The 221,473-nt window shown below is 66.3% G+C and carries 231 protein-coding genes, 3 tRNA genes and 1 pseudogene (2 of these 235 only partly in view); 126 read left to right on the top strand and 109 right to left on the bottom strand.

Annotated features, from left to right (window positions below; all coding sequences use genetic code 11):
- From Q9R14_RS07035 to Q9R14_RS07045, 3 genes are all read left to right on the top strand, one after another.
- Positions 1-3, top strand: partial view of a hypothetical protein gene (locus Q9R14_RS07035; RefSeq protein WP_137721394.1) — the 3' portion only. The gene continues 483 nt to the left of window position 1, outside the view; only the last 3 of its 486 coding nucleotides appear in the window; the start codon falls outside the window, past its left edge; it ends in the stop codon at positions 1-3.
- A gap of 132 nt (positions 4-135) precedes the next feature.
- Positions 136-2,097 carry a peptidase M61 gene (locus Q9R14_RS07040; RefSeq protein WP_306003941.1) on the top strand — a complete coding sequence of 654 codons (1,962 nt, stop codon included), beginning with the start codon at positions 136-138 and terminating at the stop codon, positions 2,095-2,097.
- 235 nt (positions 2,098-2,332) lie between these two features.
- The gene (locus Q9R14_RS07045) at positions 2,333-4,321 is read left to right on the top strand and encodes a peptidase M61 (RefSeq protein ID WP_306003942.1); all 1,989 of its coding nucleotides are present in this window, start codon (positions 2,333-2,335) and stop codon (positions 4,319-4,321) included.
- Positions 4,322-4,476: 155 nt separating this feature from the next.
- On the opposite strand, the gene Q9R14_RS07050 is transcribed toward Q9R14_RS07045, so the two are convergent.
- Positions 4,477-5,157 (bottom strand): type 1 glutamine amidotransferase domain-containing protein, encoded by a 681-nt coding sequence (locus tag Q9R14_RS07050; RefSeq protein WP_306003943.1) that lies wholly within the window; start codon positions 5,155-5,157, stop codon positions 4,477-4,479.
- A 119-nt stretch (positions 5,158-5,276) separates the two neighbouring features.
- Between Q9R14_RS07050 and Q9R14_RS07055 the strand changes: the two genes are divergently transcribed.
- Positions 5,277-6,194: a PHB depolymerase family esterase gene (locus Q9R14_RS07055; RefSeq protein ID WP_306003944.1), complete on the top strand. Its 918-nt coding sequence runs from the start codon at positions 5,277-5,279 to the stop codon at positions 6,192-6,194.
- Between the two features lie 166 nt (positions 6,195-6,360).
- Here Q9R14_RS07055 and rplL read toward each other — a convergent pair whose 3' ends face one another.
- The 6 genes from rplL to Q9R14_RS07085 all read right to left on the bottom strand — a co-directional run bounded on the left by rplL (position 6,361) and on the right by Q9R14_RS07085 (position 10,388).
- Positions 6,361-6,744: a 50S ribosomal protein L7/L12 gene (rplL, locus tag Q9R14_RS07060; RefSeq protein ID WP_017506702.1), complete on the bottom strand. Its 384-nt coding sequence runs from the start codon at positions 6,742-6,744 to the stop codon at positions 6,361-6,363.
- A gap of 62 nt (positions 6,745-6,806) precedes the next feature.
- On the bottom strand, positions 6,807-7,322 hold the full coding sequence (rplJ, locus tag Q9R14_RS07065; protein ID WP_055754822.1) for a 50S ribosomal protein L10: 516 nt from the start codon (positions 7,320-7,322) through the stop codon (positions 6,807-6,809).
- A gap of 310 nt (positions 7,323-7,632) precedes the next feature.
- Positions 7,633-8,205, bottom strand: coding sequence for a DUF2059 domain-containing protein (locus Q9R14_RS07070; protein WP_306003945.1), 573 nt, complete (start codon positions 8,203-8,205; stop codon positions 7,633-7,635).
- A 68-nt stretch (positions 8,206-8,273) separates the two neighbouring features.
- Positions 8,274-8,726, bottom strand: coding sequence for an NUDIX hydrolase (locus tag Q9R14_RS07075; protein ID WP_055754820.1), 453 nt, complete (start codon positions 8,724-8,726; stop codon positions 8,274-8,276).
- 153 nt (positions 8,727-8,879) lie between these two features.
- Positions 8,880-9,962, bottom strand: a complete 1,083-nt coding sequence (locus Q9R14_RS07080) for an AI-2E family transporter (protein ID WP_306003946.1) — start codon at positions 9,960-9,962, stop codon at positions 8,880-8,882.
- 69 nt (positions 9,963-10,031) lie between these two features.
- Positions 10,032-10,388 carry a helix-turn-helix domain-containing protein gene (locus Q9R14_RS07085; protein ID WP_306003947.1) on the bottom strand — a complete coding sequence of 119 codons (357 nt, stop codon included), beginning with the start codon at positions 10,386-10,388 and terminating at the stop codon, positions 10,032-10,034.
- Between the two features lie 113 nt (positions 10,389-10,501).
- On the opposite strand from Q9R14_RS07085, the gene Q9R14_RS07090 reads away from it, so the two are divergent.
- The gene (locus tag Q9R14_RS07090; RefSeq protein ID WP_306003948.1) at positions 10,502-11,110 is read left to right on the top strand and encodes an NAD(P)-dependent oxidoreductase; all 609 of its coding nucleotides are present in this window, start codon (positions 10,502-10,504) and stop codon (positions 11,108-11,110) included.
- Positions 11,111-11,174: 64 nt separating this feature from the next.
- On the opposite strand, the gene rplA is transcribed toward Q9R14_RS07090, so the two are convergent.
- The 8 genes from rplA to aspS all read right to left on the bottom strand — a co-directional run bounded on the left by rplA (position 11,175) and on the right by aspS (position 17,211).
- Positions 11,175-11,864, bottom strand: a complete 690-nt coding sequence (gene rplA / locus Q9R14_RS07095; protein WP_017506695.1) for a 50S ribosomal protein L1 — start codon at positions 11,862-11,864, stop codon at positions 11,175-11,177.
- A 3-nt stretch (positions 11,865-11,867) separates the two neighbouring features.
- Entirely contained in the window at positions 11,868-12,299 is a 432-nt protein-coding gene (rplK, locus tag Q9R14_RS07100) for a 50S ribosomal protein L11 (protein ID WP_055754816.1), read from the bottom strand.
- Between the two features lie 229 nt (positions 12,300-12,528).
- A complete protein-coding gene (gene nusG / locus Q9R14_RS07105) occupies positions 12,529-13,104 on the bottom strand; it encodes a transcription termination/antitermination protein NusG (RefSeq protein WP_017506694.1) in 576 nt (191 codons plus the stop codon).
- Positions 13,105-13,117: 13 nt separating this feature from the next.
- Positions 13,118-13,432: a preprotein translocase subunit SecE gene (gene secE, locus Q9R14_RS07110; protein ID WP_306003949.1), complete on the bottom strand. Its 315-nt coding sequence runs from the start codon at positions 13,430-13,432 to the stop codon at positions 13,118-13,120.
- 70 nt (positions 13,433-13,502) lie between these two features.
- A tRNA-Trp gene (locus Q9R14_RS07115) sits at positions 13,503-13,578 on the bottom strand.
- A gap of 96 nt (positions 13,579-13,674) precedes the next feature.
- Positions 13,675-15,009 carry a hemolysin family protein gene (locus tag Q9R14_RS07120; RefSeq protein ID WP_210416064.1) on the bottom strand — a complete coding sequence of 445 codons (1,335 nt, stop codon included), beginning with the start codon at positions 15,007-15,009 and terminating at the stop codon, positions 13,675-13,677.
- Between the two features lie 93 nt (positions 15,010-15,102).
- Positions 15,103-15,237, bottom strand: coding sequence for a hypothetical protein (locus Q9R14_RS07125; protein WP_255366430.1), 135 nt, complete (start codon positions 15,235-15,237; stop codon positions 15,103-15,105).
- Positions 15,238-15,378: 141 nt separating this feature from the next.
- Positions 15,379-17,211, bottom strand: coding sequence for an aspartate--tRNA ligase (aspS, locus tag Q9R14_RS07130; RefSeq protein ID WP_306003950.1), 1,833 nt, complete (start codon positions 17,209-17,211; stop codon positions 15,379-15,381).
- A gap of 165 nt (positions 17,212-17,376) precedes the next feature.
- Here aspS and Q9R14_RS07135 point away from each other — a divergent pair, with 165 nt between their 5' ends.
- From Q9R14_RS07135 to Q9R14_RS07150, 4 genes are all read left to right on the top strand, one after another.
- The gene (locus tag Q9R14_RS07135) at positions 17,377-17,664 is read left to right on the top strand and encodes a YciI family protein (RefSeq protein WP_066623334.1); all 288 of its coding nucleotides are present in this window, start codon (positions 17,377-17,379) and stop codon (positions 17,662-17,664) included.
- Between the two features lie 86 nt (positions 17,665-17,750).
- Positions 17,751-18,431, top strand: a complete 681-nt coding sequence (locus Q9R14_RS07140; protein WP_306003951.1) for a DnaA/Hda family protein — start codon at positions 17,751-17,753, stop codon at positions 18,429-18,431.
- Positions 18,432-18,491: 60 nt separating this feature from the next.
- Positions 18,492-20,708, top strand: a complete 2,217-nt coding sequence (locus Q9R14_RS07145; RefSeq protein ID WP_055804537.1) for an RNA degradosome polyphosphate kinase — start codon at positions 18,492-18,494, stop codon at positions 20,706-20,708.
- Positions 20,708-22,195, top strand: coding sequence for a Ppx/GppA phosphatase family protein (locus tag Q9R14_RS07150; RefSeq protein WP_306003952.1), 1,488 nt, complete (start codon positions 20,708-20,710; stop codon positions 22,193-22,195). The genes Q9R14_RS07145 and Q9R14_RS07150 overlap by 1 nt, the downstream gene beginning before the upstream one ends.
- A 163-nt stretch (positions 22,196-22,358) precedes the next feature.
- Here the strand turns inward: Q9R14_RS07150 and rnd are convergent, their stop codons facing one another.
- Positions 22,359-23,507: a ribonuclease D gene (gene rnd, locus Q9R14_RS07155; protein WP_306003953.1), complete on the bottom strand. Its 1,149-nt coding sequence runs from the start codon at positions 23,505-23,507 to the stop codon at positions 22,359-22,361.
- 79 nt (positions 23,508-23,586) lie between these two features.
- Between rnd and purM the strand changes: the two genes are divergently transcribed.
- The 3 genes from purM to Q9R14_RS07170 all read left to right on the top strand — a co-directional run bounded on the left by purM (position 23,587) and on the right by Q9R14_RS07170 (position 27,385).
- Positions 23,587-24,624: a phosphoribosylformylglycinamidine cyclo-ligase gene (gene purM / locus Q9R14_RS07160; RefSeq protein WP_306003954.1), complete on the top strand. Its 1,038-nt coding sequence runs from the start codon at positions 23,587-23,589 to the stop codon at positions 24,622-24,624.
- 4 nt (positions 24,625-24,628) lie between these two features.
- Positions 24,629-25,213: a phosphoribosylglycinamide formyltransferase gene (gene purN, locus Q9R14_RS07165; RefSeq protein WP_306003955.1), complete on the top strand. Its 585-nt coding sequence runs from the start codon at positions 24,629-24,631 to the stop codon at positions 25,211-25,213.
- Between the two features lie 87 nt (positions 25,214-25,300).
- Positions 25,301-27,385: a M13 family metallopeptidase gene (locus Q9R14_RS07170; RefSeq protein ID WP_306003956.1), complete on the top strand. Its 2,085-nt coding sequence runs from the start codon at positions 25,301-25,303 to the stop codon at positions 27,383-27,385.
- A 75-nt stretch (positions 27,386-27,460) separates the two neighbouring features.
- Here Q9R14_RS07170 and Q9R14_RS07175 read toward each other — a convergent pair whose 3' ends face one another.
- Entirely contained in the window at positions 27,461-27,661 is a 201-nt protein-coding gene (locus tag Q9R14_RS07175; protein WP_017504673.1) for a YMGG-like glycine zipper-containing protein, read from the bottom strand.
- A gap of 213 nt (positions 27,662-27,874) precedes the next feature.
- Positions 27,875-28,294: a nucleoside-diphosphate kinase gene (gene ndk / locus Q9R14_RS07180; protein ID WP_017504672.1), complete on the bottom strand. Its 420-nt coding sequence runs from the start codon at positions 28,292-28,294 to the stop codon at positions 27,875-27,877.
- Positions 28,295-28,445: 151 nt separating this feature from the next.
- On the opposite strand from ndk, the gene Q9R14_RS07185 reads away from it, so the two are divergent.
- Together Q9R14_RS07185 and Q9R14_RS07190 are read left to right on the top strand one after the other, a co-directional pair.
- A complete protein-coding gene (locus tag Q9R14_RS07185) occupies positions 28,446-30,335 on the top strand; it encodes an ABC-F family ATP-binding cassette domain-containing protein (RefSeq protein WP_306003957.1) in 1,890 nt (629 codons plus the stop codon).
- Positions 30,332-30,583 (top strand): DUF2164 domain-containing protein, encoded by a 252-nt coding sequence (locus Q9R14_RS07190; RefSeq protein ID WP_306003958.1) that lies wholly within the window; start codon positions 30,332-30,334, stop codon positions 30,581-30,583. The genes Q9R14_RS07185 and Q9R14_RS07190 overlap by 4 nt, the downstream gene beginning before the upstream one ends.
- Before the next feature lie 80 nt (positions 30,584-30,663).
- Here the strand turns inward: Q9R14_RS07190 and Q9R14_RS07195 are convergent, their stop codons facing one another.
- Together Q9R14_RS07195 and Q9R14_RS07200 are read right to left on the bottom strand one after the other, a co-directional pair.
- Positions 30,664-30,873, bottom strand: coding sequence for a DUF3126 family protein (locus tag Q9R14_RS07195; protein WP_017504669.1), 210 nt, complete (start codon positions 30,871-30,873; stop codon positions 30,664-30,666).
- Positions 30,874-30,957: 84 nt separating this feature from the next.
- Positions 30,958-32,154, bottom strand: a complete 1,197-nt coding sequence (locus Q9R14_RS07200) for a DUF1624 domain-containing protein (RefSeq protein WP_306003959.1) — start codon at positions 32,152-32,154, stop codon at positions 30,958-30,960.
- Between the two features lie 54 nt (positions 32,155-32,208).
- On the opposite strand from Q9R14_RS07200, the gene Q9R14_RS07205 reads away from it, so the two are divergent.
- Positions 32,209-34,284: a TonB-dependent siderophore receptor gene (locus tag Q9R14_RS07205; RefSeq protein WP_306003960.1), complete on the top strand. Its 2,076-nt coding sequence runs from the start codon at positions 32,209-32,211 to the stop codon at positions 34,282-34,284.
- Positions 34,285-34,293: 9 nt separating this feature from the next.
- Here Q9R14_RS07205 and cysE read toward each other — a convergent pair whose 3' ends face one another.
- Positions 34,294-35,121: a serine O-acetyltransferase gene (gene cysE, locus Q9R14_RS07210; RefSeq protein ID WP_045810141.1), complete on the bottom strand. Its 828-nt coding sequence runs from the start codon at positions 35,119-35,121 to the stop codon at positions 34,294-34,296.
- 20 nt (positions 35,122-35,141) lie between these two features.
- Positions 35,142-35,768 carry an NUDIX hydrolase gene (locus Q9R14_RS07215; RefSeq protein ID WP_306003961.1) on the bottom strand — a complete coding sequence of 209 codons (627 nt, stop codon included), beginning with the start codon at positions 35,766-35,768 and terminating at the stop codon, positions 35,142-35,144.
- A gap of 45 nt (positions 35,769-35,813) precedes the next feature.
- Here Q9R14_RS07215 and Q9R14_RS07220 point away from each other — a divergent pair, with 45 nt between their 5' ends.
- Together Q9R14_RS07220 and Q9R14_RS07225 are read left to right on the top strand one after the other, a co-directional pair.
- A complete protein-coding gene (locus Q9R14_RS07220; protein ID WP_306003962.1) occupies positions 35,814-36,407 on the top strand; it encodes a nitroreductase in 594 nt (197 codons plus the stop codon).
- Positions 36,408-36,479: 72 nt separating this feature from the next.
- Positions 36,480-37,142 (top strand): DedA family protein, encoded by a 663-nt coding sequence (locus tag Q9R14_RS07225; RefSeq protein ID WP_306003963.1) that lies wholly within the window; start codon positions 36,480-36,482, stop codon positions 37,140-37,142.
- Here Q9R14_RS07225 and Q9R14_RS07230 read toward each other — a convergent pair.
- The gene (locus Q9R14_RS07230) at positions 37,114-37,986 is read right to left on the bottom strand and encodes a DUF817 domain-containing protein (protein WP_371929771.1); all 873 of its coding nucleotides are present in this window, start codon (positions 37,984-37,986) and stop codon (positions 37,114-37,116) included. The two genes, Q9R14_RS07225 and Q9R14_RS07230, sit on opposite strands and share 29 nt — an antisense overlap.
- A gap of 158 nt (positions 37,987-38,144) precedes the next feature.
- On the opposite strand from Q9R14_RS07230, the gene Q9R14_RS07235 reads away from it, so the two are divergent.
- Positions 38,145-38,912 (top strand): EAL domain-containing protein, encoded by a 768-nt coding sequence (locus Q9R14_RS07235; protein WP_306003964.1) that lies wholly within the window; start codon positions 38,145-38,147, stop codon positions 38,910-38,912.
- A 252-nt stretch (positions 38,913-39,164) separates the two neighbouring features.
- Positions 39,165-39,749 carry a DUF922 domain-containing protein gene (locus Q9R14_RS07240; protein ID WP_306003965.1) on the top strand — a complete coding sequence of 195 codons (585 nt, stop codon included), beginning with the start codon at positions 39,165-39,167 and terminating at the stop codon, positions 39,747-39,749.
- A gap of 12 nt (positions 39,750-39,761) precedes the next feature.
- Here the strand turns inward: Q9R14_RS07240 and queF are convergent, their stop codons facing one another.
- A complete protein-coding gene (gene queF / locus Q9R14_RS07245; protein WP_306003966.1) occupies positions 39,762-40,223 on the bottom strand; it encodes a preQ(1) synthase in 462 nt (153 codons plus the stop codon).
- A gap of 476 nt (positions 40,224-40,699) precedes the next feature.
- Between queF and Q9R14_RS07250 the strand changes: the two genes are divergently transcribed.
- The 5 genes from Q9R14_RS07250 (at position 40,700) to Q9R14_RS07270 (ending at position 43,262) form a co-directional block, all read left to right on the top strand.
- Positions 40,700-41,632, top strand: coding sequence for a nitronate monooxygenase (locus tag Q9R14_RS07250; protein ID WP_306003967.1), 933 nt, complete (start codon positions 40,700-40,702; stop codon positions 41,630-41,632).
- A 39-nt stretch (positions 41,633-41,671) separates the two neighbouring features.
- Entirely contained in the window at positions 41,672-42,373 is a 702-nt protein-coding gene (locus tag Q9R14_RS07255) for a TorF family putative porin (protein WP_306003968.1), read from the top strand.
- Positions 42,374-42,549: 176 nt separating this feature from the next.
- On the top strand, positions 42,550-42,762 hold the full coding sequence (locus Q9R14_RS07260; protein ID WP_008260450.1) for a cold-shock protein: 213 nt from the start codon (positions 42,550-42,552) through the stop codon (positions 42,760-42,762).
- Positions 42,763-42,804: 42 nt separating this feature from the next.
- A complete protein-coding gene (locus Q9R14_RS07265; RefSeq protein ID WP_152950636.1) occupies positions 42,805-42,978 on the top strand; it encodes a hypothetical protein in 174 nt (57 codons plus the stop codon).
- A gap of 26 nt (positions 42,979-43,004) precedes the next feature.
- Complete coding sequence (locus tag Q9R14_RS07270) at positions 43,005-43,262, top strand: hypothetical protein (protein ID WP_055754797.1); 258 nt, start codon at positions 43,005-43,007, stop codon at positions 43,260-43,262.
- 2 nt (positions 43,263-43,264) lie between these two features.
- On the opposite strand, the gene Q9R14_RS07275 is transcribed toward Q9R14_RS07270, so the two are convergent.
- Both Q9R14_RS07275 and Q9R14_RS07280 read right to left on the bottom strand, forming a co-directional pair.
- Positions 43,265-44,428 (bottom strand): cystathionine gamma-synthase, encoded by a 1,164-nt coding sequence (locus Q9R14_RS07275; RefSeq protein ID WP_306003969.1) that lies wholly within the window; start codon positions 44,426-44,428, stop codon positions 43,265-43,267.
- Positions 44,429-44,432: 4 nt separating this feature from the next.
- Positions 44,433-45,833 (bottom strand): cystathionine beta-synthase, encoded by a 1,401-nt coding sequence (locus Q9R14_RS07280; RefSeq protein ID WP_306003970.1) that lies wholly within the window; start codon positions 45,831-45,833, stop codon positions 44,433-44,435.
- A gap of 118 nt (positions 45,834-45,951) precedes the next feature.
- Here Q9R14_RS07280 and rnr point away from each other — a divergent pair, with 118 nt between their 5' ends.
- Genes rnr through Q9R14_RS07295 form a run of 3 tightly spaced genes read left to right on the top strand, consistent with a single transcriptional unit; the run spans position 45,952 to position 49,374 of the window.
- The gene (rnr, locus tag Q9R14_RS07285; RefSeq protein WP_306003971.1) at positions 45,952-48,261 is read left to right on the top strand and encodes a ribonuclease R; all 2,310 of its coding nucleotides are present in this window, start codon (positions 45,952-45,954) and stop codon (positions 48,259-48,261) included.
- Positions 48,258-48,959 (top strand): NUDIX domain-containing protein, encoded by a 702-nt coding sequence (locus tag Q9R14_RS07290; RefSeq protein WP_306003972.1) that lies wholly within the window; start codon positions 48,258-48,260, stop codon positions 48,957-48,959. The genes rnr and Q9R14_RS07290 overlap by 4 nt, the downstream gene beginning before the upstream one ends.
- Before the next feature lies 1 nt (position 48,960).
- Positions 48,961-49,374, top strand: coding sequence for a DUF5990 family protein (locus tag Q9R14_RS07295; RefSeq protein ID WP_306003973.1), 414 nt, complete (start codon positions 48,961-48,963; stop codon positions 49,372-49,374).
- 2 nt (positions 49,375-49,376) lie between these two features.
- Here the strand turns inward: Q9R14_RS07295 and Q9R14_RS07300 are convergent, their stop codons facing one another.
- Entirely contained in the window at positions 49,377-49,943 is a 567-nt protein-coding gene (locus tag Q9R14_RS07300) for a hypothetical protein (RefSeq protein WP_306003974.1), read from the bottom strand.
- Between the two features lie 126 nt (positions 49,944-50,069).
- On the opposite strand from Q9R14_RS07300, the gene rpmG reads away from it, so the two are divergent.
- Positions 50,070-50,237 (top strand): 50S ribosomal protein L33, encoded by a 168-nt coding sequence (gene rpmG / locus Q9R14_RS07305; RefSeq protein ID WP_003164451.1) that lies wholly within the window; start codon positions 50,070-50,072, stop codon positions 50,235-50,237.
- A 75-nt stretch (positions 50,238-50,312) separates the two neighbouring features.
- On the opposite strand, the gene Q9R14_RS07310 is transcribed toward rpmG, so the two are convergent.
- Positions 50,313-51,674 (bottom strand): PleD family two-component system response regulator, encoded by a 1,362-nt coding sequence (locus Q9R14_RS07310; RefSeq protein WP_306003975.1) that lies wholly within the window; start codon positions 51,672-51,674, stop codon positions 50,313-50,315.
- A complete protein-coding gene (locus Q9R14_RS07315; protein WP_164952723.1) occupies positions 51,671-52,036 on the bottom strand; it encodes a response regulator in 366 nt (121 codons plus the stop codon). The genes Q9R14_RS07310 and Q9R14_RS07315 overlap by 4 nt, the downstream gene beginning before the upstream one ends.
- A 106-nt stretch (positions 52,037-52,142) precedes the next feature.
- Between Q9R14_RS07315 and Q9R14_RS07320 the strand changes: the two genes are divergently transcribed.
- Genes Q9R14_RS07320 through Q9R14_RS07330 form a run of 3 tightly spaced genes read left to right on the top strand, consistent with a single transcriptional unit; the run spans position 52,143 to position 55,492 of the window.
- The gene (locus tag Q9R14_RS07320) at positions 52,143-53,411 is read left to right on the top strand and encodes a DNA polymerase IV (protein ID WP_306003976.1); all 1,269 of its coding nucleotides are present in this window, start codon (positions 52,143-52,145) and stop codon (positions 53,409-53,411) included.
- A gap of 8 nt (positions 53,412-53,419) precedes the next feature.
- The gene (pncB, locus tag Q9R14_RS07325) at positions 53,420-54,715 is read left to right on the top strand and encodes a nicotinate phosphoribosyltransferase (protein ID WP_306003977.1); all 1,296 of its coding nucleotides are present in this window, start codon (positions 53,420-53,422) and stop codon (positions 54,713-54,715) included.
- Between the two features lie 36 nt (positions 54,716-54,751).
- Complete coding sequence (locus tag Q9R14_RS07330) at positions 54,752-55,492, top strand: polysaccharide deacetylase family protein (protein ID WP_306003978.1); 741 nt, start codon at positions 54,752-54,754, stop codon at positions 55,490-55,492.
- Between the two features lie 4 nt (positions 55,493-55,496).
- On the opposite strand, the gene Q9R14_RS07335 is transcribed toward Q9R14_RS07330, so the two are convergent.
- Positions 55,497-56,387, bottom strand: coding sequence for a hypothetical protein (locus tag Q9R14_RS07335; RefSeq protein WP_306003979.1), 891 nt, complete (start codon positions 56,385-56,387; stop codon positions 55,497-55,499).
- 111 nt (positions 56,388-56,498) lie between these two features.
- On the opposite strand from Q9R14_RS07335, the gene Q9R14_RS07340 reads away from it, so the two are divergent.
- Positions 56,499-56,957, top strand: coding sequence for a RidA family protein (locus tag Q9R14_RS07340; RefSeq protein ID WP_017504644.1), 459 nt, complete (start codon positions 56,499-56,501; stop codon positions 56,955-56,957).
- A complete protein-coding gene (locus Q9R14_RS07345; RefSeq protein WP_306004132.1) occupies positions 56,954-58,099 on the top strand; it encodes a GNAT family N-acetyltransferase in 1,146 nt (381 codons plus the stop codon). Before Q9R14_RS07340 ends, Q9R14_RS07345 begins: the two co-directional genes overlap by 4 nt.
- 52 nt (positions 58,100-58,151) lie before the next feature.
- Here the strand turns inward: Q9R14_RS07345 and clpA are convergent, their stop codons facing one another.
- Both clpA and clpS read right to left on the bottom strand, forming a co-directional pair.
- A complete protein-coding gene (clpA, locus tag Q9R14_RS07350; RefSeq protein ID WP_026108343.1) occupies positions 58,152-60,452 on the bottom strand; it encodes an ATP-dependent Clp protease ATP-binding subunit ClpA in 2,301 nt (766 codons plus the stop codon).
- A gap of 13 nt (positions 60,453-60,465) precedes the next feature.
- Positions 60,466-60,795: an ATP-dependent Clp protease adapter ClpS gene (clpS, locus tag Q9R14_RS07355; protein ID WP_017504641.1), complete on the bottom strand. Its 330-nt coding sequence runs from the start codon at positions 60,793-60,795 to the stop codon at positions 60,466-60,468.
- 171 nt (positions 60,796-60,966) lie between these two features.
- Here clpS and Q9R14_RS07360 point away from each other — a divergent pair, with 171 nt between their 5' ends.
- Positions 60,967-61,440 (top strand): nuclear transport factor 2 family protein, encoded by a 474-nt coding sequence (locus tag Q9R14_RS07360; protein ID WP_306003980.1) that lies wholly within the window; start codon positions 60,967-60,969, stop codon positions 61,438-61,440.
- Between the two features lie 60 nt (positions 61,441-61,500).
- On the opposite strand, the gene Q9R14_RS07365 is transcribed toward Q9R14_RS07360, so the two are convergent.
- On the bottom strand, positions 61,501-61,992 hold the full coding sequence (locus tag Q9R14_RS07365; RefSeq protein WP_306003981.1) for a phasin family protein: 492 nt from the start codon (positions 61,990-61,992) through the stop codon (positions 61,501-61,503).
- 275 nt (positions 61,993-62,267) lie between these two features.
- On the opposite strand from Q9R14_RS07365, the gene Q9R14_RS07370 reads away from it, so the two are divergent.
- The 3 genes from Q9R14_RS07370 to Q9R14_RS07380 all read left to right on the top strand — a co-directional run bounded on the left by Q9R14_RS07370 (position 62,268) and on the right by Q9R14_RS07380 (position 65,791).
- On the top strand, positions 62,268-63,758 hold the full coding sequence (locus Q9R14_RS07370) for a serine hydrolase (protein WP_306003982.1): 1,491 nt from the start codon (positions 62,268-62,270) through the stop codon (positions 63,756-63,758).
- A 62-nt stretch (positions 63,759-63,820) separates the two neighbouring features.
- Positions 63,821-64,906 (top strand): PA0069 family radical SAM protein, encoded by a 1,086-nt coding sequence (locus Q9R14_RS07375; protein ID WP_306003983.1) that lies wholly within the window; start codon positions 63,821-63,823, stop codon positions 64,904-64,906.
- A 42-nt stretch (positions 64,907-64,948) separates the two neighbouring features.
- On the top strand, positions 64,949-65,791 hold the full coding sequence (locus tag Q9R14_RS07380) for an alpha/beta hydrolase (RefSeq protein ID WP_306003984.1): 843 nt from the start codon (positions 64,949-64,951) through the stop codon (positions 65,789-65,791).
- On the opposite strand, the gene Q9R14_RS07385 is transcribed toward Q9R14_RS07380, so the two are convergent.
- Both Q9R14_RS07385 and Q9R14_RS07390 read right to left on the bottom strand, forming a co-directional pair.
- Positions 65,788-66,189: a hypothetical protein gene (locus Q9R14_RS07385; RefSeq protein ID WP_306003985.1), complete on the bottom strand. Its 402-nt coding sequence runs from the start codon at positions 66,187-66,189 to the stop codon at positions 65,788-65,790. The two genes, Q9R14_RS07380 and Q9R14_RS07385, sit on opposite strands and share 4 nt — an antisense overlap.
- Entirely contained in the window at positions 66,186-67,430 is a 1,245-nt protein-coding gene (locus Q9R14_RS07390; protein ID WP_306003986.1) for a class I SAM-dependent RNA methyltransferase, read from the bottom strand. The genes Q9R14_RS07385 and Q9R14_RS07390 overlap by 4 nt, the downstream gene beginning before the upstream one ends.
- A 195-nt stretch (positions 67,431-67,625) precedes the next feature.
- Here Q9R14_RS07390 and Q9R14_RS07395 point away from each other — a divergent pair, with 195 nt between their 5' ends.
- Positions 67,626-68,288, top strand: coding sequence for a glycine zipper 2TM domain-containing protein (locus Q9R14_RS07395; protein ID WP_306003987.1), 663 nt, complete (start codon positions 67,626-67,628; stop codon positions 68,286-68,288).
- A gap of 144 nt (positions 68,289-68,432) precedes the next feature.
- On the opposite strand, the gene Q9R14_RS07400 is transcribed toward Q9R14_RS07395, so the two are convergent.
- The 5 genes from Q9R14_RS07400 to Q9R14_RS07420 form a co-directional block, all read right to left on the bottom strand.
- A complete protein-coding gene (locus Q9R14_RS07400) occupies positions 68,433-69,164 on the bottom strand; it encodes a TlyA family RNA methyltransferase (RefSeq protein ID WP_306003988.1) in 732 nt (243 codons plus the stop codon).
- A 21-nt stretch (positions 69,165-69,185) separates the two neighbouring features.
- The gene (locus Q9R14_RS07405) at positions 69,186-71,912 is read right to left on the bottom strand and encodes a valine--tRNA ligase (protein ID WP_306003989.1); all 2,727 of its coding nucleotides are present in this window, start codon (positions 71,910-71,912) and stop codon (positions 69,186-69,188) included.
- Positions 71,913-72,032: 120 nt separating this feature from the next.
- Positions 72,033-72,638, bottom strand: coding sequence for a DUF2497 domain-containing protein (locus Q9R14_RS07410; protein WP_306003990.1), 606 nt, complete (start codon positions 72,636-72,638; stop codon positions 72,033-72,035).
- Between the two features lie 130 nt (positions 72,639-72,768).
- Positions 72,769-74,304: a TolC family outer membrane protein gene (locus Q9R14_RS07415; protein ID WP_306003991.1), complete on the bottom strand. Its 1,536-nt coding sequence runs from the start codon at positions 74,302-74,304 to the stop codon at positions 72,769-72,771.
- A 140-nt stretch (positions 74,305-74,444) separates the two neighbouring features.
- Complete coding sequence (locus tag Q9R14_RS07420; RefSeq protein WP_306003992.1) at positions 74,445-75,074, bottom strand: protein-L-isoaspartate O-methyltransferase; 630 nt, start codon at positions 75,072-75,074, stop codon at positions 74,445-74,447.
- Positions 75,075-75,208: 134 nt separating this feature from the next.
- Here Q9R14_RS07420 and Q9R14_RS07425 point away from each other — a divergent pair.
- A tRNA-Cys gene (locus tag Q9R14_RS07425) sits at positions 75,209-75,282 on the top strand.
- Between the two features lie 48 nt (positions 75,283-75,330).
- Here the strand turns inward: Q9R14_RS07425 and Q9R14_RS07430 are convergent.
- Positions 75,331-76,164: an RNA methyltransferase gene (locus Q9R14_RS07430; RefSeq protein WP_306003993.1), complete on the bottom strand. Its 834-nt coding sequence runs from the start codon at positions 76,162-76,164 to the stop codon at positions 75,331-75,333.
- Positions 76,165-76,208: 44 nt separating this feature from the next.
- On the opposite strand from Q9R14_RS07430, the gene Q9R14_RS07435 reads away from it, so the two are divergent.
- The 7 genes from Q9R14_RS07435 (at position 76,209) to mnhG (ending at position 82,454) form a co-directional block, all read left to right on the top strand.
- Positions 76,209-76,283: transfer RNA gene (locus tag Q9R14_RS07435), tRNA-Asn, on the top strand.
- Between the two features lie 218 nt (positions 76,284-76,501).
- The gene (locus Q9R14_RS07440; RefSeq protein WP_306003994.1) at positions 76,502-79,420 is read left to right on the top strand and encodes a monovalent cation/H+ antiporter subunit A; all 2,919 of its coding nucleotides are present in this window, start codon (positions 76,502-76,504) and stop codon (positions 79,418-79,420) included.
- On the top strand, positions 79,420-79,761 hold the full coding sequence (locus tag Q9R14_RS07445) for a Na+/H+ antiporter subunit C (RefSeq protein WP_055804418.1): 342 nt from the start codon (positions 79,420-79,422) through the stop codon (positions 79,759-79,761). The genes Q9R14_RS07440 and Q9R14_RS07445 overlap by 1 nt, the downstream gene beginning before the upstream one ends.
- Complete coding sequence (locus tag Q9R14_RS07450) at positions 79,758-81,353, top strand: monovalent cation/H+ antiporter subunit D (RefSeq protein WP_306003995.1); 1,596 nt, start codon at positions 79,758-79,760, stop codon at positions 81,351-81,353. Before Q9R14_RS07445 ends, Q9R14_RS07450 begins: the two co-directional genes overlap by 4 nt.
- Entirely contained in the window at positions 81,350-81,838 is a 489-nt protein-coding gene (locus tag Q9R14_RS07455) for a Na+/H+ antiporter subunit E (protein WP_306003996.1), read from the top strand. The genes Q9R14_RS07450 and Q9R14_RS07455 overlap by 4 nt, the downstream gene beginning before the upstream one ends.
- Entirely contained in the window at positions 81,835-82,116 is a 282-nt protein-coding gene (locus tag Q9R14_RS07460) for a K+/H+ antiporter subunit F (RefSeq protein WP_306003997.1), read from the top strand. The genes Q9R14_RS07455 and Q9R14_RS07460 overlap by 4 nt, the downstream gene beginning before the upstream one ends.
- Positions 82,113-82,454 (top strand): monovalent cation/H(+) antiporter subunit G, encoded by a 342-nt coding sequence (mnhG, locus tag Q9R14_RS07465; protein ID WP_306003998.1) that lies wholly within the window; start codon positions 82,113-82,115, stop codon positions 82,452-82,454. Before Q9R14_RS07460 ends, mnhG begins: the two co-directional genes overlap by 4 nt.
- Positions 82,455-82,570: 116 nt before the next feature.
- Here mnhG and Q9R14_RS07470 read toward each other — a convergent pair whose 3' ends face one another.
- Positions 82,571-83,293, bottom strand: coding sequence for a hypothetical protein (locus tag Q9R14_RS07470; protein ID WP_306003999.1), 723 nt, complete (start codon positions 83,291-83,293; stop codon positions 82,571-82,573).
- A gap of 111 nt (positions 83,294-83,404) precedes the next feature.
- On the opposite strand from Q9R14_RS07470, the gene Q9R14_RS07475 reads away from it, so the two are divergent.
- Together Q9R14_RS07475 and Q9R14_RS07480 are read left to right on the top strand one after the other, a co-directional pair.
- Positions 83,405-84,010, top strand: a complete 606-nt coding sequence (locus Q9R14_RS07475; protein ID WP_306004000.1) for a TIGR00730 family Rossman fold protein — start codon at positions 83,405-83,407, stop codon at positions 84,008-84,010.
- A gap of 105 nt (positions 84,011-84,115) precedes the next feature.
- Positions 84,116-84,409, top strand: a complete 294-nt coding sequence (locus tag Q9R14_RS07480) for a hypothetical protein (protein WP_306004001.1) — start codon at positions 84,116-84,118, stop codon at positions 84,407-84,409.
- 16 nt (positions 84,410-84,425) lie between these two features.
- Here Q9R14_RS07480 and gltX read toward each other — a convergent pair whose 3' ends face one another.
- The 3 genes from gltX to Q9R14_RS07495 all read right to left on the bottom strand — a co-directional run bounded on the left by gltX (position 84,426) and on the right by Q9R14_RS07495 (position 86,876).
- Positions 84,426-85,760: a glutamate--tRNA ligase gene (gene gltX, locus Q9R14_RS07485; RefSeq protein WP_306004002.1), complete on the bottom strand. Its 1,335-nt coding sequence runs from the start codon at positions 85,758-85,760 to the stop codon at positions 84,426-84,428.
- 76 nt (positions 85,761-85,836) lie between these two features.
- Complete coding sequence (dksA, locus tag Q9R14_RS07490; protein WP_017504616.1) at positions 85,837-86,271, bottom strand: RNA polymerase-binding protein DksA; 435 nt, start codon at positions 86,269-86,271, stop codon at positions 85,837-85,839.
- Between the two features lie 179 nt (positions 86,272-86,450).
- Entirely contained in the window at positions 86,451-86,876 is a 426-nt protein-coding gene (locus Q9R14_RS07495) for a flagellar assembly protein FliX (RefSeq protein ID WP_306004003.1), read from the bottom strand.
- Between the two features lie 183 nt (positions 86,877-87,059).
- Here Q9R14_RS07495 and Q9R14_RS07500 point away from each other — a divergent pair, with 183 nt between their 5' ends.
- The 4 genes from Q9R14_RS07500 to Q9R14_RS07515 all read left to right on the top strand — a co-directional run bounded on the left by Q9R14_RS07500 (position 87,060) and on the right by Q9R14_RS07515 (position 90,588).
- Entirely contained in the window at positions 87,060-88,181 is a 1,122-nt protein-coding gene (locus Q9R14_RS07500; protein WP_306004004.1) for a flagellar basal body P-ring protein FlgI, read from the top strand.
- Between the two features lie 2 nt (positions 88,182-88,183).
- Positions 88,184-88,486, top strand: a complete 303-nt coding sequence (locus Q9R14_RS07505; RefSeq protein WP_039246464.1) for a rod-binding protein — start codon at positions 88,184-88,186, stop codon at positions 88,484-88,486.
- Positions 88,483-88,920: a flagellar basal-body protein FlbY gene (locus Q9R14_RS07510; protein ID WP_306004005.1), complete on the top strand. Its 438-nt coding sequence runs from the start codon at positions 88,483-88,485 to the stop codon at positions 88,918-88,920. Before Q9R14_RS07505 ends, Q9R14_RS07510 begins: the two co-directional genes overlap by 4 nt.
- A 90-nt stretch (positions 88,921-89,010) precedes the next feature.
- Positions 89,011-90,588 carry an EAL domain-containing protein gene (locus Q9R14_RS07515; RefSeq protein ID WP_242078378.1) on the top strand — a complete coding sequence of 526 codons (1,578 nt, stop codon included), beginning with the start codon at positions 89,011-89,013 and terminating at the stop codon, positions 90,586-90,588.
- 6 nt (positions 90,589-90,594) lie between these two features.
- Here the strand turns inward: Q9R14_RS07515 and Q9R14_RS07520 are convergent, their stop codons facing one another.
- A complete protein-coding gene (locus Q9R14_RS07520) occupies positions 90,595-92,106 on the bottom strand; it encodes an ABC-F family ATP-binding cassette domain-containing protein (RefSeq protein ID WP_371929772.1) in 1,512 nt (503 codons plus the stop codon).
- A gap of 274 nt (positions 92,107-92,380) precedes the next feature.
- Between Q9R14_RS07520 and Q9R14_RS07525 the strand changes: the two genes are divergently transcribed.
- The 3 genes from Q9R14_RS07525 to uvrA all read left to right on the top strand — a co-directional run bounded on the left by Q9R14_RS07525 (position 92,381) and on the right by uvrA (position 96,391).
- The gene (locus Q9R14_RS07525) at positions 92,381-92,815 is read left to right on the top strand and encodes a hypothetical protein (RefSeq protein ID WP_306004007.1); all 435 of its coding nucleotides are present in this window, start codon (positions 92,381-92,383) and stop codon (positions 92,813-92,815) included.
- Between the two features lie 25 nt (positions 92,816-92,840).
- Positions 92,841-93,335 (top strand): group III truncated hemoglobin, encoded by a 495-nt coding sequence (locus tag Q9R14_RS07530; RefSeq protein WP_306004008.1) that lies wholly within the window; start codon positions 92,841-92,843, stop codon positions 93,333-93,335.
- Positions 93,336-93,445: 110 nt separating this feature from the next.
- A complete protein-coding gene (gene uvrA, locus Q9R14_RS07535; RefSeq protein ID WP_306004009.1) occupies positions 93,446-96,391 on the top strand; it encodes an excinuclease ABC subunit UvrA in 2,946 nt (981 codons plus the stop codon).
- 3 nt (positions 96,392-96,394) lie between these two features.
- On the opposite strand, the gene Q9R14_RS07540 is transcribed toward uvrA, so the two are convergent.
- The 9 genes from Q9R14_RS07540 to flgK form a co-directional block, all read right to left on the bottom strand.
- Positions 96,395-97,297: a hypothetical protein gene (locus Q9R14_RS07540; protein ID WP_306004010.1), complete on the bottom strand. Its 903-nt coding sequence runs from the start codon at positions 97,295-97,297 to the stop codon at positions 96,395-96,397.
- 94 nt (positions 97,298-97,391) lie between these two features.
- Positions 97,392-98,042 carry an ABC-type transport auxiliary lipoprotein family protein gene (locus Q9R14_RS07545; protein WP_066551978.1) on the bottom strand — a complete coding sequence of 217 codons (651 nt, stop codon included), beginning with the start codon at positions 98,040-98,042 and terminating at the stop codon, positions 97,392-97,394.
- A complete protein-coding gene (locus Q9R14_RS07550) occupies positions 98,039-98,977 on the bottom strand; it encodes an MlaD family protein (RefSeq protein WP_039246448.1) in 939 nt (312 codons plus the stop codon). Before Q9R14_RS07550 ends, Q9R14_RS07545 begins: the two co-directional genes overlap by 4 nt.
- Positions 98,978-98,989: 12 nt before the next feature.
- Positions 98,990-99,766: an ABC transporter ATP-binding protein gene (locus Q9R14_RS07555; protein WP_306004011.1), complete on the bottom strand. Its 777-nt coding sequence runs from the start codon at positions 99,764-99,766 to the stop codon at positions 98,990-98,992.
- Positions 99,763-100,878 (bottom strand): ABC transporter permease, encoded by a 1,116-nt coding sequence (locus tag Q9R14_RS07560; RefSeq protein WP_039246445.1) that lies wholly within the window; start codon positions 100,876-100,878, stop codon positions 99,763-99,765. The genes Q9R14_RS07555 and Q9R14_RS07560 overlap by 4 nt, the downstream gene beginning before the upstream one ends.
- Before the next feature lie 228 nt (positions 100,879-101,106).
- Positions 101,107-102,561, bottom strand: a complete 1,455-nt coding sequence (locus Q9R14_RS07565; RefSeq protein WP_306004012.1) for a UdgX family uracil-DNA binding protein — start codon at positions 102,559-102,561, stop codon at positions 101,107-101,109.
- Positions 102,561-103,799 (bottom strand): putative DNA modification/repair radical SAM protein, encoded by a 1,239-nt coding sequence (locus Q9R14_RS07570; RefSeq protein ID WP_306004013.1) that lies wholly within the window; start codon positions 103,797-103,799, stop codon positions 102,561-102,563. The genes Q9R14_RS07565 and Q9R14_RS07570 overlap by 1 nt, the downstream gene beginning before the upstream one ends.
- 65 nt (positions 103,800-103,864) lie before the next feature.
- Positions 103,865-104,830, bottom strand: coding sequence for a flagellin (locus Q9R14_RS07575; protein ID WP_306004014.1), 966 nt, complete (start codon positions 104,828-104,830; stop codon positions 103,865-103,867).
- Positions 104,827-106,944, bottom strand: coding sequence for a flagellar hook-associated protein FlgK (gene flgK / locus Q9R14_RS07580; RefSeq protein WP_306004015.1), 2,118 nt, complete (start codon positions 106,942-106,944; stop codon positions 104,827-104,829). Before flgK ends, Q9R14_RS07575 begins: the two co-directional genes overlap by 4 nt.
- 389 nt (positions 106,945-107,333) lie before the next feature.
- On the opposite strand from flgK, the gene Q9R14_RS07585 reads away from it, so the two are divergent.
- The 7 genes from Q9R14_RS07585 (at position 107,334) to Q9R14_RS07615 (ending at position 116,887) form a co-directional block, all read left to right on the top strand.
- A complete protein-coding gene (locus Q9R14_RS07585; protein WP_306004016.1) occupies positions 107,334-109,241 on the top strand; it encodes a flagellar hook-length control protein FliK in 1,908 nt (635 codons plus the stop codon).
- A gap of 4 nt (positions 109,242-109,245) precedes the next feature.
- Positions 109,246-109,974 (top strand): flagellar hook assembly protein FlgD, encoded by a 729-nt coding sequence (locus Q9R14_RS07590; protein ID WP_055754754.1) that lies wholly within the window; start codon positions 109,246-109,248, stop codon positions 109,972-109,974.
- 48 nt (positions 109,975-110,022) lie between these two features.
- Positions 110,023-111,780 (top strand): flagellar hook protein FlgE, encoded by a 1,758-nt coding sequence (gene flgE / locus Q9R14_RS07595; RefSeq protein WP_055754753.1) that lies wholly within the window; start codon positions 110,023-110,025, stop codon positions 111,778-111,780.
- A 172-nt stretch (positions 111,781-111,952) separates the two neighbouring features.
- The gene (locus Q9R14_RS07600) at positions 111,953-112,237 is read left to right on the top strand and encodes a DUF1153 domain-containing protein (protein WP_026108337.1); all 285 of its coding nucleotides are present in this window, start codon (positions 111,953-111,955) and stop codon (positions 112,235-112,237) included.
- A 91-nt stretch (positions 112,238-112,328) separates the two neighbouring features.
- Complete coding sequence (gene mnmA / locus Q9R14_RS07605) at positions 112,329-113,540, top strand: tRNA 2-thiouridine(34) synthase MnmA (RefSeq protein ID WP_306004017.1); 1,212 nt, start codon at positions 112,329-112,331, stop codon at positions 113,538-113,540.
- A 159-nt stretch (positions 113,541-113,699) separates the two neighbouring features.
- Positions 113,700-116,033, top strand: a complete 2,334-nt coding sequence (locus Q9R14_RS07610) for a TonB-dependent receptor (RefSeq protein ID WP_271042923.1) — start codon at positions 113,700-113,702, stop codon at positions 116,031-116,033.
- Between the two features lie 164 nt (positions 116,034-116,197).
- Positions 116,198-116,887: a response regulator gene (locus Q9R14_RS07615; protein ID WP_306004018.1), complete on the top strand. Its 690-nt coding sequence runs from the start codon at positions 116,198-116,200 to the stop codon at positions 116,885-116,887.
- Between the two features lie 6 nt (positions 116,888-116,893).
- On the opposite strand, the gene Q9R14_RS07620 is transcribed toward Q9R14_RS07615, so the two are convergent.
- The 3 genes from Q9R14_RS07620 to Q9R14_RS07630 form a co-directional block, all read right to left on the bottom strand.
- Positions 116,894-117,244: a VOC family protein gene (locus Q9R14_RS07620; protein ID WP_306004019.1), complete on the bottom strand. Its 351-nt coding sequence runs from the start codon at positions 117,242-117,244 to the stop codon at positions 116,894-116,896.
- A 61-nt stretch (positions 117,245-117,305) separates the two neighbouring features.
- Complete coding sequence (locus Q9R14_RS07625; RefSeq protein WP_306004020.1) at positions 117,306-118,007, bottom strand: YafY family protein; 702 nt, start codon at positions 118,005-118,007, stop codon at positions 117,306-117,308.
- Between the two features lie 49 nt (positions 118,008-118,056).
- Positions 118,057-118,545 (bottom strand): helix-turn-helix domain-containing protein, encoded by a 489-nt coding sequence (locus Q9R14_RS07630; protein WP_045810245.1) that lies wholly within the window; start codon positions 118,543-118,545, stop codon positions 118,057-118,059.
- A 180-nt stretch (positions 118,546-118,725) separates the two neighbouring features.
- Between Q9R14_RS07630 and Q9R14_RS07635 the strand changes: the two genes are divergently transcribed.
- A complete protein-coding gene (locus Q9R14_RS07635) occupies positions 118,726-119,574 on the top strand; it encodes a thioesterase family protein (RefSeq protein WP_306004021.1) in 849 nt (282 codons plus the stop codon).
- A gap of 56 nt (positions 119,575-119,630) precedes the next feature.
- On the top strand, positions 119,631-119,909 hold the full coding sequence (locus Q9R14_RS07640) for a hypothetical protein (RefSeq protein WP_017504585.1): 279 nt from the start codon (positions 119,631-119,633) through the stop codon (positions 119,907-119,909).
- 1 nt (position 119,910) lies between these two features.
- Here Q9R14_RS07640 and Q9R14_RS07645 read toward each other — a convergent pair whose 3' ends face one another.
- From Q9R14_RS07645 to queC, 3 genes are read right to left on the bottom strand one after another with little or no spacing between them, the layout of a single operon-like run.
- Positions 119,911-120,279 carry a 6-carboxytetrahydropterin synthase gene (locus Q9R14_RS07645; protein WP_306004022.1) on the bottom strand — a complete coding sequence of 123 codons (369 nt, stop codon included), beginning with the start codon at positions 120,277-120,279 and terminating at the stop codon, positions 119,911-119,913.
- Positions 120,279-120,914 carry a 7-carboxy-7-deazaguanine synthase gene (gene queE, locus Q9R14_RS07650; RefSeq protein ID WP_306004023.1) on the bottom strand — a complete coding sequence of 212 codons (636 nt, stop codon included), beginning with the start codon at positions 120,912-120,914 and terminating at the stop codon, positions 120,279-120,281. Before queE ends, Q9R14_RS07645 begins: the two co-directional genes overlap by 1 nt.
- Entirely contained in the window at positions 120,911-121,630 is a 720-nt protein-coding gene (queC, locus tag Q9R14_RS07655; RefSeq protein WP_306004024.1) for a 7-cyano-7-deazaguanine synthase QueC, read from the bottom strand. The genes queE and queC overlap by 4 nt, the downstream gene beginning before the upstream one ends.
- A 192-nt stretch (positions 121,631-121,822) precedes the next feature.
- On the opposite strand from queC, the gene Q9R14_RS07660 reads away from it, so the two are divergent.
- A complete protein-coding gene (locus tag Q9R14_RS07660) occupies positions 121,823-123,433 on the top strand; it encodes a response regulator (RefSeq protein WP_306004025.1) in 1,611 nt (536 codons plus the stop codon).
- Between the two features lie 3 nt (positions 123,434-123,436).
- Here the strand turns inward: Q9R14_RS07660 and Q9R14_RS07665 are convergent, their stop codons facing one another.
- Complete coding sequence (locus Q9R14_RS07665; RefSeq protein ID WP_306004026.1) at positions 123,437-124,468, bottom strand: ligase-associated DNA damage response exonuclease; 1,032 nt, start codon at positions 124,466-124,468, stop codon at positions 123,437-123,439.
- Between the two features lie 46 nt (positions 124,469-124,514).
- On the opposite strand from Q9R14_RS07665, the gene Q9R14_RS07670 reads away from it, so the two are divergent.
- The 5 genes from Q9R14_RS07670 (at position 124,515) to Q9R14_RS07690 (ending at position 127,135) form a co-directional block, all read left to right on the top strand.
- Positions 124,515-125,015, top strand: coding sequence for a PaaI family thioesterase (locus Q9R14_RS07670; protein ID WP_306004027.1), 501 nt, complete (start codon positions 124,515-124,517; stop codon positions 125,013-125,015).
- Positions 125,012-125,407, top strand: coding sequence for a PaaI family thioesterase (locus Q9R14_RS07675; RefSeq protein ID WP_242078353.1), 396 nt, complete (start codon positions 125,012-125,014; stop codon positions 125,405-125,407). Before Q9R14_RS07670 ends, Q9R14_RS07675 begins: the two co-directional genes overlap by 4 nt.
- 176 nt (positions 125,408-125,583) lie before the next feature.
- Positions 125,584-125,925 carry a hypothetical protein gene (locus Q9R14_RS07680; protein ID WP_306004028.1) on the top strand — a complete coding sequence of 114 codons (342 nt, stop codon included), beginning with the start codon at positions 125,584-125,586 and terminating at the stop codon, positions 125,923-125,925.
- A 91-nt stretch (positions 125,926-126,016) separates the two neighbouring features.
- Positions 126,017-126,457 carry a hypothetical protein gene (locus tag Q9R14_RS07685; RefSeq protein WP_306004029.1) on the top strand — a complete coding sequence of 147 codons (441 nt, stop codon included), beginning with the start codon at positions 126,017-126,019 and terminating at the stop codon, positions 126,455-126,457.
- A gap of 42 nt (positions 126,458-126,499) precedes the next feature.
- The gene (locus tag Q9R14_RS07690; RefSeq protein WP_306004030.1) at positions 126,500-127,135 is read left to right on the top strand and encodes a helix-turn-helix transcriptional regulator; all 636 of its coding nucleotides are present in this window, start codon (positions 126,500-126,502) and stop codon (positions 127,133-127,135) included.
- Positions 127,136-127,195: 60 nt separating this feature from the next.
- On the opposite strand, the gene Q9R14_RS07695 is transcribed toward Q9R14_RS07690, so the two are convergent.
- The 6 genes from Q9R14_RS07695 to Q9R14_RS07720 all read right to left on the bottom strand — a co-directional run bounded on the left by Q9R14_RS07695 (position 127,196) and on the right by Q9R14_RS07720 (position 131,294).
- Positions 127,196-127,669 carry an SH3 domain-containing protein gene (locus tag Q9R14_RS07695; RefSeq protein WP_039246408.1) on the bottom strand — a complete coding sequence of 158 codons (474 nt, stop codon included), beginning with the start codon at positions 127,667-127,669 and terminating at the stop codon, positions 127,196-127,198.
- Between the two features lie 77 nt (positions 127,670-127,746).
- Entirely contained in the window at positions 127,747-128,136 is a 390-nt protein-coding gene (locus tag Q9R14_RS07700) for a hypothetical protein (RefSeq protein ID WP_306004031.1), read from the bottom strand.
- Between the two features lie 60 nt (positions 128,137-128,196).
- On the bottom strand, positions 128,197-129,879 hold the full coding sequence (locus tag Q9R14_RS07705) for a lysine--tRNA ligase (protein ID WP_306004032.1): 1,683 nt from the start codon (positions 129,877-129,879) through the stop codon (positions 128,197-128,199).
- Positions 129,880-129,920: 41 nt separating this feature from the next.
- Positions 129,921-130,265, bottom strand: a complete 345-nt coding sequence (locus Q9R14_RS07710; protein WP_306004033.1) for a RidA family protein — start codon at positions 130,263-130,265, stop codon at positions 129,921-129,923.
- A gap of 61 nt (positions 130,266-130,326) precedes the next feature.
- Positions 130,327-130,803 (bottom strand): hypothetical protein, encoded by a 477-nt coding sequence (locus Q9R14_RS07715; protein WP_045810258.1) that lies wholly within the window; start codon positions 130,801-130,803, stop codon positions 130,327-130,329.
- 41 nt (positions 130,804-130,844) lie between these two features.
- Positions 130,845-131,294 carry an Lrp/AsnC family transcriptional regulator gene (locus Q9R14_RS07720; protein ID WP_039246401.1) on the bottom strand — a complete coding sequence of 150 codons (450 nt, stop codon included), beginning with the start codon at positions 131,292-131,294 and terminating at the stop codon, positions 130,845-130,847.
- A 135-nt stretch (positions 131,295-131,429) separates the two neighbouring features.
- On the opposite strand from Q9R14_RS07720, the gene Q9R14_RS07725 reads away from it, so the two are divergent.
- The gene (locus tag Q9R14_RS07725; RefSeq protein ID WP_306004034.1) at positions 131,430-132,716 is read left to right on the top strand and encodes a D-amino acid dehydrogenase; all 1,287 of its coding nucleotides are present in this window, start codon (positions 131,430-131,432) and stop codon (positions 132,714-132,716) included.
- Positions 132,717-133,062: 346 nt separating this feature from the next.
- Complete coding sequence (queA, locus tag Q9R14_RS07730; protein ID WP_306004035.1) at positions 133,063-134,148, top strand: tRNA preQ1(34) S-adenosylmethionine ribosyltransferase-isomerase QueA; 1,086 nt, start codon at positions 133,063-133,065, stop codon at positions 134,146-134,148.
- A gap of 7 nt (positions 134,149-134,155) precedes the next feature.
- Here the strand turns inward: queA and pdxH are convergent, their stop codons facing one another.
- Positions 134,156-134,830: a pyridoxamine 5'-phosphate oxidase gene (gene pdxH / locus Q9R14_RS07735; protein WP_306004133.1), complete on the bottom strand. Its 675-nt coding sequence runs from the start codon at positions 134,828-134,830 to the stop codon at positions 134,156-134,158.
- A gap of 110 nt (positions 134,831-134,940) precedes the next feature.
- Between pdxH and Q9R14_RS07740 the strand changes: the two genes are divergently transcribed.
- Together Q9R14_RS07740 and aroC are read left to right on the top strand one after the other, a co-directional pair.
- The gene (locus Q9R14_RS07740) at positions 134,941-135,675 is read left to right on the top strand and encodes a DnaJ C-terminal domain-containing protein (protein ID WP_306004036.1); all 735 of its coding nucleotides are present in this window, start codon (positions 134,941-134,943) and stop codon (positions 135,673-135,675) included.
- A gap of 9 nt (positions 135,676-135,684) precedes the next feature.
- Positions 135,685-136,770 carry a chorismate synthase gene (gene aroC, locus Q9R14_RS07745; RefSeq protein ID WP_306004037.1) on the top strand — a complete coding sequence of 362 codons (1,086 nt, stop codon included), beginning with the start codon at positions 135,685-135,687 and terminating at the stop codon, positions 136,768-136,770.
- Here aroC and Q9R14_RS07750 read toward each other — a convergent pair whose 3' ends face one another.
- Positions 136,771-136,899, bottom strand: a complete 129-nt coding sequence (locus Q9R14_RS07750) for a hypothetical protein (RefSeq protein ID WP_306004038.1) — start codon at positions 136,897-136,899, stop codon at positions 136,771-136,773. It lies immediately after the preceding gene.
- 98 nt (positions 136,900-136,997) lie between these two features.
- Between Q9R14_RS07750 and Q9R14_RS07755 the strand changes: the two genes are divergently transcribed.
- A complete protein-coding gene (locus Q9R14_RS07755) occupies positions 136,998-137,339 on the top strand; it encodes a VOC family protein (protein WP_306004039.1) in 342 nt (113 codons plus the stop codon).
- 3 nt (positions 137,340-137,342) lie between these two features.
- Here Q9R14_RS07755 and Q9R14_RS07760 read toward each other — a convergent pair whose 3' ends face one another.
- From Q9R14_RS07760 to thiE, 3 genes are all read right to left on the bottom strand, one after another.
- A complete protein-coding gene (locus Q9R14_RS07760; RefSeq protein WP_306004040.1) occupies positions 137,343-138,113 on the bottom strand; it encodes a hypothetical protein in 771 nt (256 codons plus the stop codon).
- Between the two features lie 49 nt (positions 138,114-138,162).
- Entirely contained in the window at positions 138,163-139,854 is a 1,692-nt protein-coding gene (locus Q9R14_RS07765; protein ID WP_306004041.1) for a sensor histidine kinase, read from the bottom strand.
- Between the two features lie 62 nt (positions 139,855-139,916).
- Positions 139,917-140,570 carry a thiamine phosphate synthase gene (gene thiE, locus Q9R14_RS07770; RefSeq protein WP_306004042.1) on the bottom strand — a complete coding sequence of 218 codons (654 nt, stop codon included), beginning with the start codon at positions 140,568-140,570 and terminating at the stop codon, positions 139,917-139,919.
- Positions 140,571-140,700: 130 nt separating this feature from the next.
- Here thiE and Q9R14_RS07775 point away from each other — a divergent pair, with 130 nt between their 5' ends.
- From Q9R14_RS07775 to Q9R14_RS07800, 6 genes are all read left to right on the top strand, one after another.
- A complete protein-coding gene (locus Q9R14_RS07775) occupies positions 140,701-140,886 on the top strand; it encodes a bacterioferritin-associated ferredoxin (RefSeq protein ID WP_017504559.1) in 186 nt (61 codons plus the stop codon).
- 141 nt (positions 140,887-141,027) lie between these two features.
- The gene (gene bfr / locus Q9R14_RS07780; protein ID WP_026108332.1) at positions 141,028-141,528 is read left to right on the top strand and encodes a bacterioferritin; all 501 of its coding nucleotides are present in this window, start codon (positions 141,028-141,030) and stop codon (positions 141,526-141,528) included.
- A gap of 69 nt (positions 141,529-141,597) precedes the next feature.
- Complete coding sequence (locus Q9R14_RS07785) at positions 141,598-142,158, top strand: tryptophan-rich sensory protein (protein ID WP_306004043.1); 561 nt, start codon at positions 141,598-141,600, stop codon at positions 142,156-142,158.
- Positions 142,159-142,261: 103 nt separating this feature from the next.
- Positions 142,262-142,828, top strand: coding sequence for an elongation factor P (gene efp, locus Q9R14_RS07790; RefSeq protein ID WP_017504556.1), 567 nt, complete (start codon positions 142,262-142,264; stop codon positions 142,826-142,828).
- A 104-nt stretch (positions 142,829-142,932) separates the two neighbouring features.
- A complete protein-coding gene (locus Q9R14_RS07795) occupies positions 142,933-143,736 on the top strand; it encodes an inositol monophosphatase family protein (RefSeq protein ID WP_199060509.1) in 804 nt (267 codons plus the stop codon).
- Positions 143,737-143,776: 40 nt separating this feature from the next.
- The gene (locus tag Q9R14_RS07800; RefSeq protein WP_306004044.1) at positions 143,777-144,820 is read left to right on the top strand and encodes a glycerophosphodiester phosphodiesterase; all 1,044 of its coding nucleotides are present in this window, start codon (positions 143,777-143,779) and stop codon (positions 144,818-144,820) included.
- On the opposite strand, the gene Q9R14_RS07805 is transcribed toward Q9R14_RS07800, so the two are convergent.
- Positions 144,817-146,685 (bottom strand): ABC transporter transmembrane domain-containing protein, encoded by a 1,869-nt coding sequence (locus tag Q9R14_RS07805; protein WP_306004045.1) that lies wholly within the window; start codon positions 146,683-146,685, stop codon positions 144,817-144,819. The two genes, Q9R14_RS07800 and Q9R14_RS07805, sit on opposite strands and share 4 nt — an antisense overlap.
- A gap of 134 nt (positions 146,686-146,819) precedes the next feature.
- On the opposite strand from Q9R14_RS07805, the gene rpmE reads away from it, so the two are divergent.
- The gene (rpmE, locus tag Q9R14_RS07810) at positions 146,820-147,044 is read left to right on the top strand and encodes a 50S ribosomal protein L31 (protein WP_017506001.1); all 225 of its coding nucleotides are present in this window, start codon (positions 146,820-146,822) and stop codon (positions 147,042-147,044) included.
- Positions 147,045-147,203: 159 nt separating this feature from the next.
- Entirely contained in the window at positions 147,204-148,766 is a 1,563-nt protein-coding gene (locus Q9R14_RS07815; protein WP_306004046.1) for a murein L,D-transpeptidase, read from the top strand.
- Positions 148,767-148,775: 9 nt separating this feature from the next.
- Here the strand turns inward: Q9R14_RS07815 and Q9R14_RS07820 are convergent, their stop codons facing one another.
- Positions 148,776-149,276 (bottom strand): DUF1465 family protein, encoded by a 501-nt coding sequence (locus tag Q9R14_RS07820; RefSeq protein ID WP_039245668.1) that lies wholly within the window; start codon positions 149,274-149,276, stop codon positions 148,776-148,778.
- Positions 149,277-149,385: 109 nt separating this feature from the next.
- On the bottom strand, positions 149,386-149,589 hold the full coding sequence (locus Q9R14_RS07825) for a DUF1192 domain-containing protein (protein WP_055754990.1): 204 nt from the start codon (positions 149,587-149,589) through the stop codon (positions 149,386-149,388).
- A gap of 88 nt (positions 149,590-149,677) precedes the next feature.
- Here Q9R14_RS07825 and Q9R14_RS07830 point away from each other — a divergent pair, with 88 nt between their 5' ends.
- Positions 149,678-150,649, top strand: coding sequence for an NAD(P)H-quinone oxidoreductase (locus tag Q9R14_RS07830; protein ID WP_306004047.1), 972 nt, complete (start codon positions 149,678-149,680; stop codon positions 150,647-150,649).
- On the opposite strand, the gene Q9R14_RS07835 is transcribed toward Q9R14_RS07830, so the two are convergent.
- Entirely contained in the window at positions 150,646-151,251 is a 606-nt protein-coding gene (locus Q9R14_RS07835) for a beta/gamma crystallin-related protein (protein ID WP_295239916.1), read from the bottom strand. The two genes, Q9R14_RS07830 and Q9R14_RS07835, sit on opposite strands and share 4 nt — an antisense overlap.
- Positions 151,252-151,471: 220 nt before the next feature.
- On the opposite strand from Q9R14_RS07835, the gene Q9R14_RS07840 reads away from it, so the two are divergent.
- The gene (locus Q9R14_RS07840; RefSeq protein WP_039245300.1) at positions 151,472-152,137 is read left to right on the top strand and encodes a DUF1013 domain-containing protein; all 666 of its coding nucleotides are present in this window, start codon (positions 151,472-151,474) and stop codon (positions 152,135-152,137) included.
- A 72-nt stretch (positions 152,138-152,209) separates the two neighbouring features.
- On the opposite strand, the gene Q9R14_RS07845 is transcribed toward Q9R14_RS07840, so the two are convergent.
- Positions 152,210-152,383: a YdcH family protein gene (locus Q9R14_RS07845; RefSeq protein WP_306004048.1), complete on the bottom strand. Its 174-nt coding sequence runs from the start codon at positions 152,381-152,383 to the stop codon at positions 152,210-152,212.
- Positions 152,384-152,499: 116 nt separating this feature from the next.
- Here Q9R14_RS07845 and Q9R14_RS07850 point away from each other — a divergent pair, with 116 nt between their 5' ends.
- From Q9R14_RS07850 to Q9R14_RS07880, 7 genes are all read left to right on the top strand, one after another.
- A complete protein-coding gene (locus Q9R14_RS07850; RefSeq protein WP_306004049.1) occupies positions 152,500-153,102 on the top strand; it encodes a UbiX family flavin prenyltransferase in 603 nt (200 codons plus the stop codon).
- Entirely contained in the window at positions 153,099-153,563 is a 465-nt protein-coding gene (locus tag Q9R14_RS07855; RefSeq protein ID WP_306004050.1) for a TIGR02444 family protein, read from the top strand. Before Q9R14_RS07850 ends, Q9R14_RS07855 begins: the two co-directional genes overlap by 4 nt.
- Positions 153,564-153,613: 50 nt before the next feature.
- The gene (locus Q9R14_RS07860) at positions 153,614-153,838 is read left to right on the top strand and encodes a YdcH family protein (protein ID WP_017505991.1); all 225 of its coding nucleotides are present in this window, start codon (positions 153,614-153,616) and stop codon (positions 153,836-153,838) included.
- A gap of 169 nt (positions 153,839-154,007) precedes the next feature.
- Entirely contained in the window at positions 154,008-154,649 is a 642-nt protein-coding gene (locus Q9R14_RS07865; protein ID WP_045810279.1) for a M23 family metallopeptidase, read from the top strand.
- Between the two features lie 67 nt (positions 154,650-154,716).
- A complete protein-coding gene (locus Q9R14_RS07870; RefSeq protein ID WP_306004051.1) occupies positions 154,717-156,603 on the top strand; it encodes a CocE/NonD family hydrolase in 1,887 nt (628 codons plus the stop codon).
- 74 nt (positions 156,604-156,677) lie between these two features.
- Positions 156,678-157,625, top strand: a complete 948-nt coding sequence (locus tag Q9R14_RS07875; protein WP_306004052.1) for an ABC transporter ATP-binding protein — start codon at positions 156,678-156,680, stop codon at positions 157,623-157,625.
- Entirely contained in the window at positions 157,622-158,980 is a 1,359-nt protein-coding gene (locus Q9R14_RS07880) for an ABC transporter permease (protein WP_306004053.1), read from the top strand. Before Q9R14_RS07875 ends, Q9R14_RS07880 begins: the two co-directional genes overlap by 4 nt.
- 284 nt (positions 158,981-159,264) lie before the next feature.
- Here the strand turns inward: Q9R14_RS07880 and rpsU are convergent, their stop codons facing one another.
- The gene (gene rpsU, locus Q9R14_RS07885) at positions 159,265-159,507 is read right to left on the bottom strand and encodes a 30S ribosomal protein S21 (protein WP_026108547.1); all 243 of its coding nucleotides are present in this window, start codon (positions 159,505-159,507) and stop codon (positions 159,265-159,267) included.
- 188 nt (positions 159,508-159,695) lie between these two features.
- Between rpsU and Q9R14_RS07890 the strand changes: the two genes are divergently transcribed.
- Positions 159,696-160,343 carry a COQ9 family protein gene (locus tag Q9R14_RS07890; protein WP_306004054.1) on the top strand — a complete coding sequence of 216 codons (648 nt, stop codon included), beginning with the start codon at positions 159,696-159,698 and terminating at the stop codon, positions 160,341-160,343.
- On the opposite strand, the gene Q9R14_RS07895 is transcribed toward Q9R14_RS07890, so the two are convergent.
- Genes Q9R14_RS07895 through purE form a run of 4 tightly spaced genes read right to left on the bottom strand, consistent with a single transcriptional unit; the run spans position 160,340 to position 162,432 of the window.
- Positions 160,340-160,588, bottom strand: a complete 249-nt coding sequence (locus Q9R14_RS07895; RefSeq protein ID WP_306004055.1) for a hypothetical protein — start codon at positions 160,586-160,588, stop codon at positions 160,340-160,342. The two genes, Q9R14_RS07890 and Q9R14_RS07895, sit on opposite strands and share 4 nt — an antisense overlap.
- A gap of 2 nt (positions 160,589-160,590) precedes the next feature.
- Positions 160,591-160,815, bottom strand: a complete 225-nt coding sequence (locus Q9R14_RS07900; RefSeq protein ID WP_039245321.1) for a hypothetical protein — start codon at positions 160,813-160,815, stop codon at positions 160,591-160,593.
- Positions 160,816-160,857: 42 nt separating this feature from the next.
- Entirely contained in the window at positions 160,858-161,940 is a 1,083-nt protein-coding gene (locus Q9R14_RS07905) for a 5-(carboxyamino)imidazole ribonucleotide synthase (RefSeq protein ID WP_306004056.1), read from the bottom strand.
- A complete protein-coding gene (purE, locus tag Q9R14_RS07910; protein ID WP_242078324.1) occupies positions 161,941-162,432 on the bottom strand; it encodes a 5-(carboxyamino)imidazole ribonucleotide mutase in 492 nt (163 codons plus the stop codon).
- Between the two features lie 183 nt (positions 162,433-162,615).
- Between purE and Q9R14_RS07915 the strand changes: the two genes are divergently transcribed.
- Complete coding sequence (locus tag Q9R14_RS07915; protein ID WP_306004057.1) at positions 162,616-163,179, top strand: GGDEF domain-containing protein; 564 nt, start codon at positions 162,616-162,618, stop codon at positions 163,177-163,179.
- 22 nt (positions 163,180-163,201) lie between these two features.
- Here Q9R14_RS07915 and Q9R14_RS07920 read toward each other — a convergent pair whose 3' ends face one another.
- The 4 genes and pseudogenes from Q9R14_RS07920 to Q9R14_RS07930 form a co-directional block, all read right to left on the bottom strand.
- Positions 163,202-165,004, bottom strand: coding sequence for an autotransporter domain-containing protein (locus Q9R14_RS07920; RefSeq protein ID WP_306004058.1), 1,803 nt, complete (start codon positions 165,002-165,004; stop codon positions 163,202-163,204).
- 114 nt (positions 165,005-165,118) lie between these two features.
- A complete protein-coding gene (gene serA / locus Q9R14_RS07925; RefSeq protein WP_371929786.1) occupies positions 165,119-166,363 on the bottom strand; it encodes a phosphoglycerate dehydrogenase in 1,245 nt (414 codons plus the stop codon).
- Between the two features lie 120 nt (positions 166,364-166,483).
- Positions 166,484-167,011, bottom strand: a pseudogene (locus Q9R14_RS16385) (HAD family hydrolase); the annotation flags it as partial.
- Between the two features lie 121 nt (positions 167,012-167,132).
- Complete coding sequence (locus tag Q9R14_RS07930) at positions 167,133-167,672, bottom strand: hypothetical protein (RefSeq protein WP_306004060.1); 540 nt, start codon at positions 167,670-167,672, stop codon at positions 167,133-167,135.
- 185 nt (positions 167,673-167,857) lie between these two features.
- Between Q9R14_RS07930 and Q9R14_RS07935 the strand changes: the two genes are divergently transcribed.
- Positions 167,858-168,781 (top strand): Hsp33 family molecular chaperone, encoded by a 924-nt coding sequence (locus Q9R14_RS07935; protein WP_161638832.1) that lies wholly within the window; start codon positions 167,858-167,860, stop codon positions 168,779-168,781.
- A 40-nt stretch (positions 168,782-168,821) separates the two neighbouring features.
- Here the strand turns inward: Q9R14_RS07935 and phoB are convergent, their stop codons facing one another.
- The 6 genes from phoB to Q9R14_RS07965 all read right to left on the bottom strand — a co-directional run bounded on the left by phoB (position 168,822) and on the right by Q9R14_RS07965 (position 175,481).
- Positions 168,822-169,514: a phosphate regulon transcriptional regulator PhoB gene (phoB, locus tag Q9R14_RS07940; protein WP_017505977.1), complete on the bottom strand. Its 693-nt coding sequence runs from the start codon at positions 169,512-169,514 to the stop codon at positions 168,822-168,824.
- A gap of 20 nt (positions 169,515-169,534) precedes the next feature.
- On the bottom strand, positions 169,535-170,260 hold the full coding sequence (gene phoU, locus Q9R14_RS07945) for a phosphate signaling complex protein PhoU (RefSeq protein ID WP_017505976.1): 726 nt from the start codon (positions 170,258-170,260) through the stop codon (positions 169,535-169,537).
- A gap of 4 nt (positions 170,261-170,264) precedes the next feature.
- A complete protein-coding gene (gene pstB / locus Q9R14_RS07950) occupies positions 170,265-171,212 on the bottom strand; it encodes a phosphate ABC transporter ATP-binding protein PstB (protein WP_306004061.1) in 948 nt (315 codons plus the stop codon).
- Between the two features lie 4 nt (positions 171,213-171,216).
- Positions 171,217-172,521 carry a phosphate ABC transporter permease PstA gene (gene pstA, locus Q9R14_RS07955; RefSeq protein ID WP_066623249.1) on the bottom strand — a complete coding sequence of 435 codons (1,305 nt, stop codon included), beginning with the start codon at positions 172,519-172,521 and terminating at the stop codon, positions 171,217-171,219.
- Complete coding sequence (gene pstC / locus Q9R14_RS07960; RefSeq protein ID WP_306004062.1) at positions 172,514-173,944, bottom strand: phosphate ABC transporter permease subunit PstC; 1,431 nt, start codon at positions 173,942-173,944, stop codon at positions 172,514-172,516. The genes pstA and pstC overlap by 8 nt, the downstream gene beginning before the upstream one ends.
- Before the next feature lie 139 nt (positions 173,945-174,083).
- Entirely contained in the window at positions 174,084-175,481 is a 1,398-nt protein-coding gene (locus Q9R14_RS07965) for a cell wall metabolism sensor histidine kinase WalK (protein WP_306004063.1), read from the bottom strand.
- A gap of 144 nt (positions 175,482-175,625) precedes the next feature.
- Between Q9R14_RS07965 and Q9R14_RS07970 the strand changes: the two genes are divergently transcribed.
- The 8 genes from Q9R14_RS07970 to ychF all read left to right on the top strand — a co-directional run bounded on the left by Q9R14_RS07970 (position 175,626) and on the right by ychF (position 184,988).
- Positions 175,626-177,914 (top strand): ATP-binding protein, encoded by a 2,289-nt coding sequence (locus Q9R14_RS07970; protein WP_306004064.1) that lies wholly within the window; start codon positions 175,626-175,628, stop codon positions 177,912-177,914.
- A gap of 134 nt (positions 177,915-178,048) precedes the next feature.
- On the top strand, positions 178,049-178,681 hold the full coding sequence (locus Q9R14_RS07975) for a 50S ribosomal protein L25/general stress protein Ctc (RefSeq protein WP_055755012.1): 633 nt from the start codon (positions 178,049-178,051) through the stop codon (positions 178,679-178,681).
- A gap of 86 nt (positions 178,682-178,767) precedes the next feature.
- Positions 178,768-179,376 carry an aminoacyl-tRNA hydrolase gene (pth, locus tag Q9R14_RS07980; protein WP_306004065.1) on the top strand — a complete coding sequence of 203 codons (609 nt, stop codon included), beginning with the start codon at positions 178,768-178,770 and terminating at the stop codon, positions 179,374-179,376.
- A gap of 49 nt (positions 179,377-179,425) precedes the next feature.
- Positions 179,426-179,812 (top strand): hypothetical protein, encoded by a 387-nt coding sequence (locus tag Q9R14_RS07985; protein ID WP_306004066.1) that lies wholly within the window; start codon positions 179,426-179,428, stop codon positions 179,810-179,812.
- Positions 179,813-179,881: 69 nt separating this feature from the next.
- Positions 179,882-181,963 (top strand): TonB-dependent receptor domain-containing protein, encoded by a 2,082-nt coding sequence (locus Q9R14_RS07990; protein ID WP_306004067.1) that lies wholly within the window; start codon positions 179,882-179,884, stop codon positions 181,961-181,963.
- Positions 181,963-183,318 carry a PepSY domain-containing protein gene (locus Q9R14_RS07995; RefSeq protein ID WP_306004068.1) on the top strand — a complete coding sequence of 452 codons (1,356 nt, stop codon included), beginning with the start codon at positions 181,963-181,965 and terminating at the stop codon, positions 183,316-183,318. Before Q9R14_RS07990 ends, Q9R14_RS07995 begins: the two co-directional genes overlap by 1 nt.
- A 13-nt stretch (positions 183,319-183,331) precedes the next feature.
- On the top strand, positions 183,332-183,823 hold the full coding sequence (locus tag Q9R14_RS08000) for a copper chaperone PCu(A)C (RefSeq protein WP_306004069.1): 492 nt from the start codon (positions 183,332-183,334) through the stop codon (positions 183,821-183,823).
- A gap of 70 nt (positions 183,824-183,893) precedes the next feature.
- Positions 183,894-184,988 carry a redox-regulated ATPase YchF gene (ychF, locus tag Q9R14_RS08005; protein ID WP_306004070.1) on the top strand — a complete coding sequence of 365 codons (1,095 nt, stop codon included), beginning with the start codon at positions 183,894-183,896 and terminating at the stop codon, positions 184,986-184,988.
- Here ychF and Q9R14_RS08010 read toward each other — a convergent pair.
- The 3 genes from Q9R14_RS08010 to Q9R14_RS08020 all read right to left on the bottom strand — a co-directional run bounded on the left by Q9R14_RS08010 (position 184,981) and on the right by Q9R14_RS08020 (position 188,078).
- Positions 184,981-185,514 (bottom strand): hypothetical protein, encoded by a 534-nt coding sequence (locus tag Q9R14_RS08010; protein ID WP_306004071.1) that lies wholly within the window; start codon positions 185,512-185,514, stop codon positions 184,981-184,983. The two genes, ychF and Q9R14_RS08010, sit on opposite strands and share 8 nt — an antisense overlap.
- 68 nt (positions 185,515-185,582) lie before the next feature.
- On the bottom strand, positions 185,583-187,016 hold the full coding sequence (locus Q9R14_RS08015) for a hypothetical protein (RefSeq protein WP_306004072.1): 1,434 nt from the start codon (positions 187,014-187,016) through the stop codon (positions 185,583-185,585).
- A 72-nt stretch (positions 187,017-187,088) separates the two neighbouring features.
- Complete coding sequence (locus Q9R14_RS08020) at positions 187,089-188,078, bottom strand: WYL domain-containing protein (protein ID WP_306004073.1); 990 nt, start codon at positions 188,076-188,078, stop codon at positions 187,089-187,091.
- A 91-nt stretch (positions 188,079-188,169) separates the two neighbouring features.
- Between Q9R14_RS08020 and Q9R14_RS08025 the strand changes: the two genes are divergently transcribed.
- Positions 188,170-188,394: a hypothetical protein gene (locus Q9R14_RS08025; RefSeq protein WP_242078308.1), complete on the top strand. Its 225-nt coding sequence runs from the start codon at positions 188,170-188,172 to the stop codon at positions 188,392-188,394.
- Positions 188,395-188,396: 2 nt separating this feature from the next.
- On the opposite strand, the gene Q9R14_RS08030 is transcribed toward Q9R14_RS08025, so the two are convergent.
- The 8 genes from Q9R14_RS08030 to Q9R14_RS08065 all read right to left on the bottom strand — a co-directional run bounded on the left by Q9R14_RS08030 (position 188,397) and on the right by Q9R14_RS08065 (position 195,619).
- Complete coding sequence (locus Q9R14_RS08030; RefSeq protein WP_371929773.1) at positions 188,397-189,503, bottom strand: acyltransferase family protein; 1,107 nt, start codon at positions 189,501-189,503, stop codon at positions 188,397-188,399.
- A gap of 51 nt (positions 189,504-189,554) precedes the next feature.
- The gene (locus Q9R14_RS08035; protein ID WP_306004075.1) at positions 189,555-189,959 is read right to left on the bottom strand and encodes a DUF1801 domain-containing protein; all 405 of its coding nucleotides are present in this window, start codon (positions 189,957-189,959) and stop codon (positions 189,555-189,557) included.
- Between the two features lie 3 nt (positions 189,960-189,962).
- Positions 189,963-191,384 (bottom strand): NAD(P)(+) transhydrogenase (Re/Si-specific) subunit beta, encoded by a 1,422-nt coding sequence (locus Q9R14_RS08040; RefSeq protein WP_306004076.1) that lies wholly within the window; start codon positions 191,382-191,384, stop codon positions 189,963-189,965.
- A gap of 13 nt (positions 191,385-191,397) precedes the next feature.
- On the bottom strand, positions 191,398-191,664 hold the full coding sequence (locus Q9R14_RS08045; RefSeq protein WP_159850074.1) for a hypothetical protein: 267 nt from the start codon (positions 191,662-191,664) through the stop codon (positions 191,398-191,400).
- Complete coding sequence (locus Q9R14_RS08050; protein WP_306004077.1) at positions 191,661-191,999, bottom strand: NAD(P) transhydrogenase subunit alpha; 339 nt, start codon at positions 191,997-191,999, stop codon at positions 191,661-191,663. Before Q9R14_RS08050 ends, Q9R14_RS08045 begins: the two co-directional genes overlap by 4 nt.
- 213 nt (positions 192,000-192,212) lie before the next feature.
- Entirely contained in the window at positions 192,213-193,346 is a 1,134-nt protein-coding gene (locus Q9R14_RS08055) for a Re/Si-specific NAD(P)(+) transhydrogenase subunit alpha (RefSeq protein WP_306004078.1), read from the bottom strand.
- A gap of 130 nt (positions 193,347-193,476) precedes the next feature.
- The gene (locus Q9R14_RS08060) at positions 193,477-193,749 is read right to left on the bottom strand and encodes an aa3-type cytochrome c oxidase subunit IV (RefSeq protein WP_017505952.1); all 273 of its coding nucleotides are present in this window, start codon (positions 193,747-193,749) and stop codon (positions 193,477-193,479) included.
- Between the two features lie 76 nt (positions 193,750-193,825).
- Positions 193,826-195,619 (bottom strand): M3 family oligoendopeptidase, encoded by a 1,794-nt coding sequence (locus tag Q9R14_RS08065; protein ID WP_306004079.1) that lies wholly within the window; start codon positions 195,617-195,619, stop codon positions 193,826-193,828.
- A 96-nt stretch (positions 195,620-195,715) separates the two neighbouring features.
- On the opposite strand from Q9R14_RS08065, the gene Q9R14_RS08070 reads away from it, so the two are divergent.
- Positions 195,716-197,485 (top strand): DUF4153 domain-containing protein, encoded by a 1,770-nt coding sequence (locus tag Q9R14_RS08070; protein ID WP_306004080.1) that lies wholly within the window; start codon positions 195,716-195,718, stop codon positions 197,483-197,485.
- Positions 197,486-197,591: 106 nt separating this feature from the next.
- Positions 197,592-199,043 (top strand): sigma-54 dependent transcriptional regulator, encoded by a 1,452-nt coding sequence (locus Q9R14_RS08075; RefSeq protein WP_039245381.1) that lies wholly within the window; start codon positions 197,592-197,594, stop codon positions 199,041-199,043.
- A 28-nt stretch (positions 199,044-199,071) separates the two neighbouring features.
- On the opposite strand, the gene Q9R14_RS08080 is transcribed toward Q9R14_RS08075, so the two are convergent.
- The 3 genes from Q9R14_RS08080 to ykgO form a co-directional block, all read right to left on the bottom strand.
- Entirely contained in the window at positions 199,072-199,350 is a 279-nt protein-coding gene (locus Q9R14_RS08080) for a hypothetical protein (protein ID WP_306004081.1), read from the bottom strand.
- 111 nt (positions 199,351-199,461) lie between these two features.
- A complete protein-coding gene (locus Q9R14_RS08085; RefSeq protein WP_017505946.1) occupies positions 199,462-199,737 on the bottom strand; it encodes a DUF2312 domain-containing protein in 276 nt (91 codons plus the stop codon).
- Between the two features lie 195 nt (positions 199,738-199,932).
- Entirely contained in the window at positions 199,933-200,058 is a 126-nt protein-coding gene (ykgO, locus tag Q9R14_RS08090) for a type B 50S ribosomal protein L36 (RefSeq protein WP_008263184.1), read from the bottom strand.
- A gap of 472 nt (positions 200,059-200,530) precedes the next feature.
- Here ykgO and Q9R14_RS08095 point away from each other — a divergent pair, with 472 nt between their 5' ends.
- Positions 200,531-201,814: a lytic murein transglycosylase gene (locus Q9R14_RS08095; RefSeq protein WP_306004082.1), complete on the top strand. Its 1,284-nt coding sequence runs from the start codon at positions 200,531-200,533 to the stop codon at positions 201,812-201,814.
- A 50-nt stretch (positions 201,815-201,864) separates the two neighbouring features.
- On the opposite strand, the gene cysS is transcribed toward Q9R14_RS08095, so the two are convergent.
- A complete protein-coding gene (cysS, locus tag Q9R14_RS08100) occupies positions 201,865-203,316 on the bottom strand; it encodes a cysteine--tRNA ligase (RefSeq protein ID WP_306004083.1) in 1,452 nt (483 codons plus the stop codon).
- 127 nt (positions 203,317-203,443) lie between these two features.
- On the opposite strand from cysS, the gene folE reads away from it, so the two are divergent.
- From folE to Q9R14_RS08170, 14 genes are all read left to right on the top strand, one after another.
- Complete coding sequence (gene folE, locus Q9R14_RS08105; protein WP_306004084.1) at positions 203,444-204,058, top strand: GTP cyclohydrolase I FolE; 615 nt, start codon at positions 203,444-203,446, stop codon at positions 204,056-204,058.
- Positions 204,059-204,227: 169 nt separating this feature from the next.
- The gene (locus tag Q9R14_RS08110; RefSeq protein ID WP_017505348.1) at positions 204,228-204,662 is read left to right on the top strand and encodes a biopolymer transporter ExbD; all 435 of its coding nucleotides are present in this window, start codon (positions 204,228-204,230) and stop codon (positions 204,660-204,662) included.
- A gap of 126 nt (positions 204,663-204,788) precedes the next feature.
- Positions 204,789-206,630: a gamma-glutamyltransferase family protein gene (locus Q9R14_RS08115; RefSeq protein WP_306004085.1), complete on the top strand. Its 1,842-nt coding sequence runs from the start codon at positions 204,789-204,791 to the stop codon at positions 206,628-206,630.
- A 27-nt stretch (positions 206,631-206,657) separates the two neighbouring features.
- The gene (locus Q9R14_RS08120) at positions 206,658-207,020 is read left to right on the top strand and encodes an MmcQ/YjbR family DNA-binding protein (protein ID WP_306004086.1); all 363 of its coding nucleotides are present in this window, start codon (positions 206,658-206,660) and stop codon (positions 207,018-207,020) included.
- Between the two features lie 38 nt (positions 207,021-207,058).
- On the top strand, positions 207,059-207,901 hold the full coding sequence (locus Q9R14_RS08125; RefSeq protein WP_295245425.1) for an aldo/keto reductase: 843 nt from the start codon (positions 207,059-207,061) through the stop codon (positions 207,899-207,901).
- Between the two features lie 18 nt (positions 207,902-207,919).
- Complete coding sequence (locus Q9R14_RS08130) at positions 207,920-208,582, top strand: Pr6Pr family membrane protein (protein ID WP_306004087.1); 663 nt, start codon at positions 207,920-207,922, stop codon at positions 208,580-208,582.
- Between the two features lie 10 nt (positions 208,583-208,592).
- The gene (locus Q9R14_RS08135; RefSeq protein WP_306004088.1) at positions 208,593-210,122 is read left to right on the top strand and encodes a UbiD family decarboxylase; all 1,530 of its coding nucleotides are present in this window, start codon (positions 208,593-208,595) and stop codon (positions 210,120-210,122) included.
- A gap of 30 nt (positions 210,123-210,152) precedes the next feature.
- Positions 210,153-210,785, top strand: a complete 633-nt coding sequence (locus tag Q9R14_RS08140) for a hypothetical protein (protein WP_306004089.1) — start codon at positions 210,153-210,155, stop codon at positions 210,783-210,785.
- 101 nt (positions 210,786-210,886) lie between these two features.
- A complete protein-coding gene (locus Q9R14_RS08145) occupies positions 210,887-212,656 on the top strand; it encodes a M14 family metallopeptidase (protein WP_306004090.1) in 1,770 nt (589 codons plus the stop codon).
- Between the two features lie 3 nt (positions 212,657-212,659).
- Positions 212,660-213,067 (top strand): MAPEG family protein, encoded by a 408-nt coding sequence (locus Q9R14_RS08150; RefSeq protein WP_017505339.1) that lies wholly within the window; start codon positions 212,660-212,662, stop codon positions 213,065-213,067.
- A gap of 39 nt (positions 213,068-213,106) precedes the next feature.
- Positions 213,107-214,462 carry a TldD/PmbA family protein gene (locus Q9R14_RS08155; RefSeq protein WP_306004091.1) on the top strand — a complete coding sequence of 452 codons (1,356 nt, stop codon included), beginning with the start codon at positions 213,107-213,109 and terminating at the stop codon, positions 214,460-214,462.
- The gene (locus Q9R14_RS08160; protein ID WP_306004092.1) at positions 214,459-215,256 is read left to right on the top strand and encodes a 3'(2'),5'-bisphosphate nucleotidase CysQ; all 798 of its coding nucleotides are present in this window, start codon (positions 214,459-214,461) and stop codon (positions 215,254-215,256) included. Before Q9R14_RS08155 ends, Q9R14_RS08160 begins: the two co-directional genes overlap by 4 nt.
- 109 nt (positions 215,257-215,365) lie before the next feature.
- Positions 215,366-215,611, top strand: a complete 246-nt coding sequence (locus tag Q9R14_RS08165; RefSeq protein WP_017505336.1) for a DUF4170 domain-containing protein — start codon at positions 215,366-215,368, stop codon at positions 215,609-215,611.
- Positions 215,612-215,688: 77 nt separating this feature from the next.
- Positions 215,689-215,901, top strand: coding sequence for a hypothetical protein (locus Q9R14_RS08170; RefSeq protein ID WP_137721191.1), 213 nt, complete (start codon positions 215,689-215,691; stop codon positions 215,899-215,901).
- A gap of 5 nt (positions 215,902-215,906) precedes the next feature.
- Here the strand turns inward: Q9R14_RS08170 and Q9R14_RS08175 are convergent, their stop codons facing one another.
- Complete coding sequence (locus Q9R14_RS08175; protein ID WP_306004093.1) at positions 215,907-216,572, bottom strand: tyrosine-protein phosphatase; 666 nt, start codon at positions 216,570-216,572, stop codon at positions 215,907-215,909.
- An 88-nt stretch (positions 216,573-216,660) separates the two neighbouring features.
- Between Q9R14_RS08175 and Q9R14_RS08180 the strand changes: the two genes are divergently transcribed.
- The 5 genes in view from Q9R14_RS08180 to lpxK are tightly spaced (at most 31 nt apart) and all read left to right on the top strand, a layout consistent with a single transcriptional unit that may run on beyond the window.
- On the top strand, positions 216,661-217,182 hold the full coding sequence (locus Q9R14_RS08180) for a hypothetical protein (RefSeq protein WP_306004094.1): 522 nt from the start codon (positions 216,661-216,663) through the stop codon (positions 217,180-217,182).
- 31 nt (positions 217,183-217,213) lie between these two features.
- A complete protein-coding gene (locus Q9R14_RS08185; RefSeq protein WP_306004095.1) occupies positions 217,214-219,043 on the top strand; it encodes an ABC transporter ATP-binding protein in 1,830 nt (609 codons plus the stop codon).
- Positions 219,040-219,723 (top strand): lysophospholipid acyltransferase family protein, encoded by a 684-nt coding sequence (locus Q9R14_RS08190; protein ID WP_306004096.1) that lies wholly within the window; start codon positions 219,040-219,042, stop codon positions 219,721-219,723. The genes Q9R14_RS08185 and Q9R14_RS08190 overlap by 4 nt, the downstream gene beginning before the upstream one ends.
- A complete protein-coding gene (locus Q9R14_RS08195; protein WP_306004097.1) occupies positions 219,720-221,012 on the top strand; it encodes a 3-deoxy-D-manno-octulosonic acid transferase in 1,293 nt (430 codons plus the stop codon). The genes Q9R14_RS08190 and Q9R14_RS08195 overlap by 4 nt, the downstream gene beginning before the upstream one ends.
- Positions 221,009-221,473 carry the start of a tetraacyldisaccharide 4'-kinase gene (gene lpxK / locus Q9R14_RS08200; RefSeq protein WP_306004098.1) on the top strand. Its footprint extends 552 nt past the window's final position, so the window shows 465 of its 1,017 coding nt (coding positions 1-465); the start codon lies at positions 221,009-221,011; its stop codon lies beyond the right edge, outside the window. The genes Q9R14_RS08195 and lpxK overlap by 4 nt, the downstream gene beginning before the upstream one ends.

The raw sequence follows: 221,473 nt of genomic DNA on the forward strand, positions 1-221,473 counted from the left end.
TGATCCCAATTGGACGTCCTTGCATTTTGCACGCGTTTTCGCGGTGCAGTGCAATTTCGGATCAGCGCTGACGCTTGACGCCCCGCCGCCTGCGTCGGACTGTCGCGGCTCCCCCAGTCGCCTGAAGAGTCCTCGATGATCCGTTCTTGCCTGCGCGCCGCCCCTCTCGGCCTCGCTCTTCTGCTCGTCTCGACCGCCCCGGCCGCCCTGGCGCAGCAGGCCTCGACCACGCCGCCCGCCCTGCCCGCGCCCCTGCCTGCGATTCCGGATGCGCGGGACGTCGCCTATCCCGGCGTCATCACCCTGGACGTCGACGCCACCAATCTGGCCCAGCACATCTTTGCGGTGAAGGAAACGATCCCGGTCGCCCAGGCGGGCCCGATGACGCTGTTCTTCCCCGAATGGCTGCCGGGCAACCACGGCCCCGTCGGCCCCATCGCGCAGTTGGCCGGCATCGAGATCATGGCGAACGGCCAGCGGGTGCAGTGGGTGCGCGACACCCTGCATCCCTTCGCCTACCACGTGGTCGTCCCGGCCGGTGCGACCGCGCTGGACATCACCCTGCAGCACCTGTCGCCGACGACCGGCAATCAGGGCCGCATCACGATGACGCCCGAGATGCTGAACATCCAGTGGGAGAAGATGCTGCTCTATCCCGCCGGCCACTGGTCGCGGAACATCACGGTCCAGCCCACGGTCAAATTCCCGGCCGGATGGCAGTTCGGCACCGCGCTGGAGCCCGAAAGCAAGGCCGGCGACGTCCAGACGTTCAAGCCCGTCAATCTGGAAGTGCTGATCGACAGCCCGGTCTTCGCCGGCGTCCACTATCGCCAGATCGACCTCGATCCCGGCGGCCGCTCGCCCGTTCGCGCCAACATCGTCGCGGACAAGGCCGACAGCCTGAACGCCACCGACGAGCAGATCCAGATCCTGCGCAATCTGGTCGCCCAGATGGACCGCCTGTATGGCGCGCGCCATTTCGACCACTACGACTTCCTGATCGCCATGACGGACAAGCTGGGCGGCATCGGGCTGGAGCATCACCGCAGTTCGGAAAACTCGGTCGATCCCGCCTTCTTCACCGGCTGGGACACTCATCTGTCCGACCGTGACCTGCTCAGCCACGAAATGAACCACTCCTGGGACGGCAAATGGCGCCGCCCCGCCGACCAGTATGTGCCCAACTTCAACAGCCCGCTGCAGAACAGCCTGCTGTGGGTCTACGAGGGCCAGACCCAGTACTATGGCCAGGTGATCGCCGCCCGCTCGGGCCTGCTGAGCAAGCAACAGGCGATGGACGCCCTGGCCATGACCGCCGCGACGTTCGACACGCGCGTCGGCCGCGAATGGCGCGCGATGCAGGACACGACCAACGATCCGATCATCAGCCAGCGCCAGCCCAAGGGCTGGCTGTCGTGGCAGCGCGACGAGGACTACTATTCCGAGGGCCAGTTGATCTGGCTCGACGTCGACACGACGATCCGCGAAAAGACCGGCGGCCGGAAGTCGCTCGACGACTTCGCCCGCGCCTTCTACGGCGTCCAGGATGGCAGCTACACGCCAGCCCCCTATACGTTCGAGGATGTGGTCGCGGCCCTGAACGGCGTCGTCGCCAACGATTGGGCGACCTTCCTGCGCACCCGCCTGGACGCCGACGGCCCCGAGGCCCGCGCCCCGCTGGACGGTCTGGCGCGCGGCGGGTGGCGGCTGGCCTATTCGGACAAGCCCACCGATTATATGAAGACCCTGTACTCCGAGCTGAAACGCATCGACTTCACCTATTCGCTGGGCTTCCAGACCGGCGAGGGCAACAAGATTCGCAGCGTCCAGTGGAACGGTCTGGCCTTCAAGTCGGGCCTCGCCGCCGGGATGGAGATCGTCGCCGTCAACGGGCAGGCCGCCAGCGCCGAACGCCTGGCCGAGGCCGTCACCGCGGCCAAGGATCCGTCGACGCCCGTCACCCTGATCGTCAAGGATGACGAGCAATACCGCACCGTCGTCTTCGACTATCACGACGGCCTGCGCTACCCCCGCCTGGAACGCATCCCCGGCACGCCCGACCGCCTGGGCGACATCCTGACGCCGCGTCGGCGGTGAGTTACTGCCCTTCTCCCGTTGGGAGAAGGTGGCCCCGATGGGGTCGGATGAGGGTCGGATGGCGGGCCAACTCGCGCACCCGACCCTCACCCTTTCACGCCAGAACGCCGGCTTCGCCGTCGTGCGCTCAAGCCCTCTCCCAACGGGAGAGGGTTCAGGGTCGCGGCCATCTGTCCCTTGACGCATCGCCCCTCGCCCCTGACGGTGCGGCTCCCCTGCCGATGTGGATGACCGAATGCCGCGTAACCGCCTGACCGCCGCCTGCTTCGCCGTTTTGATGACGGCCGCCGCTTCGCCAGTTTTGGCTCAGACCTTCCAGTCCACTCCGGTCGTCACCGATGCGACCCAGGCGCCGCTGGCCCTGCCCCGCGCCCAGCCGGCCATCCCGGCGCCGCAGGACAAGCCCTATCCGGGGGTGATCCAGTACCGCGCCGACATCACCGACCTGGACCGCCGCATCATCCGCGTCAGCCAGACCATACCGGTCGCCGGCCCCGGCCCGCTGACCCTGCTCTATCCCAAGTTCCTGCCGGGCAACCACGCCGCCACCGGCCCGATCCAGCTGTTGGCCGGCCTGACCGTCACCGCCAACGGCCAGCGGATCGAGTGGCTGCGCGACACCCTGGATCCTTACGCCTTCCATCTCGACATCCCGGCGGGCGTGACCAGCATCGACGTGCAGTTCCAGCAACTGACCCAACCCGACGCCTCCAACTGGCGTGTGCTGATGACCCCGGCCATGGTCAACCTGCAGTGGGAAAAGGCCATCCTCTATCCGGCCGGCTATTTCAGCCGCCAGATCCAGGTCGCCCCCTCGGTGGTCCTGCCCGCCGGCTGGAAATACGGCACCGCCCTGACCACGGCGTCCCAGGACGGCGACGTGGCGACCTTCGCGCCCACCGACCTCTACACCCTGATCGACAGCCCCATCTTCGCCGGCGCCCACTACCGCCGCGTGGACATCGACCCCAGCAGCGCCTCGTCTGAATCAAGGGTCCACCTGAACATCCTGGCCGACGAGGCCAAGGGTCTGGCCGCCACCGACGACCAGCTGAAACTGTTCGAGAACATGGTCCAGCAGGCCGACCGCCTGTTCGGCGCCCGCCACTTCGACAACTACGAATTCCTTTTCGCCCTGACCGATCAGATGGGCGGCATCGGGCTGGAGCATCATCGCTCGTCCGAGAACACCGGCGCGCCCGACTTCTTCACCAACTGGACCAAGAGCGCCGGCGACCGGGGCCTGCTGCCCCACGAGTACACCCACTCCTGGAACGGCAAGTTCATGCGTCCGGCGGACGAGCTGACCGCCAACCACAACGTCCCGACCCAGAACACCCTGCTGTGGGTTTATGAGGGTCAGACCGAATATTGGGGCGATGTGCTGGCCGCCCGTTCGGGCCTGCATTCCAAGGACGTGGCCCTGGCCACCCTGGCCAGCGTCGCCGCCTTCTATGACAACCAGCCGGGCCGCCAGTGGCGCGCCTTGCAGGACACCAACAACCATAATCTGCTGGGCTATCGCGTGCCGGGCCAGTTCACCTCATGGATGCGCGGCACCGGCGACTACTACCGCGAAAGCCTGCTGGTCTGGCTGGACGCCGACACCCTGATCCGCGAGGGCACCAACGGCCGCAAGTCGTTGGATGATTTCGCCAGGGGCTTCTTCGGTCATGACGACGGCGAATGGGCGCCTCAGGGCTACACATTCGAAGACGTCGTCGCGGCCCTGAACGCCGTCTATCCTCATGACTGGGCGGCCTTCCTTCGCACCCGTCTGGACGCCGTCGGTCCTGACGCCAGGGCGCCGCTGGCCGGGATCGAGCGTGGCGGCTGGCGACTGACCTACACCGACACGCCCTCGGCAGCGGAGAAGTCGGTCCAGAGCGGCTGGGCCAACGACTTCCAGTATTCGCTGGGCTTCACCCTGTCTGGCGACAAGCTGACCAACATCCGTTGGGGCGGCCCCGCCTTCGAGCAAGGCCTCGGCGCCGGCTGGAGCCTGGTCGCCGTCAACGGCAAGGCCGGCTCGGCCGAGGTCCTGCGCGACGCCGTCACGGCGGCGAAAGGGACCGTCGCCCCGATCGAACTGTTGCTGAAATCCGGCGATCGCTTCCGAACGGTGACCTTCGCCTATCACGACGGCCTGCGCTACCCCCGCCTGGAGCGGATCGAGGGCGCGCCGGATCGCCTGTCCGACATCCTCGCGCCTCGACGGCGCTAACTCTGGGCGACTGTCTCCTCCCCACTCGGTGGGGAGGTGGCGCGGCGCGCCTTCGCGTCGCGACGGAGGGGCTCTATAGGTCTGTGGGACTTCAAGAACCCCTCCACCGCTTCGCGGTCCCCCTCCCCGCATCGCGGGGAGGAGACAGTTTTTCCTTACGCTTTCAACAGCTTCAGCAACGCCTCGGCCGCCGCGTGCGACGAGCCGGGGTTCTGGCCGGTCACCAGCTTGCCGTCGGTCAACACATAGGAGCCCCAGTCCGGCCCCTTGGAGTAGTCGCCGCCGTTGGCGATCAGCACGTTCTCGACCAGGAACGGCACCACATCGGTCAGGCCCACGGCCTCCTCTTCGGAGTTGGTGAAGCCGGTCACCTTACGGCCGTTGACCAGCGGCTTGCCGTCCGGTCCGTTCACCGACTTCAGCACGCCGGGCGCATGGCAGACGAAGCCGGTCGGCTTGTCCGCCTTGGCGAAGGCCTCGATCAGGGCGATGGAGTCGGCGTCGTTCGCCAGGTCCCACAGCGGTCCGTGTCCGCCGGGATAGAAGACGGCGTCGAAATCCTCGGCCTTCACCGACGACAGGACGACGGTCGAGGCCAGGGCGGCTTGGGCTTCGGGGTCGGCCTTGAACCGGCGCGTATCGTCGGTCTGGGCGTCGGGGTCGTCGCTCTTGGGGTCCAGCGGCGGCTGACCGCCCTTGGGCGAGGCCAGCACGATCTCCGCGCCCGCATCCTTCAGCGCGTAATAGGGCGCCGCCAGTTCTTCCAGCCAGAAGCCGGTCTTCTTGCCCGTGTCGCCGAGTTGATCGTGCGACGTCAGCACCAACAGAATTTTCATAGGGGATGGCTCCGTCTTGGGGTGTCCACAGATGGGAAGCCGCACGGCGCCGCTCAAGACTGGCCTCGATGCCGAAAACATCCCACCCTGCCGGCCTCGATCAGCGGAGACGACGTCGCATGAAGCCTTGGCTCGGTCTGTTCGCCGCCCTGATGGGCCTGATGATCTTCAGCCCGTCGGCGCAGGCGGCCGGCCCCTGCAACATCGGACAGTCGGGAGCGACCCAGGCCGTCGCCATCGGCCGCACCGGACGCACCATGCGGATCCACCTGCCTGCTGGTTTCGACCCTGCAAAGCCGGCGCCTCTGGTCTTCCTGCTGCACGGCAGCGGCGGCACGGGAGAGAAGATGCTGGCGTCTTCCGGCCTGGCGGAGGCGGCGGATCGGCACGGCTTCATCGTCGCCGCGCCCGACGCCGGGATTCCGATCGATCAAGGGTTCGTCTGGAACATCCCCGGCGTGCCGACCGTCACCGGCGCAGTCCCCGGTCCCGGCGATGCAGACGACGTCGCCTATCTGACGGGCGCCATCGATTATCTGGCCGACCAGGGCTGCGTCGATGACAGCCGCGTCTATGCGACGGGCCTGTCGGGCGGCGGGCGGATGGCGTCCTGGCTGGGTTGCGTCGCCGCCGACCGTTTCGCCGCCATCGCCCCGGTCGTCGGCTTGCGCGCCGGCAATCCCAGAAAGGACCGCCCGCAGGAGCCGGATCCCGCCACCTGTCGCCCTTCGCACCCCATGCCGGTCATCGCCTTCGCCGGCGACGCCGACACCACCAATCCGATCCAGGGCGGCGGTGCAGGCTACTGGAGCTACACCATGCACGCCGCCGAACAGCGCTGGGCCCAGCTGAACGGCTGCACCCAGGTGCGCGACACCCGCTGGATCGCCGACATGGTCTATGAAGAGGGCTACGCCGCCTGCCGCGACGGCGCCGACGTGGTGGGCCGCATCACGGCCGGCGGCGGCCACAGCTGGGTCGCCGACAACGACGCCCTGTGGGCCTTCTTCGCCGCCCGCACCCGCCCGCAGCGCTGAGCGCTGAGCGTTGAGCGCTGAGCGCTCCACGCATCACACCAGCGCCCGGCCTCAAGTAGCGCGAAGCGCGATAGGCCCAGCAAAAGCTTGCAATAGGCCAACAAAAAAGACCCGGCGGTTTCCCGCCGGGCCTTTCCGATCTTCAGCAAATGCCGAAAGTCAGATCTTACTTGATCTGGACCTTGGCGCCGGCTTCCGTCAGCTTCTTGGCGACTTCGTCGGCTTGTTGCTTGGAGACGTTCTCGACGACGTTCTGCGGAGCGCCTTCGACCAGGTCCTTGGCTTCCTTCAGACCCAGGTCCGAACGGACGCCGCGGACTTCCTTGATCACGTTGATCTTCTTGTCGCCGCCGTCGACCAGGACGACGGTGAATTCGGTTTGCTCTTCGGCAGCTTCAGCCGGAGCGCCGCCGCCGGCGGCCGGAGCAGCCATGGCGACCGGAGCAGCGGCGCTGACGCCCCACTTTTCTTCCAGCAGCTTGGAGAGTTCAGCAGCTTCGAGGACGGTCAGAGCGGACAGGTCTTCGACGATCTTGGCGAGGTCAGCCATTGTCAGTTTTCCTTCGGAGGATTGGTTTTAGAGAGTGATGCAGAGATGAAAGGCTGGGCCGCTTACGCGGCTTCCTTGGTGGCGTAGGCGTTGAACACGCGAGCCAGCTGACCGGCGGGTGCTTGCAGCACGCCGGCGATACGGGTCGCAGGCGCGTTGAGCAGGCCGATGAGTTGACCGCGAACCTCGTCGAGCGTCGGGAGCTTGGACAGTGCGTCCACGCCCTTCTGGTCGACGATGGTCGAGCCCATGAAGCCGCCGACGATCTTGAAACGATCGTTGGCCTTGGCGAACTCGGTGGCGACCTTGGCGGCCGTACCTGGGTTCTCGGAATAGGCGATGCCCACGGGACCCTTGAACAGGTTGTGGTAGTCGCTGCCTTCCTCGGCTTCGAGCGCCTTCAGCGCCAGGCGGTTCTTGACCACCTTGAACGCGCCGCCTTCTTTACGAAGACGGCCACGCAGATCTTCCATTTCCGCAACGGTCAGACCCAGGTTGTGGGTCACGACCACGCTGCCGGCGTCGGCGAAAACGCCCTTGAGCGATTCGATAGACTCGGCTTTTTGAGCGCGATCCATTGCGGTCTCCAGTCTTGGTATTCGCCGCCGGGCTTATTCCCGACGACGGATTGGCCAAAGCGCGTCGCATCGCTGCGAAACGTCGGGCCGGTCGTATTGTCCGAAGGATGCGTCTGACGGCGTCCGTCCCGGAATGCGGGCTGACAGCGCAAGGTCGCGTCCCCATCTCCCCACGGCGTCAGAGGGCCCTCTGACAGTTATGGCCTGGGTGACCCCCACGCCCCGAAGTTCTCGGACAGGACCGTCAGAAGATGAACCTCCGACGGGAAGCGGCGCTCTTACAGGCGCCGTCGTTGGAAATCAACCCGGCTTAACGCCGGCTGGGCTTGGCGCCGGTCTGTTCGGCCTCGCCGCAGTCGAACCGGGCGCAGTATTTGCTCTCGAACTCCACCAGAAGGTTCGTCATCGCTGCGGTCTCGACCTCCTGTGAGGCCATGCTCAAGGATATCGTCTTCGCTGCGACAGAGCGCCCGACAGCCGTGCGATAGAATGCGATCTGAGCGACGAGTTCTTCTTCAGTGAAGACGGAGCCGTAGATTGGGGCCAAGTCATCCATGAACCGCTCGATCATTCTGCTAGCCATAGACGGCATGTTGGTGCGGACCCAAATCGCTTCTTCGCCGCCCTTCTTATCCAGTTCGCCCATCTGCGCGACCATGACGCGCTCGAACTCCTTCATGAAGTTCGGTCCGACGGACAGATCGATCAGTTCGCGCGCCAGGGCGCTGCGGCGGGCCAAGCCGGCATCCTGCGGCGCAGGCTCGACGCGCGTGACGACGACTGTTTCCGATTGAGCCGCCGTCTGCGCGTGCGCGCCTGTCGCGCTCAGACCCAGCGCCAGACCCAGCGACGCAGCCAGCGCCAGTGTGCGTGTGATGATCATGATGGCCTCCCCGCCCTCTTATCGGAAGGCTCAGGTCCGCAGGCCAGTCGAATTCGACCGACGGTTGCTCAATCTTCGAGCGGCGTGGCGTCGAAGTCGCGGATCAGCGCGGCCAGGTCGGGCTCATGAACCAGATCCGCCGCCTCGCTCAGGCTCATCCAACGGCGCTCGCGCTGATGCGCTTCGGGCCAGGCCCCCATCTGGATCAGCACTTCCAGCGGATAGACCGACACCACGCACTGGCGCACGCCGCCGTCTTTCAGACCCTTGGCGTATCGGAAGACGCCGATGGACTGAGTGTCGACGTCGCCCTTCACCCCCGCCTCCTCCATCGCCTCCTGGGCGGCGGCCTCGGGATCGCTCTTGCCGACCATCCGCCCGCCCTTGGGGATCACCCAGCGTCGCGTTTCGCGCGAGGTGATCATCAGGATGCGACGCTCGCCGTCTTCCAGCCGCCACGGCAAGGCCGCGACCTGCCGGGTCTCGGAGCGGGTGGTGCGTTTCGACCGGGCCTGCGGCACGCCTCAGCCCTCGCCCATCGCTTGAGCGGTCCTGACGATTCGTGCTGGCGCTCGCCCAATCTTCACGTCTGGTTCCAGGTCTGCCGGTCGCGGCCGCCCTCGAAACGGGATCACGACGGCTGCGTCAAGTTGTCAGACCACGGACGGTCCCATTTATTTCTCGCCGGGCGCCTTGGCCTTTGGATCGCCCAGCACGTCCTGACGATACAGCATGGTGATCAAGGTGTGCAGCACCAGCGCCAGCGGCGTGGCGAACAGCACGCCCAGCGGCCCGAACAGGGTGCCGATGCCCACGACGGCGAAGATGCCCAGCACGACGGGCAGGTTCGCGACGTTCTTCTGCACCATCGGCGTGATGAAGTTGCTCTCCAGCTGAGACACCACGACATACAGCGCCAGCGTCATCAGGGCCGTCTGCCACCCTTGCGTGGCGCCGACCAGCACAGCCGGCACGGTGGAGACAATGGGGCCGACGATCGGCACGAACTGCGCCAATCCCGTCAGCAGACCCAGCCCCAGCGCCGACGGCACGCCGATGATGGCCAAGCCGACCCCTGTCAGCGTGCCGACCAGAACCATCGAGAACAGCTGCGCCTTCAGCCAGCCTTTCAGCGCCTTGCCACAGCTGTTCAGCACTTCGCGCATTCGCGGGCGGCGATCCATGGGCAGCATGGACAGCAGCCCCTCGCGCGACTTGGCGGGCTCGATCGCCAGGAAGACGCCTGCGACCACGACGAGGACCAGAGTGGTGACGCCCGATGCGAAGCCTAGGGCGAACTTCTGAGCGACCTGCAACGCCTGACCGGCACGGCCGCCTAGTCCCTGCAACTGCTCCAGCAGCTGCGCGGCATAGGGTTGGGCCTGGATCCACGACTGAACCTGCTCCCACCCTTGCGGCACCACGGCGGACAGGGCCACGACCTGTTCGGTGATCTGGGTTCCGAACAGGGTCAATATCCCCGCCAGGACCGCGACCACGATCAGCAGCGACAGGAAGACGGCCAGCGGATCCGGCGCCTTCAGCCAGCGCACGATGGGATCGGCCAAGGCGCGCAGGATCACCGACACCACGATAGCCCCGAAGATCAGCAGCCACAGCGTCTGCAGCGTCACGATCAGCTGGACCGCGAAATAGGCCGCCACCAGCACGATGGCGCCGAACGCGAGACGACCCTTCCACGGGTCGTGGCCGCCCACACCGGGCTTTTCGCCCATCAGTTTTCCCAGTCCGAACATGTCGCCCCCTTCAAGGTCGCGACAGGAACGCGGGTCGAGCGTGGCCGTTCGCCGCAGGCGATAAAAAAGTCAGTGGACGTCGGAGGATCGCTGATCGTAGGCCATTTGCGCGGCCGCGACTTCCGGCATCCGGGTCTCGGCCCAGTCGATCATGGACTGCATCGCCGCCATAAGGGTTCGGCCCAGCGGCGTGACCGCATAGGTCACCGACACCGGCACGGTGGCCACGACGGAGCGTGACACCAGCCCGTCGCGCTCCAGCGCCTTCAGCGTCTGGCTCAGCATCTTCTGCGACACCCCATCGACCCGCTGCTTCAGGGCGTTGAAGCGGATCGGCCCCTCTCCCAGCACGATCAGGATCAGGGTGCTCCATTTGTCGGCGATGCGGTCGAGCAGTTGCCGCGTCGGACAGTTCGCTGCGAACACATCGCCTCGCAGCCAGGTTTCTTGAAGGTAACCAGGTGTCTGAGAGGTGCCGTCTTGCATAGGCGCATCCCATATCGCACCTGGTATCCATTGGATACCCAAAGGAGCCTTCCATGAAAGTCGCAGTCCTCGGCGCCAGCGGTCGCGCCGGCTCGGAAATCACCAAGGAACTGGCCGCCCGCGGTCACACGGTCACCGCCATCGCCCGCAAGCCGGAAGCGATTCCGAGCGCCACCGGCGTCACGCCTGTCGCCGGCGACGCCTCGGACGCCGCCGCGCTCGCCGATCTGATCGAGGGTTCGGACGCGGTCATCAGCGCCCTGCACTTCGATGTTCCCGCCGCGACGATCCTGGGCGCGCTGAAGACCGCCGGCGTCCCGCGCCTGCTCGTCACCGGCGGCGCCGCCAGCCTGGAGGTCGCGCCCGGTGTCCTCTTGTTCGACACGCCGCAGTTCCCGGCCGAATGGAAGCCCATCGCCAAGGGCGGCCTGACCTTCCTGGACGACCTGCGTCAGGAGATCGACATCGACTGGACCTTCTTCTCCCCGGCCGCCCTGATTGAGGAAACGCCGCGCCTGGGCCGCTATCGCACGGGGACCGACCAACTGGTCGTGGACGCCAACGGCGACAGCAAGATCGGCTTCTCCGATTACGCCATCGCCATGGTCGACGAGCTGGAGAACCCCAAGCACAGCCGCGCCCGCTTCACAGCGGCTTACTGATCCGGGCAAGAAAAAACGGCGGGGATCGCTCCCCGCCGTTCTTCAGTGTGGCTTGTCTTTCGACTTAGGCGCCCAGCGAGGCCGGGTCGACCTTGAAGCCCGGGCCCATCGTCGACGACAGGCTGATGCGCTTCACATAGGTGCCCTTGGCGCCCGACGGCTTGGAACGCACCAGGGCGTCCACGATGGCCTTCACGTTGGCTTCCAGGGCGTCCTGGGTGAACGAGACCTTGCCGATGCCGGCGTGGACGATGCCCGCCTTCTCGACGCGGAACTCGACGGCGCCGCCCTTGGCGTCCTTGACGGCCTGGGCCACGTTCGGGGTCACGGTGCCGACCTTGGGGTTCGGCATCAGGCCGCGCGGGCCCAGCACCTTACCCAGACGGCCGACCAGGGCCATCATGTCTGGCGACGCGATAACGCGGTCGAACTCCATGAAGCCGCCGGCGATCTTTTCGTACAGATCTTCGGCGCCGACGTGTTCGGCCCCGGCTGCGGTGGCTTCGGCGGCCTTGGCGTCCTTGGCGAAGACGGCGACGCGCACGTCACGGCCGGTGCCCGACGGCAGGTTGACGACGCCACGGACCTGTTGGTCGGCGTGACGCGGGTCGACGCCCAGGTTGACCGAGATTTCCAGCGACTCGTCGAACTTGGCCTTGGCGTTTTCCTTGGCCAGCTTGATGGCGTCGGAGAACGGCAGCAGGTCTTGGGTCACGCCGGTGCGGGCCTTGAAGGCCTTGGTTTGCTTGGCCATGGTTTAGCCCTCCACCACTTCGAGGCCCATCGCGCGGGCGGAGCCTTCGATGATCTTGGCCGCCGCGTCGATGTCGTTGGCGTTCAGATCCTTCATCTTCTTTTCGGCGATCTCGCGCAGTTGCGCCTGCGTGATCTTGCCGGCGACTTCACGGCCGACCAGCTTCGAACCCGACTTTAGGCCCGTGGCCTGCTTCAGGTACCAGGTCGCCGGCGGCGTCTTGGTGATGAAGGTGAACGACTTGTCCTGATAGACGGTGATCACGGTCGGAAGCGGGGTGCCCTTGGCTTCCTTCTCGGTACGCGCGTTGAACTCCTTGCAGAAGCCCATGATGTTCACGCCGCGCTGACCCAGAGCGGGGCCGATCGGGGGCGAAGGCGTGGCCGAACCGGCCGGCACTTGCAGCTTGATATAGCCGAGAATCTTCTTGGCCATTGGTCTCTCCTATGAATGACCCGGCGAACGAGCGCAGAGCCGGTGAGCCGTGGTGCGGCATGGCTGCCTCCCACGGATTTGCCGCTCCACGAACCAAGGCCCGCCGAGCGAAGGCGCGCGTGTAACAGAGGGGGGATGGAAAGGCAACGCACCGCCCTGCCCTCGCCGCAGAAACGAAAAAGCCGCGCCCTTTCGGACGCGGCTTGATATCTTGACCGGTGCGTGAGCCTTAGCCCGCGACCTTCTCCACCTGGGCGTATTCCAGTTCAACCGGCGTGGCGCGACCGAAGATGGACACGGCGACGCGCAGGCGGGCGTGTTCCTCGTCCACGCTCTCGACCGAACCGTCGAAGCTGGCGAACGGGCCGTCGATGACCTTGACCTTCTCGCCGATGTCGAAGCGGATGGTGGGCTTGGGACGCTCGACGCCCTCTTCCACGGCGCCGATGATGTTCTGAACTTCACGCTCGGAGACCGGCAGGGGCTTGGTGCCGCCCGCAGCGCCCAGGAAGCCCGTGACCTTCGGCGTGTTCTTGACCAGGTGATAGGCCTGGTCAGTCATTTCCATCTTCACCAGCACATAGCCGGGGAAGAACTTGCGTTCCGAGTTCACCTTGCGGCCGCGACGGATCTCGACGACGTCCTCGGTCGGAACCAGGATTTCGGAGAAGGCGTCTTCCAGGCCCTGCTGCTTGGCCTGATCGCGCAGCTGCTCGGCGACCTTCTTCTCGAAGTTCGAGTAGGCGTTGACGATGTACCACTTGTGGCGCGGATTGGCGGGCTTTGCGGGCGCTGCATCGGTCATGGGCGCGTCTTTCTCAGGATCCGAGAGCGATGATGTAGCGGAAGGCGTAGCCCAGGCCGGTGTCCACGATCCAGAAGAAGATCGAGGCGATGATGACCATGATGAAGACCATCACCGAGGTGATCCAGGTCTCCTTGCGGCTGGGCCAGACGATCTTGCGGCCTTCGGCGCGCACCTGGCTCAGGAACTGGCCGGGGCTGGTGCGGGGCTTCTTGGGCTCGGGCGAATCGACCGTGATGGCGGCGGCGCCGGACGCTTGAGGCTTGGCGCCCATCTGGGGCTTCGCGCTGCCTTGAGGCCGCTTGCCGGGAGTTTTGGCCTTGGCCATCAGTTGCTCTTCACACAATTGTTCCTGTCGCCCCAGATGGGAAGTCCCATCCGGAAGCGACAGGGGGGATTGGCAGGAGTTGGGGGACTCGAACCCACGACCCCCGGTTTTGGAGACCGGTGCTCTACCAGCTGAGCTAAACTCCTAGACTACCGCGCAAACCCGAAAGGTCCGTGCGTTCGCCAGAGGGGGGCGTATGCCCGACACCGCCCGCCATTTCAAGGGCGATGTGACACTTGCGATCAGTCTTCCAGATGCGCGGCGATGGCATCCCGCTCGTCCTCGGCCTTCACCAGTTCCTTGAAGATCAGCTTGTCGATGCGGCGGTCGTCCATATCCACGACCTCGACCTCGAATCGACCGACCTGCAGCACCTCGCCCTCGTCCGGGACGCGCGAGATCTGGTGCAGAATCAGGCCGGCGACGGTGTGGAAGCCTTCATGCTCGCCGAAGTCTTCGCCCAGGGTGTCGGCGAGATCGTCGAGGTCGGTCTGGCCGTCCACCAGCCAGGTCCCGTCCGCGCGTTGATGGATCCAGGCCTGCTCTTCGTCATGGCCCTCGTCGAAGTCGCCGGCAATCATCTCCAGGATGTCGGTCGCCGTCACCACGCCTTCGAAGGCGCCGTATTCGTCGACGATGAAGGCCATGTGGACCCGCGAGCCCTTCAGGATTTCCAGCGCCTTCAGCACCGATGTCGACTGAGGAATGAAGGCCGGCTCGGCGACCAGCGGCTCCACATCGATCTTGCCGGTCGTCAGCAGAGCGTCCAGCAGGTCCTTCTTGTGCACCAGGCCCAGCGGATTATCGACATCGTTCTCGCGCGCCACGACGATGCGCGAATAGGGGCAGGTGCGGATTTCCTCGCGCACCACCTCCTCGGGGTCGTCCAGGGCGATCCAGAACACCTCATGGCGCGGCGTCATGGCCACCCGCACCGGACGGTCGCCCAGGCGCATGATCTCCTCGATCATCTCCTGCTCTTCCGGTTCGATCAGGCCGGCCGAGGTGCCCTCGGCCAGAATGGTGGCCACCTCTTCCTGGGTCACGTCCGATCCGTCGCGATCCTTGACGCCCAGCAGCTTCAGAATGCCCGAGGTCGAGGCGGTCAGCAGCAGGACGAAGGGCTTCAGCACGATCGCCAGCGTCGAGATCGGCTTGGCCATCTTGGACGCCACCGTCTCGGGGAAAATCAGCGCCAGGCGCTTGGGCACCAGTTCGCCGATGATCAGCGAGACATAGGTGATGCACACGACCACCACGGCGGTCGCGAAGAATTCGGTGTATTGCGCCAGCGCCGGGAAGGCGACTTCCAGAATGCGATCCAGCTCGCCCGCGATGGTCGCCTGACCATAGGCGCCCGCCAGAATGCCGATCAGGGTGATGCCCACCTGAACCGCGGACAGGAACTGAGTCGGTTCTTCCGACAGTTTCAACGCCGCCCGGGCCCCCCGGTCGCCCCGTTCCGCCCTCGCCTGCAGCTTGGATTTCCGCGAGGAGACGACCGCCAATTCAGTCATGGCGAACAAGCCGTTGAGCACCACCAGGAGCAGAACGACAGCAATAGCGATGAGTAACATCTAGGGGGTTTGGGGACCGACGCGGCGCGACAGACGGCGTCCGCAGCGCTACATTAGGGCAGGATGGCGACCAGCGCCACGTTTTCCTTGCGCTTAGCCCGTCCGCCCGGCTTCGACCGAGCCGTAGGCGCCCGAAACCGGCTGACCATTGGCGTCATACTGGGTCGCGCAGGCGCTCATGCCCAGCACGGTGCCGATGAAGATACCCAGTCGAATGGCGCGTCGCATTTGGTTACCGAAAGATTAACGTCCGATCCGAACGTAAATCCCGGTCAACGGTTGCAGGCAATCGTGCTCGCCTTGGGCGCGAACAAAAAGGGGGACGCCGCGAAGCGTCCCCATTCTTCGTCCTTGATCAGACCTCGCCGATCACACCTTGATCGGCAGCGCCGTGCGGATGTGGACATCCTTCAGCTGGCGCTCCTCGGCCTCGGTCGGCGCGTTCATCAGCAGATCCTCGCCCTGCTGGTTCAGCGGGAAGGCAATGACCTCGCGTATGGCCGTCTCGCCGGCCAGCAGCATGACGATGCGGTCGATGCCGGGGGCCAGGCCGCCGTGCGGCGGGGCGCCGAAGCGGAAGGCGTTCAGCATGCCGCCGAACTGCTCCTCGACCACCGAGGCGTCATAGCCGGCGATCTCGAACGCCTTCAGCATGATCTCGGCCTTGTGGTTCCGGATCGCGCCCGAACACAGCTCATAGCCGTTGCAGACGATGTCGTACTGATAGGCGCGGATGGTCAGCGGATCCTGGTTCTCCAGGGCCTCCAGTCCGCCCTGCGGCATGGAGAAGGGGTTGTGGCTGAAGTCGACCTTCTTCTCGTCTTCCGACCATTCGAACATCGGGAAGTCGACGATCCAGCAGAATTTGAACTGGTCTTCGTCCACCAGCTTCAGCTCCGTGCCGACGCGAGTGCGAGCCAGGCCGGCGAACTTGGCGAAGGTCGCAGGCAGGCCGGCGACGAAGAAGGCGGCGTCGCCCTGGCCCAGACCGAGCGACGACATCAGGGCCTCGGTCGGTTCCTGACCCAGGTTCTTGGCGATCGGGCCGCCCCAGGCGCCCTGGTCCTCGGACCAGAAGATATAACCCAGGCCCGGCTGGCCCTCGCCCTGCGCCCAGCTGTTCATGCGGTCGCAGAAGGCGCGCGAACCGCCCGTGGGGGCCGGAATGGCCCAGACCGCGTTCTTGTCGTCCGCACCCAGGATCTTGGCGAACAGGCCGAAGCCGCCGTCGCGGAAATGGTCCGACACCACCTGCATCTTGATCGGGTTGCGCAGGTCCGGCTTGTCCGAACCGTACCAGGCCATCGACTGGGCGTAGGTCAGGCGCTCGAAACCCTTGTGCTCGAACGTCTCGCCGAAGTCGTTGGTGAAGGTATGGACGCCGTCGATGGCCGAGACCGGCTTGCCGTCGCCGAACTCCTCGAACACGCCGTGCATCAGCGGCTCGATGGCGGCGAAGACGTCTTCCTGGGTCACGAAGCTCATCTCGACGTCGAGCTGATAAAACTCCAGCGACCGGTCGGCGCGCAGGTCTTCGTCACGGAAGCACGGCGCGATCTGGAAGTAGCGGTCGAAGCCCGAGACCATCAGCAGCTGCTTGAACTGCTGCGGCGCCTGGGGCAGCGCATAGAACTTGCCCGGATGCAGTCGCGACGGCACCAGGAAGTCGCGCGCGCCTTCCGGCGACGAGGCCGTCAGGATCGGCGTCTGATACTCCAGGAAGCCCTGATCGACCATGCGACGGCGGATCGAGGAAATCACCTTGGAGCGCAGCACGATGTTCTTGTGCAGTCGCTCGCGGCGCAGATCCAGGAAGCGGTTGGCCAGGCGGATATCCTCGGGATATTCCTGATCCCCAAAGACCGGCATCGGCAGTTCGGCGGCTTCGGACAGCACCTCGACGCCCTGGACGCGCACCTCGACCTCGCCGGTCGGCAGGTTGGGGTTCACCACCGAGGCGTCGCGCGCGACCACCTCGCCATCGACCTTGATCACGCTCTCGGCGCGCAGACGCTCCACGGCGGCGAAGCCCGGCGTCTCGGGGTGCAGAACCAGTTGCGTCAGGCCGTAGTGGTCGCGCAGGTCGATGAACAGCAAACCGCCGTGGTCGCGCTTGCGGTGAACCCAGCCCGACAGGCGAACAGCGGAACCGGCGTCGGAGGCGCGCAGGGCGCCGCAGGTGTGAGAGCGATAGGCGTGCATGAAACGAACCGTCTGGAGTCTCTGGGCGGTGGAATCCGACGCCGTCGGCGCCCGAAATCGAAGCGGCGTAGGGCGCATCATCGCCCCGGAAAGTCAAGGTTTCAGCCGTTGCAAAGCCTGCCGCCGCGCATGATATCTGGCGCTTCCATCCCGCCCGAGGCCCCCATGTTCATCGTCACCATCACCTACACCCAGCCCATCGAAGCCATCGAGGCGCGGACGGTCGAGCATCGCGCGTGGCTGGATCAGCATGTCGCCAGCGGCCTGATCATCGCCGCCGGGCCGATGGTCCCGCGCACCGGCGGCATTCTGGTGGTGCGCAGCGGCGGGACCAAGCAAGAGCTGGAGACCCTGCTGAAGGACGATCCGTTCCAGGTTCACGGCCTGGCCGATTATACGGTGACCGAGTTCAAGGCCGGCAAGCTGAATCCCGCCCTGGCCGAATTCGCCTGATTTCATCCACAGGGGCGCGGTTCGCTCCCCGCAACCAACAGAGCGGACCTGACGCGGTTAACGCCGGCCTCTGCTATGACAGGCGCATGTCCGCGCTGAGCGCCCTGCCCCCGACGACGACCGACCAGCTGCGTCTGCCGCTGGAGCGGCCGGTTGCGGGCGAGGCCTTCGTGACCTCCGACAGCAACGCCGAGGCCGTGCGCGTTCTGGCCCGCTGGCCCGACGGCGCGGGCGCCGTCCTGGCGCTGCACGGACCGCCGGGGTCGGGCAAGAGCCGCCTCGCCGCCGAGTGGGCCGAGCGGGTCGGCGCCGTGCCGCTGAACGGCGCCGAGGCCGCGCTGATCGATCCGCTGGAACTCGAAGGCCGGCCGGTCCTGCTGGACCGCGCGGCGGACGCCGACGACGAAAGCCTGTTTCATCTGATCAATCTGGCCAACTCCGGCGGCGGCGCCCTGCTGCTGGTGTCGCGTTCGGCCCCGCGCCAGTGGTCGGTCGATCTGCCCGACCTGCGCTCACGGCTGGACGCAGTGCGCGCCGTGGCCATCGCCGCGCCCGACGACGCGGTCCTGTCGGCCATCCTGCGCGCCCGTTTCGCCGAACGCAGCATCACCCCGTCCGACGACGTGATCGACTATCTGGTCCGCCGCCTGGACCGCTCGGCCGAGACCGCCGCCGCGGTGGTCGAACGTCTGGACGCCCTCCACCGCCCGGTCACGCGCGTTCTGGCGCGTCAGGTGCTGGACGCCATGGATGCCGCCGCCGACTGACCCGCGACATTTTCTCGGCGCCCGCTTGCGGCCGTCACACACGCGCGCGAGAACCGGTTCATGACCGACGCCGCGATCCATGACGACACCCGAGGCGAAGAGGTTCCCGCCTCTCGCGCCCCTCAACTGGCGCTGAGCGAAGAGCTGATGGCCTCGCCCAGCCGGTTCTTCAATCGCGAAACCTCGTGGCTGGCGTTCAACGAACGGGTTCTGGAAGAAGCCGCCAACCCCAACCACCCGCTGCTGGAGCGGCTGCGGTTCCTGTCCATCTCGGCCAATAACCTGGACGAGTTCTTCATGACCCGCGTCGCCGGCCTGAAGGGTCAGTTGCGCGAACGGCTGCGCGTCCTGTCCGCCGACGGTCTGACGCCTGCCGAACAGCTGGAGCGGATCAACATCGCCGCCGGCGAGCTGATGGCGGAGCAGCAGCTGCGCTGGCGTCAGCTGAAGAAGGAGCTGACGGTCGCCGGCATCGAGATCGTCGATCGCCAGAAGATCACCAAAACCGAGCGCGAGCGTCTGGAACCCGAGTTCCTGAACCAGCTCTTCGCCGTCCTGACGCCGCTCGCCATCGACCCGGCCCACCCCTTCCCCTTCCTGCCCAACCTCGGCTTCTCCCTGGCGCTGAAGCTGAAGCGAAAGGGCGAGACCAAGACCTTCTACGCCCTGGTGCCGGTGCCGACCCAGGTTCGCCGGTTCTGGGAACTGCCGACCGACGGCCGCTCCACGCCGGGGCACAAGCGGTTCATCACGCTGGAAAACGTGCTGCTGCTGTTCATCGACCACCTGTTCCCCGGCTGCGAGGTGCAGGAAAAGGGCGTCCTGCGCCTGATCCGCGACTCGGACATCGAAATCGAGGAAGAGGCCGAGGACCTGGTGCTGGAGTTCGAGGAGGCGCTGAAGCAGCGTCGTCTGGGCTCGGTGGTTAGGGTCAAGATCGAGGCGTCCATGCCTGTCGATCTGCGCGACTTCATCGTCGGCGAGCTGGAGGCCGCGCCCCAGGACGTGGTTCTGGTCGACGGCATGCTGGGCCTGGCCCAGCTTTCGGACCTGATCCCCGGCGGCCACCCGGACCTGAAGTTCAAGGGCTATGAACCCCGCTATCCCGAACGCGTCCGCGACAATGGCGGCGACGTTTTCGCGGCCATCCGCGAAAAGGATCTGCTGATCCACCATCCGTTCGAGAGCTTCGACGTGGTGGTTCAGTTCCTGCGTCAGGCCGCGCGCGACCCTAACGTCATCGCCATCAAACAGACGCTGTACCGCACCTCCAAGGACAGCCCCATCGTCGCCGCCCTGATCGAGGCGGCCGAGAACGGCAAGAACGTCACCGCCCTGGTCGAACTGAAGGCCCGCTTCGACGAAGAGGCCAATCTGCGCTGGGCGCGGGCGATGGAGCGGGCCGGCGTCCACGTCGTCTTCGGCTTTGTCGAATACAAGACCCACGCCAAGGTCAGCGTCGTGGTCCGGCGCGAGGGCGAGGGCCTGCGCACCTACTGCCACTTCGGCACCGGCAACTATCACCCCGTGACGGCCAAGGTTTACACGGACCTGTCGCTGTTCTCCTGCGACCCCGTGCTGGGGCGCGATGCGACGCGGGTGTTCAACTACATCACCGGCTATGCGACGCCGGACCACCTCGAGGCCCTGGTCGTCTCGCCGCTGAACATGAAGGCCACCCTGATCGAACTGATCGGCAAGGAGATGTCGGCGGCCGCCATGGGCAAGCCCGCCGCCATCTGGGTCAAGCTGAACGCCTTGGTCGATGTCGAGATCATCGACGCCCTTTACCGGGCCAGCCAGTGGGGCGTGCGCATCGACCTGGTCGTGCGCGGCATTTGCTGCCTGCGTCCCGGCGTGCCGGGCCTGTCGGAGAATATCCGGGTCAAGTCGATCGTCGGCCGCTTCCTGGAACACAGTCGCATCGTCTGCTTCGCCAATGGCAAGGACCTGCCGCATGACAAGGCCAAGGTCTTCATCTCTTCGGCCGACTGGATGACGCGCAACCTGGATCGCCGGGTCGAGCTGATGACGCCGATTCGTAACGCCACCGTCCACGATCAGGTGCTGGACCAGATCATGGTCGCCAATCTGAAGGACGACGCACAAAGCTGGGTGCTGGATGCCGAAGGACGCTATACACGCGTCACTCCCGCCGATCCTGAGCGGCCCTTCTCGGCCCACAAATACTTCATGACCAACCCCAGCCTGTCCGGGCGCGGCCGCAAGGCCAAGAGCCTGCCTGCCGTCCTGCGCTATGAGCGTCCAGGCCGCTGATGCCCGACATCATGCTTACCGACCGCGACATCGCCGCGATCGACATCGGTTCAAACTCGGTTCGCCTGGTCCTGTATCGGCTGGAAGGCCGCGCGATCTGGACCGTCTATAATGAGAAGGTCCTGGCCGGCCTGGGCCGCGACCTGCCGACGACGCGCAAGCTGTCGCCCGAGGGCGTGGTCATGGCGATGACGGCGCTGCGCCGTTTCGCCGCCGTGCTGGAAGGCGTGCGGCCGGACGCGACCCTGATCGCCGCCACCGCCGCCGTGCGCGAAGCCCTGGACGGGCCGGAGTTCTGCGAGCGCGTCGCCGCCGAGACCGGTCTTCAAATCCGCGTCCTGTCGGGTGAGGAAGAGGCCAAATATGCGGCCATGGGCGTCTTGGCCGGCGCCCCCCTGGCTCACGGCGTCTCGGCCGACATGGGCGGCGCCAGTCTTGAGCTGACCCGGCTGAACGGAGATGGCGTCGAGAATGGCCTGACCCTGCCGCTGGGTCCGTTTGCCTTGGCTGACGGCAAGGCCTTCGACGCCGAGCGCATCAAGGCCCGTATCGATCAGGCCCTGAAACCGATCGCAGGCCAGTTCAAGAGCGAGCGTCTCTACGCCGTGGGCGGCGCTTGGCGGACCCTGGCCCAGGTGCAGATGGGCTTGAAATCCTATCCGCTGAAGGTCGTGCATCAGTATCAGATGTCGGCCGATGAGGCTTTGGAGACCGCGCGTCTGGTCGCGCAACAGTCGGCGGCCAGCCTGGCCAAACTGCCCGGCGTGTCGAAGAAGCGCGCCGAGACCCTGCCCTACGCCGGCCTGGTGCTCGAAGCGTTGATCAAACATCTCGGTCTCAAACAGATTGAGATGTCGGCGTGGGGCGTGCGCGAGGGCCTGCTTTTCGAGACGCTGGACGAGGCGACGCGGACAGCAGATCCGCTTCTGGCCGGCTGCACCGCCCTGGGCGGTCGTCAAGGCGTGGCCCCCGCCCTGCCCGGCGCGCTGAACGGCTGGATTTCCGAAATCGTCGCCGCCCTGCCCGAGGTGTTCGGCGAGAAACGCGACGCCGTGCTGGTCAGCGCCGCCTGCCGTCTGGCGGACTTGGGCGCGCGGCTGCACCCGGATCACCGGCTGGAGCTTGTCTTCGACCAGGTTCTGCGCGCGCCCGTCGCGGGCATCAGCCACACCGAACGCGCCTTTTTGGCCAGCGCCATGAACGCCCGCTACGGCGGGGCGCCCGCCACGCCTCAGCCCGAGGTCATCGACCGCCTGCTCGACGCCGCCGCCGCCAAACGCGCCCGCGCCATCGGCCTGGCCATCCGGCTGGCCTGCGACCTATCCGGTCGCTCACCCCAGCTGATGGCGAACGCCACCGCCAAGGTCAAAGGCGGCGACCTGCGCCTGACCGCGACCGAAGGCTACGCCGACGTCCTCCTGGGCGAACAGACCAAGAAGCGCGCCAAGGCCCTAGCCGAGGCGATGGACCTGGGGCTGAAGATTTAAGGCGACCCGTCTCCTCCCCACTTGGTGGGGAGCTGGTGCGGCGCTTCTTCAGCGCCGTGACGGAGAGGGTTCTTCGACGCGTTGCAGGGGGCTGTGGGACTTCAAGAGCCCCTCCACCGCTTCGCGGTCCCCCTCCCCATTGCATGGGGAGGAGACGTTCTCCCTACTCGATCTCGACGACTTCCACCCGCGCGCCGTTCAGCACCAGGGCGATCTCGCCGCGCTTCAGCTTCAGCGCGTCCTCGCCGAAGATCTGACGGCGCCAGCCTTTCATCGCGTCGATGTCGGCGTCGTCGCTGATGGCGATCTTTTCCAGGTCCGACACGGTGGCGATCAGCTTGGAGGCCACGCCGGCGTTGTCGCTCTTGGCCTTCAGCAGCACCTTCAACAGCTCCACGACCGACGGCGGCGCCGGCTGGCGGTGGGCCGGACGCTCCATCTCGGGCGCAAAGGCTTCAGGATCGGCCAGAACCCGTTTGAGCTCCTCGGCCAATTCCAGACCCAGCCGTGAACCGCCGAAACCCTTCGGCACCGAGCGCAGGCGATTGAAGGCCTCGACATCGGTCGGGGTCTGCTGGGCGATCTCGTCGATGCCCTCGTCCTTCAGGATGCGGCCCCGCGGCTGGTCGCGCTCCTGCGCCGCCCGCTCGCGCCAGACGGCGACGGCCTTGAACGCCGCGAGATATTTGGCCGAGAACTTCTTGGGCTTCAGCCGCTTCCAGGCGTTTTCAGGATTGGTGTCGTAGAGGGCCGGATCGGTCAGGCTCTCCATCTCCGACATGACCCACTCCAGCCGGCCGTCCTTCTGCAGCCGGTCGCGCAGCTTGGGATAAAGCGCCGCCAGATGGGTCACGTCGCCCAGCGCGTAGACCAGCTGGTTGTCCGACAACGGCCGGCGCGCCCAGTCGGTGAAGCGGCTGCCCTTGTCCACTTCGATGCGCAGCATCTGCCGCACCAGCGAATCATAGGCGACCTGTTCGCCGAATCCGGCGGCCATGGCCGCGACCTGAGTGTCGAACATCGGCTTTGGCATGGCCCCCAGGCGCACAAAGATTTCCACGTCCTGTCGGCAGGCGTGGAAGACCTTCACGATCTTCTCGTCGCGCAGCAGGTCCAGGAACGGCTCCAGATCCAGCCCCTCCGCCATCGGGTCGATGATGGCGGCGTGATCGGCCGAGGCCGCCTGGATCAGGCAGAGCTTCGGCCAATAGGTCGTTTCCCGCATGAACTCGGTGTCGACCGTGATGAAGGGAGCGTTGGCTACGCGGGCGCAGAAATCGGCCAGCGCCTCGGTGGTGGTGATCGGCGTCATTCCGATGCTATAGCCCCGCGCATCCTACCTGTGGCAAGAGCCGCGCTGCATTTCCGCCCCGATTCAGGCCCGAGATCCCATGAGCGACACCCAAAAGCCTCTCGAAAACGGTCTGACCTACGCCGATGCGGGCGTGGACATCGACGCGGGCGAAATGCTGGTCGAACATATCAAGCCGCTGGCGAAATCGACGGCGCGCCCCGGATCGGAGCCTTCGCTGGGCGGCTTCGGCGCCCTGTTCGACCTCAAGGCCGCCGGCTTCGAAGATCCGTTGATCGTCACGACGACGGACGGTGTCGGCACCAAGCTCAAGATCGCGATCGAGACCGGCCGTCATGACGGCGTCGGCGTCGACCTGGTCGCGATGTGCGTCAACGACCTGTTGGCCCAGGGCGCCGAGCCCCTGCTGTTCCTCGACTATTACGCCACCGGACGGCTTGAGATCGACGCCGCCCGCCGCGTGGTCGCCGGCATCGCCGAGGGCTGCCGTCAGGCCGGCTGCGCCCTGGTCGGCGGCGAGACGGCCGAAATGCCGGGCATGTACACCGAGGGCGACTACGACCTGGCCGGCTTCAGCCTGGGCGCCGTCGAGCGCGGCCACGCCCTGCCCTATCTGGATCGTCAGGCGGCCGGCGACGTCATCATCGGCCTGGCCTCCACCGGCCCGCACTCCAACGGCTATTCGCTGGTGCGCAAGGTGGTCGAGAAGTCCGGCCTGGCCTGGGGCGACGACGCCCCCTTCGCCAAGGACCGTTCGCTGGCCCAGGCCCTGATGGAGCCGACCCGCATCTATGTGAAGCCGGTCCTGCCGATCATGAAGGCGGGCCTGGTCAAGGGCGCGGCCCACATCACTGGCGGCGGCCTGATCGAAAACCCGCCCCGCTGCATCGCCGAGGGTCTGCAGGCCAAGTTCGACTGGAACGCCTGGCCCATGCCCGCCGTCTTCCAGTGGCTGGCCGACACCGGCGGCATCAGCGACCACGAAATGCGCCGCACCTTCAACTGCGGCGTTGGCTTCATCCTGATCGTCGCGCCCGAGAACGCCGAGCCAGTTTTGGCCGCCCTGCTCAACGCCGGCGAAGTCGCCTTCGTCTGCGGACAACTGGAAGCGGCCTGATCCCGTGACCACGCGCGTCGCCGTCCTGATCTCGGGGGCGGGCTCCAACATGGCGGCTCTGATCGACGCCGGTCAGGCGCCGGACAGCGGCTATGAGGTCGTGCTGGTGCTGTCGAACATCGAGGGCGCGGGCGGTCTGGCGATTGCGGCGGCCAAGGGCGTGGCGACGGCGACCGTGGCGCATAAATCGTACGGCAAGGACCGTGAGGCGCATGAGCGGGCGGTGGACGCCGTCCTGCGCGACGCCGGCGTCGAGGTGGTGGCTCTGGCCGGCTATATGCGCGTTCTGACCCCCTGGCTGGTCGGCGGCTGGCGCGAGCGTATGCTGAACATCCACCCCAGTCTGCTGCCCCTCTATCCGGGTCTGGACACCCATGCCCGCGCCATCGCCGCCGGCGACGCCGAGGCCGGCTGCACGGTCCATTTGGTGACCGAAGGCGTGGATGAAGGCCCGATCCTGGGCCAGGCGCGCGTGCCGATCGTCGAAGGCGACACGGCCGAGGCCCTTGCCGAACGGGTCAAGACGGCGGAGCATCAGCTCTACCCGCAGGTGCTGGCAGACTTCTGCCGAGGGCTGCCCCGCCACTAGCGGCGCGAAGATTACAAAAACGTCATGCGACAGACCGCCGCACCGGCGCAATGGTGCGCCCGACCTCAATCGGGACCCTCTCTATCCATGACACGCATTCGTCTGATGGCCGCCTGCTCGGCCTGTATCGTCGTCGCCCTCACCGGCGGCGCGGCCTCGGCCCAGGACGCTTCGGCCCAGAACGCTTCGGCCCAGCATTCGCACGGCATGGCCGGTGCGGCCCACAGCCCCTTCGGCGCCTGGGGCTTCGATCTGGCCGGTCGCGACACCTCGGTGAAGCCCGGCGATGACTTCAACGAATACGCCAACGGAGCCTATCTGCGCACGACCGAGATCCCGGCCGACAAGTCGCGCTTCGGCCCGTTCGACGTCCTGTATGAGAACGCCCAGTCCCAGCTGAAGTCGATCATCGAGACCAGCGCCGCCAATCCCGCCAACGAGAACGCCCGCAAGGTCGGCGCCCTGTACGCCAGCTTCATGGACGAGGCGAAGATCGAGCAGCTGGGCGCAACGCCGCTGGCCGCCGACCTCGCCGCCGTCAAGGCGGTCACCGACCACGCCGGCATGGCGCGCCTGATGGGCGAGAGCCATTCGGGCTTCGGCGGCTCCCTGTTCGGCATCGATGTGTTCGAGGATCTGAAGAACCCCAATCTGAACTCGGCCTATCTGGGTCAGGGATCGCTGGGCCTGCCGGACCGCGACTACTATCTGAAACCCGACTTCGCCGCCCAGCGCGAGGCCTATCTGGCCTATCTGACGACCACTTTGACCGCCATCGGCTGGGCCGATCCGGCCAAGACCGCCGCCGACATCCTGGCCTTCGAGACCAAGGTCGCCGACAAGCAGTGGACGACGGTCGAGCGTCGCCAGATCGATAAGCTGTACAACCCGGCCAAGGCCTCGGAACTGGCGACCCTGGCTCCCGGCTTCGACTGGGCCGGCTTCCTGGCCGGCGCCCAGGTATCGGACGTCGACACCCTGGTGCTGATGGAAAACACCGCCATCCCCGCCATCGCCCAGGTCTTCGCCGACACCCCGATCGAGACGCTGAAGGCCTGGCAGGCGTTCAATGTCGTCGATCAGGCTAGCCCCTATCTGTCCAAGGCCTTCGTCGACGCCCGCTTCGACTTCCGCGGCAAGACCCTGCGCGGTCAGCCTGAGAACCGTCCCCGCTGGAACCGGGGCGTGGCTCTGGTCGATGGTCAGCTGGGCGAGGTCCTGGCTCAGGAATACGTCCGCTTGCACTTCCCCGCCTCGTCCAAGGCCCAGATGGAAGCCCTGGTCGGCAACATCCGCGACGCCATGACCGAGCGGCTGAAGACCCTGGACTGGATGAGCGAGCCCACGCGCGAGCAGGCCCTGTACAAGATGTCCAAGTTTGGGGTGAAGATCGGCTATCCCGACAAGTGGCGCTCGTATGATGGCTTGGAGCTGAAGGCCGACGACCTGTACGGCAACGTCGAGCGCTCCTCGGCCTTCGAATGGGCCTACAAGCGCGGCAAGATCGGCAAGCCGGTCGATCCGCTGGAATGGGGCATGACGCCCCAGACGGTGAACGCCTACTATAACCCGCCGCGCAACGAGATCGTCTTCCCGGCCGCCATCCTCCAAGCGCCCTTCTTCGATCCGAACGCGGACCCGGCCGTCAACTACGGCGGCATCGGCGCGGTCATCGGCCACGAGATCACCCACGGCTTCGACGATCAGGGCCGCAAGTCGGACGGCGACGGCGTGCTGCGTGACTGGTGGACGCCGGAAGACGCCGCCCGCTTCGAGGCGCGCGCCAAGGTGCTGGGCGACATCTATGACAAGCTGGAGCCCATCCCCGGCGTGCACGTCAACGGCGACCTGACGATGGGCGAGAACATCGCCGACCTGGGCGGCCTGCTGCTGGCGCTGGATGCCTATCACAAGTCTCTGAACGGTCAGCCGGCGCCGGTCATCGACGGGCTGACGGGCGATCAGCGCGTCTTCCTGGGCTGGGCGCAGGTCTGGCGCGAGAAGTCGCGCGAGGCGGCGCTGAAGGAACAGCTGACCACCGACCCGCACTCGCCCGGCCCGGTGCGCGCCGCGACCTCGCCGCGCAACATCGACGCCTGGTATGCGGCCTTCGGCGTCTCCCCGGACCAGAAGGAATATATCGCGCCCGAGGCCCGCGCCCGCATCTGGTAAGGCGCCGGACGTCAGACGCAGAAAAGGCCCGGAGCGACGCTCCGGGCCTTTTTGTCATCCAAGCCTGAGCCGGATTTAGCGGGGCTTGGTCGCCGCGCCGGCGACGGCGCCGATGGCGGCGCCGGCCACGGTCGAACCCGTGTTGCCGCCGATGACCTGACCGGCGACGGCGCCGCCCAGGGCGCCCGTGGCGGCGCGTTGTTCCATCGTCTGGCCGCAGGCGGCCAGCAGGGCCACGACGCCGATGACGGGGGCCAGTTTGATCATGGTCTTCATGGGTCTTCTCCGGGAGACGAACGAGATAATGACCACCAAACGACAAGGCCCGCGTCCGGTTCCGGGCGCGGGCCTATATAGTCACGCTATGCGAGAGCTGACGCTCGCGGATAGCTCTTCTTTTTTGCGCTACGCTCGGAACGCGGTTCCTTGCGACTTGAGCGCTTGGTGCTCGCGCTACGCTCGGGACGCGGTCCCTCGCGACTTGAGCGCTTAGCCGACGATCTGGTCGTCGGTGAAGAACTGGGCGATCTCGATCTTGGCGTTGTCCTGGCTGTCCGAACCGTGGACCGAGTTTTCACCGATCGACAGGGCGAACTGCTTGCGGATGGTGCCTTCGGCGGCCTGCTCCGGGTTGGTGGCGCCCATGACTTCGCGATAGGCGGCGACGGCGTTGTCGCCTTCCAGCACCTGAACCACGACCGGCTCGGCCGTCATCTGCTCGACCAGCTCGCCGTAGAACGGGCGCTCGGCGTGCACTTCGTAGAATTTCTTGGCTTGTTCGGTCGTCAGCTTGACGCGGCGCTGGGCCACGATGCGCAGGCCGGCGCCTTCGATCACGGCGTTGATCGCGCCGGTCAGGTTGCGGCGCGTGGCGTCGGGCTTGATGATCGAGAAGGTACGTTCGGTCATGGGAATTGACTTCTTGTTGGGAGATTGAGTGTCGCGGGCTTATAGCGACCACCTCCCACGTTTCCAACCGTCCCTTTTTGCATCCCTGACGCACGCCGCATGGCGACCTGCCGATTGAGGGACGCCGACCAATCGAAGAACCTTCGCCGCAATGCTTCAGATCACCGACCTGACCTTCAACGCCTGGGGCCGCAAGTTTCTCGTGGACGCCTCCGTCAGCCTGCCGCCCGGCTCCAAGGTCGGTCTGGTTGGCCGCAACGGGATCGGCAAGTCGACCCTGTTCAAGCTGATCCTGGGCGAGCTTCACGCCGCCGGCGACGAGATCAGCCTGCCCAAGACCGCTCGTATCGGCTCGGTCGATCAGGAGCATCCGGCGACCCCCGTCAGCGTCATCGACACCATTCTTGAGGCCGACGTCGAACGCCACACCCTGCTGGGCCGGCTCGAAACCGCAGAACCGGAAGAGATGGGCGAGATCTGGTCGCGCCTGATCGAGATCGACGCCGACGCCGCGCCCGCGCGCGCCGCCGAAATCCTGGTCGGCCTGGGCTTCGACCAGGAAAATCAGGCCCGGCCGATGTCGGAGTTCTCGGGCGGCTGGCGGATGCGCGTCGCTTTGGCGGCGGCCCTGTTCGCCGAGCCGGACATGCTGCTGCTGGACGAACCGACCAACTACCTCGACCTGGAAGGCGCCCTGTGGCTGGAGGCGCGGCTGAAGAAATACCCGCACACCGCCCTGATCATCTCCCACGACCGCGAGATGCTGAACGAGGTCTGCACCCACATCCTGCATCTCGCGAACCACACCCTGACCCTCTACACCGGCAACTACGACGCCTTCGAAAAGGCCCGCGCGGAAAAGGCCCGGCTGCAGCTGTCGGCCAAGGCCAAGCAGGACGCCGAACGCGCCCACCTCCAGGCCTTCGTCGATCGCTTCAAGGCCAAGGCCTCCAAGGCCGCCCAGGCCCAGTCGCGCATGAAGCGGCTGGAGAAGATGCAGCCGGTCGCCACCACGATCGAGGAGCGCGTCGCCCCCTTCACCCTGCCGTCGCCGCCGCGCCCGTTGGCGCCGCCGCTGATCCGGCTGGAGCGGGCCAATGTCGGCTATGAGCCGGGTAAGCCGATCCTGCGCAATCTGAACCTGCGCATGGACCTGGACGACCGCATCGGCCTGCTGGGCGTCAACGGCGCGGGCAAGTCGACCTTCGCCAAGATGATCGCCGGTGCCCTGGACGTGTCTGATGGCGAGCTTCACCGCGACAGGAAGATGCGCGTCGGCTGGTTCCACCAGCACCAGATCGAGGCCATGGACCCGACCGACACGCCGCTGGAGATCATCCGCCGCGCCATGCCGGACGCGCCCGAAAGCGCCCGCCGCTCCAAGCTGGCCCAGTTCGGCCTGGGCTATGAGAAGCAGGAGACCACGGTCGACAGCCTGTCGGGCGGCGAACGCGCGCGCCTGCTGCTGAACATGGTGGCGATGGACGCGCCCCACGTCCTGATCCTGGACGAACCGACCAACCACCTGGACATCGACAGCCGCCGCGCCCTGCTGGACGCGCTGAACGACTATTCCGGCGCCGTCATCCTGATCACCCACGACCGTTCGCTGATGGAGATGGTGGCCGACCGGCTGTGGCTGGCCGCCGACGGCACGGTGAAGCCTTTCGACGGCGACATGGACGACTACGCCAAGTTCGTCCTGGACCGCGCCAAACAGGCCATCGCCAAGCCCAGCCAGATCAAGAAGGAAGAGGCCGCGGCAGCCGCCCCGGCCCAGAACAACAAGAACCGCAAGAACGACAAGAAATCCGGCCCTTCGCCCTCGACCCTGCGTCACGCGGTCAAGAAGGCGGAGGAGACCATGACCCGCCTTGCGGCCGAGATCGCCCGTATCGACGACGACATGGCCACCGCCTCGGTCAGCAATCCGAAGGCCCTCGAAGGCCTGACCCGCGCCCGCGCCAAGACCGAGGCCGACTTGGCCGCCGCCGAAGCCGCCTGGGTCGCCGCCGAAGAAGCCTTGGCCGAGGTCGCATGAAGCCGATCGAATTCTCCAAGGGAGAACGCGCGGCGATCACCGCCAAACTGCGCGACTATTTCGCTCGCGAACTGGATCAGGAACTCGGCCAGCTTCCGGCCGAGATGCTGCTGGACTTCATCGGGAAGGAGATCGGCGGCGCCTTCTACAATCGCGGCGTCCACGACGCCCAGCAACTGGTCCAGCAGAAGGCCGAGGACATTGTCGAGGCGCTCTATGACCTCGAACGCGCGGCCCCCACGCGCTGACCGGCCCGTATCGCTGAACGGGTCGGCGCAAACGAAAACCGCCCGGCGGATTCACGCCGGGCGGTCGGATCGGTCGGCGGTTAGGCCGGAAGGTCTTCGGCCAGGATCGCCATTTCGAACATGAACGAGCCTTCCTCGTCCTCGTCCTCGAAGACGATGCCGATGAACTCGTCGCCGACATAGACCTCGGCCGAGTCATTCTGCTTGGGGCGGGCCTTCACGATGATGCCGCCGGTGTTGAAGGTGCGCTTGAGGTGGGCCTCGATGCGCTTCAGGTCGGTGTCTTTCACGGGGGGCCTCATGGTCTGAACGTTGGCGGCGGACCCTAGAGACATCGGCGGTTCAGGGAAACCGGCGTCGCGCATTTTCCCGTCTCAGAGATATTTCATCCACCATTGCGAACTGCGCCGCTTGACCCCGCCGAACCAGCGGCAGGCGAACCAGCAGGGCACGGCGACAACGGCCGCCAGCAACCACACCCAGCCGACGCCGGGCACGCCGAAGCCCTCGCCCTGATTGGCGCCGAACAGCATCAGGGCCGCCAGGTTCAGCAGATGCAGCCCGTAGAGGTGGATCAGATAGAAGAACAGCGGCACTCCGCCAAAGACCGCCAGCACGCCAAGCAACCTCTCCGGCGCTCTTTCCAGCCCCGCCAGGATCAGCGCGCCAATCCCCAGCGTCAGCAGCAGGAAGTCGGCCGACGGCGGATATTTGGTCAGGTTCAGCACGCTCATCACCGTCTGGATCGGCGTCGCCTGCAAGGCCCACGGCGCATCCCCATAGACATTGATCGCCCGCAGCACGATGAACAGGGCCAGCGCGCCCACTCCGATCAGCACCAGCCGCCTCAGCCGCGTCTTCTGCTCGCCTGCGAACCACGGGCCGATGGCATAGCCCAAGGCCGCCACCCCGATCCAAGGCAGCAGCGGATAGGACGTCCTCGCCTGACCGCCCCAAGGTAAGTCTATAAATCCGCGATCATGCAGCACCGCCCAGATTGCATGGCCCGGCTGTCCCGCCGCGACGGTGATCGGGTCCAGCAGATTGTGACCCAGCACGATGACAAGCCCCACGGCGATCAGCATCGGACGCGGCAGATGCACCAGGGCCGCCAGCGCGATCATCGACAGGCCGATGGCCCAGATCACCTGCAGATAGATCAACTCGGGCGTGATCGAGAAGGTCCAGGCGAAGTTGACCACCGTCAACTCCAGCACGACCAGAAACAAACCGCGCTTCAGCAGAAAGGCCGATGCCGCGCCGGCGCCGTTCCCGCCGCCCGCCTGCTTGTTTCCGTACAGCCAGGCCCCCAACCCCGTCAGGGCCACGAACACCGGCGCACAAAGATGGGCCGACAGCCGGGTGAAGAACAACGCCGGCGAGGTCGTCTCCACATTCATCGGGTCCGAGACCTGGGCGTGGATGAAGAAGAACTCCCGCGCGTGATCGACCAGCATCAGCAGGATCACCAGCCCGCGCAGGGCGTCGATGGATCGGATCCGACCGACCGCACGGCTTGGCGCGGCGGTCGAAGAAGCGGAAGCGGGAACAAGCGTTGCAGCGGTTGACATCATCAGCCGGAAGCGGATAGCCGATACAGTATAACATTTCAAACGGAGCCTGCCTTGTCCCTCCTTCTGAGCTGCGCCGGCGCGTGCCTGCTGGTCGCCGCTGACGTCCCCGCCCCCGTCGCTGTCGAGGCGGTCGAGCCTGAAACGGTGGGGGAGATCGTTGTTCTGGGCCGCCGTTCCGCGCCGCGTGACCTGACCCTGGGCGCAGGACCGATCACCGAGGCCATGTCGCCGTCCAGCCGCGCTATCGAGAACGATCTGATCAAGGCCGTGGGCGCGACGCGCCTGGCCGATGCGCTGGAACTGGTCAGCGGCGTCAGCCAGCAGAACAATCGCGGCGGTGTCATGGACAACTTCGCCATTCGCGGCTTCCTGGGCACGCCCGACGGCGGCGCGGAATATTATGTCGACGGCTTCTTGGCCAATCGCGGCATGGCACCGCCTCGTGACCCGGCCACATCCGAGCGGATCGAAGTGCTGAAGGGGCCGTCCGGCGCGCTGTTCGGCGACATCGATCCGGCCGGACGCATCAATATCGTGTCCAAGACACCGCGCTTTGCCACCGCCGCCGCCTTTACCGCCACGGTGGGATCGTTCGGCCTGCGTCGCGGCGAACTGGACCTGACCGGCCCGATCAACGACACCCTGGCCGGACGGCTTGTTGTGGCGGGCGAGACTTCGAACGGCTGGCGCGACTATGTCGGCCTGGACCGCACTGTGGTTGCGCCGTCCCTGACCTGGCGTCCCACCGATGATCTGCGCCTGACCTATGTGGGCGAGTTCACCACCTTCACGACCTTGTTCGATCGGGGGATGCCGGCGATCAACGGCGACGCGCTGTTCCTGCCGCCCTCGAACTACTACGGCGAGCCCGGCGACGGCGTGACCCGGTTCCGGAACGAACGGCATCAGATCACCGGCGAGTACCGGCTCAATGACGACTGGAGCCTGAACGGCGGCGTTGCCTGGCGCGGCGGCTCGCTAAAGGGTCTGTCGAGCGACCATTCGCGCCTGGTCGGCGATCAGTTGTGGCGTCAGCGCCGCGGACGCGACTTCTCGGTCGAGGACCTGTCGGCCCGGCTGGAGCTGAACGGCGTGCTCCAGACGGAACTGGGCGTTCACAACCTCGGTTTCGGGGTGAAGGCGTATCAGCTGACCTATGGCGAGAAGTGGCTGCGCATCAATCCGACTGCGGCCAATCCTTATCCGATCAATGTCCTCAATCCCGTCTATGGCGCGGTCACGCCGCCGACGCCCCTGCCTTTTACCGACAATCTGGAAACGCGCGACGTCGTCACCCTGTACGCCCAGGATCTGTGGGAGGTGAACGACCGCCTCAGCCTGCTGGCCGGGCTGCGGTTCGACGACTACGACCAGACCATCCGAAACAACCGCACCGGCGCCGTCGGCGAGGCCAGCGACACGCCCCTGAAATACCGCCTCGCCGCCCGCTATCGCCTGACCGAAAACCTGACCGCCCATGCCAGCTATGGTCAGTCGTTCGTGCTGAACTCGGGCACGGGCCGAGACGGCTCCGGCTTCGCGCCCGAGGATGGCAAGGGCTACGAGATCGGCCTCGCCGGCGCCTGGGACGGACTGGACCTCGCCGCCACCGTCTTCGACATCGAGAAGTCGAACATTCTGACGACCGATCCGGTCGATCCCAACTTCCTCGCCCCGGTCGGCAAGCTGACAACGCGCGGGATCGAACTGGACGGCGCCTTGAAGATCGACGACGCCTGGCAGGTGGTCGCCAACTACGGCTGGACCGACGCCAAGGCGGACGACCGCGCCTTCGCCACCGACGCCGTGCTGAACGTGCCCGAACATTCCGGCTCGCTGTTCGTGATCGGTCGCTTCGCCACGAGCCATGGCACGACCTGGTCGTTCATGACCGGCGCGGCCTACGTCGACGACCGGGCCGGCGGCCTGGCTCTCGGCGCGCCCGAACTGCCCGCCTACTGGAAGGCCAAGGCGGCGCTGGACTATGGCCTGACGCCCCAGGTCACGGCGCGCGTCGAGATCGACAACCTGTTTGACGCGCGTTACGCCGCCAGCTCCTACAGCGCCCTGTGGATCTACCCAGGCGCCCCGCGCAGCGTGCGCGCCTCGCTCAGGATCGCCCTGTGAGGCAGGCCCTCAGATGACGAAGTCGTACACCACATCGGCCAGGGTGTGATCCATGGTGCGGGCCGGTTCGGCGTTGGTCGGGCAGTTGACCAGCCGGGCCGGCACCCCCGCCACGGTGCAGCCGGACGGCACGGCCTTCAGCACCACCGAGCCGGACGCCACCTTGGCGTAGTCGCCGACGTGAATATTGCCCAGCACCTTGGCCCCGGCGCCCAGCAGGACGCCTTTGCCGATCTTGGGATGGCGATCGCCGCGTTCGGCGCCCGTCCCGCCCAGGGTCACCCCGTGCAGCATCGACACGTCGTCGCCGACCACCGCCGTCTCGCCGATGACGATGCCTGTGCCGTGATCCAGAAACAGCCCCTTGCCCAGTTGCGCGGCTGGATGGATGTCCAGCTGGAACAGTTCGGAGATCCGGCTCTGGAAGTGGAAGGCCAGCGTCTCGCGCCCCTGACCCCACAGCCAATGCGCCACGCGCCAGCCCTGCAAGGCCTGGAAGCCTTTGAAATACAGGAAGGGCTGCAACAGGTTGCGGATCGCCGGATCGCGTTCGGCCACAGCCTGAAGGTCCGCCTCCGCCGCCTCGACCATCGACGGATCGGCCTTGAACGCCGACAGGCAGACCTCGCGCACCGACATGGCGCTCATCTCGCCGTCCGCCAGCTTGCGCGCGATCTGGAAGCTCAGCGCGCCCGCCAGGTCGTCGTGCGACAGGATCACCGCATTCATCTGCGAGCCCAGCTGCGGCTCCTCGCGCGACGCCGCCTCGGCCGAGGCGCGCAGCTGACGCCACACGCTGTCGATTTCGGTTTCCGCAACGACTTCCAGCTTGGCCATGACCGGCTCCTTCGGCGACATCATACGCGCCCCAGCAAGGCGCGCGCCAGCGCCTCGGGCAGTTCGCCGTTCATCGCCATATGATAGGCCTTGTAGGCCGTCGCCACCGTCAGGCTGTCACGCACCGTTCCCCGCCCGATCTCGTCCAGCAGATCGACGAACGGCACACGCACCACGGCGATGATCTCGGTCGGGTCCGGGTCGGTCGGCGCAGGCGACAGGCCCCACGCGATCCAAGTCATGCCGATCTCGTCGGTGATGGAGTTCGACATCTCGACCTTCAGCGCCGGCAGCCAATGTTCGGCCTGCAATCCCGCCTCTTCGGCCAGTTCGCGCCGGATGCCGTCGAACGGATCCTCGTCCAGCGGCGCGCCGCCTTCGGGCATTTCCCAGCTGTAGTTGGCGTGGGCGAAGCGCTGCTGGCCCACCAGAGTCACCGTCCCGTCCTCGTGCACGGGCAGGACGCCCGTCCCGACGTTCTTGAACCGCACGACGGCATAGTCGGCCTTCATCCCGGTCGGCGCCGTCGCCGGATGCCGGGTCAGCGCCATCCAAGGACTGTCGAACACCGTCTCGGTTCCGTCGCTGCGCCAGGCCGGCGGTTTCGCCAGCCCCTCGGCCCATTTCGGTTCGTCGGATTTGCGCATGGGCCACCTATGGCGAAGACGCGGATGAAAGCCTAGCTAGACGGCATGGTCGCCCTCAACGAACCCCTGCCCCCGCCCGTTCCGTCGAAAGATTTCCGGGACCGCCTGGCCCAGCGGCGCTCCGCCCCGGCCCAGGCCCTGGTCGCGCCCGGCCCGTCCGAGGCTGAACTGGACGAGATCCTGACCCTGGGCGCCCGCACGCCCGACCACGGCAAGCTATTCCCGTGGCGCTTCATCGTCCTGGGTCCCCAATCGCGCGCCGACATCGCCGCCCGCCTCGCCGTGCTGGTCGAACTGCGCAACGGCCCGGCCAAGGATCAGGCGGTCCTGGCCAAGCTGACCGCCGCACCCGTCACCATCCTGGTCGTCTCGACGCCGGTCGAAAGCTCCAAGCCGATCTGGGAGCAGCAGCTGTCAGCGGGCGCGGTCTGCATGAACCTGGAACACGCGGCTTCCGGCTTCGGCTATTCGTCCAGCTGGATCACCGACTGGTACAGCTACGACCCGCAAGGCGTCGCCCTGTTCGGCCTGACCGAGGGCGAGAGGGTCGCCGGCTTCATCCACATCGGAACGCTGAAGGAACCCGCGCTGGAACGGCCGCGCCCCGACCTGGCCGCCAAGGTCACACGCCTGCCGTAAGCGGGTGACATAAGGTCGCCCTACGTCGGTTAGACCTCGACCGACCCCGCCTTCCTCCCCCAAGGCCTTCGTATGGATTCCCTGTTGCAAGCCGTGGGCGATTTCGTCGCCCGCAACCATATGTGGGCCGGCGTCATGCTGGGTCTGGTCGTGTTCGTAGAATCGCTGGCCGTCGTCGGCGCCTTCGTGCCCGCCACCGGCCTGCTGGTCGCAGCGGGCGGCCTGATCGCGGCCGGCGTTCTGGACCCCGTCAACGTCATCGTCGGCTGCGTCATCGGCGCGGTCATCGGCGACGCCATCTCCTACTGGGCCGGGCGTCGGCTGGGCGTGCGCTTCCTCCAGCGCCCGATATTCAAGGCGCACCGCCGTCGCATCGCCTGGACGCGCCTGTATTGCCGTCGCTACGGCGTCATGTCGATCTTCGTCGGCCGCTTCTTCGGCCCCTTGCGCGCCTTCGTGCCGCTGACGCTGGGCATGCTCCGGATGCGTCAGCGCGCCTTCCAGTTCGGCAACGTCACATCCGGCATCGTCTGGGTGCTGGCCATGCTGGCGCCGGGCTATCTCGCCGCTCAAGGCCTGGCGAAGATGGAAGTGCTCAGCGAGGCCCATGGCCCCACCCTGTTGATCGGCGGCCTCGCCGTCACCATCCTGATCGTCGCCGTGGTCTATCGCCTGGTGAAGGCTCGCATGAGCCGCAAATCCGCCGTCATGCGCGGGGCGCTACAGGGCCGCTGATCTCCGGCTCGGGCCGGTGCACCAACGAGACCAGCACGACCGAGATGATCATCAGCAGGAACCAGCTGCCCAGCTTGGCCAGGGACACCATCTCCCACCCGTCGGCCTGCCCCGGATAGACCCAGGCCCGCCCCAGCGTGCCCAGGTTCTCGGCGAACCAGATGAACAGGGCCACCAGGAAATAGCCCAGCAGCAACGGCATCTTCAATCGCATCCGATCGGCGGTGAAGAAGAACCAGCCTCGGCAGAACAAAAGGATCGTCGCCACAAATAGGACTTTTCGAAAATCCGGAAGCCAGTGATGAGCGAAGAAGTTGACGTAGATCGCCGCCGCCAGCACCCAGGTCGTCCACACCGGCGGATAGCCCCGCACCCGGATATGAAAGATGCGCTGCACCCGCGCGATATAACTGCCAACCGCCGCATACATGAAGCCGGAGAACAGCGGCACCGCCCCAATCCGCAGCAGACTCTCCTCGGGATAGACCCACGACCCGTGCGCCGTCTTGAACAGCTCCATGATCGTCCCCGCCACATGGAAGAGGAAGATCACCCGCGCCTCTTCCCAGCTCTCCAGCCGGAAGATCAGCATCGCCGCCTGGATCACCACCGCCCCGACCGCCAGAAAGTCGTAGCGCGACACCGGCGCCCCCTCCGGCCAAAGCAAAAACGTCCCCAGGATCAGGGCCAGCATCAGCCCTCCGAACAGACACGCCCACCCCTGCTTCAGTCCGAACCACAGGAACTCATAGGCCTGGCGCCGCGCCCGCGACCCATCCGCCCACGCCTCCGCCCGCGTCATCAGACGACGGCCCCAGGCTTCGAGCGGAAGTGCGTGGTTCATCGCACTACCCGTGACGGGCCAGCGCGAAACTTCAAGAGCGGACCGCTCCAACGCCGCAGCGTTTCAACCGAACGAAAGGAACCTGGTGACGAATTTCCTCTTCGACATCAGTCTTTAACGCCTGCTGCCTTAGACTCATCGGCCAGTAGGAGAAGCTTATGTCTTGTATCGGCTGTAAGGATGGGGCGCGTTTTGACCTGCCGATCACCATGGCGTTCCAGCCGATCGTCGATGTGACGAGCCACACGGTCTTCGCCTACGAGGCGCTGGTGCGCGGCAAGGACGGCCGGGGCGCGGGTCAGGTTCTGTCGCACATCTCGCCCGACAACCGTTATGCCTTCGACCAACTGTGCCGCACGACCGCCATCGATCTCGCGGCCGGTCTGGATATGACGGGGGACGGCGCCAGCCTGTCGATCAACTTCCTGCCCAACGCCGTCTATGAGCCGCGCGCCTGTATTCGCGCCACCCTGGCGGCGGCGATGCGCACCAACTTCCCGGTGGATCGGATCATCTTCGAGTTCACCGAGAGCGAGGTGATGGACACCGACCACATCCTCAACATCCTGCGGTCCTATCGCGCCATGGGGTTCAAGACCGCCATCGACGACTTTGGCGCCGGCTATGCGGGTCTGGGCCTGCTCACCCTGTTCCAGCCCGACATCGTCAAACTAGACATGGCCCTGGTTCGCGACATCGACACCAACACGGTCAAGCGCACCATCGTGCGCAACACGTTGAACATGCTGCGGGACCTGGGCATCCAGCCGGTCTGCGAAGGCATCGAAACCCTGGCCGAACACGATGTCCTGCGCGATCTCGGCGTCGATCTGATGCAGGGCTATCTGCTGGCGAAGCCGGCCCTGGAAGCCCTCTCGCCTGTCGCCTGGCCTGATCAGGTCGCGCCTGCGGCCCTAAGCGCCTGATCGTACGCAGGCGCGTATGCCCCTGTAGTATCTCGTCACCACGAAACTAACTGCGCCAAGGTCGTTAAACCCAGTTTGGAACGGCGATCAATCACTGCACACTGGACCAAACTCCGGACCGCAAGCAGTCCGGCAGGCGACTGCCGAGCAGATTAGCCAAAAATATTGGCCCATCGCGTCTGCTGAGGCGTAAGGACTAGCGCCCTCGTTGCAGTCTGGTAGTCAAGCCCTCGATATCTCGGGGGACGACGAATGATTTTGAGCATGCTGGCGGCTTTAGCGATTCAAGCCGCAGAATCGACGACACCGGCGCCAGAGGCCTCGGAACGTTTACGGCTTGCTGCACCTGACGCAGCCGCGCTTCCCAACACGACCTTGCACGGCTATGTGCTTCAGGCCACGTCACCTCGTCCGATCAGAGCGGAAATGAACCGATTGCGTCCAAGGGTAAATGGACGTCAGCACGATGCGACGACGAGTTGGCGCTATTCATTGCGCCTGATGTCTTCAGGCGGCAGATGCGATCCCACAACGGCCGTGGCCGACTACACCATCTCCATCGTCATGCCGGATTTACAGGATCGCGAGCGCCTTCGCCGGCAGGACAAGCAGGCGTGGGATCGATATTTCTCAGCGTTGCAAATGCATGAGGTCAATCATGCTCGGATCGCACAACTCGGAGCCCAACAGTATCAGGCAGCCATACGCTCGGCGCCCACCTGCGAAGCTGGAAGGGCTGCAGCGGCTCAGGTAGCTGCAGACGTGTCCGCAGCCAGTGCTGAGTATGATAGGATAACCGAGCATGGGAGACATGAAGGCGCTGTTTACCCAAACTAGATCAGAGTCCTATCACCCCCGCCCACGATAGGTCGGCACGCCCTGGTCCGGCAGCCATAGTCCCTCGGGCGGCGCGCCGGTCTGCCAGAAGACGTCGATCGGGATACCGCCGCGCGGATACCAGTACCCGCCGATCCTCAGCCATTTGGGCTCGAGCAGGTCGGCCAGCTTGCGGCCGATCGCGACGGTGCAGTCCTCGTGGAAGGCGCCGTGGTTGCGGAAACTGGTCAGATACAGCTTCAGGCTCTTGGACTCGACCAGCCAGTCGCCCGGCGCATAGTCGATGACGATGTGGGCGAAATCCGGCTGGCCCGTCACCGGGCACAGGCTGGTGAACTCCGGCGCCGTGAACCGGGCCAGATACAGCGTGTCCACATGCGGATTCGGCACCCGCTCCAGCACCGCCGTCTCGGGACTGGTCGGAGCGGCGGTCTGGGCGCCGAGCTGGCTGAGGTTGTCGGTATAGTGGGTCATGCCGGGCATTTAGGCGCTTGCGACGCGTATGAAAATCCTCCCCCACTCCACTTCCCTCTCCCATTGGGAGAGGGCTTGAGCGCAAGGCGGCGTCAGCCGGCGTCATTGCGCGAAAGGGTGAGGGTTGGATTCTATGATCCTAACCCAAGTGCCCGACCCTCATCCCGCCCTCCGGGCCACCTTCTCCCAACGGGAGAAGGGGAGAAGACCAGCTAGCCATCCTATTTCCCGATGACTTCTCCCGCCCGTTCAACGCCTTGGCGCAGACCAGCGTCAATCGACCGATCCCCCATCCGAACCCTCGTATGATGGCCGGTTTTCACCCGACGCCGACCACTGCCCGCTTTCACCCCGCCTCCGACCCGAGATTAGACGAATTAGACTCATTTTTTCGCGCCACCGTCTGAAATCCCCGCGATTGCCTTCCCCGGCGACAGCCCGCTAAGCGTAGCGAAAGAAAACCAAAGGAGACGCCCGTGGCCATTCCCGCTTCGCTGCAAAAAGGTCTGATCCTGCCGATCATTTCGGCGCCGATGTTCCTGGTGTCAGGACCGGATCTGGTGGTCGAGGCCTGCAATGCGGGCGTGATCGGCACCTTCCCGTCGCTGAACCAGCGCACGACCGAGGGCTATCGCGACTGGATTCACGAGATCAAGGGCCGGCTGAACCCCGAGGCCGCTGCCTTCGGCGTCAACCACATCGTCCACCCGACCAACCCCCGGCTGATGGCCGACATGATGGTGTCGGTCGAGGAGAAGGTGCCGCTGATCATCACCTCACTGGGCGCCGTGCGCGACGTGGTCGATGCGGTCCACGGCTACGGCGGTCAGGTCTTCCACGACATCGCCAACATTCGTCATGCGCGAAAGGCGGCCGAGGCCGGCGTCGACGGCCTGATCCTGGTCGCCAACGGCGCGGGCGGCCATGCGGGCATCATCAACCCCTTCGCCCTGGTCAATGAGGTTCGCAGCTTCTTCAAGGGAACCATCATCCTGTCGGGCGCCCTTTCGACGGGTCAGGATGTGGCGGCGGCCATGATGCTGGGCGCCGACTTCGCATACATGGGCACGCGCTTCATCAACACGACCGAGGCCATGGCCGCCGACGCCTACAAGCAGATGGTCATCGACAGCGGCGCAACCGACATCGTCCACACGCCCGCCGTCTCGGGCATCCCCGCCAACTTCATGAGCAAGTCGCTGATCGAGAACGGCATCGATCCGAAGACCCTGCCCGAACACAAGCTGGACATGGGCGACGAGGCCAAGGCCTGGAAGACCGTCTGGTCCGCCGGCCAGGGCGCGGGCGCCATCCACGACGTCCTGCCTACCGCCGAACTGGTCGCGCGCCTGCGACAAGAGTTCGCTCAGGCCACGGAGGAATTCGCCATCAAGACCGGAGCACGCTAAAGGCGGCCCCAATCCGCACCTCGCGCGTTGGAGCCCCCCATGATCCGCACGACCATCCTCGCCGCCCTGTCCGTTTCCGCGCTCGCCGTCGCGCTGCCGGCCGCCGCCCAGTCGGCGCCTGCCGCGCGCGACGCCTGGTCCTTCGAACTGGGCGCGGGCACGGACAACCGCTCCAAGGATGCGTCCAAGTCCGGCAACGACGGCTACGCCTTCGGCTCGGCGACCTGGGAAAGCGCGGACGGCCTGTTCTACGTCGGCCCCGGCTTCCAGACGATCCACGCCGGTGGCTCCAACGTCGAGGCCGAGTTCGTTGTCGGCTATCAGCCCGAGGCCTTCGGCTATCGGTTCGACTTCAACGTCGCCTACAAGAACCGCCTCGACGCCGAGGCCGGCTATGATCAGGACGCCTGGGAGATCACCGGCAACGCCAGCCGCTCGATCGGCCCGGCCAGCGCGCGACTGCAGGTCCAGTATTCGCCCGACGCCGCCGGCTCGACCGACAGCTTCACCTGGGTCGAGGGCCGCCTGGGCTGGGACTTCACGCCCCAGCTGAACGGCACGGTCGCCGTCGGTCGCCGCGAACAGAACGGCGCGCCCGACTACACCGGCTGGAACGCCGGTGTGACCTACGCCCTCACCGACGCCCTGGAGCTGGACCTGCGCTACTACGATACTGACGCCCACACCTTCGGCGAACAGTATGAGGACGCCCTGGTCGCCAAGGTGGCCTACGCCTTCTGATCGTCAGGTCCTTGCGTAACGGTTGTCGGGCGCCCATCTAGGTCTGGTCGATCTCTCTGCGTAACGCCGCTGCTCCCTTTGCATCACGCACCGAGGTCCAAAAGCCGATCCCATTCAGACCCGACAGGCCGACCAGGGATCCCTCCCTGCGGTCAACGCCAGACGGAGGTCTCCAAATGGCTACCGGCACTGTAAAATGGTACAACCCCACCAAAGGCTACGGCTTCATCGCACCAGATGACGGCGGCAAGGACGTTTTCGTCCACGCCTCGGCCGTCGAAACCTCGAGCGTCGGCTCGCTGAACGAAGGCCAGAAGATTTCCTACGAAATCGAGCGCGATTCGCGCTCCGGCAAAGAGTCCGCCGGTCGCCTTACGGCGGCGGAGTAGGACACGCTTCTGAACGCTCACGCCATCGCCTTCGACGGCGAGGTGACGAAGCTTCTGCCTCTGGGCGGCCGCAAGGTCCGCCTCGACAACGGCCACATCGTCACGGTCCTGCCGACCTTGGGCGCGCCGAACGGCGTGTCCCTGCTGGGCGACCGCGTCGTGGTCGAAATCGCCTTCAATCAGCTGAAGGGCTGGCGCCTCGCGCGCCGGCCCTGATGCCTATTTTCGCCAAGGATGCCCGCATGACCCCGCTCGCCGACATGATCCCCGCGATGACCGACGCCGACCTGACGACGCTGCGCGCCAACGCCGCCCGCCTGGTCGAACACGGCGCCTCGACCCAGGTCATGGCCGCCAGCGACATCATCCCGGTCATCGACACCGAAATGGCCCGCCGCGCGGCCCTGCCCAAGCCCGCAAAGGCCCCGGTCAAGCGCGCCGCCCCCAAGAAGAAGCTGCCGCCGGTCACCGGCCACCAGACAGCCCTTCCCTCAAGCTGAGATCAGCCCAGGGCCTGATCCAGATCCGCGATCAGGTCCTCGACGTTCTCGACCCCGACCGATAGCCGGATCAGGTTGTCGGTCACGCCGCCCGCCTCGCGCACTTCCTTGGGCACGCTGGCGTGGGTCATGATCGCCGGGTGGTTCACCAGGCTTTCGACCCCGCCTAGCGATTCCGCCAGGGTGAAGACCTGAACCCGTTCCAGCACCCGCTTAGTGCGCTCCAGATCGCCCTCCAGGATCACCGTCACCATGCCGCCGAAACCGCCGTGCATCTGGCGCGCGGCCAGTTCATGCTGCGGGTGGGCGATCAGGCCGGGATAGATCACCCTGGCGATCCCCGCCCTCGTCTCCAGCCAGCGCGCCACGGTCAAGGCGTTCTCGCAGTGCGCCTTCATCCGCAGCGCCAGGGTCTTCAGGCCCCGGTTGGCCAGGAAGGCGTCGAACGGCCCCATGATCCCGCCGACCGAGTTCTGCAGGAACTTGATCCGCGTCGCCAGTTCGGCGTCGCCCGTCACCAGCACCCCGCCAATGATGTCCGAATGGCCGTTCAGGTATTTGGTCGCCGAGTGCATCACCACGTCCGCACCCAGGCTCAGCGGCTGCTGACAGAAGGGGGTGGCGAAGGTGTTGTCCACGACCAGCAGCAACCCATGCGCCTTGGCCACCTTCGACAGGGCGGCGATGTCAGCCAGCTTCATCAGGGGATTGGTGGGCGTCTCGACCCACAGCATCCTGGTCTTGGGCGTGATCGCCGCCTCGACCGCCGCGATGTCGCTCAGGTCCACATAGGCGAAGTCCAGCCCCATGGTCCGCCTGCGCACCCGCTCGAACAGTCGCCACGAGCCGCCGTAAAGGTCGTCGCCCGTGACGATGTGATCGCCCGCATCCAGCAACTCCAGCGCCGTCGAGGTCGCCGCCATGCCCGAGCCGAAGCCGAACCCGTGCGTGCCGCCCTCCAGGTCCGCGATACAGGCCTCAAACGCTTCGCGCGTCGGGTTTTTGCCCCGCGCGTACTCATAACCCTTGTTCACGCCCGGGCTTTCCTGGGCGTAGGTCGAGGTGGCGTAGATCGGCGTCATCACCGCACCCGTCGTCGGGTCGGGATGCTGGCCGGCATGGATGGCGCGGGTCGAAAAGCCCTGGCTGTTCTTCTTGTCGCTCATGGACTTACCGGTTCAGGCTGAGGTGGTTGATCAGGTCGGTGCGTGTGATCAGACCGACGAACCGCTCGCCGTCCAGCACGATGGCCACGCGGTCGCGATCGAAGACGGGGATCAGCGCGTCCAGCGGCTCATTGACCTGAAGCGTGTCCAGATCGCGCGTCATGGCCGAGGCCACGGGCTTGGCGAACCGTTCCTTCCGCGTGATCTCGTCGGTGTTCATGATGCGGATCAGGTCGCTTTCGTCCAGGATCCCGACCAGCCGGCCGCCTTCGATGATCGGCAGTTGCGATACGTCGGCGCCCTTCATCCGCTTGAAGGCGGTGTCCAGGCTGTCGCCCGGCCCGGCGACTACGACGTCGCCCTTCTCGTATTTGCGATTGATCAGATCCGACAGGTCGCCGTGGATTTCCCGCTCGCCCAGGCCCTGATCGGCCAGCCAGGCGTCGTTATAGACCTTGGACAGATACTTGGCCCCGGTGTCGCAGACGAAGGTGACGCAGGTCTTCGCTTCCGTTTGCTCGCGGCACCAGCGCAACGCCGAGGCGATCAGGGTGCCGGACGACGAGCCGGCCAGGATGCCTTCCTTCAGCAGCAGTTCGCGCGCCGTGGCGATCGCCTCGGCGTCGGGGATCGAATAGGCCTTGTCGATCAGGCTCATGTCCGCCGTGTCGGGCACGAAGTTCTGACCGATTCCCTCGACGGTGTAGCTGCCTTCCGGTCCCGGCACGCCGTCGTTGACGATGCCGGCCAGGGTCGATCCGACCGGATCGGCCAGGATGATCTGGGCCTTCGAGCCAACGCTCTTCAGAAACTGCGCCGTGCCGGTGATCGTGCCGCCCGAGCCGATGCCGGCGACGAAGGCGTCGATATCGCCGCCCGTCTGCTCCCAGATTTCCGGACCCGTCGTCTTCACATGGGCCTCGGCATTGGCGGCGTTGGCGAACTGGTTGACGTAGAAGCCGCCGGGAATGCCTTGGGCCAGACGCTCGGCCATGTCGGTGTAATATTCCGGGTGACCATGCGGCACGTCCGAACGCGTCAGACGAACATCGGCGCCCATTGCCCTGAGATGCTGGATCTTTTCCTTGGACATCTTGTCCGGGATGACCAGAAGCACCTTATATCCCCTGGCCCGACCGACCAGCGTCAGCGCCAGGCCGGTATTGCCCGCCGTCGCCTCCACGATGGTGCCGCCCTCCTTCAGGAAGCCTTCGCGCTCGGCGGCGTCCAGCATCGAGATGGCGATCCGGTCCTTGATCGAACCGCCGGGGTTCTGGGACTCCAGCTTCAGCAGCAGGCGGCACGGGCCGGTGTCGATCTTCGTCACCTCCACCATCGGCGTCTTGCCGATCAGATCCAGCGGCGACGAGACGGTCGCGCTCAGGGCGGGGGCAGTCAGTGACATCGAAAACTCCATTCGGGGCGGGCGGAAGCTGAAGCCCCGCCTTCACGCGGTCAACTCACGCAAGATTTGACCCCTCAAGATTTACTCAAGGGCGCGGTTCCGCGCTACGAAAGACATAATGACCAAATCATCCAAGAGGCCGCCCGCCGGTCTCCCCGACAAAGACACTCTCGTCGTCTTCCTGCGCGAGGCCGGATCGGCCGAGAAGACCGACATCGCGCGCCATTTCGGCCTGAAGGGCGGCGACCGCCGGGCCCTGCGCGAAATGATCCGCGAACTGGAAGCCGAAGGGCGACTGGGCAAACGCGGTCGCAAGGGCCTTTCCGAAGCCGGCGCCCTGCCCCCCGTCGGCGTCGCCGATGTGATCGAACGCGACGGCGACGGCGAACTGTATGTGCGCCTGGTCGAGGCCAGTCCCGACGCCCCGCGCGCCCTTCTGATGCCCGACAAGTCCAAGGCCGCCCCTGGCCTGGGCGATCGCGTGCTGGTGAAGTTCCAGCGCGGCGCCGAGGGTTGGGAAGCCCGGCTGATCAAGAAGCTGGACGTGGGGACCAACCGTGTCCTGGGCGTCATCCGCAAGTCGGCGCGCGAAACCCGCGTCGAGCCGGTCGATCGCCGCTCCAAGGACGTGCTGCTGGTGCCCCAGGCCCAGTCCGGCGACCTGCGCGACGGCGATCTGGTTCTGGCCGCCGTCGAGAAGGGCGATCAGCGCTATGGGCCCAAGCGCGGCAAGATTCTGGAGCATATCGGCAAGGAGGACGATCCCCGCGCCGCCTCCCTGATCGCCATCTATGCCCACAGCATCCCCACCGGCTTCTCCGAAGCGGTCGAACGAGAGGCCGAGGATCAGGCCCTGCCGACGCTGAAGGGGCGCGAGGACCTGCGCGAGGTGCCCTTCATCACCATCGACCCCGCCGATGCGCGCGACCACGACGACGCCGTCTATGCGGCGCGCGACGAGGATCCGAAGAATGAGGGCGGGTGGATCGTCTGGGTCGCCATCGCCGACGTCGCGGCCTACGTCCGCCCCGGCAGCCAGTTGGACCGCGAGGCGCGCGACAAGGGCAACTCGACCTATTTCCCCGATCGCGTCGAGCCGATGCTGCCGGAGGTGCTGTCGAACGGTCTGTGCAGCCTGAAGGAGGGCGAGAACCGCGCCTGCCTCGCTGTGCGGATGGTCTTCGACAAGGACGGCCGAAAGACAGGACATCGGTTTGCGCGCGGCCTGATGCGGTCGCACGCCAAGCTCAGCTACGAACAGGCGCAGGCCGCCATTGACGGACAACCGGACGACACCACCGGCCCGATTATGGAGGCCATCCTGTATCCGCTGTGGAACGCCTATCACGCCATGCTGAAGGGCCGGCTGAAGCGCAGCCCGCTGCAGATCGAGTCGGCCGAACGCCGCATCCGCATGGCTCCGGATGGGGGCATCGCCTCCATCGAAAAGCGGGCCTCGCTGGAGGCGCACCGGCTGATCGAAGAGATGATGATCCAGGCCAACGTCTGCGCCGCCGAAACGCTGGAGCAGAAGAAGACGCCGCTGATCTACCGCGTGCACGACGCGCCCAGTCAGGAGAAGATCTTCAACCTAGCCGACTTCCTGTCCACCATCGGCAAGCCCTGGAACAAGGGCGAGCCCGGCACGACCAAGCGGTTCAACAAGCTGCTGGACGAAACGCGCGACACCGAACACGCCGATGTCGTCAACGAGGTGGTCCTACGCAGCCAGATGCAGGCGATCTACTCTCCGGAGAACATCGGCCACTTCGGCCTGAACCTGGATCGCTACGCCCACTTCACCTCGCCGATCCGGCGCTATTCCGACCTGATCGTCCACCGCGGCCTGATCCGGGCGCTGAACCTGGGCAAGGATGGGCTGACGGATCGCGAGATTGCCGAACTGCCGGCCATCGCCGAGGGCGTGACCATGACCGAGCGCCGGTCGATGGCCGCCGAGCGCGATGCGATGGATCGCTACATCGCCGCCTATCTGGAAGAGCACGTCGGTGCGACCTTCGCCGGACGGATCACCGGCGTGACGCGGTTCGGCCTGTTCATTCGTCTGGAGGACACGGGCGCGGACGGCCTGGTGCCCGTCTCGACGCTCGGCAGCGAATATTTCACCCATGACGACCGCGCCCACGCCCTGGTCGGCGAACGCACCGGCAAACGGTTCACCCTGGGCCGGATGGTCGAGGTCAAGCTGCGCGAAGCCACCCCCGTCACCGGCGGTCTGGTGTTCGAAATGCTCAGCGAGCCCGAACCCCGCGATCCCAACGCTCCGGCTCCACGCTACGGCATGCGCGGAAGAGGAGGCGACGGCCCGCCCATGCGTGGCAAAAACCGTCCCGGCGGCCCCAAGCCCCGCAACGGCTCCAAACCCTCCGGCGGCCTGAAGGGTGTGAGGAAGGGCAAGCGCAAGTGACTCCTTTCGACGCCGCTCAGGATCTGGCCGACGCCCCGCGTGTCGGCGGGGCTCAGCGGCCGAAGGATGCGGCGACGCTGATCCTGACGCGCGGCGGCGATCGGCCCGAGGTGCTGATGGGGCGGCGCGCGCCGGGCCATGTGTTCATGGCGTCGAAGTGGGTGTTTCCGGGCGGGCGGATCGATCGCAGCGACTTCACCGCCGCCGCGACGGGTGAGTTGTCGGGCGAGGTTGCGCGGCGGCTGGAAGGCGAACTGCCCGTTCGCCGTGCGCGCGCCCTGGCCCTGACGGCGGTGCGTGAGACGTTCGAGGAGACTGGGCTGATTCTAGGGCGGCCGGCGCCCCGCGCCTCCGTCGCCGGCTCATGGCGAGAGTATCGCCAGGCGGGCGCCCTGCCCGATCTGTCGGTCCTGTCCTATGTCGCGCGCGCCATCACGCCGCCCGGCCGGACCCGGCGGTTCGACGCGCGGTTCTTCATGGCCCCGGCCGAGGCCCTGCTGACACCCGAACCGACCGCCGGGTCGGGCGAACTGGACGAGATCGCCTGGCTGCCGTTGGACGAGGCGCGCGCCCTGGACCTGCCGGCCATCACACGTTTCGTGCTGGGGGAGCTGGCCGAACGGCTGGAGCACCCCAACCGCCCCCTGCCCTTCGTGCGGATGGTGCGGGGTCGGCACACGGTCGAGCACAGGGACTGACATGGCCGGAACGGGGATCACCCTGCGCCTGACGATCGCCGATCCGGTCGCGGGCGTCGCCTACAGCCTGCAGGACAAGGTGAACATGCCGGTCGAGCCGCGCATCGCCAGCGCGGACCCGATCAGCTTCGACGCGCCCGTCACCCTGTCCGGGGATGGCCGTCTGACCGGCCCGTTCGTGCGGCGCGAAGGCGCGACGCGGCGGTTCGTCTATATCGCGATCGGCACGTCGGCAGGCCAGCACGCCAGCGAATGGAGCCGACGCGCCAAGATCGACGTCCACGATATTCCCGCCGATCTGCTGGCCCAGGCGCGCCAAGGCGAGGTGCTGGAAGTCGTCTTGCCCGGCCGCGCCAAGGACGGCGGCCCCGCCTGCGCGACCGTGCGACCGATCAGAGCCTGGCGCGCAATCTGACCCTAGTCGGCGATCGGCCTGGTCAGGTCGAACTCGACGCGGAAATGCCGGTTGGGACGACGTAGTTCGTAGGCGAACATGCGATCGGGATGGACCTCCATCGCCCAGACATTGGTGGTCGAGACGGCCGCGTCGTTTTCGTTGAACAGGGCGATCGATTCGGCGTCGACCGGGAATTCCTGACGCTCGGCCGTGCCGCCGTTGACTGTGTCGCCGCCATACCAGTGCAGCATGTCGGTCGTGCCGTCCGCGTGTCGGTGATCGTGCTTCAGCCGAAGGCCCGTGTCGGTCTTTGTCACCACCCAGGTGCGCGAACGATCCGGCCCCACGGCGAAGGGAATGCGCACCTCGCCCGGCGAGCAATCGCGGACATGCATGACCAACCGCTCGCTGGCGAACCTGGCGTCGGCGGCGTCGGTGGTGACGACCCGGCCTTCGAATCGTTTGCCGCACAGGGTGTTCAAGCGCGCCAGGAAATCGTCTTGGGACTGAGCCGGATCGGCCGTTGCGACGCAGGCGCACGACACGGACATCAGGGCCGCGGCGGCCAGCAGGGATGCGATTTTCATGCGGTCAGACTATATGTGCGTTGCGCCTCATCAACGTGGCATCGCGCCCGTTGACTTTGGGGCGATCCTGAGTATGTTCCGCGCCTCTTATTTTAAGCGGCTTTCGCCGTCGCAGAGGTAATTCCGATGGCCAAACCGGCTTCCATCAAGATCCGCCTGAACTCCACGGCCGACACCGGCTTCTTCTATGTCACCAAGAAGAACGCCCGCACCATGACCGAAAAAATGGTCGTCAAGAAGTACGACCCCGTCGTGCGCAAGCACGTCGAGTTCAAGGAAGGCAAGATCAAGTAAGTCCTTGATCGGCTGAGAATTGAAAACGCCCGGCTGGTCTCCAGCCGGGCGTTTTTCGTTGTCTGGACGCCCGCGTCACGCCGCCTTGGCGATGACCTTGTTGCGGCCGGCGGCCTTGGCCTCATAGACCCCCTCGTCGGCGCGCTTCAGCAGGCCTTCGGGCGTATCGCCGTCACCGGTCGTGGCGGCCACGCCGATCGAGATGGTGATGGTGATCTGCTCCTTGCCGCCCATCACGCGGAACGGCGCGGAGGCGACGTCTCGGCGAATCCGTTCGGCGACGCGGCCGGCGTCTTCCAGGCTGGCGCCCGGCATGACCACCACGAACTCCTCCCCGCCCATGCGGCACGGCAGGTCCACAGCCCGGACATTGGTGGCCAGGCGCACGGCGAACTCCACCAGCACCTCGTCGCCGGCGTCGTGGCCGAAGCTGTCGTTGACCGACTTGAAGTGGTCGATGTCCAGAACCAGCACGGCCACTTGCGCCCCGCCCTGGGCCGCACGACCCACGAGCGCCTGCAACTGGCCGGTCATGTAGCGCCGATTGTGCAGGCCGGTCAGGGCGTCGGTGACAGCCATTTCCATGCTGCTGTCCAGCTTCTGGCGCAGGAAGTCGGTGTAGCGTTTGCGCCGGATCTGGGTGCGAACCCGCGCCGACAGTTCTTCGGTATCGACGGGGCGCGGCAGGATGTCGGCGGCGCCCAGTTCCAGCGCCTTGATCATGCGCGGCCGTTCGGTCGGCTCCACGATCGCCAGGATCGGCGCGCGGCGCGCATCGCCCGACTTGGCCTGAGCGACGATCCGCAGACCGTCGAAGCTGGCGGCGGCGACGTTGACGATGATCAGGTCCAGCGCGCCCCTGGCCGCGACCAGCGCCGCCTCGGGATCGGTTTCGATGGTGATGCGATGTTCGCCGCCCAGTTCCTGGGCGATCTTCTCGGCTTGACGCTGGTCGTCGTCGACGATCAGAACGCGCCCGCCCTCGCTGCGCAGCCGCGCGGCATTGTCCGAATCGACGCCCAGGCGACGGCCGCTTTCCTCACGCTCACGCAGCTCGTCCATGACGTGCTTCAGCCGCGTCAGCGACTTGACCCGTGCGAAAAGGATGACGTCGTCGATGGGCTTGGTCAGGAAATCGTCGGCGCCGGCCTCAAGCCCCTTGATCCGATCCTCGCGCCCGTCCAGCGCCGTGACTAGCACGACGGGAATATGGCGCGTCTCGGCCTGGGCCTTCAGCCGTCGGCAGGTCTCAAACCCGTCCATGCCAGGCATCATGACGTCGAGCAGGATTAGGTCCGGCTGGTGCTCGGCGGCGATGGCCAAGGCCGACGCGCCGTCGTTGCAGGTCAGCACATCGTAGTATTCGATGGTCAGCTTGGCTTCGAGCAGGCGGACGTTCACGTCCACATCGTCGACGACGAGGATACGGGCGCTCATCCGAGGTGCTGCCGGATAGTTTCGAGGAAATGCATCACCGAGATGGGCTTGGAGATATAGGCCTCGCAGCCGCCCTGACGGATCCGCTCCTCATCGCCCTTCATGGCGAAGGCGGTGACGGCGATGACGGGGATGTGGTTCAGCTCCTCGTCGTCCTTCAGCCATTTGGTGACTTCCAGACCCGAGATTTCCGGCAGCTGGATATCCATCAGGATCAGGTCGGGATGATGGGCGCGCGCCAGGGCAAGCGCCTGCAAGCCCTCGCGGGTCTGCAGGGTCTCATAGCCCTGGGAATCGAGCAGATCATGAAAAAGCTTCATGTTCAGCTCGTTATCCTCGACGATGAGGACTTTCTTGGACATCATCACCTGACCTGCGCGCCCCTCGAACGCGGGACGCCTCGTTGGTCGCATTCGTAGGCGCCCAGTCTTAAGTTGGGGTGAAGCCAACCTTACGGAGACCTTAAGCGTGGCCATCAAGGCCATCTGTCGCGACTGCCTTTGGACCGGCGAAGATCCCGCCGGGCCGCGCGAGCACCGCTGTCCGGCGTGCGGATCGCGGCGCGTGGTCGCAGACGCCGAACTGGACCAGTTGTCGATCGCGCACATGGACTGCGACGCCTTCTACGCCTCGGTGGAGAAGCGCGACCGGCCAGAGTTGCGCGACAAGCCGGTGATCGTCGGCGGCGGAAAGCGCGGCGTGGTCTCCACCGCCTGCTATGTCGCGCGCCAGTATGGCGTCGGCTCGGCCATGCCGATGTTCAAGGCGCTGAAGGCCTGTCCCGAGGCCGTGGTGATCCGGCCGGATTTCACCAAATACGTCTTCGAATCGCAGCGCATTCTGGGGGCGTTGGGACAGCTGACACCCCTGATCCAGCCGTTGTCGCTGGATGAGGCCTGGGTCGATCTGTCGGGCACAGAGCGGCTGAACGGCGGCCCGCCGGCGCTGCAGTTGATCCGCTTCCAGAAACAGATCGAGGACGAGACCGGCCTGACCGTCTCCATCGGCCTGGCGCCCAACCGCTTCCTGGCCAAGATGGCGTCGGAGATGGACAAGCCGCGCGGTTTCTCCGTGGTCGGCGCCGCCAACGCCCAGGCCCTGTTGGCGCCCCGTCCGGTCACCGCCCTGCCCGGCGTCGGGCCGGTGTTTGGCAAGGCTTTGCGCAGCGACGGCTACTCGACCATTGGCGATCTGGCGCGGGCGGACGTGCGCGACCTGGTCAAACGTTACGGCGAATCCGGTCTGCGCCTGCACGATCTGGCCCACGCCCGCGACGCCCGAGCCGTGAACCCCGAGCGCGATCGCAAGGGAATGAGCGCCGAAACCACCTTCAACGAAGACCTGACGTCGGCCGAGGCGCTGGAGGCCGAGCTGTGGCCCCTGTGCGAGAAACTGGCGTCCAAGGCCCGGCGCGACGGCGTCGCCAGCCGGGTGCTGGTGCTCAAGCTGCGGCGCACCGACTTCAAGATCGTAACCAGACGCCTCACCCTCCCCGACCCGGTGCAGACCGCCCGCGCCCTGTTCGCCGCGGGGCGCGATCTGCTGAAGCCCGAGCTGGGCCGGCCCTATCGCCTGATCGGCATCGGCATGGCGGATGTGCAGGACGCCGAGGACGCGCCCGCCGGCCTGTTCCAGACCAGTGAGACGCGCGCCTTGAAGACGGAGCGCGCCATCGACGTGCTGCGCGAGAAGTTCGGCAAGGATGCGGTGGTGGCGGGCCGCGCGCTGAAGCCGTAGGACGGGGTATGGATCTCGCCAAACGCGCCTATGACCACGGCTTTCGCCTGGACCCTATCGTCCGCAGCCTGCTGGACACGGACTTCTACAAGCTGCTGATGCTGCAGATGATCTGGCGCGAGCATCGCGACGTGCCGGTCGTCTTCCAGGTCATCAACCGCACTAAGACAGTGCGTCTGGCCGAAGAGATCGATATCGATGCCCTGCGTGAGCAGCTGGATCACGCCCGCACCCTGCGGTTCACCAACAAGGAATTGGTCTGGCTGGCGGGCAACAGCTTCTATGGCGTGAAGCAGATCTTCTCGCCCGATTTCATCGGCTGGCTGACCGATTATCGTCTGCCCGACTACGATCTGTCAGTTCAGGACGGGCAGTATGTGCTGACCTTCTCGGGCGCTTGGGCCGAGGTGACGCTGTGGGAAATCCCGGCGCTGGCGATTCTGAACGAGCTGCGCTGCCGGGTCGGGATGCGGCGGCTGGGCCGGTTCGAACTGGACATCCTGTATTCGCGCGCCAAGACGCGGCTGTGGTCCAAGGTCGAGCGACTTCGCGCTCTGCCCGACCTCGCCTTGTCGGATTTCGGCACGCGGCGGCGGCACGGCTTCCTGTGGCAACGCTGGTGCATTCAGGCGTTGAAAGAGGGGCTGGGCAAATCCTTCATCGGCACGTCCAACGTCCTGCATGCAATGGAGAACGATCTGGAGGCCATCGGCACCAACGGCCACGAACTGCCGATGGTTCTGGCGGCTCTGGCGCCCGACGACGCGGCGCTGGCCCAGGTTCCGTATGCGGTGCTGGACGAATGGCGCAGGCACTATGCCGGCAATCTGTTGATCGTCCTGCCCGACGCTTTCGGCACCGAGGCGTTTCTGGACCGGGCACCCGATTGGGTCGCGGACTGGACCGGTTTCCGTCCCGACTCGGCCCCGCCGATTCCGGCCGGCGACCGCCTGATCGATTGGTGGCGCGCGCATGGGCGCGACCCGAAAGAGAAGCTGCTGATCTTCTCGGACGGGATGGACATCGACGGGATCGAGGCGACCCACGCCCATTTCCACGGTCGCGCGCGTCTCAGTTTCGGCTGGGGCACCAATCTGACCAATGATTTTCGCGACTGTTCGCCCGCCTTCGCACCCGAACTGGAGCCGATCTCCCTGGTCTGCAAGGTGGTCGAGGCCGGTGGTCGCCCCGCCGTCAAACTGTCGGACAATCCGGCGAAAGCGGTCGGCGATCCCGCCGAGATCGAACGCTATCGCCGTGTCTTCGGCGTGCGCGGTCTGACGGCTCAACCCGTCACGGTCTGAAACCCGGCCTTAAGCCCGTCGTGCGACAAGGCGGGCATGAGCGCCTTTTTCGACAAGATGCGTCGCCGCGCCGGCCGTTATCTCGATGTCCGTCCCGCCACGGTACAACCCGCACGCGGCGTCCTCAGCCTGTCGTTCGATGACATCCCGGCATCGGCCTGGACCGAGGCCGGACCGATCCTTGCTCAGCACGGAATCAAGGCGACCTACTATGTCTGCGGCGGACTGTCGGGCGGTCGCAATCTGGACCTGCCCCAGTTTGAGGTGGGGCACCTGCAAGCCCTCCATGAGGCCGGGCACGAAGTCGGATGCCACACCTATGAGCATGTCTCGACCTTGACCCTGTCGCCGGCGGAACTGGATGCCAGCCTGGCCCGCAACGCCACTTGGGTGGCCGAGCGGCTGGATGGGTACGAAATGCAGACCTTCGCCTATCCGTTCGGCGATTGCGCCCTCGGATCGAAAGCCGTGATCGACAAACGCTTCCTGTGCGGGCGCGGCGTCCGCGACGGGATCAACGCCGGCCGTTCGGATCGCACCCTGCTGCAGGCCATCGGCCTGGAGAGCCGTCGGCTCCCCGGCTACGACCTGGAGGCGCTGGTCGAGGAAACGGCTTCATCCAGAGGCTGGCTGATCGCCTACGGCCACGACGTCAGCGACGCGCCGACGACGTATGGTTGCCGTCCGGAGGATATCGATCGGTTGATCCGACTGGCCAAGGCGGCCAACCTGGACATTCAGCCGGTCGCGGCGGCGTGGCGGATGGCGACAGCCTGAGGGATCAGGCGGCCTTGCGCCGGTCCGCCCAGGCGATCAGCTCTTTGCGGGGCCAGATCATCAGCCATGACCGCGCGGTGTATTCCCCGCTGTCGATCAGCGCCTTCCTCGACGCAGACGCCGTCGCCGCCCGCTCGGTGTGGATATCGCCCGGTCCTTGGTGGACCATGAAGGCGCCGCCCTTCAACGGGTTCAGGCGCAGGTGCGCCAGACGGGGGCTGATCTCGGTCAGGGGCGGGTCGTAGAACCAGCTGGAGCCGATCATGCCCGCCAGTTCCGGCCGCGCGCGACACAGCTCGGCCGCCGTGGCCCAGGCCTCGTTCCAACCGTCCTCGTTGAAGCCGCGCAGCCACCGGCTTTCGGTGTGAACCTCCAGCCAAGGCTCGCGCTTGGCGCCCGCCGCCAGATATCGGAACAGCGGCTTCAGGCCCCAGCCGTCGCGAACGTGTTTGACGATCTGGCCCGGCCCGACCGGCGACGACAGGTCTATGACCTGACTCTTGGCCCCCGGCACGCTGAGCGCCAGGGTGAAGCGCACGTCCTTGGACCAGTGGTCGAAAACATAGTCCCCCTCGGCCTTGTCCAGAAACGCCGCCAGTTGTTCGATCCAGTAGGGATAGAGGACCATGACCTCGGCCGGCAGGTTCATCGCCGCCGCCCGGTCGGGCAGTTGCAGCGCCCAGGCGGCGACCAGGCCCCGACGCACATCGTCGGAGGAATCGGCGCCCAACAGCTCATCCACCGCCTTGGCCGGCATTTCGAAGTCCCAATGCGGCGCGGCCTCGGCGGCCTTTTGCGCTGCCGGGATCACGGCGGCGTCCACACGCGAGCGGTTTTCAGGAGACAACCGCGCCAGCACGGCATGGAAGGCGGCGACGTCGGGGGTCAGGTGCATATCCATGATCGCACCATGACACGGCGCGGTTGGCGAACCTTTAAAGCGCGCCGAACGGGTGACGCCGCCCTTGCCCCGCGCTAAACCGCGCCCAGATAAACAGGAACCCCCATGAGCATCGAAGCCCGCATCGCCGAACTCGGCCTCACCCTCCCGGAACCCGCCAAGCCGGTGGCCAGCTATGTCTCCTATGTCCGCTCGGGCAATCAGGTCACCATCTCGGGCCAGCTGTCGAATGACGCGAACGGCGGCATCAAGGGCACGGTCGGCGTGGACGTGACGCCGGAGCAGGCGCTGGAAGCCGCGCGCCTGTGCGGTCTGAACCTGATCGCCCAGATCAAGGCCGCCTGCGATGGCGATCTGGACCGGGTGGTCCGCATCGTCAAACTGGGCGGTTTCGTTCAGGCCGGCCCCGACTTCACCGCCATTCCCGCCGTCATCAACGGCTGCTCGGACATGATGGTCGAGGTCTTCGGCGACGCCGGCAAGCACGCCCGCTCGGCCGTCGGCGTGTACAAGCTGCCACTCGGCTTCGCCGTCGAGATCGATGCGATCGTGGAGATCCGCTGATCTTTCAGATCTCGGTTCACGAAGGGATCGCCGACATCGGCCGAGAGGCCTGGGACGCATGCGCGCTTCCCACCGGCGACCCCTTTGTCTCCTATGATTTCCTGCACGCGTGCGAGGCCTCGGGCAGCGCCGCGCCGCGCCAGGGCTGGGCGCCGAGCCACCTGGCCTTGAGGGGTGAAGACAACGCGGTGCTGGGCGTCATGCCCCTCTATCTGAAGGGCAACAGCCAGGGCGAGTATGTCTTCGACCACAGCTGGGCCGACGCCTACGAGCGGGCCGGCGGTCGTTATTATCCCAAGCTGCTGGGCGCCGTGCCCTTCACCCCCGCAACCGGGCCGCGCTTCCTGAACCACCCCGAGGCCGATGCCGCGACGGTGCGTCAGGCCCTGATCCAGGGGGCGGTGACCCTGGTCGAACGGCTGGGCGTCTCCTCCCTGCACGTCAACTTCCCGACCAAAGCGGACTGGTCAGCAATGACCGAGGCAGACCTGCTGCCGCGCCAGGACATCCAGTTCATCTGGCGCAACAACGGCTATCGGACCTTCGACGATTTCCTGGCCGCCCTGTCGGCCAATCGCCGCAAAACCATCAAGCGCGAGCGTCGCGACGCCCAGGCCGATCTGGATATCCGCGTCCTGACCGGCGCCGACATCACCGAGGCCTACTGGGACGCCTTCTTCGCCTTCTACATGGATACGGGCTCGCGCAAATGGGGCCGGCCCTATCTGACGCGCGACTTCTTCAGTCGCATCGGCGCGACCATGGCCGACCGGATCGCCTTGGTTCTGGCCTTCCGCGACCAGAAGCCCATCGCCGGCGCCTTGAACTTCATCGGCCGAGACGCGCTTTACGGCCGTCAGTGGGGCACGCTGGAAGATGTGCCCTTCCTGCATTTCGAGCTTTGCTATTACCAGGCTATCGAATTCGCCATTTCGCGCGGCCTGTCCCGCGTTGAAGCCGGGGCCCAAGGCGACCACAAGATCGCGCGCGGCTACCTGCCCTCCCCCGTCTATTCCGCCCATTTCATCGCCGACCCCGCCCTGCGCGATCCCGTCGCCCGCTACCTGGACGGCGAACGCCCGGCCGTCGCTGCGGAGATGCGGGCGATGATCGGAGAACTGTCGCCCTACAAGCAGGCATAGAAAAAGGCCCGGCTGCTGCCAGCCGGGCCTTTCGCTATCACCTTTTCGAGGATCAGGCCGTCTCTTCTTCCTCGGCCTTCGCGGGCGCGCTGGCGCTCGTGATGTCGAAGTCGATCTTGCCGTCTTTCAGTTGGACCCTGACGTGTCCGCCGCGCGTCAGGCGGCCGAACAGGATGTCGTCGGCCAGCGGCTTCTTGATCGAGTCCTGGATGACCCGCGCCAGCGGACGCGCGCCATACAGTTCGTCGAAGCCGTTCTTGGCCAGCCAGTCGGCGGCTTCGTCGGTCAGTTCAATGGTGATGTTGCGGTCCGCCAGCTGGGCTTCCAACTGAAGGATGAACTTGGTCACCACCGAGCGGATCGTGTCGGCCTGCAACGGCTTGAAGGCCACGATGGCGTCCAGGCGATTGCGGAACTCCGGCGCGAACAGGCGCTGAATGGCCTTGTCGTCCTCCCCTTCGACCTTGCCCCGGCCAAAGCCGATGGAGGCGCGGGCGTTGTCGGCAGCCCCGGCGTTGGTCGTCATGATCAGGATGACGTTCCTGAAGTCGACCTTCTTGCCGACCGCGTCGGTCAGCATGCCGTTGTCCATCACCTGCAGCAGGATGTTGTAGACATCCGGGTGAGCCTTCTCGATCTCGTCCAGCAGCACGACGGCGTGCGGATGCTGATCGACGGCGTCGGTCAGAAGCCCGCCCTGGTCGTGCCCGACATAGCCGGGAGGCGCCCCGATCAGTCGGCTGACCGTGTGACGCTCCATATATTCCGACATGTCGAAGCGCTGCATCTCGATGCCCAGGGTGGCGGCGAGTTGCTTGGCGACCTCGGTCTTGCCGACGCCGGTTGGGCCGCTGAACAGGAAGCTGCCGATCGGCTTGTTTGGATCACGAAGACCTGCCCGCGCCAGCTTCATGGCCGCTGACACCTGTTCGATGGCCTGTTCCTGACCGAAGACGGCGCGCTTCAGGTCGGTTTCCAGCTCGCGCAGGCTTTCCGTGTCAGACTTGGACACCGACTTGGCCGGGATGCGGGCCATCTTGGCGATGACGGCCTCGACCTCCTTCTGGCCGATGACCTTCTTCCGCTTGGATTCGGTCAGCAGCATCTGCGACGCCCCGGCCTCGTCGATCACGTCGATCGCCTTGTCCGGCAGTTTGCGGTCGGTCATGTAGCGCGCAGACAGCTCCACCGCCGTGCGCACGGCGCTGTCGGTGTAGCGGACCTTGTGGTGCTGCTCGTAGTAGGTCTTCAGACCCTTCAGGATCTTCACCGTATCCTCGACCGTCGGCTCGTTGACGTCGATCTTCTGGAAGCGACGCACCAGGGCGCGGTCCTTCTCGAAGTGCTGGCGATATTCCTTGTAGGTCGTCGATCCCATGCAGCGCAGCGTGCCGGACGCAAGGGCCGGTTTCAGCAGGTTCGAGGCATCCATCGCTCCGCCCGAGGTCGCGCCCGCGCCGATCACCGTGTGGATCTCATCGATGAAGAGCACGGCGTTGTCGTGGTTCTCCAGTTCCTTGACCACCTGCTTCAGGCGTTCCTCAAAGTCGCCGCGATAGCGGGTGCCGGCCAGCAACGCGCCCATATCGAGCGAATAGATGGTGGCGTCCTTCAGGACGTCGGGCACTTCGCCGTTGACGATCTTGCGGGCCAGACCTTCGGCGATGGCGGTCTTGCCGACCCCGGGATCACCGACCAGAAGCGGGTTGTTCTTGGTCCGACGGCACAGGATCTGGATCGAGCGATCCACCTCGGCCTGACGACCGATCAGGGGATCGACCTTGCCCTGGCGCGACTTCTCGTTGAGGTCGACGCAATAGGCTTCCAGAGCCTCGCCGCCCTGTTTGACGGCGGAAGCATCCTCAGCCTCCTCGGGCGAAGCGCCCTTGGCCGGACGCGCCTCGTTGGCGCCCGCCTTCTTGGCGATGCCGTGGGCGATAAAGTTGACCGCGTCATAGCGCGTCATGTCCTGCTCTTGCAGGAAGTAGGCGGCGTGGCTCTCGCGCTCGGAGAAGATGGCGACCAGCACATTGGCGCCGGACACTTCCTCACGGCCGGACGACTGGACGTGAATTACCGCGCGCTGAATCACGCGCTGGAAGCCGGCGGTCGGCTTGGCGTCCTCGCCGTCGCTGGTGGCCAAGGCGGCCAGGTCGTTGTCGACATAGAGGGTCAGCGCCGCTTTCAACGCCGACAGATCGACGTTGCAGGCCTGCATGACGCCGGTCGCGTCGGGATCGTCGATCAGCGCGAGCAGCAGGTGCTCAAGCGTCGCATACTCGTGCCTGCGCGCATTGGCGTATCCCACCGCGCGGTGCAGGGTTTCTTCGAGAGGACGGGAAAATGAAGGCATAGGGAGGCTCCTCTCAGTCCTTTTCCATCGTGCATTGCAGAGGGTGCTGGTGGCGGCGCGCCGTCTCGATGACCTGCGCGACCTTGGTCTCGGCGACCTCGTAGGTGAAGACGCCGCAGACGCCGACGCCATGCTGATGCACATGCAGCATGATGCGGGTGGCCTCTTCCCGGCTCTTCTGAAAGAACCGCTCCAGCACATAGACGACGAATTCCATCGGCGAATAATCGTCGTTCAGAATCAGCACTCGATAGAGCGAGGGCTTTTGCAGCTTCGGCTTTGTTTCGGTGACAACGGCGGTTCCTTGACCGCCGCCGGTCTCACCGGGCCTTTGAATGGGCATTCGTGTTCCGTAATCGGGGAGTCGTCTTGGCTCTCAGATAGGGAATGATGGCCTGAATTGAAGCGGCGTCCAGTCACGGCTTTCGTGAAGGGCGTCTGACAAAGATTTCACGTGATCCAAGGCGGTCATCGGCCCAGGTTGAGCGCCTCAGTTGAACAGCCCCCGATCGCCATGCCCGCCGCCCTCGTCGCCGCCCTTTCGCTCGCCGCCTTCGCCCAGCCTACGCCGCTGGAAACCGCCGTCATGGCGGCCGACGCCAAACTGTTCGCCGTCTTCTTCGAAGGCTGCGATCCGGCCGGACTTCGGGCCATGCTGACCGATGATTTCGAGTTTTTCGACGACCGCGGCGGACGGGTGGCCACTGACGCCGACAGCTTCGTGGCGCAATACGCCGCGCGTTGTCAGGACCGCAGCGCGCCGGACGCCTGGCGGACCCGACGCGAGGCTCTGCAGGACGGTCTGGCCGTCTATCCCATCAACAACTACGGCGCAGTCGAAACGGGCGAGCACGTCTTCTACGAGCGACAGGGCGATGACCCCGAACGGCGCGTCGGTCGCGCCCGCTTCACGCAGATGTGGAAACAGGAAGGGGCCGAGTGGAAGCTGGCGCGGGTCTTCAGCTACGACCATTCCGCCCTCCCCTGACAGCAAAAGGCCCCGGAGCGAACTCCGGGGCCTTCTCGATCATGCGGGCGGTTCGCTGGATTAGCGAGCGGCCTGGAAGGTTTCGACCGAGGCGGTGACGCGCTCGTTGATCGGCTTGATGCTGTCCTTGACCGTGGCGGTGACGATCTCGTTCGTCTTGGTCAGCTCGGCGACATAGCGTTCCATCGACTTCTTGGCCCAGGCGGTCTGGAGCTCGAAGAACTCCTGCACCGAACGGGCGGTCGACAGTTCCTTGGACGCGGCGACGCCGTCTTCCCACGAGGACTTGGCGAAGCCCAGCGCCTGTTGCGACAGGGCCTCGGCGCCCTTCTGAGCGACGGTGACCGACTCGACCATGGCTTCCAGGGTCTTCTTGCTGTGCGCGTTCAACTCGACCATAGAGGCCGTCGACTTGTCGATGCCTTCACGGAAGGCCTGCGTGCCGGCGGCCTGCATCGTTTCGGCTTGCGCCTTGATCTTGGCGGTGGCCGAAGTCGCAGCGGCGGTGGCTTGGTCGGCGGTTTTCTTCACGGTTTCAGCGGCGTCGGCCATGATCGTCTCTCCGGTAGAGGGCCCTTGGGGACGGGCTTGAGGGCGGAAATAATGACGCGAGAGGATCTCGCAGACCCACAATATGCTGCAAGTGCGAAGGTTTTTCAAGCATTTTGTGCAATGCACAATATTATCGACGATAACCTTGATCGGCCGGTCAAATTTGCGTTGACGCGCGGTTAACCACCACGAAACCCGCGCTTCCTATGCTAGCTGTTTGTTCGTGACGGCCGGGGGGCCTGTCGCACCCTGCTCACCGAGGGGTTGTCCCGCCCATGATCGCTTTTCTCCGCCGTGGCCTGTTCGCCGTCCTCGCGCTTTCGCTGGTTCTAGGCGCGAACGTCAGGCCGATCGAGGCCCAGACCGCCTACTCGGCGCAGGAGAACAGCCGCTACGCCGCCATCGTCATCGACGCCGCCACGGGCGAGGTCCTGTTCGCGCGGAACGCCGACAGCCGCCGCTATCCAGCGTCGCTGACCAAGATGATGACGCTGTATCTGACGTTCGAGGCTCTGTCTCAGGGCAAGGCCAATGTGAACGACGTGCTGACGATCTCGCCGCGCGCCGCGTCCCAGCCGCCGTCAAAACTGGGCCTGCCCGCCGGTCAGACCATCACCCTGGACAACGCCATGCGCGCCACCGCCGTGCGGTCCGCCAACGACATGGCCCTGGCCATTGGCGAGCACATTGGCGGATCGGAAGCCCGCTTCACCAATATGATGACGCAGAAGGCCGCGCAGCTGGGCATGACCCAGACCCGCTACTACACAGCAAATGGCCTCCCGGACGCACGTCAGGTGACGTCCGCGCGCGACCAGGCCATTCTGGCGCGCGCGATCATGCGTGATTTTCCGCAGTACTACAGCTACTTCGGTCTTCACGACTGGGCCTACAACGGCCGCAACTATCGCAACACCAACGGCCTGCTGCCGACCGGGCGCGGCTATGACGGGATGAAAACCGGCTACACCAACGCCTCGGGCTACAACCTGGCCGCCTCGGCCGTGCGCGACGGAAGACGCCTGATCACCATCGTCCTGGGCGGCCGTTCGACCGCCAGCCGCAACGCCCACGTCGCCGAACTGATGGACACCGGGTTCGAGGTCGAGCGCCGCCGCGCACAAGGCGAGCGGATCCAGGTCGCGCAGACCTTCTTCGAGCAACGTGGTTTCGGCGTGGGATCGGCGATCGCCGACGCCCCGATCGCCTATGCTTCGGTCAATGACGACGAGGACGGCGTCGGCGCGGAATCCACCGCTGTCGCCTATACGGCCGCACCGGCGCCCGCCGCCCTGCCGACCCGTGTCGCCCCGGCCCCGTCGGAGCGCGCAACCAGCCAGCGGGCCGCCGCAACGCTGCCGCCCATTGGTTCGACGCCGGCCGCCTCCGCCGCTCCGCGTGCGCACCGCAATGTCACCGCCTCGCTGAACGGCGCGCCGGCCAATGCTGTGGTCGCCCCATCCACCACCCCCCGTCGCTCTGCGTCGTCCTCAACGCGCGAACCCGCCCGCACCGCGCTCCGCACGCCGGCCGGTCGCTGGGCGGTGCAGGTCGGCGCCTTCCGCGAAGAGAAGGTGGCGACCGACTGGCTGACCGAGGTCAACCGCCGCTTCCGCGATCAGTTCGCCACCGCCGAACGCAACGTCCAGACCGCCGGCGACTGGTATCGCTCGCGCTTCGTCGGCCTGACCGAAACCAGCGCGAAGTCCGCCTGCGAGGCGCTGGCCGCGCGCCGCGTGACCTGCATGGTCATTGGCCCCGACTAAGACCAAAGCGGCGAGAACAAATGTTCTTGCTTTGTTCCTTTTGATGTCGCATCGTTTTTCCCATGGAAACCGCCAAAGGAAGAGGCGCGCGTTCGAATGCCAGCGGCCGCTACGAGCCTGAGCAGCATCAGTCGTTCGATGACGGCTGGACGCAGGATGACGCCGAGGCCGCGCCGCTGCGCACCACCCTCACCCCTGAACACGCCCGCACTACCATCGCCCGGAACGACAGTCCGGACATCGGCTTCGACCGCTCCATCAACCCGTACAAAGGTTGCGAACATGGCTGCATCTACTGTTACGCCCGTCCGTCCCATGCCTGGATGGGCCTATCCCCGGGCCTGGATTTCGAGAGCCGGATCTTCTTCAAGCCCCAGGCCGCAAGTCTGCTGGAACAGGCGTTCCTCGCACCCCGATACCGATGCAAGCGCATCCACATAGGCGGGAACACCGACCCCTATCAGCCGGTCGAACGTGATCTGAATTCGACGCGCTCGATCTTGGAGGTCATGCAGCGGTTCAATCACCCATTAAGCATCATCACCAAGTCGGTTTTGATCGCGCGCGACGCCGACATTTTGGGCCCGATGGGCAAGGCAGGGCTGGCCTCCGCCTTCGTCTCCATCACCACGCTGGATCGTGGGCTGGCGCGGGCGATGGAGCCCCGGGCGTCCACCCCCGCCAAACGGCTGGAGGCCATCAGCCGCCTGGCGGACGCTGGTTGTCCGGTCGGGGTCGGCTTCGCCCCCGTCATTCCCGGTCTGAACGACCACGAACTGGAGTCCATCCTTGAGGCCGCGGCCAAGGCCGGGGCCACGCGGGCCATGTATGTCACCCTGCGTCTGCCGCTTGAGATCAAGGATTTGTTTCGGGAATGGCTGGCCGACGCCCGCCCGGATCGCGCCGCGCGCGTCATGTCGCTGATCCGCCAGACGCGCGGCGGCAAGGATTATGACGCCGACTGGTCCCAGCGGATGAAGGGAACCGGCCCTGTCGCCGAACTGATCGGAACGCGGTTTAAGGCCGCCGTCAAACGCTACGGCCTCGACACGCCGCATCGCTTGCTGGACGAAACCCAGTTCCGCGTGCCCGCAGACGCCCGGCCTCAGATGGACCTGTTCGATCCGCCGCTCGACAAGATTGCCTGATCAACCGCCTTCGGTTTAGCGTCGCAAATCTTGGGGGACGTCATGATCAAACGTTTGTCGGCGACCGCTGCCGCCATTGGCCTGTCCACCATCCTGGCCGGCTGCCTAACCGTCAATGTGCCTGAAGGGCAGTTCTTCTATCCCGACACGCGGGTTCAGGCGGAGAAGCTGATCTTGGCTCCCGGCCCTGCCATTCCTGGGGCTGAAATCCTGTCATTACCTTTTGCGGGAGGCGCTGTCGCTGCAACCCGCGTGCGGACGGGACGCGCCGACGCGCCGCTGATCTTGTATTGCGGGGGCAATCTGTTTCGGCGTGGTGTTTCGGGCGCGCAGGTTGCGACCGAACTCGCGCCGTTCGGCGATGTGCTGATGTCCGACTATCCGGGGTCCGGCGACACGCCGGGGCAGGCCAGCTTCGCGACCTACAGGGATGCAGGCGAGGTCATCGCGGCAACCGCCCGCACCCAGGCTGACGCCGAAGGGCGCAGGCTGATCGCATGGGGGCATTCCCTGGGCGGTCCGATCTGCGCCGAGGCCGCGCGTGTCACCCGCGCCGACGCCCTGGTGTTGGAGGCGACCACGCCGACCGCCCGCGCCGCCGTTGATTCAATGGTGGGACTGTGGCGGCCGATCGTCCGCGTTCAGTTGGCCGAGCCCCTAACCACTGTGGATGTGCCCGCGACGCTGGACGGCTATTCAGGCAAGGTCGTCGTGCTGGAAGCCTCTCGCGACACGACCCTGCCGCCCGTACTCAGCCGCAAACTTGCTCATGATCTTCGGGCGAGAGGCGTGGACGTCGAGCGTCTTGTGTTCGCGAGAGCAGACCACGGCGACATCCCCTCGCAGCCGGATTTCGTCACTCGCGTCGGCGCAGCTCTAAATTAGTCGTCCGCCGCCGAAGGATCGATGGCGCGCGTGACCAGATCGCGCCAGGTCGGGTCTGTGTCATCGACCAGATCGACGTCCTGCATCAGAGCCACCGCGCCCTCGCCGTCCGGCAGGATCAGACCCAGGACTTCCATCTCCTCGCCATCGGCGCCGAGATGGCTTTCGGCCTGGACGACCACCGCCGCCTGTTCGCCGTCCTCTTCCCACCAGATGACCGGCTGGGGCAGGTCCATGACGATGGGACGCGGATCGTCGGTCTCGCCCAAAGCGAAGACGGCGCGTCGGGCCTGAACGTCGTCCAGCGTCGCCACGGCGCCCGTGAACGGTTTCAGCCGCATCCAGTCGTCGGCGTCGAAACCGCCGCCGTCTTCTTCGCTCGTGTCGTCCAAGGTCATCGTTTGAAAACCCCCACCAGTTCGACGTGCGAAGACCACAGGAACTGATCCACCGGCGTCACCGTCTCCAGCCGGAAACCGGCGTCGATCAGCACCCTCGCATCACGCGCAAAGGTCTGAGGGTTGCACGATACGCCCACGACGACGCCGGCCTTGGTGTCCGCGATCTGAGCCGTCTGGTCGATCGCGCCGGCCCGCGGCGGATCGAACACGATGGCGTCGCATCCCTTCAGGTCATAAGGGTTCATCGGCCGACGAAACAGATCGCGCGCCTCGGCCGTGATGGCCTTCATCCCTTTGGCCGAACCGACGGCGGCCTTCAGCGCATCGATGCCGGGCTTGGACGCGTCCGCTGCGATCACCGGCGCGACCGTGGCCAAGGGGAAGGTGAAAGTCCCGGCGCCGCAGAACAGGTCGGCGATCTTCTTGGCGCCCTTCACCGCCGCCAGCGCGCGAGAGACCATCGCCGCCTCGGCCTGAGGGACCGCCTGCAGAAATCCACCCGCCGGCAGGGACACGGTCGCAGGACCGAACCCCACCTTGGGCTGTCGCGCCATCACCAGGGTGTCGCCCGCCAGGCTAAGTCGCGCCAGATCGGCCCTGTGTGCTGCCTGAATGGCCTGCATCTGGGCGTCAGCCGACAGGCCGCCGCCCGAGCGGCGTTCGATCCCGGTCACATCGACGTCCAGCCCCGACAGAGTCCAGGTGACGTGCAGGGTCGGGGCCGATTTCGGATGTTCGAAAAAGGCGGTCGCGATCTGGGTCAGAGCCGGAATGGCCGCCACGATCCGGGGATCGGCGACAGGACAGGCCTTCACCTCGACCAGCCGCCAGGAGCGGCGCGCCTTGAAGCCCAGCACCACCCGTCCATCCGGGGTGCGACGGGCATGGAGGGCCAAACGGCGACGGCTGGCCGGCGGGGTCGCCACCGTCGCTTCGATCTCGGTCTCGATCCGCTCGCGCGCCAAGGCCAGACGCACCTGTTCCCGCTTCCAATCCAGATACGGCCCCTCGGACCAATGCTGAAGCGAGCAACCGCCACAGTCGCCATACTGGGGCGAGACCGGTGCGATCCGGTCGGGGCTGGGCGTGATGATTTCGACCTCTTCCAGCCGCCCGTCCACGACGACGCCGCGCACCGTTTCGCCGGGCAAGGTCTGGCCGGCGAACACCGGGCCGGACGGCGTCTGGGCGACGCCGTCGCCCTGGCCGCCGACGCGGTCGATGGTGAAAATCTCCATCGGCGGGCTTCTAGCCGGGCGTCCCCTTTCGCTCAAGCCACAGGAGTGCAACGGCGGATCGGCTGAACATGAACGAAGATGAACGAACCGATCAATTGCCGTTCAGCTTCGCCGTCGTAAATCCCATTGCAACGAGACACGAGGCTTTTCCGTTAACGTTTGACGGAAACCGTTCGGTCCTCAGAGGGTTGGAAAATGCGTCTCACGAAAACATCGATCGCCGCCGTCGCCGCCCTGGCGTTCGGCGTCACGGCCGCCCCGCTTACGGCGTCGGCCCAAAACTATTACGGCAGCGGCTACAGCCAAAATTACGGCACGGGCGCCTACAGCCGTTCGTATGACTACAACAGCGGCCGCTATTACGATCCTTGCGCCCGTGAGCGCCAAGGTCGCACCGGCGCCGGCGCAGTGATCGGCGGCGGCGCGGGCGCCGTCATCGGCTCGCAACTGGCTGCACGCGGCCGTCGCACCGAAGGCAGCATCTTGGGCGGCGTGCTCGGCGCCGTCGTCGGGTCCCAGGTCGGTCGTTCCAGCTCGGACGCCTGCCGCAGCTATCAGAGCAGCTATGGCTCGAACGGCTACTACGCCCAGGGCTACAGCCAACCGAGCTATGGCTATTACGATGACCGTTACACGGGCGACCAAGGCTATCGCTACGACGACTACGACCGTCGCGGCGACTATGCCTACAGCCGCGGCGGCTACTACGACGATCGTTCGCGCCCGGTCGACTCCTATCAGAATTCAGACGGATGCCGTCTGGCCGAAAGCCAGATCCGTCTGCCCGATGGTCGTACGGATACCCGCTATGTCCGCACCTGCCCCGACCAGTACGGCCGCTATCGCGTCGTCGATTAATTTTCAGCCCCCCTGTCGATCGACGACGTGACGGAGCCGCCGGAGGAGTAATCCTCCGGCGGTTTCTCTTTGCTTTGGGGGCTATCGGCCTTTGGCCTACTTGAGCCCAGCCTTGGAGCTATCTGTCTTGCGGCTTGGGCTTGGTCAGCCCGGCTTCTTCGCCCAGAGCAGGAACTCGACATTGCCGTCGCCCCCGGTGATCGGGCTTTCGGTTGTCGCCTGAACCGTCCAACCCAGCGCTTCCAGCCAGTCGCGCACGCGCTCTACAGCGGCTGCATGCGCCGCCGCATCCCTGATCACGCCCTTTTTGCCGCCGCCCGGACCATCGGCCTCGAACTGTGGCTTGACCAGGGTGACCAGATCCGCGCCAGGCATCGCCAGGTCGAGCGCAACCGGGAGAACCTTGATCAGGCTGATGAAACTGGCGTCGCAGACGACCAGCGACGGCGGCTGCGGGATCAGATCTGGCGTCAGGTCGCGCGCATCGGTGCGCTCCAGATTGACCACGCGGGGATCGGACGACACCCGTGCGTGCATCTGGCCGAAGCCGACATCGATGGCGAACACCTTGGCTGCGCCGCGGTTCAACAAAACCTCGGTAAAACCGCCGGTCGATGCGCCGACGTCCAGCGCCACCCTGCCCTCGACGAGGACGGGCCACAGGGTCAGGGCGTGGTCCAGCTTCAGCGCGCCGCGTCCGACCCACGGGTGGGCGGGTTGGGCCTCCAGCGCGATGTCGTCGGCGAACTGTTCGGACGCCTTCCGCACGAGCGCGCCGTCGGCCAGAACCAGCCCCGCCTCGATCGCGGCGCGCGCTTGCGAGCGGCTGTCGAATAGGCCGCGTGCGACCAGAAGCTGATCAATCCGCGTCTTCACAGCCTTGCTTTCATCAGGGCGTTAAAGCGACGCCAGACGCGCCAGCGCCGCCTGCAGCTTGACCTTGCCCGCCTCGGCCTCGGCCAGCTTGGCGCGCTGTTCGTCAACGACTTCCGGCGCGGCGCGGGACACGAAGTTGGGGTTGCCCAGCTTCTTGTTCACATGGCCGATGTCGCTGTCGAAGGCGGCGATTTCCTTCTCCAGACGCGCCCGTTCGGCGGTCAGGTCGATGATGCCGGCCAGCGACAGGGCGACGGTCGAACCGCCGGACACGAAGGTAACGGTGCCGGTTGGGGCCGCGTCCGCCGATCCGACCTCGGACACACGGCCCAGGGTCAGGATCAGGTCGCGGTGGCGGGCGATGCGTTCGGCGGTCACGGCATCGGGGGCGACGAAGGCCAGCGGCGGCTTGGCCGACGGCGGCACGTTCATTTCGGCGCGCAGGCCCCGGATTTCACCGACCAGATCGACCAGCCAGCCGATTTCGGCCTCGGCCGAGGCGTCGATGAAGGCGTCCGGCAGCACGGGCCATTCGGCGCCGATCAGCAGACCGTCGCGCGCCGGCCCTTCTTTGCCGAGTTCGGCCCACAGTTCCTCGGTGATGAAGGGCATGACCGGATGCAGAAGCTTCAGCGTCTGGTCCAGCGTCCAGGCGGTCATCGCCCGCGTCTCAGCCTTGGCGGCTTCATCGGCGCCTTGGAAGACAGGCTTGGCCAGTTCCAGATACCAGTCGCAAAAGACGTTCCAGACGAAGCGATACAGGGCGCCGGCCGCATCGTCGAAGCGTCCGCCTTCGATGGCTTGCGACACCGCGCGTTCGGCCTTGGTCAGCTCGCCTCGGATCCAGCGATTGATCGTTTGGTCGACGGTGGCGGGGTCGAAGCCCTCGACGCGGCGCGCCTCGTTCATCTGGCTGAAGCGCGCGGCGTTCCACAGCTTGGTGCCGAAGTTGCGATAGCCCTCGATCCGCTGTTTCGACAGTTTGATGTCGCGCGTGCCCGACAGGATGGCCATGGTGAAGCGCAAGGGATCAGCGCCCAGCTCGTCGATGATGCCCAGCGGATCGATGACGTTCCCCTTGGACTTGCTCATCTTCTGGCCCTTCTCGTCGCGGACGAGGCCGTTGATGATGACGCGCTTGAACGGGACCTCGCCCATGAAGTGCTGGCCCATCATCATCATCCGGGCGACCCAGAAGAAGATGATGTCCGCCGCCGTGACCAGGTCGCTGGTCGGATAGAACCGCTCCAGATCGTCGGTCTTCTCGGGCCAGCCCATGGTCGAGAACGGCCACAGGGCTGAGGAAAACCAGGTGTCGAGAACGTCCTCGTCCTGGGTCAGGGCGACCTCGGAATCATAGTCCGCCATCGCCTGTTCGCGGGCGTCCTCTTCCGTTTCAGCGACATAGATTTCGCCGTTCGGGCCATACCAGGCCGGGATGCGATGCCCCCACCACAGCTGGCGCGAAATGCACCACGGCTCGATGTTGCGCAGCCACTCGAAATAGATCTTCTCGTAGGACTTCGGCTCAAACACCGTATCGCCCTGTTCCACCGCCTTCAGCGCGGGTTGGGCCAAAACCTTGGCATCGACGTACCACTGGTCCGTCAGCCACGGCTCGATGACCACACCGGAGCGGTCGCCGTGCGGGACGACGTGTTTGGGCTTCTCGATCTCGCGCAGCCAGCCCTCTTCCTCAGCGCGGGCGACGATGGCCTTGCGCGCAGCGAAGCGGTCTTGCCCGACGTATTCCGCAGGCACGTCGGGCGTATCGACGTCCGTGATGCGTCCGAAAGCGTCGAGGATATTCAGCGAAGGCAGACCCGCGCGCTTGCCGACGCCGAAGTCGTTGAAATCATGCGCCGGCGTGATCTTCACCGCGCCCGATCCCTTGGTCGGATCGGCATAATCGTCGGCGACGATTGGAATGCGACGGCCCGTGATCGGCAGGGTCACGAACTTGCCGACCAGACCGGCATAGCGATCGTCATCCGGATGGACCGCAACGCCGGTGTCGCCCAGCATGGTCTCAGGCCGGGTTGTAGCGACGACGATGAAGTCGCGCGTCTCGAACTCGGTCGCCTTGCCGTCCTCGTTAAAGGCGACCGGATGCTCATAGGTGACGCCGTCGGCCAGCGGATAGGCGAAATGCCAGTAGGCGCCGTCGACCTCGCGCTGCTCGACCTCCAGGTCGGAAATGGCGGTCTGGAAATGCGGATCCCAGTTCACCAGCCGCTTGTCGCGATAGATCAGGCCTTCCTTGTGCAGTTGCACGAAGACCTTGCGGACGGCGGCGTTCAGCCCCTCGTCCAGAGTGAACCGCTCGCGTGACCAGTCGCACGATGCGCCGAGACGGCGCAGCTGACGCACGATGGTCCCGCCGCTTTCGGCCTTCCATTCCCAGATTTTCTCGATGAAGGCGTCGCGGCCCATGTCGCGACGACCAATGTTGCCGGCAGCGGCCAGCTGACGCTCGACCACCATCTGGGTGGCGATGCCGGCGTGGTCCGTGCCGGGCAGCCAAAGGACCGCCTTGCCCTTCATCCGGTGATAGCGGGCCAGGATGTCCTGCAGCGTGTTGTTCAGCGCATGGCCGATATGCAGACTGCCCGTCACGTTCGGCGGCGGAATGACGATCGAATAGGCTTCGGCGGCGTCGTCGGTGCGGGGCGAGAACAGGCCGCTCTCTTCCCACTGGGCGTAAAGGCGGGGCTCGGCGGCCTGGGGTTCGAAGGTCTTCTCAAGCATCGTCATTCTTTTTTGCTAACGCTCCGCGCGCGGCGCGTCGCTACATGAGCATATCGAAAATGCAGAAAGGCGGCCCCTTCAGGAGCCGCCCCTCGGATTAGTCTGGGCTGAAGCGAAGGGCTAGGCGCTGCGCGCGATGCGTTCGACTTCCTTTTGTACCGCCGCCTGGACAATACCGGGCAGGTTGGCGTCCAGCCAGTCCTTCAGCAGCGGGCGCAGCATCTCGGCGACCATCGCCTCGACCGTGTTGCCGCTGACGAAGGGCAGGTCGCCCGAGGCCGACGGAGCCGGCTCAGGCTTCTTGAAGCTGGCGGCCAGGCCCGCAAAGGCCGAGGCGGCGCTGGCGGCGGCGCTGTCGCCGACCAGCGTGTCATAAGCCGGGGCCGGCTCGGGAACCGATTCGTAAGCCGGCTCGGGTTCAGGCTCGGGCTGATAGGGCGCGGGCGAATGTTCGACCACGTCCAGATCGCCGATGGTCTCGGCCGGCGCCTCATAACGATCGGTCAATTCCAGCACGTCGTCCTCGACGGCGGCGGGTTCCGGCGTCGGCTCGACCGGGGCGGCGAAGATGGTTTCGGCGGCCAGCGGCTCGGGAACCGGCTCAGGCGTGGCTTCCGGCATGGCAGCGGCCGGCGTTTCGGCCGGGGCCTCGTCTTCAGAGATGATCCGGCGAATCGACGCCAGAATCTCTTCCATGGTCGGTTCCTGGGCGGACTGATCGGTCATGGCGCAACCTTGGGCGAGGCCTGGGTAGAAGGGGTGGGCGCCGAACGACGGATCGCTCGAAACCTGTGCCTTGTCGTCGCATCTTCGCCCGTCGGAATCAACGGGCGGTTTCCGTCCGTATTCGACGCGGTCAGTTCTGCGGCGCCGTACGCACGACCTCGCCCTTGAGTTGAGCGTCGATCGGCGCGTCGGCGGTGTCAGGCGTGGTCACGATCGGCGGCGAGGCCACGCGGTCCAGCGTCTCGATCACGCCGTCCCACGGCAGGCCGCCGCGACCCTTGACCTGGTCGTAGTTCGTTGCGGGATCATAGGCCTCGATCGTCGGGTTCAGCGCCGGGCCTTCCAGCTGGCCCATGGCGGCCAGCAGCGAGGCGCGGGCGACGTATTCGGCGGCGCGGGCGCTGGCGACCGCCGTCTGGGCGTTGCGCAGCGCCAGTTCCTGGTTCAGCACGTCCAGCGTGGTGCGCAGGCCGACCTGGGCTTCCTGGCGCACGCCTTCGGCCGCGACCGATGCAGCGCGAACCGCTTCGGTGCCGGCCGCGACCGTAGCGCGGGTCGACAGCACCTGGGCGTAGGCCGAGCTGACATTCTGAAGCACCGTGCGGCGCTCGCCCTCGATGCCGATCTGGGCCGCGTTGGCGCGCTCCAAAGCCTGGGCGACGCGCGAGCGGTTCAGACCGCCGGTGAAGAGCGGCACGGAGAGGGTGGCGCCTGCCGTGAAGCTGCGGCGATCAGCCAGTTCGCCCAGATCGCCCAGATCGTTGGTCGAACCGCCATAGGAGGCGGTGGCGCGCACCGACGGCAGATATTCCGAACGGGCGGCCGCGACGGCGGCCTCGGCGCTTTGCAGTTGGTAGGTTGCGGCGAGCACAGCGGGATTGCGCTGCAACGCCGTCTCGATGGCGACGTCGAAGTCGCTGGGCACTTCCGGCAGGACCGGCGCGGCTTCCAGATCGGACGGCGATTGGCCGACGACGGCGGCATAGGCGGCGCGCGACGTGGACAGTTGGGCCTGGGCGTTCGCCAGATCGGCTTCGGACTGCGCCTGCGAGGCTTCGGCCTGGGCCACGTCGGTGCGGGTGATCTCACCGACCTCGAAACGGGCGCTGGTTTCCTCCAGCTGGCGTTGCAGCACCGTCAGGTTCTCCTGGCGGATACGCAGGATTTCCATGTCACGGGTGACGTTCACATAGGCCTGGATCACCGACAGCATGACCGACTGCTCGATCTCACGCAGGTTCTCACGGCCGGCCAGGACGCTGGCGCGGGCCTGGTCGATGGCGCGCGAGGTGCGGCCGGCGGTCCAGACGTTCTGGCTGACGCTGACGCCGACATTGGCGCCTTCGGTTTCGGACGACGAGGTCGTGACCTGGGTGTCGGGTATGCCGTCGCCGTTCGTGTCGACGAACTGGGTCACGGCGGGGAAGTCGCTGCGGGTGTAGTCCACGCCTGCCGAAGCGCCGATGGTCGGGCGCAGGCCCGACCGCGCCTGAACCACCGTCTCGTCCAGCGCACGCTGGTTGGCGCGCTGGGCCAGCAGATTGGGATTGGTCCGATAGGCCAGGGCGATGGCGTCCTGCAGCGTCTCAGCCCAAGCCGGTGCGCCCAGACCGGTCATCACGGCGACCACAGCGGCCGAAGCCAGCACACGCGAGCGTTTCAACATTGTCCGTCCTTGCGTGACGCTCCGAAGAACGCCCGAATGTTTTCTCAAGCGTAACTGCGGCCTGACCGAACCACACGCCAGTTAAGTTTTCTTCACGGTTGCGAACGGGATTTCCGTCGCAACCGCGCGTCTCTTTGATCTTACAGCGCGAAAGTGGGGGCCGGCTTCAGCTCGGCAAGGACCGCAGGCGACGAATCGAACAGTTCGCGGCGCGACAGGCCTTCGCGCGTCTGAACGTACAGGGCCGCCTTGCCGATGGCGCCGCGACGTTCGACCACGACGATCCGGCCGCCGGGACGCAGGGCCGCGCCCCACGATTCGGGCAGGCTCTCGACGCCGCCTTCGGAAATGATCAGGTCCCATCCTTCGCCGGTCGGTTGAGCCAGCGGCGCGACGACCGTCGACACGCCCGCGTCCGACAAGGCCTCGCCGACCACAGCGAACACGGCGTCGTCCGATTCCTGGGCCGTGACGCTGACGCCCATACGGGCCAGCAGGGCGGCGGCGTAGGGCGCGGCGATGGCCAGGGCCTTCTCGCCCTCGCGCGCATCGGCCGCTTGCAGCAGCTTGGCGACGTCGCGCGCCGGCATCAGGCGGCGCTCGCCCGCGATCATCACCGCTTCTTCAGAATAGGCGGCGAAGGCGCGGTCGGGCGCGCAGTACTTTTCACGCGGCACAGCCATCATGGCCAGGTGAATCGCGCGATCCGTCACGTCGTTCACCCGCACCTGCGAGTCGACCATGGCCTTGCGCTCTGCGGTGAAATCCATCTGTAGGCAGCCTTCAACGATAATCCGGGAGGAAATCTCGCGCGCTTATAGGTCCGTGCGTTGCAGCGGACAATCCGATCTGATAGCGAACGCCCCTCGCGATGACCGCCCCCGAGAAATCGGGGACAAAAAGCGGCCTGATGGCGGAGTGGTGACGCAGAGGACTGCAAATCCTTGCACCCGGGTTCGATTCCCGGTCAGGCCTCCATCGCGACGATACGGACGAAGGCCGCCCCTCGGGGCGGCCTTCGCGTTTTCAGCTTCCAGCAAGCGCCGTCGTCGTCAGATGATGAAGCGCAACAGCACTCGTCGCCGCGACATTCAGCGAATCGAAGCCGCCCGCCATTGCGATGCCGATCGGCCGGCAACGGTCGATCAAATCCCTGGGCAGCCCCGGCCCTTCCGACCCCAGCATCAGCGCGACCGGTCCGGCGCGCCTGTTGTCCGAAAGCCGTTCGGTCGCCGATGGCGTCAGCGCCAAGACCTCGACGCCGGCCTGCTGCAGGGCTGCGATAATGTCCGTCGCGCCGGCGACGACGAACGGCGTGCGCAGCACCGCGCCGACCGAAACGCGAATCGCCTTGCGGTAGAAGGGGTCGCAGCAGGTCGGATCAAGCAGCACCGCCCTGGCGCCAAACGCGGCGGCGTTCCTGAACAGGCCGCCGACATTATCGTGGTTGCCGATCCCGCTGGCCACGACGAACATGTCCTGCGGCCCGATATCCGCCAGGACATCGTCCAACGACAGCGGCTCGGGCTTTTTACCCAAAGCCAGAATGCCCCGGTGCAGTTCGAACCCCGCGATCCGGTCTAGCACGGCTTGGGCTGCCACATAAACGGGCGTCGCGGGCGGCAGAGCCTCAATGGCATCGCCCAAGGCCGTAACGCGCTTTTCCGCCAGCAGAAGCGACAGGGGCCGACAGCGCGACGCCTTCGACGCCAGTCCACGCACCACCACCTCCCCTTCCGCGATAAACAACCCCTGACGCCCCGTCAGATCGCGCTCGCGGATATCGCGATAGGCCGCAACACGCGGGTCGTCGGGGTCGTCGATAAATATCGTTTCGATTGGCTCGTTTTCCCATTGCAAGATCGGAACGGCCGCTGCTATACGCCCGCCTCCCGAGCAGATGTTCCGCAGTAGCTCAGTGGTAGAGCAGCCGACTGTTAATCGGCTGGTCGTAGGTTCGAATCCTACCTGCGGAGCCACTCGGGGTAAAGACTGAGGCCAGACAAGGCGTTAGGTCAGAAACTTTCCAGACAATCTGATCTGCTTGAACGGCGACCGAGCTATTGGGCGCCGGCGTTCCGCGCTGTGGTGTCGCTTTGACGCACCCCGCTCCTGTCCGTAGATCCAAGCGAACCCTGGCCAACCTTGAGCGTTGGCTAAGCTATCCCCCGCGATCCAGGAGAGCCGCCCCGCCTCGATGTCCATCAGCTTGCTTCTCGTCGTCATCCTAGTCCTGCCGTTCCTTGGCGCCATCGTCGCGTCCGGCTTGCCGCGTCATGCACGCACCTCGGCCGCCATCCTTTCCTGGGTCGTGGCCTTGGTCAGCCTGGGGTGTCTGGCTGCGCTATGGCCGATGTTTCAGGACGGGGAGACGCTGCGCTACGAAATCCCGTGGCTGCCGTCGCTGGGCGTCAATCTGGTGCTGCGACTGGATGGACTGTCGTGGCTGTTCAGCGCCCTGATTCTGGGGATTGGCGCCTTGGTGGTGCTGTATGCTCGCTACTACATGTCTCCGAAGGATCCGGTGCCGCGGTTCTTCTCCTTCCTGCTGGCCTTCATGGGCGCGATGCAGGGGGTGGTGCTGTCGGGCAATCTTATCCAGCTGGTCGTCTTCTGGGAGCTGACCAGCCTCTTTTCCTTCCTGCTGATCGGCTATTGGCACCAGAACCCCGCCGCGCGCGAAGGGTCGCGCATGGCGCTGACGGTGACAGCCATGGGCGGCATCGCCCTGCTGGTCGGTATGATTTTGATCGGGCGGATCGTCGGGAGTTATGACCTCGATGTCGTCCTGGCGTCACGCGAGGCGATCCAGACCAGCCCGCTGTATCTGCCGGCGCTGATCCTTCTGTTGCTCGGCGCGATGACCAAGAGCGCGCAGTTTCCGTTCCACTTCTGGCTGCCCCGCGCCATGGCCGCGCCGACGCCGGTCAGCGCCTATCTGCACTCCGCGACCATGGTGAAGGCGGGCATCTTCCTGCTGATCCGCTTCTGGCCCGTTCTGGCGGGGTCCGAAAGCTGGTATCTGATCGTCGGCGGCATGGGTCTGGCGACACTGTTGCTCGGCGCGTGGTGCGCCATCTTCCAGCATGATCTCAAAGGCCTGCTGGCCTATTCGACGATCAGCCATCTGGGCCTGATCGTGCTGCTGTTGGGATTGGGCAGTCCGCTGGCCTGTATCGCGGCCATTTTCCACACGGTGAACCACGCCACCTTCAAGGCGTCGCTCTTCATGGCCGCCGGCATCATCGACCATGAGGCCGGCACGCGGGACATGCGCAAGCTGAGCGGTCTGTTCCGCTTCATGCCTTTTACAGCGACCCTGGCCATGGTGGCCGCAGCCGCGATGGCGGGCGTGCCGCTGCTGAACGGCTTCCTGTCCAAGGAAATGTTCCTGGCCGAGGCGGTGGCCAGCGCCCATACGCACGGCCTGAACATGCTGCTGCCCGCCTTGGCTACATTGGCCAGCGCCTTCAGCGTTCTGTATTCACTACGGTTTATCCACGCGACCTTCTTCGGCCCGGCTCCGACCGAGCTGGATCGCATCCCGCACGAGCCGCCCGCCTGGATGCGTCGCCCCGTCGAGGTGCTGGTCAGCCTGTGCCTGGTCGTCGGCATCTTCCCGGCGGTTACGGTGGGGCCGTTCCTGAAGAGCGCCGCCGTTTCGGTGCTGGGCTTCGATCTGCCCTATTACAGTCTTGTCCTGTGGCACGGGTTCAACCTGCCGCTGGTGCTCAGCCTCGTCGCGCTGGCGGGCGGGGTGGGTCTCTATGTCGTCTTCGGCAAGCGCATCAACGCCAACCCGCGCGGCGGACCGTGGGGCTGGAAGCGCCTGAACGGAGGCTGGTTGTTCGAGCGAACCATGACCGGCCTTTTCAAGGGATCCGAGGCGATGGTTCGCCTGTTCGGGGCCACACGACAACAGCCACAGCTGCGGGCCATCGTCCTGGTCGCCCTGCTGGCGGGCGGGCTGGCGGCGATCGGCGCCGGATTGGTGATCCGCCCGATCATGCCGACATTGACCCTGTCCAACTGGGCCTTCGCCGGCCTTTGGCTGGTCGGAGCCAGTTGTGCAGTCGCAGCGGCATGGCAGGCGAAATATCACCGGCTGGCGGCCGTGGTTCTGATGGGCGGCGCAGGTCTGGCGAGCTGCCTGTCCTTCGTCTGGCTGTCGGCGCCGGATCTAGCCGTGACTCAGTTGCTGGTCGAGGTCGTGACCACCGTTCTGCTGCTGCTGGGCCTGCGCTGGCTGCCCAAACGGCTGGAGACCATTCGCCTGCCACAGGCCATGGAGAAGCGGTCTCGCCGCCGTCGCCGTATCGACCTGATCATCGCCGCCGCCGCTGGCGCATCCTTGGCGGCCATTTCCTACGCCATCATGACGCGCCGATCGATCGAGGGGATTTCGCGCTTCTTCGTCGAGCACGCCTATAAGGACGCAGGCGGGCGCAACATCGTCAACGTTATCCTGGTCGACTTCCGCGCCTTCGACACCTTCGGCGAGATCACGGTTCTGGGCATTGTCGGCCTGACGATCTTCGCCCTGCTGCGCCGCTTCCGCCCCGCCGACGACACCCTGTCCAATCCCAGTCAGCAGAGCGTGCAGGACGCTTCCGACCGCGATCATGAGACGCGATCGGAGGGCGATACGCTGAAGGAGACCATGCTGATCCCCCGCGTGGTGATGCGCTGGATTTTCCCCTTCATCATCCTGCTCGCCGTTCACCTGTTCCTGCGCGGGCATGACCTGCCGGGCGGCGGTTTCGCGGCGGGCGTGGCCCTGTCGATCGCCTTCATCCTTCAGTATATGGCCTCGGGCGCCCGGTGGGTCGAAGAGCGGCTGGCGATCCGGCCCATCGTCTGGATCGGGGCCGGCCTGGTGATCGCCGCGCTCAGCGGGATCGGCTCATGGCTCTTCGGCTATCCCTTCCTGACCTCCTGGTTCCAGTATGCCGACCTGCCGATCCTGGGCCGCGTGCCGCTGGCCAGCGCCGTGCTGTTCGATTTGGGCGTCGTTGTTCTGGTCGTGGGCGCCACGGTCCTGACCCTGGTCGCCCTGGCGCACCAGTCGCTGCGCAAGCCCAAGCAAAGAGACGCCGAAGAAGGAGAGCCGTCATGATGGAGCTGGTTCTCGCCCTCGCCATCGGCGTGTTGTCGGCCTCGGGTGTCTGGTTGCTGCTGCGCCCGCGCACCTTCCAGGTGATCATGGGGCTGTCGCTGCTGTCCTATGCGGTCAACATCTTCATCTTCGCCATGGGACGGCTGAGATCGGGCGCGCCGCCGGTGCTGGCGGGCGAGGTCTCCGATCCCGCGCGCTACACCGACCCGACGCCACAGGCGCTGGTCCTGACCGCGATCGTCATCAGCTTCGCCCTGACGGCGCTGTTCCTGGTTGTCATCTTGGCGGCACGTGGCATCACCGGCAGCGATCATGTCGATGGCAAGGAGCCGGACGCATGATCAACTGGGACGCCCATCTGATCATCGGCCCCATCATCCTGCCGATGATTATCGCCGCCGCCATGCTGCTGCTGGACGAGCGTCGCCGAACGCTGAAGGCGGTGCTCAGCTTGAGCGCTATGGCCGCCATTCTGTTCATGGCTCTGGTTCTGCTGCACGAGAGCGCAAACGGCGCCGTGGGCGGCGGCGATACCGCGCGCGTCTATCGCCTGGGATCGTGGGCTGCGCCTTACGGCATCGTCCTGGTGGCCGACCGTCTGTCGACGATGATGGTCGCGCTGACCAGCGTTCTGGGTGGATGCGCCCTGATTTTCGCCCTGGCGCGATGGGACCGAGCGGGACCGCGCTTCCACGCCCTGTTCCTGCTTCTGATTATGGGGGTGAACGGCGCCCTGCTGACCGGCGACCTGTTCAACCTGTTCGTCTTTTTCGAAATCATGCTGGCCGCCTCATACGGACTGGCGCTGCATGGGTCGGGCGAGGCGCGGGTGCGGGCGGGCGTGATCTATATCGCCGTCAATCTGACCGCATCCCTGCTGTTTCTGATCGGCGTCAGCCTGATCTACGGCGTGACCGGCACGCTGAACATGGCTGATGTTGCAACGCGGGTCGCGACCGTCGCAACGGATGACCTGGGGCTATTCCATATCGGAGCGGCGGTGCTGGGCACGGCCTTCCTGATCAAATGCGCCATGTGGCCCTTGGGCTTCTGGCTGACCCCGACCTATTCGGCGGCTAGTGCGCCGGCGGCGGCGGTCTTCGCCATCCTGTCCAAGGTTGGGGTCTATGTGGTCATCCGCCTCAGTCTGCTGCTGTTCGGCGCCGACGCGGGCGCCTCCGCCGGATTTGGCCTGATCTGGCTGTTCGTCGGCGGACTGGCGACCATAGGGTTCGGCACGTTCGGCCTGATGGCCTCTCGCGATCTGTCGCGCGCCGCCGGGTTCGGTGTGATGATCTCGTCTGGCACTGTCTTGGCGATCCTGGGCGTCGGCGAGGCGGCGGCGCTCAGCGGCGCACTCTTCTACCTGATCGGCTCCACCTTGGCCTGCGCAGCCCTGTTTCTGCTGGCTGAAATCCTCCAGCGCGGACGCGAGGCCGATGTCGGCGAGGCGCGCGCTGTTTTCGATGACGAATATCGTGATCCGTTCGACGACGAAGAGCGCAACGAGCCGGGCCTGGTCATTCCGGCGGCCGTCGCGGTCCTGGGTGGGGCCTTTCTGATCTGCACCCTGATGGTCGCCGGCCTGCCGCCCTTGGCCGGCTTCGTCGGAAAACTGTCGATGATCAGCGCCCTCGTCGGCGTTGGCGATGCGGCGGCCTGGACGCTGGTCGCTGTGCTTTCCGTGTCCAGCCTCGGCGCCTTGATCGGCCTGACCCGCCTTGGCGTCGGCGCTATCTGGACGCGCGACGAAGATGCGCCGGCTTTCGTGGTGGGGGCGGCTGAGTTCACAGCGGTCGCAGCCCTGCTCGGCGCCTGCGTGTTTCTGGCCATCTTCGCTGGATCCGCGTTGATCTACACCGACCACACGGCGGCCTGGCTGGCTGACCCGCAAGGCTACATCCACGCGGTGCTGGGCGGGAGCGGGCGATGAGACGCATCCTCCCCTACCCCGTCCTGTCTCTAGGCCTGTTCGTCGCCTCGATCCTGCTCAGCGCCTCGGTCGCGCCGCCGTCCCTGGCGCTCGCGGTGCTGCTGGCCCTTCTGGCGCCGATCATCATGCTGGCGCTGGGCGTGGATCGCGTGCGGGTGAAGGCGCCGATGGCCATAATACGCCTCGCCATCGACGTCATCGGCGACATCGTGCGCTCCAACTGGGCGGTGTCGCACATCATTCTGGGGCGGCGACGGCATGAGCGCACATCCGGCTTCATCCACATCCCGCTGGAACTTCGCGACCGATATGGTCTGGCGGTCCTGGCCATCATCATCACCTCGACGCCCGGCACCCTGTGGGTCGAGTACGAAGCCGCGACCGGCCGTCTGCTGCTGCACGTGCTGGATCTGGTGGATGAAGAGACCTGGGTGCGGCTGATCAAGAATCGCTACGAGCGCCGGCTGATGGAGATTTTCGAATGACGGCGGCGGTGCTGACCTGGGGCCTGAGTCTGGCCCAGTTGATGCTGATCTGCGCCATGGGCCTGGCGGCATGGCGGATCATTCACGGTCCGCGCGCCCAGGATCGCGTCCTGGGCATGGACACCCTCTATCTGAACGGCATGCTGCTGGTGGTGGTGTTCGGCATCCGCACTAACAGCCAGCTCTATTTTGAGGCCGCCTTGGTAATCGGCATGTTGGGCTTCGCCGCCACCGTGGCCCTGGCTAAGTTCCTGATGCGCGGCGAGGTGATTGAATGACCGAAGCTGACGTTCCCGCATGGGCCGCCCTCGTCGTCGTCGCCCTGGCGGTCACCGGTTCGGCTCTCTCGCTGCTGGGCGCGTTTGGGCTGGTTCGGCTGAAGACCTTCTATGAACGCGTCCACGCCCCGACCCTTGGTGCCACGCTAGGCATGGCGCTGGTCCTGCTGGCGTCGATCGTCTGGTTCACGACCGTCGAGCGGCGTTTCATGCCCCGCGAAATCCTGATCGGCCTTTTCCTGACGGTCACGACGCCGGTCACCCTGATCCTGCTGGCCCGCGCCGCCCTGTTCCGTGATCGCACCGAGAACGTAGAGGATACGCCGAGGAAGGGCTGATCGACCGGCAAAAAAGAAGCCCGGCGGGGGAGCCGGGCTGCAAGCAGGTTCGGTGATGGTGTCCCTGAGGACGGCCCATTCCCTAACTGAAATGGTTTCCAGATCGTTAAGCGGCTTCAGTCCGGCAGCCATGTCGTCTGACGCCCTGCTGGCTCCACAGGCCAAGTGATCCGCCAGCCCGCCCCCGCCCGCTCGACGACGAAGCCTGCAGCTTCACCCGCGCCCGGATAGTCGAAGCTCTTTCCATTTACCGTGATCTTCGCCGCACCCGACTGTCCGATGACGGCCCGCCAGCGGCCGCGCCCGATCGCCGTCGGCGACATATCTGCGCCGTTGATATTGACCGAGGGAGCCGCCCCACTTGTTCGGCCCGACACCATCAAAGTCGCGCCGTCCGAATCCACCGCATCCAGCCCTTCGCCGCCATCGAGGCGAACCGTCGGCTGGCCTGCTGCAATCAGGGCGACGGGATCGGACCCGCCTTGGATCACCACCAAGGTCTCGGGCGAGACGGCGGCGTCTTCGCCCACCTGCACCTCAGGCGTGAAGCGCACATCGCCGCTTAGAGGCGGCAGTCGCAGTTCGAAACGCCCCGCGCCGTCCGCCGTCGTCGCCACGGCCGCAGTATCCGGCGCACGCAGCACGACACGCGCATTGGGCCCCGCCCCGCCGCGCAGCACCAGAACGCCGCCGTCACGCATCACGCCATCGATCTGGGGCGGGCGAACCCAGGGCGAGGCCTCGTCGGCCCCCGTCGGCCCCGCCACGCCGCCCTGCTGATCGGAACAGGCTGCGGCAGCCAGGACCGCGACACACGCGACCATCATCCGACGTTTCATCCTGCGCCTCTACGATATAGGACTGGCGACCCAGCGGCTCGAGCCTGTGTTAGCTTGAGCGCCGTCGGTTTGGCCATGGCCAGGCCGCCTATTCGTTTTCTTCGAGGCTCCATGTCCCTGCCCCCCGTTTCGTTTCTGCCGTTCGACGGCTCTTCCGTCTGCTTGTTCTGCGGCGCTTCCGAGACCGCCGATCCCTCCTACACCGAGGCGGCCTATGCCTTCGGCAAGGCGGCGGCCGAGGCCGGTTGGCGGCTGGTCTATGGCGGCGGCGGCGTGGGTCTGATGGGAGCCTCCGCGCGTGGCGCGCATGAGGCGGGCGGCCGGGTCGTCGGCATCATGCCGGCCTTCCTGCGCAGCCGCGAACGCCTGTTCGACGAGGTCGAAACCGTCGTCGTCACCTCGATGCACGAGCGCAAACAGCTGATGTATGACCAGTCCGAGGCCTTCGTGGTGGCGCCCGGCGGGATCGGCACGTTGGAAGAGGTTGTGGAGCTGCTGTCCTGGAAGCGGCTGGACCTGCACCACAAGCCAGTCGTCTTCCTGAACCTGAACGGCTTCTGGAACGGCTTCTTCGACCTGATGAAGCACAGCGTCGCGGAAGGAATGACGCCGCCGTCGTTCCTGGACGCCTGGACCGTCGCCGAAACCGTCGAAGAGGCGATGGCGCAGGTTCAGGCCGGCGGCGGCGCGCCGCAATTGAAACATGATCATCGATAAGTGATCATCGCTCATAATCCGCTGCGCGCGTCTTGACAGTTTTTATCGAAAACTGACATGGGAGCGCAGCGGCATGACGCCGTTCTTCATTTCGGAGAGTTTTCAATGCGCGCTCTGCTGATCGCCGCCGCCCTGTTCGCCGCCGCCCCTGCGGTCGCCCAAGCCCCCGCCGCCACCCGCCTGACGCTGGCCGACGCCGCCAAGGCGCCCGCACGCGCCACCATCATCGACGGTGCTCGGTGGTCCTGCGAAGGCGCGACCTGCACCGCCGCAGGCGGCACGGAACAGCCCGCGACGCGCGCTTGCCGCCGCGTGGTTCAGAAGTTCGGTCCCGTCACCGCCTTCTCTTACAAGGGCGTCGCCCTGAGCGCCGACGAACTGGCCGTGTGCAACGCTTGATTTGGATTGAGGCGGCTTAGGCCGCCTCGCCGCTCAGCCGCCGCTGGATGGTTTCGCGACCGATCAGCGGCGCCATGGCCGCCATGTCCGGCCCGTGCCGCTGTCCCGTCAGCGCCAGACGCAGCGGCATGAACAGCGCCTTGCCCTTCGCGCCCGTTTCGGCCTTGACGGCCGAGGTCCACGCCGACCAGGCGTTCTCGTCGATCACTTCCGGAAGCAGACGCAGCGCTGTTTCGATGAAGGTCGCATCTTCGATAACAGGTTGGATCGGACCACGGACGATCTGCGCCATATCCGCCACGTCGGCGAACTTCGTCAGATTGCCCCGAACCGTATTCCAGAAGGCTTCGCCCAGATCGGCGCCGAGAGCCTGAAGACGTGGCTGCGCCGTCGCATAGTCCATGAAGTGCAGCGCCTGGGCGTTCAGCCGGTCCAGATCCGCCGTATCGTAACGCGCCGGCGAACGGCCCATCTTGGAGAAGGCGAAGCTCTGACCCAGAGCCTCGACCGAGGCGCCGATTTCCAGGGGATCGGAAGTCCCGATCCGGCCGAGGTGGCTGGTGATTGCGATCGGCTCGTAGCCTTGGTCGCGCATGTCGCTGATCGACAGCGATCCGAGACGCTTGGACAAGGCCGCGCCGTCGGCGCCGACCAGCAACGGCATGTGCGCAAAGCCCGGAACCGCCGCGCCCAGCGCTTCAAAGATTTCGATCTGCGCTCCAGTGTTGGTGACGTGATCCTCGCCCCGGATGATGTGCGTGATGGCCATGTCGATGTCATCGACGACCGACGGCAGGGTGTAGAGGAACAGGCCGTCCTCGCGGATCAGCACCGGGTCCGACATCGAGGCGGTGTCGACCTCCGCATGACCGCGCGCCAGATCTTCCCAGGCCACGCGCTTGCCGTCCAGTTTGAAGCGCCAATGGGGACAACGCCCTTCGGCCTCGTAAGCAGCCTTCTGCTCTTCGGTCAGTTCCAGCGCCGCGCGGTCATAGATCGGCGGCAGGCCGCGCGACAGTTGCACCTTGCGACGACGGTCCAGCTCGTCGGCGGTCTCATAGGCGGGATAAAGCCGCCCCGACGCCTTCAGCCTGGCGGCCGCTTCTTCGTAGCGATCGAACCGCTTGGACTGATTATAACGCTCGTCCCACGGCATCCCCAGCCAGGTCAAGTCGTCTTCGATCCCCTGTTCGAACTCGGGCGTGGAGCGCGCCAGGTCGGTATCGTCGATGCGCAGGACGAACGATCCACCCTGCCCCTTGGCGAACATCCAGTTCACCAAGGCGGTACGGACATTGCCGACGTGCAGCTTACCCGTGGGCGACGGGGCGAAACGAACCTTGACGGACATGGATAGACGACCTCGAAAGCGAGGCGGCTAGGTCGCCCCGCAACCCGGCGAAGTCAAGGCGCGTAAGGCTTAAACCTCAGTCGTCGCGATGAACGCGTTCGCGGCGTTCGTGGCGTTCCTGGGCTTCGACCGACAGGGTCGCCGTCGGACGGGCTTCCAAACGACCCAAGCTGATGGGTTCGCCCGTGTCCTCGCAGTAACCGTAGGAGCCGTCCTCGATCCGGCGCAGCGCGTCGTCGATCTTTGAGATCAACTTGCGCTGACGGTCGCGGGTGCGCAACTCCAGCGCGCGATCGGATTCCGAAGACGCCCGGTCCACCAGATCGGGGTGGTTCTCGGTCTCGGCCTTCAGATTGACGACCGTGCCCTTGGACTCGCGAAGGATCTCATCCTTCCAGGCCAGCAGCTTCTTCTTGAAATAGGCTTGCTGCCGTTCGTTCATGAACGGCTCGCTGTCAGACGGCCGATACGGGCCGGTTTCGTCGGACACAACGGACGCCAAGGCGCTCATCGATCTCACGCTCTCTAACACGCCCCCCTGTGGCGTAGATGGCCGTATAATCAGCCCGTCGAGTCGCGGCAACGCGGTTCTCGATTCCGTGATGAAAATAGGGCGACTAACCTTCTGACAGTGGCAAAAGTCACTCACTGGCGAAGCTTAGCCGCCTGATGTCAGACGATTATTTCGCATCAGGGGCGGCTGCGGCGCATTTCCGCCTTCGCCAGTTCGACTGAAGCGCGCAGGTCGATCTGATCCAGCAGGGCGCCCAGGTCCTTGTCGTCGTCGTCGGCGCGCTCTTCGCGCAGGCTCCGCGCCAGTCGATCCAGAGCCCCCTCGTCGGCGTCGCCGTTCAGCAGGGCCAGCTTGATTTCGTCAAGGCGATCCAGAAGACCGCTGCCGCGCCGGATCGCGCGACGTCGCTTTTCCAGCGGCCCCTCGACCCCTTGAAGGGCCATCAGGGCCGAGACGTCAGAGACCCCGCCCGTCGCTACGTTGGCGGTCGTTGCAGCAGGCGCAGGGGTAGCCGCAGTCTGCCCTAGCGAGAAGCCGCTGGCGGATCGCGTCGGACGTGTGCTGGCAGGCGTGTTGACGCCGTTGGGGCCGACAACCTTCATGTGCAGGTGCTCCGCGTCATGAAATCATGGATGACGGGCGGCGATGACTGTTTGGTTAACGCCCCGGCAAATCCTGCCGCTTCTCTTCCCGTCAAAGACCGACCGGCATTGAATTCACGTCGTTAATTCGGCGGCATGATCTTCGCACAGACGGCGTCGTAACGTTGCGTGGACGCCTGACCAATGCAAAATCTGCTTGCCCGCCTGATCGCCTCTGTCGCCGCGACACTCTTCGTCGCCGGCGGCGCGACCTCGGCGCTGGCCCAGTCGCAATCGCGCATCAAGGACATCGCCGCCGTCGAGGGCGTGCGCGGCAACCAGTTGGTCGGTTACGGCATGGTCATGGGTCTGAACGGCACGGGCGATAGCTTGCGCAACTGCCCCTTCACCCGCCAATCGCTGGAAGGCATGACCGAGCGGCTGGGCGTCAATATCCGCGGCGCCAACGCCAACACCAAGAATATGGCCGCCGTCATGGTCACGGCCGATCTTCCCGCCTTCGCCACGCCCGGCTCGCGCATCGACGTGTCGGTGGCCTCCATGTGCGACGCCAAGAGCCTGCTGGGCGGTTCGCTTGTGGTAACCAGCCTGCAAGGCGCGGACGGTCAGGTCTATGCGGTGGCGCAAGGCTCGGTCCAGACCGGCGCCGTCTCGGCGTCGGGCGGGTCGGGGTCGTCGGTGACGCGCGGCGTGCCGACCGCGGGCCGCATCGCCTCGGGCGCGCTGGTCGAGCGCGAGACCGGCTTCCAGATGGCCAATATGAACGAGGTGCGCCTGAATCTGCGTAACCCCGACTTCACCACCGCCCAGCGCGTCGCCGCCGTCGTCAACGCCGCCTACCCGGGGTCGGCCCTGGCCGAGAACGGTACGGTCGTGTCCCTGCGCGCGCCCGGCGAACTGGGCATGGCGGGCTTTATCAGCCGGATCGAAAACCTGGCCGTCAGCGTCGATACGCCCGCCAAGGTCATCATCGACGAGGTCAACGGCGTCATCGTCATGGGCGACGCCGTGCGCATCTCTCGCGTCGCCATCGCTCAGGGCAATCTGACCATTTCCGTAGACGAACAACCGCAAGTCAGTCAGCCGGCGCCCTTCAGCCGCGGCCAGACCGCCGTCGTACCCTCGACCCAGGTGAACGTCGAAGAGGATCTGGGCACCCAGATGCGACTGGTCGGCGGCGGCGCCAACCTGTCCACCCTGGTCAACGGCCTGAACGCCCTGGGCGTCAGCCCGCGCGACATGATCAGCATCCTGCAGGCCATCAAGGCCGCCGGCGCCCTGCAGGCCGACATCGAGGTGATGTGAGCATGACCGACCTGACCGTCTCCGCCGATCTGCTGCGCCCCGCCGCGGCCGCGCCCACGGCGGCTAACCGAGACAAGATCGCGGAAACCGCCAAGGCCTTCGAGGCCACCTTCATCTCGCAAATGCTGAAGCCGATGTTCGAAGGCCTGTCGACCGACGGCCTGTTCGGCGGCGGCCAGGGCGAGGCGACATGGCGCAGCTTCATGCTGGACGAAATGGCCAAGTCTACGGTGAAGGCCGGCGGCATCGGCCTGAGCAACACCGTGATGGCCGAAATGCTGAAGATGCAGGAGGGCCGGCCATGATCGACACCGAACTGGCCCAGGCGCGGGTTCGTCAGCTGACGACCTTGACCTTGCGTCTGACCGAGCGACTGAAGGCCGAGACAGCCGCTTTCGCTGATGGCCGTCCTCAGGATGTGGCCGCCGGTCTGTCGGAAACCCAGGAGATGGCCAATCTCTACCGTCGCGATTCGGCCCATGTGAAGGCCAATCCAGCGCTGCTGAGCGGCGCTCCGCTCGAAGATCGAAAGACCCTGATCGACGCCACGCGTGAGTTCGACGCGGCCCTGAGGCGACACAGCCGCGCCGTCGACGCCGCGCGTCAAATCTCCGAGGGTCTGGTCCGCGCCATCGCGGCGGAGGTCACCGCCGCCCGCACCCCCGCTTCCGCCTACGCCGCCGACGGCCGCGCCTCGCTGGGCGACGGACGCGCTGTCGCCCTGAACCGAATGGCCTGAACAAGACGGCCCTTAGCCGTTCGCCGATCACGGTTCGCGTCCTAAGGGTCATTGCCTAATTTTTAAGCGACTGCGTGCCAGCATGGCCTCATGACGCTGACCACTCGCCTCCTAGGCCTGGCCTTCGCTTCCGCCGACACTCTGGTGGAGGTGGATCCGAAAGGCGTGGTCGCCTTTGCGATCGGCGCGGGCGCCGTGGCCGGCGAGGACGCAGGCGCGACCTGGACCGGCCGTCCCCTGCTCGATCTGCTGCACGACGGCGCCTCCACCCTGACCGCCCTGCAAGGCATGAAGGCCGGCGTGCGCATTCCGGCGACGTCGATTCTTGTGGCGGCCGGCCCCGACCGCGTGCGCCGCGCCTCTTTCCGCGCCTTCGTCCTGCCGCAGATGGCGCCGGCCGTCTCGTGCGCCATCTCTTACGAAGGCCCGGCCTTTGCGCTGGAGGATCTGGACACACGGCCGCTTCTGGAACCGGAAGATTTCCTGGCCGACGCCGGGCGCGTGCTGGAGTCCAATCCCGACCTGGCCCTTTCCTTCCTCGACATTACCGGTTTGGAGAATGTCACCGGCGAAGCCGCCGACCGTCTGAACCGCCGCATCGAGGCCACGCTTCAGTCCGCCGCCGTCGAGGGATCGAGCGCGTCGCAGGTCACCGGCGTCCGCTATGCGCTTCTCCGCCCCGCCAACGACCGTCGCGACATCGCCGCCGAAATCGTGGAGGCCGGTCGGGCCGAAGGCCTGTCGCTGGGCGCGGAGGCTTTCAGCTCGCCCGTCCCGCCCGGATCGGATTCCCTGTGCGTGCTGCGCGCCATGCGGTTCGCCATCGAAGGCTGCCTGAAGGGCGACGGTCTCGCCAATCCGCAGATCGCCTTCGCGGACTCGCTGAAGCGCACCTTCCGCGACGCCGAGACCTTCCGCAGCCTGGTCAAGTCGCGCGAGTTCCAGGTCCACTATCAGCCCATCGTCCATCTGGACTCCCGAGCCGTCCATCACTTCGAGGCCCTGACCCGATTCAGCGGCAACAGCGGTCCCGCCGAAGCCATTCGCATGGCCGAGGAGTTGGACATGATCGAGTCATTCGATCTCGCCGTGGCGGAAAAGGTGCTGAAGCGGATGCGCCAGCCCGGCGCCGGGCTGCTGAAGATGGCGATCAATGTTTCGGGCGCCTCGCTGGGCGACGACACCTATGTCGAGCAGTTGCTGCGCATGACCGCCGGCGCGCCCGAGGAACGCCGTCGTCTGATGGTCGAGGTGACCGAAACCTCCGCCGTCGCAGACATCGAAGCCGCCGACCGTCGCCTGGCCGCGCTGCGCGAAGCCGGCATCAAGGTCTGCATCGACGATTTCGGCGCGGGAGCCGCCGCCTTCGATTATCTGCGCAAACTGTCGGTGGACTCGGTCAAGATCGACGGAGCCATCGTTCGCGATATCCAGACCGACCAACGCTCCAAGGCCATGCTGCACAGCATCGTCGAAATGTGCCGTTCGATGAGGCTGGAAACCATTGCCGAGATGATCGAGACCGACGGCGTCGCATCCGAGCTCAAGGCGGCGGGCGTCGAATACGGCCAAGGCTGGCTGTTCGGCCGCGCCGAAGCCGAGCCGCGCACCCAACTGTCCAGCCCGTCGATGGTCCGTCGCAAGGGCGCCGTCGAGGCCTGGGGCTGACCGACCTCAGAGCTGGACCGTGCGCGTGATTTTCAGCGCCGACAGGAAATCCACGTCGTGGCTCACGACGATCAAGGCGCCGGCATAGGCGTTCAGCGCCTCTTCGACCGCCGCGATGGCGTCCAAGTCGAGGTGGTTCGTCGGCTCATCCAACACCAGCAACTGCGGAGGCGTCGCGCCTGTCATGACGCAGGCCAGACCCGCCCTCAGCCGCTCGCCGCCTGACAGCTCGCCGACCCGGCGCTGCGCGGCCGTATTGCGAAACAGGAACCGAGCCAGCGCCGCTTGGGCGTCATTGACCGACCCTTGCGGATTCAATCGCCGCCACGCCTCCACCAGCGTTTCGTCCGGGCTCAGGATCTTGACCTCCTGATCCAGCAGCACCGCCCGCACAGGCCGATCGACGGCGCCCGTGGTCGGTTGCAGATCGCCGGTGATCAGCCGCAACAGGGTCGTCTTGCCCGCCCCGTTCGGTCCGGCGATCGCGACCCGTTCGGCCCCGACCAGCTTTAGATCAACCGGCCCGACGATCATCCGCCCCTCAGGTATCGCCCAGCCGACATGGTCCAACGTCAGCACCGCCCGTCCCGTTGGCAGGCCGGTCGTCGGCATCGGGATCGCCAGCGTCCGCGTTCGCTCCACGCGCGCCTGCGCTGAGGCCAAGGCATCCTTCGCGGCTTCGGCCTGTCGTTCGGCCAACAACCGGCCGCGCCCGCCCGTGTTTTCGGCGCGCTCGGCCCGTGCGCCCAGCAGGATTTTGGGCATGTCGCCCTTGGCGGCCTTGCGGCGGCCGGCGGCGTCTCGGCGCAACTGGGCCTCCGCGCGCTGCTGAGCCTCGGCGCCGACACGCGCGAGGTCGCGTTGGGCTTCGGCCAGATCCCGCGTCGCCGCCTCGCGTTCCAGCACTTTTCGCTCGACATAGGCGTCATAGCCGCCGCCGTAGCTGGCGACGCCAAGGCTCGACACCTCAAGGATTCGGTCCATGCGGCGCAGCAGGTTGCGATCATGGCTGACCACCACGACCCCGCCGTCCCAACGCACGATCATATCGGCGACCAGCGCCCGCGCTTGGGCATCCAGATGATTGGTCGGCTCGTCCAGCAGGATCAGATCGGGCCGGCACAGCCTCAATCCCGCCAGCCGCAACCGCGTCTGCTCGCCCCCGCTGAGACTGGACGTCAGGCGTTCGTAGTCCAGGTCAGGCAACCCGACCTCTCGCAAGGCCTCTTCCAGACGCGTCTCCAGCGTCCAGTCGACTTCGGCCAGCTCGTCAGCCGTTCCCTGCCCCGCCAGAACCCGCGCCAAAACCGCCAGCGCTCCTTCGACGCCGAGGGTTTGAGCGACGGTCTCATCAGGCGTTGGCTCATAGCGTTGATCCAGGACGCCGATCGTTCCGGCTCGCGCGACAGCCCCCTCAGCCGGCGAGGCTTCGCCCGAGATCAGGCGCAGCAGCGTGGTCTTGCCCGCGCCATTGCGACCGACGACGCCGGTGCGCTCAGGCCCGAACGTCAGGCTCAAATTGTCGAAAAGAGTGGCGCCGTCCGGCGTCCTAGCGGCGACCCTGTCGAGTGTCGCGAGTGCGGACGGGGACGCGTTTCGGCTTGGGCTGATTGGCATTGAGGATCACGAGCAGCATGGCGGACAGGGCGGAACCGGTGGCCAATGCGATGATCATGATCGTCATACCTTCTGCAAAACGCGTCAGAACAAGGAGGATGGGTCGTAATCCCGCAATGCGCAAGTCTGGCGTCGAACACGGCCGCGTGAGAAGCTTGGCGTTAAGGAGACCACCATGAAGCCAGTCATCACGCTCGCCGTCTTCTCCGCCCTCGCTTGCGCCGCCTGCGCCACCGCGCCGAACGCGCCGCCTCTACCCCCGAACTACAGCGCCGTGCCGACCCAGGCGCCGACGCCCAACGCGCGGCTCTATGCCGCCTGCTTGGAACAGGCCGCCGCCGCCGGCACCTATCGCCGCGCGGACAACGGGGACGGCGCGGAATATATTCTGTTCACCTGCACGGGTGCGCCGGCCGCGGCCTTTGCTGCGGCCTTGATCCCGTGGAGCGAGAAGATCGGATCGACATTCCAGCGTGACGGCCGCACGTTCCGCTCGACCGCAAAGGTCGAGGCCGACCTGTACGGCGTCGATTCCTGCTCGACCGATGCGACGGGTGGTGACGCCATCTGCATCCTGTCGTTCAACGCCGGCGACTTTCTCGACCAATAGGCTGGCGGCGGCTAGACCAGCCGTCATGCAAACCCGTTTCCGCATCGAAGACCCCGCCGGCGCCGCCGCGCGGCGCGAGGCCGCCGTCCAGCGCCTGCGGGACGAAACGGGCATAGACGAAGCCATGATCGACGCCTTGGTCGAAGGCTTCTACGCCCGCGTCCGCGACGATGCCCTGATCGGCCCGATCTTCGCAGACAGGATCACGGACTGGGCGCCGCATCTGAAGCAGATGAAGCTGTTTTGGTCGTCGGTCGCCCTGTCCACCGGCGTCTACCAGGGTCGGCCGATGCCGAAACACCTGCCCCTTCCCATCGATGCGCGGCATTTCGATCGCTGGCTTGAGCTGTTCGTCGAAACCGCGCGCACCCTGTGCCCGCCAATCGCTGCCGACCACTTCATTGAACGCGCCCGCCGCATCGCCGAAAGCCTGGAATTGGGCGTCGCCAACGCCAGCGGCGTGCTTCTGGCCAAGGGCGAGCGTTTCGTGCGGCCCACACAGGCGTGGATGCCGGAATGATGCGCCGACCGCAATGTTCCTACATTGTTCTTGCTTCAATCCCGCAATTCGTCCCCATATAGCGATGTCGCGCCGGACCCGCCGGCCCTCCTCCGCGTTCTCCGGACAGCATGACCGAAAAGCATAACTTCATCCGCGTTCGCGGCGCCCGCGAGCATAACCTCAAGGGCGTGGATCTCGACATTCCGCGTGAGCAGCTGGTGGTGATGACCGGCCTGTCGGGGTCGGGTAAATCCTCGCTGGCGTTCGACACCATCTATGCCGAGGGCCAGCGCCGCTATGTCGAGAGCCTGTCGGCGTACGCCCGCCAGTTTCTGGAGTTGATGGGCAAGCCGGACGTGGACCTGATTGAAGGCCTGTCCCCGGCCATCTCCATCGAACAGAAGACGACCTCCAAGAACCCGCGTTCGACTGTCGGGACGGTCACGGAAATCCACGACTATATGCGCCTGCTGTGGGCGCGGGTCGGGGTCCCCTATTCGCCCGCGACCGGCCTGCCCATCGAGAGCCAGACGGTCAGCCAGATGGTCGATAAGCTGGTCGCCCTGCCCGATGGCGAGCGCATCCTGCTGCTCGCTCCCGTCGTTCGCGGCCGCAAGGGCGAATACAAGAAGGAAATCGCCGAGTGGCAGCGACAGGGCTTCCAGCGGCTGAAGATCGACGGCCAGTTCTATCCGATCGACGAAGCGCCCACCCTGGACAAGAAGTTCAAGCACGACATCGACATCGTCGTGGACCGGATCGTCACCAAACCGGATCAAGAAGCGCGTTACGCTGACAGCCTGCAGACGGCGCTGGGTCTGGCCGACGGCATCGCCAACGCCGAATGGGCCTCGACGGCGGAAGGCGAGACGGCGCCGCGCTCCATCCTGTTTTCCGAACGGTTCGCCTGCCCGGTTTCGGGTTTCACGATCAGCGAGATCGAACCGCGCCTGTTCTCGTTCAACAACCCCTTCGGCGCCTGTCCGGTCTGCGACGGCCTGGGGGTCAAGCTGGCGTTCGACGCCGATCTGGTGATCCCGGACCGCGACAAGACCCTGCACAAGGGCGCGGTCGCCCCGTGGGCGCGCGGGCCGTCGCCGCTCTATACCCAGACCCTGCAGTCGCTGAGCCTCCACTACGGCTTCTCGATGGACAAGCCGTGGCGCGACCTGCCCGCTCAGGCGCACAAGGCCATCCTGCACGGCACGGGGTCGGAGAAGATCAAGTTCGTCTATGATGACAACGCCCGCAAATATGAGGTTTCCAAGCCGTTCGAGGGCGTCCTGCCGAACCTGGAGCGCCGCTGGCGCGAGACTGACAGCGCCTGGGTGCGCGAGGAACTGGCCCGCTATCAATCCGAGACGCCCTGTGACGCGTGTCACGGCAAGCGGCTGAAGCCCGAGGCCCTGGCGGTCAAGGTCGGCGGCGAGGACATCGCCGACATCTCCACCCTGTCGATCTCCAAGGCCTATCTGTGGTTCTCGACGCTGGAAGAGAACCTGACCGAAAAGCAGATGGAGATCGCCCGGCGCATCCTGAAGGAAATCTGCGACCGGCTGCGGTTCCTGAACAACGTCGGCCTGGATTATCTGAACCTGTCGCGATCCTCAGGCACCCTGTCGGGCGGCGAGAGCCAGCGCATTCGCCTGGCGTCGCAGATCGGCTCGGGCTTGACCGGCGTCCTCTATGTGCTGGACGAACCGTCCATCGGCCTGCACCAGCGCGACAACACCCGCCTGCTGGAAAGCCTGAAAGGGCTGCGCGACCTTGGCAACTCGGTCCTCGTGGTCGAGCATGACGAAGAAGCCATCTTGACCGCGGACTACGTCATCGACATGGGTCCGGCCGCCGGGGTTCATGGGGGACAGGTGTGCGCCGAGGGCACGCCGGCCCAGGTCATGGCCAACCCCAAGTCCCTGACCGGCAAATACCTGACCGGCGAGCGCGAGATCGAAATTCCTGCCGAGGGTCGCCGCCCCATCAACCGCAAGCGGATGCTGAAGATCAGCGGCGCCAGCGGCAACAATCTGAAGAGCGTCACCGGCGAAATCCCGGTCGGCGTCTTCACCTGCATCACCGGCGTCTCGGGCGGCGGCAAGTCCACCTTCACCATCGAGACCCTGTACAAGGCCGCTGCGCGTCGGCTGAACAATGCATCGGAGGCCCCTGCCCCGTTCGACCGGATCGAAGGCCTGGAGCATTTCGACAAGGTCATCGACATCGACCAGTCGCCCATCGGCCGCACCCCGCGCTCGAACCCCGCGACCTACACCGGCGCCTTCGGGCCTATCCGAGACTGGTACGCCGGCCTGCCGGAATCCAAAGCGCGCGGCTACGGCCCCGGCCGGTTCAGCTTCAACGTCAAGGGCGGGCGCTGCGAGGCCTGCCAGGGCGACGGCGTCATCAAGATCGAGATGCACTTCCTGCCCGACGTCTATGTCACCTGCGACGTCTGCAAGGGCAAACGCTACAACCGCGAAACGCTGGAGATCGTGTTCAAGGGCAAGTCCATTTCGGACGTGCTGGACATGACGGTCGAGGAGGCCGCCAGCTTCTTCAAGGCCGTGCCGCCCATCCGCGACAAGATGCTGACGCTGGAACGGGTCGGCCTGGGCTACGTCAAGGTCGGCCAGCCGGCGACTACCCTGTCGGGCGGCGAGGCCCAGCGCGTCAAACTGTCCAAGGAGCTGTCCAAACGCGCCACCGGCCGCACCCTCTACATTCTCGACGAGCCGACCACGGGCCTGCACTTCGAGGATACGCGCAAGCTGCTGGACGTTCTTCAGGAATTGGTCGAGGCCGGGAACACCATTGTGGTGATCGAGCATAACCTCGATGTCATCAAGGTCGCCGACTATCTGCTCGACTTCGGCCCTGAGGGCGGCGACGGCGGTGGCGAGATCGTCGCGGTCGGCACACCCGAGCAGGTCGCGGACAATAAGGCCAGCTGGACCGGCAAATACCTCAAGGAGGTACTGGATCGGCACGAGGACCGCCGCAAGGCGCGCGTTGCGGCCCTGGGCGGGTCCGTTGATGCTCAGGCCAAGAAGAAAAGGGTGAAGGCGTCGGCCTGATCGTCAGGAAAAGACGTCCGTCGATTGACCGCCTCGAAGCCCATTCCAAGCCGCTGCGAACGGCGCATAAAGCACCGCAAGTTGCAGGGCCGCGAGGAAGGCATTGACGATCGACGACACCAGAATGACCGGCCAGGCCTGCATCAGGATCTGACCCAGCCCTTCGCCATCGAAGCGCGCCAGGGTCTGTATGCCGCCGGTGGCGAGGTCTGCCGCTGCACCGATGATCATGCCCAGGATGCTGACGATCAGGGACATGATGATGGCGATTACGGCCATGCCCAGCAGCGACCAGAAATGTCCTTTGGTGGCGGCGAACGATTCCACGATGGTGATCTTGCGACGATCGACCGTCATCGGAACCGCAAGGCTGAACTTGATCGCCAGCCAGACGATCAGGGCGAAGACGGCGAAGATCAGCAGCACGCCGGCCAAAATCAGCAACGCCTGACCCGACGCTGCGCCGAAACCGATGGCGGCGCCGACCACCATCATGCCGACGCCCGACGCCAGACCGACAGCCAGGCTGACGATCAGACTGACCGCCAGAACACGGACCTCATCCATGCCGAGACGCAGATAGCCCCACGACGATTCTTCGGGTCTCAGAACCGCGCGCGCCACCGCTGCGCTCAGCACCGCGCCGACCAGCAGGCCGATGGGCGCGGCCCAGATCAGGGCTCCGGCATAGGTCTGGCCCAGGGCCTGAAACTCCGCCATCGACGGGTTCGCCGACTGTTCCAGCGCTTCACCCGCCGCCATCAGGCTGGCCCACTTGTCTGCGCCCAGGCCGAACATGGCGACATAGACGGCCAGATAAACCAGGCCCCAGGCGATCGCGACGATCGGATGCCGACGAACGACCCGGAAGCCTTCGAAGGCCGCGTCGGTGGCGGAAAAACTCATGACAACTCCGGGAGCAGATTCGCGGCGCACCCTAGCGCATACGCAAGCCTACGTCCCGCACCGCCACCTTAGCGGCACAATGCGCTCGACCGCCTCAGTTCGCGGAGGCGATCGTCCAGTCCGCGATCTGGGTGTTGATGTCGCGGGTCGCCGTGTCAAAGGCTGCGACGATGGCGGACACGCGGTTGTCGCCGGCGGGCTGGGTCACGGTGAAGACCCGCTCGACCGAGCGGCCTTCCTCAGGACGAATGGTCCCGCCGCCAGCGCGCCGTTCCGGGGTAGAGCGCAGCTGCGCCCGCGCGGTCACGACGACGTCCGGCACGGCGCCCGGCGCGGCGTAACGCGCCTCGAACGTCGTGACCGTGACTTGAAGGATCAGCGGCGGCGTTCCCGGTTCGCGACGACCCAGCACGCGAATGCGGTCGGCCCGATTGGCGAACGCCGCCTTCAGGCTGTCGTCAAACAGGGTCGAGGCAGGCGACACCCAGCGTGCGCCGCCGATATAGGCCGTCTCCAGACCCGTCACGCCCAGGATTTTGTCGTCGCCGGTCGCCTGCGGGAACTCGATGCGACGGATGGAAACAGTCAGGGGCGCCGGCGTGTCGCCCACGGCCGACGGCGCGGCCATCGGCAGGCCGAACCGATAGTTCTGCACCGGGTCCGGCGACGACAGCAGGGCGCATCCGCTCAGTGCGGTCAGGACAGCGGCGGACGCCGCCAGTCGAAGGACAGGACGAAGGATCACGGCTGCACCTCCAGCTCTTTGGATTTGGGACGACCGATGAAGTCGCGCGGGCTGGCGCGGACGTCGTCGATCAGGGATTGCAGAGACCGGGTGGCGTCCTGCAGTTCTTCGATCGTGCCGGTCAGTTGCGGCAGGCTGGTCGTCGCAAAGTCACCCAAAGGACGCTCCAGGCCCGTGATCGAACGGTTGGCCGAGGCGATCGCCGTGCGGGCCTCCGCCGTCGCCGAATTGATGTTGGCGATGGCCTGGCGACCATCCGTATTGATGATCTGACGCGTGTCGACGGCCAGAGCCTGGTATTCCTTCACCGCCGCGTTGGCGTTGGTCACGGCCTCTTCCAGCTGCTGGAAGATGGCCTTGCGGGCCTCCAGTTCGGTCGTCAGGGCCTCGACGTTCTTCACGCTGGTGGAGAAGCTGCGGATATTGTCGTCGGACATGACGCGGTTGATCCGGTTCAGCGCATCCACGGTCTGGGCCAGCACCGTGCCCGAACCGCTCAAGAGTTCGGCGATCGGCGACGGCTGGCTTTGCAGCACGGGCACGACATTATCCGGATACTGCTCTTTCAACAGGGCGCTGTTGGGCGAGCCGGCTGTGATCTGGATATAGTTCAGGCCGGTGATGCCTTGCGGCTCCAACTGTGCGCGCGAGGTCACGCGCACGGGCGTCGTGCCGTCGACGCGGACACGGGCGATGACCTGATCGCCGCGCTTGGTGTCGATGTTCAGATCGGTGACCTCGCCGACGCGGATGCCGTTGAAATGCACCTCGCCGCCTTCGGACAGGCCGTTCACCGGCCCGTAGAAGACGATGTCGTACATGTCGTAGTCGCTGTTGAACTGCAGCCGGGCCAGCCAGATTGTGAACACCGCCAAGGCCGCCAGAAGGGCGACGGTGGCGATGCCGACGGCGGCGTAATGTGCGTCTCTTTCCATGATCCGCTCTCCTCAGGCGGCAGACTTGGTGGCTGCGCGTCCGCGCGGCCCCAGGAAATATTCTTTGATCCACGGATGGTCGGACACTTCCAGCTCCTGCACCGTGGCCTTTTCCACGACCCGCTTGTCCGCCAGCACCGCCACCTTGTCACAGATGGCGTAGAGCGTATCGAGGTCGTGGGTGATCATGAAGACGGACAGACCCAGGTCGTCCGCCAGTTGCCGGATCAGATCGTCGAACGCGGCCGCGCCGATGGGATCCAGGCCCGCCGTCGGCTCGTCCAGAAACACCAGCTCGGGGTCCAGCGCCAGCGCACGCGCCAGGCCGGCCCGCTTCTTCATGCCGCCCGACAGTTCCGCCGGCTTAAGATGGTGGTGCTCGGGCTTCAGACCGACCATGGCGATCTTCAACTCGGCCAGCTCATAGATGACCGATTTGGGCAGTTTGGTGTGTTCGACCAGGGGCGAAGCCACGTTCTCAAGGACGCTGAGCGACGAGAACAGCGCGCCCTGCTGGAACAGGATGCCGGTGCGCTTCTCGATGTCGGCCGCCTCGGCCTTGGTCAGGTTGGCCCGGTCGTAGCCCAGCACCTTCACCGACCCGCCCTCGGGCTCTTTCAATCCAATGATGGTGTTCAGCAGCACGGTCTTGCCCGCCCCCGATCCGCCGACGACGCCCAGCACTTCGCCGCGCACCAGGTCGAGGTCGAGGTTTTCGTGGATGGTGCGCTCGCCGAACTGGCTCAACAGGCCGCGCACCTCGATCAGGTTTTCTGGCGCTTCGGTCATATGTTCAGCTCCAGGAAGACCAGGGCGAACACGGCGTCCAGGAAGATGATGGCGAAGATGGCCTGCACCACGGCGGCCGTCACGCGGCGGCCCAGACTTTCAACATCGCCGGCGACGGCCATGCCCTGACGGCAACCGATTGCGGCGATCACCAGGGCGAAGACCGGCGCCTTCACCAGACCCACCATCAGATGCTGGGCCATGGTGCCGTCCTCGACAAGACGCTGGAAGAAGAAGGACGGACCGAGATTCAGCGAGCTCCAGCACACGACCAGACCGCCGATAAGACCGCCGATCATGCCCATGAAGGTCAGCAGCGGCAGCATGATCACCAGCGAAGCGACCCTTGGGATCACCAGGGCCTGGAACGGATTGACGCCCATGACCTGCATGGCGTCGACCTCCTGATTCATCCGCATCGACCCGATCTCAGCCGCAAAGGCCGAGGCCGAACGTCCCGCCAGAAGTACCGAGGCGATGACCACCGCGAACTCGCGGAACATGGCGACACCGATCAACTGAACCGCGAACACCTGGGCGCCGAAGTCGGTCAGCAGGTCCACGCCGATGAAGGCTATCACGGCCCCGATGAAGAAGTTGGTGATCATGACGATCGGAATGGCGTCCAGACCGGCGCGCTCCGCCTGACTGACCCAGGCCGGCCAGCGGATGCCGCCGGGGCGTTTGGCGGCTTCGACCACGGCGGCCATCAGCCGGCCCAAGAAGGCCAGCGACAACATGGCCTCGCCGCCGAAATCGTACACGCCTCGCCCGATCTTGGCGAAGGTGCGAACGAAGGCGCTGGGGCGTTTGGGCGCCGGGGCGCTCTGGCGCTCCAGCAGTTCGATCATATGGTAGATGCGACCCGCCTCGGGTCGATCCTTCCACTGGCTCTTGGACAGACGACCGCTTGAGGCCTGCACCAGAGCCAGCGCGCCTGCGGTATCGAAGCGACCGAGATCGGAGGTGTCGATACTGGCGATTTCGCGACCTTCCAGATCGCGGCTCAGTTCCGTCGGCAGACGGCCCAGCGCCGTGGTCGTCCAGTCGCCGGTCAGGCGCAAACGGGCCTCGCCATCACGATCGACGATTTCGTATGCGGCCTGATTCATCGGGCCTCTGATGACCGGTCTGACATCGCGATTTTCTCCTGACCCTCTGACCAGACAGCCGAAATCCCTGCCGCGCTAATGGTCAAGCCGGCATTCGATGTCAACGCGCGATGACATTCGCGCGGATGTTTGTCGATCGACCGTGTCGAGATCGCCTCCCCCGATGAAACGTCCAACGGTCACGCTGGCGCTGATGCCAAACGCGGCCGAACGGGATTCGTTCTCGCGTCACCTCATACGACGTTGCACCGCCGCCAGATCCTCAATGAACAACCGTCTCGCCTCAGACTTCGCGGCCTCGTCCGGAAGCCGCAGCAAATAGGAGGGGTGGACCGTCAGCACGGCGGTCGATCCATCGCTCAGGTCGATCGGCGCGCCGCGCTCCTGCATCACAGCCGGCTTGCGACCCAGCAGCGCCAGACCTGCCGTCGCCCCAAGGGCCAGCACGACTTGCGGCTTGATCAGCCGGCGTTCTGAGTCCAGCCACCAGCGGCAGGCCTGAACCTCGCCCGCGTTCGGCGTCTTGTGCAGGCGACGCTTGCCGCGCGGCTCGTGTTTGAAGTGTTTGACCGCGTTGGTGACATAGACGTCGGATCGATCAATGCCGGCCTCGGCCAGGGCGGCGTTCAGCACCTGTCCCGCCGGCCCGATAAAGGCGCGCCCTGCCAGATCCTCCTGATCGCCCGGCTGTTCGCCGACGATCATCAGACGCGCCGACTTCGGCCCCTCCCCGCACACGCCCTGCGTCGCGTCGCGGTAAAGCGGGCAACGGCGGCAGGCCTGAACCCCGCCTGCGACGTCATCGAGATTTTCCGGCACGGCCTCGGCGTCGGGACGCGCCAGATGCAGGTCCGGCGCGACGGCGCGCGCGAAACGCGGATTGGGCTGAGGAGACGGCGTGGCGACCATGGTCTCGGTTCGAACCGACGAGGCCGCGACCAGTTCCGGGATCAGCGCGGCTTCCGGCAGGTTCTTCCAATAGGACTTGGCCATCTCGCCCTGCATCGTCTTCACCTTCAACCGCGCAGGATTGAAGGTCGAGGCGTAGTAGGTCTTCCAGAAATCCTCGATCTCGTCTTCGGCCGGCGCCATGTCGCGGGTCGCCGGCGGCCCGAACCGCAAGGCTTCTCCATCCCAGAAGGCCGAACCATCCGGCGTCAGGATCGACCAGCGCATGGTCGTGAACCGCCGTTGGAAAAACGGCGCGGTCTTTTCCAGAACCCGATGCGGCGGCTCGAACCACGCCACCCAGGCTTCGCCCAGATCATCATGCACCTGGCGAAAGCGAACGAAGGCCTTCATCTTGTGCGAGGCGCGGCTGACGTTCTTGACCCGCTCCAGCGCGTCGGCGACGTCCCGGTCCGAAATGACCTTGATCAGGTCCGGCTCATCCTTCAGCCGCCACAGCAGCCGATACATCAGATCGAAACGGTCAGCGGATCGATGCAGGATCAGGTTCTGGGCCAGATCCACAAACTCTTTCGGCACATTGAAAGCCCTGCGGTCTTTCGGATTCGGCAACGCCTCTTCGGCAATCGGCTGATCGAACAGCCCGCCCTGTTCCACCGCCCCCGCCACGACGAACCGCGCCGCTGCGGGCTCCACACCCGCCAATCGAAACGCGCGCGCCGCTTTCCGCCAGCCGTCGAAGTCGGTCTCACCGTCCAGCGTCGCCACCGCCATCAGAACAGGCTCAACTGCTCGGGCGTGCGGCTGGTCACGCGCGCCTTAAGGTCCGCCGCATCCGTCAGTCCGCCTGGCGTCCAGTCCAGCGCCGTAATGAAGGGCCGAATTTTGGCCACCGATCGCGTCAGCCGTCCGACATCCTCCAACCGCAGGGTCCGATAGCGGCGCACCGCAACGATGCGGTCCACCGCCTTTACGCCCAGCCCCGGCACCCGCAGCAGCATCTCGCGCGGCGCACGGTTCACATCGACGGGAAACTGCTCGCGCTTGTTCAAAGCCCAGGCCAGTTTGGGGTCGACCGCAAGATCGAGCATGCCGTTCGATGCGCCCTCGCCGATCTCCGGCGCGGAGAAGCCATAGAACCGCATCAGCCAATCAGCCTGATACAGCCGATGCTCGCGCATCAGCGGCGGCTTGGACAGCGGCAAGATCGAACTGGAATCCGGGATCGGGCTGAATGCCGAATAGTAGACGCGGCGCAGGCCGTAACCGCCGTAGAGCGAGGCGCTGCAATCCAGGATTTCCGTATCCGGCGCGCCGTCGGCGCCGATGATCAACTGGGTGCTCTGGCCGCCCGGCGCGAACTTCGGCGGTTTGATCTTTTCACGTTTGGCCGGCTTGGCCGCCTCTACGCCAAGACGCACCTGGCTCATTGCCTTCTTGATGACCCCAACATCCTTTTGAGGCGCAAGTCGCGCCAGCGCCTCGTCGCGCGGAAGTTCGATATTGGCCGACAGGCGATCGGCATACAGGCCCGCCATCTCCACCAACTTCGGATCCGCCTCCGGGATCAGCTTCAGATGAATATAGCCCCGGAAATCGTGGACTTCCCGTAGCGTCTTGGCCACCAGGACCAGCTGCTCCATCGTATAATCGCCGGATCGAATAATGCCCGACGACAGAAACAGCCCCTCGATATAGTTGCGCTTGTAGAAGTTGAGCGTCAGGTCGACGACCTCATCGACATCGAAGCGCGCGCGCTCCACATTCGACGAGACGCGATTGATGCAATAGGCGCAATCGTAGATGCAGAAGTTGGTCAGCAGGATCTTGAGCAGACTGATGCATCGACCGTCCGGTGTATAGGCGTGGCAGATGCCCATTCCCTCGGTCGAGCCGATCCCCTTGCCGCCGACAGAGTTTCGTTTCGACGTTCCGGACGACGAACACGAAGCGTCGTATTTGGCGGCGTCAGCCAGAACTGAAAGTTTTCGACGCAGATCGAGACGGGCCATTGTTCATGATACGTTCCAGAACAATGTTTGGTCCAGCGTTGCCGTTTTCTTTTTTTTACGACGAGTTAGCGCAGCAGATTGAGCAGCGACGTGCTTTTCAGCGAGTTGATGATCTGGGCCGAAGCCTCGATCGCCACCTGCGCCATCTGCAGGTCGGTGATCGCCCGTGCCGGATCATATCCGGACTTGTCCTGCATCATCTTCTGCAGAGCGGTCTTCTGATTTTCCTGGGCGTCCAGCGCCGTCTCGACGTGGTTCTGGATCAGACCGTTCTTGGCCGTCTGGTTCGTCAGGCCCGCATTCGCCTTATCCAGTTCGCCCATCTGCGCCTTCAAAAACGCCGTGACGTTGGCGTCCGGCTGTCCCGTCAGCGTGCCCGCGCCGGCCGGCGTATAAGTCACGCCGCCGACGGTCACCGCCGTGCCGTTCTGGAAGGCCTGAATGTTGCGGAACACCTCAGTCAGCGGCCCGCCGATCTCGCTGGCCAGAAACCCGGTCTCGACCGTGGTCTTCTCGTCGATGCGCGACTTCTGCTTCAGGGTGTCGTTGGCGAAGGTCGCGGCGGTGGACGGCGCCGTCGTCAAATCGGCCATGGTCGCGGCTGTGGCGGGAGCGATGTCGCTTTGGCCGCCCGCAAACAGATAGGAGCCCTGGTGTTCCGAATTCAGTCCACCCTGCACCGTCTGATAGTTCAGACCGAGCTCGACCATCAGATTGTCGATCCGCCCGGCCGCCAGGCTGTTTGCAATGGCCTCGCGCGCCGCATTGCCGCCTTCGTAGATGCGGCTCATGGCAAGATCCTGGGCGCTCAGCCGCGCCTTCACGGCCTCGCCAGTGGAGATGAAGCCCTCCAGCCGCGCCTGTGTCGACGTCAGGCTGGTCAGTTGCTCGGCGCCTCGGCCATAGCCGGACATGTCGGTGGCGATCTTCTCGCTGTCGATCCGCTCCTGCGCCTGCTGCGCGCGGCCCTGCGCGTTCATCAGGCTGAGCAAGGCCGACTGGTAATTCCCGTGGGTCGCGACGCGCGTCATTGCAGGATTCCGATTAGTACGTCGTACATGTCCTTGCTCGCCTGGATCAGGCGCGCAGAGGCGTTATAGGCTTGCTGGAAGGTGGTCATATTGACCAGCTCTTCGTCCATGTTCACGCCTTCGGCCGAGGTGCGGCGGCTGTCCGCCTCCTTGGCCAGGGCGCTTGCCGTTTCGCTGCGGGTCTTGGCAGCCGAGGCCTTGCCGCCGATCTCACCGGCGAAGTCCGCCGCATAGGACGACAGGGTCTTGGTCCCGCCGGCGTTGCCGCCGGCTGCGGCGAAGGCGACGTTCTTCTTGCCCACATCCCCCAGCGCCAGGCCGCCGCGCCCATCGTTCTTGCTCAGCGCCGGCGTTCCCGCGGCCGCCGACAGGTTCATCTGCGCCAGGGCCAGCTTGCCGGGGTCCTGCTGGATGTCGCTCCGCACCATATAGGCGCCCGCCCGCGTCGATCCGGTCGCGCCCAGGCCGAACAGCTCAGACATTGAAACGCCGGACGGATCCTGGGTCGTATTGTCCTTCAAGACGCTCATCGACGTCGCAGTCGGGTCGTAGGCCTTGAAGGACAGCTTGCCCACCGCATCCAGGCTGAAGGCGCCATAGCGGCCGACGCCGGTGATGGGATCGTTCAGCGCGCCCAGCATCTCGCCCATCGTTCCGGTCCCGGCGGGCACGGACACGGTGATGTCGCGAAGGCGCGCGCCCGATGGGCCGGCGAAGCGCAAGGTCAGACTCTCGCCCGGATCGAACCCATGCTGAGACGTCAGGGTCAGGCCCGTTTCGTAGAAGGTCGGCGTGGTCGTGGTCACCAGGTCGTTCAGGCCGAACCAGTGCGAAAATCCGCGCCCACCCTTCGTGCTGGGCGAGGCCGCATCGTCGGCGATGGCCACGCCGTTTCCGGCCGCCCCGTCCAGGCGCAATTGGCCATCCGAGAAACTCGCCGTAGCCGTGCCGCCCAGTTGGGCGTTCAGCACGCTGAGGAAGGTGGTCGGATCGGCGGCGGCCCCGTTGATCGTCATCGTGCCGCCGGAAAAGACGATCCGCGCCGAGGCCTGGACCACGCCCGACGCATTGACCGTCGAGATGGTGGTCGTGCCGGTGAAGCCGGTCAGGGCGTTCTCCAGCGACTGCCCCGTATTGCGCCCCGTCAGGGTTGTCGGCGCGGGAACGCTGCTGTTGGCGTTGTGGGCGAGGTTCAGTTCGTCCGCGAGTTTGGCGGTCAGTTCACCCAGGCGCGCGGCGGCGGCAGGCGCATCGACATCGCGCATTTCGACCAGACCCCGGATCTGACCGGACGACACGCCGTCCAGCAGCGGCCAGCGCGTGCCGCTGGGTTCGGTGATCATGATGTCGGAGAAGGCCGTCATGGCGTCCACGGTGCCGGCCGCCTGGTACGACAGCGTCGCCGCCCCCTCGCCCACCAGGGTGGTGCCTGTGTTGGTGCGCAGCGTCACGCCGCCGTTGGATCGGGCCTCGACCTTCACGTCCATATATTTGGACAGTTCGTTGATCAGGCCGAGCTGAGCGTTCTGGGCCCCGGTCACATCCTCGTTCGTCACCGTTCCGGCGGCGATGGTCTTGTTCAGCGTGGCGATCTGTTCCAGCAGCGGATTGACCGTTTCGACCGCGCTCAGCAGCCGGCCGTCCGCCTCCTGACGCGCCGACTGGATCTGGGACGCGATGCCGGCGGCCTCATTGAAGATCGCCTGGGTCTTGTAGATCGTGTCCTGACGCCCAGCCGAGGACGTGGGGCTTTCGGCCAGGGTCGCATAGGTGGCGAACAGCTTGTCGACCTGAGCGAAGAAGTTGGTGTCGCTGCTGGGATCGCCGAACTGGTTCTGGATCTGGTCGTACAGTTCATAGCGCACGGTCTGGCGCGCGGCGTCCGACCCGGCGCTGAGGCTGGCGGCCTGCAGGAAACGGTCTGTCGCCAACCGCACCCGCGTGACGTCGACACCCGAACCATAGCCATTGGTGACGGCCGCCGACTGATCGGCGACCTTGCGGATGTATCCGGGCGTATCGACGTTGGCGATGTTGTCGGCGGTGACGCGCAACTGCGACTGGGCGGTCTTCAGCCCTGAGGTCGCAATGTTCATGATCGAGTTCAGCGACATTGACGCGTCTCCTCCGCCCTACCCGGCAACCGCTGCATCGCTACGCGCAGTTCTTGCCCAGCCACGCGCCACACCCGCTCGCACAAAGCGTTGTTTTTCCACAGGATCGTTGATCGGGCGGCCGTCATGATGGGAAAGACGCGCAAAGGTCGGGCCAATCGGATGCTGACATCCCGCCCGTCGCTGATCGGCAGCGCCGCGAAGCCGGGCAAAAAGTGGCGAGAGCGCGGCAATAACGACCGCCGCCCTTCGGCGCCTCAGCCCTCAAGGCTAGTTTTCTCATTGTTTTTGCTGAACTATTTTCTTGGCCCAACCCTTGCGTCGAGGGCGGCGAACTCTTGGGCGCAGCAGGCGCCGTCGTCGCTCCTTACGAAAGCCGCCGCGCTTCCATGTCCACCGCTTCCGCCCTGTTCGCGCCTGCTGCTCCGGTTTCGACCGGACCGTCGGCTGCCGCCCCAGGCGCAGAGGCCGTCGATGCGGGTCTGTTCTCCAGCAAGATCGCCGACGCGCTGAACGCGGGCGTCCACGGCGCGCCGGTCGAACGGATGACGCCCGGCCGTCTGACGGACGCTCGGTCGCTGGGCGTCATCATGGCCCAGCCGATGACGGCCGAGTTGGACGCCGACACGCCGACCGCGACGACCGACACCATTCCTACGACCACGGGCGAGAGCGCAGACTCCGAAACGCAGCTCGTCTTGTCCGAACAGCAGATCGGCACGGACACGGCCGCAAAGGACGACGATACCCCTGGTCTCGTCGTTGCAACGCCGTTTACAGCCGCGCAACCGACGCCGGCCGTTCCCGTCGCTCAATCGCTTCATGTCGCAAGCTCGCCCGCCGCTTCCGAGGACGCGGCGGAAAGCCCTGTCGATCCACAAGCGCCCAAAGACGTTGCGTCAGTCGCATTCGTTGCGGCCGGGGCGATGCCGACGACGGTCGCTACAAATCCTCCTGCTGCAACTGACACGGCGGCCAAGACTGCGTCGGCGCCTGCCAACCAGGACCTTGAAGCGAAGCCCGCGTTGGCGACCGCGACCGCTCAAGCAGTCCTTTCGGAACTCTCCGAAATCCTGACGACCGAAGCGTCGACCTCTTCTCCCGCCGTGGCGAAGCCGGCTGAAGTTGAGGCCGCCGAGGCCTCGGTCATGCCCACTCAGCTGACGACGACAGACGGTCCGAAGCCGACAGTCACGCCCAAGCCTGCCGCTCCAGCCATGGCCGCGACAGCGCCTCGTCCGACAAACGCAGCGCCGCCGGCGCCTGCCACGTTCGACGCTGCGGCCAGCACGATCCAGACCGCTGTCGCCAACACCGACAAGCCGGCCGCTCCCTCGCCCATGGCTCAATCCCTTGCGGCCGCTCAGATCCCGACCGCCCAAGTCCAGATCGCCGTCACGTCGACGACGCCCAAGCCGTCGATCATTGTCCCCGCCGAGGTCGTCGCTGCGATATCCGAAGCGGCGTCGTCTTTGACAGTCGAAACGGCCGGCACGTCTGATCACCTGGCAGAGGCGGCTCCATCCGATACACCGAAGTCGTCGCCGACCGCGCTTCAACCCGCCATGCCCCTGCGCGGCAATCTCCATGGCGCTCTGGAACAGACCGGGGACACCGCCGTTCCTGCGGTTCAAACCGCGACGACCGAAGACGCCACCCCTTCTAGCGCCGCGATCGAAGTCGCCGCCAAGCCGACGTCGCCATCCGCCAAGACAGCCGAGCCCGCGATTGCTGCCGTCGCCACGTCGGATTCAGCGTTGCCCGAAGCCAAGACCGCGAGCCCCGCGCCGGCCGATGCGCAGCCTGCGCAACAGGCCGCCGTGTCCAGCCATGCGCAGGGCCTGTCCACCCTGTCACGCGCCACCGTCGAGACCACCGCCCAACTCGCCGCGCAGATGGCCCGCAAGCTTGAAGGCCGTTCGACCCGGTTCGACATGGTGCTGACGCCCGAAGATTTGGGCCGCGTCGATGTCAGCCTTGAGATCGGCAAGGACGGACAACTGTCCGCTCGCCTGGCCTTCGACAATCCCGCCGCCGCCGCCGATCTCAAGGGTCGCGCCGACGAACTGCGTCGCCAGCTTCAGGACGCCGGGTTCCAGGTCGCAGGCGATGCGCTCGACTTCTCGCAACGTGATCCGTCCGCAGGCGGCGGCGCCTTCGAGCGCCAGCAGCAACGCAACGCCCTGTTCGCCGGCGGCTCTCGCCTGGCGGCCCAAGCCGACACTCCCATCGTCCCGGCGCCCGGCGCCTGGATCAACCATTCCCTGACGCCTGACCGCGTCGATCTGAAGGTCTGACCCCATGGTCGACGCCGTCACCACAAGCGCAGCAGCCGGCCGGGTCACCGGCGGCACGAAGGCCCTGGCCTCGAACTTCGAGACCTTCCTGACCCTGCTCACCACGCAGATGAAGAACCAGGATCCGCTCTCGCCCCTGGATTCGAACCAATTCACCGCTCAACTGACCCAGATGGCCGGCGTGGAGCAGCAACTGCTGACCAACGACCTGCTGACCAGCCTTCTGGCCGCCCAGGCCGGAGGCGGTCTGGACAACGCCGCCAACTACATCGGCAAGAGCGTCACCGCCGCCTGGACCGCCACCGAGTTCAACGATGGCAAGGCCACCTGGGCCTATGAGCTAGGCGCCGACGCGGACAAGGCCACCTTGCAGGTCGTCGACAGCAAGGGCGTCGTGGTCTGGGAGGGCGCCGCGCCCGACAAGAAGTCCGGCCTGCACACCTTCTCCTGGGACGGCAAGCTGAAGGACGGCGGCACGGCCGAGGACGGCGGCGTCTATACCCTCAAGGTCGCCGCCACCGACGCCACAGGCGCCAAGGTCGATGCCCAGGCTCTGATCCAGGGCCGGGTCACCGGCGTCGAGATGTACAACGGCGCGCCGTATCTGGTGATCGGCGACTCCATCCTTCCGCTTTCGACCGTGATCTCGCTGAACGAGATCAAGGCCCAGGCGGCCAACGATACCGACGATACGGAGAATCCGAACGTCCCCACCGAGGAGGCGGCCGCATGATGCGATCCGCCGCCTTCCCGATGACCTCTATTTAAGGAGCGTTCTTCCATGAGCCTCAACAGTGCAATGCTGGCCGGCGTGTCCGGCTTGGCCGCCAACTCCGCCGCCCTGGCGGCGATCTCCCAGAACATCGCCAACGTGAACACCGTCGGCTACAAGCGCACGGCCAGCGAGTTCCAGACCCTGGTCAACAGCCAGACCGCCTCGGGCGGCAGCTACTCGGCCGGCGGCGTGACCACCAACACCCGCTCTTATGTCAGCCAGGAAGGTCAGCTTCAGCGCACGACCTCCAGCACCGACCTCGCCGTCAACGGTCAGGGCTTCTTCGTCACCACGACCCAGGCCGAGAACGTCGGCGCGACCGACACCCGCCTATTCACCCGCGCCGGCGCCTTCACCGTCGACAAGCAGGGCTATCTGAAGAACAGCGCCGGCCTGTATCTTCAAGGCTGGCCAGTGGACTCCAACGGCGAGATCTCGACCGATCCGTCCGACCTGTCGCGCCTGCGCTCGATCAACATCGGCTCGGTCGGCGGCACCGCCGAACCGACCACTCGCGTCCAGATCAACGCCAACCTGCGTTCGAGCCAGGAATCGTCCTCCGCGGCCAGCGCCCAGTCCTACAAGGGCGTGTCCGATACGGCGACGCCGGCCGTCACCCACGACGTGTCGGTCCGCTACACCCGCACCGGCGCCAACAGCCACGATCTGGTAATCAAGTCCGGTTCGCAGAAGGTCGACGCCTCGGCGACCTTCGACCCGACCACCGGCGCCATCACTGGACTGACCATCAACGGCGCGAACGCCGGCTCGGCGACCGCGATCGGCACGCCGCCGACCCAGATCCAGTTCACGCCGGCCAGCGGCCCTGCCTATACGCTCAACCTTTCGGACGTCGGCCTGGGCAACGAAAACGTCGCCAAGACGAAGTACGACCCGTCGGTCAACTCCATGGCGATGTACAACGCCGACGACGACAACCCTGTCGGCGTGAAGCCCGACTTCAAGATGAACATTCCGGTTTCGGACTCCAAGGGCGGCCAGCGCAACCTGGAACTCCGCTTCCTGAAGAGCGACGAACCGAACATCTGGTATGCGGAAATCGTCTCCGTGCCGGCCAGCGACGTGATCGCGGGCGCACCCTACGCCAACGGCCAGATCAAGACCGGCAAGATCGCCTTTACGCCATCGGGTCGCCTGGACGTCGATACGATGAAGGCTTGGCCTGCGGGCACGGGTCTGTTCGACGACCCCACCATGGCGACGCTGGACTTCGGCAAGTCCGATCCGAACAATCTGACCATGCCGGCCGGTCAGGTGGCTTGGGCTGACGGTCTGGGCATCGCCGCCCAAGCCGTCACGCTGGACCTCAACACCTCGGCCGGCGGTCTCAGCCAGCTGAACACGGCCTCGGTCGTCCAGTCGACGGTCACCAACGGCACGGCGTTCGGCAATCTGAGCGAGATCAAGATCGACGAAGGCGGCTTCGTCACCGCCATCTTCGACAACGGCGTCATGCGCCGCATCGCCCAGGTCGCGGTCGCCACCTTCCCCAGCCCCGACAGCCTGCGTGAAGTGTCCGGCAACGCCTACGCCGTCAGCCTCCAGTCGGGCACCTTTAACCTGAAGGCGGCGGGAACGGGCGGCGCGGGCGAGATCGCGGCCAAGCAGCTGGAGTCCTCAACCGTCGATCTGTCGGCCGAGTTCACCGGCCTGATCACCACCCAGCGCGCCTATTCCGCCTCGTCCAAAATCATCACTACGGCCGATGAAATGCTGGCCGAGCTGATCAACATCAAACGCTGATCGGCGAGTAAGTAAGCGTTAGTCTCGATGAATCGTCGCGCAAGCAAGGTTTACAGAGTCGTTCAGGGAGGGGCGGAAGTTATCCGTTCCTTCACCACGACGCTTAAACGGACCTTAGTCGGGGCCGCCTACCTTCATGACACTACGGTGTTGGTGAAAGAGGCATAAGCCCATGTTGCAAGAGCGACGCCTTAATAGCAAAGGCGAACAATACGTGGTCGGACCGACTGGCACGCCCCTGACCCTCAACGACCTGCCGCCGTCCAACACGGACCGGTGGGTGATCCGGCGCAAGGCCGAGGTCGTCGCCGCCGTTCGCGGCGGCCTGCTCAGCCTCGACGACGCCCTGGCGAAATATCGTCTGACGGCCGAAGAGTTCCTGGCCTGGCAGAAGGCCATCGACAAATGGGGCATGCAGGGCCTGCGCACGACGCGGATCCAGAGCTACCGCTCCTGAGGGTTTCCCCGAAGACGTTAAGGGCCGCATCCGGCGACGGGTGCGGCCCTTTTCGTTTGCGGGCCTCGAAATCGCGCCGGTTCCGCACTAAATGGCCGCGATGACCCTGGCCGAAGATTTCTGCCCCGTTCCCGACATCGCCCGCACCGACATGGATGCGGCGGTGGAGAGCGCGCGGGCGGCGGTCGGCTTGCCGATCGGCGCGCGCGTGGTGGCCGCCATGTCGGGCGGTGTGGATTCCACCGTCGTCGCGGCCCTGCTGCACAAGGCCGGCTATGACGTCGTCGGTGTGACGCTGCAGCTCTACGACCACGGAGCGGCGTTAAAGAAGAAGGGCGCCTGTTGCGCGGGTCAGGACATTCACGACGCGCGTCTGGCCGCCGACATGATCGGCATCCCCCACTACGTTCTGGACTATGAGAGCCGGTTCAAGGACGCGGTGATCGACCAGTTCGCCGACAGCTATCTGAAGGGCCAGACGCCGGTCCCCTGCATCCGCTGCAATCAGACCGTCAAGTTCCGTGACCTGCTGGACGTGGCGCGCGATCTGGGCGCCGAGGCGATGGCGACAGGTCACTACGTCCGCCGCGCCGTCGCCGGAAACCGCTCGCAGATGCGCAAGGCGATCGACCATTCGCGAGACCAATCCTACTTCCTGTTCGCCACGACCCAAGACCAGCTGGACTATCTGCGCTTCCCGCTGGCCGATCTGGAAAAGCCACAGGTGCGCGGCGTCGCCGCCGAATTGGGTCTGAAGATCGCCGCAAAGCCGGACAGCCAGGACATCTGTTTCGTGCCGTCCGGGGACTATCGCACCCTGATCGACCGCCTTCGTCCGCAAGGGCGTGAGGCCGGCGAGATCGTGCATATGGACGGCCGGGTGCTGGGCAAGCACGCCGGCATCACCGACTACACCATCGGCCAGCGCCGCGGCCTGAACATCGCCGTGGGCGAACCGCTGTTCGTGACCAAGCTGGAACCCGAAACGCGCCGCGTCATCGTCGGCCCGCGCGAAGCCCTGCTGACCGCCTCTCTGACTTTGGAAGAAACCAACTGGCTGGGCGACGAGGCGACCATCATCGAGGCCGCCGAAGCCAACATACCGGTCCTGGCCCGCGTCCGCTCGACCCGCCAGCCCTCGCCAGCCCGCCTCGCCCTGATCGACGGCGATATCCGCGTCGTCTTCAACGAGGGCGAAGAGGGCGTCGCTCCGGGCCAGGCCTGCGCCCTGTACGATCCGACGGACACCGAACGCGTCCTGGGCGGCGGCTTCATCCGCGACACGACGGCGGTCGTCGTCTAGCCCAGACCCAAGTGTGGAGACGATGTGGAGGCGGGGTGGATCCTGATTGCAGGTTTCTCTCAACCTCGGACATCAAAGATGCACCAGCCTGTTGCACGGCTGTAAACTGCGCATCGCAATGACGGCGTAATCCCCGCCCCGACTAAGCAGGGGATAAAAATGCATCGTCAAACCAAACTGCGCCTTCAGCTGCTGCTGGGGACCGCGCTTCTCGCCGCGCCCGTTTCCGCCTTCGCCCAAACCGCTCCGGTCCAGACCGCGCCGACGGCCGCCAGCGCCGAGCCGGCCGGTCTTGACGACATCGTCGTGACCGCGACCAAGCGCGAAACCAACCTGCAAGACACGCCGATTTCGATCTCGGTCGTCAACGCCGAGGCCCTGGCCGATCGCCACGTGCAGAGCCTGATGGACCTGGCCGACGGCAGCGTCCCCAGCCTGCGCATCGCCACCTTCGAGGCCCGTCAGTCCGCCCTGACCATCGGCATCCGCGGCATCGTGCCGAACGACGCCAACCAGCCCGCTCGAGAGCAAGGCGTCGGCGTCTATGTCGACGGCGTCTATCTGGCCCGCCAGCACGGCCTCGCCGCCGCCCTGCTCGACATCGAGCGCGTCGAAGTCCTGAAGGGTCCGCAAGGCACCCTGTTCGGCCGGAACACCGAGGGCGGCGCCCTGTCGCTGGTGACCAAGAAGCCCACGGGCGTGTTCGGCATGCGCGCCATCGCCGGCGTCGGCAATCTGGAGTCCTACAACTCCGAACTGCACGTCGACTTCCCCGCCCTCGGCGACTTCGCCTTCAAGGTCGACGGCATCATTTCAGTTCAGGGTCCGGTGACCGAGAACATCCTGCCGGGACAGACCGGCTTTGGCGAATATGACCGCCGCGGCCTTCGCTTCCAGACGCGCTGGACGCCCGCAGAAAACTTCACCGCCACCCTGGCGGCGGACATCAGCAAGGATAAGAACACCCCGTTCTATAGCCAGCTGCTGAACTTCAACCCGAACGGCCTGACCGTCGTGCCGTTCACCTCGGCTACGGTTCCCTCGGGCAGCATCCGCGCTCTGTCGCCCCTGGTCCAGGTCGAAGGCTCCAACCGCATGACGCAGGCCGACATCGGCGTGCCTCAGCAGTTCAGCGTCGACGACACGCGCGGCATGGATTTGCACCTGTCGTATCGCCCGACCGACTCGCTGGAAATCCGTTCGATCACGGCCTACCGCGATCTGGACGTCGAACAGTACGACAACATCGCCGGCGCGCACCGTCCGCCGGTCGTCGGCCCGAACGGCCGCTTCAGCCGCTATTCGCTGGCCGGATTCTGGCAGCATCAGTTCAGCCAGGAACTGCAGGCCGTCGGTTCGCTGGGCGACAGCATCGACTATGTCGGCGGCGTCTTCTACTTCAAGGAAACGGTGTCCGACGACGCCGCCACGCCCTCGACGAACCAGTGGAACGCCGACGGCACGGGCTACACCATCCTGGACCCCACCCCGACGATCCGCGGCTTCCGCTCGCTGGACCGCAAGTCCACCGCCCACTCGGAATCCAAGGCCATCTACGGCCAGGCCACCTGGACCCCGGCCAGCATGGACGCCCTGCACCTGACGGTCGGCGGTCGCTACACTTGGGACGACAAGGACGGCAAGCTGGAGGTCGTCAACAACGCCCCCACCAACCTGACCTTCAGCTCCAAGGTCGATCGCTTCGACCCGCTGGTCACCCTGGCCTATGACGTCAGCAACAACATCAACGTCTATGGCAAGTATTCGACCGGCTACCGCGCCGGCGGCGCCTCCTCGCGCTCGCTGACCTACCGCTCGTTCGATCCCGAAGAGGTCAAGGCCTACGAAATCGGCCTGAAGAGCGACCTGTTCGACCGTCGCGTCCGCTTCAACGCGGCCGTCTACGCCATGGACCGCACCGACAGCCAGATCGATTTCAGCCTGGTCACCGTCCAGGGCGCCTCGACCCGCAACACGCTGGAAACGATCAACGCCCCGGGCACCACCAAAATCCGCGGCGTGGAGCTGGAAGGTCAGTTCCGGGCGACCGACAACCTGACCCTGTCGGCGTCTTACGCCTATACGGACGCCAAGGTGCCGGACACGGTCAACCCGTTCAACGGCCAGGTGCAGCAGGTCTTCATCGCCTATACGCCTGAGAACGCCGGCAGCGTCGCCGCCGACTGGAACTCGCCCTTCATGGGCGCGACCCTGAAGGCGCACATCGACGCCAACTACGCCGATGCGGCCCACAGCTTCGAGCAGTTCGCGATCAAGGCCGACTCGTCCTTCGTCGTGAACGCCCGCGTCGCCATCGCCGACATCACGACGCGCGACGGCGGCCCGTTGCTGGAAGTGGCCCTGTGGTCGCGCAACCTGCTCGACGAGACCTACGTCTATCGCCGCGATCCGTCGAACCGGAACACCCTGGGCGACTACGGCAACTTCAACAACCCGCGCACCTTCGGCATCGAGCTGCGCGCCTCCTACTAAGCGTTCCTCCCGAACGACCGATTGGCCCCCTTCCGCCCGCGCGGGAGGGGGTTTTTCTTCGTCTGCGTGAAGGCTTTGCGACGGCGATATGAAACTTCACTGCAGCCGTCCGGTTTTGCTGGACGACGCGACGATCTGGCGCGATGGCGGCTTTCGGAGACGCCATGAGCAGCCTGATCCTGATCGCCGATGACGCCGCCGAGGGCGTCGAAATCCTGGACGCCGCCCTGCGTCGGGACGGCTTTCGCACCGTCGTCGCCGCAGACGGCCAGCAGGCAGCCGACCTGCATGCGTCGCTCAAACCCGATCTTGCCCTGCTCAGCGTCCGCCTGCCCGTGCGCGACGGTTGGGATGTGCTGGGCGAACTGCGTCGGCGCGGCGACACGCCCGTCATCATGGTCGGCGACCGGGACGAGGCCGCCGACAAACTGCAGGCGCTTCGGATCGGAGCGGACGACTACGTCGCTAAGCCGTTCAAGCCGGCCGAGGTCACGGCCTCCATCCAGACCATCCTGCGACGCAGCGGCGGCGGCCGGGCCGCCAAGACCCTGCGCGTCGGTCCGCTGGAGGTGCAGTTGGAGAACTACCTGGCGGCGATCCTGACGCCGTCAGGCAAGCGCCGTCTGGACCTGACCCTGACCGAGTTCCGCATCCTGGCCCACATGGCCCGCACGCCCCTGCGCGTCTTCAGCCGCAGCGAGATCATGCAGGCCTGCTTCCCCAATCAGGCGGTTCTGGAACGCACGATCGACAGCCATGTCAGCCACCTGCGCCGCAAGCTGGACGCCGCAGACGCCGCCGGCCTGCTGACCAATGTGCGCGGCGTCGGATACCGGCTCGAAGCCGAGGTCTGATCACCCTCACGCCGCGACGGCGTAGACTCTCAGCCGATGGCCGTCCGGGTCGCCCGCCACGAAGCTGCGGACCGGCGCGGCGTCCGTCGGCGGCGTCAGAATGCGCGCCCCGCGATCCCACCAGTCGATATGCGCCTGATCCACCGCCTCGGCGCACTCCAGCGGAAAGTCCACCTCGCACACCTCGCGCCGATCGCCGGCACGCCGCAGCAGCCCCAGCGCCCGGCCCGACGTCAGCTTGAACAAGACCCGGTCCGGTCCAGCCATCACCGGCCGAGAACCCAGCAGATTGGCATAGAAGCGCGCGCTGACCTCCGGATCCGCGACGGCCAGAAGAATGTCCTCGATATCGCTCATCAGCCCGGCCCCTCGTGTTTCCAACACGCCGAACCCTAGCCTCCGCTGCTGCCAGTTTCCGTCAGCAGCCGTCGCCTGACCGCGATCTTTCATGCGCCTCTCGCCAGGTCTTCATCAGCGCCTGGCGACGCATCGGATAGCGCGCCTCCATCACCTCCGCCTCGACGATGCGATCGGTGCGGAAACTGCGGAAATCACTGCGCAGTTCGCACCAGGCGATCAGCAATCTCACCCGGTCGAAGAAGGCCAGGGCGAACGGCCAGACGACACGCTCGGACGCCGACCCCGCCTCGTCGCGGTAACATAGCTTCAGCCGTCGCTCGGTGCGGATCGCTTTCCTCAATAGGGCCGGATCAACCCGATCCGCCGGGAACGGCTCTCCCGGCACGACCAGCAGGGCCGATGTGTCCATCTCGTCGCGCAGGTCGGGCGGCAGCACCGCCGAGATCCGTCCCAGCGCCGCCAGCGCCGCATCGCGCATGCGCGGATCGGCCCGGTCCGCCACCCAGCGCGACCCCAGCACCAGGGCCTCGATCTCTTCCGGCGTGAACATCAGCGGCGGCAGCATGAAGCCCGGCTTCAGAATATAGCCGACCCCCGCCTCCCCCTCGATCGTCGCTCCTTGTGCCTGCAGGCTGGCGATGTCGCGGTAAAGCGTGCGCAGGCTGACGCCCATCTCCTCGGCCAACACCTGCCCGCTCACCGGCCGACGATGCCGCCGCAGGACGTTCAGCAGATCGAGAAGGCGTTCGGAGCGTGACACCCCGCGATCCTAGCAGGCCTGCTGTCGGAAAGCGTCAGCAGGAACGGGCCTAAGCCGCTTCCTTGGGCATCACGTCGCCGACTGTCGGCCTGTTCTCGGCACGGGTCAGAACCATGTCTCTGGGTTTGACGATCTCGCCGCAGCAGCCGCAGGCGATGCGTGGGGTCAGGGAATGGCCGCAGGTCTTGTGGACCATGTCGATGCCGCTGTCGGCGTCGCCATAGACGTGCTTGTTCCCCCATCCGTGCAGGGTGACCAGAACACCGTACAGATCCTTGCCCTTGGCGGTCAGGACATATTCGTTGCGCGGCGGGCGTTCGGAATACAGGCGCGGCTCCAGCACGCCGTGCTGAACTAGGCTTTTGAGCCGGGCGGCCAGGACGTTGCGCGCCACGCCCAGATTGTCTTGCCACTGTTCGAACCGGCTGACGCCGTTGAAAGCGTCGCGAATGACCAGCAGGGTCCAGGGATCGCCGATCACCTCAAGCGTGGCGGCGATGGAGCAGCTTTGGCGGCTGTAGTCGGCGGTGCGTCCCATAGGCGCGAAAGTGACGCCGCGTCAGGCATTTGGCAAGGGTTGCAAATCCGAACGCTCCAAGTCAGTCTTGTTTCGCAACGGACGTGCGAGCCTCCCGGTCCGCCGCCTTGTTCCTTGGACTTCGGCGGGAGATCGTCATCAGGTCTTCCGCCGCTTCTTCGCCTGACGCAGGATTGCGCAATGACGCCGCCCATTTCCCTCGACGCCGCCCTTACGTTCCAGATCCTCGACGACGGCGGTCTGTCCGCGCCCGTGCCGGGTCATTTCTCGAACGGCCCATCGAGCACGGCGCCGGAGAAGGGCTTTCCGTTCGGCGGTCTTCTGGCGGCCCTGTGCGCTCAGTCGATGCGACAGGGACTGGCGCTGACGGCGCCCCTTCGGACCCTGTCGGTCCAATATCTGTCAGCGGCAAGGTTCGGTGAACAGGTCGCCTTTCGCCCTCGCCTGCTGCGCGGCGGCCGCAATGTTCTGTATGCTGCGGTGGAGGCCGAGCAGGACGGGCGCATGACCCACCATGCCACCGGCACCTATGGGCTGGACGGCGCGCCGCCTCCGCTGACGCCGTTGCACGCGCCGCCCCCGCCGCTGGATAGGCTGGACCCGAAGGCCACCATACGCGGGCCGATGTCGCCGCATTTCGCCCAGCACGTCGAATACCGCTTCGACGGCGGCCCCAACATCCTGGGCGGCAATGAGGGCAAGCCGGTGATCGAGCGCACTTGGATGCGGATGGCCGACGGTCGGCCCTTGGATGAGGTCGGCCTGTGCTACCTGCTGGACGCGTTGTATCCGCCCGCCTGGACCGCATCCAAGACGCCAGCCGCCATGACCACCGTCGATCTGCGCATCGACATCCTGACCGATCCAACGCCACAGACCGCGCCGGACGGCTGGGCCTTCTTCGAGTTCAGGATGCTTGACCTCGGCCTGGGCTGGACGGTGGACGAGGCGATCGCCTGGGGCGCTGATGGAACGCCGCTGGCCCTGTCGCGCCAACGCCGCAAGCTGCTGCCGCAACGTCCCGCCTGAAGTCAGCCCTCATTCATCATTATCGACGACTATTCGAAATCTCTGGAGTGTCGCCCATGCGTCGTCGAAATCGCCTCGTTTCCGTATCCCAAGTCGTCGTCGTGCTGGGCGGTTGTTTGATGCTGCAGGGCTGCCTTGTCGGCGCCGTCGTCGGCGGGACTGCTGCGGTCGTCGGCGGGACGGCGAAAGCCACTGGCGCGGTCGTCGGCGCCGGCTTCGACGCCGTCACCACCTCCGACGAGGAAACCAAACTGCGTCGCGAGCGTGAACAGCGCGACTATGAACGCGAACAACGCCGCTGCGAACAGCGCCAGCGTCAGGGCAAACGCTGCTAGGTCAGAGGCTTAGAACGCACCGCTCCTTGATCGTCGGCCGCGCCACCTGAATCCGACAAAGGCCCGGCCATTCAGGCTTCAGCGTCTTGGCGAACCACAGGCACAGGTTTTCCAGACTGGGCAGCTCCAGTCCCTCGTGCTCGTTCAGCATGCCGTGATCCAGCGTCTCGGCCGCCGCCTTCAGCGCCCGGTCCAGCGCGCCCAGGTCCGCGACCCAGCCGTGTTCGACATCCAGCACCTCGGACCGCACCGTCGCCTCGACCGTGAAGGAATGGCCGTGGACGCGGCGATAGATGCTGCCCTCGGGCTCGTTCGGGAAGTGGTGGGCGGCGTCGAAAGTCGCCTGTTTGGTGATCTCGAAGACGGGCATTAGCGGACGCCGATGTATTTGTGGGCCTGGACGCTCAGGCGCCACTGCGGGTGGGTCAGGCAGTATTCGATGGCGGCGGCGGTGTTCTCGACCTGATCCGGCCCGTCCATCGGCTGAAGCCAGAACCGTTCGAAATCCAGATGTTCGAACCGATCCGGCATGGCCTTGGGCTGGGGGAAGACCAGCTTCAACTCGGCCCCGCGCGTCTGAACCACATCCGCATCGGCCTTGGGACTGATGCAGATCCAATCGACGCCGTCCGGCGCTGCGATCGTACCGTTCGACTCGATCGCGATCTCGAACCCGCGCGCATGCAGCGCGTCGATCAGCGGGCCATCCAGCTGCAGCAAGGGCTCACCGCCCGTGCAGACCACCAGTTTCGGATCGCCGTCACGCCCCCGCCACATCCCCGCGACGTGATCGGCCAGTAAATCCGGCGTGGCGAACTTGCCGCCCCCGTCGCCGTCGACGCCGACAAAGTCGGTGTCGCAGAAGGTGCAGACGGCGCTGGCCCGATCCTGCTCGCGACCGCTCCACAGATTGCAGCCGGCGAACCGCAGGAAGACCGCCGGTCGCCCCGCCTGTCCGCCCTCGCCCTGAACTGTCAGGAACACTTCCTTGGCCGAATAGGTCATCGCCCCGACGCCCATTCGTCATAGCCGGCCGCGCGCAGTTCGCAGGCCGGGCAAGACCCGCAGCCATAGCCCCAGGCGTGTCGATGCGTCCGGTCGCCCTGATAGCAGGTGTGGCTATCCTCGATGATCAGCTCGATCAGCCTGTCGCCGCCGATCCCGTGCGCCAGGTCCCAGGTCTGGGCCTTGGTCAGCCACATCAGGGGCGTGTCGATGACGACCGGCTTGTCCAGCCCCAGCGAAAGCGCCCGCGCCATCGCCTCCATCGTTTCGTGACGGCAATCCGGATAGCCCGAATAATCCGTCTCGCACATGCCGCCGACCAGGACTTCCAGCCCACGCCGATCCGCCAGCGCCGCGGCTGCGACTAGAAAGATCAGATTGCGGCCCGGCACGAAGGTCGTCGGCAGGCCGCGCGCGTCCATTTCGATCTTGCGGTCGGCGGTCAGGGCGCTCTCGGCGATCCGGCCGTATCCGGTCAGGTCCACCACATGGTCGTCGCCCAGCCGATCGGCCCACTGGGGCAGAGCCGTCTTCATTCCGTCGCGCACGGACTGACGCGCCTGCATCTCCACCAGATGGCGCTGGCCATAGTCGAATCCGACCGTCTCCACCCGCCCGAACCGCTCCAGCGCCCAGGCCAGGCAGGTCGCGCTGTCCTGCCCTCCAGAGAACAGAACCAAGGCCGATGTGGGCTTCTCTTCCAGGATGGCGCTCATGACAAATCTGCGGTCGGCCGGTCGGCCGCGCGCATGCACAAAAGGATGGGGACCCAGATGGGTCGGGCAGGCCTCATACACCAGACCCAATCCGCGAGCAAAAAAGGCGGATTTGCGTCTTGGATGACGCCGCTTAACTAATCCGCAAGCGATTTGGGCTTTTACTCACAGTGAGTAGGAGTTCCAGGCAGTATGCCGACCATCGAGACCCTTTCCGAGCGTCCAAAGCCGGTTGCGCCGACGACTCTCGGCTGCGAGGTTCTGGCGCGTTTCGAATGCGAGCCGGATACGCTGGTCATTCCCGTGGTCGATGGCGACCGCCCCGTCGGCCTTGTCGAACGCACCGCCTTCCTTCAGAAAATCGCCGCCCGCTTCGGCCACGCCCTTTACGACCTTCGCCCCATCACCTTCGCCATGGATGCCGAGCCGGCCGTGGTCGAGGCCGGCGTCCGCATCGACGCCTTTTGCGACATCATGCTGAAGGGCGGTCCGGCCGCCCTGTTGCGCGGCTTCATCGTCACCAAGAACGGCGCCTATTGGGGCGTGGGCACCGCCGCCACCCTGTTGCAAGCCGTCAACACGCGGCAGCGCGAGCAGAACGCCGAACTGGCCGAACAGGCGGCGATCCTCAGCGACACCCGCGCCCAGGCCATCGCCGCCGCCCGCGCCAAGAGCCAGTTCCTGGCCATCATGAGCCACGAACTGCGCACGCCGATGAACGGCGTCCTGGCTGTCGCCGAACTGCTCCGCCGCCAGCCGTTGAATACGGCGGCTCAGGCGCACGTCCAGACCATCGTCGACTCGTCCGAGACCCTGCTGCGCATCCTCCAGGACGCAGTGGACCTGTCCAAGGCCGAGGCCGGCGAACTGGAACTGAAGACCGAGCCGACCGCCCTGCGCGCCGTCATGGACGACATTCAGTCGATGTGGGAACCGCGCGCCTCTCAGGACGGCGTGACCCTGCTCGTCGGCTACGAAGGCGACACCGAACTGGCGGCCGTCATCGACGGCGTGCGCCTGAAGCAGGTGTTCAACAATCTGATCGGCAATGCGCTGAAGTTCGCCCGCAACGGCGTGGTCGAGGCCGGCCTCAAGGCCTGGGTCGAAAGCGACCGCATCCATATGGAAGCCCGCATTCGCGATGACGGCCCGGGCGTCGAGCCGGAACGCGTCGATTCTATCTTCGAGCCCTTCGTTCACGGTTCCGGCCCCGACGGCGCTGGCCTGGGCCTGTCGATCTGTCGTCAGGTCATCGACCGGATGGACGGCCGGATCTGGGCCGAGAACAACAAGGGACGCGGCGCCACCTTCGCCTTCGACCTGACCGCGCCCCGCGCCGTCGTCGAGGCGGAAGCGCAATCGAACGTGTCGGATCTGTCGGGCCTCGATTTGAGATCCGCTCCGCACATCCTGATCGTCGACGACAACGCCACCAACCGCGTCGTCGCCCAGGCGCTGTGCGAGATGTTCGGCTGCAGCTCCGAACTGGCCGAGGACGGCCTCGAGGCGCTTCAGGCCGTTCAGGAAAGCCGCTACGACCTGGTCCTGATGGACATCAAGATGCCTCGGATGGACGGGGTTCAGGCCACGCAGGCCATTCGCGCCCTGCCCGGCATCGTCGGCCGCGTGCCGATCGTGGCCCTGACCGCGAATGCGGACCCCGAAGACGCCAAACACTATCTGTCGATCGGCATGGCCGCCGTCGTCGAAAAGCCCATCAAGCCCGAACGCCTGCGTATGGCGATGAACGCCGCCATCTCCGCCGCGGACGAACAGGACCAGTCTGATCGCGCCGTCGCGTGATCTTCAGTCCGGACTAACGTCCAGCGCCTCTTCGTCCTCTTCGTCGTAGCCGACCAGACGCAGCGCCCTCGCCTTCTGGCCGTTGATCTCGGCCCAGCGCAGCAGCCCTTCCTCGCGGCCGTGGGTGATCCAGATTTCCTCCGGCTTGATCTCGGTGAAGGTCGCGGTCAGTTCGTTCCAGTCGGCATGATCCGACACGACCAACGGCAGTTCCACGCCGCGCTGCCGCGCCCGCGCCTTCACCCCCATCCAGCCCGAAGCGAAGGCCGTAACCGGATCGGCGAACCGACGCGCCCACCGATCCTGGATGGCGGACGGCGGTGCGATAGCGACCTCGCCGCCCAGCGCATTCTTGGGCAGATCGCGGGTCGGCGCCAGCGGGCCCAGATCGACCCCTTCTTTTTCGTACAGGGCGTTCAGCCGCTCCAGCGCCCCGTGGACATAGATGGTGCGGTCCCATCCGGCCTCGCGCAGCAGACGAATGATCCGCTGCGCCTTGCCCAGCGCATAGGCGCCGACCAGATGCGCCCGCTCGGGAAACTGTCCCAGTGAACGCACCAGCCGCCCGACCTCCTCCTCCGCCGGCGGATGGCTGAAGACCGGCAGGCCGAACGTCGCCTCCGAGATAAAGACGTGACACGGCACAGGCTCGAACGGCGCACAGGTCGGATCGCGGCGACGCTTGTAGTCGCCGGACACGACCATAATCAGCCCCTTCCACCGCACCTCGACCTGGGCCGAACCCAGCACATGGCCGGCGGGCGCCAGTCTGAGATCGACCCCATTGATCGCCGTCGCCTCGCCGTATTCCACCGACTGGGGCTGCAGCGTGAAGTCCGCGCCATAGCGCTCAGCCATGATCGCCAGGGTCTGGCGCGTCGCGAGCACCGCCCCGTGACCGGCGCGCGCATGGTCGGCATGGCCGTGCGTGATGACGGCGCGATCGACCGGCCGAACCGGGTCGATGTAGAAATCTCCCGGCGGGCAGTAGAGGCCGGCGGGCGTGGGATGGAGCAGGTCTTCGGGGCGGATCATCTTGCGGTAACGCTCTCGACGCCGTCGGGTCGCCGCCCCATAGAGGATGACCCCGAAAATCGGCGCAACAGGTTCAGTCCGCACGATGCACGAGAGCTTCCTGACCACCATCCTGCCGCAACTGGCCGCCGGCGCCGCCCACACCGGCGCCTTGGACTTCACCTTCGACGGCCTGCACGATGGCCAGCCCCGTATTCGCGTGCCGTGGCGTGAAGATCTGGTCGGCGATCCTGACAGCGGCGTCTTCGCTGGCGGGCTGGTGACGACCTTGCTTGATCATATCGGAGGCCTGGCCGTGTGGACCGCGATGGACGCTTTCCAGCCCATCGCCACCCTGGATTTGCGCGTCGACTACATGCGCGCGGCAAGGCCGCGTCAGGACCTGCTGGCGCAGGGCCTATGTTTCCGACTGACGCCCAGCATCGCCTTCGTGCGCGCCTGGGCCTTCGAAGACGATCCCGCCGATCCGGTCGCTGCGGCCCAGGCCGCCTATATCCTCAACCAGACCCGCGAACGGTCGGCCCAAGCAACAGGAGCGGCGGCATGACCGACATACTGAACCGCATGCCCTACGCCCGCTTTCTCGGCCTTCAGACCCTGGTCAGCGGCGACGAAGTCACCGTCATCATGCCGTTCGACGACAAGCTGATCGGCAATCCGATGCTGCCCGCCTTGCATGGCGGATCGACGGCTGCCCTTCTGGAGATGACGGCCATGGCTCAGGTGTCGCTGAGCTTTCCGGGCCCGCGATTGCCCCGCCCTATCAATGTGACGGTCGCCTATCTGCGCACCGGCAGGCCGATCGACGTCTTCGCTCGCGCCCGCATCAGCCGGGCCGGTCGTCGCGTTGCCCACGTGCATGCGGAGGCCTGGCAGGAAGAACGTCAACAGCCGATCGCGTCCCTTACCGCACACTTCCTGCTGGACAACCAGGACTGATCACCGCGCCCTAGCGCGCTGATTCGCGCCGACTTCCTGCTCTCATTGGGTTTCAACGCCGTGCTTACGGCGGCGCTTCAACGCGCGATTGCCGATATGGTAAAGATTGCTCTACCAAACAGGGTTAAGACATGATAACCATACGGTTCTTGTAAACCTGTCTTTGAGGGGCTTTCATGGACCGCACTGAAGTCGTCTCCAGCGTTGCTGGCGATCTGCATGCTACCGAACTCGCAATCGACGCCGCGATCACCCAGGCGACCACGCTGGTTCAATCCTTCATCGGCGCTCGCGCCGCTCTGTCGCTGTCGCCGGTCTCCGGCACGATGTCGCAAGCCAAGGCCATGGAAACGATCGCCGCCCTCTCGGCCGCGCGTGAATCCATCGTGGCCTGCCACGCCGAACTGCAAAAAGATCACCGCCGCCTTGGCTTCGGGACCTACGCCGCCGGCCCGGTCGCCAAGCCCGACGATTGGTGGGAAGACAAGCCCGTCAAAGGCCATCTTCGCGTCGCGTGAATTGTTGGTAAGCTTCACTGAACGAGATTTAAGTCGAAGCTAATTTCGGTCATTATCGCCCTCGCGCATTTTCGCGCGGGGGCGATTTGTCATGTTGAATATCGTCTACGCGATTATTGGCGCCGTCTTCATGGTCGGCATGGCGCTATTCGCCTTTCTTAAAGGCGGCCGCTCCGAGCGGATCGGTGCGGGCGCCTACCTGTTTGCTTGGTTTGCGACCATTGTGATGCAAGAAGGCAGCGGCTTCAGAGGCGTTCCTTTGGGATTGTTTCTGATCGACCTTTCGCTGCTCGGCATTTTTGCTGCGATCGCCTGGCGGCACCGTCAGTCTTGGCCGGTTTGGGCTAGCGGCTTACAACTCATTGTCGTGATGGCCCACATCATGGCGCTCACTGGTCAAGCAGTGTCTGCATCGTCACTTTATACAATCATGAATCTGACAGGTTATCTGATCATCGTGTGCATCATCGTCGGCACGTTCTACGCTTGGCAGGAGCGCCGGGCGGCTGAACTGATAGGTAGAAATTCCTAGCATCCGATCGTATTCTCTCGATGAATCGGTTGCTGGAACACCATGCCGCTATCCCACGCCAAGCTTTGGAAGGCCGTCGACGCGCTGGCGCGGCGTGAGGGTCTGACACCGTCCGGGTTGGCGCGGCGCGCCGGTCTGGATGCGACGAGTTTCAATCCCTCAAAACGCTTCGGCCCCGGCGATCCGCCGCGTCCGCGCTGGCCCTCGACCGAGAGCATGACGCTGGTGCTTCAGGCGACGGGCCTGTCGCTATCGGAGTTTGCGGTGCTGGCCGAGGACGCGCCGGAGGCGCCGACGAGCGTGCCCTTGCTGGGTCTGGCCAAGGCGGGTCAGGACGGGTTCTTCGACGACGCTGGCCTGCCGGTCGGCGAAGGCTGGGATCAGACCGACCTGCCGCGCGCCAAGGACACCTTGTTCAGCCTTCAGATCACTGGCGATTCGATGTCGCCCCTCTATCGCGAAGGCGACCGCGTCATCGTCGATCAGGAAGCGACGCAGGTGCGGCGGGGCGACCGCGTCGTCGCCCGCCTGACCAGCGGAGAAACCGTGGCCAAGGAGGTCACCAGCCTGACCAGCCGCGCCGTCACCCTGGCCTCGATCAATCCCGACTGTCCGCCAAGGGTTGTGCCCCGACGTGAGATCGAATGGATGGCCCGCATTCTCTGGGTCAGCCAGTAACGCACAGCAAAAACCCCGCCCGGCGAACCGGACGGGGCTTTCGATTAGGGCAAACTGGGCTCAGTTGGCCGTGACGTAGTGGGCATTCACCCAACCACCGCCTGCGATCTGCACCCACTCGCCTTGCGAACCGATAGCGGTGAAAGGCTGGCCGGCCGACAGCGTGCCGGCTTGGCGGTAGTTGGTGCCCGGGCCGCTGCGGATGCGCAGGTTCGACGAAGCGCGATACTGGGCGCCGCTGGATGCCGAAGCAGCGCGGGCGCGTTGTTGGTTGCAGCCGATGTAGGAACCGGCTGCGGCGCCGGCGCCCGCGCCGACGATTGTGCCAGCCGTGCGCTCGTTGCGGGCGAGGTTCGAGCCGACCACGCCGCCGACCACGGCGCCGATCAGGGCGCCCGCACGCTGGCGACCGCCAGGGGCGTCACAGTTGGTCACGCCGTTGGCCTGGGCCTGGGCGGACATCGGGGCGGCGGTCACCATGGCGGCCAAGGCGGCAGCGGTGGCCAGACCGGTCTTGAAAATCTTGTTCGACATAACTCTTCTCCTGTCAGCGCGTTTGCCGATGAGGGGAGAATGCACGGACGAACCTGAAGGCTCCCGGAGCTTCGCCGTTATTTTCCGTTCATCTTGGCCATGCGCGCAGACTGGCGGCGGGCGACAAATCGTCTGGCGATATCGATGTCTCGTTCGATGAAGTGTTTCCGGCGCAGGAACTGGAAGTCCAGCACGCGCGCCCACAGATGAAGCATGCGGTCGTTTGTCACGAAAACCGTCACCGCCTCGACGGACGGCGGCGGCCCCCAGGCCTCAGCCAGCTTGGTCAGATGCTGGACGGTGGCGTCGTCGGTCATGGGTTCGCATTCGACGATCCAGTCCCAGCTGCAGAGCTCGGGCCTTTGCGTGATCAGATCGACCGTCGCTTTCAGCACGCGGTCGGCTGACCCGGCCGAGACCAGGTCGAGCATCAGGACCCTGTTCGCCTCGTCGATCTCGTAACGCAACCTCGCCTCCCCCGGCTACGTCCCCTCAGGCTGGCATCACGCAACAACCCTGACGCAAGGTCAAGGTTGCGCCAGTTCTCCGTTTGCGCCCGCTTCGATCAGGGCGATCGTCTGCGGCAGCCCGTAGATGGCGGCGAACGAACCAAAGCGCGGCCCCTGGCTGGCGCCCAGCAACACCTCGTAGAGCGCGCCGAACCAGGCCCGCAGCGGCTCGAATGCGTGGGCCTTGCCGACCGCATAGACCTCGTTCTGGATCAACTCGCCGTCGGTGGTGTCGGCCGGCAGCGCCTTCAGCCGTTCGGCTAGGTCCAGCAGCGCCGCCTTCTCCTTGTCGGCCGGAAGGCGGTACGACTTCGAGGGCTTCACAAAGTCCTCGTAGTAGTTCAGCGCGTGGTCCATCAGCCGATCCAGCAGCGGCTCGTTTTGCGGCGTCGCGTCAGGCAGGTATTTGGCGAAATAGGCCCACAGTTGGTCCTTGGTCGAGGCGTTGGCCACGCCGACCAGGTTCAGCAGCAGGGCGAAGGACACCGGCGACGTGTGGGTCGGCGGATCGCCCGCATGGATCGACCAGACGGCGTTGTCGATCCGCTTGGCCGGCTCCTGGGTCTTGTAGCTTTCGATGAAGGCCAGATAGTCGTCGATGGCGCGCGGAATGACGTTGAAGTGCAGGCTCTTGGCCGACTTCGGCGACTGGAACATGTACCACGACAGGCTCTCGGGCGTGCCGTAGCGCAGCCACTCGTCCATCGTCAGACCGTTGCCCTTGGACTTGGAGATCTTCTTGCCCTCGATGTCGAGGAAGAGCTCGTAGTTGAAGCCTTCGGGCGGGGTGCCGCCCAAGGCGCGGCAGACCTTGGAGCTTTCGCGCACGCTCTCGATCAGGTCCTTGCCCGACATCTCGTAGTCGATGTCCAGCGCGACCCAGCGCATGGCCCAGTCGGGCTTCCACTGCAGCTTCACATGGCCGCCCGTGACCGGAACCTCGGTGCGGTTGCCCGGTTCGCCGGCGGGGTCTTCGAAGGTGATCGTGCCCTTTTCGACATCGCGCGCCAGGGTCGGGACCTGGAGCACATGGCCGGTAATCGGGCTGATGGGCAGGAAGGGCGAATAGGTGGCGCGGCGCTCCTCGCCCAGGGTCGGCAGCATGATGGCCTGGACCGCGTCGAACCGTTCCAGAAGCCTCAGCAGCGTCGCGTCGAACCGGCCCGACCTGTAGGTCTCGGTAGAGGACATGAACTCATAGTCGAAGCCGAAGCTGTCGAGGAAGGCGCGCAGGCGGGCGTTGTTGTGCGCGCCGAAGCTGTCGTGGGTGCCGAAGGGATCGCGCACCCGCGTCAGGGACAGATGCAGGTCCTCGCGCAGCATCTCCGGGTTCGGCACGCCTTCCGGCACCTTGCGCAGGCCGTCCATGTCGTCGCTGAAGGCGATCAGGCGTGTCTTCCAGTGGTCGCCGGTCAGGGCGCGAAAGGCGTTGCGCACCATGGTGGTGCGGGCGACCTCGCCGAAGGTGCCCATGTGCGGCAGGCCCGACGGGCCATAGCCGGTCTCCAGGATCACCGGGCGCTGCAAGGCGGGAAAGGCCGCCAGGGCTTCATCCGCTTTGCCGGCGTCGATCAGGGCGCGCGCTTCGGCTCGTTCGGTCTCGCCTAGCCGTTTCTTCAGAACATGGGCCAGCAGGTTGCGGGCTTGTTCGAAGGGCCAGGACTTGGCCTCTCGGGCGAGGGTTTCGAGGTTCTGAAGCATGGCGGCGGTTTGCAGTCTGCATCCCGCCCGGTCAACCGTGATCAGGCTTTGGCGGCGATCAAGATGATCTCGACCTTGTAGTCGGGCGACGCGAGCCGGCTTTCGCCCGTGGCGCGGGCCGGCGGGTTGGCGGTGTCGACCCAGGCGTCCCAGACGCCGTTCATCGCCTCGAAGTCGGCGATATCCGCCAGCCATATCTGGGCCATCAGGATTTTGGACTTGTCGCTGCCGGCCTCGGCCAGCAGCGCCTCGATCTCAGCCAGCGCCGTTCGGGTCTGCGTCGCCACGTCGTCGCCGGGTTCGCCCACCTGGCCCGACAGATAGATGGTGTCGCCGTGGACGACGGCCTCGCTCATGCGAGCGCCGGGCTGGATGCGGGTGATCATGGGCGGGGGTCCTTCGAAAACGTCCCTCACCTATCGCCGCCGGGGCCCGGCTGTCGAGCGGCTAGCGGCGGTTGAACCGCGAGACGGTCAGGCCGACGACCAAGGCGCCGGCGCCGACGATCAGGGCGTCCTCGATGAGGCCGCTCTTGGTCTGGCCGATGCGGGCCATGGCCTTCTTGCGCCCCGAGAGGGTCAGATAGGCCAGCGGCACGGCCGTGCCGATCGCCAGGCCGGCGCCCAGCTTCTCCTTGCCGCGCGGGGCCAGGGCGGCGCCGGCGATGCCCGCGCTCATGACCCGCGCCAACAGGCCCAGGAAGACGGTGCGATCGGGCGCGGTCTTCATCTTGTCGCCCAGCAGTTCGCCGACGCCCATGGCCAGGGCGCCGAACTTGAACAGCGGCCGGTTCAGCAGGAAGACGCGGCCGGGCAAGGGCTTGTGCGCCAGTTCGGCGGTGGCGAGGGCCGCCATCGGGGTCATGGAACGGGCGCTGGCGACGGCGCCGATGAGGGCGGATGGGAGGAGGTCGAGGGCTTTCATGCCGCCACAACACCCCAGCAGGCCGGAAGGTTCAGCCCGTTTCAGCCGCGCGCCGCTAGGACGTTGCGGATCGCCAGGCTGGAGTGGATGCGCGACACGCCCGGCAGGCGCGACAGGACGTCCTTGTGGATCACCTCATAGGCGGCGATGTCGGGCGCGACGGCGCGGACGATGTAGTCGGCCTCGCCTGCCATCAGATAGCAGTCGCGGATTTCCGGGTGGTTGCGGACGGCCGCCTCGAACCGACGCATGTGGTCGTCGGTCTGCTTCTCCAGCGTGATCTCGACATAGGCGACGACGCCGTCGTCGCTGTCGTTGGCCAGGACGGCGGCATAGCCCCGGATCACCCCGCGTTCTTCCAGCCGCCGCACCCGCCGCAGGCAGGCGGAGGGCGACAGACCGACGGCGGAGGCCAGGTCCGCATTGCTGATGCGCCCGTCGGCGCGGAGCCTTTGAAGGAGGCGTTGGTCGAGGGGATCGAGCAGGGACACAAGTTTCCGCCATTCAGCCGCAGATTATTGCGTAAGGCTTCTATCAGCGACCGATCGTTGCGCAAACAGGCAGGATCGTCGATCCATGCGGCGCTAGCTTGCGGCGAATAACAATATTGGGCTTGGAAACGTCACATGCGGGTTCTGGTGCTTGGGTCGGGCGTCATAGGCGTCACCACCGCCTGGTATCTCAGCCAGGCTGGGCATGAGGTCACGGTGGTGGATCGGCAGGCCGGTCCAGCGCTGGAAACCAGCTTCGCCAACGCCGCGCAGATTTCGCCGGGCTATTCCGCACCGTGGGCCGCGCCGTCGATCCCGGTCAAGGCGATGAAGTGGCTGCTGATGCGCCACGCGCCCCTGATCGTGCGGCCGCGTCTGGACATGGCCATGGTGCGCTGGACCGTCGCCATGCTGCGCAACTGCACTCACGACCGCTATGCGCTGAACAAGAGCCGGATGGTGCGTCTGGCCGAATACAGCCGCGACCAGATTGACCTGCTGCGCCGCGAGACCGGCATCGCCTATGACGGTCGCCAGCAGGGCACGCTGCAGCTGTTCCGCACCGAAAAGCAGCTGGCCGACGTGCACAAGGACGTCGATGTGCTGAAGGCCGCCGGCGTGCCGTGCGAGGTTCTGGACCGCGCGGGCTGTATCGCGGCCGAGCCGGGCCTGGCCGCCTCCGATGTCGATTTCGTCGGGGGTCTGCGTCTGCCGCATGACGAGACCGGCGACTGCTTCCTTTTCACCAACGCCCTGGCCAAGCTGGCGGCGGAGCGCGGCGTGGTCTTCCACACCGGAACCGACATCCAGTCGATCACGATGACGGACGGTCGCGCGACCGGCGCCCTGACCAGCAAGGGCGCCATGACGGCCGATCTGGTGATCCTGGCGCTCGGCTCCTATTCGCCGATGATGGCCAAGCCACTGGGTCTCGATCTGCCGGTATATCCGGTGAAGGGCTATTCGATCACGGCCAAGATCGTGAACGAAGCCCGGGCGCCCGTCTCCACCGTCATGGACGAGAGCTACAAGGTGGCGATCACGCGCCTGGGCGATCGCATCCGCGTGGGCGGCATGGCCGAGCTGTCGGGATACAACAACACCCTGCCCGCCGTCCGTCGCGAGACCCTGGCCCATTCGGTCGGCAGCCTGTTCCCGGGCGGCGGCGACCTGGCGGGCGCCAGCTATTGGTCGGGCCTGCGCCCGATGTCGCCGGACGGCACGCCGGTGATCGGCGCGACCAAGGTTCCGGGGCTTTATCTGAACACCGGCCACGGCACCCTGGGCTGGACCATGGCGTGCGGCTCGGCGCGGGTTCTGGCCGACATGGTCGACGGCAAGGCGCCTGAGATCGAGACCCGCGACCTGTCGCTGAACCGCTATGGCGCCTGGGCCGGGGCGTTCGCGCCGGGCTACAGCTGAGATCAGACGGCGGCGGGGAAATTTTACCGTCTAAAGAGTCTAATTCGTCTAATCTCGCGACGGTGGAGCCTTGGGCCGAGGACGGGAATTCACCGTCTAAAGTGTCTAGTTCGTCTAATCCGGCGCCATCATCCGGGTAAGGCGCGGGCGGGATTTGGTCGTGCCTTCCGCCTGAACTTACGCTGTCAAAGATCCACGGCCAGTCTAACACACGGCCGGGGCGCGGTCGGTTAGACGCCGTTCGGGCGCGAAAAGCCGTTGTGAATCAGACAGCGGCGCGCCGACGATGCGCTGGCAGCACGCCGCGACGTGGCGCGGCGCGTCGCAGCGCCCTATAGAGCGCGCGATGAAGACCGCCGATTTCGATTTCGACCTGCCCGAAGACCGCATTGCGCTGCGCCCGGCCGATCCGCGCGATTCCGCACGGCTGCTGGTGGTGAAAGGCGGCGCGCTGGAGGACCGGATCATTCGCGATCTGCCGGACTTCCTGCAGCCCGGCGACGCCCTGGTGTTCAACGATACGCGGGTCATTCCCGCCCGTCTGTCGGGCGTGCGTCAGCGGATCGGGGGCGAGGGCGAAACCCTGACGGTCGAGGTGGAGGCGACGCTGCATCACCGCGACGCGCCCGACGTCTGGTCCGCCTTCATGAAGCCGGGCAAGCGGATCAAGCCGGGGGATCGGATCCGGTTCGGAAACGCGAGCGACGCCGCCTGCGACCTGGGACGGCTGGACGCCACGGTGACGGCCAAGGGGGACGACGGCCTGATCACCCTGACCTTCGACCTGGCGGGACCGGCGCTGGACGATGCGATCCGCGAGGTCGGGGTCATGCCCCTGCCGCCCTATATCGCCGCCAAACGCCCCGAGGACGACCGCGACCGGTCGGACTATCAGACCGTGTTCGCAGAGCATGACGGGTCAGTGGCGGCGCCGACGGCGGGGCTGCATTTCACCCCTGCCCTGCTGGACGCCATCCGCGCCAAGGGCGTCTCGACCCATGCGGTGACGCTGCATGTCGGCGCCGGCACCTTCCTGCCGGTCAAGGCCGACGACCTGGCCGACCACAAGATGCACAGCGAATGGGGCGAGGTGTCGCCGGACACCGCCGCCGCCCTGAACGCCGTCCATGCAAAGGGCGGGCGCATCGTCTGCGTCGGCACCACCTCGCTGCGGCTGCTGGAAAGCGCGACGGCCGAGGACGGCGAGATCAAACCCTTCCACGGCGACACGGCCATCTTCATCACGCCCGGCTATCGGTTCCGGGCGGTCGATGTGCTGATGACCAACTTCCACCTGCCGAAATCGACGCTGTTCATGCTGGTCAGCGCGTTTGCGGGCACGGCGACGATGAAGGCGGCCTATGCCCATGCGGTCGCCGACGGCTATCGCTTCTATTCTTACGGCGACGGATCGCTGCTGTTCCGCGACTGATTGCAGGTCAGGGCCATAGACGGCCCAAGCGCCAGGCCTCGCCGTCGCGGTCGAACCGCAGTCGGTCATGCAGGCGGAACGGGCGATCGCGCCAGAACTCGACCGAGCGCGGCACGACGCGCCAGCCGGTCCAGTGGGACGGCCGCGGCACCTCCTGACCGTCGAAGCGCGCGGTTTCACGGCCCACGGCCTCTTCCAGCACGGTGCGATCCGACAGGGGGCGGGACTGGTCCGAGGCCCAGGCGCCGATGCGGCTTTCGCGCGCGCGGCTGGCGAAATAGGCGTCGGCCTCGGCCGGCGTGACCGGCTCGACCGCGCCGCACACCCGCACCTGGCGACGCAGGGATTTCCAGTGGAAGGTCAGGGCGGCGGCGGGGCGGGCCGCCAGTTCGACGCCCTTGGCGCTCTCGCTGTTCGAATAGAAGGTGAAGCCCCGCGCATCGACGTCCTTCAGCAGGACGATCCGCGCATCCGGCAGGCCGTCGGCGTCGACGGTCGACAGGGTCATGGCGTTGGGATCGTTCGGCTCGTGCGCGCGCGCATCGGCCAGCCATTCGACGAACAGGCCGATGGGTTCGGGCCGGTCGAAGATGGTCTCGTCGCCATTGGCGGCCAGGGCGGCGGCATAGTCGCGGGCGTATTCCTCACGCGACGGGCTGGGCGGGATCACGGATGCGGTCATGAGAGTGATGTAGTCGGTGCAGGCGCGGCTGGGAATGATCGCGGTCAAAAACGGGCGTGTCGCCGTCAGGGTTAACCGCCCATTGACCCTGATGGGCGAACGGTGACGGCATGAGCGCGCCTGTTCCGATTTCAGATGTGTCCGGCGTCCGCGAGGCCCTGTCGATCCTCGGGCTGGACGGCGATGTCGATGCATCGACGCTGAAGGCCGCCTTCCGCACGGCGGTGAAGGCGGCGCGGCCGGATCAGGCCGGCGGGGACGCCGAGCGGTTCCGGCGCGTGATCGCGGCCTATCGGCTGATCCAGGCGCACCAGCCCCCTCGCCCCGCCCTGTCGGCGCCAACCGCACGACCGGCGCCGACGCCGGTTCTGGTCCTGTCGCCGATGCAGGCCCTGGCCGGGGGTCAGGTCGAGGTGCGGCTGGGCGCCCGCACGGTGCGGGTCACGGCGCCCAAGGGCCTGCGCAGCGGCGATCATCTGCGGTTGAGGCGCGGGGCGGCGGACGGGAGCGATCTCTATCTATCGGTGCTGATCCGGCCCGAGGACGGGCTGTCGGTCGTCGGCGACGACCTGTTCATGACCTGGGCCGTCGAGCGTCGCCTGATGGCCGACGGCGGGCGGGTGGAGATCGAGACCCCTGTCGGCACGCGCTCGGCCTGGATCACCGCCGACATGGCCGCGCCGGTGCGGGTGCGGTTGAAGGACCTGGGCCTGCCCGCGCGCGGATCACGGCCGGCGGGCCATCTGTTCGTGACGCTGGAGCCGTCGTCCGATGTTCCCTCGGCGGCCGAGGACCTGCTGGTGCGGTTCACGCGGGTCTGGACGCAGGAGCGTCTGGCGGCCTAAGTCGGGGCCATGTCGCACAACACCTTCGGCCATCTGTTTCGCGTGACCACCTGGGGCGAGAGCCACGGGCCGGCGATCGGCTGCGTCGTGGACGGATGCCCGCCGATGATCCCGCTGACCGAGGCGGATCTTCAGCCGTGGCTGGATCAGCGCAAGCCGGGCGGCAGCCGCTTCGTGACCCAGCGCAAGGAAAGCGACACGGCGCGCATCCTGTCGGGTGTGTTCGACGACGGCGACGGACCGGTGACGACGGGCACGCCCATCTCGATCCTGATCGAGAACGAGGACCAGCGGTCCAAGGACTATGGCGAGATCGCCCGCGCCTATCGGCCGGGGCACGCCGACTATGCCTATCAGGCCAAATACGGGGTGCGGGACCACCGGGGCGGTGGTCGATCCTCGGCGCGCGAGACGGCCAGCCGCGTGGCGGCCGGGGCCGTGGCGCGCAAGGTGCTGGGCGACGGCGTGAAGATCAGGGCCGGCGTGGTGCAGATCGGCCCGCACCGGATCGCACCGGACCAGATCGACTTCGACGCCGTGCACGGCAATCCGCTGTTCGCCGCCTCGGCCGAGGTGGTGGGCGACTGGGAGGCCTATCTGGACGGCATCCGCAAGGCGGGATCGTCGGTCGGGGCGGTCGTCGCGCTGGAGGTCACGGGCGTTCCGGCCGGCTGGGGCGCGCCCCTGTACGGAAAGCTGGACGGCGAGCTGGCCGCCGCCCTGATGTCGATCAATGCGGCCAAGGGGGTCGAGATCGGGGCGGGGTTCGAGGCCGCCGAACTGACCGGAGAACAGAACGCCGACGAGATGCGGCTGGACCTGAACAAGCAGCCGGTCTTCCTGTCGAACAAGGCGGGCGGCGTGCTGGGGGGGATTTCGACGGGCCAGCCGGTGACGGCGCGGGTGGCGTTCAAGCCGACCTCCTCCATCCTGACCCTGCGCCAGACGATTACCCGCGACGGCGAAGAGACGGACCTGCGCACCAAGGGCCGCCACGACCCATGCGTCGCCCTGCGCGCCGTGCCGGTGGTCGAGGCCATGGCCGCCTGCGTGCTGGCCGACGCCTATCTGAGACACCGCGCCCAGATCGGCTGATCAGGGTCTGTGTCGGGCCGGTCGCGGGTTCGTGCGATCGCTGTCGAGCCTGCGCGGCGGCTCGACCGGACGCGCCTCGCACCGCATCAGGGCCATCAGGGCCGACAGGCCTGTCGTCATCACGATCATCGCTCGATTCCTGCAACTGCGAACCGTTTGCAGGTTTGCGCATGTCGAGGGCGCGTGCAAGACAAGGGACCGGTGGCGCCCAACTCAGGAGATCAACCGTGCGTGAAGACGGAAAGCTGGACTACCTCGAACTGCCCGCCGCCGACCTGCCCGCGACCAAGGAATTCTACAGCCAGGCGTTCGGCTGGACCTTCGTGGATTACGGCCCGACCTATGCGGCCTTCGATCAGGGACTGGACGGCGGGTTCGACGCCGATCAGGCCGATCAGACCAAGACCCCCCTGCCCATCCTGTACGCCCATGACCTGGAAACCATGCTGGCCAAGGTCGAGGCAGCCGGCGGCCGGATCGTGAAACCGATCTACAGCTTCCCCGGCGGCCGCCGCTTCCACTTCGCCGATCCGGCCGGCACCGAAATGGCAGTCTGGTCCGAGGGCTGAGCCCTATTTGACGTCGATGGACTGGCCGATGCGTTCGGCCAGATCGCGGTCCGCGCCCTCGACGCTGGCGATCCAGACGTGGATTTCCTTGGGATCCGCAGCGCGCTGGAACAGGTGCTCCATCGCCAGACGGCGGCTGCCTTCGGTGACAACGACCGAGGCGCGGCCGCCGGCGCGGACCGTCTCGCCGTCGTAGATCGGAAACTGCGATGACGGGCCGGCGTAGATCATCAGCAGGGTCTGGTCGCCACGCTGGACGCGATAGATGCTGGCGTTCGCGCCTGCGCGCGCCGGGGTGATCGTGAGGCCAGCGGGTAGCTGGATGCTGAACGGCAGGGCGGCGATGGCGGCGGCGTTCAAGGCCGCCGCCGCGGGCGCGGCGGCCGGCGGAGTTGCGGCAGGCGCGGTCGTTGTGGGTCGAGGCGCGGTCGCCTGAGGCGCCGTGGCGGTCGGGGCTGGCGTTTGCGGGCGTGTCGTCGCCGCCGGGCTTTGGTCAATCGGCGGCAGGGTCTGGGTCGTGCGCGGCGCGGATGACGTGGCGGGCGCCGGGCGCGGCGATGCTGCGGGGGTCTGGCCGATCGGAGGCAGGGCCTGGGTCGCGCCGGCGGTCGGCGCCGGAGTCGGTGTCGGAGCCGCGGTCGATGCGGCCGGAGACGTGGCCAAGCCGGAAGGCGGCGCGCTGTTCAGATCGCGGGTCAGGTTGGAACCGGGACGTTGCGCCGGGGGCGTGGTCGTCTGTCCGGAAATCACGAGGGCGGCGGCAAGGGCGATCATGGGCATGGCCGGACCATCGCGCGGCCGGGGCGCCACCGCAAGCGCGACCTCACGCCTTGGGCAGCGCGACCCAGAAGGTGGCGCCCTCACCCGGCGCGGAGATCACGCCGATCGAGCCGCCCTGCAACTCGACCAACCGCTTGGCCAGGGCCAGGCCGACGCCGTGCCCCTCGACCGTCGAACGCTCAAGGCCCAGGCGGTTGAAGGGCTCGAACAGCTGCGCCTGCTTCTGAAGCGAAAGACCGGGGCCGAAATCGCTGACCTCAATGCGGACGCAGTCATCCTGACGAAGCGCGCGCAGGATGACGCGGCCGCCGGAGCCGCCGTATTTCAGCGCATTGCTGGTCAGATTGGTGATGATCTGGGCCAGACGCTGGGAGTCCGCGACCGCGATCAAGCCATCGCCCTCGCACACCACCTCGACGGCGACGCGGTCGGCGTCGGGCCACAGCAGGCACGTGCGACGCACGTCTTCCAGCAGGCCCGGAATGTCGGTCGGGCGCAGATCGACCCGGACCGCCCCGGATTCAGCGCGCGCCACGTCCAGCAGATCGTGGGCCAGGGTTTCGACCTGCCGCGCGGTCTTCACCAGCATGTCGGACATCTCGGCCTGCTGGGCGGAGACCGGCCCCAGATGGCCCTGCCGCCACAGGTCGCCGATGCCGATGATGCCGGCGACCGGGCTCTTGATCTCATGCGCCACGTTGGCGAGCAGGCGAGACTTGGCCTCCGAGGCCTTTTCCGCGCGTTCGCGACCAACGCGGGCGCGCTCCGCCAGAAGATCGCGTTCTTCCAACAATGAGGCCACCAGCAGGACGGGCATATAGCCGATCAGCACCAGCATCTGGGCCATCAGAACCTGGTGGGTCAGGTCGCCCTGGGCATAGGGGCCATGACCGATCATGGCGCTGCCGACCAGCAGGATGCTCATCACGACCAGGGTGAAGGCCGCGCCGGCGACGCCGAGCCGGACCGCGATGCCGAGCAACAGCGGGAGCAGGACGAACCCCATCGGCACGTCGCCCGTGAAAGCGACATAATAGAAGACGGGCACCAGGCCGATCAGAATGACGGCTTCCAACAGCTTCCTGGGCTTCAGCAGGCGGGCGAACATCGCAGGCGTCAGCGACATGCCCAGCGACCCCAGGACGGCGATGCCCAGGGTGTGGCCGAGCCACCAGGTCTGGAAACCCTGCCAGACGATGTCGCCCTGGCCCATCAGCGACAGGATCAGAACGCTGCATAGGGCGGCGGGGATCGGCGCCAGGACAGCCGCGAAGAACAGGAAGCTGACCGCGCCATTCAGGCTGGACAGATTGAGCGTGGGCGAGAAGCGACGTGCCAGCATAACGGCCGCCACGATCTCGATCATGTTGGCGACGGTGAAGGCCAGGGCCAGCGGCGGCTTGTTGCCGGCGATGATCTCTCCGATCAGGATGCTGACGGTCAGGACGCCGGCGAAGGTGAGGTCGCTGGCGCGGCCACGGCTGGTGCGCAGCCAGACGGCGACGGCGACGCCGCTGGCGCCCCACAGGCCGGCGACCAACCCGGCCGAGCGGCCATACGCCACAGCCACGGCGACCAGGATGGCGACCGCCACGCCCGTCAGCACGGGGACTAGCGGGCTGGAACCGTCCGGACCGTCGGCGCCGCCGGGGCTCGGCCGATGGCCAGCCGCCAGTACGCCCTTCACGGACGCGCTGTGGGGATCATCGACATTGAGCGCGCGGCTCAGGATCATGGACAGGTTCCGACCAATCAGAGGTCGGCATAGGATCAGCCGGTTCCTAATATCCCCTGAAGTCAGGGCCTCAATTTTTCATTGAAGCGCCTGACGGCCTCGGCCGGGCCGTCGGGATGGTTCCAGACCCCGCCGCTAACCGCCACGAAGTCGGCGCCAGCCTGCGCCAACTCGGCGGCGTTGTCGACCGTGATCCCGCCGATTGCCACGCAAGGCGTCTCGACCGTCTCTTGCCACACCGTCAGGATGTCCAGAGGCGGGCGATGCACCGTTTCCTTTGTAGCGGTGGGATAGAAGGCGCCGAAGGCGACGTAGTCGGCGCCGCCCTCTGCGGCATCCCAGGCCAGGTCGCGGTCGTCGTGGCAGGTGACGCCGATCATGGCGTCCGGCCCCATGATACGCCGTGCCTCGGCCAGCGAGCCGTCTTCCTGACCGATGTGAACGCCGTCGCAGCCGGCAGCCCGCGCCAGATCCGGCCGGTCGTTCAGCAGAACCGCGACATCATGACGCCGCGCAATGGGAGCCAGCACCTCGACCGCCGTGCGGATGGCGGCGTCGTCGGCGGGCTTCAGCCGGATCTGCAAGGCCGCGACATCGCCGGCGGCCAGGGCCTGATCGAGGGTCTGCGCAAAGGCGTTCAGGTCGGCGATCGCGGGCGGCGTGATCAGATACAGCCGGCAGGGCGGACGCTCGGGGACGGTGGGTGTTCGGGCCATGCCCGTCATTGCCCGCCCCCGCGACGATCCGTCAACGGCCCACCGCCAGCTGAGCCATGCGAACGACTTGCAATCGCCTTAAGGACTGCTATAGCGAACCATTCTCAGTCAGTGAAACGTGTAGCGCCTCGTGTACGTCTGCAACTGTAACGGTCTTCGCCAGCGTGATGTCGCCCAGGCCATCGAGGCCGGCGCTTGCCGTCCGCGTGACATCTTCGCGCGCAACCAGTGCCAGGCCCAGTGCGCCAAATGCGTCTGCGAGATGCGTCAGATGATTCAGGAAAGCCGCGAAGCGTTCGCACTCGCAGCCGAATAGTTTGCTTCGCCTGCGGGCGGCAGTCACTCGCACTCTCAATGCAGTGATAAAAACTCGCAAATAAACACGGTGCGTTTTACTGTGTTATGGCTGCGCTCGACAGACGGCGACAGCGCCGTGGCGAGACCAAGGACCATGGCCATGAAGGGCGACCCCGCAATCCTGCGCACGCTGAACGCAGTGCTGACCAACGAGCTGACGGCCGTGAATCAGTATTTCCTGCATGCCCGCATGTTCGAAAGCTGGGGCCTCGCGCACCTGGGCAACGTGATCTACGAAGAATCGATCGGCGAGATGAAGCACGCCGACATGCTGATCAAACGCATCCTGTTTCTGGACGGCTTGCCCAATCTGCAGGACCTGCACAAGCTAAAGGTCGGCGAAGATCCGATCGAATGCCTGGGCGCCGATCTGCAACTGGAACTGGACAGCCGCGCCACGACCGCCGCCGCCGTGACCCAGTGCGAGGAAACCCGCGATTACGTCAGCCGCGACCTGCTGATGAAAATCCTGGCCGACACCGAAGAGCACATCGACTTCCTGGAAAACCAGCACAAGCTGATCGAGCTGATGGGCGCGCAGAACTATCTGCAATCGGCGATGAAGGAGATCGTCACCGACGGCGCGGCGACCGGCAACTAAGCTCTGCCTTCCGACGGAACTCCAATCCGCTCCGGCCATTAGCCTGTCAGGGCCAAGCTGGAGCGGACCATGACCGATATCGACGACGCCATCGACGACGTGCGCGACGCCGCCATGGACTTGCTGAACAGCGAGGGCCGCAGCGCCAGCCATGTGGTCGCCGGGATCGCCCTGACCGTCGGCTTCGCTCTGCTGGCGCATGGGATCGCCTCGGGCGCCCTGACGCCCAAGCGCAATTTGAAACAGGTCCGCAAGAAGGACCTGCCGATCACCGAGAAACCGCGGGGCGCCTTCAGCCTGATTCTGCCCGCCGTGTTTTCCGCCACCACCCTTTCGGCGGTACGGGTGTGGAATGCGCCGTCGCGGCCCGAACGCACCCGCGCCATGGGCCTGTGGTTGGCCGCCCAGACGGTGAACGCCGTCTGGCTGGGCCTGCGTCCGTCGTCGATGGCGCGTCAGGTGATCGCCGCCATGTCGTCGGCCGGTCTGGCCGCCGCCTTCGCCCACGAGGCGCGCAAGCTGGACGAAGGAGCCGGCAAGATGGCGGCGCCGCTGGGGTCGGGCGTGCGGTTCGGAAACTTCCTGCATCGCAAGGCCGATGACGCCTCGAGCGGGCGCACCCTGCATTAGGTTGCGTCGCCTTGCCCTTTATCGGGGCTTCCTCTAGGGATCGCGCCGTATTCGCCTCGCCCCGAACGGTGCGAGGGCGCAACTCCATTTCCGATGTGACCCCATGAAGATCAACGGCAACACCATCAAGCCCGGCATGGTCCTGCAGCACAATGGCGGCCTGTGGGTCGTCACCAAGGCCAGCCACGTCAAACCCGGCAAGGGCGGCGCCTTCGCCAACGTCGAGGCCAAGAACCTCGAGACCGGCAACAAGCTGAACGAACGCTTCCGGTCGGAAGACAAGGTCGAGCGCGTGACGCTGGAGCAGAAGGACTTCTCCTATCTGTTCGACAACGGCGACAGCCTGGTCTTCATGGACGACGCCACCTACGAGCAGATCGAACTGCAGAAGGACTGGGTCGGCGAAGAGCGCATCCCCTATCTGCAAGAAGGCATGAAGGTCGTCATCGAGATGCACGAAGAGCGTCCGATTGGCCTGGAGCTGCCCGATCAGGTCGTGCTGGAAGTCGCCGAGACCGAGCCGACCGTGAAGGGCCAGACCGCCTCGTCGTCCTACAAGCCCGCGCTGGCTTCGAACGGCGTGCGCATCATGATCCCGCCCTATATGTCGGCCGGCGAGCGTATCGTCGTCGACACGACCAGCGGCGAATATGTCCGCCGCGCGGACTGACAGACCACCATGCCAAAGCGGCCCCGTTCGGGGCCGTTCCTTTCTGAACTTCTCCGACTGTCCGGCTGCGGCTTTGAAGGACTTTCGGACCAGGAGATTCCTCGATGGCCCTCGCCTCCGCCCTGCTCCAAGTCATGACCGATGCGGTGCGCAAGACCGCCCGCCCGATGCTGCGCGACTTCGGCGAAGTCTCCCAGCTTCAGGTGTCGAGAAAGGGCCCCGGCGATTTCGTCACGGCCGCCGACCTGAAGGCCGAAGACACGCTCTACGAACTGCTGATGAAGGCCCGCCCCGGCTACGGCTTCCTGGGCGAGGAACGCGGCATGATCGAGGGGACGGACAAGTCCCACACCTGGATCGTCGATCCGATCGACGGCACCACCAACTTCATGCACGCCATGCCTCACTTCGCCATCACGGTGGGGCTGGAGCGCCGCGCGCCCGACGGGTCGAGCGAGATCGTCGCCGGCGTGACCTACAACCCCGTCATGAACGAGCTCTTCTGGGCTGAAAAGGGCAAGGGCTGCTATCTGAACGACCAGCGCATCCGCGTCGCCGGCCGTCGCGATCTGTCCGAAAGCCTGATCGCCACCGGCCTGCCCTTCATCGGCAAGTCGGGTCACGCCCAGTCGATCAAGGATCTGCACGCCGTGGGCCAGCGCGTTGCGGGCATCCGTCGCCTGGGTTCGGCCGCCCTGGACTTCGCCTGGGTCGCGGCCGGTCGCTACGACGCCTATTATGAGCGCAATCTGAAGCCCTGGGACGTGGCGGCGGGCATCCTGTTCGTCACCGAGGCCGGCGGCCGGGTCACGACCATCGAGAACGACGGCGACCCCAAGACGGGCAAGTCCATCCTGGCGTCGAACACCGAACTGCATCCGCACCTGCGCAAGGTTCTGCAGGGCTGATCGTCATAGGGGTGACGCGCCCCTGCCCTATCCAAGGCGGATGATCCGTTTCATCCTGTGCGGCCTCGTCCTTCTGACCGGAACGCCAGCCCTGTCACAGTTTGGCGCCCAGCCCCTGATCATCGCCCATCGTGGCGCGTCCGGTGAACGGCCCGAGCACACGCGCGCGGCCTATGAGCGGGCGATCGAACAGGGCGCGGACGTGATCGAGCCGGATCTGGTGCTGACCAGGGACGGCGTCTTCGTCGATCGGCATGAGAACGAGATCGGCGGCACGACGGACGTGGGCGACCGGCCCGAGTTCGCTGGCCGTCGGACGACCAAGACCCTCGACGGGGTCGAGATCACCGGCTGGTTCACCGAAGACTTCACCCTGGCCGAGTTGAAGACGCTGAGGGCCAGGGAGCGGCTGCCCGCATTTCGACGGGACAGCGCCGCCCATGACGGTCAGGAGCCGATACTGACCTTCGACGAGGTCGTCGCCATCGCGCGCGAGGCCTCGACGCGGACCGGGCGGACGATCGCCGTGGCGCCGGAGTTGAAGCACCCGACCTATTTCGCCGCGATCGGTTTGCCAATGGAGGACGGCTTCGTCGCTGAACTGGAGCGGCTGGGTCTGACGGGCGCCGAGGCCCCGATCATCATCCAGTGTTTCGAGGTCGGGCCGCTGGAACGATTGGCGACGCGGATCGATGCGACGCTGGCTCAACTCGTGGCCGCCAAGGGCGGACCGGCGGACCGGGCGGACGTGACCTATGCGCAGATGATCACGCCCGAGGGGCTGAAGGCCATCGCCGCCTACGCCGACTGGGTCGCGCCGGAGATGACCCTGGTTCTGCCGCGCAACGCCGAAGGTCGCACGACCGCGCCGAGCCCCCTGGTCGCCGACGCCCATGCGGCGGGCCTCAAGGTCGTGGTCTGGACCCTGCGGGCCGAGAACGCCTTCCTGCCGGTCGAGCGACGCAGAGGCGACGACCCGGCCGGGCACGGCGACATGGCCAGCTATGCGGCAGCCTTCGCCGAGGCCGGGGTCGATGCGCTGTTCAGCGACTTCCCGGCCCTGGCGCGAACCACGGCGCCCTAGTTGCGGAACTGAAGCTCGGCGAGGCGGGCGTAAAGGCCGCCCTGGGCGACGAGTTGCTCGTGGGTGCCCTCTTCGACCACGCGGCCGTCGTCCATGACGACGATGCGGTCCGCGCGCAGGACGGTGGCGAGGCGGTGGGCGATGACCAGTGTGGTGCGCTCCTCCATCGCCTGATCGAGGGCGACCTGGACCAGGCGTTCGCTTTCGGCGTCCAGCGCGCTGGTGGCCTCGTCGAGCAGCAGGATGGGGGCGTCGCGGACCAGGGCGCGGGCGATGGCGAGGCGCTGGCGCTGGCCGCCCGACAGGCTCTTGCCGCGCTCGCCGAGCGGGGTGTCGAACCCTTCGGGCAGGGCGTCGATGAAGCCGAGCGCCTGGGCCTTTTCGGCGACGGCGCGGGCCTCTTCCAGGGTGGTGTTCTCGCGGCCGAAGCGAATGTTCTCCAAGGCCGAGCCCGAGAACAGCGGCGTTTCCTGCGACACCCAGGCGAAGCGGTCGCGCACGGCGACGGGATCGGCCTGGCGCACATCGACGCCGTCGACCGAGACCATGCCGGTCTGCGGATCATAGAAGCGCAGCAGCAGGCGGAAGACCGTGGACTTGCCGGCGCCGGACGGGCCGACCAGGGCGACCGTCTCGCCGGGGCGCACGGTCAGGCTGAAGCCTTTAAGGGCCGGTAGATCCGGGCGGCCCGGATAGGCGAAACCGACGGCCGACATCGACACCTCGCCGCGCGGGGGCGTCGGCAGGGCCGTGGCGTGGGGCGGCGGGGCGATGCCGGCGACGGCGCGCATCAGCTCCTCGATCCGCTCCATGGCGCCGGCGGCCTTTTGCACGTCGCCCCAGCTTTCGCCGAGCGCGCCCACGGCGCCCGCGGCGAAGACCGATAGAAGGACGAACTGAAGCAGGGCGCCGGGTGTCATGGCGCCCCTCACCACGTCCTGGGCGCCCAGCCACAGCACAAGTGTCACGCCGCCGAACATGACGACGATGATCAGGGCGGTCATCCAGGCGCGCGCCTGCATCCGGGTCAGGGAGGCGTTGAAGGCGTCCTCGACCGCCGCGCCGAAGCGGGTGATGGCGCTCTGTTCGCGGCCGAAGGCCTGGACCGTCTCGATGGCGTCCACGCTTTCACCGGCGAAGCCGACGGCGTTGGCGAAGCGGTCCTGGGACGCCACGGTCAGTTTGCGCACCTTGCGGCCGAAGATGAAGATCGGCCCCAAGAGGAAGGGCACGATCAGCAGGACGAAGCCGGTCAGCTTTGGGCTGACGAAGAACAGCAGGGCCACGCCGCCGATCAGGGTCAGGAAGTTGCGCAGCGCGTAGGAGATCGACGTCGTCATCAACGTCTCGACCAGGGCGATATCCGTGGTCAGGCGCGACAGCACCTCGCCGGTGCGCATATGGGCGTAAAAGGACGGGTCCAGCGTCAGGATGCGGCCGAACAGACCCTTGCGCACATCGGCGATGACGCGCTCGCCCGTGCGGGTGACGAAATAGTAGCGGGCGGCGGTCGCCAGCCCCAGGAACAGGGCGTTGGCGCCCAGCAGCAGGAACCAGATGTTCAGATTGGCGCCGCCCGCCTCGAACCCATGGTCGATGGCGCCGCGCGCCAAGGCGGTCAGGCCCAGCGAGGCGGCGGTGGACAACAGCAGCCAGAAGACCGCCATCAGGGCATGACCCTTGTGGCGCATGGCGAAGGGAATCAGTCGCGCCAGCGGGCGGATGTCGCGCCGCTTGGCGCGCTTGGCGCCCGCTTCGGACATCTGGTCGGCCAGAAGGGCGCCCGCGCTGGGCCGCCCCTCCAGCGACGCCATGCCCGAGGCGCGGTTGGCGGAAGAGGCGGAGGCGGCGGCTTGATCGGTCATTTCGACCGCCTCTTGCCCCGGAACGCCCCCCGGTGTAAACGCCGCCCCTCATTCCCGCCGGCTTTCTGGCGGGTTTCTCATTTCACGCGCACGGACGGTCGGCATCGTCACCGCGCAGAGACCGGACGACGACCATGAAGGCGGATACCCATCCCGACTACCACTTCATCACCGTGGTGATGACCGACGGCAGCACCTACCAGACCCGTTCGACCTACGGGAAGGAAGGCGACAAGCTGGCCCTCGACATCGATCCGTCGACCCACCCGGCCTGGACGGGCGGCAACGCCCAGCTGATGGACCGCGGCGGCCGCGTCTCGCGCTTCAACAACAAGTTCGCCGGCTTCATCAAGAAGTAAGCGCGTCCTGGCTGCGACATCTCGCAGCAATCGGAACACCAAGAGCGTCGGTCGCAAGGCCGGCGCTTTTTGTTTGGTCGGAACACCGATAATGTGGGGGCGTTCGGGTACCAGGGGCGTCGGCCACGCTGGCCGAAGCGATCGAAGAAGCGGAAGACGATGAATAGACGGCAACTGGGTCTGGGCGTCGCGACGGCGGCCATGACCCTTGGCTCGGCGGCGCGCGCGCAGCAGGTCTTCGTGCAGCGCGGACCGGAGGCGACCGCCTTCTACAACAGCTTCAACGACCAGATTTCCCGTCTGCCCGAGACGCAGCAGGCGGATGTGCGCGCCTTCTATGAAATGAACGGCTGGCGGCCGGTGTGGAACGCCGAACGGGTTCGGGCCCTGAATACCGTCGCGGCCGGCGCCAATCGCCATGGTCTGGCGGGCTCTGACTATTTCGACTTCGTGGGACTGGCGGCCGATCCGGCGAGCGCGGACCTGCGGACCACGGCGGCGGCGCTGGCCTATGCCCGCGTCCTGGCCGAAGGCAAGGTGCGGCCCGAGACCGTCGAGGACCTGTGGGAAATGCAGAAGAACCGCGTGGACCTGCCGCGCGGTCTCAGCGACGCCTTGACCCGCAATGTGCTGAGCCAGTGGTATGACGGCCTGGCGCCCACCGACATTGGCTATCAGAACCTGTCAGCCGGCTATGTCCGCTATCGCCGTCTGGCGGCGCAGGGCGGCTGGCCCCGCTTCACCCAGGGCGCGACCATCGAGCCGGGCAATAGCGATCGTCGCATCCCCGCCCTGATCGACCGCCTGACGGCCGAGGGCGACCTGTCGGCCGCAGACGGCGCACGGCTGAAGTCGCAGGGCCTGGTTTACAACGCCGAACTGCAACGTGCGGTGCAGAGCTTCCAGAACCGCCATGGCCTGGGCGCCGACGGGCGGATCGGTGCGGGCACCCAGCGCTCGCTGGGCGCCTCGGCCGAGGACCGTGCGCGCCAGATCGCGCTGAACCTGGAGCGTCGTCGCTGGCTGAAGCGCGAGGTCGCGCCCGAGCGGATCGAGGTCAACACCGCCGCCGCCATCATGGTCTATTGGAAGGACGGCAAGCCGGTTCACTCCAACCGCGTCGTGGTCGGCTCGGCCGAGAACCAGACGCCAAGCCTGGAGAAGCCGTTCGCTTCGGTCGTGGCCAATCCGCCCTGGTATGTGCCGGCCGGCATCGCGCGCCGCGAAATCCTGCCCAAGGGGCCGGGGTATCTGGCCGCCAACGATATGTATGTGAAGGACGGCACGGTCATCCAGCGCGCCGGTCCGCGCTCGGCCTTGGGCTATGTGAAGTTCGAACTGCGCGACAGCTACGCCATCTTCCTGCACGACACGCCGTCGAAGGCCGCCTTCAACCTGTCCACGCGTCAGCGCAGCCACGGCTGCGTGCGGGTGCAGAATGCGGTGGAGTTCGCGCGCCTGCTGCTGTCGCCCGATCCGACCAAGCTGGCCCTGTTCGACACGGCCCAGGACACGCGCGAGACGACGCGCGTGACCACCGGACGCGAGATCTCGGTGCGGCTGCTGTACTGGACCGCCTTCGTGGATGGTCAGGGCCGGGTGGCGTTCCGCGAGGACGTCTATGGCCGCGACGACAAGCTGGCGCAGGCGCTGGGCATCGGCGTCAATCTGCCCAAGCCCATCGACGACGGCCGAGCCGACGCCAACGACGTCGGGCCGTAAAGGGGGCGATCAGCCCCTGAAGGCCGCCTCAAGCATGCCCATCTGGCTGAGCACCGGGTTTTCCGGGGCTTGTTCCTGATCGTCTGAATACATACGGCGATCCAGATACAGGGTGCGGTCGAACAGCTTTTCCGACCGCACGAGGTATTCGATCAGGGCGATCGGCAGTTCGGCGTGGCTCGGCTCCGCGTCGATGCGGCGCTCGTTCAGGCGATAGCGCGGCTCGCAGGCGGTTTCCGGCGACATGTCGTCTTCGCGCACGGCGCGCTGGACCAGAAGCCAGGAGGCGATCTGCATCAGGCGGGTGGTCAGCTTCATGCTCTCGGCCGCATAGGCCAAGGCGGCGGCGCGCGACAGCATCTTGGAATCGCGACGGCCCTCGCCGTCCAGATAGGCGGCGGTTTCCTCGACCAGCTCCATGCCTTCGCGGAAGGTGCGATCGAACAGCTCGGACCGGGCGAAATCGCGAACGGTGCGGCTGCGGTCAGCGGGGGACGGAGCGGAGGTCATTTGAGCATTGATCATCAGAGAAGGTCGGGTCCGTCCTGCAATCGGCGCCTGGCGGGGCCGTTCGCACGAAAGATGCAACGCTCATGCCATGCCAGCGGATCATTCGCGATCACGAACCGAAGTTGAACAGGGCGTCGGCGGCGTTTTTCTTGGAGCGTTTCGTCTCGATCGCGGCGCGCGAGCGCGCGATCTCGGCCTCCAGCGCGGCGATCCGCTCCTGCAAATCCTCGACGGCGTAAACATCCAGGTCTTCGCGTGACAGGGCCCGCAGCGGTTCGCCGCGTTGCGGGCGGGGTTCAAGATCTTCGAACATCGTCGCCTTCCTTTCGCGCTGTCATGGCCAAGACGGTCCACGGTCCCTATCTGAACGCCCGGATACGGACGAATGCAAGGCGAGTGCGATGCGCGTGATCGAAATCGAAGGCGGTTCCGGACCCGCCGAGGCCCTGAAGATCGCCGAACGGCCCGATCCCGTGGCCGGGCCGGGTCAGGTGCTGATCCGGGTTCGGGCGGCGGGTGTGAACCGGCCGGACCTGCTGCAACGCGCCGGCGCCTACCCCCCTCCCCCCGGTGCGTCGGATATTCTGGGGCTTGAGATCGCCGGCGAAGTCGAGGCCATCGGAGAGGGCGTCACGCGCTGGACTGTCGGCGACCGGGTCTGCGCCCTGCTGGGCGGCGGCGGCTATGCGGAGTTGGCTGTGGTCAATGCGCGTCATGTCCTGCCGATCCCCGAGGGTCTGGATTACGTGCAGGCGGCCGTGCTGCCGGAAACCATCTTCACCGTCTTCGCCAATGTGTTCGAGGGCGGCGCGTTGAAGGCCGGCGAGACCTTGCTGATCCATGGTGCGACCAGCGGCATCGGCGTGACGGCCATCCAGATGGCCAAGGCCGCCGGCGCCCGGGTAATCGCCACCTCACGCGGGGCCGACAAGGCCGCAGCCGCCAAGGCGCTGGGCGCGGACATCAGCCTAGACGCCAAGAGCGATGATCTGGAGGCGCAAATCCGCGAGGCGGGCGGCGCGGATGTGGTTCTGGACATGGTGGGGCGCGATTACGCCGCCCTGAACCTGAACAGTCTGAATGCCGGCGGGCGCTGGGTGGTCATCGCCTCCCTGACCGGCCCCAAGGTCGAGATGGATTTGCAGCGGATCATGCTGAAGCGGTTGACCCTGACCGGATCGACGCTGCGCAGCCGCCCGGCGGACGAAAAGGCGCGTCTGACCGCGGCTGTCGAGGCGACCGCCTGGCCGTGGGTCGCATCCGGCAAGGTGAAGCCGCCGGTTCAGGCGGTGTTCGCTTTGGATCAGGCTGCCGATGCGCACGCCGAGTTGGAAGCCGGCGGGCACATCGGCAAGATCGTGCTGAGCGTCTAGTAGCGTCCGCCGCGAACGGGGCGTAGCGACGAGATGCTGTCGTTGAAACCACCGTTCAGGAAACGGACATCGCCTTCGACGATGCGGCAGCGGCCCCGGAACTCGGCGTCGGTGCAGACTTCCCAGCGGCCCTCCACGCGCATCGAGCTGATGCGGTCGTTGAACGGGGTGCGACCAAGGTTGCGGTCCTCGCTGGTGAACTCACGCGAGGCGCCGCGGAAGTTGGCGTTCTCGTAGACGGTGATCGAAGACCGCCCCCAACCGCCGCCATTGCCGCCGCCCCAGCCGGGGCCGCCGTTGCCGGGGCCCCAGCCGCCGCCCGGACGACCGGGCTGGCTGTCTTCATAATCGCCACGGAACCGCCCGCAGACCAGCAGGCCGTTGTCGTTGTTGATCTCCTCGCCGCCGCAGCGGTTCAGCTCGATCGACGTGCCGCGCATCCGGCCGCGGGTATCGCGGCAATCGGCATAGAGACGACCGCGATTCACATAGGCCTCCGAACACGACTGGGTGTAGCCGCCGCGCGGGGCGACGCGTTGCTGTGCATAGTCCTGGCCCGAGGCCATCGCTGCGGCCAGAGCCGCGCCAAGCAGAATGGACATGGTGGTTCTCCTCTCCCGAAGCTGAAAAGCTTCATTACCGCGAAGGTTGCGTCAGGGCGGATGAACCGTTGCTGTATGGGATTATCGGTCAGCGTTTTCTTTTGTGTCGAATAGGCCTATATCGGCATCATACGCGCCCGGTCGAAAGGCCGGGCGCCGTCGTATCCAACGCCAGCCGAAGCCCCTTTCGGCGGCTCAACAACACCGGGACGAACGCCCCATGAGCGACATTCTGATGCCCAAGGCCACTGCGGTCTGGCTGGTCGACAACACCTCTCTCAGCTTCGAGCAGATCGCCGACTTCTGCGGCCTGCACCCGCTGGAAGTCCGCGGCATCGCCGACGGCGACGTGGCGCGCGATATCCGTGGCGTGGATCCCGTCACCGGCGGCCAGCTGACCCGCGAAGAACTGGACAAGGCCCAGGGTGACGAAAACTACCGGATGAAGGCGATCGTCAGCCGCCACGCCGAACTGCTGAAATCGGCCAAGCCGGCTCCGAAATACACGCCCGTGTCGCGCCGCCAAGATCGCCCCGACGCGATCGCCTGGTTCGTGCGCAACCACCCCGAGGTGACGGACGCCCAGATCGCCAAGATGCTGGGCACGACCAAGTCCACCATCGAGAGCGTGCGCAACCGCACCCACTGGAACAGCGCCAACATCAAGCCGGTCGACCCGGTGACGCTGGGCCTGGTCGGCCAGCTGGCGCTGGACGAGATCGTCAAGAAGGCTGCCGACAAGAAGGCCAAGGACGACCTGAAGAACGGCGGCGGCACGATCCAGCCCGTCGAACAGGTCGAGGCCGAGCCCGAGTTCGTGCCGGAAGCCCGCCAACGTCCGGGCGCCGAGCCGACGGCGGAATCGGTGTTCGGCACCAAGGACTGATCCGCCTTCGCACAACGAAAACGGCCCCGGAGAGCGATCTCCGGGGCCGTCGTCGTTTTCAGGAGGTCGGCGCTATGTCGCGCGCGCCTCCAGACTGGTGATTTCTTCCTTCAGCCGAAGCTTCTTCTGCTTCAGCGCCCTGACCTGCAACGGACCCGTGGACGGGCGGGTAAGTTCCTTCTGGATGGTCTCATCCAGGGTGCGATGACGATTACCCAGTTCGCGAATACGAGCCTCGATGGTCATGGCTTGCGCCTCCTTTGGTTAGGGACCAGTAGAGTGAGCGCCCGGTTTGGCGCGCTGTGTAATCACTTTCCAGTGACAGCCCGTCGCCCCGGACCCGAAGGAGGCTGACCCCCAAAATGGACGATGATGTGAACGGAGCCATACCGAACCCGCCCGCGCGAATGGTGGTCGGAATTTCAGGGGCTTCCGGCGCCGTCTATGGCGCCCGGGTGCTGGATGCGCTGAACGATCTGGGCGTCGAAAGCCATCTGGTCGTGACCAAGGCCGCCCTGCTCACATTGTCGCAAGAGACCGATCTGTCGCCCGACGAACTGACGGCCAAGGCGTCGGTGGTTCACAAGCTGGGCGACGTCGGGGCGACGATCGCCTCTGGCTCGTTCCGCACCCTGGGCATGATCGTGGCGCCCTGCTCGATCAAGACGATGAGCGAGATCGCGACGGGCGTGACCTCGACCCTGCTGACGCGGGCGGCGGACGTGACGCTGAAGGAGCGGCGACCGCTGGTGCTGATGGTGCGCGAAACGCCGTTCCACCTGGGCCACCTGCGCACCATGACCGCCTTGGCCGAAATGGGCGCGACCATCGCCCCGCCCCTCCCCGCGCTTTACGCCCGGCCGAGCTCGATCATGGAGATGGTCGATCAGTCGGTGGGGCGGACGCTGGACCTGTTCGGCCTGGATTGGGGCGCGGTGCGGCGCTGGGAAGGCCTGAAGTCATGAGGCTGTGGGACTGGGCGGTCGCCGCCTATAGCGCGCCCGGGGTTGGTGAGGCGTGTCTGGCACTGCAGGACAGCCACGACCAGAACGTGCCCGTGCTGCTGTGGTCCGCCTGGGTCGCGGCGACGGGCCGAAAACCCGACGAAGAGACGATCGAGGCGGCTTGCGACACCGCCCGGGCCTGGGACAGCGTCGTGGTCGCCCCGCTGCGTTCGGTGCGGCGGATACTGAAGGCGCCGGTGCCCGACATCGACGACGGCCCGCGCGAAAGCGTGCGCAACCGCATCAAGGCGCTGGAGCTGGAGGCGGAGCGGCATTTGCTGGACGCGCTGGAGGCGCTGGCGCCCGAACCCGGCGGGCCGGCCCGCCCGATCATAGACGGCCTGGCGGCCACCGCCCGGATGTGGGCGGACGTCACCCCGCGTCCTGCCCTGATCCGGCTCGCAGACGCCCTTCCGACCTGAGATCAGCGTGGCTATAAGCGGCCTGAGACGAGCGGCGTGGAGATGACACGATGAACGACGACACGCCTGCCATCACTGAGGAAATGGCCGAGCTTCAGGCGCGGGTGAACCATCTGCGGCAGGAACACGCCGACCTGGACGCCTCGATAGAAGCCCTGGGTCAGGCCGCCATTCCCGATCAGCTGATGATCGCCCGGCTGAAGCGCAAGAAGCTGGCGCTGAAGGACGAGATCGTGAAGCTGGAAGACCGCATCCTGCCCGATATCATCGCCTGATTTGGCCGGGCGGAGGGCGGGTTCCGCCCCTGCGACCATCCGCCGCCCTGCCCTAGCCCCAAAGTCGCCAAAGCCCGCAGGCATAAGCCGCCCTCCCACGGAACGCCGTGCGCTGTCGGGGCGCCGCTTCCTTCATTCCAGAGCGTAGAGACGCTGGAGAGGCCGCCGAATGCGACGCCTGCTATCCAACGCGCCGATGGCGCGTTGCAAGACCCTGTTGATCCACTCCGGCCAGACGGCCGCCTTCGCCGCCGTGGCCGTTTTCGCCGCCGCCGCCGCGCCAAATGCCGCGCGCGAGGCCGCCTTGCCGCCGCCGACCCAGATCGCCGCGCCGGTGTCGCCGCCCCTGAAGGCCGAGGTCGAGAAGGCAGGTCCGATCACGCGCCAGATCGCCTTCACCGCCCCGGTGCGCGGCTATGCGATCAACTCGCCGTTCGGCCTGCGCAAACTGGCCATCGAAGCCAAGGCGCGCGCGCACAAGGGCGTGGATATCGCCGCGCCGAAGGGCACGACCGTCTTCACCGCCGCCGAGGGCGAAGTCATCCGCACGGGCTATGACCCCGAGGGCTATGGCAACTTCATCGAGGTGCGCCACCCCAACGGCATGAGCACCCTGTACGGCCACCTCAGCCGGATCGATGTCGCGAACGGCGATGCGGTCGCGCCCGGTCAGCGCATCGGTCTGGTCGGCTCCACGGGCTATTCCACCGGCCCGCACCTGCATTTCGAGGTCCGTCGCGGCGGCGCGCAGGTCAATCCGACCAAGGTGGTCGATCGCCATTTCGAAGTGACGGTGAAGGCCAAGGCCTGACGCGCATTACGTTGCGACGGGCGCTGCAAACGTCCTAGTGTCCCCTCTCGTTCTGGGAGGGATGAATATGAACAAGATCGTCGCCGCCGTCGTCGCGGGCCTGTTGGCCGCAACGCCCATCGCCGCCTCGGCGCAGGACTATGGGCGATACAGCGACGCCGCCGCACAGACCGAGCTGTCGCGACTGGCGGATGTGCAGATGGCGGTCATGGTGCCAATGCGCGACGGCGTGGGACTGGCCACCAATGTCTATCGCCCCAAGAACGCGTCCGGCCCCTTGCCGACCGTGTTCGTCCGCACGCCCTATAACGAGCTGGCCTACAACGCCCGCACCACGCGCTCGGCCCTGAGTTGGGTCAGCAAGGGCTATGCCTTCGTCATCCAGAACGAGCGGGGACGGTATTTCTCGGGTGGCGACTATCAGATCCTGGGCTATCCACAGACCGACGGCTATGACGCCCTGACGTGGATTGCGGCCCAGCCCTGGTCGAATGGAAAGGTCGGCACCCTGGGCTGTTCGTCCTCCGCCGAATGGCAGCTGGCCCTGGCGGCCCAAAACCACCCCGCCCACGCCGCCATGGTGCCCCAGGCCTCGGGCGCCGGCATCGGCAAGGTCGGCCGGTTCCAGGAACAGGGCAACTGGTACACCGGGGGCGTGCCGCGCAACCTGTTCTTTGTGTGGTTGTACGGTGTGGACAATCCGCAGCGCGCCCAGATCCCGATGGACATCGACCAGGAAACCCGCGCTCGGATCGTCCGCTACAACGATCTGGACGCCAAGAAGCCGGATGTGAACTGGCCCAGCCAGATCCGGCATCTGCCGGTCAATGACATGCTGAAGGACCTGGGGGAGCCGGCCGGCACGTTCGAGGAGCTGATCGCGCGCACCCCGTCCGATCCGGCCTGGCGTCAGGGCGGCCTGTATCACGACGACATGGGCTGGGGCGTGCCCTCGCTGTGGTTCAACAGCTGGTATGACGTCTCCATTGGCCCGAACATGGAGCTGTTCAACCACGCCCGATCCACGACACAGGATCGCGAGGCGGCCGAGAACCAGTACGTCGTGGTCGGCCCCAACAACCACTGCGCCTTTGCGGGCCTGGGGCCGAACTACAAGTCGGGCGACCGCCCGCTAGGCGACGCCACCTTCGACAGCGACGCCCTGGTGCACGCCTGGTTCGACCGCTGGCTGAAGGGCGAGCGCCGCGCCTTCCCCGAGAGCACGCCGCACGTGCAGTATTTCAACATGGGCGAAAACGCCTGGCGCACGGCCGCGCAGTGGCCGCCGGCCGGGGTCAAGACGGTGCGGATGTATCTGCGCTCGGGCGGTGCGGCCAACAGCCTGAATGGCGACGGCCTGCTAAGCCTTCAGGCGCCGCCCGCCGGCGAGCCGGCCGACCGCTATCGCTATGATCCGATGAACCCGGTCCAGACCATCGGCGGCGGCGATTGCTGCAATGGCGGGCTGGTCACGGCCGGGGCCTTCGATCAGCGGCCGATCGAGGCGCGCAACGATGTGCTGGTCTATACGTCGGAGGCGCTGACCGAGCCGATGCAGGTCACCGGCTTCATCGATGCGGTGCTGAAGGTGTCGTCCTCTGCACCCGACACCGATTTCGCGGTCAAGCTGGTGGACGTGGCGCCGGACGGCACAGCCTATATTCTGGGCGACACCATCATGCGGGCGCGTTATCGCAACGGCTATGACCGCCCCGCGCCTCTGACGCCGGGCCAGGTGGCGACCGTGCAGCCCACGCCGCTGACCATCAGCAACACCTTCCAGCCGGGTCACCGCATCCGGGTCGAAGTCACCAGCTCCAACTTCCCCAAGTTCGTGCGCAACCTGAACACGGGCGGACCAAACGAGACCGAGAGCCAGGGCGTGGTCGCCGACAACGCCATCCATCACGCGGGTGACGACGCCTCCTACATCGACCTGCCTGTGGTGAAATAGGCGCCCCTGCGCCGAAGTCGCTGGCGTCCCCTGTCGTCGGATTCTAGGCTGACGACAGGGATTTGGGAGGCGACATGGCGGCGTTGACGCTGGATGGGGTGAACAAGCGATACGGCGATTTCCACGCCGTGCGCGATCTGAGTTTTCAGGTCGAGAAGGGGTCGATCTGCGGCTTTCTGGGGCCGAACGGGGCGGGCAAGACCTCGACCCTGCGGATGATCCTTGGGTTGCAGCCGGCGACGTCGGGGCGGATCGAGATCCTGGGCGCCGACGACGGGCGCAAGGTGCGCGATCGGATCGGTTTCCTGCCCGAGGAACGCGGTCTCTACAAGAAGATGACGCCGGTCGAGGCCATCGCCTTCTTCGGAGCGCTGAAAGGCCTGCCGGTCGCCGAGGGCCGCAAGCGCGCCAAGACCCTGCTGGAGCAGCAGGGGCTGGGCGAGGCGCAGAAGAAGAAGATGAAGGAGCTGTCCAAGGGCATGGCGCAGAAGGTGCAGCTGATCGCCTCGGTCGTGCATCAGCCGGAGTTCGTCATCCTGGACGAGCCCTTCTCCGGTCTGGACCCGATGAACCAGCAGGGCCTGGAGGCGATGATTCGCGGGCTGGCGGCGAACGGCGCCACGGTGCTGTTCTCCACCCACGTGATGCAGCATGCCGAGCGGCTGTGCGACAAGGTCGTGCTGCTGGCGCGCGGCAAGAAGGCGTTCGAGGGGACGGTGGATCAGGCCAAGGCCACCTCGCCGCGCTTTCTGGATCTGGACGGCGCGATCAGCGCAGACGCCGCCGCCGCCCTGCCCGGCGTCGCCGGCGTCGAGACCCTGTCCGACGTGGATGGCGTGCGTCGCCTGAAAATCGCCCTGGCGCCCGGCGCCGGGGGCCAAGACACGTTGAAGACGGCCTTCCTGAACGGGCTGGACGTGCGCGGCTTCGCGCTGAAGGAGCCGACGCTGCACGACGCCTTCATCGGCCTGACCGGCGACCATCCCGACCAACCCGTCGCATCCGTGGAGGCTGCCCGATGAACCGCACCCTGCTGATCGCGCGACGCGAATATGTCGCCTACGCCAAGACCGTCGGCTTCTGGCTGTCGCTTCTTGCCTTTCCGCTGTTCGCCGTGCTGGGCGGCGGCATTCCGGCGCTGATCAAGGCCTCCGAGCCGATCAAGTCGGTGGCGGTGATAGAGGAAGGCCCCAATGCGACGGGGCTGGCCGCCGCCGTGCGCGCCTCTCTGCAAGCCGATGTGGATCGTCAGAACGAGCGCCTGCGCGAAGCCGCCGAAAAGGGACAGGCGGGCGCCGGGCGCGCCGTCGCCTCCATCACCGGCCCCAAGATCCGTCTGGTCGACGCACCGCCCGCCATCGCCGACGCCGTCGGCCCGCCGCGTGACGAGGCGATCCGCAAGGCGCTGGACAAACAGACCTCCAAGGCCAGGCGCCTCGACGCCGTGGTGTTCTTGAGCCGCACGGATGGGAAGCCCGCCGCCCAGGTCTGGACCGCGCGCGCCACCGACAACGACGTCTCAGGCTTCGTCCGCAACGCCCTGCGCGATGCCCGGCGCACCGAACTTCTGACCGCCGCCGGGGTCGCCCCCGCCGTGGCGCAGGAGGTTCAGACCTTCCGGCCTGAGGTGAAGTCCTTCTCGCCCAGCGCGGCCAGCGGTGGCGAGGTGTCGATGCGTGACCGGATCCCGTCCTTCATCGGCCTGGGCGTCGGCTTCCTCTTGTGGTCGCTGGTCATCACCGGCGCCTCCATCCTGCTGAACAGCGTGATGGAGGAGAAGTCGAACAAGATCCTAGAGGTGCTTCTGTCCTCGGCCTCGGCGACCGAAATCCTGACAGGCAAGGTGCTGGGCGTGGCGCTGCTGACCCTGACGGTCATGGGGGTCTGGGGCGGGATCGGCGCCTTCACCCTGATCTCGGCCTCGCCCGAGACGGCGGCGACGGTCGGACAGGTGCTGCTGCACGACGGCCTGATCTTCTATTTCATTGCTTATATGGTCGGCGGCTACCTGATGTATGCGGTGCTGTTCGCCGCCATCGGGGCCTTCTGCGAGACGCCGCGCGACGCCCAGACCCTGATGGGGCCGATCATGATGATCCTGGTCGTGCCTATCCTGGTGATGCAGATGGCCCTGACCAGCCCGGATGCGCCGGTGGTCAAGGTGCTGTCCTGGATTCCCTTCTTCACCCCCTTCCTGATGAGCGCCCGCGCGCCCAGCGATCCGCCGCTGGTGGAGGTGATTCTGACGCTGATCGGCATGTTCGCGACCGCCGCCTTCATGGTGTGGATCGCCGGGCGGGCCTTCCGCGCCGGGGCGCTGTCGGACGTGAAGCTGAGCTGGAAGAGCTTTGGCCGGGCCATCACCGGGCGGGCGTAGGCGGAAATCTTGTCTTTCGTCATTCCCCGGCAAGCCGCATCTTCGCGGCGAAGACCGGGGAACCCAGCGGCGCCGAAGGCGATATCTCCCTCGCAGATTGGGGAAAGATCGCATCCGCGACAGGTTCGCGCTAACGCGCGCCGCTGGGTTCCGGGTCTGCGCTACGCTTAGCCCGGAATGACGAAAGGGGATTGAAGTCCCCTCCCAGCTGCGCAGAGAGCAAACAAGAAAAAGGCCGCTTCCCAGAGGAAGCGGCCTTAAATCTTTCGGCTTTCGCCGGGGTCTTAACGACCGCCGGGGACGCGCGGCTTCGGCGCGGGCAGCAGGCCCTCGCGCTGCATGCGCTTGCGCGCCAGCTTGCGGGCGCGACGGATGGCTTCAGCCTTCTGACGGGCGCGCTTTTCCGAGGGCTTCTCGAAGTGCACGTGGCGCTTCATTTCACGGAAGCTGCCCTCGCGCTGCATCTTCTTCTTCAGGGCTTTCAGCGCTTGGTCGACGTTGTTGTCGCGAACGAAAATCTGAACCAGGTTAAACTCTCCTTTGGCCGCCCGCCGCGTCCTGTGAGGGAGACGGGCGAACAAAATAAAATCGTCTTCCGACAGCCGGGCTCTCGGATGAAGGCGCGCTGATACACGAGCCGCCCCCTTCTGTCCAGATCGTCGCGACCATTCTTCAAGGCTCGAAACGCCATGACGACCGGCGTATGATCGCCCTCATGACCGAGACGACAGACTGGGCCGACCGGACCGAACAGACCGTGCTGGACGCCGCCATCACCCGCGCGCCCGCCTTGGGCTGGAACGCGCGTCTGGTGCGCGAAGCCTGCGAGGCGTGCGGGCTGTCGCAGGGCGACGAGGAACTGCTGCTGCCCAACGGCGCGCGCGATCTGGCGGCCCTGCTGTCGCGTCGCCATGATGCGCGAGCGCTGACGGCTCTGGGTGAAATCGACGCCAAGTCGCTGAAGATTCGCGAGCGAATCGCGCGCGCCGTGTCCGAACGGATGGAGGCGGGCGCCGCCGATCTGGAGGCCACGCGTCGCTGCGCCGCCTTTCTGGCCCTGCCCATCAACGCCGACCTGGGGCTGAAACTGGCCTGGGAGAGCGCGGATCATCTGTGGCGCTGGGCCGGGGACGAGGCGACCGACTGGAATCACTATTCGAAGCGGACCATCCTGTCGGCCATCCTGATTCCCGCCCTGACCATGCGCTGGTTCGACGGCCGCGAAACGGCCGAGGCTTTCGTCGCCCGCCGGATCGAAAACGTCATGGCCTTCGAGAAGTGGAAGGCGGGCAAGGACTTCGACGCGCCATTCCGAAAGGTCAGCGACGCGCTGAGCCGCATGCGGTATGGGGCGAAGGCCTAGACCTTGGCGGAGCGAAGCTCGGCGCGATTGTCACGCAGCGCCTGATCGCGACCCGATTGATGGCCGAGTTGGTAGACCCCGACGCCCAGGATCAGAACCGCGACGCCAAGTATCGCGCCTGCCAGCACACGTGAGCGACCCCCGTTTGAGGCCCTTGGGTCTGCGGGCGCGCTGTAGGCAGCCGCCGATGCACTGATCAGGGCCAATGCCATCGCCATCATAAACAGAACCATCGGGGTGTTCATGTTCAGACGCTCTTGGTGATTGCCGACCGATTATCACGCTCGGCGGCGTCTTTTCCCAAGCGTCCACCAAGATCCACGCTCGCTACAATCAAGACCACGGCGGCCGCGGCCAAAGACACGCCAAACGCACCGACACGCGACGACCGACGGGGACTGAGCGCGCCGATCACTCCAGCAGCGGAGGTGACCAGCAGAAGCGCGAGTGACAGCATCAGCGACAGCGACATGGATCAACCATGACGCAAGTTGCGTTCAGCGCAACTCAAATATCAAACGACGCCGAGCACCCGGTTCACATGCGCCATCTTGCGGCCGGGGCGGGCCTCGGCCTTGCCGTAGAGGTGAAGGCGTTCGTCGGACTTGGCCGACAGCTTGCGCCAGTCCTCGACCTCGTCGCCCAGCAGATTGGTCATTTCGATGCGGGCGTGGGCCGTCGTGGGGCCGAGCGGCCAGCCGGCGACGGCGCGGATATGCTGTTCGAACTGGTCGCAGACGCAGCCGTCCTGGGTCCAGTGGCCGGTGTTGTGAACGCGCGGGGCGATCTCGTTGACCAGAAGCACGTCGTCGCCGAGGTCGAACAGTTCGACGCCCAGAACGCCGACGTAGTCCAGCCCGTCCAAGATCGCCTCGGCGATGGCGCGGGCGCGAACCTGCGTCTTCTCATCCACGGCGGCAGGGGCCAGGGTGGTGCGCAGGACGCCGCCTTCGTGCCGGTTCTCGCCCAGCGGATAGACCGCCATATGGCCGTCCCAGTCGCGGGCGGCGATGACCGACAGTTCGCGCACGAAGGTCGCCTTGGCCTCCAGGATGGCCGGACGCCCCCCCAAGCTTTCCAGGGCGGCGGGCGCGTCCTCGATGGCGTGGATCCAGACCTGACCCTTGCCGTCATAGCCTTCGCGGCGGGTCTTCAGGAGGGCGGGCAGGCCCAGTTCCGTTAGGCCGACGACCAGATCGTCCAGCGTATCGACGACGGCGAAGGCGACCGTCGGGGCGCCGACGGCGTTCAGGAAGGTCTTTTCGTCCACCCGGTCCTGCGACACGCGAAGCGCCGTCGGTCCCGGCGCGACGAGGGCGCCGGCCTCGGCCAAGCGCTCGACGGATTCGGCCGGCACGTTCTCGAACTCGAAGGTGACGACGTCGGCGGCGCGGCCCAGCGCCGACAGGGCCTTGGGGTCGTCATAGGCGGCGACGATCTGGCGCGCCGAGACCCGGCCGGCCGGGCTGTCGGCCTCGGGGTCCAGGATCACGACGTCGAAGCCCAGGCGCGAGGCGGCCTGGCTCAGCATCCGGCCCAGTTGGCCTCCGCCGATGATGCCGAGGGTCGAACCGGGGGGAAGCGGAAGATCAGGCACTCAGTCCTCGACGGTTTCTGCGACGGATTCGGTCTGGGCGGCGCGGAAGGCGGCCAGGCGTCCGGCCAACTCTTCGTCCGACAGGGCCAGTATCTGAGCGGCTAGGATGCCGGCGTTGGCGGCCCCCGCCTCGCCAATGGCCAGGGTGGCGACTGGAACGCCCGCCGGCATCTGCACGATCGACAGCAGGCTATCCATGCCCTTCAGCGCCTTGGACTGAACCGGCACGCCCAGCACCGGCAGTTCGGTCATGGAGGCGGCCATGCCCGGCAGATGGGCGGCGCCCCCTGCTCCAGCGATGATGACCTTGTAGCCGGCGGCCTTGGCGCCCGTGGCGAAATCGACCAGGCGTTGGGGCGTGCGGTGGGCGCTGACGACCTTGGCGTCCCAGGCGACGCCCAATTGATCCAGGCGATCGGCGGCCAGCTTCATGGTCGGCCAGTCGGACCGGCTGCCCATGATGATCGCCACCGGGGTTTCGGAAGTCGCCATGTCTGCAAGGCCCCTCGCGGAAAGGCGCCGGTTACAGCACGCCGGTGACGCCCGCAACCGCAACACCGTGATTTCAGCCGCGTCGGCCCGTAATGTCGGCCTTCAATGTCGGCGGATCACGCTCTACCATCGTTCGACCGCGCGACGCAGACTGAGTCGCGCCTTCGGAGCCAACCCTGCGCCGTGACCGACGTGGCCGAACACGACCTGACCGCCGAGATCGCGCGCCTGCGCGTCGAGCTGGAAGCGTGGAAGACGCGCGCCGCGGCCGCCGAGGCCGCCGCCGACCACGATGTGCTGACCCCCGCCCTGAACCGGCGCGGCTTCATCACGGCGATGCAGCGGACCATGGCTTATTGCCAGCGGCACGGGGTGCCGGCGGTGCTGCTGTATCTGGATATGGACGGGTTCAAGAGCGTCAACGACAGCCTGGGCCATGCGGCCGGCGATGCGGCCCTTGTCGCGGTGGCGGAGCTGTTCCTGGCCAATCTGCGTGAGTCGGACGCAGTCGGCCGGCTGGGCGGCGACGAGTTCGCCCTGCTGATGTTGCACGCGGGATATGAAGAGGGCCGGGCCAAGGCGCGTCAGCTGGCCGAGGCGCTGAAGACCGAAGGCTTCGTCTGGGACGGCCAGAAGACCGAACTGGGCGGCTCGTTCGGGGTGCGCGCCTGGGACGGCCATGCGGACGCCGAGGTCTGGCTGACCGAGGCCGACGCCGCCATGTGGGTGAGGAAGAAGGGGCGCTGAGGCCCCTTCCCGCCCCTGCCGCTTAAAGCGGCAGTTTCAGCTGAATGCCGCCCATGTGGCTGTCGGCGTGGTCGCCGAAGCGGCCGCGATAGCCGACCGTCACCTTGACCGGCCCGACCGACCCCTCGACGCCGGCCGAGGCCAAGAACTGGCCGCCGAACGGATCGTCGATCTCGCGCGACAGCACCTGGGCCGGGTTGTTGTAGAGACCGACGCGCACCGGATCGGAGCTGTCGTCCAGGGCGTCGCGGTAGCCGCCCTCGGCGAACAGGCCGAACCCGCCCATTTCCGCCTCGGCGCGCAGGGCGACCTCGCCGGTCAAGGCCTTCACGGTGCGGTCGCCGTATTGATACTGGGCGCCGACGCCCTGTTCGTAATAGCCGTCCACGTCGCTGGAGACGTAGGCCAGGGCGGCGCGGGGCGACAGGGCGACGCCGCCCATGTCGAACCACATGCCGCCTTGCAGACGCGCGCCGCTGCTGAGCGCGCGGGTTTCGGCGGTGTGGACGATCGGCGCCAGGCTGGTGGTGCGTTCGATGTCGTCGATGTTGTCGCGCGCCACGCCGACGGCGGCGTTGACGAAGACATCGCCCGAGCGCCAGCCGCCATAGACGTCCAGGCCGAAGCTTTCGACGTTGAACTGCAGCGCCTGGCTTTCGACGTCGGTGTTGCGCGCCGTGCCGGCCAGACCGAAGCGCCAGTTGGCCGAGGGGCCGGCCTCAAGCGCGATGCGGGCGCCCCAGCCGTCGCTGGACGAACTGGTGACCGAGCCGCGCGCGTCGGTGTCGACGCTGTCGATCAGGGCCGAGGTGGTGACGGACACGCCGGCCTCCCACGGCTGACGACCCGACAGGGCCTCGCCGGCGGCGTCCAGGGCGTCCTCGCGGTGACGATAGGTCGTCTCACCCTGCAAGGTCGATTGGGCGCCGATGTCGCCATAGTAGAGATAGTCGGTCGCCAGCTGGGCGATGATCCGGTGACCCGCTGCGGTCGGGTGGACGCCATCGAAGTAGAAGTAGCTGTCGGGGTTCGTACAGACCGTTGCGCCGTTAAAGCAGGGCTGTGTGATGTTGGTGATGCCGAACAGGCCCGGATTGCCGGCCAGGGTGTCGCCGATCTTGTACAAGTCCATCATGATGATGTTGCTACCTGGGCGGGCGGCGGCCGTGGCGGTCAGATTTGTCTGGAGCGCGGTGTTGAAGGTGGTGACGGCGAAGTCGGCCAGAGGCGCGGCGGTCGTGCCGCGGAACTGAGGCGTCAGGCTGAGTTTGGGCAGGTTGGTGACCAGGATGGTCCCGGCCCCCGCGCCCGCCACGGTGTTGACCAGGCTGTTGATATTGGCGGCGGCGGTCGTGGCGACCGGAGTGATGGCGGCGACCGGGCTGGCGGAAGCGCCGGCGGCGGGCAGGCCCTGGAAGATGTCGTTTGCGCCGCCCAGGACGCTGACCAGATCCGTCGAGCTGAACCGGCCGCCCGCGGCGGTGTAGCGCGACAGCTGGTTCAACATGCCGAACGGTACGCCGGCCGAGGAGTCAGTGCGCGAGCCGCCAAAGGCGTAGTTGATGCTGCCCGTGACCGAGCCGTTGAAGTTGGCGGCGTTGAAGCCCAGCAGTTCAACGAAGGTCGGACCGTTCGAGAAGCGGCGCGCATAGGGCGGCGACGGCGGCTGGGTTCCGCTCGAGATCAGATAGAGGTTGCCGTTGTCGCTGAGGCTGTCGCCGAAGACGACGAGACGGTTGTAGGTCTGGGCCGAGGCCGAGCCGGCAAAGGCGCAGGCGGCGAGCGCCAAGGCAGCGACGGCGCCGCCGGTGATGAAGCGTGACATAAATATCCTCCCGCAGCCGTCGTTGCGCGGCCGTTCGACGTGAGGATGCGCCAGTTCGCGCAGAGCGCAAGATGCCGCGAGGTCAGCTTTGAGAAGATATTTGCGAGCGACGTATCACTGCAACGTGCGGAACTTCAGCGTGCCCGGCACGGTCTTGAGTTCACGCAGCGCCTCCGGGTCGTAGTCGCGGTCCACATCGGTGATGACATAGCCCGTGCGCTCGTCCGTTTTCAGGTGCTGGCCCAAGATGTTCAGGCCCGCCGACGCCAAGGCGCGGTTCAGTTCGGCCAGCACGCCCGGCTGGTTCCTGTGGATATGCAGGATGCGGTGGGCGCCCGAAACTTCGGACAGCTGGACGTTGGGCAGGTTGACGCTGAAGGTCGTGTCGCCTCGGTTCAGATAGCCCAGCAGGCGTTCGGCCGCGAACTCGGCGATGGCCTCCTGCGCCTCTTCGGTCGAGCCGCCAATGTGCGGCGTCAGGATCATGTTGGGCAGGCCCTGAAGCGGGCTCTCGAAGGGGTCGGCGTTGGTGCGCGGCTCCTCGGGGAAGACATCGACGGCGGCGCCGGCGACCCGGCCCGAGCCGATCGCCTGGGACAGGGCGCCGACATCGACCACATGGCCGCGCGCCAGGTTCAGGAACAGCGCGCCTTCCTTCATCCGGCCGAACTGGGCCGCGCCGAAGATGTTGGCGTTCTCCTTGCGGCCATCGACATGCAGGGTGACCACGTCGCTTTCGGCCAGCAGCGCATCCAGCGAGCGCATGCGGCGCGCATTGCCCAGGGCCAAGCGCTCGGACAGGTCGTAGAACAGCACCCGCATGCCCAGGTTTTCAGCCAATACCGACAACTGGCTGCCGATCGCGCCGTAGCCGACGATGCCCAAGGTCTTGCCGCGCAGCTCCTTGGAGCCGGTGGCGGACTTGTTCCACTTGCCGACGTGCATGGCCGCCGACTTGTCCGGAACGTCGCGCATCAGGACGATCATCAGGCCGATGGCCAGTTCGACTACCGAACGAGTGTTCGAATAGGGGGCGTTGAACACCGCCACGCCGTGATCCGAGGCCGCGTCCAGATCGATCTGGTTGGTGCCGATGCAGAAGGCCGCGACGGCCATCAGCCGATCGGCCTGTTCCAGCACGCGGCGGCTGACCGTGGTCTTGGAGCGGATACCCAACACATGGACGCCCTTGATGGCCGCGATCAGATCGTCCTCGTCCAGCGCGCCCTTCTGGGTTTCGACCGAATAGCCCGCCTCCTCCAGCCGCTCGACAGCGGCGGGGTGGATGTTTTCCAGGAGCAGCATCTTCATGCGACTGCGCGGGAAGGACCAGCGGCCGACAAGGCCTTCGGCATGCAGCACCTCGTCGAGCGATGCAGCCTCGGCGTCGGCGACCTGGACCACCGGCGCACGACGGACGACCTCGGTGAAGGCGTAGAAGGCGTCGGCCGCGCCCGCGATCTTGACCTCGGCGTCGTTCCAGCCGTCGCCCACCATGACGACGCGACCCGACAGGTTCAGGCCGTGAATGGCGGTCGGCTTGCCGTTGGCGTGAGACAGAGGGTTGGCGTCGTCCACGCCGACCACGCGGTCGTCGGCGTCGTAGATCAGGTCGTTGCACAGCACGCGATCGGGCGAGACGCCCAGCTCTTCGGCGACGGGCGCGATCACCTCACGGAAGCCGCCGGAGAGGATGACGACCTTGCCCTTGTTCTGCTGGAAGAAGTTCAGGTTGCGCCGTACCGACGCAGTCAGGCGATCCGACGCGCTCTGGGCCAAGGCGACGACATGGGCGCGGGTCAGCGGCAGGAGCGCCAGACGGCGACGCAAAGCCTCGCCGAATTCGATCTCTCCGGCCATGGCCTGATCCGTTAGGGCGGCAATCTGGGCGCGGGTATCGGCTGCGCCCGGCGCGTCGGCCAGGGCGATATCAGCCAGGGCTTCCAGGGTCTCGAAATCGACCAGGGTCGAATCGAAGTCGAAGATCAGTGTCGGGCGCGCGCTCATGGGCGGCGTCTTAGCGGCCTTCGCGCCTGCGGCAAAGCCGAGCGATACTGCTCACTGTGGGCAGATGCGCTAAAAGTTTGCCGCCCGCCAGGATTTTCACCGGGCGGGCGGCACGAAAATGTCAGAAGCGCGCGATGCGGCGCACGTGGCTGTCGGGACGACGGCTTTCGAGCACGGCTGCGCCGACAGCTGCGGCGATGGTCGCCACCGCCAGCAGCGCGCCGCCTTCGCGGGCGTGATCACGCGCATATTGACCGGCGTCGTCAGCATAGCGGCGCGCCGTCTTGCCATGCTTCTTCAACGCCTTCTTGCCGTCTTTGCGGGCCGAACGGAACCAGTCGTCGGCGCGGTCGCGCACGTCATAGGCGGCGTCGGCAGCACGGTGGCGGGCGTCGCGCGAAAAGGAGCCGGCGCGTTCACCGACATCCTCGGCCCGATGGCGGAAGGCGTCGACGGCGTCGTGAAAACGGTCTCGCAGTTCGGATGTATCGACCCACCCGCGCGGGTCGATGCGCGACTTGATGCGCTGGTAACGGGTGGGACCGCTGCGTTGCGTCAGATAGACGACGGCGACGGCGCCGAGGGCGACCGCTAGGAGGCTGCCGGCGGTGATGCCGGGGTGTTTGCGAATCTCTTCGATCGGATCGATGTCGCGGATCATCGGCGGAACCTCTTCAGTTATTGGCGTCGTGAACGGAGCGACGGCTCCGCTTGAGCCAAAAGAGCGATCCGCGCCGAAATCGGTTCCGTCGCCCTCCCAGACCCAGCGGATTAGCCCCCTTATCAAGTCGCTTGCGGGCGCCTACATAGCCGCGATCCCCAAATGACGCCCCAAAGGACCTCGCCGTGACCGATCACGCGCCAAACATTCCCGTTTCCGACGATCTGGCCGCCGCCTTCCAGATCGAAGGCTGGCCCGTGCGCGGTCGCCTGGTTCGCCTGGGCGCGACCATCGACAAGATCCTGGCCGCCCACGCCTATCCCGAGCCGGTCGCCGCACTGTTGGGCGAGGCCTGCGCGCTGGCGGCCCTGATCGGCTCCAGCCTGAAGTTCGAGGGTCGGCTTTTGGTCCAGGCGCAGGGCGACGGCCCCGTCCGCTATGTCGTCGCCGATTACGGCACCGACGGATCGCTGCGCGGCTATTGCCGCTATGACGAGGCTGAGGTCGCCGAGGCGTCGCAGGGGTTCGCCCGCCCCGGCGCCCGCTCGCTGCTGGGCCAGGGCGTCTTCATCATGACGCTGGATCGCGGCCCGGACTTCGAGCGCACCCAAGGCATCACGCCGATCGAGGGCGAAAGCCTGTCGCTGGCGGCCGAACACTATTTCCAGCAGTCAGAACAGGTGCCGACCAAGGTGCGTCTGGCCGTCGGCCAGGTTCAGACCGAGGCCGGATCGCAATGGCGCGCCGGCGGCGCGATGATCCAGATCATCGCCGGCGACGAGGCCCGCGGCTCGACCGAAGAAGTCTGGGACCGCACGCGAGCCCTGTTCGGCACGCTGGGCGATGACGAGCTGGTCGATCCGACGATCTCGCCCGAGACGCTGCTGTTCCGCCTGTTCCACGAGGACGGCGTGCGGCTGGAGGGCGCGCGAGAACTGACGGCCGTCTGCCGTTGCTCACGCGAACGGATCACCTCGGTCCTGGCCTCGTTCGATCCGGCCGAGCGCGCCGAGATGCTGGAAGACGACGGCAAGATCCGCGTCACCTGCGAATACTGCGCCACGGTCTATGCGCTGGACCCCGAAGAAGTGGTCGCAGAGCAAATCTGAACGAGAAAGGGCGGCTCCGGGGAGCCGCCCTTTTTTGATATCAGCCTTCCAAATCCAGCGAATAGCCCGCCGAGCGGACCGTGCGGATGGGATTGGCGCTTTCGTCGGCGATGGCCAAGGCCTTGCGCAGGCGACCGACGTGGACGTCGACGGTGCGGGCCTCGACATAGACGTCCGAGCCCCAGACCGCGTCCAGCAGCTGCTCGCGGCTGAACACCCGTCCGGGGTGCTGCATGAAGTGGTCCAGCAAGCGGAACTCGGTCGGGCCCAGATGGACCTCCTTGCCGTTGCGCTTCACCCGGTGCGAGACGCGATCCACGACGATGTCGCCGTGGTTCAAACGGTCGTCGGCCAGACCGGGACGGATGCGGCGCAGGACGGCGCGGATGCGCGCGATCAGCTCGACCATCGAAAAGGGCTTGGTCAGATAGTCGTCCGCGCCGGTGTCCAGGCCGCGAACCCGGTCGCTCTCCTCGCCGCGCGCCGTCAGCATGATGATCGGCAGGTTGCGGGTCTCGGCCTTGCCGCGAATACGACGGCAGACCTCGATGCCCGACAGCTTGGGCAGCATCCAGTCCAGCAGAACCAGATCGGGCAGACGCTCGTCGATCTGGAGCATGCCCTCCTCGCCGTCGGCGGCGACGGCGACGTCGTAGCCTTCCTTTTCGAGATTGTACTGAAGAAGGGTCGCCAGCGCGTCCTCGTCTTCCATCACAAGGATATAGGGCTGCACGTCGGGTCTCCGGTCTCGGGTCAGTGCGTCGAAAGGTTCGGCGTCGGATCGGAATCCTCAGCCGTGGGCTGGGCGCGCGGGCGTTCGCCCACGATGTCCTCGCCCGTGATCTCGTAGTGAACGGTCTCGGCGATGTTGGTCGCGTGATCGCCGATCCGCTCCAGGTTCTTGGCCATGAAGAGCAGATGGGTGCAGGCCCCGATCGTGCGCGGATCGCCCATCATGTAGGTCAGCAGTTCGCGGAACAGGGCGTTGTAGTGCTCGTCGACCTCGTCGTCGGTCTGCCAGACTGCGACGGCCCGATCGAGTTCCGAGGCCGTATAGGCGTCCAGCACATCGCGCAGGCGGGTCGAGACCAGCCGTCCCATCCGCTCGATCGAACGGGTCAGGGGCTGCATCGGCTGGGCTTCGGCCAAGATCAGCGCGCGCTTGGCGATGTTCTTGGCGAGGTCGCCGGTGCGCTCCAGATCGGTGGCGATCTTCATGGCGCCCAGGGTGCGGCGTAGGTCGCTGGCGACCGGCTGGCGCAGGGCGATCAGGCGGATCGCCTTCTTCTCGATATCGCGGTGCAGGGCGTCCAGCTTCAGATCGCGTTCCACCACGGCGCGGGCCAGGGCAATGTCGCGCCGGGCGACGGAATCGATGGCGTCCGCGACCTGGGCCTCGGCAAGGCCGCCCATGCGGGCGATCTCGGCCGTGATCTGGTTCAGTTCGTCGCCATAGGCTTTGACGGTGTGCTGGTTCATCGGATTAGCCGAAGCGTCCCGTGATGTAGTCGAGGGTGCGCCGTTCGCGCGGATTCTGGAAGATGTCTTCCGTGTCCCCGGTCTCGACCAGACGGCCCATGTGGAAGAAGGCGGTGCGTTGCGACACGCGCGCGGCCTGGGCCATCGAGTGGGTGACGATGACGATGCAGAACCGCTCGCGCAGTTCGTCGATCAGCTCCTCGATCCGCGCCGTGGCGATGGGATCCAGCGCCGAACAGGGCTCGTCCATCAGGATGACCTCGGGGTTCACGGCGATGGCGCGAGCGATGACCAGACGCTGCTGCTGGCCGCCTGACAGGCCCATGGCCGACGATTGCAGGCGGTCGGCGACCTCGTCCCACAGACCGGCGCGCTTCAGCGCCTTCTCGACGACCTCGTCCATCTCGGCCTTGGACGACACCAGGCCGTGGATCTTGGGCCCGTACGCGACGTTTTCGTAGATCGATTTCGGGAAGGGGTTCGGACGCTGGAACACCATGCCGACGCGGGCGCGCAGAAGCACCGGGTCGATGGAGCGGTCGTTGATGTCCTCGCCATCCATGGCGATGCGGCCCGTGACCTTGGCCCCGGCGATGGTGTCGTTCATGCGGTTCATGGTCCGCAGGAAGGTGGACTTGCCGCAGCCCGACGGGCCGATCAGGGCCGTGACGGTCTTGTCCGGAATATCCAGCGAGACGTCGTAGAGCGCCTGTTTGCCCTCATAGAAGACCGAGACGTCGCGCGCGGCGATCTTGATCGGACCGACGGGCGGGCTGTCGACCACGGCGGGGCCGGACCGGGGCGTGGCGTCCTCGACGCGCGGTTCGGCGGCCGCGGCCTTGGACGAAGCGATTTCGGGCAGGACTTGGCCGCCCATGCGCGGCGCTTCGGTCGGATCGACCGAGCCGGCGCCGGTCTGGTCCTCGGCGGAGCGGAAAATACGGAATTTCATTCTCTTACCACCGACGCTCGAAGCGCCGCCTCAGGATAATGGCCGCCGCGTTCATGATAATCATGAAGACCAGCAGGACGATGATCGCCGCAGCGGTGCGTTCGTGGAAGGCCCGCTCCGAGGCGTTCTCCCAGATGTAGATCAGCGAGGGCAACGCGCCGACCGGCTGGTCGATGGCGTGCGGCACGCCCGGCACGAAGCTGACCATGCCGATCAGCAGCAGCGGCGCGGTCTCGCCCAGGGCGTGGGCCATCGAGATGATGGCGCCGGTCATGACGCCGGGCATGGCCAGCGGCAGGACATGGCTGAACACCGTCTGGGTCTTGGATGCGCCCATGGCCAGGGCGGCCTCTCGGATTGACGGGGGCACGGCCTTCAGCGCCGAGCGGGTGGCGATGACCAGGGTCGGCAGGGCCATAAGCGCCAGGACCAGACCGCCGACGATGGGACTGGCGCGCGGCAGATGCATCCAGTTGATGAACAGGGCCAGACCCAAGAGGCCGTAGACGATCGACGGCACGGCCGCGAGGTTGTTGATGTTGACCTCGATGATGTCGGTCAGCTTGTTCTTGGGCGCGAACTCTTCCAGCCAGATGGCCGCGCCAACGCCCAGCGGAATGGCGATCAGGGCCGTGACCATCAGCATCAGGGCCGAACCGACCACGGCGCCCAGGACGCCCGCCAGCTCGGGCTGGGTCGAATCGCCGTTGGTGAACAGGGCGGTGTTGAAGTGCGAGCCGATCACGCCTTCGGTCTGCATCCGGTCCAGCCAGGCGATCTGCTGGTCGGTCAGGCGGCGTTGATCTTCGGGCGTCTCCCTGGAGATTTCGCCCTTCAGATACAGATCGGCGTCATCGGACAGCGGCACGGCCAGGGGTACGGTCTCGCCGATGACTTCGCTGCGCTTGGCGACGAGATCGGCGGCGACGAACTTCAGCTCCGACGAGAACAGCCGCTTCATCTGCGCGGCCTTCGTGCCGGCCGCGTCGTCCTGAATGCCCATGCGGGCCAGTTGCTGCTCGGCGGCCAGTTGCTCGAAGTTGGAGCCCTGCGGATAGGCGCGGTCCACGCGCGCCGGGTCCATGAAGACCGGCACGGTGACGGTGTGGGTGTAGAAGGCGGTGTGGCCCTGTTCGACGATGCGGACCAGCAGCACGGCCAGGAACAGCATGGCGGCGGCGATGGCCAGGCGGCCATACCACTTGAAGCGCGTTTCCTTGGCGTGGCGACGCTTCAGACCTGCACGCAGGCGGTCGAGACGACCCTTGGCGGCCGCGCCGTCGATCTGATCGGGGGTCGCGTCAGTCATATTGTTCCCGATAGGTCTGCACGATCCGGTGGGCGATGATGTTCAGCAGCAGGGTGACCAGGAACAGCGTCAGGCCCAGGCCGAAGGCGGACAGGGTCTTGGCGCTGTTGAACTCCTGGTCGCCGGTCAGCAGGGTCACGATCTGCACGGTGACGGTGGTGACGGTGTCCAGCGGATTGAAGGTCAGATTGGCGGCCAGGCCCGCGGCCATGGTCACGATCATGGTCTCGCCGATGGCGCGCGACACCGCCAGCAGCAGGGCGCCGGCGATGCCCGGCAACGCGGCGGGCAGAAGAACCCGCTTCACCGTCTCGGACTTGGTCGCACCCATGGCGAACGAGCCGTCACGCAGCGACTGGGGCACGGCGTTCAGAATGTCGTCGGACAGGGACGACACGAACGGGATCAGCATGATGCCCATCACCGCGCCCGCCGTTAGGGCCATCTGGTTCTGAACCAGAGCCAGGTATTGGCCGAGCCCGTCCAGCGGTCCGCCGATCAGGAAGAGGCCGATCTCGTTGAAGAAGACCCTTAGCAACGGCCCGACGGTCAGGGCGGCGAAGAAGCCGTAGACGACGGTCGGGACGCCGGCGAGAATCTCCAGCAGCGGCTTGATCACCGCGCGGGTGGTGCGGCTGGCGTATTCCGACAGATAGATGGCCGACAGCAGGCCGATGGGCGCGGCGACGCACATGGCGATGACCATGATCAGCAGAGTGCCGGCGAACAGCGGCACGGCTCCGAAGGCGCCCGACGATCCGACCTGATCGGCGCGGATGGCGATTTGCGGGCTCCATTGGGTGCCGAACAGGAAGTCGAGAACCGGCACCTTCTGAAAGAAGCGGAAGCTGTCGAAGGCCAGGGAGGCGATGATGCCCAGGGTCGTCAGGACGGCGATGGCCGAGCAGACGAACAGGGCGCCGTAGATCCAGCCCTCGACCCGGTTGCGGGCGCGCGTCTGAGGCTTGATCTGCGTCAGGGCGAACAGTCCGCCCAGGATGGCGGCCAGGATGGCGGCGACGCCGCCGCCCCACGACAGGGTGCGTTCGATGCGAACCATGCGGCGCGCCTCGACCGGCAGCTCTTCGGCCAGCGGACGCTCCCAGATCTGCATGGCAGGCTCGCCACGACCCACGCGGTGGGCGTCGGCGAAGAAGGCGTCGCGACGGAACGGCTCCAAGGCCGCGACCGCATCAGGCGTGCCGGCGGCCGTCAGCTGACGCTGCAGCGGGGCGGCGAAGACCGAGGCCAGGATCAAGACCAGCAGAGCCGGCGCGGCGACCCAGATCAGCGCATAGGCGCCGTGCTGGCCGGGGCGGGAATGGGGCTTTGCGCCGATCGCACGACGACGCGCCAACGCTCGCCCGCCCAGGAAGGCGGCCGCACTCAAGGCGACGAGGATCAGCAGATAAATCCAGAACATTCAGAAGTCCGAAGCGCCGTGCGCGAATCGACGACGGTCCTGAACATCGGGACCAACGCGGCGCGACTACTGCCTGCGAATGGTCAGCGGATTACGACGGGTCGATGACAGTTGGGTGACAGCGACCGTCCGTCGCGCTTCAGCGTCGCTCGACCGGCTGAGGGAACCAGGCGGTGAAGGCCGCGCCCATGCCTGGCGCGCTTTCGACCACCAGACCGCCTTGGTGACGGTTGATGATGTGTTTGACGATGGCCAGTCCAAGCCCCGTCCCCTGCCGCTCGCCGCTCTTTTGACCCTCGACCCGATAGAAGCGCTCGGTCAGGCGGGGCAGATGTTCGCGCGCCATGCCGGGTCCATGATCGCGCACCGTGACGGCGGCATAGGAGACGCCCGCCGTGCGGTCCGGCGTGACCAGCGGCAGTCGTGTGGCGCCGGGCATGCGCGAGGCCCAGGCCTCGTCGAACGACAGGTCCGAACGGACCGAGATTTCGACCGTGCCGTTGCGTGACGAATATTTGACGGCGTTGTCGAGAAGGTTCTGCACCACCTGCAATATCTCGTCGCGATCGCCGCTGATCGACGCCCTCGCCTCGCCCTGATCCAAGGCGATGGAAATCTCCTTTTCGCGCGTCAGAACGCTGATGGCGTCAACCACGTCAGAGGCGGCGCGGTCCAGATCGACGCGGCCAGAGGGCGGAATATGCTCGTTCAGCTCGATCCGGCTGAGTGACAGCAGATCCGCGACCAGCCGCCCCATACGGTCCGCCTGGGCCGACATGATGTCCAGGAAGCGGTCGCGCGCGACGACGTCCTCACGCGCGTGGCCCTTCAGCGTCTCGATGAAACCGCTGAGCGAGGCCAGGGGCGTACGCAGTTCGTGGCTGGCGTTGGCCAGGAAGTCCACGCGCATCATCTCGATACGGCGCGAGTCCGTTTCGTCGCGCAGGATCAGCAGGGCCAGCTCCGGCCCGGCCTTGCCTGACGCTTCGAGTGAGAGCGGCCGGGTCCAGGCGCGCCAGCGTCGGTCGCGCTGACCGCCCGTCGCATAATCCGTGGTGCGGGCCGTCCCGCCGAACAGGGCCTCGTCCACCGCCTCCAGCACGCCCGGTTCGCGGATCACCTGGACCAGCAAGGCGCCCTGACGCTGGATGCGCAGAAGCTCGCGCGCCGCCGCATTCGCCATGACAATGCGACGCCCGGCGATGTCGTCCGGTTCGCCGCCGCTGACCACCAGCACCGGATCGTCCAGCGCCTCGAACACACGGTCGAGAAGATCGCCCGTCATCATGTCGATAGCGGGCTCAGTCGCAGCGCCTTGACTGGCCGCCGGCTCGGCCCTGCTCGCCTCGCTCAGGTTCAACAGCCAGGCCGAGGCCGCCACGATCACCGCCCCGCCGAGCAGCCAGTTGGCTAGTTCGGGATGCAGGATCGCCAGCACGAGCAAGGTCACGATGGCGATGCCGATGCTGGCGCCGACCGTCCACAGCCGCGAGGTGGAGACCGGCGCGACGGGCGATGGCGAGACTTCGTAAGGCATGGGTCCGGGTGACCTCGAACTGAAGAACGATTCCGATCCTTGCACGGATTCTGTGACGGCGTGCCGACAGCCTGCGGCGCCCATAAGCTTCGCCGCACGGTTTCTTTAGAATTGTCGTCTATCGTACGCTCAAGGGGAGGCCTCGTGGACCGCATAATCCATTGTATTGCGCACGATCACGACTGGCGGATCACGCTGTTCGCTGCGCTGATCTGCATGGCCGGTCTGGGCGTCTCCACCCACGTCATGCAGCGGATGGGCCGGCGCGATCCCGGTCGACGCCGCCGTTCGGTCCTGCTGGCCGTCATGATCGGCGCCCTGTCCATCTGGGCGACCCATTTCGTGGCCATGCAAGGGTTCGTGGCCGGCGTGCCGGTGCGTTACAATCCGTTCCTGACAGTCGCCTCTCTTGGGATCGCGCTGGCCATGATCGGCCTGACGATCGGCTCGACGTTGATGGGCAAGGGCCGGATGTGGCGCGTGCTTGCTGCGGTGATCGCGGTCGCCGGCGTCGGCGCCATGCATTATCTGGGCATGGCCGCCATAAGAGCGCCGGCGCACATCAGCTGGGATCCCGGTCTTGTCGCCCTGTCCATCGTCGCAGCCCTGGCGATCGGCGGAACGACGGCCTTCTTCTATCGTCGAGGCGGGCTGCTGCGCCTGCTGGCGACGACGACGGGACTTTCCGCGACAGTTATCGTTCTTCATTTCATCGGCATGTCCGCCATCATGGTGACGCCGGACCCGACCGTCGCCGCCGACCAAGGGCTGTCCAGCGAGGCGATGCGACTGCTGCTGGCCGCCATTCTGCTGATGATCTGCACGGCCGCCGCCGTCCTAGGCATGATGGCCTATATTTCGCGCGCCACCGCGTTGCGCCGTATTCGCGAGGCGGTGGACGCCATGCCCGATGGCCTGGGCTTCTATGATTCCAAGGATCGGCTGGTGCTTTGGAACGCGCGCTATGCCGAGGTGAACCCCGAGCTCGAGCCGCATCTGGTCGTCGGCCTGACCTTCCGCGAAGCTCTTCGCATCGGCATCGACGAGGGCCGTTATCAGGAGGCGGCGGGCCGCGAAGAAGAATGGCTGAACGAGCGCATGCAGGCGCGTCGTCAGCTGTCATCAAACAGCGAGCAACAGGTCGCCGGCGGGCGTTGGCTGCGTATCCAGGATCGCCGTACGTCCGAGGGCGGGACGGTCACGGTCTGCAACGACATCACCGATCTGAAGCGCGACGCCGAGGCCCTTTCCGAAGCGCGTGACGCGGCCGAGGCCGCCAACGTGGCCAAGAGCCAGTTTCTGGCCAATATGAGCCATGAGATCCGCACGCCGTTGAACGGCGTGATCGGCCTGTCCCAAGCCCTGGCCAAGACCGATCTGACGGCTGAGCAGCGTGAGATGCTGGATCTGATGCAGGCGTCGGGAAAGACGCTGCAGACCCTGCTCAGCGACATCCTGGATCTGGCGCGCGTCGAATCGGGCAAGCTGGAGCTGACCGAAGACCCCTTCGAACTGGCGACGGTCGTGCGCGAAGCGGCTCAGCTCTATGCCGAGAACGCGCGTGAGAAGCATCTCGACTTCCACGTCGATATCGATCTGGAGGACGACGTCTGGATCCTGGGCGATGCGGTGCGCCTGAAGCAGATTCTGACCAATCTGATTTCCAACGCGGTCAAATTCACCAGCAAGGGATTCGTCGGTCTGATCGTGCAGCGTGGGGCGGATCGCGAGGGCTCGCCCGTGCTGCGTTTCACCGTCGAGGACAGCGGCATCGGCTTCGACGCCGCGACGCGGGCGCGCCTGTTCAGCCGGTTTGAACAGGCCGACGGCGGCATCACGCGCAAGTTCGGCGGTTCGGGACTGGGCCTGTCCATCTGTCGTCAGCTGGCCGAGATGATGGGCGGCGACCTGGGCTGCGAAAGCGAACCCGGCGGCGGCGCGGCCTTCATCCTGACGTTGCCGCTGAGACAGACTGAGGCCCCGTCGCGCAAGGAGCCTGCGCCGACCCAACCCGCTGTCGCGGAGCAGGCGCGGACGATCCGCGTGCTGGTCGCCGACGACCATCCGACCAACCGCCGCGTGATCGAACTGATTCTGGCGCAGACGCCGACGCAGATCGTGATCGCCGAGAACGGCGCCCAGGCGGTGGAAAGCTTCCGGGCCGATACCTTCGACCTGGTGCTGATGGACATGCAGATGCCCGTCATGGACGGGCTGACCGCGACCCAAGAGATTCGCCTGCACGAGGCGACGATGGGTCTGGATCGCACGCCGATCGTCATGCTGACCGCCAACGCCATGCCGGAGCACGTCGCCGCCGGACGCGCAGCCGGGGCCGACCACCACCTGGCCAAGCCATTCAACGCCGCCGAACTGCTGGACATCGTCACCGCGCCAGCCGCCTTGGTGAACGATCGCACGCAGGCGGCCTGAAGCGGAACCTTTGACGGTTGCGCCTTGGACCTGATGCGTGTAATAGCCCGCGCTCTTGAATTCGAGGGTTCATCACCCCCGCCGCGAGAGCCCCGGGTTGGCGCGGCGTTTCCGTTGTTGTTGAGGCGAGCCACATGGCCGAGATCATTCTGAACGTGGACGTCCGCGATGGCGTCGGCACCGGCGGCGCTCGCGCTGCGCGTCGCGCCGGTTTCGTGCCGGGCGTCCTTTACGGCGGCGAGCAAGCCCCCGTCGCCATTTCGGTGAACGAGAAGGACTTCCGCAAGTCGCTCTACACCGGCAAGCTGCTGGGCCACCTGGTGACCCTGAAGTACGGCGACGAAACCCAGCCGGTCATCGCCAAGGACGTGCAGTTCGACCCCGTTTCGGACCGCCCCCTGCACTTCGACCTGATGCGCGTCGACGAGAAGGCTCCGGTCAAGATCGAAGTGCCGGTGCACTTCCTGAACGCCGATGAAGCGCCCTACTCGCGCCAGGGCGGCTCGCTGGAGATCGTCCGTCACGCTGTCGAGATCCTGGTCCGCGCCGACCAGATCCCGGAAGAACTGGTTGTCGATCTGGCCAAGGCCGAAATCGGCGACACCATCCGCATCTCGGACATCAAGCTGCCCAAGGGCGCGGAAGCCACCATCACCGACCGCGACTTCGTGATCGCCACGGTCAAGATCTCGTCGGCCGCCCTGTCGGAAGCCGCTGACGAAGCCGCCGAAGCCGAAGCCGCTCCGGCTGAGAAGACCGAAGACTGATCCTTCGTCGCTTCGACAAGATCAGGCCCCGCCCGGTTCGCCGTGCGGGGCTTTTCTTTGCCTGACGCAAACGGCAAGAGGACGCCATGATCATCATCGCGGGGCTCGGCAATCCGGGCGGGAAATACGAAAAGAACCGGCACAACATCGGCTTCATGGCCGCCGACGAGATCGCGCGCCGGTGGCGGTTCGGGCCTGAGCGCGCCAAGTTCCAGTCGATCGTCAGCGAGGGTCTGGTCGACGGGACCAAGATCCTGCTGATGAAGCCCCAGACCTATATGAACGAAAGCGGTCGGGCGGTCGGCGAGGCGGCGCGGTTCTACAAGATCAAGCCGAGTGAAATCATCGTTTTCCACGACGAGATCGACCTTGCCCCAGGGCGGTTCCGCATGAAGACCGGCGGCGGCGCGGCCGGCCAGAACGGCATCCGCTCCCTGATCAGTCATCTTGGCGCCGACTTCCGACGTGCACGCATGGGCATCGGCCATCCGGGCGAAAAGGAACTGGTCATGCCCCACGTCCTGGGGGACTTTCACAAGGCCGAACAGCCCTGGCTGGACGCCATGCTTCAGGCCTGCGCCGACGCCCTGCCCTTCGCGATCGCCGGCGACGACGAACGCTATCAGGGCGAGGTCATGCGCCTGGCCCCCGCGCCGAAGTTCAGCCCCCGCCAGGCCGCGCGCGGCGAGCTTTAGGACAAACCGCCGCCTATCGCGCCGTCGCAAAACGCCGTAGAGGCCAGACGTGACCCGCGCTCAGGCCGACAATTGGTCGATCTCGCAATCGCTCGCCTTCCTGGCGGCGGTGTTTGCGCTCGTGCTCGGAACCCTGCTGCCGTTCGCGGCCTTGGCGGCGGTTCAGCCGGGCCATCCGCTGGTCATCTGTTCGGCGGAAGGCCCCCAGACCATCCAGTCCGGCGGCATGGACGGCCCGGTCAACAAGCACGTCGGGGCCAAATGCGCGGCCTGCGTCATGCCGTTGGCAGCCGCCCTGCCCTGCCCGCCTGCGCCCGAGCCGGCGCCGGTGGTCCGCAACGTCGAGCGCGTCGTCTATGTCGCCGCCAGCGTCAGCCCGCCGCCGCCCGCTCGCGCGCCGCCGCGTCCGCCGTCCACCGCCCCACCCCAAGCCTGAACCAGACCCCAAGCTCGCGCCGGCCCCAGCGCCCGCGCGCCGTCTCGTTCTGATTTCAGGTTCAATCCCATGTCCTTCAAGACCACCGCAGCGCCCTGCGCGCTGCTGCTCGCCGCCTTATCCAACGCCGGTTGGACAAGCCCCGCCTTGGCCCAGCAAACTCCCGAACCGGCTTTGCTGGACAGCGTCATCGTCACCGGCCGCCGCAACGCCGAGGATCCGCCCGTCGTCGCAGACGCGCGACAGCGGCTGTCGCGCACGCCGGGCGCCGTTGCTGTAATTTCAGCCGAATCCTATGCCGACCGGTATGCGACCAACCTCGCCGACGTTCTGCGCGATGCGCCCGGCGTCTATGCCCAAAAGAAGTGGGGCGGCGATATTCGCCTGTCGATTCGTGGATCGGGCATAGGCAATGCGGTTCACAATCGCGGCGTTCTGCTGGCTCAGGATGGCGTGCCGTTCAACGAGGCCGACGGGTTCGGTGACTTCCAGCTGATCGACCCGCTGATCGCCCGCTACACCGAGGTCTACAAGGGCGGGAATGCGCTGCGGTTCGGCGGAGCCCTGCTGGGCGGGGCGGTCAATCTGGTTACGCCGACGGGGCGCACGGCCTCGTCCAACCTGAACCTGCGCCTGGACGGCGGCTCTTACGGAACCGTGCGCGGCCATGCCGAGGTCGCGGGCGTTCGCGGCGATTGGGACGGTTTCGCCGCCGTCACGGGCCAGAGCGTCGATGGGTGGCGTCAACAGAGCGAAGGCAAGGCGCTGAACCTGTCGGGCAACATCGGGCGCAGCTTTGGGCAGGATCGCGAAGTTCGCCTGTTGGCCTCGTGGGGCGACATCCATCAGGAGATCCCGGGCAGCGTCAGTCTGTCCGACGCCCTGACAAATCCCGAGGCGGCCAATCCCGCCAACATCGGCCTCAACTATCAGCGCAATATGCGCTCGCTTCGCACCACTTTGCAGACCCGCTGGAGGCTGGACGATTCAACGGTGTTCGAGGGCGCCCTCTATGGAACCTGGAAAGACCTGGACCATCCCATCTTCCAGGTCATCGACCAGCAGAGCCGCAACTACGGCGCCTTCGGCCGTTTCGATTGGCAGGGCCGGATCGGCGGCCTGCGCGCCGACGCCTTCTATGGCGCCTGGTATCGACAGGGTGATCTGGACGCCAAACAGTGGGTCAATGTCGGCGGACAGCAGAACGGTTTACGCGCCCGCAGCTTCCAGAACGGCAAGGGGCTGGATGTCTTCGGCGAGGGGCGGCTGTTCGTGACCGATCGCCTGGCGCTGGTCGCGGGAGGAACCTGGGGGCGCGCCGAGCGCGACTATCAGAGCTATGTCGTTCCCGGCGTCGTCGGCACGATCGACCTGACCACCGACAAGACCTTCGACTGGTTCGCGCCTCGCGCCGGCCTGTTGTGGGAGAGCGAGGACGGCGCCCAGGTCTTCGCCAACGTGACCCGCTCGATCGAGCCGCCCAACTTCTCGGCCTTGTCGCCGACTGCCGGCGGCTATCAGCCCCTCGTGCCGCAAGAGGCCGTGACCTGGGAAGTCGGCACGCGGGGTCGGCGGGGACCGCTGACCTGGGACGTGACCGCCTATCGCGCCGATCTGAAACACGAACTGCTGAACTTTGCTGTAAACGCCGCCCTGGGCATACCGGCCGCGACCTTCAATGCGGGACCGACCATCCACCAGGGGATCGAAGCAGGGCTGGATTGGCGGATTACGCCGGAATGGCGGCTGCGCCAGACCTACGCCTTCTCCGACTTCTATTTCGACGGGGACAAGGTCTATGGCGACGGCCATCTGCCAGTCGTGCCGCCGCATCTGTACCGCGCGGAGATTCGCTACGACGATCCGGCCGGCTGGTTCATCGCGCCTAGCGTGGAATGGTCGATCAAGGATGCCTGGGTCGATTATGCCAACACTCTGAAGTCGCCGTCCTACGCCGTCGCGAACCTGAACATGGGCTGGACCGTCAATCGCCGACTGACGGTGTTCGCCGATGTCCGCAACCTGTTCGACGAAGCCTATGTGTCGAACTTCGGCGCGGTCACGGACGCCCGCGTGGCCACCGTGTCCAAGGCCGTCTTCTTCCCCGGCGACGGCCGTTCGGCCTATGTCGGCGTCAGGATGAGCTACTGATGGCGCGCAATCTCGACAAGACGACGCTGGACGACCTGTCCGGCGCCTATCGGGCGGTCTGGCGCTGGCACTTCTATGCCGGCGTCTTCGTCATGCCGGTGCTGATGCTGCTGGCCCTGACGGGGGGGCTCTATCTGTTCAAGGACGAGATCGACGGCTTTCTGTATCGCGACATGATCCGCGTGCCGGCCGTTCAAGCTCAGGCGGCACCGGAAACCTGGGTGGCTTCGGCCGCCCAGGCCGCAGGGGGCGGGCGGGTCGCCAATCTGGTCATGCCTGCCCGCGACGATCAGGCGATCCGGCTGCGGGTCGATCGACCCGATGGGGTGCAGAAGACGGTCTTCGTCGATCCGCACACCGGGCGGGCCACCGGCGTCATTCCGGCCGGCGGGTTCATGGAGCTGGTCAAGAAGACGCACAGCCTGACCCTGCTGGGGCGGCCGTTCAACATCCTGGTCGAGATCGTCGCCGGCTGGACAATCATCCTGTTCGCCACGGGGCTCTATCTGTGGTGGCCGCGCGGGCGGGGGGTCGCGACCCTTGCACCGCAGACGACCGACACCCGCCGCCGGCCGTTCTGGCGCGACCTGCATGCGCTGACGGGGTTCTATGTCGGCGGGGTCGTGCTGTTTCTGGCCGTGACCGGCATGCCGTGGTCGGCGGTCTGGGGCGACAAGGTCATGGGAGCGGTCAAGGAGACGGGGCTCGGGCGGCCGCCCGCCCCCATCGCCGGCGCCTGGCAGAGGGCGCAGCACCACGATGCGCCGGTCGGGGCCGGCTGGACCATGGAGGGCATGGTGATGACCCAAGACCATGCCGGCCATGGCGGCCTGGCGAAGGTTCTGCGGGTCGCGGATCAGGCCAGCCTGGCGCGCCCCTATACGGTGAACATCCCCAAGGCCAACGGCACCGCCTATACGCTGACGACCCAGGCGACACGGGTTCAGGACAGCCGGTCGCTCTACGTCGATGCGGCCTCCGGGCGGCTGCTGGGCGACATCGGCTATGACCAGTTCGGCGCCGGCGCCAAGGCCATCGAGTTCGGCATCTATACGCACCAGGGCACGCAGTTCGGACAGGCAAACCGTATCGTCATGCTGATGGGCTGCATCGGCGTGTGGCTGCTGGCGATCAGCGGCCTGGTCATGTGGTGGAAGCGCCGCCCGCCCAAACTGTCGCGCCGACGCCTGGGCGCGCCGCCTGCGCCGCCGGGACCGCGCGCGCGCGCCGCTGTGCTCGGCATCGTCCTGCCCCTCGCCATCCTCTATCCCCTGACGGGACTGAGCCTGATCGCGGCCGTATTGCTCGACCGAGCCCTACGTCCGATGATCCGGCGCCGTTCCGCCGCCTCGTGAAAGACCTGACGCCATGAAGATCAAACTCGCCCTTGCCGCCGCCGCCCTGTCGCTGGCGGCCTGCAATCCGTCCGAGCCGGCCAAGGCGCCGACGGCTAAGACGCCGACGGCGACCGCCACCGTGACCGCGACCGACGCCTGGTGCCGCCCGTCGCCGAACGGGGCCAAGGCCGGCGGCTGCTATGTCACCCTGACCGCCGCGACCGACGACAGGCTGACGGGGGGATCGACCCCGCGCGCCGCATCGCTTCAGGTCCACGAGATGAAGACCGAGAACGGCATGATGAAGATGGCCGAGCTGACGGCGGGCCTGCCCCTGCCCGCCGGTCAGGCCGTGGCCTTGGCGCCGGGAGGCAACCACCTGATGCTCATCGGCCTGACCGCGCCTCTGGTCGCCGGCGAGACCGTGCCGCTGACTTTCCAGTTCGCGTCGGCGCCGGCGATCACGGTTCAGGCGCAGGTTCGCCAACCGGCCATGGACGGCATGGATCACGGCGCCCACTGACCTCAGTTGAAGCGCGAGCCTGACAAACGGCTCTGAACCCGCTAAAGGCTCGCGCCTCACGAGGAATACCATGGCTCTTAAAGTCGCGATCGTCGGCCTGCCCAACGTCGGCAAGTCCACCCTGTTCAACGCCCTGACCAAGACGGCGGCGGCCCAGGCGGCCAACTATCCGTTCTGCACCATCGAGCCGAACACCGGCGATGTGGCGGTGCCCGAGGCGCGTCTGAACGCCCTGGCCGAGATCGCCGGTTCGAAAGAGATCATCCCGGCCCGCATCACCTTCGTCGACGTCGCCGGTCTGGTGCGCGGCGCGTCCAAGGGCGAAGGCCTGGGCAACCAGTTCCTGGCCAACATCCGCGACTGCGACGCCGTGGCCTTCGTCGCCCGCTGCTTCGTCGATGACGACATCACCCACGTCGAGGACCGCATCGATCCGATCGCCGATCTGGAGATCATCGAGACCGAGCTTATGCTGGCCGACATGGAAAGCCTGGAGCGTCGCCGGCCGCAGCTCGAGAAGCGCGCCAAGGGCGGCGACAAGGAATCCGTCCTGACGCTGAAGCTGGTCGATCTGGCCTTGGCCCAGCTGAACGCCGGCAAGCCCGCGCGCACCGCCGAGGTGTCCAAGGAGGACATCAAGGCCTGGCACATGCTGCAACTGCTGACGGCGCTTCCCGCCCTCTATGTCTCGAACGTCGAGGAAAGCTCGGCCGACAAGGGCAACGACCTGTCCGACAAGGTCGCAGCCCGCGCCGCCCAGGACAACGCCAACTCGGTCGTCATCTCGGCCCAGATCGAGTCCGAGATCGCCGTGCTGGACGACGAGGAACAGAAGGAGTTCCTGGAGACCCTGGGTCTTGAAGAGCCCGGCCTGAATCGTCTGATTCGCGAGGCCTATAAGCTGCTGGGCCTTCAAACCTATTTCACGGTAGGGCCAAAGGAAGCCCGCGCCTGGACCATCAATGTCGGCGACACCGCGCCCCAGGCGGCCGGCGTGATCCACACCGACTTCGAGAAGGGCTTCATCCGCGCCGAAACCATCGCTTTCGACGACTTTGTCGCTCTGCGCGGAGAAGCCAAGGCCCGCGAGGCCGGCAAGCTGCGCGCCGAAGGCAAGTCCTATGTCGTCAAGGACGGCGACGTGATGAACTTCCTGTTCAACTAGGTGGCGCGGCGGACGGGGTTTCGGCCCCGTCCTTCTTCATCATCTTTTCCAGCGGATTGGCGGGATCGGGCGCGCGCGGCGAACCGGGGCAGCGCGCCAGTTTCACCGTCTTCATGTCCTGATCGACATAGGTCAGGTTCATCACGTCGCCGCTCGTGCTCATATGCACCCGCTCGGTCTGGGCCCGCCCCGCGCATCGCAGAACCGCGACATAGCCGGAACCCGTCTCGTCGATGCTGGCGATATCGCAGTTGCGGCCATAGGCGTCGAAGCGCAGCGGCGTCAGGATGATCGGGCTGCGTTCGCCCTGGGGCCGGGCGCACCATTGCGGGTTCGCCGCCCAAACGCCCACGAAACTGCGCGGCCCCCGCCCGACCAGAGACGACGGGCCCGGCGGTTCGACCGGCTGCATGGCCTCGGGCGTGCGCAGGGGCGCCGCCGGTTCGTTCGGCGGATTGACCTCGTGATCGCCGCAGGCGGCCAGAAGGGCGATCGCACCCGCCATCGGGATCAAGGCAGTTTTCATCCCGCCACAACGCCACGGCCAAGGTTCGGGTTCAATCCGACAATCCGCGCCAGCGACTGAGATCGGATTCAGCTCAGAACCACGCGGCCGTCGATCATGCGGAAGGCCACGCCGGTGCGCTGGAACAGGCGGGCGATGACGGCGGACGGATAGGGCGCGCCCTGATCCAGCAGCCGCTCGACATCGCCGCGCAGCGACGGGTCGCGCGATATCCGGGTCAGGGCCGTCAGCCATTCCTCGCGGCTGAGCACACTATCCGGCTGGCGCAGCAGAGGTCTGAGATAGTCGAACCAGTCGCCGCCGGTCCGCAGGCGTTGCGCGCCCTCCGCGGCCAGGGCGAAGACAGCCCCGCAGGCGTAATAGGCGCGGTGTTCGCCCCGGGCGCCGGCCTGGGCGACCGGCTGGCGAGCCAGGTTGACGCAGTCGTCCACCTCGGACTGAAGCTCGGCCCGGTCGTCATAGTTTGCATCGAGGGCCTTCAGCGCGCGCACGGCCATCAGGTCGGCTCCGCCCTCGGTGATCCAGGCCTCGTCGGCGAAGGCGTATCGCACCGTCTGTCCCAGCCAGAAATGCGCCCCCTCATGGCCGATGAACCAGCGCGAACGCTCCACGATTTCCGGCTGGGGCGAGGTTACGCCCCTGCCCTCGAACGACATGACGATCAGGCCCGGCAGGACGCTGCCGCCCATGCTGGTCATGCTTTCGGTCGGCCCGTTCCAGGCCACCATGACGATGGGCGTATCGCCGCCCGAGCCCGGCGCGCCGAGGCGGTCGCGATAGTAATGACCGACACGCGGCGCAAAGCCGCGGATCTCCTCCCCGATCCACGGCGGCAGATTGGGGTCCATGACGGTCGACAGGCCGTCGCCCGGCGTCAACGTCGCCTCGCCCAGCAGGACATAGCTGCGCTCGTCCGTCGTGGTCAGTTCGTCGCGGCGGCGCCCGTTGAACAGGACGGGTCCGTTCTCGTCCCGCCACGTCACGCGCGAGGGACCGCCATCCAGCCGGATCCGGTTCAGGTCGTCCGGCACCTGTTCAGCCGCCTGGGCCGACGGCAGGGCGAAGACGTCCAGTTGCCGGGTCGGCAGCGCCACCGCGCCATTGGAGAACAGCAGGGTCGGATACTCGGCCTCAAGATCCACCGCCTGCGGTCGAACGCGGAAGCGGACCTCGCGCGGCACAGGCCCGCCGTCCGTGCTGCGGATGATGTCGTAATGGCCGCGTCGCTCCATGACGACGCCGGGCGTCTCGACCGTCCATTGGCGCGGCCGCCAGGGCTGGCGCGAATCCTGTTCCAGCGCCGAATCCTGGAAGGCCCAGACCGGCACGTCGCGCCCGAAGCGATAGTCGATGTTGAGGTGATCGCCGTCGCGGGTCACCGTCACCAGGGGTCCGCCTTCCTCCTGAAGGGTCGCCGGCGCCGACATGGGTCCGGCGGCGCAGGCGCCGCTCATAAGGGCGAGGGCCAAAACGGCGGACGAGGCGAAGGCATGGACACGCAAGGGCGATCTCCTGAAGGGCGCTCGGCGCGAAGCCTAGCGGTCGTCAACGCGCCGCGTCAGCTTACGGTTTCGTCAGGCTGAGGCCCGTTCCAAGGCGCGGCCCGCCGCCGCCAGTTCGCCGGCCATCACGGCCTTTAGCCGCTCCGGCGCCAATATCTGCACCTGCTCGCCCCAGGTGAACAGATGCCAGGCCAGCTCGCGCATGCCCGAGGCGCGGAACCGCACGATCACGCCGCCGTCCGACTGGTCCTCAAACGACTGGGTCGGGTGCCAGCGCCAGCCCCTGGCCTCGGCCGCGCCCTCGGGCGCGATGCGCAACACGACGTCCTCGATCTCGTCCTGATAGATGCCGAAGGACTGGCTGGCGAAGACACCGAGGTCGAAATCGGCGGGCGGCACGGCCAACCCCTCCTGCGGGGCGACATGGCTCATTCGGTCCAGGCGGAAGGTCTGTATGCGGCCGGTCTCGCGGTCGGCGGCGACCAGATAGTTGGCCCGGCCGAACATTACGCCGCAGGGCGCCACGCTGCGCCGGCGCGGCTCGGCGCCCGGACGGGAATAGGTGAAGCCCAGCGGCTGTTGCGCCAGCACCGCCGCGCGAATGGCGGTCAGCATGGCCTCGTCGGCGGAGGGTCGAGGGCCGGCCTGGACCGCAATAGTTTCAGCCCGGACCAAGGCCTCAAGATCCGGCGCCATCCGGTTCAGGGTAGTCGACCGCATCGCCGCCTTCAGCTTGCGCTCCAGCCCTTCCAGCGCCGTGGCGCGCGCCGGTTCGCCGGCGGCGCGCAGGGCGGTCGCGGCCTTGGACAGTTCCAGCATTTCGGTCGCCGTCGGGGCCTGTTCGAACGCCGACAGACCGCCCCGGATGCGCCAGCGTTTGGACGGCGGGTCCGAGACCTCGTCCACCTGGGGGAACAGCATCAGAACCGCGTCGCGCATCCGTTCGGCGGTGCGGCGACCGACCCGCATGTCGCGCGCGATCTCGTCCAGGCTCAGCCCTTCGGCGCTGGCGGCCATGCGGCGCGCCAGATCGATCACCATCGCCGCCTTGTCGTGTCTCAATGCCTTCGCCGATCCCTACGTCCGTTTCTGACGCAACACTGCTTCATAACGACACCATCGACAAGAGGCCCCCGCTTCAGGAGATCATCAGATGGCGCATTTCCAACCCACTCAGACCGTCAACGCCAGCCGCTACATCATCGTCCCGTGCGAGGCCGATGGGTCGTCCGACCTCGCCGTGATCTGGGACCGGCTGGAGGAACAGGTGGTCGATGTCATCTCGGCGGCCGCAAGCAGCCGCTATTCGGACGAGGACATGCTGTGGGACGAAGGCCGCGCCGGCGACACGGCCCCCGAGTGGCGGATGGCTGCCTGAAATTAGGCCGCCTTCGGCTTGGTCCAGCGGTCGATCATACGCTGGGCCGGCTGCTCGACCAGTCGGTGCGCCACAACGGCGACCGCGACGATGAAGCCGAACATGGCGACGGCGAACAGGTCGTTCAGCCAGATCGAGCCGAAATCGATGCGACGAACCGGGACCAGGTCCAGCTTCCTGGCCACGATCATCATCACGGTCAGGATGAACATGTGGACCATGTAAATGGCGAACGACCACCGCCCCAGGGTGACCAGAGCCGGATGGTCCAGCACGCGTGACAGCGCCCCCTCCTCGCCCGCGAAGACCCAGATCAGCGCCACGAAGATCAAGGTGACGGCCACGGTGATCGGCCCCTGAGCATAGCCGATGAAGATGCAGGCCGCGACGATGGCCGCGATCTCCAACAGCGTCGCGGCGCCGTCCTTAAGCCGCGGAATGCGCGTCCACAGCCCCTGCAGCAGGCAGCCCAGGAAGAAGCCATAGACCGCGCGCGGCACGGCGAAGTCATAGGTCGTATTCATCCAGCGCCGGGCGTAGCTGAGCACCAACGCCCCGCCGATGATCGCCAGCACCAGCCCGATCCAGCGGAAACGCTTGGGCGCGATCAGCGCCAGGCCGGCGAAGATCAGATAGCAGGCCCATTCGGCGCTGAGCGTCCAGGCCGGCCCATTCCAGGTCAGATAGGGATGCACATGCCAGGCCTGGATCAGCGCCAGATTGGTGAAGATCGCCTCGATCGACCGATCCCGCGTGAACGGCGGCGCGCTGTCGAAATGGAAGATCAGACGCGCCAGCTCCAGCCCGATAAAGGCCGCCAGCATCAGCAGATGCAGCGGCCAGATCCGCCCAAAGCGCCGCACCATGAACCGTCCGGCGTCACGTCCCGACTTCAGTCGGTTCGCATAGGCGTGGGCGATCACAAAGCCCGACAAGACGAAGAAGTAATCGACGAACAGATAGGAATGCTGAATGAAACCCCAGTCGCGCCAATGACTTGCGACCGGCATGTGAAACATCACGACAAGGATGGCGCACACACCCCGCAGGGAATCCAAAGCCTCGAAACGGCGATGGGCGGCAGGAATAGGTCCGGACAGGGTGTTCACGGACGCGTGATAGCGCCGGTCAAGGTTGCGCGATAGGGGTCTGAAGAGACTTCAGTCCGAGCTGGCTTCGACCGCGTGAACAGCGCGACCGCAAAGGTCGCGCAGAACCGCCTGATCGACATCCTCGAGGCGCGAAATATAGACGCACCCGACGCCGGTCTTCACCTTGCCCAGGCGGGCGATCAGCTGGGCTCGTTCAGGGAAATCCCTAGCGACATAAAGCACCAGATTGGCTTTTCGCGGCGACAAGCTGATCAGCGGCCAGCCGCCCTTGGGGCCGCCGTCATTGCCGAACCCGATGATGGACGGTCCCCAGAGCACGGCCGGTTCACCGGTGATCTCCGACATCAGCGCGGCGACGGCATGAGCGTCAGACCGTCGGCGTGGATCGTCGATCGCAGACAAGAAGTCATCGACAGAGGCGTCTGTGGGGCCGGTCTTGGGCGTACTGGCCATGGCTCAAAGCCCCTTCACGATCCCTTCGACCATCTTCTTGGCGTCGGCGAACAGCATCATGGTGTTGTCGCGGAAGAAGAGTTCGTTCTCGACCCCGGCATAGCCCGAACCCATGCCGCGCTTGATGAAGAGGACGGTGCCGGCCTTTTCCACGTCCAGGATCGGCATGCCGTAGATGGCGCTGGTCGGGTCGGTCTTGGCCGCCGGATTGGTCACGTCATTGGCGCCGATGACGAAGGCGACGTCGGCGGTGGCGAACTCGGCGTTGATATCCTCCAGTTCGAACACTTCGTCATAGGGGACGTTGGCCTCGGCCAGCAGGACGTTCATATGGCCCGGCATCCGGCCCGCGACGGGGTGGATGGCGTATTTCACCTCGACGCCCTCCTCCTTCAGCTTGTCGGCCATTTCACGCAGGGCGTGTTGGGCCTGGGCCACCGCCATGCCGTAGCCGGGCACGATGATGGCCTTGGAGGCGTTCTTCATGATGAAGGCGGCGTCCTCGGCCGAGCCTTGTTTAACCGGGCGCGTCTCCTTGGCGCCGCCCGGCCCCGCCGCCGCATCGCCGCCGCCGAACCCGCCCAGGATCACCGAGACGAAGCTGCGGTTCATGCCCTTGCACATGATGTAGCTGAGGATCGCGCCCGACGACCCGACCAGGGCGCCAGTGATGATCAGGGCGATGTTCTCCAGCGTGAAGCCCAGCGCCGCCGCGGCCCAGCCGGAATAGGAGTTCAGCATCGACACGACGACCGGCATATCGGCGCCGCCGATGGGAATGATCAGGGTCGCGCCCAAAACCAGCGCGATCAGGAAAACGCCCCAGAAGGCCCAGGTCGCGGCGCCATTCGTGCCGATCAGAATGCCGATCAGGAAGACCAGCGCCAGGGCTAGGCCGACGTTGATCAGGTGACGCGCCGGCAGGATGATCGGCGCGCCGCTCATGTTGCCATTCAGCTTGGCGAAGGCAATGACCGAGCCGGTGAAGGTGATGGCCCCGATGGCGACGCCGAGGCTGAGTTCGATGATCGACAGCGTCTTGATGCCGTTTCCGTCGTCGGACAGAATTCCAAAGGCGTCGGGCGCATAGATGGCGCCGATGGCGACCAGGCAGGCAGCCATGCCGACCAGGCTGTGGAAGGCGGCGACCAGTTGCGGCATGTCGGTCATCGCCACACGCTTGGCGATCAGGGCGCCGGCCCCGCCGCCGACGATGACGCCGCCCGCGATCAGGGCCAGGGTCACGGTATCCAGCGCCCCCGTCGCGCCCAGCGTCAGCAGGGTCACGCCGATGGCCAGGGCCATGCCGACCATGCCGAAGGTGTTGCCCTGACGGCTGGTCTCGGGGCTGGACAGCCCCCGCAGCGACAGGATGAACAGGACGCCGGAAACCAGATAGGCCAGTGCGGCCAGCGATGCGTTCATCACGCCCCTCCCCTCAAGACGTTCGGGCCAGCCGCCACAGGGCGGCGGCGATGAACAGCGGGCCGATAAAGAACAGGGCCCATTCGAAGACGCCCAGCGGCCGGTCCTGCGTCACCACCCGAACCAGAATGGCCGAAAAGACCAGGGCGATGCCGCAGTCGTGCAGCCGCTGGCGCTTGATGGGGATCTTGGTCCCGAACCAGCCGTAGAGCCACAGCCCGAAGCCGACGCCGGTCGCGACCCAGGAGCCGGTGATGGCGATCTGTGCGGCGTCGGTCACGAAGACGCCTTCGGAGCGGTCGGCCGCTCCTTCTTCTTGTACATGGCCAACATGCGTCGCGTGACCATGAAGCCGCCGAAGATGTTGACGCTGGCCAGGGTGACGGCGACGACGCCCGCCCCCTTGGCGATCCAGGCGCTGGGGCCGGTCGCGCCACCGGACACGGCCGCCGCCGCGATCAGGGCGCCGACAATGATGACGCTGGAAATGGCGTTGGTCACAGCCATCAGCGGCGTGTGCAACGCCGGCGTCACGCTCCAGACGACGTAATAGCCGACGAAGATCGCCAGAACGAAGATGGCCAGGCGGAAGACCGTGGGATCGACGTGTTCCATATCGCTACGTCCTGTTCTTTGGTCGAGCCGGATCGTTTTTGGGTTCCAACCCAAGACGGCGAGCAAGATCAACAGCGGCCAACATCGCCACCATAACGCCGGCGTATGCCGCAAAGTGCTGCCCCGAAGGATCTAACTTCCAGAGAACCACCGCGACTGCGGCAGCGCCGGCGACAATCGCTACGAGGTGGAATGGGTGTTTCCAGATCGCACTCATCCCCGCACCCCTTCATGCACCACGGCCCCGGCATTGGTGACGACCGCCGCCTTAAGGATCTCATCTTCGAGATCGACCGCCAGACCGCCGTCCTTGATCAACAGCCCGACGAAGGCGGTCAGGTTGCGAGCGTAGAGGGCGCTGGCGTCTGCGGCGATGCGGCCGGGCAGATTCGACCAGCCGACGATGGTGACGCCGTTCGCAGTGGTCACGACCTCATTCAGCTTGGAGCCCTCGACATTGCCGCCCGCCTCGACCGCCAGATCGATGATGATCGAGCCGGGCTTCATCGAGGCGACATGGGCGGCGGTCAGCAGCACCGGAGCGGCGCGGCCGGGGATCAGGGCCGTGGTGATGACCACGTCCTGCTTGACCACGTGGCTGGCGGTCAGCTCGGCCTGTTTGGCCTGATATTCGGCCGACATGGGCTTGGCGTAGCCGCCGGCGGTCTGGGCGTTCTTGAACTCTTCGTCCTCGACGGCCAGGAATTTGGCGCCCAGGCTCTCGACCTGCTCCTTGGTCGCGGGGCGGACGTCCGTGGCGGTGACGACGGCGCCCAGACGACGCGCTGTCGCGATGGCTTGCAAGCCCGCGACCCCCACCCCCATGATGAAGACCTTTGCCGCAGCAACCGTACCGGCCGCCGTCATCATCATCGGGAAGCCCTTGCCGTAGGCGTAGGCCGCCTCGATCACCGCGCGGTATCCGGCCAGGTTGGCCTGGGACGACAACACATCCATGACCTGGGCGCGGGTGATGCGGGGCACGAACTCCATGGCGAAGGCGGTGGCGTTGGCCCCGGCCAGGGCGTCGACGGTCGCCTTATCCCGATAAGCGTCCAGCATGGCGATGACGATGGCGCCGGGCTTCAGCGCGCTGGTTTCCTGGGCCGTGGGTCCGCGCACCTTCAGCACGATGTCGGCGTCGTCAAGCACGGCGCGGGTGTCCGGCTTCACCACAGCGCCTGCGGCGGCATAGTCGGCGTCGGGAATGGAGGAGCCCAGGCCGGTCCCGGCCTCGACCGTGACGGTCGCCCCCAGGGCGATCAGCTTCTTGACCGTCTCAGGCGTGACGGCGCAGCGCGTCTCGCCTTCGCGACGTTCACGGGTGACGGCGATAGCGACGGCCAAGCGAATCCCCTCGTTCTTTTCGTTGAACGAAGGTTAGGCCGTTCTGGCGCAGGCCGTCAAAGCACGGTTATGCCAAAGCTTGAGGAGAATGCGTGATTTCAGACCGTCCCAAGGCGATCTGATGCAAGCCTCAGTGCGCGGCGCCCGGCTTGGACTTCAGCGCCACGAATCCGACGCCGCCCAAAACAACCGCGCCGATGACGGCGGCCATGAAGCTGCCACCCGGGTGGAACCACAGGGTCAAGAACAGCAGCAAGACGGCGATGGCCAGGCTGCCCCACTTGGCCAGGTTCAGGAACAGGCGGTAGGTTGAGACCTGTTCGCGCACTTCCATATGGCCGTGCAGATAGGCTTGCGCATCGGCGTCGGCAGGTGCGTTGGCGGTGTCGTGCAGGTCGGCCATCAGTGGAATCCCCTCGTCGTTATCGCGGACTTACACCGAGGCGACCGCCCCGCTCAAGCCCGCAGTCATGCCCTGGTCAGGCCAGCGCCTCGAACTGATCGACCAGCCGCTCCAGCCTCTGACAGCCGACGCTCCAGAAGGCCGGGTCGCGCGGGTCCAGACCGAACGGCTTCAACGCCTCGACATAGGTTCGCGATCCGCCGCCCGCGAGTAGTTCGCGATACAGCGGCGTGAACCCTGTTGGATCGTTGCGACGCGCCTCCATCAGCGCCGCCACCAGCAGGTCGCCGAAGGCATAGGCGTAGACGTAGAAGGGCGAATGGACGAAGTGGCTGACATAGGCCCACCAGTGTTCATAGCCCGGGTTCAGCTTGACCGACGGCCCCAGGGAGGCGCCCATTTCTTCAAGCCACAGCTGGTTGATCCGGTGCTGCGACACCTCGCCCTGCAGGCGCTCGTCGTGGAAGCGGGTCTCGAACCGGTGGAAGGCGATCTGGCGCACGACGGTGTTCAGACCGTCCTCGATCCGCCCGGCCAGCAGACCGCGCTGCTCGGCCTTCGGTGCGGTCGCCAGCAGACGATCAAACGTCAGCCCTTCGGCAAAGATCGACGCCGTCTCGGCCAGGGTCAGGGGCGTATCCGCCAGAAGCGTGCCCTGATCCGCCGCCAGCGTCTGGTGGACGCCATGACCCAGCTCGTGCGCCAGGGTCAGGACGTCGCGCCGCTCGCCCATCCAATTCAGGAAGACATAGGGGTGGCGGTTGGCCGTGACGGGATGAGCATAGGCGCCCGATTGTTTGCCCGGCCGCGCCCGGCCGTCGATCCACGGCTTGTCGAAGAAGCCGCCGGCGCGATCGGCGAAGTCGCCGCCCAGGTCCGAGAAACTGTCCAACACGATCTCGCGCCCCTGGGTCCAGGTGAAGGCGCGCGGGGCGGTCGTTTCGATAGGCGCGTTGCGGTCCCAGTGGTCCAGGCGCGCCTTGCCCATCGCCTTGGCCTTCAGCGCATAATAGCGGTGCGACAGGCGCGGATAGGCGGCGGCGACCGCCTCGGCCATCGCATCCACGGCCTCGCCATCCACCTCGTTTCCCAGGTGACGGCTATCTGCGGGACGTTTGAAACCGCGCCAGCGATCCTCCATCGCCTTGTCGGCGGAGACGGTGTTCAGCACCAGGGCCAGCGTCGGGGCGCGGGCGGCCAGCGCCTCTGACAAACCCTCGGCGGCGGCCTTGCGGCGCGCGGGCTTGGCGTCCGACAGGCGGTTCAGCGCCTCGGCCAGCGTCAGTTCCTCATGGCCCGCCTTCGCACGCAGGGCGGCCAGCTGCTCATCGAACAGGCGTGGCCATTGAGCCGTGATCGGTCCGCGCTCGGCGATGAAGGTTTCCAGTTCGGCCGACAGTTCGTGCGGCTTCATCGCCCGCACCCGGCGCAGCCACGGCCGCCAGCGCGCCGCGCCCGCATGGGCGGTGAGCGCCGCTTCCAGCGCCGCATCGTCGATCTGGTTGATTTCCAGCGTCAGCCAGACGGTCGGGGTGGCGATGGCGGTGATCTTCTCGCGCACATCGGCTTCGAACCCCTGGGCCGTCGCATCGTCGCGCGCGGTCGAGGCCGACAGGAAGGCGTAGGCGCCCAGCGCGCCCAAGACGTCGGACGCCTGCTCATAAAGCTGAATCGCGCGGTCCAGCGCCTCGCCCAGCGCCTGCGCGTCCTGATCCACCGCCAGCCGGGACTTCAGCCCGTTCAAAGCCTCGACCAGACCCCTCGCCTTTTCCAGATCGGCGGCCACCTTGGCGTCGTCGCGCGACGCATAGAGGTCGGTCAGGTCCCATAGCGGGGCTTCGGTGTTGGGCGTCTTGAAGGGAGCGTTCATGCCCCTGTTCTGGGGATGCGCGGCGACGGCCGCAACCGCCCCTTGCGCTTTCTCGACGTCACGGCCCGTGCAATCCTGCCTTTCGGAGACGCGTGAATGACCGAAACCCTGCAGCATGACACCGGCCGGACGGGCCTTGGCGGGGCCTCGGGCCTGTTTGCGATTCGCCTGGCGACGGGTCTGGTTCAGGGCCTGGCGCTCTATCTGCTGTATCTGGCGGCTGACAGCCGCGTCTGGCCCGAAACCCAGCCGGTGGTGTTCGGCGCCCTGGCCCTGGCGGCCGGCTATGTGCCGGTGGTGGTTCTCGCCGGTGCGGGCCGGGTCAAGCCGCTGGCCCTGATCCTGTGGGCGGCCGCCGCAGCCGGCGTGCTGGCCCTGCTGGGCGCCCACGACGTCGCCCGCCAGGTTCTGAAGCCGCATGAGGAGCCGCCCTTCCTGAGTTTCCCCGTGCTGGCCTTCGGCGCGGCGGCCCTGTTCATCGCCCATCACCTGATCGTGCCCGCGATCCGCGAACGACGGTGGATCGTCGATTATCCCGATTATTTCGACATCGCGTGGAAGGCGGGGGTGCAACTGGCCCTGTCGCTGGGGTTCACCGGCGCCTTCTGGATCCTGCTGCATCTGGGCGCGGCCCTATTCAAGATGATCGGCCTCGGCTTTCTGCAGCACCTGCTCAGCGAGGCGTGGTTCGCCATTCCGGTCACGGCGCTGGTCTTCGCCACCGCGGTCCAGCTGACCGATGTGCGGGACGGCCTGATCCGGGGCGTGCGGACGGTGGCGTTGATGCTGCTGTCTTGGTTGCTTCTGGTGATCACGGTCCTGGTCGGCGGCTTTCTTCTCGCCCTGCCCTTCACCGGCTTGGGCGGCCTGTGGGAGACGCGCAGCGCGACGGCGCTGGTATTGTCGGCCGCCGCCGCCCTGATCGTGCTGATCAACACGGCCTATCAGGATGGGCGTGCCGACAATCTGCCGCCGGTCGTTCTGCGATACGGCGTGCGGACCGCGTCCGTCCTGATCGCGCCGCTGATCGTTCTGGCCGCCTGGGGCCTGGCCTTGCGGATCGGCCAGCACGGCCTGACGCCCGATCGGATCATCGCCGTCGCCTGCACCCTGGTCGGCGCAATTTATGGCGCGGGCTATCTGCTTTCGGCCGTGAAGCCGGGCGGCTGGATGAAGCCGCTGGAGCGGACCAACGTCGCTGCGGCGGTCCTGTCGGTTCTGGTCATCCTGGCCCTGTTCAGCCCATTGGCCGATCCCGCCCGCCTCTCGGTGCAGGATCAGGTCGCACGCTTGCAGCGTGGGGCGGTATCAGCTGACATATTCGACTATGACTTCCTGCGGTTCGAGAGCGGCAAGGCCGGCGAGGCGGCGCTGCGACGTCTGGCCGCCTCAACTGATCCTCGCATCGCGCGGAACGCCCGCGCCGCCCAGGCTCGCCCCTGGCCATCAGGCGATACCGCGCAAGGGCGGCAAGAGCGCAAGGCCGCCATCCGCCTGAAGGCCGCGGATGGCCAGTCCGTGCCCGCCAGCTTCGTCGAACAGTTGGACGCGCAGGTGGACGTGCTGTTCAGCTGCAATGCGGAAGCCCCCTGCGTCGTGCGATCAATGGACCTGAACGACGATGGACGAACCGATCTGCTGGTCGCTACGGCTCGCGAAATCGTCGCCTTCGATCAGGACGACCAGGGCCAGTGGCGCGTGACGGGTCGATATGGCTTCACCTGCGGGCGAAATGCCGAGCGGATGAACGAAGGCCTGTCGAAGGGCGTCGCGACGGCCCCGGCGGCCCTGCCCGACTTGGTCGTCCACGGCCAGAGATTGCGCGCCACCCCCGAGGTGCGATGTGACGCGACAGAGCCGCGTTAACGGGACGCTCACCACGCCGTGTCACCCGATTTTCACCTCGCCACCCTAGGAATCGTCCCGAAACGATCCATCCGTGACGGGTTGGGCGACAGTACAAGGGATTTTCATGGCCAAGACCATCCTGGTCGTTGACGACGATCCGACCCAGCGCCGGCTGATCCAGGCCGTGCTGGAGCGGGACGGCAACGCCGTGGTCCATGCCGCCAGCGGCGGCGAGGCCATCGACCGGATGACGCGCGGCGGCGGGGCCGACCTGATCCTGCTGGACATGGTCATGCCCGAGATGTCGGGGCTGGAATGCCTGGCCGAACTGCGCAGCGCCGGGATCAATGAGCCGGTCATCGTGCTGACGGCCAACGGCGGCATCGACATGGTGGTCAAGGCCATGCAGGCCGGGGCCCAGGACTTCTTCGTCAAGCCGGTCGGACCCGAACGCCTGCTGGTCGGCGTGCGCAACGCCATGCAGATGAAGCGCCTGACCGCCGAGGTCGGCCGCCTGACCAAGCGCGTTCAGGGCCGCACCAGCTTCGACGACATCGTGGGCGACAGCGCGCCGATGCGGATGGTCAAGGCGTTGGGCGCACGGGCCGCCAAATCCTCCATCCCCGTCCTGATCACCGGCGAGAGCGGTGTCGGCAAGGAGGTCATCGCCCGCGCCCTGCACGGCGCCAGCGATCGGGCCGGCAAGCCCTTCGTCGCCGTCAACTGCGGCGCCCTGCCCGCCAATCTGATCGAATCCATCCTGTTCGGGCATGAGAAGGGCGCCTTCACCGGCGCCGTGGACAAGACGCTGGGCAAGTTTCGCGAGGCGGACGGCGGCACCCTGTTCCTGGACGAAATCGGCGAACTGCCGCTGGACATGCAGGTCAAGCTGCTGCGCGCGCTGCAAGAGGGCGAGATCGATCCCGTCGGCGGCAAACGCCCGGTCAAGATCGACGTGCGCATCGTCTCGGCGACCAATCGCGACCCGGCCCAGCAGGTCAAGGACGGCGCCTTCCGCGAGGACCTGTTCTATCGCCTGAATGTCTTCCCGATCGAAGCCCCGTCCCTGCGCGACCGGCGCGAGGACATCGCGCCCCTGGTCGATCACTTCATCGCCCGTTTCAACGCCGAGGAGGGCAAGCGGATCGCCGGATGCGCGCCCGAGACCCTGGCTCTGCTGCAAGGGTTCGACTGGCCCGGAAACGTGCGGCAGCTGGAAAATGCGGTGTTCCGCGCCATCGTGCTGGCCGACGCGCCCTTCCTTCAGCCGCACGATTTCCCCGCAATTTCGGGCGTCGCCGCGCCCATGCCCGACGCCCAGCCCCTGCAGGCCGCAACAGCCGCCGGCGCTCAGACCGACGCCGCCGCGCAGGTCGATCAGCCGATCCGCATCCTGGACGAGCGCGGCCATCTGCGCACGCTGGAAGACATCGAACGCGACCTGATCCAGCACGCAATCGAGGTCTATGCCGGTCATATGAGCGAGATCGCGCGCCGCCTCGGCATCGGCCGCTCGACCCTGTATCGCAAGGTCCGCGAACAGGGCCTGGAAGGTCAACTGAAGGAAGCGGGCTGAGTCTCTTGAAATTTACAGGGTGAGTTGATCACTCCGACGGCTTCCTGCGCCACCGCCGTGTCGGCTCTTCGCCATTGGCCTTGGCGGTTATCTCTTTCAGCTTGCGGCCCTGCATGGCCGAGAGGGCCTGGCCCGGCGCGCCCTTTTCGGGGTCGGCGAACGCGCGGCCGTGGGTCTTCACGCGCTCGCTGACCGAATCGATAAACTCGCCTTCCCATTCGGACAGCGAAACGCCCGCCTTGTCCGCCGCGCGGCGAGCGCGCTTCAAGGCATTCAACGCAGCGCGTTTAGCCGCCTCGCGCTGCATCTCGAAGGGGCTGGGCCTCGGCTTCTTGTTGGCGCCAACGCCTTTCAGGCCGCCTGATCGCGACAGCCCGCCTCCTGGCTTGAAGGGGGTGCGCTTCAAGCCGGGTCAGCCTCAGATCTCGCCGAGGGCCGACAGGTAGAGGTCCAGGATGGCGTCCTCTTCCTGACGCTTGGCCTTGTCCTGCTTTCTGATGCGGATGACCTTGCGCAGGATCTTGACGTCGTAGCCCTCGCCCTTGGCTTCGGCGAAAACCTCCTTCATGTCGGTCATGACGGCCTGCTTGTCCTCTTCGAGACGCTCAAGGCGCTCGATGATGGTGCGAAGGCGGCCCTGCGCCGTGGCGGTCAGAACGTCGGAACCACCGTCGAACGAAGCGTCGTCAGCCATGGGGAATACTCCAGAAATCAGGCGCGGACGCTAACCCTGCGGACAGGCGCGCGACAACCGCGAACACGAAAAAGGCCGCGGACAGAAATCCGCAGCCTGTGGATCGTCATCTTTCAAGCGCGCCATCGCCCTTCGGGCGGCTTGAGCGCGACCGAGCGTGCGCACGCCGCCGAAGCGGCGCGCAGCGAACGCTGCTTAGCCCTGCTTCGCCTTGAAGCGCGGGTCGGTCTTGTTGATGACGAAGACGACGCCCTTGCGACGCACGACCTTGCAGTCGCGGTGGCGGGTCTTCAGCGACTTGAGCGAGCTACGGACCTTCATGGTCGGACGTCCTGAAAGAAACCAATAAGAAAGCCGCTGACCCGGTCGGATCGCGGCGGAGGCGGTCGTATAGAGAGAGGGGTTCCGAAGGTCAAGCCGCCATAGGCCGAAACCGCAGAAAACCCAGCCCCCGCCTGCCTGGTGAAGCCTGTCACTTCGCGTGCTCAAGTAGCCCGAAGGGCGATAGCACGCTTAGAAAACTATGGAGGCCTGACCTCCGAGTCGAACGGAGGGTTTACGGGGTTGCACGCCCGCCGCGTCGCCGCTCCGCCATCAGGCCGTCAGAGCTGGTGCGTCATTACGACACACACGCATAAGGCGTCCAATACAAAGGTGGTTAACGGCGCGCCTTACATCCGAGCGGGGAACAGCGAGGCAACGCATTCGCGCGGCGCGCGCTTTAGGGCGTCGAAATGGCCGTTCGCGCGGATGTCATTTCGTGTCTGACCCCGGGGGCTTTAGTTTGAATCTCATGCGCTTTTCCTACCGCCTTCTCCTGATCGGCTGCGTCTCGGCCTGCGCGCCCATGCTGCCCGAGCCGCAGGTGAACCTGCCGACGCCCCAGCCTCAGCCGCAGGCGAGCGCACCCGTCACGACGCCGGCCCCCGCCGCCCAGACGCCGCCGTTGGCCGCCTATGACCAGCAGGGTTTCGAGGGCTGGAAACAGGGCTTTCTGGCGCGCAAAGGCGGCGCTCGCCGCGCGGACTACGCCCGGGAACTGGAGGGGCTGACGCCCGATCCGACGGTGATCCGCCTGGATCGCAACCAGCCTGAATTCTCCAAACCCGCCGGCGCCTATGTTCAGAATGCGGTGACCCCCGTGCGAATCGCCCAGGCCAAACAGCGCATCGACCGGGTGCCGTGGTCGGTGGTTCAGCGATTCGGCGTGCCCAGCGAAATCCTGGTCGGCGTCTGGGCCCAAGAGAGCGCCTTCGGTCAGGTGCAGGGCGACTATGACGTGATCCGCTCGCTGGCGACCCTGGCCTACGACGGTCGCAGGCGCGATTGGGCCGAGGGGCAGCTGAAGGACGCGCTGGACATCGTCGTGGACGGCCGGCGCGAGCGCGCGGGCCTGAAGGGCAGCTGGGCCGGGGCCATGGGCCAGACCCAGTTCATGCCCGACAACTATCTGCGCCTGGGCGTGGACCAGGACGGCGACGGCAAGGTCGACATCTGGCGCGACGACGCCGACGCCCTGGCATCCGCCGCCAACCTGCTGGCCCAGGCCGGGTGGAAGCGCGGTCAGGGCTGGGGCTATGAAGTGACCCTGCCCTCCGGCTTCGACTATGCCGAGGCGGAAGGCCCGAAACACAACTGGGCCTATTGGGCGGCCAAGGGCGTGCGCCTGGCGCAAGGCGGGACGCCGAACGGCGCCGAGGCGCTGGAAGAGGCGACCATCCTGCTGCCGCAGGGCGCGAACGGTCCGGCCTTCCTGGCCCTGCCGAACCACTATGTCATCCGCCGCTACAACAACTCGGTGTCCTACGCCCTGGCCATCGGCCTGACGGCGGACGGGATCATGGGCAAGCCGGGGCTGACCAAGGCCTGGCCCAACGATCCGTCGATGACGCGTGACCAGCGCATCGGAGCGCAGCGCGCCCTGACGCAGCTGGGTTACGACACCCAGGGCGTGGACGGGGTGATCGGCTCCAACACCCGCGCCGCCCTGCGTCGCTGGCAGATCGCCAACGGCCGGATCGCCGACGGCTATCTGACGCCGGCGCTGGCGGACGAACTGATCCGCCGGACGAACTGAACCGCGTCTCCCGCCCCTCGCACCGCGATGGGCGGGAGTGAGTTCAGACCCTACCCCTTCACGCGCCAGGTGGCGCCGTCGGGGCCGTCCATGACGACAACGTTCAGGGCGTTCAGGCGGTCGCGGATGCGGTCGGCCTCGGGCCAGTCCTTCGCGGCGCGGGCCTTGGCGCGTTGGTCCAGCAGGGCCTCGACCTCCACCTTCAGGGCGGGATCGCCGCCCTCGAACCAGGCGTTCGGCGTCAGCGACAGGACGCCGAGCAGCCCCGCCGCTTCCTTCAGGCTCCAGCGCGCCATAGCGACATCGTTGATGTCGGCCTCGGCGTCGTTGAGCAGCTCGCGCAGGGCGTTCCCCAGACCGAACAGCTGGGCGATCGCGCCTGGCGTATTGAGATCGTCCTCAAGCGCGTCCAGCACCGGGTCCAGGGCGTTCTCGGCCAGTTCCATCTCGGCCTCGTCCAGCGTGGCCTCATCGAAGTCGGCCAGGGCCGCATCGGCGTCGCGCAGGACGCCATACAGCCGGTCCAGGTTCTTGCGGCTCTGGTCCAGCAGCCCCTGGTTCCAGTCCAGCGGCTGGCGGTAGTGGGCCGACAGAAGCGCCCAGCGGACGACCTCGCCCGGCATGGCCTGCACCAGATCGTGCAGCAGCAGGACGTTGCCGACCGACTTGGACATCTTCTCGGCGTCCACGGTCAGGAAGCCGTTGTGCATCCAGTAGCGGGCGTATTCGTCGTGGGCCTGATCGCCATGGGCATGGCCGTGGGCGCAGACGCCCTGCGCGATCTCGTTCTCGTGGTGGGGGAAGACCAGGTCGATGCCGCCGCCGTGGATGTCGATGGGCAGGCCCAGGGTCTTTTCGATCATCGCCGAGCATTCGATGTGCCAGCCAGGACGCCCCTCGCCCCACGGCGACGGCCAGGACGGCTCGTCCGCCTTGGACGGCTTCCACAGGACGAAGTCGTGGGGGTTTTTCTTGTAGGGCGCGACCTCGACGCGGGCGCCGGCGATCATGTCGTCCAGGTTCCGACCCGACAGGGCGCCGTAAGCCTTGTAGGACGAGACGTCGAACAGCACGTGGCCTTCGGCCGCATAGGCGCAGCCGGCGTCGACGATGGCCTGAATCTGATCGACGATGGCGGGGATATAGTCGGTGACGTGGGGCGCGATATCGGGCGGCGAGACGTTCAGCAGGCCCATGTCGGCCAGATAGGCGGCTTCGTAGCGGGCTGTGACCTCGCCGATCGGCACGCCCTCGCGCGCGGCCTTCTGATTGATCTTGTCGTCCACGTCGGTGACGTTGCGGGCGTAGATCACATGGTCCGCGCCATAGGTCCGGCGCAGCACCCGCGCCAGGACGTCGAACACCACCGGCGGGCGCGCATTGCCGATATGGGCGTAGTCATAGACCGTGGGGCCACAGACGTAGAGGGTCACACGATCCTTGTTCCGGGGCTCGAACAGGCGCTTTTCACGGCGCAGGGTGTCGTGGATATGCAGCGGCATGGATCAGTCTTCAGCGGGTTTTCTTGCGGGACGGACCGTCTGTCCCATATAGCGGCCTGATATACAGTCCCGACGGATTGTAGAAGGTAAACCGGGCGACCGCCCGCCCCGGCCGGAAATCGAGTTCATGAGCGTCACCCCCGCCAAGCCCGTCCTCGTCAGCGATGCTGCCGTGCAACGCCCCTCGCGCGAACAGGCGCTGGAGGCCGTGCGCACCCTGATCGCCTGGGCCGGCGACAATCCGAACCGTCCCGGCCTGATCGATACGCCCAAGCGGGTGGTGGACGCTTACGGCGAATGGTTCGACGGCTATGACGCCGATGCGGGCAAGGAGCTGAGCCGCACCTTCGAGGACGTGACCGGCTATGACGACATGGTCATCCTGCGCGACATCGAGGTGGAGAGCCATTGCGAGCACCACCTGGCCCCCTTCCTGGGCAAGGCCTACGTCGCCTATCTGCCCGGCGAGAAGGTGGTCGGCATCTCCAAGCTGGCGCGGGTCGTCGAGATTTATGCGCGGCGCCTGCAGAACCAGGAAACCCTGACCAACGACATCATCGACGCCATCGAATCGCACCTGCAGCCGCGCGGCGTGGCGGTGCTGGTGGACGCCGAGCATCTGTGCATGACCACGCGCGGCGTGCATCATCGGCACGTTTCGACCATCACGACCCGCTTCACCGGCGCCTTCAAGGACGATCCTGCCCTGGCGGACCGTTTTTTGAAGCTGGCCAAGGCCTGAACGCCGAACCGTCGTCCCTCTGTCGTGTATAATTGACGTTCGGGAACGGCAGATCGTTTAGAACCGCTTTACAAGCCCGCATCGGGACGCCAAGAACCGATCAAGCCTTCGGGCGATCCATAGGGAAATGTCGGCGCGGAACGCAGCCGGCGAGTAACGGAGACGATGCATGGCTGCCAAGCTCGGTGGTTCCGGCGGGGACAAGCACACGATCGAACAGACGGCGGATATCAACATCACGCCGTTCATCGACATTCTGCTGGTGCTCATGATCATCTTCATGGTCGCCGCGCCTATGGCGACCGTGTCGATCCGTCTGGACCTGCCCCCTGCACAGCCGCCCACCAATCCGACCGAAGAAAAGGAGCCGGTATACATCACCATCCAGGAAAACGGTCAGCTGTTCCTGTCGGACAAGCAAACCTCGATCGACAACCTGGCCACTGACGTCTGCACCGCCTTGGGCGGCGGCGCCTGCCAGGAAGAGCGCGTCTTCGTCCGCGCCCAGCCGGAAGTGAAATATTCGCAGTTCATGGAAGTCATGAACAAGATGCAGGAGAACGGCTTCTTCAAGGTCGGCCTGCTGAACGAAGACATCGAATAGGACCTTCGTCCTCTCCAGGATTTGGGCCGCGTTCCGAAAGGGGCGCGGCCTTTTTCTTTGCCGCAAGGCTTGCCGGATCGATCGACTGCACCCTTGATGCCGCATCGGTTGTTCGAGGAGTTCGCCATGCGTCGTCGCACCTTCCTGTCCGCCCTGCCCGCCGGCGCGCTGGCGGCGACCGCAGCCCAGGCCAGGCAGGCCTCTCCGGCCGCTAGGCCGACCGAGGCGGCCCCAGCCCCCACACCTTTATCGGCCCGCCCGGCCGACCCCTATGCCGGCGTCGGCATCGGCGACCGGATTTCGGGACCGAAGTTCATGGGGCGCTCGACCGTCTGGGGCGCCAACGGGGCGGCGGCGACGGCGCACCCGGCGGCCAGTCTGATCGGCATCGACACCCTGCGGCGCGGCGGATCGGCCATCGATGCGGCCATCGCCATCAATGCGGCCCTGGGCTTTCTGGAGCCGGTCGCCAACGGCATCGGCGGCGACGCCTATTGCATGCTGTGGGACCCCAAACGGAAGAAGGTCGTCGGGCTGAACGGATCGGGCGCCAGTCCGCGGGGCCTCAGCCTGGAGATCGCGCGGTCCAAGGCCATCGACGGCTATCTGCCGCGCTATGGCGCGGTGACGGTCAATGTGCCGGGCACGGTGGACGCCTGGTGGAGCGCGCATCAGCGCTATGGGAAACTGCCGTGGAAAGAGGTGCTGCTGCCCGTCGCCAACCTATGCGAACAGGGCGTGCCCGTGCCCCAGGTCATCGCCTACTATCTGGAACGCAACATGGCTGCGTTTGATCGCGGCCAGATCCCGATCGAGGAAAACGAGAACCGAAAGCGCATCTGGGCCGCCAGCGGCTCAACGCCCAAGGTGGGCGAGATTTTCGCCAACCCCTATCTGGGCAAGACCCTGCGGATGATCGCAGAAGGCGGGCGCGACGCCTTCTACAACGGCCCCATCGCCGATCAGATCGAGGCCTATTTCAAGCGGATCGGCGGCTGGATGACCCGCGCCGATCTGGCCGCCCACCACACCGAATGGGTCGAGCCGATCCGGACCAACTATCGCGGGGTCGATGTCTTCGGCTTGGGTCCGAACACCCAGGGGCTGAGCACCAACCAGATCCTGAACATCTGCGAACAGTTCGACCTTAAATCCATGGGCTTCCAGTCCGCCGCCTCGCTGCACGTCCAGGCCGAGGCCAAGCGGCTGGCGTTCGAGGACCGGGCGCGTTGGTTCGCCGACGACCGATTCTCCGAGACGCCGGTCGAATGGCTGAACTCCAAGGCCTATGCGGCCGAGCGGGCCAAGCTGATCCGGCCCGATCGGGTCATGGACCGCGTCATGCCGGGCGACGCCCCGCACCACGGCGACACCACCTATTTCAGCGTCGCAGACGCCGACGGGATGATGGTCAGCTGGATTCAGTCCAACTATCGCGGCATGGGTTCGGGCCTGGCGCCCGACAACGGCTCCGAACCGCTGGGCTTCATGTTCCAGGACCGGGGCGAGCTGTTCGCCCTGACCGATGGCCATCCCAACATCTATGCGCCGGGCAAGCGCCCGTTCCAGACCATCATCCCCGGCTTCGCGGTCAAGGACGGCGAGCCGTGGATGGCGTTCGGCGTCATGGGGGGCGCCATGCAGCCGCAGGGCCAGGCCCAGATCATCATCAACATGGTCGATTACGGGCTGGAGCCCCAGGCGGCGGGCGACGCCCCGCGCTGGCAACACTATGGCTCGTCCGAACCGACCGGCCAGCCGCAGGAAGGAACCGGCGTGCTGCATCTGGAAAGCGGCGTGCCCGAGCCGACTAAGGCCCAGCTGCGCGCCATGGGCTGGACCCTGGGCGAGCCGGACGGCGGCTTCGGCGGCTATCAGAACGTCATGAAGCAGATGAACCCGGGCGGGCGCTGGACCTATGGCGCGGCGACCGAGATGCGCAAGGACGGGATCGCCCTAGCTTATTGAAATCGGCCTGCTGAGGTTGACCGACCGATGACCCACGACGAGGTCCACGCGCTTCTGCTGTCATTTCCCGGCGTGGAGGACGGCGTGTCCTATGGCGAGCCGTCGTTCAAGGTGGCGGGCAAGTTCTTCACCTGGATGCGCCCGGCGCTGGACGACAGCATCGTGGTGCATCTGGACAATCGGGATGAGCGCGATCTGCTGATCGAAATGGACCCGGCGACCTTTCATTTCACCGACCACTATCGCGATCACCCCATAGTCCTGGCGCGCATCGCCAGCGTCGATCCCGTCTGGCTGAGAGCGTCACTTGAGAAGCGATGGCGGCGGATCGCGCCGAAAAAGCTGTCCCAGGCGTATCCAGACCTTATCGGAGCGGGGTCGGGCGCCTAACTACGCCCCTCAAGCGGACCCAGCCCAAGGAGCGGCCCATGGCCTATGGCGACCAACCCACGATCACCGTCGACGGTATCGAAATCCCCCTGCTCGGCTTTGGCACCTGGCAGCTGGAGCCGGACGATGCCCGGCGCATGGTCGCCGAGGCCCTGCGGATCGGCTACCGCCACATCGATACGGCCTGGATCTACAAGAACGAGAAGGCGGTCGGCGAAGGCATTCGCGACTCCGGCGTGGCGCGCGAGGATATCTTCCTGACCACCAAGATTTGGGTCGAGCATTTCACCCACGACGCCCTGCTGAAGCAGGCCAGGGAATCGGCCGACAGCCTGGGCACGACGCCCGACCTGCTGCTGCTGCACTGGCCCAAGACGACGCCGACGTTCGAAGAGACACTGGGCGCCCTGAACGAGGCCAAGGACCAGGGCCTGACCAAGTCGATCGGCCTGTCCAACTTCCCTTCCAAGGAATTCCGCCAGGCGCAGAGCCTGTCGAAGGCGCGGCTGCTGACCGATCAGGTCGAGCATCACCCCTATCTGGGCGTCGATCAGCTGGTGGCGACGGCGGCCGAGCTGGGGTCGTCGATCACCGCCTGGTCGCCGCTGGCGCAAGGCAAGATCGCCGACGACGCCACGATCAACGAACTGGCCAAGGCGCATGGCAAGACCAACGGCCAGATCACCCTGCGCTGGCTGATCCAGCACGGGATCATCGCCATCCCGCGCACGACCAAGGAAAGCCGCGCGCGCGAGAACTTCGACATCTTCGACTTCGCCCTGACAGACGAGGAGATGCAGCGGATGGACGCGCTGGATCGCGGCGAACGCCTGGGCGACTGGCTGGACCCGGCGTTCGAATGGGACAAGACTGCCGCCTGACCGACAAGGGAGGCGCCGGTGTTTCGCAAGCGGGACCAGCCCAGGCTGTGGCGTGCGACGTTCGCCGTCGTGGGCTGGACCGCGCTGGCGCTTCAATATCTGCTGATGATCGCGCCGGCCCAGGGCTGGACCGTGCTGGAACGGACGATCAACTACTTCAGCTTCTTCACCATCCTGACCAATATCCTGGTCGCCCTGGCCTTTACCGGGCCGCTGCTAGGTGAAGGATCCCGGCTGGCCCGCTGGTCCGCCAGCGAAGGCGTCAGGGCCGCCGTCGCCATGTACATCGTGGTGGTCGGGGTGGTGTATCACTTCCTGCTGCATCCCTATTGGAACCCGACCGGCTGGTCCTTGGTGGTCAATCTGGTTCTGCACTACGTCATGCCCGCCGCCTTCGTGCTGGACTGGCTGTGGTTCAGTCCCAAGGGGCGGCTGCGCTGGATCGATCCGGCGAAGTGGCTGGCGTTTCCGCTCGTCTACGGCGGCTGGACGCTGGTTCATGGACTGGCGACGCGCTGGTGGCCCTATGGGTTCGTCAATGTGGATCAGCTGGGGCTGGTCCGGGTCTTGGTGATTTTCGGCGTGCTGCTGGTGTTTTTCCTGATCGTCGGGCTGGCTCTGGTCGGGCTGGACCGGCTGTTCGGTCGCGCGACGCGTGACAGAGGGGCCACTCCCGCCTAAGCGTCGCGGCATGGCCTACAAATCCCTGCGTGACTTCATCGACCAGCTGGAAGCCAAGGGCGAGCTGGTGCGGGTGTCCGAACCCGTCTCCACCGTCTTGGAGATGACCGAGATCCAGACCCGGCTGCTGAGGAATGGCGGACCGGCGGTGCTGTTCGAAAAGCCGGTCATGCCGGACGGCACGATCAGTCCCATCCCCTGCCTGGCCAATCTGTTCGGCACAGTGAAACGGGTCGCCATGGGGGTGACGCTGGAGGGCAAGGACCGCACCACGGCGGGTGAGCTGCGCGAGGTCGGCGAACTGCTGGCCTTCCTGCGCAATCCGACACCGCCACGCGGTCTGGGCGACGCGATGGAGATGCTGCCGCTGATGCAGACCGTCCTGTCGATGCGACCCAAAACGGTGAAGAAGGCGCCGGTGCAGGAGGTTGTGCTGAAGGGCGATCAGATCGACCTGACCGCCCTGCCCATCCAGTCGTGCTGGCCCGGTGAGCCCGCGCCGCTGATCACCTGGGGTCTGGTCGTGACAAAGGGGCCTTCGGACGACCGCGAGGACGACTTCAACCTGGGCATCTATCGGATGCAGGTGTTGGGCAAGGATAAGGCCATCATGCGCTGGCTCGCGCATCGGGGCGGGGCGCAACATTACGCCCGGCACAAGAAGGCCCGGCCGAAGGAACCGCTGCCCTGCGCCGTGGTGCTGGGGGCCGATCCGGGCACGATCCTCGCGGCGGTGACGCCGGTGCCGGACACCCTGTCGGAATATCAGTTCGCGGGCCTGATGCGGGGCGCCAAGGCCGAGTTGGTCCCGTGCAAGACCGTGCCGCTGATGGTGCCTGCCCAGGCCGAGATCGTGCTGGAGGGCCATGTCCTGCTGGACGAGTTCGAGGACGAGGGTCCGTACGGCGACCACACCGGCTATTACAATTCGGTCGAGAAGTTCCCGGTCTTCAAGGTCAGCGGCATCACCATGCGCCGCGACCCCATCTATCTGACCACCTTCACCGGCCGGCCGCCGGACGAGCCGAGCGTGCTGGGCGAGGCGTTGAACGAGGTCTTCATTCCCCTGCTGCGCCAGCAATTTCCGGAGATCACGGACTTCTGGCTGCCGCCCGAGGGCTGTAGCTACCGGATCGCAGTGGTGTCGATGAAGAAGGCCTACCCGGGCCACGCCAAGCGCGTGATGCTGGGCGTCTGGAGCTATCTGCGCCAGTTCATGTACACCAAATGGGTCATCGTCGTGGACGACGACATCGACGCCCGCGACTGGAAGGACGTCATGTGGGCCATCTCGACCAAGATGGACCCGGCGCGCGACATCACCGTGATCGAGTCGACGCCCATCGACTATCTGGACTTCGCCAGCCCCGAGAGCGGCCTGGGCTCCAAGATCGGTCTGGACGCCACCGACAAATGGCCGCCCGAGACCAAGCGCGAATGGGGCGAGGAGATTCGCATGGACGCGACGGTCGTCGAACGGGTCAACGACCTGTGGGGCCGTCTCGGCCTGCCGGGTGACGGGACGCCGATCTGGAAGTAAGCTTGGCTTTTGGTGACGCCGGGGGGCGATGTGAGCGCGTTCGAGTTCTTTTTCAGCTTTTACGGCCTGTTGCTGGGCCTGTCCGTGGCCGAATTGGTCGGTGGGTTCGCGCGGGTGCTGCATGAGAAGCAGCGGATCCGGTTCGGCTGGCTGACGCCGATGCTAGCCCTGTTCGTGGCCATCGACATCGCCACCTTCTGGAACCAGGCCTGGGTCATCTTCCGCGGGGCGCCGTTCAACACCTTCGTGCTGCTGATCTCACTGGCCATCGCCGCAACCTTCTATGTCGCCGCCAGCGTGACCTTCCCGCGCGTTTCGGCCGAGGGCAGCGACCAAAAGATCGATCTGGACGACCATTTCTGGTCGCATCGGCGACTGGTGTTCGGCTGTATCCTGGCGGCCAATCTGATCGTGGCGGTGATCGTGATCATCCTGGCCCACCTCAATCCCGGCTTCGCCAAGATCGCCGACTCGGTGCGGTTGTGGGTCGGGGTCGCCATCTTCGTGATCGGCACGGCGACGGCGGCGTTCGCGCCGTGGCGCCGGGTTGCGGTCGGCGCCCTGGTCGTCGTTCTGCTCTACAGTCTCTGGCAGATGGGGAACGCGGCGGCCCTGCTGCTCAAGGCCGGCGGCTGGGCGCCCGCGCTGGGCGGCGGCGGTTGAAACCTTGTCAGGGCCGCGCAATCGGCTCACGAAAGGCCATGCAGTCCCCTCTTCTGGTTTCGGCGCTGGTCGCCGCCCTTGCCTGTAGCGTGAGCCCCGCCATGTCCCAGACGCTTCCCAACACCGCACCTTGGGATCAAGCCTTCCTGCCGCCCGCCCCCGCCTGGGACGGCGCGTCCAAGGCCTTGCTGCGCGATGCGTCTGATCCTTGGGTCACGGCGTTCGAGGCCGATCCGGCGCATGACTTCAGCCCCAACTATGTCGACACCCGCGCCTGGTTCGATCGTCTGGACGCCGCCAGCGACCTGATCCGCATCGAACAGTTCGGCGTCTCGCCCGAGGGCCGACCCATCTATGCGGTGATCGCCTCCAAGGATGGGGCCGCCTTCGATCCCGCAAAGCCGGTGCTGATGATCCAGGCCGGCATCCATCCCGGCGAGATCGACGGCAAGGACGCGGGCATGATGCTGCTGCGCGACATCGCCTTCTATGGGAAGGACGCCCTGCTGGACCGGGTCAATCTGATCCTGATCCCGATCCTGAGCGTGGACGGCCATGAGCGTTCCGGCCCCTATTCCCGCCCGAACCAGCGGGGCCCACGCATCCAGGGCTGGCGCAATACGGCGACCAACCAGAACCTGAACCGCGACTATCTGAAGCTGGACCAGCCCGAGATGCGGGCCGTGCGCGGCCTGATCCTGAAATACCGGCCGGACCTGTATGTGGACGTCCACGTCACCGACGGCATGGATTACCAGTACGACGTCACCTACGGCTTCAACGGCGAGGACGGGACCTTCAGTCGCTCGCCGAACGGCTCGGCCTGGCTGGATTCGGTCTTCAAGCCGGCCATGAACGCCGCGCTGGAGCGCGAGGGCCACATCCCCGGCGAACTGGTGTTCGGCATCGACGACGATGAACCCAAGAAGGGCCTGTCGGATGGCGGCTTGGGCGAGCGGTTTTCCAACGGCTGGGGCGCTGCCGCCCATGTGCCGACGATTCTGATCGAGAACCACAGCCTGAAACCGCACGAGCAGCGTGTTTTGGGGACCTATGTCTTCATCGAGGAAGCGATGCGTCTGCTGGCCGATCAGGGCGCTGGTCTTCGCGCCGCAACGGAGCAGGACAAGGCCCTGCGTCCGGCGCAGATCCCCGCCAACTTCGAGGCCGACGAAACGCCGTCATCCACCCGACCCTTCAAAGGCATGCTGTACGAGATGTACGACAGTTCCGCCTCGGGCCGGAAGGAGATCCGCTGGCTGGGCCGTCCCGATCCCGAACTGTGGCAGATGCCCTTCTATGGCTCCAGGCCGACGCTGACCGTGACGCGGCCGACGGCCTATTGGGTGCCGGGCTATCGCACCGACATCATCGAGCGGCTGAAGACGCACGGGATCGAAATGGAGACGGTCGAGACTGCGCGCACCGTGAACCTGTCCATGCTGCGCCTGGTCGAGCCCAAACTGGCGACCCGCGCCAATGAAGGTCACGTGCAGGCGTCGGTGAAGACCGTCGAGGTCGAGAAGCGCGACTGGACGTATCCCACCGGCTCGGTGCGCGTGCCGACTGATCAGCCGCTGGGCGACATCGTCGTGCTGCTGCTGGAGCCGCAATCCAGCGAGAGCTTCTTCGCCTGGGGCATGTTCCCCGAGGTGATGAGCCGCGTCGAATATATCGAGGCCTACGCCATCGCGCCGCTGGCGGACAGGATGATGGCGGCGGACCCGGCGCTGAAGGCCGAGTTCGAGGCCAAGGTCGAAGCCGATGCGGCCTTCGCCGCCGATCCGCAGGCGCGCCTGGCCTGGTTCTATGAACGCACGCCCTTCTATGACGACCACTATCTGCTCTACCCCGTCGGACGCGAGGACTGATCGATGACCACGCCGCTGATGTACGCCGTCCAGGCCGCCGCCCTGTGGAGCGGCCTGCTGATCCTGATGATGCTGGTCTTGTCGGGCATCGTGGTCAGCGGGCGGCGCAAACACATGGTGTCGTTCGGCGACGGCGGAAACGCGGATCTGATGGCCGCCAGCCGCGCCTTCGGCAATCTGGTGGAATATGCGACGCCGGGCATGATCGCGATGCTGCTGCTGGCCGCCGTGGGCGCGCCGGCCTGGATGGTCCACGGGGTCGGCGCGACGCTGTTCGTCGGGCGGGTCGCCCATGCCCTGGGCCTTTTGCTGCAGACCGGGCCATCCCTGGGTCGCGTCGTCGGCATGTTGCTGACCTGGGTCGCGCTGCTGACGGCGGCTGTGGGCCTGATCGCCTTCGCCGTCGTCTGACGCGGTTGCGGTGCAGCGGGGCGTCCGCCATATCGGGGCATGACTGAAACCCTGGCTGCGCCCGTTTCCACCGATCTTCTCAACGACATCGTCAAGGCCGCGCTGAAGGCCGGCGCCGACGCCGCAGAGGCGGTCAGCGCCGATCGCCGATCCCTGTCGGTCGGGGTGCGCAACGGCAAGCTGGAAGACGTCGAACGCGAGGAATCGCGCGACCTGGGCCTGCGCGTGTTCGTGGGCCAACGGCAGGCGTCGGTCTCGGCCTCGGACCTTTCGCCGGCGACCCAGGCGCGCCTGGTCGAGCGGGCTGTGGCCATGGCGCGCTTGGCGCCGGAAGACCCCCACGCCGGTTTCGCGCCCGAGGATCGGCTGGCGCGCGGCCCGTTCATCGATCTGGATTTGTTCGATCCCAGCGAACGCAGCGCACAAACTCTGGAACAGGTCTCGGCCGACGCCGAGGGCGCGGCCCTGGCGGTGCCCGGCGTGGCGCGATCCGAAGGCGGACACGCCGGCTGGTCGTCTACCCGCTGGCGGCTTGTGACGTCTCACGGTTTCGACGGCGCCTATGAGGGTTCGGCCTTCTCGCTGGGCGTCGGCGTCATCGCCGAAAAGGACGGCGCGATGGAGCGCGGCGGCGAGAGTCGTTCGACTCGCCACCTGTCCGACCTGCCGGGCGCAGACCTGATCGGCCGCACCGCCGGCGAGCGCGCCGTGGCCCGCGTCGGCCCGCGCAAGATCGCCTCGACCACCGCGCCCGTGATCTTCGACAACCGGATGGCGGGCCAGATCGTGTCGCCGGCCATCGGCGCCATTTCCGGCCCGTCGATCGCGCGCGGCACCTCCTTCCTGAAGGATCGCATGGGTCAGCGCGTATTCGCCGAGGGCGTCACCCTGATCGACGATCCGTTCCGCCCGCGCGGCATGGGATCGACCCCGTTCGACGACGAAGGCGCAGCGGTCCAAAAGCGCGCCCTGTTCGACGACGGCGTCCTGACCACCTGGTTGCTGAACAGCGCCTCGGCCCGGCAACTGGGTCTGGAAACCACCGGCCACGCGTCGCGGGGGCTGGCCGGGCCATCCGGCGTCTCGACCCACAATCTGCATATGGAGCCGGGCGAGCGGGATCTGGCGGGCCTGATGGCCGACGCCGGGACCGGCCTTCTGGTGACGTCGATGTTCGGCCCGTCGCTGAACGGCAACACCGGCGACTGGTCCGCCGGGGTGTCGGGCTTCTGGTTCGAGAACGGCGTGATCGCCTATCCGGTCAGCGAGATCACGGTCGCGGGCAAGCTGACCGACCTGTATCTGCGCCTCGAGCGCGGTTCGGACCTGGAGTTCCGGGGCGGGTTCAACGTGCCCAGCCTGATGTTCGATGCGGTGGCCATCGCGGGCAAATGATGGATCTGGACGCCGACCTCGACCTGATCCGCCAGGCGGCCATAGACGCCGGGGCGCTGGCCATCGCCGAACGTGAGGCGGGCTTGAAGATCGAGTCCAAGGTCGGCGGTTCGCCCGTCACCAGCGGCGACCTGCAGGTCGACGCCATGCTGCGGGACAGGCTGCTGTCGGCGCGGCCCGACTACGGCTGGCTGTCGGAAGAGACGGCGGATACGGCCGAGCGCCTGTCGAAACGACGCATCTTCGTGGTCGATCCCATCGACGGCACCGTCGCCTATATGAAGCGGACGCCATGGTGGTGCGTGCCCATCGCCGTGGTAGAGGACGGCGAGGTCGTCGCCGCCGTCATCCATGCGCCCGAGGTGGACGAGACCTATGTGGCGACGCGCGGCGGCGGGGCGCGACGCAACGGCCGACCGATCCACGCCTCGGATATCGATACGCTGGAAGACGCCTCGATCCTGGGCGATGCGCGACTGATCGAAGCGCCCTATTTCGTCGACGAGCCCTGGCCGGCGATGCGGTTCGAAAAGCGCAACGCCCTGGCCTATCGGATGGCGCTGGTCGCCGCCGGCGCCTTTGACGCCGCCTTGGCCCTGACGCCGAAATGGGACTGGGACGTCGCTGCGGGCTGGCTGATCGCGACCGAAGCCGGCGCGAGGGTCAGCGATCACCACGGGCGGCCGTGGGCGTTCAACCGGCTCGATCCGCGGCAGGCCAGCCTGGTCTGCGCGGCCCCGATCATCCAGCCGATGATCGTGCGGCGTTGTAAAAACGTGCCGCTTTCGACCTGAGGCGGGGACGGAAAAACCCCGGCCCACATTGATCCGAGGGCGTTCTCGGCCTATGCCGCGCGCAAACCTCCTCCCCCCAAGCCTTCCGGCCTAGCCTTCAGGATTTCCGATGACCGATCAGAACGCCGTCCCGCCGCAACTTCTGCACATCGTGATCGGCGGCGAGCTTCGTCACCTGGGCGAGCCGACCTTCCGCGACCTGTCGCAGGTCGAGTTCGTCGGCGCCTTCGGCAGCTATGACGAAGCCAAGAAGGCCTGGAAGGCGCGCGCCCAGGCGACCGTGGACAATGCCCACATGCGCTATTTCATCCTGCACGCCCACAAGCTGATCGATCCGCGCGGCGACGCGGCCTGATCTGAGGATTGAATGCGACATCGAGGAGCCGAACCGGCTCCTCGATCCGACGTTTCGATCTGGATGCGAGGACGACGATGAACCTGGAACCGCAACAGATCTTCCAGCTGGTCAGCCTGCTGGCCGTGCTGGCGCTGTTCAGCTTTTCGCTGCGCGGCCATATCGACTACGCCCGCTGGTTCAAGCGGTGGGAGGCCGACCGCAAGGCGCGTCGCGACGCCGAATTGGCCGCCGAGGCGCGCGCGAACGGCGAGGCCGGCGACGAACCGAAGACCGGCCCCTGGGGCTGAATCCCCTACTCGCGCCGCAGCAGCTTGTCGGTCAGCAGCGTGCCCCACCAGCCGGCCTTGAACTCGGCGCGGATGGCCTTGGGGTCGTAGTCGGGGCTGTCGACCCAATCGATGAAGCTGATGCCCTTCGGCTCGATCTCGTTGACGTATTTCTCCAGCGTATAGTCCAGCACCCCGGTCAGCCCCTCGCGGGAGTGCAGATATTTCTTAGAGAGCTGCTTCATGGCGACCGAGATCGGCTCGCCCAGGTGGAAGTGGCGATAGAAGACCGCCATCATCCCCGCCCGATCCGCGCCGGACTTGCAGTGGATCAGCACCGGGTACTGGATCGTCCTGAACAGCTCGCGCGCGCGGTGGATGCGCACCGTCTCGGGCGGATCGCGCGAATCCAGCGGCGCGTCGATCAGGGTCAGGCCCAGCCGCTCGCAAGCGTCCTTCTCCAGCCAGTAATAGCCCTCATCCCGCTGACCACGCAGATTGATGACCGTCTTGACGCCCTTCTTTTTCCAATAGGCCAGCTGGCGCGGCGACGGCTGATTGGTGCGCACCAGATCCGGGCCCAGCCAGTGGGCATTGGAAAAGGCCAGGCGCAGAAACGCGTGGTCGGCCCAGAAATAATGCCAATGCGCCCGAAAACGGCCCATCGCGATCGAGAGGTCGAAGCGCGCCATGCCCGCCAGATAGCGATTGGGCGCCGCCGCGTCATCCGATCTCGATCCTGATGCGTTGGAATGTTCGTCGAGACCGGAGAACAGCCCGATGAGAACCCTCGCCGCAACCGCCGTCGTAGTCGCCAGCCTGTGGGCCGGCGCGGCCGCCGCCCAAACGCCGCCGCCCGAAGACCCTGCCCTGATCGCCTATCTGCGTGACCGGGCCAAGGAGGCGCTGGACACCACCCGCTATACGGCCGCGATCACGCCGGATGGGGCCATGACCCTGGTCTATCTGACCGGCCCCAACTGGTGCGGCTCGGGCGGATGCCGGCTGCTGGTGCTCGACCGCACCGGCGCGACCTATCGCTCGGTCGGCGAGATCAGCGTCGCGCGCGCGCCGATCCGGCTGCTGGAGCGACAGACCCATGGCCGACGGGATCTGGGCGTCTATGTCGCGGGCGGCGGAATCACCGAAGGCTATGAGGTCGCCGTGCCGTTCGACGGGCGTCGATACGCGTCCAATCCGACGGTTCCGCCCGCGGTAAGGATCCAGGAAGCGCCCGGCGAAACCCTGATCCGCGCCGACGAGCAGGGCCGTGCGCTGGAACCGTCGCCGGACAAGCCTTGACTTGAAGGGCGGCTCGGACGACCGAGAGCCGATGACCGTCGCCGCCTCCGAAACCATGCCGTTGCGCGCCCTGCTGGCGCGGATTTGGCGCGACTATCTGTCCAAGCACAAGGGATCGCTGATCCTGTCGGTCTTGTGCGCGGCGGTGACCGGCCTGCTGACGGCGGCGCTGCTGAAGCTGCTGGAGCCGGCCGTCAACGGTCTGTTCCTCGGCGGGACCGAGCCGATCAGCCTGTTCGGCCTGGTGACCTTTCCGGCGGACAAGGCTGTCGTCTGGATTCCGGTCGCCATCCTGACTGTCGCCATTGCGCGGACCGTGGCCGCGCTGGGTCAGGCGGCCCTGGTCAACCGGTTGGGTCACACCATCGTCGGCGACATCCAGATCCGTTTGTTCGGCGCCATGATCCGCGCGGATCTGGCGCGCTTACGCAGCCAGCACTCGGGCGGTTTCGTCTCCTCCGTCCTGTTCGACGCCAATATGGTGCGCGAGGCCTTCACCTCGGGCGTGGTCAACTATACCCAGAACCTGCTGACCCTGATCGCGGTGCTGATCTACATGGGCTTCATCGACTGGCAGCTGACGATCGTCGTGCTGCTGGGCGTGCCGCTGGTGGCGCTGGTGCTTCGCCGGTTCGGGCGCAAGACGCGCAAGGCCGCCGTCGGCGCCATGGCCGAGACCGAGAACCTGTCCACCGCTCTGATGGAGAATCTGGACGGAGTTCGCCTGATCAAGATCGAAAACCGCGAGGCCGCCGAACAGGACCGCGTCGCCGAGGTGGTCGCCCGTCGCCAGCGCCACGTCATCAAGGGCGCCAACGCCCGCGCCTTCGCCGGTCCGTCGAGCGATCTGGTCGCCTATATCGTCGTCGCCGCCGTCATGGCCTACGCCGGGTGGCGGGCGCAGTCGGGCGACATGACGGTGGGCGGGTTCGCCGCCTTCATCGGCATGCTACTGGCCGCCGGCCAAGCCCTGCGTCAGGTGACCAACCTGGCCACGGTGATGAGCGAGGGTTTCACCGCCGCGCGCCGGCTGTTCGGCGCCCTGGACATCCAGCCTGAAATCCGTGAAGCGGCCGACGCCGCGCCCCTGGCCGCCGGGCCGGTCGAGGTCGTGCTGGACAAGGTGTCCTTCGCCTACGCTGGGACGGATGCGCCGACTCTGGACGGGGTGTCCCTGCGGGTCGCGCCGGGCGAGACAGTGGCGCTCGTCGGGCCGTCGGGCGGCGGCAAGAGCACGATCCTGAGCCTGCTGCCGCGCTTCTACGATGTGACCGGCGGGGCGGTGACTATAAGCGGCGCCGACGTGCGGGCGCTTCGCATCCATGATCTGCGCGACCACATCGCCCTGGTGACGCAGGAGCCCTTCCTGTTCGACGACACCATCGCCGCCAACATCGCCTATGGCCGGCCGGGCGCGACGCAGGCGCAGATTGAGGACGCCGCGCGATCCGCCGCCGCCCACGACTTCATCACGGCCTTGCCTGAAGGGTATGCGACCCGCGCCGGCGAGGCGGGCCTGCGCCTGTCCGGCGGTCAGCGCCAGCGGATCGCCATCGCCCGCGCTTTCGTCAAGGATGCGCCGATCCTGCTGCTGGACGAGGCCACCAGCGCCCTGGACACCGAGAGCGAGGCCCTGGTCCAGGCGGCGCTGGAGCGGCTGATGCAAGGGCGCGCCACCCTGATGATCGCCCACCGCCTGTCCACCGTCCGGAACGCCGACCGCATCTATGTGATCGAGGCCGGGCGCGTGGTCGAGGAAGGCTCGCACGACGCCCTGGTCGCTAAGGGCGGCCTGTATTCCCGCCTGGCCCGCCAGCAGTCGCTGGACGGCGCCGCGCCCAGCGTGGAGACGGTGGCGTGAGGCCGCTTCGCAACCCGGCGGTCCAGTCGGCCTTGGCCTGGACCTTGGCGAAGTGGATGCAGTTCTGCTTTTCCACCATTCGCTGGACGCACGAGAACCAGCAGGCCGCTGAGGCCGTCTGGACGCAGGGCGGCGGGGTGCTGTGCGTGTTCTGGCATTCGCGCATCGGTCTGGCGCCCGCGTGCTGGCCGCTGGACCGGGCGCAGCCGGCCAAGGCGCTGATCTCCCTTTCGGCCGACGGCGAGTTCATCGCCAAGGCGGTGGCGCGTCAGGGCTTTCCCGCCGTGCGGGGATCCTCGGCTAACAAGGACAAGGCCGAGAAGGCCAAGGGCGGCACCCAAGCGCTGCGTGACGGTTTGAAACAGCTGAAGGTCGGCGCCTTGGCCATCACGCCGGACGGGCCGCGCGGCCCGGCCAATGTCATGGCCGAGGGTCTGCCCCTGATGGCGAAGTTGTCCAAGGCGCCGGTGCTGTTCATCGGCATGTCGTGCAATCCCGCGATCCGGCTGAATAGCTGGGACAGGGCCGTGTTGCCGTTGCCATTCGGCAAGGGCGCCATCGTCTGGGACCGCGCCGACTTCCCCGCCGACGTCGATATGGCCGATGTCGTCGCCGACTGGACCGCGCGGTTGAACGTCGTGGAGGCGCGGGCCGATGCGATCACGGGCCTGAAATCGTGACGCCGCTGCCGCTGATCGCCTATCGGCTGGCGACGCGCGCGCTGGAGCCGCTGGCCCCGCGCCTGCTGGATGCGCGCGCTAGGCGGGGCAAGGAAGACCCGGTGCGGGTGGACGAGCGAATGGGCTTCACCCGCACCCCGCGCCCCGCCGGCGATCTGGTCTGGCTGCACGGCGTCAGCGTGGGCGAGAGCCTGTCGCTGCTGCCTGTGGTCGAGCGGCTGACGAAGGCGCGTCCAGACCTGACCGTTCTGGTCACGTCCAGCACCGTGACCTCGGCGCAGATTCTGGCCGAACGACTGCCGGCGGGCGTGATCCACCAGTATGCGCCGGTCGATGCGCCGGGCGTGGTCGAGCGGTTCCTGGACCATTGGCGGCCCAATCTGGCGGTCTTTGTCGAGAGCGAACTGTGGCCCAATCTGTTGCTGGCGGCGCGGCGGCGGGGCGTGAAGCTGGCCCTGGTCAGCGCCCGGATCACCGAGAAGACGGTGGAGGGCTGGGCGCGGTTTCCGGTTTCGGCGCGGGCGCTGACGGGCGCCTTTGATCTGGTCCTGCCGCAGGATGCGGTCTCGGCCCAGCGGCTGGAGGGCATGGGCGCGCGGATCGACGGGCTGGTGAACCTGAAACTGTCCGGCGAGGCCCTGCCGCACGATCCCGCCGCCTTCAGCCGTTTGAGCGCCGCCATCGGAGACAGGCCGGTGATCGTCGCCGCCAGCACCCATGAGGGCGAAGAGATCGCCATCGTGCGCGCGCTGGACCATTTGAGCGAGCGTGTCTGCCTGATTCTGACCCCACGCCATCCCGAGCGGGGGGCGCACATCGCCCAGGCCCTGCAACTCGACGGCTACGCCTTCGCCATGCGTTCGCGCGGCGAGACGATCGGGCCGGACACCGACATCTATCTGGCCGACACCCTGAACGAGATGGGCCTGTTCCTGCGTCTGGCCGATGTGGTGGTGATGGGCGGCTCGTTCGCGCCCGCCATCGGCCTGCCCCCCGTCGGCGGGCATAATCCGCTGGAGCCCGCGCGGCTGGGCAAGCCGACGATCACGGGGCCGGATGCATCCAACTGGGCGCCGGTGACGGCGGCCCTGGTCGAGGCGGGCGGTTTGGCCCTGGTTCAGGCGCCGTCCGACCTGCCCGGCGTGATCGAGCCGCTGCTGGAAGACCTGAACGCGGCCAAGGCCATGGGCGAGCGCGGACGCCGCGCGTCGGTCGAAGCGGGTGGCGGGCTGGAGCGGCTGTGGGCGCTGCTGTCGCCGCTGGTGCCGCAGAGGCAGGGCCGGCGATGAAGCTGAACACGCCGCGCTGGTGGTATGTGCGCGACAGCAACCACGCCCGGATGACGCGCATGGCGCTGAAACCGCTGGGCTGGGTCTGGGCCGCCGTGACGGCGCGTCGGATCGCCAAGACGGCGCCCGCCGACCCCGGTTGCGCGGTCATCTCGGTCGGCAATCTGACGGTCGGCGGATCAGGCAAGACGCCGGTCGCGCGCGAAACCCTGCGGCTGCTGCGCGCGGCGGGGGTCGAGGCGCATGGCCTGTCACGCGGCTATGGGGGGCGGCTGGAAGGGCCGGTCCGGGTCGATCCTCAAATCCATACGGCCGACGATGTTGGGGACGAGCCGCTGATGCTGGCGCAGGGGGCGCCGGTCTGGATCGCGCGCGATCGCGTGGCGGGCGCCAAGGCCGCCGTCGCGGAGGGGGCGCAGGCCCTGGTGCTGGACGACGGCCATCAAAACCCGGCCCTGGAA

The sequence above is a fragment of the Brevundimonas sp. C43 genome, from assembly GCF_030732185.1.
Taxonomy (GTDB): domain Bacteria; phylum Pseudomonadota; class Alphaproteobacteria; order Caulobacterales; family Caulobacteraceae; genus Brevundimonas; species Brevundimonas diminuta_C.

Coding starts and splice junctions, on each gene's coding strand:
- Q9R14_RS07390 (WP_306003986.1), bottom strand. CDS start 67,430: ATGGAGATTTTCACCATCGACCGCGTCGGCGGCCAGGGCGACGGCGTC.
- rpmG (WP_003164451.1), top strand. CDS start 50,070: ATGGCCAAACCGGCTTCCATCAAGATCCGCCTGAACTCCACGGCCGAC.
- Q9R14_RS07330 (WP_306003978.1), top strand. CDS start 54,752: ATGAGCGCCTTTTTCGACAAGATGCGTCGCCGCGCCGGCCGTTATCTC.
- Q9R14_RS07120 (WP_210416064.1), bottom strand. CDS start 15,009: ATGTTACTCATCGCTATTGCTGTCGTTCTGCTCCTGGTGGTGCTCAAC.
- purM (WP_306003954.1), top strand. CDS start 23,587: ATGAGCGACACCCAAAAGCCTCTCGAAAACGGTCTGACCTACGCCGAT.
- Q9R14_RS07395 (WP_306003987.1), top strand. CDS start 67,626: ATGCGTCTCACGAAAACATCGATCGCCGCCGTCGCCGCCCTGGCGTTC.
- mnmA (WP_306004017.1), top strand. CDS start 112,329: ATGGCCGCGATGACCCTGGCCGAAGATTTCTGCCCCGTTCCCGACATC.
- phoU (WP_017505976.1), bottom strand. CDS start 170,260: ATGAACCAGCACACCGTCAAAGCCTATGGCGACGAACTGAACCAGATC.
- Q9R14_RS07620 (WP_306004019.1), bottom strand. CDS start 117,244: ATGAGCGATATCGAGGACATTCTTCTGGCCGTCGCGGATCCGGAGGTC.
- Q9R14_RS07555 (WP_306004011.1), bottom strand. CDS start 99,766: ATGACCGAAGCGCCAGAAAACCTGATCGAGGTGCGCGGCCTGTTGAGC.
- rplK (WP_055754816.1), bottom strand. CDS start 12,299: ATGGCCAAGAAGATTCTCGGCTATATCAAGCTGCAAGTGCCGGCCGGT.
- Q9R14_RS07280 (WP_306003970.1), bottom strand. CDS start 45,833: ATGTCACTGACTGCCCCCGCCCTGAGCGCGACCGTCTCGTCGCCGCTG.
- Q9R14_RS07360 (WP_306003980.1), top strand. CDS start 60,967: ATGCCCGCCGCCCTCGTCGCCGCCCTTTCGCTCGCCGCCTTCGCCCAG.
- Q9R14_RS07190 (WP_306003958.1), top strand. CDS start 30,332: ATGAAGCCGATCGAATTCTCCAAGGGAGAACGCGCGGCGATCACCGCC.
- ychF (WP_306004070.1), top strand. CDS start 183,894: ATGGCTCTTAAAGTCGCGATCGTCGGCCTGCCCAACGTCGGCAAGTCC.
- Q9R14_RS08010 (WP_306004071.1), bottom strand. CDS start 185,514: ATGAAAACTGCCTTGATCCCGATGGCGGGTGCGATCGCCCTTCTGGCC.
- Q9R14_RS07505 (WP_039246464.1), top strand. CDS start 88,184: ATGACCGACCTGACCGTCTCCGCCGATCTGCTGCGCCCCGCCGCGGCC.
- Q9R14_RS07685 (WP_306004029.1), top strand. CDS start 126,017: ATGTTGAATATCGTCTACGCGATTATTGGCGCCGTCTTCATGGTCGGC.
- Q9R14_RS07230 (WP_371929771.1), bottom strand. CDS start 37,986: ATGAACCACGCACTTCCGCTCGAAGCCTGGGGCCGTCGTCTGATGACG.
- Q9R14_RS07850 (WP_306004049.1), top strand. CDS start 152,500: ATGGACGATGATGTGAACGGAGCCATACCGAACCCGCCCGCGCGAATG.
- Q9R14_RS07830 (WP_306004047.1), top strand. CDS start 149,678: ATGCGCGTGATCGAAATCGAAGGCGGTTCCGGACCCGCCGAGGCCCTG.
- Q9R14_RS07050 (WP_306003943.1), bottom strand. CDS start 5,157: ATGAAAATTCTGTTGGTGCTGACGTCGCACGATCAACTCGGCGACACG.
- ykgO (WP_008263184.1), bottom strand. CDS start 200,058: ATGAAGGTCCGTAGCTCGCTCAAGTCGCTGAAGACCCGCCACCGCGAC.
- uvrA (WP_306004009.1), top strand. CDS start 93,446: ATGACCGAAAAGCATAACTTCATCCGCGTTCGCGGCGCCCGCGAGCAT.
- Q9R14_RS07375 (WP_306003983.1), top strand. CDS start 63,821: ATGGAAACCGCCAAAGGAAGAGGCGCGCGTTCGAATGCCAGCGGCCGC.
- purE (WP_242078324.1), bottom strand. CDS start 162,432: ATGGCGACTTCCGAAACCCCGGTGGCGATCATCATGGGCAGCCGGTCC.
- Q9R14_RS07785 (WP_306004043.1), top strand. CDS start 141,598: ATGACCGATATCGACGACGCCATCGACGACGTGCGCGACGCCGCCATG.
- Q9R14_RS07765 (WP_306004041.1), bottom strand. CDS start 139,854: ATGATCCTGAGCCGCGCGCTCAATGTCGATGATCCCCACAGCGCGTCC.
- cysE (WP_045810141.1), bottom strand. CDS start 35,121: ATGGCCAAGCTGGAAGTCGTTGCGGAAACCGAAATCGACAGCGTGTGG.
- Q9R14_RS08070 (WP_306004080.1), top strand. CDS start 195,716: ATGACCGAAACCCTGCAGCATGACACCGGCCGGACGGGCCTTGGCGGG.
- Q9R14_RS07455 (WP_306003996.1), top strand. CDS start 81,350: ATGAGACGCATCCTCCCCTACCCCGTCCTGTCTCTAGGCCTGTTCGTC.
- Q9R14_RS08035 (WP_306004075.1), bottom strand. CDS start 189,959: ATGGCCAGTACGCCCAAGACCGGCCCCACAGACGCCTCTGTCGATGAC.
- Q9R14_RS08180 (WP_306004094.1), top strand. CDS start 216,661: ATGAGAACCCTCGCCGCAACCGCCGTCGTAGTCGCCAGCCTGTGGGCC.
- rplL (WP_017506702.1), bottom strand. CDS start 6,744: ATGGCTGACCTCGCCAAGATCGTCGAAGACCTGTCCGCTCTGACCGTC.
- pth (WP_306004065.1), top strand. CDS start 178,768: ATGATCATCATCGCGGGGCTCGGCAATCCGGGCGGGAAATACGAAAAG.
- Q9R14_RS07710 (WP_306004033.1), bottom strand. CDS start 130,265: ATGATCACCCGCATCCAGCCCGGCGCTCGCATGAGCGAGGCCGTCGTC.
- Q9R14_RS07335 (WP_306003979.1), bottom strand. CDS start 56,387: ATGCACCTGACCCCCGACGTCGCCGCCTTCCATGCCGTGCTGGCGCGG.
- thiE (WP_306004042.1), bottom strand. CDS start 140,570: ATGGCCCGAACACCCACCGTCCCCGAGCGTCCGCCCTGCCGGCTGTAT.
- Q9R14_RS08000 (WP_306004069.1), top strand. CDS start 183,332: ATGAAGATCAAACTCGCCCTTGCCGCCGCCGCCCTGTCGCTGGCGGCC.
- Q9R14_RS07270 (WP_055754797.1), top strand. CDS start 43,005: ATGACCCCGCTCGCCGACATGATCCCCGCGATGACCGACGCCGACCTG.
- Q9R14_RS07540 (WP_306004010.1), bottom strand. CDS start 97,297: ATGAGTTTTTCCGCCACCGACGCGGCCTTCGAAGGCTTCCGGGTCGTT.
- Q9R14_RS07990 (WP_306004067.1), top strand. CDS start 179,882: ATGTCCTTCAAGACCACCGCAGCGCCCTGCGCGCTGCTGCTCGCCGCC.
- Q9R14_RS07450 (WP_306003995.1), top strand. CDS start 79,758: ATGATCAACTGGGACGCCCATCTGATCATCGGCCCCATCATCCTGCCG.
- Q9R14_RS08165 (WP_017505336.1), top strand. CDS start 215,366: ATGACCGATCAGAACGCCGTCCCGCCGCAACTTCTGCACATCGTGATC.
- Q9R14_RS07670 (WP_306004027.1), top strand. CDS start 124,515: ATGACCCCGAAAATCGGCGCAACAGGTTCAGTCCGCACGATGCACGAG.
- Q9R14_RS07860 (WP_017505991.1), top strand. CDS start 153,614: ATGAACGACGACACGCCTGCCATCACTGAGGAAATGGCCGAGCTTCAG.
- Q9R14_RS07645 (WP_306004022.1), bottom strand. CDS start 120,279: ATGCCCGTCTTCGAGATCACCAAACAGGCGACTTTCGACGCCGCCCAC.
- queF (WP_306003966.1), bottom strand. CDS start 40,223: ATGACCCACTATACCGACAACCTCAGCCAGCTCGGCGCCCAGACCGCC.
- Q9R14_RS07220 (WP_306003962.1), top strand. CDS start 35,814: ATGGTCGCCCTCAACGAACCCCTGCCCCCGCCCGTTCCGTCGAAAGAT.
- Q9R14_RS07510 (WP_306004005.1), top strand. CDS start 88,483: ATGATCGACACCGAACTGGCCCAGGCGCGGGTTCGTCAGCTGACGACC.
- Q9R14_RS07760 (WP_306004040.1), bottom strand. CDS start 138,113: ATGATCGCCCTTGCCGCCGCCCTCGTGATTTCCGGACAGACGACCACG.
- Q9R14_RS07550 (WP_039246448.1), bottom strand. CDS start 98,977: ATGGAAAGAGACGCACATTACGCCGCCGTCGGCATCGCCACCGTCGCC.
- Q9R14_RS07385 (WP_306003985.1), bottom strand. CDS start 66,189: ATGACCTTGGACGACACGAGCGAAGAAGACGGCGGCGGTTTCGACGCC.
- Q9R14_RS07600 (WP_026108337.1), top strand. CDS start 111,953: ATGTTGCAAGAGCGACGCCTTAATAGCAAAGGCGAACAATACGTGGTC.
- Q9R14_RS07070 (WP_306003945.1), bottom strand. CDS start 8,205: ATGATCATCACACGCACACTGGCGCTGGCTGCGTCGCTGGGTCTGGCG.
- Q9R14_RS07420 (WP_306003992.1), bottom strand. CDS start 75,074: ATGGATTTCACCGCAGAGCGCAAGGCCATGGTCGACTCGCAGGTGCGG.
- cysS (WP_306004083.1), bottom strand. CDS start 203,316: ATGCCGCTGCATATCCACGACACCCTGCGCCGTGAAAAGCGCCTGTTC.
- Q9R14_RS07800 (WP_306004044.1), top strand. CDS start 143,777: ATGATCCGTTTCATCCTGTGCGGCCTCGTCCTTCTGACCGGAACGCCA.
- Q9R14_RS07965 (WP_306004063.1), bottom strand. CDS start 175,481: ATGCCTTACGAAGTCTCGCCATCGCCCGTCGCGCCGGTCTCCACCTCG.
- queE (WP_306004023.1), bottom strand. CDS start 120,914: ATGACCTATTCGGCCAAGGAAGTGTTCCTGACAGTTCAGGGCGAGGGC.
- Q9R14_RS07460 (WP_306003997.1), top strand. CDS start 81,835: ATGACGGCGGCGGTGCTGACCTGGGGCCTGAGTCTGGCCCAGTTGATG.
- Q9R14_RS07865 (WP_045810279.1), top strand. CDS start 154,008: ATGCGACGCCTGCTATCCAACGCGCCGATGGCGCGTTGCAAGACCCTG.
- Q9R14_RS07310 (WP_306003975.1), bottom strand. CDS start 51,674: ATGAGCGCCCGTATCCTCGTCGTCGACGATGTGGACGTGAACGTCCGC.
- Q9R14_RS07125 (WP_255366430.1), bottom strand. CDS start 15,237: ATGCGACGCGCCATTCGACTGGGTATCTTCATCGGCACCGTGCTGGGC.
- rnd (WP_306003953.1), bottom strand. CDS start 23,507: ATGACGCCGATCACCACCACCGAGGCGCTGGCCGATTTCTGCGCCCGC.
- Q9R14_RS08025 (WP_242078308.1), top strand. CDS start 188,170: ATGGCGCATTTCCAACCCACTCAGACCGTCAACGCCAGCCGCTACATC.
- Q9R14_RS07895 (WP_306004055.1), bottom strand. CDS start 160,588: ATGAACACCCCGATGGTTCTGTTTATGATGGCGATGGCATTGGCCCTG.
- aspS (WP_306003950.1), bottom strand. CDS start 17,211: ATGCACGCCTATCGCTCTCACACCTGCGGCGCCCTGCGCGCCTCCGAC.
- mnhG (WP_306003998.1), top strand. CDS start 82,113: ATGACCGAAGCTGACGTTCCCGCATGGGCCGCCCTCGTCGTCGTCGCC.
- Q9R14_RS07815 (WP_306004046.1), top strand. CDS start 147,204: ATGAATAGACGGCAACTGGGTCTGGGCGTCGCGACGGCGGCCATGACC.
- Q9R14_RS07315 (WP_164952723.1), bottom strand. CDS start 52,036: ATGTCCAAGAAAGTCCTCATCGTCGAGGATAACGAGCTGAACATGAAG.
- Q9R14_RS07260 (WP_008260450.1), top strand. CDS start 42,550: ATGGCTACCGGCACTGTAAAATGGTACAACCCCACCAAAGGCTACGGC.
- Q9R14_RS08050 (WP_306004077.1), bottom strand. CDS start 191,999: ATGGAACACGTCGATCCCACGGTCTTCCGCCTGGCCATCTTCGTTCTG.
- Q9R14_RS08085 (WP_017505946.1), bottom strand. CDS start 199,737: ATGGCTGACGACGCTTCGTTCGACGGTGGTTCCGACGTTCTGACCGCC.
- Q9R14_RS07275 (WP_306003969.1), bottom strand. CDS start 44,428: ATGAGCGACAAGAAGAACAGCCAGGGCTTTTCGACCCGCGCCATCCAT.
- folE (WP_306004084.1), top strand. CDS start 203,444: ATGAGCGTCACCCCCGCCAAGCCCGTCCTCGTCAGCGATGCTGCCGTG.
- rpmE (WP_017506001.1), top strand. CDS start 146,820: ATGAAGGCGGATACCCATCCCGACTACCACTTCATCACCGTGGTGATG.
- Q9R14_RS07630 (WP_045810245.1), bottom strand. CDS start 118,545: ATGGGACGCACCGCCGACTACAGCCGCCAAAGCTGCTCCATCGCCGCC.
- Q9R14_RS08095 (WP_306004082.1), top strand. CDS start 200,531: ATGCGCTTTTCCTACCGCCTTCTCCTGATCGGCTGCGTCTCGGCCTGC.
- Q9R14_RS07140 (WP_306003951.1), top strand. CDS start 17,751: ATGTCCGCGCTGAGCGCCCTGCCCCCGACGACGACCGACCAGCTGCGT.
- Q9R14_RS07055 (WP_306003944.1), top strand. CDS start 5,277: ATGAAGCCTTGGCTCGGTCTGTTCGCCGCCCTGATGGGCCTGATGATC.
- efp (WP_017504556.1), top strand. CDS start 142,262: ATGAAGATCAACGGCAACACCATCAAGCCCGGCATGGTCCTGCAGCAC.
- Q9R14_RS07445 (WP_055804418.1), top strand. CDS start 79,420: ATGGAGCTGGTTCTCGCCCTCGCCATCGGCGTGTTGTCGGCCTCGGGT.
- bfr (WP_026108332.1), top strand. CDS start 141,028: ATGAAGGGCGACCCCGCAATCCTGCGCACGCTGAACGCAGTGCTGACC.
- Q9R14_RS08185 (WP_306004095.1), top strand. CDS start 217,214: ATGACCGTCGCCGCCTCCGAAACCATGCCGTTGCGCGCCCTGCTGGCG.
- Q9R14_RS07185 (WP_306003957.1), top strand. CDS start 28,446: ATGCTTCAGATCACCGACCTGACCTTCAACGCCTGGGGCCGCAAGTTT.
- Q9R14_RS07370 (WP_306003982.1), top strand. CDS start 62,268: ATGATCGCTTTTCTCCGCCGTGGCCTGTTCGCCGTCCTCGCGCTTTCG.
- Q9R14_RS07725 (WP_306004034.1), top strand. CDS start 131,430: ATGCGGGTTCTGGTGCTTGGGTCGGGCGTCATAGGCGTCACCACCGCC.
- Q9R14_RS07080 (WP_306003946.1), bottom strand. CDS start 9,962: ATGTTCGGACTGGGAAAACTGATGGGCGAAAAGCCCGGTGTGGGCGGC.
- aroC (WP_306004037.1), top strand. CDS start 135,685: ATGTCGCACAACACCTTCGGCCATCTGTTTCGCGTGACCACCTGGGGC.
- Q9R14_RS07825 (WP_055754990.1), bottom strand. CDS start 149,589: ATGTTCGAAGATCTTGAACCCCGCCCGCAACGCGGCGAACCGCTGCGG.
- Q9R14_RS07695 (WP_039246408.1), bottom strand. CDS start 127,669: ATGTCGAACAAGATTTTCAAGACCGGTCTGGCCACCGCTGCCGCCTTG.
- Q9R14_RS07235 (WP_306003964.1), top strand. CDS start 38,145: ATGTCTTGTATCGGCTGTAAGGATGGGGCGCGTTTTGACCTGCCGATC.
- Q9R14_RS07795 (WP_199060509.1), top strand. CDS start 142,933: ATGGCCCTCGCCTCCGCCCTGCTCCAAGTCATGACCGATGCGGTGCGC.
- Q9R14_RS07170 (WP_306003956.1), top strand. CDS start 25,301: ATGACACGCATTCGTCTGATGGCCGCCTGCTCGGCCTGTATCGTCGTC.
- clpA (WP_026108343.1), bottom strand. CDS start 60,452: ATGCCTTCATTTTCCCGTCCTCTCGAAGAAACCCTGCACCGCGCGGTG.
- Q9R14_RS08110 (WP_017505348.1), top strand. CDS start 204,228: ATGGCTGCCAAGCTCGGTGGTTCCGGCGGGGACAAGCACACGATCGAA.
- clpS (WP_017504641.1), bottom strand. CDS start 60,795: ATGCCCATTCAAAGGCCCGGTGAGACCGGCGGCGGTCAAGGAACCGCC.
- Q9R14_RS07380 (WP_306003984.1), top strand. CDS start 64,949: ATGATCAAACGTTTGTCGGCGACCGCTGCCGCCATTGGCCTGTCCACC.
- Q9R14_RS08065 (WP_306004079.1), bottom strand. CDS start 195,619: ATGAACGCTCCCTTCAAGACGCCCAACACCGAAGCCCCGCTATGGGAC.
- Q9R14_RS07565 (WP_306004012.1), bottom strand. CDS start 102,561: ATGGCGGTGGCGACGCTGGACGGTGAGACCGACTTCGACGGCTGGCGG.
- Q9R14_RS07875 (WP_306004052.1), top strand. CDS start 156,678: ATGGCGGCGTTGACGCTGGATGGGGTGAACAAGCGATACGGCGATTTC.
- Q9R14_RS07845 (WP_306004048.1), bottom strand. CDS start 152,383: ATGACCATCGAGGCTCGTATTCGCGAACTGGGTAATCGTCATCGCACC.
- queC (WP_306004024.1), bottom strand. CDS start 121,630: ATGAGCGCCATCCTGGAAGAGAAGCCCACATCGGCCTTGGTTCTGTTC.
- Q9R14_RS07575 (WP_306004014.1), bottom strand. CDS start 104,830: ATGACGCGCGTCGCGACCCACGGGAATTACCAGTCGGCCTTGCTCAGC.
- Q9R14_RS07200 (WP_306003959.1), bottom strand. CDS start 32,154: ATGTCAACCGCTGCAACGCTTGTTCCCGCTTCCGCTTCTTCGACCGCC.
- Q9R14_RS07635 (WP_306004021.1), top strand. CDS start 118,726: ATGACGCCGCCCATTTCCCTCGACGCCGCCCTTACGTTCCAGATCCTC.
- Q9R14_RS08060 (WP_017505952.1), bottom strand. CDS start 193,749: ATGGCCGACCTGCACGACACCGCCAACGCACCTGCCGACGCCGATGCG.
- ndk (WP_017504672.1), bottom strand. CDS start 28,294: ATGACCGAACGTACCTTCTCGATCATCAAGCCCGACGCCACGCGCCGC.
- queA (WP_306004035.1), top strand. CDS start 133,063: ATGAAGACCGCCGATTTCGATTTCGACCTGCCCGAAGACCGCATTGCG.
- Q9R14_RS07495 (WP_306004003.1), bottom strand. CDS start 86,876: ATGAAGGTTGTCGGCCCCAACGGCGTCAACACGCCTGCCAGCACACGT.
- rplA (WP_017506695.1), bottom strand. CDS start 11,864: ATGGCCAAGCAAACCAAGGCCTTCAAGGCCCGCACCGGCGTGACCCAA.
- Q9R14_RS07680 (WP_306004028.1), top strand. CDS start 125,584: ATGGACCGCACTGAAGTCGTCTCCAGCGTTGCTGGCGATCTGCATGCT.
- Q9R14_RS07480 (WP_306004001.1), top strand. CDS start 84,116: ATGCGCGCTCTGCTGATCGCCGCCGCCCTGTTCGCCGCCGCCCCTGCG.
- nusG (WP_017506694.1), bottom strand. CDS start 13,104: ATGACCGATGCAGCGCCCGCAAAGCCCGCCAATCCGCGCCACAAGTGG.
- Q9R14_RS07225 (WP_306003963.1), top strand. CDS start 36,480: ATGGATTCCCTGTTGCAAGCCGTGGGCGATTTCGTCGCCCGCAACCAT.
- Q9R14_RS07215 (WP_306003961.1), bottom strand. CDS start 35,768: ATGCGCAAATCCGACGAACCGAAATGGGCCGAGGGGCTGGCGAAACCG.
- Q9R14_RS07880 (WP_306004053.1), top strand. CDS start 157,622: ATGAACCGCACCCTGCTGATCGCGCGACGCGAATATGTCGCCTACGCC.
- Q9R14_RS07740 (WP_306004036.1), top strand. CDS start 134,941: ATGAGCGCGCCTGTTCCGATTTCAGATGTGTCCGGCGTCCGCGAGGCC.
- Q9R14_RS08080 (WP_306004081.1), bottom strand. CDS start 199,350: ATGCAGCGCGAGGCGGCTAAACGCGCTGCGTTGAATGCCTTGAAGCGC.
- Q9R14_RS07805 (WP_306004045.1), bottom strand. CDS start 146,685: ATGACCGATCAAGCCGCCGCCTCCGCCTCTTCCGCCAACCGCGCCTCG.
- Q9R14_RS07615 (WP_306004018.1), top strand. CDS start 116,198: ATGAGCAGCCTGATCCTGATCGCCGATGACGCCGCCGAGGGCGTCGAA.
- gltX (WP_306004002.1), bottom strand. CDS start 85,760: ATGTCCGTCAAGGTTCGTTTCGCCCCGTCGCCCACGGGTAAGCTGCAC.
- Q9R14_RS07705 (WP_306004032.1), bottom strand. CDS start 129,879: ATGCTTCAGAACCTCGAAACCCTCGCCCGAGAGGCCAAGTCCTGGCCC.
- Q9R14_RS07440 (WP_306003994.1), top strand. CDS start 76,502: ATGTCCATCAGCTTGCTTCTCGTCGTCATCCTAGTCCTGCCGTTCCTT.
- Q9R14_RS07500 (WP_306004004.1), top strand. CDS start 87,060: ATGCAAAATCTGCTTGCCCGCCTGATCGCCTCTGTCGCCGCGACACTC.
- Q9R14_RS07920 (WP_306004058.1), bottom strand. CDS start 165,004: ATGTCACGCTTCATCACCGGCGGCGCCGTCGCTGCCTTGGCGCTCGCC.
- Q9R14_RS07415 (WP_306003991.1), bottom strand. CDS start 74,304: ATGTTGAAACGCTCGCGTGTGCTGGCTTCGGCCGCTGTGGTCGCCGTG.
- Q9R14_RS07930 (WP_306004060.1), bottom strand. CDS start 167,672: ATGATCCGCGACATCGATCCGATCGAAGAGATTCGCAAACACCCCGGC.
- Q9R14_RS08170 (WP_137721191.1), top strand. CDS start 215,689: ATGAACCTGGAACCGCAACAGATCTTCCAGCTGGTCAGCCTGCTGGCC.
- Q9R14_RS07675 (WP_242078353.1), top strand. CDS start 125,012: ATGACCGACATACTGAACCGCATGCCCTACGCCCGCTTTCTCGGCCTT.
- Q9R14_RS07340 (WP_017504644.1), top strand. CDS start 56,499: ATGAGCATCGAAGCCCGCATCGCCGAACTCGGCCTCACCCTCCCGGAA.
- Q9R14_RS08160 (WP_306004092.1), top strand. CDS start 214,459: ATGATGGATCTGGACGCCGACCTCGACCTGATCCGCCAGGCGGCCATA.
- Q9R14_RS07890 (WP_306004054.1), top strand. CDS start 159,696: ATGACCGAGACGACAGACTGGGCCGACCGGACCGAACAGACCGTGCTG.
- Q9R14_RS07145 (WP_055804537.1), top strand. CDS start 18,492: ATGACCGACGCCGCGATCCATGACGACACCCGAGGCGAAGAGGTTCCC.
- Q9R14_RS08155 (WP_306004091.1), top strand. CDS start 213,107: ATGACTGAAACCCTGGCTGCGCCCGTTTCCACCGATCTTCTCAACGAC.
- Q9R14_RS07665 (WP_306004026.1), bottom strand. CDS start 124,468: ATGATCCGCCCCGAAGACCTGCTCCATCCCACGCCCGCCGGCCTCTAC.
- Q9R14_RS07715 (WP_045810258.1), bottom strand. CDS start 130,803: ATGAAAGCCCTCGACCTCCTCCCATCCGCCCTCATCGGCGCCGTCGCC.
- Q9R14_RS07820 (WP_039245668.1), bottom strand. CDS start 149,276: ATGACCTCCGCTCCGTCCCCCGCTGACCGCAGCCGCACCGTTCGCGAT.
- Q9R14_RS08125 (WP_295245425.1), top strand. CDS start 207,059: ATGGCCTATGGCGACCAACCCACGATCACCGTCGACGGTATCGAAATC.
- flgK (WP_306004015.1), bottom strand. CDS start 106,944: ATGTCGCTGAACTCGATCATGAACATTGCGACCTCAGGGCTGAAGACC.
- Q9R14_RS07835 (WP_295239916.1), bottom strand. CDS start 151,251: ATGTCCATTCTGCTTGGCGCGGCTCTGGCCGCAGCGATGGCCTCGGGC.
- Q9R14_RS08135 (WP_306004088.1), top strand. CDS start 208,593: ATGGCCTACAAATCCCTGCGTGACTTCATCGACCAGCTGGAAGCCAAG.
- Q9R14_RS07295 (WP_306003973.1), top strand. CDS start 48,961: ATGGCCGGAACGGGGATCACCCTGCGCCTGACGATCGCCGATCCGGTC.
- Q9R14_RS07045 (WP_306003942.1), top strand. CDS start 2,333: ATGCCGCGTAACCGCCTGACCGCCGCCTGCTTCGCCGTTTTGATGACG.
- Q9R14_RS07090 (WP_306003948.1), top strand. CDS start 10,502: ATGAAAGTCGCAGTCCTCGGCGCCAGCGGTCGCGCCGGCTCGGAAATC.
- Q9R14_RS07690 (WP_306004030.1), top strand. CDS start 126,500: ATGCCGCTATCCCACGCCAAGCTTTGGAAGGCCGTCGACGCGCTGGCG.
- Q9R14_RS07570 (WP_306004013.1), bottom strand. CDS start 103,799: ATGGCCCGTCTCGATCTGCGTCGAAAACTTTCAGTTCTGGCTGACGCC.
- Q9R14_RS07240 (WP_306003965.1), top strand. CDS start 39,165: ATGATTTTGAGCATGCTGGCGGCTTTAGCGATTCAAGCCGCAGAATCG.
- Q9R14_RS08145 (WP_306004090.1), top strand. CDS start 210,887: ATGTCCCAGACGCTTCCCAACACCGCACCTTGGGATCAAGCCTTCCTG.
- Q9R14_RS07610 (WP_271042923.1), top strand. CDS start 113,700: ATGCATCGTCAAACCAAACTGCGCCTTCAGCTGCTGCTGGGGACCGCG.
- Q9R14_RS07840 (WP_039245300.1), top strand. CDS start 151,472: ATGAGCGACATTCTGATGCCCAAGGCCACTGCGGTCTGGCTGGTCGAC.
- Q9R14_RS07405 (WP_306003989.1), bottom strand. CDS start 71,912: ATGCTTGAGAAGACCTTCGAACCCCAGGCCGCCGAGCCCCGCCTTTAC.
- pstC (WP_306004062.1), bottom strand. CDS start 173,944: ATGTTCTGGATTTATCTGCTGATCCTCGTCGCCTTGAGTGCGGCCGCC.
- Q9R14_RS07855 (WP_306004050.1), top strand. CDS start 153,099: ATGAGGCTGTGGGACTGGGCGGTCGCCGCCTATAGCGCGCCCGGGGTT.
- Q9R14_RS07470 (WP_306003999.1), bottom strand. CDS start 83,293: ATGAAACGTCGGATGATGGTCGCGTGTGTCGCGGTCCTGGCTGCCGCA.
- pdxH (WP_306004133.1), bottom strand. CDS start 134,830: ATGACCGCATCCGTGATCCCGCCCAGCCCGTCGCGTGAGGAATACGCC.
- Q9R14_RS07975 (WP_055755012.1), top strand. CDS start 178,049: ATGGCCGAGATCATTCTGAACGTGGACGTCCGCGATGGCGTCGGCACC.
- rnr (WP_306003971.1), top strand. CDS start 45,952: ATGACCAAATCATCCAAGAGGCCGCCCGCCGGTCTCCCCGACAAAGAC.
- Q9R14_RS07525 (WP_306004007.1), top strand. CDS start 92,381: ATGAAGCCAGTCATCACGCTCGCCGTCTTCTCCGCCCTCGCTTGCGCC.
- Q9R14_RS07590 (WP_055754754.1), top strand. CDS start 109,246: ATGGTCGACGCCGTCACCACAAGCGCAGCAGCCGGCCGGGTCACCGGC.
- Q9R14_RS07515 (WP_242078378.1), top strand. CDS start 89,011: ATGACGCTGACCACTCGCCTCCTAGGCCTGGCCTTCGCTTCCGCCGAC.
- Q9R14_RS07530 (WP_306004008.1), top strand. CDS start 92,841: ATGCAAACCCGTTTCCGCATCGAAGACCCCGCCGGCGCCGCCGCGCGG.
- Q9R14_RS07660 (WP_306004025.1), top strand. CDS start 121,823: ATGCCGACCATCGAGACCCTTTCCGAGCGTCCAAAGCCGGTTGCGCCG.
- secE (WP_306003949.1), bottom strand. CDS start 13,432: ATGGCCAAGGCCAAAACTCCCGGCAAGCGGCCTCAAGGCAGCGCGAAG.
- Q9R14_RS08175 (WP_306004093.1), bottom strand. CDS start 216,572: ATGGCGCGCTTCGACCTCTCGATCGCGATGGGCCGTTTTCGGGCGCAT.
- Q9R14_RS07750 (WP_306004038.1), bottom strand. CDS start 136,899: ATGATCGTGATGACGACAGGCCTGTCGGCCCTGATGGCCCTGATGCGG.
- Q9R14_RS07300 (WP_306003974.1), bottom strand. CDS start 49,943: ATGAAAATCGCATCCCTGCTGGCCGCCGCGGCCCTGATGTCCGTGTCG.
- Q9R14_RS07475 (WP_306004000.1), top strand. CDS start 83,405: ATGTCCCTGCCCCCCGTTTCGTTTCTGCCGTTCGACGGCTCTTCCGTC.
- pncB (WP_306003977.1), top strand. CDS start 53,420: ATGGATCTCGCCAAACGCGCCTATGACCACGGCTTTCGCCTGGACCCT.
- pstA (WP_066623249.1), bottom strand. CDS start 172,521: ATGACTGACGCGACCCCCGATCAGATCGACGGCGCGGCCGCCAAGGGT.
- Q9R14_RS07150 (WP_306003952.1), top strand. CDS start 20,708: ATGCCCGACATCATGCTTACCGACCGCGACATCGCCGCGATCGACATC.
- Q9R14_RS07365 (WP_306003981.1), bottom strand. CDS start 61,992: ATGGCCGACGCCGCTGAAACCGTGAAGAAAACCGCCGACCAAGCCACC.
- Q9R14_RS07175 (WP_017504673.1), bottom strand. CDS start 27,661: ATGAAGACCATGATCAAACTGGCCCCCGTCATCGGCGTCGTGGCCCTG.
- rplJ (WP_055754822.1), bottom strand. CDS start 7,322: ATGGATCGCGCTCAAAAAGCCGAGTCTATCGAATCGCTCAAGGGCGTT.
- Q9R14_RS07255 (WP_306003968.1), top strand. CDS start 41,672: ATGATCCGCACGACCATCCTCGCCGCCCTGTCCGTTTCCGCGCTCGCC.
- Q9R14_RS08120 (WP_306004086.1), top strand. CDS start 206,658: ATGACCCACGACGAGGTCCACGCGCTTCTGCTGTCATTTCCCGGCGTG.
- Q9R14_RS07900 (WP_039245321.1), bottom strand. CDS start 160,815: ATGTCGCTGTCGCTGATGCTGTCACTCGCGCTTCTGCTGGTCACCTCC.
- flgE (WP_055754753.1), top strand. CDS start 110,023: ATGAGCCTCAACAGTGCAATGCTGGCCGGCGTGTCCGGCTTGGCCGCC.
- Q9R14_RS07870 (WP_306004051.1), top strand. CDS start 154,717: ATGAACAAGATCGTCGCCGCCGTCGTCGCGGGCCTGTTGGCCGCAACG.
- Q9R14_RS07995 (WP_306004068.1), top strand. CDS start 181,963: ATGGCGCGCAATCTCGACAAGACGACGCTGGACGACCTGTCCGGCGCC.
- Q9R14_RS08040 (WP_306004076.1), bottom strand. CDS start 191,384: ATGAACGCATCGCTGGCCGCACTGGCCTATCTGGTTTCCGGCGTCCTG.
- Q9R14_RS08115 (WP_306004085.1), top strand. CDS start 204,789: ATGCGTCGTCGCACCTTCCTGTCCGCCCTGCCCGCCGGCGCGCTGGCG.
- Q9R14_RS07135 (WP_066623334.1), top strand. CDS start 17,377: ATGTTCATCGTCACCATCACCTACACCCAGCCCATCGAAGCCATCGAG.
- pstB (WP_306004061.1), bottom strand. CDS start 171,212: ATGAAATTCCGTATTTTCCGCTCCGCCGAGGACCAGACCGGCGCCGGC.
- Q9R14_RS07410 (WP_306003990.1), bottom strand. CDS start 72,638: ATGACCGATCAGTCCGCCCAGGAACCGACCATGGAAGAGATTCTGGCG.
- Q9R14_RS07560 (WP_039246445.1), bottom strand. CDS start 100,878: ATGAATCAGGCCGCATACGAAATCGTCGATCGTGATGGCGAGGCCCGT.
- Q9R14_RS08150 (WP_017505339.1), top strand. CDS start 212,660: ATGACCACGCCGCTGATGTACGCCGTCCAGGCCGCCGCCCTGTGGAGC.
- Q9R14_RS07040 (WP_306003941.1), top strand. CDS start 136: ATGATCCGTTCTTGCCTGCGCGCCGCCCCTCTCGGCCTCGCTCTTCTG.
- Q9R14_RS07640 (WP_017504585.1), top strand. CDS start 119,631: ATGCGTCGTCGAAATCGCCTCGTTTCCGTATCCCAAGTCGTCGTCGTG.
- dksA (WP_017504616.1), bottom strand. CDS start 86,271: ATGAGCGCCTTGGCGTCCGTTGTGTCCGACGAAACCGGCCCGTATCGG.
- Q9R14_RS07585 (WP_306004016.1), top strand. CDS start 107,334: ATGTCCACCGCTTCCGCCCTGTTCGCGCCTGCTGCTCCGGTTTCGACC.
- Q9R14_RS08075 (WP_039245381.1), top strand. CDS start 197,592: ATGGCCAAGACCATCCTGGTCGTTGACGACGATCCGACCCAGCGCCGG.